Raw genomic sequence first — 230686 nt, 5'->3', positions numbered from 1 at the left:
GCCCTGAGTAATACAAATGTGTTTAATTCACATCTTCATTAAACAACCAGTGGATAAATTTTTTCTAGTTGCTCTTTTTAGTAATTGCCCGATGGTAACTTGAGATCAGGTGAGACTTCTGGATTTGATTACGATTTAGTGATTGTGGGCGGACATGGTGCGACATGCTGTCCATTATGGTCTGAAAACGGCTATTAACGTAGGTTGGGTTGAAGCATGAAACCCAACGCCCCCATGGGTTACCCCTAACCCATCCTACAAATAATCGGGTTTTGGCAAATACTTGACAAGGAGCATTACCCCTAATAGAGATAGTTAACCAGGAGGTACTTGGCGGTAGTTTAGGAGCATATAGCACAGACAGTCTCCAGGTAGGGGTTAATTTAAACAATTATGGTTAATCCCCTGGGGAGCTCCCATAGAGAGTGTTTCGCCAGCTCCCGTAGGGAGTACTTCCCAATCGCTCTTCTCTTTAGTATAAACTCCAGTTTTTAAAAACCTCCCAAGGGTATTCTGGTGCAGGTAATAGTTTATTCGAGTGCAGTAATATCAATACCCTTAGCCCTTAATTGTGATAGCAAGGTTTGATACTTTATTTGTTCCTGCTCTTTGAGAAGTCTTTCACGTTCTGCACGTTGAGTTTCCTGCTCTTTGAGAAGTCTTTCACGTTCTGCACGTTGAGTTTCTTGTTCTTTGAGAAGTCTTTCACGTTCTGCACGTTGAGTTTCTTGTTCTTTGAGAAGTCTTTCACGTTCTGCACGTTGGGTTTCTTGCTCTTTAAGCAATTTTTCACGTTCTGCACGTTGAGTTTCTTGTTCTTTGAGAAATCTTTCTTGTTCTGCATAATTACTCAATTCTACAGGACTAAGAAACTTACTCCCATCTGGATAATAGATGACTAATTCATCTTGGCTCATGTCAAATCTTATTTTCAATCTTGGACTGGTCCAAGTGGTAAAATTCTCAATCTCCTTAAATGAGTTATTTTCCCTAATGGATACTTCTAGACTAATCCTATCTGGATCATATACATAATACTCCTCCACTCCATGTTCTAGATAAAAGAGCTTTTTTCTGTCCATCTCAGTATTATTATTACCAGGAGATAAAATTTCAAACACCACCTGGGGGGGAATATTATTCTCTTCCCACTGTTGATAAGACCCCCGGTGCCCCTTGGGTCTCCCAAACACTACCATGGTGTCAGGGGCTAGTTTAATTTTGTTACTACCCTCCACTGGATACCAAAATAAGTCCCCAGCCACAAACACATCCGCATTATACTTAAATAGTATTTCTAAATTTTCCTTAATTTTGACAATCCATGTAAATTGTCTAGTGTTATCCGCCATAGGTTTATTATCACTTTCTGGGTAGACAATTTTAGGCGTCTCCACACCCTGATTAGTGTTAGATTTTATCACCCCCAGTTGAGTTTTTGGTGCAATTTGCCTCACCATGTCTATACCTCCCACTTTGGTACTGACTTAATCGGTTTAATTTAATATAACATAGTTTGTTTAGGGATGTTGAGTTATTGAACTCAACTTACAATATCACAAAACCAGTCGGTTTAAAACCGACTTTCGCTTTGAGACCCAAAATTGATTCCCGGTCTCCCCCACAGACAGTCTCCAGGTATGGATTAATTTAAACAATAACGGGTAATTGGCGATCTCCCCTAGGGAGTGCTTCGCAATCGCCTGTATGGAGTCAATCGCATTTATATATATCCGGTTGGTTTGTTGGGTTTCGTGCCTCAACCCAACCTACGATTACCCATGACAAAACTAGTCGGTTTTAAACTGACTTTCGCTTTGAGACCGGTCTCTCCCACAGACAGTCTCCAGGTAGGGGTTAATTTAAACAATTATGGTTAATCCCCTGGGGAGCTCCCATAGAGAGTGTTTCGCCAGCTCCCGTAGGGAGTGCTTCCCAATCGCTCTTCTCTTTAGTATAAACTCCAGTTTTTAAAAACCTCCCAAGGGTATTCTGGTGGAGGTAATAGTTTATTCGAGTGCAGTAATATCAATACCCTTAGCTTTTAATTGTGATAGCAAGGTTTGATACTTTATTTGTTCCTGCTCTTTGAGAAGTCTTTCACGTTCTGCACGTTGAGTTTCTTGTTCTGCACGTTGAGTTTCCTGCTCTTTGAGAAGTCTTTCGCGTTCTGCACGTTGAGTTTCTTGTTCTTTAAGCAATTTTTCACGTTCTGCACGTTGGGTTTCCTGCTCTTTGAGAAGTCTTTCGCGTTCTGCACGTTGAGTTTCTTGCTCTTTAAGCAATTTTTCACGTTCTGCACGTTGAGTTTCTTGTTCTTTGAGAAATCTTTCTTGTTCTGCATAATTACTCAATTCTACAGGACTAAGAAACTTACTCCCATCTGGATAATAGATGACTAATTCATCTTGGCTCATGTCAAATCTTATTTTCAATCTTGGACTGGTCCAAGTGGTAAAATTCTCAATCTCCTTAAATGAGTTATTTTCCCTAATGGATACTTCTAGACTAATCCTATCTGGATCATATACATAATACTCCTCCACTCCATGTTCTAGATAAAAGAGCTTTTTTCTGTCCATCTCAGTATTATTATTACCAGGAGATAAAATTTCAAACACCACCTGGGGGGGAATATTATCCTCTTCCCACTGTCGATAAGACCCCCGGTGACCCTTGGGTCTCCCAAACACTACCATGGTGTCAGGGGCTAGTTTAATTTTGTTACTACCCTCCACTGGATACCAAAATAAGTCCCCAGCCACAAACACATCCGCATTGGACTTAAATAGTATTTCTAAATTTTCCTTAATTTTGACAATCCATGTAAATTGTCTAGTGTTATCCGCCATAGGTTTATTATCACTTTCTGGGTAGACAATTTTAGGCGTCTCCACACCATGACTAATGTTAGATTCTATCACCCCCAGTTGAGTTTTTGATGGAATTTGCCTCACCATGTCTATACCTCCCACTTTGGTACTGACTTAATCGGTTTAATTTAATATAACATAGTTTGTTTAGGGATGTTGAGTTATTGAACTCAACTTACAATATCACAAAACCAGTCGGTTTTAAACCGACTTTCGCTTTGAGACCCAAAATTGATTCCCGGTCTCCCCCACAGACAGTCTCCAGGTATGGATTAATTTAAACAATAACGGGTAATTGGCGATCTCCCCTAGGGAGTGCTTCGCAATCGCCTGTATGGAGTCAATCGCATTTATATATATCCGGTTGGTTTGTTGGGTTTCGTGCCTCAACCCAACCTACGATTACCCACGACAAAACTAGTCAGTTTTAAACTGACTTTCGCTTTGAGACCGGTCTCCCCCACAGACAGTCTCCAGGTAGGGGTTAATTTAAACAATTATGGTTAATCCCCTGGGGAGCTCCCATAGAGAGTGTTTCGCCAGCTCCCGTAGGGAGTACTTCCCAATCGCTCTTCTCTTTAGTATAAACTCCAGTTTTTAAAAACCTCCCAAGGGTATTCTGGTGGAGGTAATAGTTTATTCGAGTGCAGTAATATCAATACCCTTAGCTTTTAATTGTGATAGCAAGGTTTGATACTTTATTTGTTCCTGCTCTTTGAGAAGTCTTTCACGTTCTGCACGTTGGGTTTCTTGCTCTTTAAGCAATTTTTCACGTTCTGCACGTTGAGTTTCTTGCTCTTTAAGCAATTTTTCACGTTCTGCACGTTGAGTTTCTTGTTCTTTGAGAAATCTTTCTTGTTCTGCATAATTACTCAATTCTACAGGACTAAGAAACTTACTCCCATCTGGATAATAGATGACTAATTCATCTTGGCTCATGTCAAATCTTATTTTCAATCTTGGACTGGTCCAAGTGGTAAAATTCTCAATCTCCTTAAATGAGTTATTTTCCCTAATGGATACTTCTAGACTAATCCTATCTGGATCATATACATAATACTCCTCCACTCCATGTTCCAGATAAAAGAGCTTTTTTCTGTCCATCTCAGTATTATTATTACCAGGAGATAAAATTTCAAACACCACCTGGGGGGGAATATTATTCTCTTCCCACTGTCGATAAGACCCCCGGTGCCCCTTGGGTCTCCCAAACACTACCATGGTGTCAGGGGCTAGTTTAATTTTGTTACTACCTTCCACTGGATACCAAAATAAGTCCCCAGCCACAAACACATCCGCATTGGACTTAAATAGTATTTCTAAATTTTCCTTAATTTTGACAATCCATGTAAATTGTCTAGTGTTATCCGCCATAGGTTTATTATCACTTTCTGGGTAGACAATTTTAGGCGTCTCCACACCATGACTAATGTTAGATTCTATCACCCCCAGTTGAGTTTTTGATGGAATTTGCCTCACCATGTCTATACCTCCCACTTTGGTACTGACTTAATCGGTTTAATTTAATATAACATAGTTTGTTTAGGGATGTTGAGTTATTGAACTCAACTTACAATATCACAAAACCAGTCGGTTTTAAACCGACTTTCGCTTTGAGACCCAGAATTGATTCCCGGTCTCCCCCACAGACAGTCTCCAGGTATGGATTAATTTAAACAATAACGGGTAATTGGCGATCTCCCCTAGGGAGTGCTTCGCAATCGCTCTTCTCTTTAGTATAAACTCCAGTTTTTAAAAACCTCCCAAGGGTATTCTGGTGGAGGTAATAGTTTATTCGAGTGCAGTAATATCAATACCCTTAGCTTTTAATTGTGATAGCAAGGTTTGATACTTTGTTTGTTCCTGCTCTTTGAGAAGTCTTTCACGTTCTGCACGTTGAGTTTCTTGTTCTTTGAGAAATCTTTCTTGTTCTGCACGTTGAGTTTCCTGCTCTTTGAGAAGTCTTTCACGTTCTGCACGTTGAGTTTCCTGCTCTTTGAGAAGTCTTTCACGTTCTGCACGTTGAGTTTCTTGTTCTTTGATAAGTCTTTCACGTTCTGCACGTTGGGTTTCTTGCTCTTTAAGCAATTTTTCACGTTCTGCACGTTGGGTTTCTTGCTCTTTAAGCAATTTTTCACGTTCTGCACGTTGAGTTTCTTGTTCTTTGAGAAATCTTTCTTGTTCTGCATAATTACTCAATTCTACAGGACTAAGAAACTTACTCCCATCTGGATAATAGATGACTAATTCATCTTGGCTCATGTCAAATCTTATTTTCAATCTTGGGCTGGTCCAAGTGGTAAAATTCTCAATTTCCTTAAATGAGTTATTTTCCCTAATGGATACTTCTAGACTAATCCTATCTGGATCATATACATAATACTCCTCCACTCCATGTTCTAGATAAAAGAGCTTTTTTCTGTCCATCTCAGTATTATTATTACCAGGAGATAAAATTTCAAACACCACCTGGGGTGGAATATTATTCTCTTCCCACTGTCGATAAGACCCCCGGTGCCCCTTGGGTCTCCCAAACACTACCATGGTGTCAGGGGCTAGTTTAATTTTGTTACTACCCTCCACTGGATACCAAAATAAGTCCCCAGCCACAAACACATCCGCATTGGACTTAAATAGTATTTCTAAATTTTCCTTAATTTTGACAATCCATGTAAATTGTCTAGTGTTATCCGCCATAGGTTTATTATCACTTTCTGGGTAGACAATTTTAGGCGTCTCCACACCCTGACTAATGTTAGATTCTATCACCCCCAGTTGAGTTTTTGATGGAATTTGCCTCACCATGTCTATACCTCCCACTTTGGTACTGACTTAATCGGTTTAATTTAATATAACATAGTTTATTTAGGGATGTTGAGTTATTGAACTCAACTTACAATATCACAAAACCAGTCGGTTTAAAACCGACTTTCGCTTTGAGACCCAAAATTGATTCCCGGTCTCCCCCACAGACAGTCTCCAGGTATGGATTAATTTAAACAATAACGGGTAATTGGCGATCTCCCCTAGGGAGTGCTTCGCAATCGCCTGTATGGAGTCAATCGCATTTATATATATCCGGTTGGTTTGTTGGGTTTCGTGCCTCAACCCAACCTACGATTACCCATGACAAAACTAGTCGGTTTTAAACTGACTTTCGCTTTGAGACCGGTCTCTCCCACAGACAGTCTCCAGGTAGGGGTTAATTTAAACAATTATGGTTAATCCCCTGGGGAGCTCCCATAGAGAGTGTTTCGCCAGCTCCCGTAGGGAGTGCTTCGCAATCGCTCTTCTCTTTAGTATAAACTCCAGTTTTTAAAAACCTCCCAAGGGTATTCTGGTGGAGGTAATAGTTTATTCGAGTGCAGTAATATCAATACCCTTAGCTTTTAATTGTGATAGCAAGGTTTGATACTTTATTTGTTCCTGCTCTTTGAGAAGTCTTTCACGTTCTGCACGTTGAGTTTCTTGCTCTTTAAGCAATTTTTCACGTTCTGCACGTTGGGTTTCCTGCTCTTTGAGAAGTCTTTCGCGTTCTGCACGTTGAGTTTCTTGCTCTTTAAGCAATTTTTCACGTTCTGCACGTTGGGTTTCCTGCTCTTTGAGAAGTCTTTCGCGTTCTGCACGTTGAGTTTCTTGCTCTTTAAGCAATTTTTCACGTTCTGCACGTTGAGTTTCTTGTTCTTTGAGAAATCTTTCTTGTTCTGCATAATTACTCAATTCTACAGGACTAAGAAACTTACTCCCATCTGGATAATAGATGACTAATTCATCTTGGCTCATGTCAAATCTTATTTTCAATCTTGGACTGGTCCAAGTGGTAAAATTCTCAATCTCCTTAAATGAGTTATTTTCCCTAATGGATACTTCTAGACTAATCCTATCTGGATCATATACATAATACTCCTCCACTCCATGTTCTAGATAAAAGAGCTTTTTTCTGTCCATCTCAGTATTATTATTACCAGGAGATAAAATTTCAAACACCACCTGGGGTGGAATATTATTCTCTTCCCACTGTCGATAAGACCCCCGGTGCCCCTTGGGTCTCCCAAACACTACCATGGTGTCAGGGGCTAGTTTAATTTTGTTACTACCCTCCACTGGATACCAAAATAAGTCCCCAGCCACAAACACATCCGCATTGGACTTAAATAGTATTTCTAAATTTTCCTTAATTTTGACAATCCATGTAAATTGTCTAGTGTTATCCGCCATAGGTTTATTATCACTTTCTGGGTAGACAATTTTAGGCGTCTCCACACCCTGACTAATGTTAGATTCTATCACCCCCAGTTGAGTTTTTGATGGAATTTGCCTCACCATGTCTATACCTCCCACTTTGGTACTGACTTAATCGGTTTAATTTAATATAACATAGTTTATTTAGGGATGTTGAGTTATTGAACTCAACTTACAATATCACAAAACCAGTCGGTTTAAAACCGACTTTCGCTTTGAGACCCAAAATTGATTCCCGGTCTCCCCCACAGACAGTCTCCAGGTATGGATTAATTTAAACAATAACGGGTAATTGGCGATCTCCCGTAGGGAGTGCTTCGCAATCGCTCTTCTCTTTAGTATAAACTCCAGTTTTTAAAAACCTCCCAAGGGTATTCTGGTGGAGGTAATAGTTTATTCGAGTGCAGTAATATCAATACCCTTAGCTTTTAATTGTGATAGCAAGGTTTGATACTTTATTTGTTCCTGCTCTTTGAGAAGTCTTTCACGTTCTGCACGTTGAGTTTCCTGCTGTTTGAGAAGTCTTTCACGTTCTGCACGTTGAGTTTCCTGCTGTTTGAGAAGTCTTTCACGTTCTGCACGTTGAGTTTCTTGTTCTGCACGTTGAGTTTCCTGCTCTTTGAGAAGTCTTTCGCGTTCTGCACGTTGAGTTTCTTGTTCTTTGATAAGTCTTTCACGTTCTGCACGTTGGGTTTCTTGCTCTTTAAGCAATTTTTCACGTTCTGCACGTTGAGTTTCTTGTTCTGCACGTTGAGTTTCCTGCTCTTTGAGAAGTCTTTCGCGTTCTGCACGTTGAGTTTCTTGTTCTTTGATAAGTCTTTCACGTTCTGCACGTTGGGTTTCTTGCTCTTTAGCAATTTTTCACGTTCTGCACGTTGAGTTTCTTGCTCTTTAAGCAATTTTTCACGTTCTGCACGTTGAGTTTCTTGTTCTTTGAGAAATCTTTCTTGTTCTGCATAATTACTCAATTCTACAGGACTAAGAAACTTACTCCCATCTGGATAATAGATGACTAATTCATCTTGGCTCATGTCAAATCTTATTTTCAATCTTGGACTGGTCCAAGTGGTAAAATTCTCAATCTCCTTAAATGAGTTATTTTCCTAATGGATACTTCTAGACTAATCCTATCTGGATCATATACATAATACTCCTCCACTCCATGTTCTAGATAAAAGAGCTTTTTCTGTCCATCTCAGTATTATTATTACCAGGAGATAAAATTTCAAACACCACCTGGGTGAATATTATTCTCTTCCCACTGTCGATAAGACCCCAGTGCCTTGGGTCTCCCAAACACTACCATGGTGTCAGGGGCTAGTTTAATTTTGTTACTACCCTCCACTGGATACCAAAATAAGTCCCCAGCCACAAACACATCCGCATTAGACTTAAATAGTATTTCTAAATTTTCCTTAATTTTGACAATCCATGTAAATTGTCTAGTGTTATCCGCCATAGGTTTATTATCACTTTCTGGGTAGACAATTTTAGGCGTCTCCACACCCTGATTAGTGTTAGATTTTATCACCCCCAGTTGAGTTTTTGATGGAATTTGCCTCACCATGTCTATACCTCCCACTTTGGTACTGACTTAATCGGTTTAATTTAATATAACATAGTTTGTTTAGGGATGTTGAGTTATTGAACTCAACTTACAATATCACAAAACCAGTCGGTTTAAAACCGACTTTCGCTTTGAGACCCAAAATTGATTCCCGGTCTCCCCCACAGACAGTCTCCAGGTATGGATTAATTTAAACAATAACGGGTAATTGGCGATCTCCCGTAGGGAGTGCTTCGCAATCGCCTGTATGGAGTCAATCGCATTTATATATATCCGGTTGGTTTGTTGGGTTTCGTGCCTCAACCCAACCTACGATTACCACGACAAAACTAGTCGGTTTTAAACTGACTTTCGCTTTGAGACCGGTCTCCCCACAGACAGTCTCCAGGTAGGGGTTAATTTAAACAATTATGGTTAATCCCTGGGAGGCTCCCATAGAGAGTGTTTCGCCAGCTCCCGTAGGGAGTGCTTCCCAATCGCTCTTCTCTTTAGTATAAACTCCAGTTTTTAAAAACCTCCCAAGGGTATTCTGGTGCAGGTAATAGTTTATTCGAGTGCAGTAATATCAATACCCTTAGCTTTTAATTGTGATAGCAAGGTTTGATACTTTATTTGTTCCTGCTCTTTGAGAAGTCTTTCACGTTCTGCACGTTGAGTTTCTTGTTCTTTGAGAAATCTTTCTTGTTCTGCACGTTGAGTTTCCTGCTCTTTGAGAAGTCTTTCACGTTCTGCACGTTGAGTTTCCTGCTCTTTGAGAAGTCTTTCACGTTCTGCACGTTGAGTTTCCTGCTCTTTGAGAAGTCTTTCGCGTTCTGCACGTTGAGTTTCTTGTTCTTTGATAAGTCTTTCACGTTCTGCACGTTGAGTTTCTTGTTCTTTGAGAAGTCTTTCACGTTCTGCACGTTGGGTTTCTTGCTCTTTAAGCAATTTTTCACGTTCTGCACGTTGAGTTTCTTGTTCTTTGAGAAATCTTTCTTGTTCTGCATAATTACTCAATTCTACAGGACTAAGAAACTTACTCCCATCTGGATAATAGATGACTAATTCATCTTGGCTCATGTCAAATCTTATTTTCAATCTTGGACTGGTCCAAGTGGTAAAATTCTCAATCTCCTTAAATGAGTTATTTTCCCTAATGGATACTTCTAGACTAATCCTATCTGGATCATATACATAATACTCCTCCACTCCATGTTCTAGATAAAGAGCTTTTTCTGTCCATCTCAGTATTATTATTACCAGGAGATAAAATTTCAAACACCACCTGGGGTCGAATATTATTCTCTTCCCACTGTCGATAAGACCCCGAGCTCTCTTGGTCTCCCAAACACCACCATGGTGTCAGGGGCTAGTTTAATTTTGTTACTACCCTCCACTGGATACCAAAATAAGTCCCCAGCCACAAACACATCCGCATTAGACTTAAATAGTATTTCTAAATTTTCCTTAATTTTGACAATCCATGTAAATTGTCTAGTGTTATCCGCCATAGGTTTATTATCACTTTCTGGGTAGACAATTTTAGGCGTCTCCACACCCTGATTAGTGTTAGATTTTATCACCCCCAGTTGAGTTTTTGATGGAATTTGCCTCACCATGTCTATACCTCCCACTTTGGTACTGACTTAATCGGTTTAATTTAATATAACATAGTTTGTTTAGGGATGTTGAGTTATTGAACTCAACTTACAATATCACAAAACCAGTCGGTTTAAAACCGACTTTCGCTTTGAGACCCAAAATTGATTCCCGGTCTCCCCCACAGACAGTCTCCAGGTATGGATTAATTTAAACAATAACGGGTAATTGGCGATCTCCCCTAGGGAGTGCTTCGCAATCGCCTGTATGGAGTCAATCGCATTTATATATATCCGGTTGGTTTGTTGGGTTTCGTGCCTCAACCCAACCTACGATTACCCATGACAAAACTAGTCGGTTTTAAACTGACTTTCGCTTTGAGACCGGTCTCTCCCACAGACAGTCTCCAGGTAGGGGTTAATTTAAACAATTATGGTTAATCCCCTGGGGAGCTCCCATAGAGAGTGTTTCGCCAGCTCCCGTAGGGAGTGCTTCCCAATCGCTCTTCTCTTTAGTATAAACCCAGTTTTAAAACCTCCCAAGGGTATTCTGGTGGAGGTAATAGTTTATTCGAGTGCAGTAATATCAATACCCTTAGCTTTTAATTGTGATAGCAAGGTTTGATACTTTATTTGTTCCTGCTCTTTGAGAAGTCTTTCACGTTCTGCACGTTGAGTTTCTTGCTCTTTAAGCAATTTTTCACGTTCTGCACGTTGGGTTTCCTGCTCTTTGAGAAGTCTTTCGCGTTCTGCACGTTGAGTTTCTTGCTCTTTAAGCAATTTTTCACGTTCTGCACGTTGGGTTTCCTGCTCTTTGAGAAGTCTTTCGCGTTCTGCACGTTGAGTTTCTTGCTCTTTAAGCAATTTTTCACGTTCTGCATGTTGAGTTTCTTGTTCTTTGAGAAATCTTTCTTGTTCTGCATAATTACTCAATTCTACAGGACTAAGAAACTTACTCCCATCTGGATAATAGATGACTAATTCATCTTGGCTCATGTCAAATCTTATTTTCAATCTTGGACTGGTCCAAGTGGTAAAATTCTCAATCTCCTTAAATGAGTTATTTTCCTAATGGATACTTCTAGACTAATCCTATCTGGATCATATACATAATACTCCTCCACTCCATGTTCTAGATAAAGAGCTTTTTTCTGTCCATCTCAGTATTATTATTACCAGGAGATAAAATTTCAAACACCACCTGGGTGGAATATTATTCTCTTCCCACTGTCGATAAGACCCCGGTGACCCTTGGGTCTCCCAAACACTACCATGGTGTCAGGGCTAGTTTAATTTTGTTACTACCTCCACTGGATACCAAAATAAGTCCCCACACAAACACATCCGCATTGGACTTAAATAGTATTTCTAAATTTTCCTTAATTTTGACAATCCATGTAAATTGTCTAGTGTTATCCGCCATAGGTTTATTATCACTTTCTGGGTAGACAATTTTAGGCGTCTCCACACCATGACTAATGTTAGATTCTATCACCCCCAGTTGAGTTTTTGATGGAATTTGCCTCACCATGTCTATACCTCCCACTTTGGTACTGACTTAATCGGTTTAATTTAATATAACATAGTTTGTTTAGGGATGTTGAGTTATTGAACTCAACTTACAATATCACAAAACCAGTCGGTTTAAAACCGACTTTCGCTTTGAGACCCAAAATTGATTCCCGGTCTCCCCCACAGACAGTCTCCAGGTATGGATTAATTTAAACAATAACGGGTAATTGGCGATCTCCCCTAGGGAGTGCTTCGCAATCGCCTGTATGGAGTCAATCGCATTTATATATATCCGGTTGGTTTGTTGGGTTTCGTGCCTCAACCCAACCTACGATTACCCATGACAAAACTAGTCGGTTTTAAACTGACTTTCGCTTTGAGACCGGTCTCTCCCACAGACAGTCTCCAGGTAGGGGTTAATTTAAACAATTATGGTTAATCCCCTGGGGAGCTCCCATAGAGAGTGTTTCGCCAGCTCCCGTAGGGAGTGCTTCCCAATCGCTCTTCTCTTTAGTATAAACTCCAGTTTTTAAAAACCTCCCAAGGGTATTCTGGTGCAGGTAATAGTTTATTCGAGTGCAGTAATATCAATACCCTTAGCTTTTAATTGTGATAGCAAGGTTTGATACTTTATTTGTTCCTGCTCTTTGAGAAGTCTTTCGCGTTCTGCACGTTGAGTTTCCTGCTCTTTGAGAAGTCTTTCACGCTCTGCACGTTGAGTTTCTTGTTCTTTGAGAAGTCTTTCACGTTCTGCACGTTGGGTTTCTTGCTCTTTGAGAAGTCTTTCACGTTCTGCACGTTGAGTTTCTTGCTCTTTAAGCAATTTTTCACGTTCTGCACGTTGAGTTTCTTGTTCTGCATAATTACTCAATTCTACAGGACTAAGAAACTTACTCCCATCTGGATAATAGATGACTAATTCATCTTGGGTCATGTCAAATCTTATTTTCAATCTTGGACTGGTCCAAGTGGTAAAATTCTCAATTTCCTTAAATGAGTTATTTTCCCTAATGGATACTTCTAGACTAATCCTATCTGGATCATATACATAATACTCCTCCACTCCATGTTCCAGATAAAAGAGCTTTTTTCTGTCCATCTCAGTATTATTATTACCAGGAGATAAAATTTCAAACACCACCTGGGGTGGAATATTATCCTCCTCCCACTGTAGATAAGACCCCGAGTCTTTGGGTCTCCCAAACACTACCATGGTGTCAGGGGCTAGTTTAATTTTGTTACTACCTCCACTGGATACCAAAATAAGTCCCCAGCCACAAACACATCTGCATTGGACTTAAATAGTATTTCTAAATTTTCCTTAATTTTGACAATCCATGTAAATTGTCTAGTGTTATCCGCCATAGGTTTATTATCACTTTCTGGGTAGACAATTTTAGGCGTCTCCACACCATGACTAATGTTAGATTCTATCACCCCCAGTTGAGTTTTTGATGGAATTTGCCTCACCATGTCTATACCTCCCACTTTGGTACTGACTTAATCGGTTTAATTTAATATAACATAGTTTGTTTAGGGATGTTGAGTTATTGAACTCAACTTACAATATCACAAAACCAGTCGGTTTTAAACCGACTTTCGCTTTGAGACCCAGAATTGATTCCCGGTCTCCCCCACAGACAGTCTCCAGGTATGGATTAATTTAAACAATAACGGGTAATTGGCGATCTCCCGTAGGGAGTGCTTCGCAATCGCTCTTCTCTTTAGTATAAACTCCAGTTTTTAAAAACCTCCCAAGGGTATTCTGGTGGAGGTAATAGTTTATTCGAGTGCAGTAATATCAATACCCTTAGCTTTTAATTGTGATAGCAAGGTTTGATACTTTATTTGTTCCTGCTCTTTGAGAAGTCTTTCACGTTCTGCACGTTGAGTTTCCTGCTCTTTGAGAAGTCTTTCACGTTCTGCACGTTGAGTTTCCTGCTCTTTGAGAAGTCTTTCACGTTCTGCACGTTGAGTTTCTTGTTCTGCACGTTGAGTTTCCTGCTCTTTGAGAAGTCTTTCGCGTTCTGCACGTTGAGTTTCTTGTTCTTTGATAAGTCTTTCACGTTCTGCACGTTGGGTTTCTTGCTCTTTAAGCAATTTTTCACGTTCTGCACGTTGAGTTTCTTGCTCTTTAAGCAATTTTTCACGTTCTGCACGTTGAGTTTCTTGTTCTTTGAGAAATCTTTCTTGTTCTGCATAATTACTCAATTCTACAGGACTAAGAAACTTACTCCCATCTGGATAATAGATGACTAATTCATCTTGGCTCATGTCAAATCTTATTTTCAATCTTGGACTGGTCCAAGTGGTAAAATTCTCAATTTCCTTAAATGAGTTATTTTCCCTAATGGATACTTCTAGACTAATCCTATCTGGATCATATACATAATACTCCTCCACTCCATGTTCTAGATAAAAGAGCTTTTTTCTGTCCATCTCAGTATTATTATTACCAGGAGATAAAATTTCAAACACCACCTGGGGTGGAATATTATTCTCTTCCCACTGTCGATAAGACCCCCGGTGCCCCTTGGGTCTCCCAAACACTACCATGGTGTCAGGGGCTAGTTTAATTTTGTTACTACCCTCCACTGGATACCAAAATAAGTCCCCAGCCACAAACACATCCGCATTGGACTTAAATAGTATTTCTAAATTTTCCTTAATTTTGACAATCCATGTAAATTGTCTAGTGTTATCCGCCATAGGTTTATTATCACTTTCTGGGTAGACAATTTTAGGCGTCTCCACACCCTGATTAGTGTTAGATTTTATCACCCCCAGTTGAGTTTTTGATGGAATTTGCCTCACCATGTCTATACCTCCCACTTTGGTACTGACTTAATCGGTTTAATTTAATATAACATAGTTTGTTTAGGGATGTTGAGTTATTGAACTCAACTTACAATATCACAAAACCAGTCGGTTTTAAACCGACTTTCGCTTTGAGACCCAAAATTGATTCCCGGTCTCCCCAATAGACAGTCTCCAGGTATGGATTAATTTAAACAATAACGGGTAATTGGCGATCTCCCGTAGGGAGTGCTTCGCAATCGCCTGTATGGAGTCAATCGCATTTATATATATCCGGTTGGTTTGTTGGGTTTCGTGCCTCAACCCAACCTACGATTACCCACGACAAAACTAGTCGGTTTTAAACTGACTTTCGCTTTGAGACCGGTCTCCCCCACAAACAGTCTCCAGGTAGGGGTTAATTTAAACAATTATGGTTAATCCCCTGGGGAGCTCCCATAGAGAGTGTTTCGCCAGCTCCCGTAGGGAGTGCTTCCCAATCGCTCTTCTCTTTAGTATAAACTCCAGTTTTTAAAAACCTCCCAAGGGTATTCTGGTGGAGGTAATAGTTTATTCGAGTGCAGTAATATCAATACCCTTAGCTTTTAATTGTGATAGCAAGGTTTGATACTTTATTTGTTCCTGCTCTTTGAGAAGTCTTTCACGTTCTGCACGTTGAGTTTCCTGCTCTTTGAGAAGTCTTTCACGTTCTGCACGTTGAGTTTCTTGTTCTGCACGTTGAGTTTCCTGCTCTTTGAGAAGTCTTTCGCGTTCTGCACGTTGAGTTTCTTGTTCTTTGATAAGTCTTTCACGTTCTGCACGTTGGGTTTCTTGCTCTTTAAGCAATTTTTCACGTTCTGCACGTTGGGTTTCTTGCTCTTTAAGCAATTTTTCACGTTCTGCACGTTGAGTTTCTTGTTCTTTGAGAAATCTTTCTTGTTCTGCATAATTACTCAATTCTACAGGACTAAGAAACTTACTCCCATCTGGATAATAGATGACTAATTCATCTTGGCTCATGTCAAATCTTATTTTCAATCTTGGGCTGGTCCAAGTGGTAAAATTCTCAATTTCCTTAAATGAGTTATTTTCCCTAATGGATACTTCTAGACTAATCCTATCTGGATCATATACATAATACTCCTCCACTCCATGTTCTAGATAAAAGAGCTTTTTTCTGTCCATCTCAGTATTATTATTACCAGGAGATAAAATTTCAAACACCACCTGGGGGGGAATATTATCCTCTTCCCACTGTCGATAAGACCCCCGGTGACCCTTGGGTCTCCCAAACACTACCATGGTGTCAGGGGCTAGTTTAATTTTGTTACTACCCTCCACTGGATACCAAAATAAGTCCCCAGCCACAAACACATCCGCATTGGACTTAAATAGTATTTCTAAATTTTCCTTAATTTTGACAATCCATGTAAATTGTCTAGTGTTATCCGCCATAGGTTTATTATCACTTTCTGGGTAGACAATTTTAGGCGTCTCCACACCCTGATTAGTGTTAGATTTTATCACCCCCAGTTGAGTTTTTGATGGAATTTGCCTCACCATGTCTATACCTCCCACTTTGGTACTGACTTAATCGGTTTAATTTAATATAACATAGTTTATTTAGGGATGTTGAGTTATTGAACTCAACTTACAATATCACAAAACCAGTCGGTTTTAAACCGACTTTCGCTTTGAGACCCAAAATTGATTCCCGGTCTCCCCCACAGACAGTCTCCAGGTATGGATTAATTTAAACAATAACGGGTAATTGGCGATCTCCCCTAGGGAGTGCTTCGCAATCGCCTGTATGGAGTCAATCGCATTTATATATATCCGGTTGGTTTGTTGGGTTTCGTGCCTCAACCCAACCTACGATTACCCATGACAAAACTAGTCGGTTTTAAACTGACTTTCGCTTTGAGACCGGTCTCCCCCACAGACAGTCTCCAGGTAGGGGTTAATTTAAACAATTATGGTTAATCCCCTGGGGAGCTCCCATAGAGAGTGTTTCGCCAGCTCCCGTAGGGAGTGCTTCCCAATCGCTCTTCTCTTTAGTATAAACTCCAGTTTTTAAAAACCTCCCAAGGGTATTCTGGTGCAGGTAATAGTTTATTCGAGTGCAGTAATATCAATACCCTTAGCTTTTAATTGTGATAGCAAGGTTTGATACTTTATTTGTTCCTGCTCTTTGAGAAGTCTTTCACGTTCTGCACGTTGAGTTTCTTGTTCTGCACGTTGAGTTTCCTGCTCTTTGAGAAGTCTTTCACGTTCTGCACGTTGAGTTTCTTGTTCTTTGAGAAGTCTTTCACGTTCTGCACGTTGGGTTTCTTGCTCTTTAAGCAATTTTTCACGTTCTGCACGTTGAGTTTCTTGTTCTTTGAGAAATCTTTCTTGTTCTGCATAATTACTCAATTCTACAGGACTAAGAAACTTACTCCCATCTGGATAATAGATGACTAATTCATCTTGGCTCATGTCAAATCTTATTTTCAATCTTGGACTGGTCCAAGTGGTAAAATTCTCAATCTCCTTAAATGAGTTATTTTCCCTAATGGATACTTCTAGACTAATCCTATCTGGATCATATACATAATACTCCTCCACTCCATGTTCTAGATAAAAGAGCTTTTTTCTGTCCATCTCAGTATTATTATTACCAGGAGATAAAATTTCAAACACCACCTGGGGGAATATTATCCTCTTCCCACTGTCGATAAGACCCCCGGTGACCCTTGGGTCTCCCAAACACTACCATGGTGTCAGGGGCTAGTTTAATTTTGTTACTACCCTCCACTGGATACCAAAATAAGTCCCCAGCCACAAACACATCCGCATTGGACTTAAATAGTATTTCTAAATTTTCCTTAATTTTGACAATCCATGTAAATTGTCTAGTGTTATCCGCCATAGGTTTATTATCACTTTCTGGGTAGACAATTTTAGGCGTCTCCACACCCTGATTAGTGTTAGATTTTATCACCCCCAGTTGAGTTTTTGATGGAATTTGCCTCACCATGTCTATACCTCCCACTTTGGTACTGACTTAATCGGTTTAATTTAATATAACATAGTTTGTTTAGGGATGTTGAGTTATTGAACTCAACTTACAATATCACAAAACCAGTCGGTTTAAAACCGACTTTCGCTTTGAGACCCAAAATTGATTCCCGGTCTCCCCCACAGACAGTCTCCAGGTATGGATTAATTTAAACAATAACGGGTAATTGGCGATCTCCCCTAGGGAGTGCTTCGCAATCGCCTGTATGGAGTCAATCGCATTTATATATATCCGGTTGGTTTGTTGGGTTTCGTGCCTCAACCCAACCTACGATTACCCATGACAAAACTAGTCGGTTTTAAACTGACTTTCGCTTTGAGACCGGTCTCCCCCACAGACAGTCTCCAGGTAGGGGTTAATTTAAACAATTATGGTTAATCCCCTGGGGAGCTCCCATAGAGAGTGTTTCGCCAGCTCCCGTAGGGAGTGCTTCCCAATCGCTCTTCTCTTTAGTATAAACTCCAGTTTTTAAAAACCTCCCAAGGGTATTCTGGTGGAGGTAATAGTTTATTCGAGTGCAGTAATATCAATACCCTTAGCTTTTAATTGTGATAGCAAGGTTTGATACTTTATTTGTTCCTGCTCTTTGAGAAGTCTTTCACGTTCTGCACGTTGAGTTTCTTGTTCTTTGAGAAATCTTTCTTGTTCTGCACGTTGGGTTTCTTGCTCTTTGAGAAGTCTTTCACGTTCTGCACGTTGAGTTTCTTGTTCTGCACGTTGAGTTTCTTGCTCTTTAAGCAATTTTTCACGTTCTGCACGTTGGGTTTCTTGCTCTTTAAGCAATTTTTCACGTTCTGCACGTTGAGTTTCTTGTTCTTTGAGAAATCTTTCTTGTTCTGCATAATTACTCAATTCTACAGGACTAAGAAACTTACTCCCATCTGGATAATAGATGACTAATTCATCTTGGCTCATGTCAAATCTTATTTTCAATCTTGGACTGGTCCAAGTGGTAAAATTCTCAATCTCATTAAATGAGTTATTTTCCCTAATGGATACTTCTAGACTAATCCTATCTGGATCATATACATAATACTCCTCCACTCCATGTTCCAGATAAAAGAGCTTTTTTCTGTCCATCTCAGTATTATTATTACCAGGAGATAAAATTTCAAACACCACCTGGGGTGGAATATTATTCTCTTCCCACTGTCGATAAGACCCCCGGTGCCCCTTGGGTCTCCCAAACACTACCATGGTGTCAGGGGCTAGTTTAATTTTGTTACTACCCTCCACTGGATACCAAAATAAGTCCCCAGCCACAAACACATCCGCATTATACTTAAATAGTATTTCTAAATTTTCCTTAATTTTGACAATCCATGTAAATTGTCTAGTGTTATCCGCCATAGGTTTATTATCACTTTCTGGGTAGACAATTTTAGGCGTCTCCACACCCTGACTAATGTTAGAATCTATCACCCGCAGTTGAGTTTTTGATGGAATTTGCCTCACCATGTCTATACCTCCCACTTTGGTACTGACTTAATCGGTTTAATTTGATATAACATAGTTTGTTTAGGGATGTTGAGTTATTGAACTCAACTTACAATATCACAAAACTAGTCGGTTTTAAACTGACTTTCGCTTTGAGACCCAGAATTGATTCCCGGTCTCCCCCACAGACAGTCTCCAGGTAGGGTTTAATTTAAACAATAACGGGTAATTGGCGATCTCCCCTAGGGAGTGCTGCGCAATCGCCTGTATGGAGTCAATCGCATTTATATATATCCGGTTGGTTTGTTGGGTTTCGTTCCTCAACCCAACCTACGATTACCCACGACAAAACTAGATGAGTTAATTGATATTTTGGCAGGACCACCCCAAGATAGATGTTCTACTCGTGCTTTTATCGCCCTGTTTAAAGCCTCTATTGGTGCAGAACTTAGTCCTAGCGCTAAGACTCTATTACCCAATTTAACCATTCCTATGCTGTTGATTTGGGGAGAAAAGGATAGATTTATCCCACCTAAATTGGCTTCTGAATTTGCTAAATATAATGATAAGTTAGAAGTGTTATATTTACAAGAGGTGGGTCATTGTCCCCATGATGAGTCACCTGAACTGGTTAATCAGGTGATTTTAGGTTGGATTGCACATAATTGCCCTGAGTAATACAAATGTGTTTAATTCACATCTTCATTAAACAACCAGTGGATAAATTTTTTCTAGTTGCTCTTTTTAGTAATTGCCCGATGGTAACTTGAGATCAGGTGAAAAATGAAAAAGCAACTCAGTTTAAAGCAGTGGGGAGACTAACGTGACTTCTGGATTTGATTACGATTTAGTGATTGTTGGCGCAGGTGTGGGCGGACATGGTGCGGCTTTACATGCTGTCCATTATGGTCTGAAAACGGCTATTATTGAAGCAGCTGATATGGGTGGCACTTGTGTTAATAGGGGTTGCATCCCTTCTAAGGCTTTGTTGGCAGCATCGGGAAAAGTGCGCGAATTGCGTGATGCTCACCATCTTCAGTCCCTGGGAATTCAGTTGGGAGGAGTCTCCTTCCAGCGAGATGCGATCGCCCAACATGCCAATAATCTTGTTAGCAAAATACAAGGGGATTTAACTAATAGTCTCAAGCGTTTGGGTGTAGATATTATTAGGGGTTGGGGAAAGTTAGCTGGGCCACAAAAGGTGAGTGTGGTGACAACTGGAAGTGAAAAAATCATCACTGCCCAAAATATTATTCTTTCTCCCGGTTCAGTTCCCTTTGTCCCTCCTGGAATCGAAATAGATGGCAAAACAGTATTTACCAGTGACCAAGGGGTAAAATTAGAGTCTTTACCTGATTGGATTGCCATTATTGGTAGTGGTTACATTGGGTTGGAATTTGCCGATATTTATACGGCTTTAGGTTCTGAGGTAACAATGATTGAAGCCGTGGATATATTAATGCCAGGATTTGATCGGGATATTGCCAAACTAGCAGAAAGGGTATTAATTACCTCTCGTGATATTGAAACTAAGGTAGGTATTTACGCTAAGAAAATTATTCCCGGTTCCCCGGTTGTAATTGAATTGGCAGACTTCCAAACTAAAGAAGATGTGGAAGTGTTAGAGGTAGATGCCTGCTTGGTAGCTACAGGACGTATCCCTGCCACTAAAAATCTGGGTTTAGAAACCGTGGGTGTGGAACTGGATAAACGGAACTTTATTCCTGTCAATGATGGTATGCACATACTTGCTGGTAGTGAAATTGTTCCTAATCTCTATGCGATTGGCGATGCTAATGGTAAAATGATGTTGGCTCACGCTGCTTCCGCTCAGGGAATTATTGCAGTGGAAAATATCCTCGGTAGAAACAAAAAGGTAGATTACCGTAGCATACCCGCTGCTGCATTTACCCATCCAGAAGTTAGTTATGTGGGTCTCACAGAAACAGCAGCTCAAGAATTAGGTTTGGCTCAAGGTTTTGAAATTGGCACTACTAAAAGCTACTTTAAAGGTAACTCTAAAGCTTTAGCAGAAAACGAAGCAGATGGTATAGCCAAGGTGATTTATCGTCAAGACACTGGGGAAGTATTAGGCGTACACATTTTCGGTGTACACGCTTCCGATCTGATTCATGAAGCATCCTCCGCTGTAGCTTATCGTCACTCTGTTAAAGACCTAGCATATCTAGTTCACGCCCATCCCACACTTTCAGAAGTTTTGGATGAGGCCTATAAACGAGCGATCGCCAGCTAGAATATCCAAACATAGGGGAGAGGTCAATCCTCCCCTAGGTGTTAAACCCTCTCCTGTTTTAACTTCATGCAAATACGTCGTCGTTCTCCCAGTCCCGCCATAGACGTTTCTATAGTGCGCTACCAAGTCGTTCTAAAGGACGCATCGCCAAATAACATTTTAGAAGAAATAGTTTGGTCAAAAGAGATAGAAGTAGAACAAAGGAGGGACAAGGTACCTCTAAGGGAACTGCAAAAGCAGGTTTTAGTTGCACCTCCAACCCGTGATTTTCTAGCTGCACTGCGCCAAAGTAAAACCAAGCCTGCTCTAATAGCAGAGGTAAAAAAAGCATCTCCCAGCAAAGGGGTATTAAGAAAAGACTTTAACCCTGTGGAAATTGCCCAATCCTATGTAGCAGGGGGTGCAAGTTGTCTTTCGGTGTTGACAGATGGCAAATTTTTTCAAGGTAGTTTTGAGAATCTATCATTGATTCGTAGTGCAGTAGATCTGCCATTACTGTGCAAGGAATTCATTATTTATCCCTATCAAATGTACCTGGCCAGAGTCAATGGTGCGGACGCAATTTTATTGATAGCAGCGATTTTAAGTGATCAAGATTTGCAGTATTTCATCAAGATTGCCAAAAGTTTGAAAATGACCGCATTAATCGAAGTGCATAGTTTAGAAGAACTAGACAGAGTATTAAAACTAGATGGAGTAAATTTAATTGGTATAAATAATCGTAACCTAGAAGATTTTTCCGTTAACTTGCAGACCACCGGTGAACTACTCAAACAGAGAGGAAGTCAAATCCAAGAAAGAAATATTTTAGTAGTTAGCGAGTCAGGAATACACACACCAGAGGACATCAGTATAGTAGAAAAAGCAGGTGCATCAGCAATACTAGTAGGCGAGTCCCTAGTCAAACAACCAGATCCGGAATTAGCAATTAAGCAACTTTTTGGAAAGTAAAGAATTATTTAGATATAATCAACCAATGATATGATTGAGAGTTCGTGGAAAATCAAAAACCTAGTAGTGTTAGTGTTATAAACAATTAAGGTAGAAATAATGGAAAACAAATTAATGTTGATGATTCCTGGACCAACTCCAGTACCAGAAGCAGCTTTACTAGCATTAGCCAAACATCCCATTGGTCATCGAACCGGGGAGTTTAGCAACATGATGGGTGAGGTCACAGAAAACCTAAAATGGTTACATCAAACCACTAATGATGTATTAATGCTTAATGTTAGTGGTACAGGAGCAGTAGAAGCAGGAATCATTAACTTTCTCTCCCCAGGCGATCGCATATTAGTGGGTAATAACGGCAAATTTGGGGAACGTTGGGTAGAAGTAGGAGAAGCATTTGGTTTAAACGTAGAAGTATTAACTGCTGAGTGGGGAAAACCCCTAGACCCAAGCAAATTTGGGGAAATATTAGCAGCAGACAGCAAAAAGGAAATTAAAGCTGTAGTTATCACCCATAGCGAAACCTCCACAGGGGTGATCAATGATTTAGCAGCGATTAACAGCCATGTAAAAGCACACGGTGAGGCATTAATTATAGTTGATGCAGTTACCAGTTTGGGAGCATATAATGTAGCAGTAGACGAACTAGGACTAGACATAGTCGCTTCCGGTTCTCAGAAAGGGTATATGATACCACCGGGTTTAGGATTTGTTTCCGTCAGTGACAAAGCATGGGAAGCCTATAAAACTGCCAAATTACCGAAATTCTACTTAGACCTAGGTAAATATCGCAAATCCACAGCCAAGAACACCACACCATTTACCCCACCAGTGAATTTAATTGTAGCATTACATACCACCTTGGGGATGATGAAGAGGGAGGGATTAGAATCAATTTTTGCCCGTCACGAGCGGCAAAAAAATGCTACCCGTGCAGCGATGAAAGCATTGAATTTGCCCCTATTTGCACCGGATGAATGGGCCAGTCCCGCGATTACTGCGGTGTCAGTACCCGGGATGGAAGCAGATAAAATTCGCTCTTTGATGAAAAAGCGGTTTGACATCGCTTTAGCGGGTGGACAGGATCATTTGACTAACAAGATTTTTCGTATCGGTCATTTGGGATTCGTGAGCGATCGGGATATTCTTAGTTGTGTTTCGGCCCTGGAGGTGGTTCTTGGGGAACTGGGTTATGAGAACTTTATTCCTGGTGCTGGTGTTGCTGCTGCGGTGAAGGTATTTACCACAATTTAATATATATGTATTCCCACCATAATTACCCCAGTGTGGTGGGAGAGTTATTATGTACTACTATCCTCTTTGATCTGTTACAGCTTAGGCGCGGAATGTGGGCTAAAATATTAATAATGTAGGGGTATATTTGACGAAGCAATGCAACGAAAAATTTCATTAAAAAGAGGTATTGATAATACCTCTAATGATAATAGAAACACAAATGCACGGTTCCCGGTTGAATATTGGTAAGAGACTAGTTTATGTTGATGGTATTGCCACTACCCCCACTAACCGAATTGAAATTCAGCGTCCGCCTCAATTCAAAGGTGTTGGTCAAGCACTTTTAAATTTTGCCAGAATTAGAAGTGTTGAGCTTGGGTATGAAGGTAGAGTGGGGTTACATTCTTTACTAAGGTCTGTAGGATTTTATGAAAAACAAAATATGTTTAACTGCGGACCTGATGAAGAATACGATAATCTAGTTTATTTTGAGTATGGGGCATTAAGACGGAGATAAGGTAACAATTTATGAATCATCAACAGCAAAATAATAATTTTCAGGTGAATGAGCCAGTAACAACCCAAGAAGCCATAGATTTACTTTTGGGTGAAGGATGGCTCGATGAGGCTACTCGTATCGAAGATGAAGCCAATTGCACTATTAGTGCTGGTTTAGATTGGGGAAATGTACTACCACCTTTAATGCTTAACCTTCCTTTATTTAGTCGCTTATCAACGCTGCGTGTATCACTTAACCGTGAAATCAGGCTAATAATTGAAACATGGGATTTAGGTGTAGGTACTTCTTCAGCAATAGAGACTGCAAGGAGACGCATTAAAGAAAGGTTGCTATCTCCTCCACCTGAGCTATTACCTTACTTAGAAGCCACCTTGTTGCAAGATAATTTATACTCGAAAGAGTTTATATATAACCGCGAAGCTCTTAAATCGCTACTTGCAGTACTTCTTACTGATTCTGATAGAGCAGAAATTGCAGAGACAGCTGCTAATTCAATACGCGCACAAGTTATGTCTCAGTTAAGCTTCTCCGGTCTAAAGACACGGAGATTTCTGAAGAGTCCATAAACGAACTTTCTGAGGCTGGCTTAAACAGCCTCTACTGATTCCGCTAAGATCAATTCCTAGCATCACCGCTACTTTTTTCAAAATATTAGCAGCACCATTACAGTCCGCATTAATTTTGAACCCATCAGAAGTTTCATATACTCCCCGACTAACTCGTTTCCCGCTTGCTTCCCACCCTTCGGGTTTTTCACCGAATTTAGGTATATTGTCGCAATCAAAAAACGATGATTGAGAAGTGTATGATTCTTCTGTTTCAATAAAATCTATTCCGTATTGTTTACATAATTGAGCAATACGGTCTTTTAATCTTGCTGTGGGAATTTGGACAAACTTCTGATTGTTTTTAGGCCCCAAATCAATACTATCTTTTTGTCCTTTATTCCATCCAAAAACAATAGCACCAATCTTATTTTCAATACAGTGGTTAACGACTATTCTTGCAGCTTTGTTAACTGCATCACACATTTGTCGGTTTCTTTTTTCGGTAATAGCAGCTAATCTGTTAGACCAAAAACCCTGCGGTTTATCACTTTTAAGTTTAGCTACTGATTTGTTGTACCACTGATTTAAACTTTTTAAATGAAGTCCATCAACAATAAATGATGTTCCCAGATTAGAAACACAAGTTAACCAGTTATTTAACCCGTGGTCAATCCCTAAAACATTATTTCTATCAACATCAGATTTTATTTCATCTACCTGATAGACAAATTCTGCATAAAATTGTCTATTTCTAGGTAAAATGCGTACTTGATTGATTTGAAGTCAAGGTTAGATGGCATTGGTAGACAAAAAGAATCTATCCCAAACCATGCCTTAACTTTTGTTCCCAAAGGAAACCTAATCATCCCATCAATTAACTTTAATGACCTGCCCGTAAAAGTAGCTACAGTCATAACACTTTTACAGTAATTAGGTAATTTTGGTTTTTGGGAAACTTCGCCCTTTTTTGCAGCTTTTACTAGCCCAATGTACGATTTAAAGGATTCAGCTACACTGGTTAGTATTTGTTGAGAAGTATCAGAATACAATGCCTGATAATGAACGTTTTTCTGATAAGTTCCTAGTTGTTTATGCAAATCTGCTCTACTAGGAATATAACCAGTTTTAAAGTACATCTGCCTAGAATAGTAAACGCCACAATTTGTCAGCTTTTTAGCTTCTGTGCAGAGGTACTCCAATATCGCTGTTATTGATTTATCGGACTTGATAAGAACTTGTTGGCATCCGTACATTGTTCGACCTTCAATGTTTGTTGATTTCAAAAGTATAGTTGAGATATGATTTACTTGTCAATAGCAGCCACGAAACAATATGAAGACAACACTGGAATACAGAATAGGAAATCACTCAAAAGGTAATGTAGTAGAAGTGTTGAATGTTAAGAAAGTTGTGATAAAAATTGCCCAAAATATATTAAAATTTGGGCAACCCATATCAAAATATTAATTTGATAATGATCATAAATTCATTCCCCAAGATTGTCAAGGACATCCTCAGACCGTTACCAAAAAATGATTATCCAGTTTTGAACAGCCGTCTTTATGTTGAGTGTTGGTTGGCTTATGCCTTGGATAATAGTTTAACAAGTATGCGGGACTTATTTACAAGATTAAACCATACAGGTATTGATGTAATAATTTCGACATTTTCCAAAGCTAACAAACACAGGAATCAAGAGATATTCCAAAATATTTATCATCAATTGAATAAATTGGTACAAAAAAAGCTTATAAAAAGCTACATGATAAATACGCAATTTGTTCAATCGATTCAACAATAATTACTTTAACAAGTAAGTTGTTATGGGTTTTAGGTTATCATCAAGTAAAATTGTTTAGCTCCCTGAATCTTTCTACGGGAAGTCCAGAAGATAATTTGATAAATTTTGGACATAATCATGATTACAAATTTGGCTCATCAATGATGTCTAATTTACCTCAAGATGCAGTTGGGGTAATGGATAGAGGTTTTGCAGGACTAAATTTTATACGGGAGTTAGTACAAAAAGACAAATACTTTGTGGTACGAATTAAGAATAATTGTAAACTAGAATTTGAAGTAGAAACTGGATTAGTAAAAATCGGTTCGGCGAGTCATGCTTCTGCTTACAGGGTAGTTAACTTTTGTGATTTAGAAACGAAAACAGAATTTGGCTTAGTCACGAATTTACCTGCAGATGGAGAAGCAGCAGTTACAGATGATGAAATCAGAGATATTTATCGTTTACGGTGGGGAGTTGAACTGTTATGGAAGTTTTTAAAAATGCACCTAAAATTGGATAAATTAATTACGAAAAACGTTAATGGCATTGGCATACAAATTTATGCCAGTCTCATCGCTTATCTAATTTTACAACTTGTATCCGTTCCCAATGAATGGGGTGAAAAAATGTTAGATAAGTTCCGCTATCTTCAAGCTTGTATGTGTCAACAAATCAGTTATGTTCATTGAATATCTTAATTTTATTTATTTGTTTACTTGTGTGGGTAATGTGAATTCTTATTGCTGCTCATTGAGAATAGATTTTGATGACATTTTTGCTGATTTACTGTTTCTCGAATCCTTTTTTCACTCTCTATGTTTATTTTTATGCTAACTTTGATTTTTTATCTCCGTAATTTCCCTCCATCATAGTTGAGGGTGCGGAATGTGGGATATATTCTAATTGGCGCTTGAATTCGTACATTCCACAATCCCCAATTGCACCAGCTAGTTTGTAATTCTTCAAAAATGCTTTGATACTCAATTCTTCAATTTTGATAACGCTGTGGTTTTTAGCGAGATCATAAGTGAGTTTATGAATGGCATCTTTGCGAATGTTTTACACTTTAGCGTGAGTTTTAGCCAGTTTAGAAATAGCCTTAGCCCGATTCTTAGAACCTTAGAGGATTCATAGTACCAAGGATTATTAGGTTTTACTTCTGCATACACTACATTTTAGTATGTGGACATTTCGATAGATTTGTTAATATCTGGATAGAAATTTCCTTTCAGCTTTTAGCCCTTTTCCTCTATATCTACTCTTTAGCTGGAACTCTGAAGTCCACATATTTCCACTCACCGCTTTCTAGGTATTCAATTTGAAATTCTCCTTTGCTCAACAAACTTATATCGTTGATGTCTATTATCCCATTTTCCTTATTGACTACAACGCAATCTGAACTGTTAGTACAAGAATCCGGTTTGAAAGCAATTTTTCTGACAGGATGATCCCACCATTTTGAAAACTGAGTAATTGTGTTAGTTGTTCTGGTTGTATGTACTACCTTAACTTCATTCCCATTTATTTCTAGCCGTACCCAGTCCGTTGATCTCTTTTGAAATAACCCAGCAATTCCCCAAAAGATTACACTACCAATTGAAATACCAGTGTCTGATAACCGCAGTTTAATAACTCTAGGTGCTATACCTTGAGATAATTTTAAAGGAGTAGAACCTGTTGTAGGGGATGTTGTCGTAAAACCGGGGTTAGAAGATTGAGCCAACAAATTAGATCGGTTCTGATTATCGGTGCTGACTCCTATTAGGTTAGCAGATTTATTGGAAACTTGCTCAGCTTTAACGGATGCAGTCGAAACCAAACTAGCAAGTATTGCAGGAAACCAGAAGATTGAGTAAATTTTCATATTCTTAGAAGATAGAGTGCAAGTTTTAACTTAGAGTTAGCAGTGACACCATAATTAATTGTAGCATTTTATTTCATCTATCTTTAGATAGATATTCGGTTCAGATATTAAAATAATAATGTCACTAATTTTAACCAGGTCTAATCCCTATTTGATATATAAGTGGGTGAGTGGAATTAAATATAAGATCAACGTAGGTTGGGTTTCATACTTCAACCCAACCCCCGCATGGGTCTCGTTCCTCGACCCATCCTACAAATAATTGTGCCTCCCTACTTATTTATGTACTCCCATCACAATTACCCCAGTATGGTGAGAGGGTTATTTACAGTTAACAGTTAAAAACCTTGGCGATAGCCAATAGCAGCTCCAAAGGAATTAAAAGGACCAATGACATCACTAGCATACTGATTTTGCTGGTAACTGGAAATACTGGAATATTTTAACTCACCAAAGATGTTCGCCTTTCTTGCTATTTCATACTGTAGACCAGTTTTTAACTGGTAAGCAAAAGCAGTTCCATTAAGACTGTAACCACCAAGAAAGTTCTCTATTTTACCCGTAATAACACCTAAACCAAGTCCACCACCAACATAGGGGCGGAATTTGGAACCCGTGGGGATATCAAAATAACTATTCAATAGAATAGTAGTTGCACTCATGTTACCAGAGAGTGTTCCCGTTCTGGGAAATCTTGTATTGAGGTCATAATCTAGATTCTTGGCACTCAAAAACTGGTTACCAACTTCTAATTCAGCCCTAAATAGTTGAAATTGATAACCAAATGCTGCATTAAATGAAAATGCACCATTAAAATCCTTGAATTCCGCCCACTTTTGACCATTATCCGTTATATCCACATTACTTTGAGAACCAAAACCAACGCTAAGACTACCGTAACCATAATTACTCGCGGGTAAATCCGGATTATTATCACTATACCAAGGCGTGGTAGAGCTTGGTGTGGGAGCTAATGGTGTGAAACCGTCAGAAGATTGAGCCAATAAATTAGACGGATCCTGATTATCAGTGTTGACTCCCATCAAGTCAGCAGCTTTAGCGGAAACTTCTTCAGCTTTAACGGATGTTGTAAAAGCCAAACTAGCGAGTGCCGCAGGAAACCAGAAGAATGAGTGAATTTTCATATTTCGATAAGGTGCAAGTTTTAACTTAGAGTTAACAATGAGACCGTAATTGATTATCACATTTTATTTCATCTATCTTTAGATAGATATTTGGTCTCAGACATTAAAATGATGTAACTAAATTTAACCAGGTCTAATCTATAACAAAAATAACTTATTAGGTAAATAAATCTTGCGTAAATATATTGAGTTTAGCACTGACCTAAGTCTTAGTTGATTTGTACTTACAAAATAAAATACTTTATATATAATCAGTATTTAGACTCAAAGCTACAATTGGCATAGTTATATACCAATTTTTTAGTATATTAAGTGGTCGTGCAAAATAAATTTCGCAGTTCAGGGAGGGAACTGATAACTGAAAAGACCTAACAGATAACCCTTACAGAAATTATTTCTTCAATGAATATGTAAAATTAAATTTGCCTGGGTACTTAAAATACAGTAAATATAAATATATTTTTATGACAATTAAAAAGCACAATCTTTACTGAGATGTAAAAAAGCATCTAAATTAATGATGAAATATTCAGGGAGACAGGGAATTTATTCCCTGTCTGAAAGCGCAAGTCGGTTTTCAATCGACTAGTTTTTTCGGTTGGGTTGAGGAACGAAACCCAACAACCCTAATGTCCATACCAATCATTACGCAAAGCGATCGCATTTGCTATCTTTTGAGCTACCATTGCACTTGAAGGGACTTTAATCCGAAATAAGATAATAGTAGCAGGTAATTTTAAACAAAAAGCCAATTCTCCAAAATACTTTAAACCGAAATAGCGTAAACTTTTTCAGGTTTTAGCGAAACATTTGCGTAATTCAGACAAGCTTATATATCCTTTGACGTTGTTTTTAAAAATTGGTTTAGCACAATTATTGGTAGGATGGGTTAGTGGTGGTGTAAGGGATGGGGATGTTGGGTTTCATGCTTCAACCCAACCTACGCTGATTTTCTATTTAGAGGTTCTAGATGGGTTAGTGGTGGTGTAAGGGATGGGGCGGTTGACTTTCTACTCGACTCCCAACAACTCCACATCAAAAATTAGGGTAGCATTGGGTGGAATTACCCCACCTGCACCACGAGATCCATAACCCAGGTCTGGGGGAATAATTAGTTGACGACGACCACCTACTTTCATGGTACTTAGTCCTTCATCCCACCCTTTAATTACTTGTCCAACCCCTAGCTTAAAGCTGAAAGGTTGATTGCGATCGCGTGAACTGTCAAATTTTTGACCATTCTCTAAAGTACCAGTATAATGAACTGCTACTTTTTGTCCCTTTTGGGGTATTAAACCAGTGCCTTCTTGTAATTCAACATATTTAAGACCGGTAGAAGTAGTGACGGTGTTAGTATCAGACATGTTGTTGCTCGCAGTTAAATTTTTATCTTTTTGATTATTTTCTTGGTCTTGGGTTTTGCTTTCTGTAATGATAGCTGTGGGTGTAGTTTCTGTGAGTTTAGCTGTGGTGTCTTGTTTACCACTATTAATTTGTGCTATTACCAAAGCTGCAACACATACTATTATCAATACAGCACTAATAAAAATACCTTTCAAAATAAACCCTCCCTAACGCCAAAATTTATTTTCCAAATCCCGTATTTGACGTTCTAAGCGGTCAATTCTCCCGCGTAATTCGTCAACTTCGGACTGGCGCGGAACTCCAAAATCCTGCATCATGTTCCGCAGTTGTCTTTGAACTTGTCCTTCCCAGTTCCCCTGTTCTGATTTCAATTGGTTAACAATATCATCCATTAATGTCCCCACTTGCTCAGGATTGAGTTTTCCATCCCTGACCAGTTCATCCCCAACCTGTCTAAGTTTATCTGCTACTAGGGAAGTTGTACCTATTCCCACCATCATCAGTTGTTCTAACCAGTTGTTGTTTTCCATATATGTCTTTAGCTTTTAGGGGAAGGAGGCGAACCAGAACGCCCACCTAGCCCTATTATATATCTATATTCATCAAATAATCGGCAATAAGTTAATGGTATATTTGTACTATTACCTATTGCCAATTACTTATGTAGGTGCTTATTAGCCAAGTGCTTCTGCACCACCAACAACTTCCAGGAGTTCTTGGGTAATTGCTGCTTGACGGGCTTTATTGTAAGAAAGAGTGAGGGAGCTAATGAGTTGACCAGCATTATCACTGGCATTGCTCATTGCTGTCATCCTTGCTGCTAGTTCACTAGCCGCCGATTCTTGCAAAGCTCTTAATAACTGATTGCTCAGATATAAAGGTAACAGGGAATCTAAAATTTGTACGGGGTCTTGTTCAAAAATCATATCCCGGGGTAGGGGTGCTACTGTGCTGGTAACTTTTTCCCGCTCTACTTCAAATTTGCCCCCACGAGTAGTTAGTCGGAATATCTCGTCATCGGGGGTTTCCAAACCTTGAGTATCCAAGGGTAACAGGGTTTGGACTACGGGACGGGAACTGACTAAAGAAACAAAACGAGTGTAAACTAATTCGATTCTGTCTACCTTTTCTGATAAAAACAGAGAAAGTAACTCGTCAGCTATATTTGTAGCTTCGGTAGCAGTGGGAATTTGTTCTAGACCGCTGTAGGTGGCATCAATTTTGTAACCCCGTCGTTGGAAGTATTGATTAGCTTTACGACCTACAATAACAAAGGTAACATCCAACCCCTCAGCTTTTAATTCCTTGGCTCGGTTTTCCGCTCGTCGGATGACGTTGGAATTGTAACCACCACATAGCCCTCTATCACCGGAAACTACTAATAAACCAACAGACTTCACTTCCCGTTTTTTCAGTAGAGGTAGATCTACATCCTCAAATTTTAACCGGACCTGTAAACCATACAGCACCTGTGCTAAACGGTCAGCAAAGGGACGGGTGGCAATTACCTGCTCCTGGGCACGACGCACCCGCGCTGCAGCCACTAGCCGCATAGCTTCGGTGATTTTTTTAGTGTTCTTGACCGACTGAATGCGATCGCGTATTGCTTTGAGATTAGCCATAATTTAGTCCTTAGTCATGAGTTCTTGGTTATTGATGATTAGTCTTGGGAATTACCAATCACCAATTACCGATTACACTGTGATTACACCGTAGCTAGAAAAGTCTTTTTGTAATCAGCTAAAGCTTCTTTCAGGGCTACTTCTTCCGCTTCTCCTAGGACTTTGCTGGTTTGCACTCCTTGGTAGTAAGAGTTATTACCACTCTTTAAGTAGTCACGGAAACCTTTAACAAAGCTGGTCACCTGGTTAACAGCTATATCATCTAAATAACCGTTAATACCGGCGTAAAGAATAGCGACCTGTTCAGCAACAGAGAGAGGATCATTTTGGGGCTGTTTCAACAGTTCCCGTAAACGTTGTCCTCGTGCTAACTGATCCTGGGTAGTTTTATCTAGGTCAGAAGCAAATTGGGCGAAGGCTTGTAAGTCATCAAACTGTGCCAATTCCAATTTAATCTTACCTGCTACTTTCTTCATTGCTTTAGTTTGGGCAGCGGAACCCACCCGGGATACGGAGATACCCGGATTCACTGCTGGACGAACACCAGAGTTAAACAGGTCAGAAGAAAGGAAAATCTGTCCATCAGTGATAGAAATCACGTTGGTAGGAATGTAAGCAGAAACGTCACCAGCTTGGGTTTCAATGATAGGTAAAGCAGTCATACTACCCTTACCCAATTCATCACTCAATTTTGCTGCTCTTTCTAATAAGCGAGAGTGAATGTAGAACACGTCTCCTGGATATGCTTCTCTTCCGGGTGGACGACGTAACAGCAAGGACATTTGACGATAAGCCTGAGCTTGCTTAGAAAGGTCATCGTAAATCACTAAGGTAGCTTTACCTTGGTACATAAAGTACTCAGCAATAGTAGCACCTGTGTAGGGAGCCAGGAATTGTAAAGTAGCTGGGTCACTGGCATTAGCTGCTACAACTACCGTATATTCTAAAGCGCCTTTTTCCTGTAGGGTTTGAACCACGTTAGCAACTGTGGAAGCCTTTTGACCCACTGCTACATAAACGCAAACCACATCTTCACCTTTTTGGTTAATAATGGTGTCAATAGCAATAGAGGTCTTACCAGTTTGACGGTCACCAATAATTAACTCCCGTTGACCCCGACCAATGGGAATCATGGAATCAATAGCTGTAATACCCGTTTGCATGGGTTCATGTACAGAACGACGGGCAATAATCCCAGGGGCGGGGGACTCAATTAAGCGAGTGGTAGTAGCCTTAATTTCACCTTTACCGTCAATTGCTCTGCCTAAAGCATCTACTACCCGACCGATGAGGGCTTCACCCACACCTACTTGGGCAATTTTAGCGGTTGCAGTAACGGTACTACCTTCTTGAATATTTCTGCCTTCACCCATTAGTACGGCGCCCACGTTATCTTCTTCTAAGTTTTGGGCGATACCAACAGTGCCATCTTCAAATTCTAAAAGTTCCCCGGACATGACTTGTTCTAAGCCGTAGATCCGGGCAATACCATCACCAACTTGTAGTACAGTACCAACATTAGCAACCTTGACTTCTTGGTCATATTGCTCGATTTGTTGTTGGATAATGCTGCTGATTTCGTCAGGTTTAATGGAAATGCTCATGTGCCTATTTTCGGTTTTCTTGTGAGACGGCAGAAGTTTTTGGTAATTGCTAATTGGTAATGAGTAATTGGTAACAGATGAAATCTATCCAAATTCCCCATTTTCCCTATTTAACCACTGGTTAAGCGTAGAGAAAGACGACGTAGTTGACCACGTAAGCTGGCATCAACTACTTGGGAACCTACTTTAATCACTACACCACCAATTAAATCGGTGTCGATTTTAGTTTCAATTTCTACTTCCCGAGCTTTGGTAATAGAAATTACCTTTTCTCTTACTGTTTGTAGTTGTTCATCGGTTAGGGGAATGGCAGAACTAACTTCTGCTAAAACCGTTTGGGTTAATTCCCGCAACAGAATGATATACTGCTGTAAAATTGGTTCCAAAAAGGAAATCCGTCTTCTATCAACTAACAGCAAGATGAAATTTCTCAGGTAGGAATTAACACTTTCCCCCAACAGTTGTCTGAGTAGATTCTTTTTGTTTTCTGGTCGAATAAAGGGGTTATCCAAAAAGTTTTGTAGTTCCCCAGAACCAGAAATCAAACTAATCAAAGTCCGCGCATCTGTGCCGAACTCTTCTGTCAAATTGTTGGCTTTAGCCACTGATAACAAAGCCTGTGCATAGGGCTGTGCTACTTCTGCTGTCGCTGCATTACTTTTCATGGTTCCTAACCTCCCAATTGAGCGATGCTACGGTCAATAATTCTTATTTGAGCATCCTCAGCAATGCCAGCTTTGAGTTCTGCTTCGGCTTTTTGTAAAGCTTGAGCTACCACTTTCTGCCGTAATTGAGAAATTACCCGCTCCAGTTCCGCATTTAAATCGGCTGCCCCAGCAGCTTGCATCTTCTCAACGTCAGCAGCAGCTTGGACTAAAATTGCTTCCCCAGCTGCTTTGGCATTGGTTTCCGCATCAGCTTTAATTCTGTTAGCTTCCACCTGGGCTTGTGTTAGTTTTTCCTCAGCTACCTTTAACTGCTTCGCAGCATTTGCAGCTCTTTCCTCTGCACTCTTAATCGCTGTTTCGATGTTTTCTCGACGAGTTTTTAGGGTATTACCCAATACTTTACGTCCAAAAACAAACAGCACAGTAATAATAATGGCAAGGTTAATTAGGTTGGTCTCAAAAATATTAGTATTTAGACCAATACCGCTATGTTCTGCTCCCTCTGCCAATTCACCCGTGACAGCGGTTGCTTCCGCTATCAATAGTAAAAAAGTCCCCATGTTTTTTCATCCACAACTGCGCAGCCAAATTCAAATTTTCTTGTCAGTGGTCATTCTTCAAATTGATGATTTATGACACCATGACATTTCTGTAAGTTAGTTTTGACCTAATTTAGCGTTGGCTTATTAGATCAGCACCTAACAGCTTCTCCAATATTTGGCGACTGAGGGCATCCACTTGCGCTTCTAAAGAAGCTAAAGCTTGTTGTTTTTGCTGCTCAATTTCACTAGCTGCTTTTTCTCTTTGTGCCTGGGCTTCTTGCTGTGCTGCCGCTATTTTTTGAGCCGCTACTTTTTGCGCCTCTGCTTGAGCTTGAGCAATCACTGCTTGCGCTTGTCTTCTTGCACCAGCTAGTTCTTGTTCATACTGAGCCGCCAGTTTTTCCGCCTGGGACAAACGCTGTTGGGCATCCAATTGATTATTCCGGATGTAGTCATTACGTCCATCAATGGCTTGACCCAATGGTTTATAGAGGGTTGCATTCAATATCAGGGCTAAAACTAGAAACTGAATTGCCATCAAGGGCAAAGTCGCGTCTAAGTCAAACAAGCCCCCTTCCTTGGCAACCTCTTCTACTGCCAACAAGGTGATCCAATGTGTCATTGTTGCTTGTTCCTATGTATGGTTATAGTCCTGAGTTATAACTAGAGGATGAGTTATGAGTTAGTGAGTGATTAATTCAATCCCTAACTCTTAACTCCTAAATCCCATCTTTTGTCACTCAGTCCAATAGACTGGTTACTACTTATGCGAAGGGGTTAGCAAACAACAATACTAGGGCAACTACTAAGCCGTAGATGGTTAGCGCTTCCATAAACGCCAAACTCAGCAATAATGTACCGCGAATTTTGCCTTCTGCTTCTGGTTGACGAGCAATACCTTCTACAGCTTGTCCTGCTGCATTACCTTGACCAATACCAGGACCAATAGCAGCTAAACCAACAGCTAGAGCAGCAGCTAATACGGAAGCAGCAGAAATTAATGGATCCATGATCTTCTTTCCTTACTTTAGAGATACGGTTGATTTGGGAATATAGTGTTAGTAGTCAGCTATCATCTATCAGTTATTGGCGATCAGATGCTATTAATTGGTGAAGCTCCCTCGGTTGACTTTTGACTACCTGTTGTCACCCTGGCACTTTCACCTCTCACCTGTCACCTCATCACTGACTGTTTTTTTTGAGGGGTCTAATGACTTCCCTCATGCTCTTCGCCATGATGATCTTCCATCGCTTCACCAATATAAGCAGCAGCGAGGGTGGCAAAAATTAGGGCTTGAATGGCACTTGTGAATAGTCCCAAGGCCATCACTGGCAATGGTACAAACAGGGGCACTAGTAACACTAGCACGCCAACTACCAGTTCATCAGCTAAAATGTTACCGAATAAACGGAAACTTAGGGAAAGAGGTTTGGTGAAATCTTCAATAATCTTGAAGGGCAACATAAAGGACACTGGTTGCACGTAGTTGCCAAAGTACCCTAAGCCTTTTTTGCTGAATCCAGCATAAAAATAAGCTAAAGATGTTAACAACGCTAAGGCAACTGTTGTATTGATATCGCTGGTAGGAGCGGCCAGTTCACCTTCTGGCAAATGAATTAGTTTAAATGGAACTAATGCTCCGGACCAGTTGGAGACGAAAATGAACAAGAACAACGTGCCCACAAAAGGCACCCAGGGGCGATATTCTTTTTCGCCAATCTGGTTTTTTGCCAAGTCCCGAATGAATTCTAGGGCAAACTCCATTAGGTTTTGAATGCCTCTAGGAATGCGTTTCACATTGCTGCTTGCCAGAATGGAAGCTAGTGTTAATACGCCGATTACAAACCAGGATGTGAGAAACACCTGTCCATGGAGCTTTAGGTTGCCTATTTGCCAGTACAGATGCTTACCCACCTCCAATTCTGCTAAGGGAAAGGAGTAGAAGTTCAGAAAATTGAGCATTTTCTTTCTAATGGGGTCGCTTCTTTCATCTTACTGGAGAAGCGGAGCTTTTTAAGGTTCCCGCAGCTTTGTAGAGTCACAAGACAAAAGCCATCCTGATTACATAGATGATGAGCGTGGCTTTGTAGGTCAGAAATCCCAAGAATATGGGCATGATTTGCAGTTGATTCCACCGTGATGCTAACAATATCAGCACGACTAATAAGGCTAATCGGGTTTTACTCAGCTGTTGTTTCTCTGTGCCTAAACGCTCTACATCTCTGGCCAACATCCTTAGGTAAAGCACTCCCGCACATGCCCCTAATAAATAGTTTAAGGCCATGTTCAGGGAATAAGCAATCCAAACGGCTGTGAAAATTACTGCTGTTAGGACAAGGGTAATGACCAACAGCTCTTGATAGAGTTGGTAAAACTCTTTCATGGCAGAGTTTTTTTGTTCCTCTGGTTTGAGAATCAGGTTGGTCATCGTTTTTTGTTGTCGGAGTGGATACATTTTGTTCTTGATGACAAGCTCACGGAACTTGAAACCAGTTCAACTAAATAGGGTGACTGCTTATTCAGTCAGCTGAATCATACCACGTTAGTGGTAACAATACTTTAGAAAAAACAATTAACTTAATTTTTTTGGCAATTTTTTGCCGGAAGTTGGCAAAGATTGTTCTTGTTTCGCTTACCTTTATCTCACTCGCCTTTAACAATGCGATCGCAATTCTAACTAGGGGTTGGGACTGAGTATCAATAATTGCTGCTCTATCAATTTCCTGACTCCAGCTAAATCCACTTGACTTTCTACGAGAATTTGTGATATGGTTTGGGAGCCATTACATTTTTCCATGAACTCTAACTCCTGGGGAGATAGATTAATAATCTGGTAGTCGTAATTAAATATACATCGACTGGGAAATCCATCCAGACAAGGGTTTAGTTCTGGTATGGCTGCTAGTAGGGCATGATCATCTTGCCAATGGCTTTTTTCTAAGGGAGGAGAAGTCAGGAAAAACTCGTAGTGGGCAACTTCGGGGTCTAATAGTTCTATGAGGCGATATTGTTCTCTGGGGGATAGTTCTTGGGCTCTTGCCATCAGTTCTGGCGCTCTCCCCAATAATCTCTCCAGGTTCCAAAAGCCTGGATTGGAAAATCCTACAAACTGTAACCCAGAAGCATCTATGAGCTGGAATAAAGAATCAATATTATAATCTATTTCCTGGGGATGGACGTACATGTCAGCAAAACACTCGTCCTTTTGATTTTCCCATGACCATCTGGCTTTCTCTCTATTGACAATTCTATTGTTTTCTGGTAGAGTGTCAAATACTTTTCTACCCACTTGCACCCCATCTCCATAATCGCCACGTTTACTTCCTTGGAGAAGTGCGATCGCCTTTTGCATAAGTTGTATTTCCCATCTACCCAATTCACCATAAACAAAGATGTGCATAATTCCTCCTGGTGCCAGTTTACCAGCGAGGGACTGAATACCAGTGATGGGGTCAGGTAAATGATGGAGTACACCAACGGAATTAATCAAATCAAACTTTCCTGGTATTTGGTCCACATCATAAATACTCAGGTGGTGAAATTCCACCCGGTTAGCACCGGAACTTTGACAGCGTTTTCTAGCAACTTCTAGGGTACCTGGACTAATATCTATTCCTACTACATGTGAGTAGGGATTCAAATGTACTAAATATTCCGTGCTAACTCCCGATCCACAACCAGCATCTAAAATCCGGATATCTTGTTTTGAGGGTTTTCTCCCGGTACAGAAGTTATAAGCAGCTAACCAATTCCAGCGCCAATTATATCCTGGTGGTGGTTGGTCTAGAATTGGTTCAGGGGGGAACGGGTAAGTGTCATAAAGTTTGGCTACAGCAGCAGTGATTTGGGTGTCGGACATTGTTAGAGATTAACGCAGCTGGTCCTAGTTTACCAGAAAGTACCCACTACACCAAAGCTTTAAGTAAGGCTTGTAATTTAAGCTGCACCTCAGCAAATTCTCGTTCAGGGTCAGAACCCGCAACAATACCAGCACCAGCATATAATCTGGCACAATTATTGTTAATAAGAGCGGAACGAATACCCACAATAAACTCGCAATTTCCCCTACTATCTAACCATCCTAGGGGTGCAGCATATAGACCCCGATCAAATTTTTCGTAGTGCCTAATTTCCGCACAGGCAATTTCTCTAGTCGCCCCTGCTACAGCAGGTGTGGGGTGTAATTGGGCAACAATTTTTATGGGGTGAACATTATTGGGAACCACAGCAGTAATTGGTGTCCAGAGGTGTTGAATATTTGCCAGTTGTCGTAGTCGTGGAGTTAGGGGTTGGGGAAATAACCCCAGTTGTGATAGTCTCTGACTGATAAAATCAATTACCAGGTTATGTTCGTGTTTTTCCTTGCTACTGTTGACTAATCTATGGGCATTAACTGCATCTTCCTTAGGTGTTTTACCCCTGGGAGCTGAACCAGCTAGTGCATCGGTGATTAGCTGGTGGTCTTGAATGCTAATTAGTCGTTCTGGACTGGCGCCTAGGAAGTTTTCTCCTCGACCATTACTAATACAAAACACATAACAGTTAGGATGTAAGTTCCTTAAATTATTTAGGGATTTTAATAGATTAAACGAACTATATGAATATACATCTAATGTGTCTGCCAAAACAATTTTGCTTAACTGTTTAGCCTCTATTTTTTTGAGAGCTGATAAAACTGAGTTTTTAAAAACGTCCGGATTGTTTATCTGGCTTCTGTGGGAACTTTTGCAGGTAGTCACAGCCATGGGGAGACCATTGGTTAAAGATTGTAAAGTCCTGATTTTATTTTGGATATCTTGGAGTATGTGGTTAACATCAACATCAGCATCAGCATCAACTAGCTTGTTGATTACTAGAGTACAAGAGGAATTTTTCACAGCTACTTGTAATTTGGGTAGAAAAATTGTCGCTGCTGGAAAGGGATAATTTGAATGCTGGTGCTGTTCAAAAAAACTAAAACTGCAAAAAAAGTGACTACCTGTGAACGGTTCATTAAGATTACCGAAATTAATGATATTTTTTAGACAATCTTTGATAAAATCTTCCGTTTTGTTAAATCTGTTTTGACCATTAATATCTAATTTCTTTATGGCATCAATAGCCACAATGGCTTCCCCTTTACTTTTATTTTCAAAATAAAAGTTCAATGTGTTCCTTTGTCCTAACTTATCTAATACAAATAGGGGATCTATAAAATCAATTGCCAGGGAGATGCTAACAATTTGCTGGTGATGATTTTCATAGCATCTTTGTTGCACTGCTAACAGTAGTTGATGCAAATCTTTATAATCTGTGAGGAATCTTGGAAGACATGGTGAAATTGTCATGGATGTGTCTGTTAATTTTTTTTAAGTTTTATTGATCAAGTGTAACAAATGGATTGTAATATTTTAATTCTATTACTAGTTCTATTGCAGGTTTTATTAGTTCAAATTAGCATCTTCTGGGAACTTGGAGCTATAAGAACTATAAAATTTCAGTATAGGATCCGGTGGTAAATTTATTAGATTGTAGTTGATGAGGAATAATGACCACAAGACAAATACCCAATCGTAAGTTATGGATGGCTGCTATTAAACCACCAATGTACAGTGTTGCTATTATGCCTATATGGGTGGGATCTTGTGTCGCTTTTGCGCAAACTCAAATTTTTCATGGAGTCCTATTTGGGATTTTTGCAACTGCGGCAATTTTGATTCTAGCGTGGGAGAATATCACTAATGATGTTTTTGATGCGGAAACGGGTATTGATAAAAATAAACATCACTCATTAGTAAGTTTAACAGGTAATAAGCAATTAATGTTTTGGTTGGGTAATTTGTGCCTAGTTTTGGGTTTGTCAGGAATAATTGCGATCGCCTGGTTACAGAAAGATCCAACTGTGATTGGACTTATTCTATTGTGTTGTAGTTTAGGTTATGTGTACCAGGGACCTCCCTTTAGATTGGGGTATAAGGGTTGGGGAGAAGTTTTGTGTTTCTTTGCGTTTGGACCTGTGGGGATGACAGCAGCATACTACAGTCAAACCCAAAATTGGTCACCTACTAATTTAGCTGCTTCGGTTATTGTGGGTATTGTAACTAGTTTAGTATTATTCTGTTCTCATTTTCATCAAGTAAAAGATGACATTGCTGCGGGAAAACGGTCACCCATTGTGAGGTTAGGAACACAAAGGAGTGCGGAAGTTTTAGTATGGTTTACCGCTAGCATTTATGTGATATGTTTATTATTGGTATTGTTAGGGATTTTTCCCTTTTGGACTCTATTAAGTTGGTTGAGTTTACCTTTTGGGGTGAAATTATGTGGTCACGTGTGGAAAAACCATCATCTTCCCGAAAAGGTGAGTAATTGCAAGTTCATTGCCATCGGGGTGCATTTTTGGAGTTGTTTGTTATTAGGGATAGGGTTTATTTTGGGTTAGAAAAATGGAGTACCAATTTTCTTTTCGTCACTTTAGTCAGAAATTTACCCATGCTGTGATTACCAATCATGGTGTTTGGGATATGCGAGAGGGCGTAATGATTAGACTAGTTGACCGAACTGGGAAAGTAGGTTGGGGGGAAATTTCTCCTATTGCTTGGTTTGGTTCAGAAACCTTAGAACAAGCTAGGGAGTTTTGTAGTCAACTACCAAAGATAATTACTCTGGAGATGATTTTGGGCATTCCAGCGCACTTACCAGCTTGTCAATTTGCTTTTGAATCTGCCAGAGAAAATTTTTCCAATTCAATGCCTGTTTTTAAAAATCAACATTTAGGAGATGAAAGCCTAATAAGTAAAAAGATGAAATATAGTGCTTTATTACCTAGAGGAGAAGCTGCTGTTCAGGGATGGAAAAATTTATGGCAAAAGGGTTATGAGACCTTCAAACTAAAAATAGCGGTGGATGACATAACTCAGGAATTAGAAATTTTGCACTTACTGGTTGGTCAACTACCAGAATCTGCCAAAATTCGGTTAGACGCTAATGGAGGACTCAATTATCAACAGGCTAAATTATGGTTAGAAGTTTGTGATCAATTTTCTGAAAAGATTGAATTTATCGAGCAACCGTTGGGGATGGATAGGTTGGAAGAAATGCTAGAATTGAGTCAGGTATATTTAACAGAAATCGCTTTAGATGAGTCTGTTGCTACCTGGCAAAAGTTAGAAAGTTGTTATCAAATGGGGTGGCGAGGAGTTTTTGTGGTCAAACCAGCTATTTTAGGTTCACCATCTCGGTTGAGGGAATTCTGCCAAAATCACACCATTGATCTGGTATTTTCTTCTGTATTTGAAACTCCTATTGGTAGAGAAGCTGCGCTCAAGTTAGCTGGGGAACTATCTTATGGGATATCTAACCTATCTGGTAATTGCCGTTCTTTAGGTTTTGGTATTGATCATTATTTTGCACTACAATCTACAAACTGGCCAGAAGTTTTATGGAATCCTATTTATTAAAAAGTTTATCAGATCTAGAAGATAAAAACATCTCTCGGGAAAATTGGTTAATAGTTAAAAATGGTGAACAATTTGAACCCCTTGTTAAGGAATTATATGGTGAAATACGTCACCAATTAGATAGGCAAATTGACCACAACCATGAACCCGTATATAAACCCCTAAAAATCATTTTAGCCCAGCGAGATCCGGTAAAATTTCTGGCGGGATTTATTGCTGGTTGTGCAGCTGAGTGTGCAGTTTTTTTATGTAATCCCGACTGGGAAAAAAATGAATGGGAGCAAGTTTGGAATTTAGTAAAACCAGATATTATTTGGGGTGATGAGATAAAATTTCCTGATTTTACCACCACTAATATTCCGGAAGAACCTATGATTAGTGGCATTATGATTCCCACTGGTGGTTCATCGGGAAAGATTAAATTTGCCATTCATACCTGGGAAACTCTCACCGCGTCAGTATGGGGATTTACAGAATATTTTAATTTAAGTTCGGTGAATTCTTTCTGTGTTTTACCACTATATCATGTGAGTGGTTTGATGCAGTTTATAAGAAGTTTTACCACCGGTGGAAAATTAGTTATTACTTCATTTAAACAGCTCACATCTGAATCTAACCAAACATCAGATATTTACAAGATAAAAAACTCAGACTTTTTTATATCTCTAGTGCCAACTCAATTACAAAAACTATTAGACAATCAAAAATTAACCCAATGGCTATCGGAGTTTGAAACTGTATTATTGGGAGGTGGACCATCATGGAATGATTTATTAACCAAAGCTAGAGCAAATGGCATTAGGTTAGCTCCCACATACGGTATGACCGAAACAGCTTCCCAAATAGCCACCTTAAAACCAGATGAGTTTTTAAAAATAGCACCGGATGAGTTTTTAAAAACTAAAAATAGTGGTCGGACTCTCCCCCATGCAGAAATTGTGATAGAGCATCTTCTGGAAAATGAACATTATGGGGGAAATCATCTGGGAGCTATTAGGATTAAAGCTAAATCTTTGGTTTTGGGCTATTATCCCACAATTTGGCAGGATAGTCAGGGTTTTTTAACCGATGATATGGGATTTTTAGACCAGAATGGTTATTTACATATTATGGGACGTAGGAGTAATAAAATTATTTCCGGTGGTGAGAATATTTATCCTCCAGAAGTGGAAGCAGCAATCCGAGCAACTAATCTGATTATGGATGTGTGTGTAATTGGCATACCAGATCATAATTGGGGGGAAGCAGTAACAGCTATTTATGTCCCCCAATCTCCTCCCACTCCCATCCCAGAAATCAAAAACCAACTCCAGCAAACATTAACCAGGTTTAAAATTCCTAAATATTGGATTCCCGTGGTTAGCTTACCTCGTAATCCACAGGGAAAAATCAACATTTCACAACTTCAACAGATCGTCCTGGAATCTCTCGATCAGGAAATGATCATATAATCTCCTCCCTGGATTTTTTTCTCTCGATATCTTCTACGTCTCTACGATTAGTTTCTAACCAGGAAATTATCTCACCTGACATTTGTCTCTTATTCCGTGTAGCTACATCAATACACACGTGTCTGGTAATTGCTTTGGCTACAATCACGTTATTCACACTAATTTCATAGTTAATGTCAAATTTGTCCTCGGTGATTTTTTTGGGAATCAAGTTAATTATTAATTTGTCTCCACAATAAATTGGTCGTAAATAATCTGCACTTGCATGTACAATGGGATAAGCTATTGATGGATGGGTAAAGAAATTCCTCATGTTGATGTTAACATGTATTAGGGAATCTTCATAGGCTTCGTGACATATATTTAAAATGTTCGCGAAGTAAACAACCCCTGCTGCATCAGTATCCGCAAATCTTATGGTTCTTTGATAAGTGAAAATCATTGTTGATATGTAGATATATAGTTGATAATCAATAAACATCCTGAGAGCTGGGATTGAGGTAAGGGTAATGTAAATCAATTAGCTGAGATGCAAAATGTTGCTGAATAATCTGTATTCGCTCTTCTATGGCATTTTTACCTTTTTGCCAAGCTTCTAACAGAGCATTGGCAATTATTTGACAACGGTTCATACCAAAACTCTCTTCTGGAGAGAATTTTTGGTTCGGTTCTTCAGCTAAACTCAATCCAGGGGCTAAGTATTTGGTAAATAGGGGTATTTGGGGCTGAAAATAAATTTCGGTCTCTAGGTAAGTTGGTTCTAAAATTTTACGGATAGCTGGATAGTCTTGACAGTTAAAATGCAATGTGGCTGTATCATACCTTCTATAAGAAATAGGATTATATAATACTTCAAAACTAAAGGGAATGCTGGCATCGTTTAGTCGTTTTGTTAAAATGTTCATCAGGGCGATCGCTCCGGATGGGGTAATGTTAAAATAGATTTTTACTATTTTTTTAGAATAATAATTTATATTATGGTTATAAGATAGATGTTGCTGATTACAGTTGCCAACTGCTATGTAACAACCATTTTGCAGTCGGTTCTTTGGCATCCAAATCCCTATTAAATCACCAGGATTAGGAGATCGGTTGGACTTGAGATAACATTCTGGTTCTACATACAGTGTGAGATTATTTTTCATCACGGCAATAGTCCCATCTGGTTCTGTTCTTAATACCTCCCATTCAGCATCATAGTTACCTATACCGTGATTATTTTCATGTAGCTGTTGGTAAAAATTTCGGTCAACACCTAATTTATAATTTGGTTCTAATCCGTTGGTTAGTAAATGACCACACTGCTGATTATTGGTAGATAAAATGGGTTGCAGTGCCCCGTTATAATAAATACCATGGAGGAAATTGCGCAGCAATAGGTTTAGATATTTTTGCTGCAAATCCGGTGAATTGTGTCTAAATCTTTGTGCCACCGTACTAGGTATGGCAAAAGGTTGATATTGGGGATGTTGAATAGAGAAATCCGCTGAAATCTCAATATTTCTAGCAATATCAAATAGGGACTCAATAACGGACAGGTGATAATTATCTAGTCGACTTACTGGGGAACTTTGAGAACTACTGATTTGGCTTATTTGACTATTTAGGGGGGAATTGTTTAACTGCAGACCATGCAAATGGCTATTTATGGGGGAATTATTTACTTGGTAACTACTCAACATCTTAATAGACTTGCACCTCCGAAATATAACTCAAATATACTGGCAATTTAGGCTCTAACAGCAAATAGTACATAAAGTTTTAACAAACATCCATAGGATAGGATGAACAATCCTTAACATAATCACTAATGGGATCAACAACCGCGTAAACGAGTTTTAGGGTAGTAGATTGGTGCTATTTGGCGATCGGTTTCCCGGCCATTTTTTTTGCTGTAAGTTTTAACCCCTATCTTAACTCCTATCACAGATGGCAGAATTTCCTGGGGTGAAGTGCCAAAAATATTTAATAGTGAGTTTTCTGGCATGGTTAATAGTTTTTTGCCAACCTCTAACATAGATAAATGAGTTTTGTCAAAATACTTATAGTAGTTGATGCATTTTTGAATATAATGGATAAGTGCCAATCCTGTAAATTGAACTACCCGGATAATAAACTGTGGGAAGTATTCTAAAACCATGGGAAAGATCTGGAGATAGGTTCGCATAATTGCAATTAGGGAGGGTTGAACCGTATCCAGGGAAACAAGGGCTAAATCCAGGGATTCTTCTAGGTCTAAACTGGAATCTACCACCAAACTAGAAAGCCATATTTGTAGATAACTAGCGAGTAGAGTTCCTAAATCAAAAGCGGGATCCCCCCAAGCATATACTCCCCATTGCTTAAATCTGACTAGACAGTCATCTAAGTTTTGCCAGCGGGAATGAACTAGAATATTATCTAGTTGTAAATCATTGTGGGTTAAACAACATGGTTTCCAATGGTATGATAAATCCGCAATGGCAGATTCTAGTTCTTCATACTGTTGATAAAGCGCGTGAAATTCCAGTGCTGCTGTGGGAGTTTTGCCCCACACCTGCTGGGTAAGGGAGCTTATTCCTTGAACCGGATTGTAATAATTGTAGCGTAACTCTCCCTCGGGTGCAGTATCTATAAAATCACGGTATTCCTGCTTCTGGAAAGTGGAACGATGTAAACATGCTAATGCACTACCAATAGAAGTAGCAATTTCTAGGGGGAAAATACTGCGATTTTTGTAAAATTCCTCCAGTTCCATATATTCGCTCAGAAAAGTACAGACCAGGATAGAGTTTTCCGCATCAAAGTGTAATAGTAAAGATGCGATCGCCGGAATATTACCAAGAAGGGGAAATTGCACTAGTAATTGGTGAAAAACCCACTCGTTCGAGAACTGGTAGTTACTGGGATATTCCCCATTAGGGGTTTCTTGTTTAATTAGAATTTGGCGGTTACCAGAGAGTTTTACCAAGAAAATATGGTTATCAATAGTAGTTTTAGGTAAATCAGATTCAGGGGATGGAGAATCTTGTGAACTGAACAGACCTGTGTCATAAAGGTACTGGATCACATTTTCGGAAGACAGTGATATTTTCATGTATAACTTTCCCAGTTACTTAAATTACCGAGCGGATTGATGGGGAAATTGAGGAGTTTTCCGTTGTGAGGATTAAGTAGATAGCGACAATACACCAACCATTAAATATTGCTGTTATCTAGTAATATCTTGTTTATTTAGTGAAAACTTGCCAATATGGCAAATTTACCTTGATTTGCACTTCAATTGCAGTTCAAATTATACGGAAGACTCTATAGTCCTGTAAAATATTGACACCACTGACGATAATACTCCCAGTATACATTGAATTTTTAGTTTTTATCCTATTCATGGTAAAATATACATATACTGATCAGCTCATGTCCACCATTAATACTTCATTCCACACCAAAGTCCAATTTTTACAGCGTCAAGCGGCGTCTGTGTTACTTTATCAGTCAGTATTACAAACGGAAGTAGGAATAGCGTTTCTAGAATTACTCCAGGCCATACGCTATACGGATGGAGATGGACGTAATTGTCTCCAAGCTTATGGCAATTACTTTCATTCTTTAGCAAGCAGTCAGCAAACTTGGGAAGAATATTTAATTAGACAAATTCTCCTATCAGACAATCCCTTTACTAAACTGGCTCAAAAGCGAGAATTTACTGATTTACCATCAGCATTAATCGCTGCTGCGCAACATGATCTACAGATATTACAAAACTTGTACGAGTGTAATTGTGCCCTTTTGAGTGAGTGGGTACAGACTGTATGCCATTTACCGGTTTCCCCAGTTGTATGGTATCAGGAACCCCAACCTCAACCAATCCAAACAGTAATACTTCAAGATTTAATGAGCACTTGGCAACAGTTAGAAAACTGGGGTGATATCATTGGGGACCTGGTGACCTATTATCAACACCAGGGAAGCGGGTTATTTGCTGAATATCGAGCTTTTAGATGGGAGAATGGGGAGTTTTTTGGCATACCCTATCCTGATAGGGTTAAACTGGAAACACTGGTAGGTTATGAGGAACAAAAACAAATCCTGTTAAAGAATACTCGGTTTTTATTATCAGGACAACCAGCGCTCCATGTATTACTTTATGGTAGTCGTGGTTCTGGAAAGTCTTCCTTAGTAAAATCCCTATTAAATCAGGATGGTTACCACAATCTGCGCCTGGTGGAAGTAAGAAAATCAGAGTTGTATAGTTTACCACAAATTGTGGAGTATTTACGGGATTTACCTCAGAAATTTATCATTTTCGTTGATGATCTTTCCTTTGAAGAGGATGATGATGTCTTCAAATCACTAAAAGTTGTTTTGGAAGGTGGTTTAACCCCCCGTCCCAATAATGTGGTTGTTTACGCTACATCTAACCGTCGCCATTTAATCAGGGAGTATTTTACTGACAGACCAAACCCAAAGGATCACCAAGAGGTTCATAGTTGGGATACAATGGAGGAGAAACTTTCTTTTGCAGATCGTTTTGGTTTAACACTAACCTTTGAAGCTGCTGATCAGAGAACCTATTTACAAATAATTCATCACTTAGCAGCAGAAACGGGTATGGATTTAGGCGGGGAAGATCTAGAATTTCAAGCTCTCCAATGGGCAACCCGTCATAATGGGCGTTCCGGTCGTACAGCACGACAGTTTATTGACTTCCTACAAGCCGATTCAAATGACAATAACAACTACTAATTCTCACCAGATAAATACAGTCAAAGTCAGCAAGATACCATCAATTATAGGTAGTAATAGACTGGTTATAGGTGTGCTATCGTTCAGTATAAGTTTTGGTTTAAGTATTGTCCCTCGATGGGATTTTAGTCATGCTTTGATTAGTGCTATCATTACTGTGATTGCCACTTATGCAGCTGCCTTATTCGCTGACAAACGACGGAGAAATCATGAATTAATGGTTTTAAATTCCCTTTACCCTAAGATCAGGCAAATGGAGCAGTTGAAATATCGCATTGTCAGAGAAATCGAACAATTAGAACAACATAAGGTTTTAGCATATACAGAATCAAAACAACTGGAAAATCAAATACTAGATTGTCGTAATAAGAGAGATACTATTCACCGGGAGATAGGTAACTATGCTGCGGAAAAAAGGCAATTAGAGTTGGAAATTGGCACGATGGAAGAAACCATGGGTGAGCTACAAAACAGTAGGCAAGAATTGCATAAGTCTTGTATAGATCTAACAGCTCAGAAGCGTCGTCTGGATACTAATTGTCAGGTTTTACGGTCAGAAATTGGCCAGCTACAATCTCAAATAGCAATTTATAAACAAGAAAAAGAGGAACTAGAAAGCAACCTAGTTCTTTCCCAGAGACTTAAACCTCAACTAGAAGAGAAGCTCCATGAACTGAGAACGGAAAGTCAAGATTTAGAAGATAAGGTCTTGACACAAAAGAACCTATTACAGGAAGCTATAGAAACTGAGCAGGGTTTACAAGCCAAAATGGTTGACCTACAACACCATAAACAAAAACACGAAACAGAAGTGAGTCAATTGCAAAATCGAATTTCCTTACTCAGGGATGAACATGACCTATTACAAAACCAAGTTTGGGAATTATTGCAAAACCTGGAAACCCTAGCTCCACAAACTACTCTTGCAGATGATGAAGATAACAACGAGGAAAATAATGTTGAATTGTTCCCCTTTGATGATTTACTATAGTTGTTTGCTAGCTGTCCACAAATTAACCTCTTCCACTTTTGAACTAGTCAAAACTTAATCAAAATCTAATCAAAACTATGAACGCAACTGATGATAAAACAATAGTACGTGAATATTTTAATTCTACGGGATTTGACCGATGGAAACGTATTTATGGTGATGGGGAAGTAAACAGTGTACAATTAGACATTCGTACAGGACATCAACAAACTGTAGATACAGTTATTACCTGGTTAAAGGATGACCAGAATTTGTCCCAACTCACCATTTGTGATGCTGGATGTGGTGTGGGTAGTTTAAGTATTCCCCTTGCTGTGGAAGGAGCTAAAGTTGACGCCAGTGATATTTCGGCAAAAATGGTTGCAGAAGCTCAGGATAGAGCTGTAATTTCTTTGAAAAATACCGCCAACCCTACCTTTACCGTCCAAGACTTAGAATCTTTAACTGGTAACTATCATACGGTAATATGTTTGGACGTGCTAATTCACTATCCCCAAGAAAAAGCAGATGAGATGATATCCCATTTATGTTCCTTAGCGCGATCGCGGATCATTATTAGTTTTGCTCCCAAAACCTTTTGGCTGACCATTCTCAAGAAAATAGGTAGTTTTTTTCCGGGACCGAGTAAAGCGACTCGTGCCTATTTACACCGAGAAGTGGATGTAATCAACATCTTGGCAAAAAATGGGTTTACAGTTCAACGAAAAGCCATGACCAGAACCCGTTTTTATTTCTCCCAATTGCTGGAAGCAACACGATAAAATAGTAATAAAACCATAAAACGATTGATTATTATGTCCTCAGATGGGAAGATAGCAGTTGAATTTCGGGATGTGAGTTTTGAAATTAATCACCGTATTCTTTTATCTAAGCTCAATCTAGAAATTAATCAAGGGGAAGCACTGATATTGCTGGGACGCAGTGGTAGCGGTAAAACCACTACCCTGAAATTAATTAATCATTTGCTTGTACCTACCCAAGGGGAAGTTTTTGTGCAAGGTCTCTCCACGAATAAATGGGATGTGATTAAACTGAGGAGAAGCATGGGTTATGTGATTCAAGAAACTGGTTTGTTCCCCCATTTTAATGTGGCTGAAAATATTGGACTTATACCATCCCTAGAAAAATGGTCTGGCAAAAAAATTAAAACTAGGGTCTATGAAATGCTAGACCTGGTTGGGTTGGAACCAACTAAGTTTGTCCATCGTTATCCCCACCAACTCTCGGGGGGACAAAGACAAAGAATAGGAGTTGCTAGAGCATTAGCAGCGGATCCACCCATATTATTAATGGATGAACCCTTTGCAGCTCTAGATCCGATTACACGTTGGGAATTACAACAACAATTCCAGCATTTACAACAACAACTGGGCAAAACAGTGGTATTTGTAACTCATGATATTCAAGAAGCATTCTTTTTAGCATCCAGAATTGGATTAATGTGTGAGGGGAACTTAGTTGCTTTGGGTACAACAGAAGAATTCCTCCAATCTTCACATCCGGAAGCTAAGGCATTTTTGGCGTGTTTAAATGCTGGTAAACGTCGAGAATAAGTGCCCCAATCCCCAAAATAAAGTTAAAGCTATGTTTTTATTGCAACACAGTAAAGAAATTCTGATTGGTAGTCTGGAGCATTTAGTGTTAGTGAGTATTGCTATGATGATAGCAATTACTATTGGTATTCCTTTGGGAATTTATATTACTCACAGACCCAAATTTGCGCCAGCGATTTTAGGTTTAGCTAATGCTATTCAGACAGTTCCCAGTTTGGCTATATTTGGTTTTTTAATTTCTGTGCCTTTTTTGGGTGGGATTGGTAGAAATCCTGCTATTGTTGCTTTAACGCTTTATGCTTTACTACCTATTATTCGTAATACTTATATTGGTATTAATGGCATTAGTCCTGCGATTAGAGAAGCAGGAATTGGCATGGGAATGACAGAAAGGGAGTTGCTATTAAAGGTGGAAATTCCTTTGGCTTTACCGGTGATTTTAGCTGGTGTAAGGGTAGCAACTGTCATATCTGTAGGAATTGCCACTATTGCTGCTGCTATTGGTGGTGGTGGTTTAGGAACATTTATTTTCCGGGGAATTTCTACAGTTAATAATGAACTGATTTTGGCGGGCGCAATTCCTTCTGCTCTCATTGCTCTAGGTGCGGATTTTTGCCTGGGTATGTTGGAAAATTATCTGACTCAACAAATAGTTGGTAAGGGTAATAAAGAACCAGTTTCTGGGATCTTTAGTAAAAGTTTGGGGATAATTTCAGTGATAGGTTTGATATTATGTGGATTAGTGATTTTTAATGTATTTAATAATGTACTTAATTTACAGTCTAAAACACCAAAATTGGCAACCATTACTATTGGGTCGAAAAACTTTACCGAGCAGGTGATATTGGGAGAAATTTTAGCACAACAAATAGAAAATCATACCCAGTTACGGGTGGAACGTAAGTTTAATTTGGGGGGTACTTTTGTTTGTCACGAAGCAGTAAAAGCTGGTAAGATCGCAGGTTATATAGAGTATACTGGCACTGCATTTACAGCAATTTTAAAGGAGAAGCCAATTACAGATCCTCAAACTGTTTATGAGAAAACTAAACAAGCATATCGGGAAAAATATAACTTAACTGTGATGCCATCTTTAGGATTTGAAAACAACTATGCCCTAATTATTCGCAGTGAAGATGCTAAAAAATGGCAGGTTAAAAATCTTTCACAAATAGCTAGTTATAGTAATCAATTAAAAGCTGGTTTCGGCTATGAATTTTTGGAACGAGCAGATGGTTATCCAGGTTTGTCTAAAACATATCAATTACAATTTGCTGATATTAAACAAATGGAGTTGGGTTTAATGTATGAGGCTTTGAAGCAAAAACAGGTAGACTTAATAGCTGCAAATTCTACAGATGGATTAATTCCGGTTTTGGATTTGGTAATTCTAGCAGATGATAAGAAATACTTTCCACCCTATCAAGCTGTCCCTGTGTTTAACCAACAAATTCTGGAAAAATACCCAGAATTGGAACCTGCGATTAATCAGTTGGTCGGGAGAATATCTACCACTCAAATGCAAAAGATGAATTATCAAGTAGACAATCAATCTCTTGCTGTAGAAGATGTGGTGAGGGAATGGTTAAAATCAGAAAAGTTATAACTGTTCCTTGATTTTCTTAAATATCCAATCAGGAATATCATGTTCTTCTTCATAAACCCTATTATATTTAGCTTCTATTTCTTCCCAATGAATCTGGGAATTTGATAATATTTCTTCTTTAAATATGTCTGAAACTCTACCTGTTATTCCCCTATCTAAACACTTTCTCATTAACAACCAACTCTCTTGAATTTCTCCAATACATTCAAATGGTGTATGCTGAGCTAAACCCATCATTTCTCGAAAAATAGGAATTAGATCTAAATCATCAAATAGGTTGTTTTTAAAAACTTTCTCGACCATATTTATGGGAGAAAATGCCATTAGTCCCAGCCAAACATATGCACATTTGGGACATTTATAACACCAGGGTTTGTGTACATTGCAAGAATGTATTCTAGGGATCAATTCAGGGTATTGGCTAAAGTTCCGAAAAATGCGAAAGTCGTAAATCGGTTGTAAAATGCTAAAATAGGTGAAGTTTGTCAAAAGATGCTCTTGGATAAACAGGTTTAAAATCTGTTCTGCTAATAAACCTTTACCCCATTGATGATTGACTTCTTTCCCTAGTTCTTCCCAGTATAAATTACCTGTATTAGCACTTTTTTCATGGGCTAAACATAGGTAGTGGTAACCCCGGTCCAATATTAAAATCAGGGACTGAAAAATTGAAACTGGTGTTTCTGGTGCAATAATACCAGAGTTTTCAGGGAAATATATTTTTAAAAAAGGTGACTCGGTGAAATCGTCATAAATAGATATTTGATGCTTTTCGATCGGTTTGATGCATTGCACAACCTGAGAGATTAATTTGTGTTGAAAGTCTGCTTTGCCATAAACACTATGAGAATATTGCAGTGAGGCAAAGGGTATACCTGCTTGTTCTAATATTTTCATAGCTAAAATGCTGTCTTTACCTCCTCCACAACCTGTGAGAATAGTTTGATTGTCTCCCAAGATTTCTCTGGGATCACTTGCTCCCATCTCTTGATAGCTAATAATTTCTGGGTGTTGATAATTGGTGATGTTATTCTCATACCAATGCTGGCCAAATACTCCTTGATATATTTGAACAAATAAATCTAAAGCTTCAGATTCTAGATGTTTAGCAATGCTGGAAATATCATAATATTGGGGAAATAGAGAGCAGAATTTCATCCCCTCAAATAGGGCAATATGGGCAACTATTTTCTCTATATACGATCGAGAATATTTCTCGATCAACTCCCATAAGGAAACATCATGGTAGAAAATCTTAGTTGCAAACTCAAATTCATCTACGCTATAGATAATTTCTAAGTGATGTTCTTGAATTTTACATTTATCAATTTTAAGCACTGATATTTTCATTATTTACCATCCCCAAGTACCCATACCTCCTTTAAATGGCCCCACAATATCCGCAGTAACCCATCCTCCATAAAAATCACCAGCTTGGGGTGTGACTAGCTCGTTATCAACGTAGCAAGCATCCATCAAAGCTGCAATAAACCCATAGTATTCTTGAATAGGGAGAAAGTCAGGCGTAGGAGCAAAATATCGCCAAGCTGCATATTTGATTAGACGCTCACCAATCTGTACATCGTAGTACTGGTATGCTCCCTTCCATTCGCACAGATTTTTCTTAGATGTGGCTATTAAGCATTCCAGTTTGACATCAGTGGGCGGAAAGTAATAGGTAGGGGGGTGACTGGTCTCAAGAACTCTTTTACCCTGGGTAGTTTCAGCTAAAACAACCCCGTTACAAATTACTTTTAGGTGTTTGCCAGTACTCTCTAGAATAGCGGGACGGGGATAGTCCCAAACTGATTCCTGTCCTGGTTGTGGGGGAATGGGATTTGGTCTGATCATTTGTAGGTTACTCTTTCTGGTTCATGCTCCAGGGGTTAAAGCCTTGAAGATTTTTTTGTGCGAAGTTAGCTTTTCTAAATTCTAACCTCTTAGTTCATAATACCATAACATCGTGGAAAAGTTACAAAAATTGACCGTGTAATTAATGAAAAAGACCTTTATTATTACCAACAGTGGTATTATATTACCATTCCTTTTCCACATCAGAAGTGGAATTGGGGATCTGTTGGAAGAGTTTATTGTGGGGTTTAGCCGGATTTAAAAGAAGGTAAAATTTCCATTTAGTATTGAATTCATCCAAGTTTTCAGAAAATGTATTTTTTAAAAACCTCAAGAGTATAAGATTCATGAAGATTGGACTCGTAGAACTACCTCAACTCAAACTTCTCGATCCCGATGGCAATGACTGGACCGAGCAAAATCAACATCCACTAATTAGTAAGCAGATTTTGATGTCGAACCTGGAAGCTGGCGGGTTTGAGGTGGAGTTATTTAACCTTAAAAAAGGCACGGAAGAAGAACTGTTTGGAGAAACCTATTGGAAGGGAATGAATCTTCTGAAAATTGCTTATGGAAAGAGGGTTTCCTCTATTGACCCTCAATCTTGTGACGCCTGGGGTATTACCAATAACTTTACAATATACAGGGAATTGACAGGTTTTCTTTTGGCCCATCTAGCTAAAGGGGGCAAACCCATAGTGGTCGGTGGTTCCGATGTGATTGCCCAACCCAATTATTACTTCCATGCGGGAGCTACAGTGGTTGTTACAGATAAGTCAGGGGCGGCAAACTGGGCAATTTTCGATCATATTTTAGGACAACCCCAACGAGAAGAATTATCAGGGGTGCTTTTTGCTGATGGAACTGAGTATCGTAAACGTCGCCACCCTCTACACCCCCAAGATTGGTTTTTGCCTTCAGTTGCAGTTGCTAATGCTTGTTTAGGAGGCGGCCAAGATTTTATGGATAACCTGGCTGAATCCTCCCTATTACCAGTAGGTTCTGCTATGTTTGATTTGGGATGCGATCGCACCTGCGACTTTTGCCAGACTCCGACCTATGGATCAGGGTATTTAAGAATGACTCCTGAAAAGGCTTTATCATGGGCAACTCGACAAAAAGAAGCAGGGGCAAAAAGTATTGTTTCTGATTCAGATCAGTTTCTCGGTCGAGTACTATTTGGAGATGAAGGACGACAAGAGGTGTTGGATATCACCGAAGGACTGAGAAAAATGAACCTCCCCGTTTCCTGGGACAATGGTATCGAACTAAAAAAAGCAACTAGGGGACGGGGTAAAGAGCGAAATCCAGAGGATTTAGATCCGGATGAAGAACTTGTGCAAGCCATGTGGGGTTGGGATGGTAAAACTGGTTGCTTCATGGCCTATGTCCCTGCTGAACGCCCCTTCATAGGTCGTCAATCGTACAAAAAACTACTCCCTTGGCAACAGCACTGCAAAATGCTCCGAGCCATTGTACATGCGGGGGTTCCAACTATTTCCTATGGTTTCATCATTGGTTTACCTGACGATAATCGAGATAGTTTTCTCTATCTAGAAGAAGCAATTAGTGAGCTAAAACAAGATCTTAGAACTATTAATCCATCCCTCAACTTTTTTATTACCCCCTACTCAATTATTCCAATTCCAGGAACCCCACAAGAACAAAATATAAAAAAACTTAACCTACTGCGTTTTGAAGATCCCACAATTCGTGGCAATTTTTGGACAAGTTGTGCTGATACTCATCATCTCAGCTATGAAGAGGTTTCTGACTGGCAATTATCTCTATTTCGTAGTCTGGGCGATCAATGGACAACTGACTCCATGCCATTGGGTAGGACCTCACCCCGTTAATTAAATCTCTTAAGTACGGAGGCACAATTATTTGCAGGATGGGTTGAGGAACAAAACCCATCCTACGTTCATCTTATATTTTATTTAATTCCACCCACCTACTTAATCCTCAACTTTTGTAATATTAGGAGGAAGTAAAATCCCTAGATCCTGAAAATTGTCTATGTAAAGTTGACGCAAAACACGCTGAATGTGAAGATGTTTTCCCGGTTTAACTTTTGTCAAGGTTCGTAACAATAAGTGGGACTCACTTAAACTTTCTACACCTTCTACAAACGTTGACTCCAGCACATCTAACTGATCAATTTTTAGCTTTTTTCCTATTTCTTCAATCACCTGACATACGCTCGACAAATTGCAGTTGGCAGGTACACTAACATCTACCGTAGCAAATATATATTGTTTAGAATAGTTGGTAATAGATCCAATATCCCCATTACGAATTATGTGCAATTGCCCATTAGTGTTTCTAATACGAGTAGTTCTCAGTTCAATAGCTTCAACAATACCTTCAACAGTTTTGTCTTCTGCTTTTCCCGCTTGAATATAATCACCGACCAAATAATAGTTTTCAAACAGAATGAAAAAACCACAAACTATATCATTAATTAGGGTTTGTGCTCCCAATCCTACAGCAATACCGATAATTCCCGCCCCTGCAAGAATGGGGGTGGGATTAATCTCTAAAGTATAAAGAATGGAAACTGCAACCCCAAAGTAAATTAAATACTGCAACAAACTACGAAACAAGGGAATCATAGTTAATCGTCTACTTCTTTGTGTGTCAGTTAAGTCCTGTTGGGTAAACAGAAACTCTTCTAGCAGTAGGTAAATTATCTCGAAAACAACTCGACTGATAAAGATGATGGCAATAATTTTGATAATTTTTACGCCAAAATTTGCCAAATTAGCTATTAATTGTACTTGCTGAACAACTAATGTGGCGGTAGATACGTAAACTACAAATTCCAAACACCGTTTCAAAAAAGGAACTAAGTGTCGTAGTCGTTCATAAAACCTCAATAAATTATCTGGACTAGAGTATCTAACGCTAAGAACATCCAAAATATCAACAACTGCTGCTACTGCTTTGAGTATAAGTAACCCAATAGCAATGCTTAGATAAATTCTTAGTCCTATATAAAGGTATTCTGTAACTATTGATGGTAGTTTCAGGAATTGGGTACAAACAACCACTATCCATAACCAAACTCCCAGGGTTATTCTGCGGTTAAGAGTGGTAAAAAAAGCATCTACGCTTTCATCGTCAGCTGTATTTTGATCTAAACTTTTAACTTTTTTAACGCCTATCTTCAACCAATAATTAAGTAATTTGATCACAAAAGCTGCTGCAATTATTAACCCTAGACTCTGGGTAATGCCAACTCCCAAACCTAACCAAAATCCTGATGGAATAAGGTGGATCAAGTTTATGGTATATTCTTTTAGGTTTTCGCCCTGATAGATTAAGAAACTGTTGACACCAATAATTCCAAGACTTACTACTAAGCAAGTAAGCAACAGTAAAGCAGTAACATTGCGACGAATTAGTCTAATTTTGGTGGTTTTCCCCTCAAATAAGGGTATTTGAACCAGGAAGTGGCAAAATTTGGTTAGTAACCACCTTGATATCAAGAAAAAAATTGCGATCGCCAGTATCTCAACCAGGATAATTGAGGTGTTAACAATAATTAGTTGGTTCATGCAGTACCTTGGATTTTCGGTAAAAAAATAGTTGCAAGATAGATGCACAACCCAGCATTAGTGCTATATTAGCACGATTATAATTTTATGGGAGTGAAAACTATAAAGAAACTATTACCAAACCATAAATAACTGACTACCAACATTAAAGACGTACTAATCTTCAATTATTGTCAATAGAGAGCTTATATTTTTCCGGCTCAGTTCTTAGATCCACATAGAGGAAATCAATACCCTCTTGCTCTAACATTTCCAAGATTGCTAAATTTAATTCCCTCTCGGCCTGAAAATAGAGGTTATCATCATTAACAAATGCCATTATCTCAATTACACGGGCGTTTTTTTCAATGTTTTTGAACCTGACTGTAGAAATAGGAGATAATCCAGCAATAGACTTTGGCATTTGTTGAATGCTATCACAGATTCTGGCAGTTTGTCGTGCGGAAATGCCATCTATTTTGAGAACCAAATTCAGACCCCACCTTAATTCTTCCCCTGGATTTTGGGACCAATTTTCCACCACTCCACCAATCAACCGAGAATTGGGCATCTTGATAATTGAACCCCATTTAACTACATGCAGTGTTGTAGTTCTAAAACCAATATGTAGAACCTGTACAAAACCATCCAGTCCTGATACTCCTACCCAGTCACCTTCTTTAAACAGAGAATCAGAATAGATAATCACCGTACAAAACCAGTCATAAACGATATCTTTAAGTAATAAACCAAAGGTAATACCAGCACCACCTAACAGACCAACAAGTGCACCTGCAGATTGACCTAAAAATATTTCACTGATCTTGATTGCCAAGACAACCACTGCAGCTGATTGAAAAATCTTGGGCATTAGTGGTCTGAGCAACTCATCTAACTCAGTTTCAGTTTGCAGCACAAAGTTGGCAATTATTTGCCCCAAAATTGAAGAAGAACGATAAACAATATAACCAATAATGAAGATCACTATTAGATTTAAACTCTTGCCAATAGTCTCTGTCAGTTTGACACCCAACTCCTGAGCAAGAATTTCCTTAACTATCCAAAATCCCCCTATCAAAATTAACCAGTTTAAAGCTGGCTTAATAATACTAATGAACTCATCATCCAGTGTGGTTTTTGTTTTCTTTGTCAGATTTTCTATGGTTTTGATCAGTACTCCCACAAAAAACCTTCTCAACACTTGTATTAGTGTTAGTATTATCAAAATTGCAGCTATCTTGACAAAAATAGCATTCGACTGGTTAATTCCCTAGAGTATTTTCATTACTGCTTCCATAGCTTTTCACCTCAAGTAAGTAAATTTCCTAACCGAGCGTTTATCCTACCATACTAAAGTGGAAAAATTTGGAACTTTACAATCTGTCATTAATACTGAAAGTACCTCGGCGATCGCACCCCAGGTGCTAGATATAAACTAATCAATTGATTGATATTGAATGAAAAAGGTGCGTTAAATAACGCACACGGACGAATTACAAAGATTTTTGACAAAGAATTAATCCAAACCACCCATTGTCATCCTTCCAAGTTCTCACTGTTTTTAATCCTTTGCTTTCCAGTTGCTGGGACATTTGGAGTAAATCAAATTTGCGGGAAATTTCTGTTAGTATAGACTCACCTGCTTCAAAGAAAACCTGTAAATCCAAAGATGCTAAATTCAGCCAATGACTTTCTTGACAATGGAGTCGCATTTCAATTTGCCTTTCTTTCAAATTATATGTTGCTTGGTGCTTAAACAAGTTTGTGTCAAAGTTTCCATTAAATCGCCAATTTAAATGGGTAAGCATGTTCAAGTTAAACGCAGCAGTTACACCTTGAGCATCATTATAAGCTGGTTCTAAAATCCCTTTGTCTTTGTGTAAATCAACCCCCAGCAAAAGGAAATCACCGGTTTTTAAAGTTGTGGAAACTTGGGTGAGGAATCTATCACATTCCTGTTGACTAAAATTGCCTAGGGAACTACCCAGGAAAAACAACAAACGAGATTGTAAATAATTGGACTCTAAATGAAATAATGCCTGTTCATAGGTTCCCAGCAACCCATGAATATCAATTTGAGGATATTTATCCTTCAATTGCAGAACGCTAGTTTTGAGAATACCTCCACTCACATCAACTGGTAGGTATCTACAAGTATGGGATATTTTCTGATAAGCATCCAGTAAAAGTTGAGTTTTAGTAGAACTACCACTACCCAATTCTATCAACTCACAACAATTAGTTAGTTCGGCAATTTCCCCAGCATATTGTTGCAAAATTGAAGCTTCTGTACGAGTAGGATAATATTCTGGCAAATCACAAATTTCCTCAAATAATAGGGAACCCCGATCATCATAAAAATACTTAGGGGACAAGGTTTTGGGATTTCCAAGTAATCCCTGAATTACATCCTGACCATCATCATGCAAGTGTTGATATTGTTGTTCTAAAACTGTTACGGGTGCTAAAAGCATTTGTTTTATCCTCTTATTTTTATTTCTCTGATTTTATCAAAATCTCAGGATTTTGAGTCATTAGTAACTGGAAATTTCCCTTACAAACTCATGGCAGTTCTAAAACCCACATGCTGATAGAAATAGGGGCGAAACCAGTTGCGATAACAGGGTAGGGCCATAGTGCCATTTGTAGCCCAAGAACCACCAACCATCATTTGATGCTTACCATCAAAAAATGGTGCTGACTGGTCTTCATATAGATAATGGGTGGTAAATCCAGGTAGGGGAGAAAATGTACTAGATAACCACTCCCACACGTTTCCTCGTAGGTCAGCTAACCCGGATCTTTTTGAAAACATGCCCACGGGACTGGGAGAAATATATTTCAGGTTGAGATTATAATTATTTTCCTCAGTCCTATCTCCCTGGTTATTGGTGGAAAATTCCCAAGCCCGATTCCATTCTGGTTCTGTCATTAAACGAGTACCTTGCCATTGACAGTAAGCCATTGCTTCATAATAATTGACTTCCACTGGCCAATCTACAGGCAATTCTAAAATATCAAAAGTTGCCCGATACTTGTAATTGTGGGAATTTTCCAATAGCCAAAATTTAGGATGTTGCACATTATTTTGTTGTTTCCATTGCCAGGATTCACCATGCCAATATTCTGAATTTTCATAGCCACCAGCTTGTATAAATTGTAAAAATTCTCCATTGGTAATCAGATTACTACTGGCTAAAAACGGTCGAACTACAATTTCTAAACTGCCATATTCGCTATCCCAACCAAAAGTTAAATCATCTTCTTTCTTACCTAATTTAACTAAACCACCAGGAATTTCTTGCATTTGATTAGGGGGTATTTTACCATGACTGGGTGCATAATTCCATCCTGATGGCAACCTTAAATACTCAACTGGTAACTGACGTAGCAGCATAGAAGAGGTCTCAAAATGTATGCGACTGTGTTCAATTCCCATTAATAATGCCCATAGGGGATGTTGGGCGTGAATAGGCAAATTTAAAGGTGTATTTTCAATTATCTCAGTAATTGCTTGTCTGGCATTTTCTCTATATTCCCAAACCTGGTCTACATCGGGCCAGATAATATGTTGGGTTGCCAATTCTAGTTCATCAGGTGTTTCTGGGTCAACACCAACCTCGAACAAAATCTCAAATTGGGGATTGATGGGATTTGGCAATAATCCAACTCGAACTAACTTGTTAATGTAAAAAACTGCTGAGTGTCCCAAATAAAAAATTGATCGGTTTCTCAAAGGATCCGGATTCAGGTAAAAAGCATCCGGGTGAGTGATGCTTCTTAATAGGGTTGTTTCTAACTCCCAAGAGTTGTTAAAGTAATCAAGCAGGTTTTTCCTACTACAACAATCTAGGTTGATGATTTGGGTAGATGCTAGATGAGGAAGTCGGGATAGGGTTGGCATTTTTTGAGGTTAAATTTTATCCGGGTTATCAGCACACTATTTATGTACGTGCTGTTACATAGATACTACACCCGGTGGCGTTTTTTTCATTATTAACCAAAATTTAACCATTATGGTTTAGCTCCCCAGCAATGGTTATTTCGCTGATTGAGTTAGTCTGATTTTTTCAACGACAAAATCTCAGCTTCACTACTTTCTCTAGCAACGCGAATTAATAAAGAGCAAGCCATTAAACTGGCAACCATGGAATTACCCCCATAACTAAACATGGGTAAAGGTAAACCCGTGGTTGGTATGGCACCTGTTGTAACAGCAATATGTAATAGTGATTGTCCAATTATAAGTACAGTCACACCTGTTGCTACTAATTTGTGAATGGGATTTTTAGCCTTCAAGGCAATTATTAATCCCAGGGTTGCAAACATACCCAACACTAATAAAAGCACTATACCACCCACAAAACCAAACTCTTCAGCGAAAACTGCAAAAATAAAATCCGTATCTTGAATGGGTAAATAAAACAATTTCTGCTGGGACATACCAAATCCCACTCCCCAGGTTTGACCTGTACCCACTGCTAGTAAACTTTGTACCAACTGATATCCATCCCCTGTAGGATCAGCCCAAGGATTTAGAAAAGACATGACTCGACGCCGTTGGTACTCCTTAATACTCATACTTAATAATGCCAGGGAAAACCCTCCTAATGCTGTTCCTACCAAGTATCTGTAGGGTATGCCACTGGCTAGAGCAATAAACCAAATTGTCATGCCACAAAGCGCAGTGGTACTAAGATTAGGTTGGGCAAGAATCCCTAACAGGACTAAACAAAACACACCTAACCAAAACAGACGAACTTGTGGGGAGAGTTTTTCCCACTGGGCAAAAAGTCTAGCACTTTGTAGGACTAAAAATGGCTTGATTAATTCTGATGGTTGAATGGGAATAGGACCAATGGCTATCCACCGCGCTGCATCAAAAGCCTTTTTTCCTACCCCGGGAACAAGGATGAGGAAAATTAGTAATAAAAATAGGAATAAAAACCAATGGGATGCTGCTAAAATTTTAGATAAGGGGGTATTTACAATCCAGTTAAATAAAATGAGACCAACAAAGACCCAAATAATTTGACGTTTAAAGTAATACAACCCATCATCCTGGCGTTCAGCAGCTACGGGATAAGATGCAGAAAAAAGCATAATTAACCCCAGGATTAACCATAGCAATGTCAACCAGCGCAACAAACGTGCTTCCGGGGCCCAATTACCAGCAGAATGATCAAAAAATGGAATGAGTTGACGTAGGTTCACGTTGAAACTATATATGTTTACACCGCCCTACAGCGAGTAAGGCGGTTGGAGCGGGGGAGACTTGACTAGTTTTGACCTATGAGAATCATGCCAAACCAGTATTAGTACCTTGCCTACCAGTTGCTAATTCTACCTTAACAATTTTACCACCCATTTTCTGAATTCGTTGCTGCTCGCGGAACCAGTTTTCGTAGGGAACCAACTTGGTAAAATAAGTATTCTGTAATTCCCTTTGGGTGCGGGTGCGGGTTAAGCTGGGAACGCAAGCGGTCACTTTAAATAAACGAGCCATTTTTTCTAAACTCCCTGTGTTTTGGAAAACCTTTTTTATCGGAAAAATCTTGAGACTAAATCCTGTCTCAAATCTTTGAATTTATAGCTCTAGTCAGAACGCTATAGACAGGGTTGATGGGTAGCTATTCTGAAGGCCTTTGCACCTTTGTAGGTGACTACGGCTATATCTATATCTATTCTATTCCGCTCTATAGGATCTACCCAAAGCTACTCAGACCTTTACAAATCTGGACTTTAGAACCTACTTGCTGTTTCATCGTAGTCTCAAGATGATTCTTGAGAGGTTTGTCTACTCCACAAGCTATCTCAGTAGAGCTTACCCTAAAAGTCTGGAAATCTAACATCAATACTAGACCGCTAATACTCACCCGAAGCATATAGAACGACCTAGAACTCATATTTGATTTCCAGACCTTAACCAAGTAGCACTGCTAACATTTATAGAATGCCAAAAAGTGCTAACTCACTCTTAGCTCAAACCAGAGGAAATATAGTCGAAGTAAACTCCCATTTCCTTACCAGCATCAGCACCAACTAAGCTAGCAGTTACTTCCTTCATGGCTTGGATAGCTTGAACTGTAGCACCAGCGGGTACACCCAAGGAGTTGTAGGTTTCTTTCAAACCGTTTAATACACGCTCATCTAAGATGGAAGCATCTCCAGCTAACATGGCGTATGTAGAATAACGCAAGTAGTAATCCAAATCGCGGATACAAGCTGCGTAGCGGCGAGTGGTGTACATGTTACCACCGGGACGGGTAATATCCGAGTACAACAGGGACTTAGCTACAGCTTCTTTTACGATCGCAGCAGCATTAGCACTGATGGTGGTAGCTGCACGGACGCGCAGTTCACCAGTGGCAAAGTAGCCTTTCAGCTTTTCTAGAGCAGCGGTGTCCAGGTATTTACCTTGAACGTCAGAAGAATTAATTACAGAGGTAATAGCGTCTTGCATTGTTGTTATTTCCTTATTTCCAACCTGATTGCAAAAGTTTTCGGTTCTAGCTGTGGAATCGCTCTAACCTATGACATTGCACCAACAACGTAGTCGAAGTAAGCACCTGCTTCAGCTGAGTCTTCAGCGGATAACAGGGTAGCAGCAACGGATTTCATTGCAGCAACGCCACCAGCTACAGCTTCAATGGGAGTACCCAAAGACTTGTACATTTCACGTACACCAACGATACCGATTTCTTCGATGGGGGTAACATCTCCAGAAACGATTCCGTAGGTTACAAGACGCAAGTAATAGTCTAGGTCACGAAGACAGGTAGCTGTCATTTCTTGACCGTAAGCGTTACCACCAGGAGAAACAACATCAGGACGCTTTTGGAACAATTGGTCGCCAGCTTGCTTAACGATGCGCTCGCGGTTGTCAGTCAATACTTGGGCAATACGAAGACGTGCTGCACCACCAGAAACAAAGCTCTTAATCCGATCTAACTCACCAGGGCTGAGGTAGCGAGCTTCTGCATCAGCATTCACGATGGACTTCGTGACGATACTCATTAATGGATTCCTCCAAAACTAATGACACCAGGTTTGAAACTGGTAGGATTTTCATTGGTCGATAGCAGTTTTGTATCTTAATACATTCTGGGTTACATTTGCTCCCCAAATGTGAAGAAGTTACCAAATTTTTCTATCCTTCCGGAAAATATTTTCCAGCATTATGTTGAGCATTCATTACTGCTCTTAATACTTTGTAATATTTTTTTTCACAATCGCTCATTTTCCGGGTTTTGGGTCTGGGGAATTGTAAAACAGGAGTAACTTTACCTGTCACTACCTGTCCTATTCCCCACATCTACCTTATCTGTTAGTACCGCGACCGGTTAAAACGGATGGAGATAGACTAGACCAAGACTGTTTAACTAGATCTGCTTCAGCTTTCACACTACCTAGGTAATTACCAGCAGGTAAGGATGGGAAGCGGTTATAGGGGACAACATCTTCACCAAAGTAACGACTGTATTCCCCAGTGTTGACTATGGTTTCTACAGCTGTTCTAAGACCACTATCTGCCAATATTTTGTTATATTGACGGATTTCACCTTGAGTTGCAGGGGCTCTCCCTAAAATGTGACGGAACAAGAATTCAATCACCTTGGTGTTGGGATAGGGTGTGTAGAACCGCTTGCGATAAATCTCCGAACTGGCTAGTTCAATCACAAATTCACGCACGGTGATTTCCCCATTACGCAGTCTACTGTCTAAATCACTGCGTCTGATATAGTCGGGAATTTGCCCACTAAATACATCCATTACCTGAACGTAAATGGCATTGATTACCTGGTTGATCTCAGGTTTGTTTGTACCTACGGTCATGCGGTAGATACGAGCCGGTTTGCGGCGACTTGTGCCTACACCAACTTCTACTGATTGACCACGACCATCGTTAAAGGAACGACCCAGTTCAATGAACAATGGTTTAGATTTGTCCATTTGTTTAGCTTTAATGGCTAAATCTGCGATCGCATTGCCCAGAAGTGGGGTATTTTCCGACTTAATCCGAGGTTGTAGGGTTTCAAAGCTAGGCACAACCAAATCATCATTTTGTTTAGTGAGCTGGTTGTAGAGTTTTTCGGTATTGGGGAAGTTAGCAGCAGGTAGGGTGGGGAAGCGACGGTAGGGGACAGTATCTTCACCAAAGGATTCAGCATATTCCGCAGTATTTACCATGGCATTGATAAAGGCTTTAATGCCTTGAGTAGCCAATATTTGATTATACTTACGGATTTCTGCCTGATCTAGGGGTGCGCGACCAAGGAAATGCTTAGTACCCAGCTCAATTACCTTAGTATTGGGATAGGGTGTGTAAAATTCCTTAATGTAAAGACCAGAACCACCCAAAGACTGAATAAATTCCCTAACAGTGATTTCCCCATTACCCAACTTACTTTCTAAATCGGTAAACTCATTTTGGATAATGTAGGGTGGAATATCCCGCTCAAATACCTGACGGTAAGCAGCTCCAATCAGGGTTTGAACTGCTAGTTTATCCGTAGCAATTAGTTTGAACACTTTAGTTTGTTCACGCTGTTTGCTTACACCTTGGTTAATGCGGAAATCCACACTAGGTTGGGTCCGTAATTCCTTAACTGCACCCAATTCCACGAAGCGAGGAGTTTCTTCCTTCTCCACCTTGTTGATGTCCTCGCGGATAGTACCAACTCGCAGTTGACGGAGGGAAAGACCAGCGGGAGTCAAATAACGTTCATAGGGGACAGTATCTTCACCAAAGGACTCGCTATACTCTACAGTGTCAAGAATAGCATCCACAACAGCATAAAAGCCCTTCTTAGAGGCAATATCAAAATACTTGTTGTTTTCTTCACGACCATAGGTAGGACGACCAAGTAATCGTCTATGAATGTACTCGATTGCCTTACAAACATATAAGGAAGTCCAGTACATCTTCCGGAATAAATCGGACTTGGCTAAGATTCTGATAAACTCTCTAACAGTAATTTCACCGTTTTCCAGTTTAATTTCTGCTACTTTAAGTCTTTGCCCCTCGTAAACATCGCGACCAAATACTTGTAAGTAACAGGCTTTAATTACAGCTTGGGTAGAACTTTCCGAGAATTTAACACTAGCACCCTTGGCAGATTTTTTACCAATAGTTCCAGGTAACTGATCTAACTTGAACACTTTTGCACCCAAGGAACTGGGGGCCAGACCCCTAGCTTTAGGATTGCTCAATTGGTTATTAATACCTGGTCCTTGGTGAATGAGGATGCGACGAGTGTCCTTACCAAAAGGTGCAGGACTGCTGCTGGGGTTACGAGTTTCTTTGGGGAAGATAGCGCCGAATTGAATTTCTAGAGGGTCATTACCCGAACCATAAGGGTGTTGGTCTGGCAATGGCTGTTCATAAGCGGCAAAAGTGGTAATAAATTGGGGAACTTTTCGGAAAGGTGCACTGTATTTAAACAGATCCTGTTGTGGTCCCCAGTTACGACACTCTTGAGCTTCTTGTCCCAACCCGCGAATATAGGGTACGGTTTCTTCCCCAAAATAATCGCTATACTCTCTGGAATCCACCAAGGTATCTACTAAAGCGGGTAAACCACCATTGGAAATAATTGCAAAGTATTTTTGCACTTCCTCCCGACTACTAGGTCCACGTCCTAAAATGTGACGGAAAGCCAGTTCAATAACTCGGCTATTAATAAAAGGTTGGTAAAACTGTTTTTGGTAAAGGGGAGATTTAGCTAAACGACGCACAAACTCCTTCATGGAGATGGAGCCATTTTTCACCTTCGATTCCAAGTCGGAGATGGATAAACTATAAGCACGGGTAATATCGCGCTCAAAGATCTGACGATAAGCAGCCTTAACCACTTCTGTCTTCTCAGTAGCAGACAAACCAGGTTTCATCACATATTTAGGACGACGCTCGGCAGCGTTAAAATAAATTTGTGGTAATTGTAAACCCTGTTGATCTGCGGATGGACGTTGACGAACCTTTGTGGAAGGGGTTGGTGCTTGGAACTCAGTCAGCAGAACATCCATGTACTGAGTGACAATTTCTGTAGCTACTGGATCTTTACGGAAGAAAGACAAAGAAGCAACCTTGATTTCCTGTAAAGCAACAATAGTAGCTTCACCAGAACAAGCATTTTCAATGATTTCCCTGAGTCCTCTGGTATTAACAGAAATGATGTTTGGGTCTCCTGCAACAATGGCATAAGTAGCATAGCGCAAGAACCAGGACAAGTCCCTTAAGCTCTTGGACATGTTACTAGGACCATAACGGGCAATATTAATCGGTCTAAACCCAGGAGGTGTGGGACCACCTGCAGAAGTATTGAAAATGGAACGCAAGCTCTCGAAGAATCCTCCCCGACTTTCTACATAGGTGATGGTTCCCAGTTTCATACCCTCTTGCACATTCATGGTACTACCACCCACCAGAGCCATTTCTGGTTCTTGGGGTTTTTCTAAGAATGCCATGGGTGAACCACCAACAAAGATGCGGTTAGCTGCACGAGAAACAATGGTCTCTGAGTTTTCAGTCAGAACTTGTGCAATTTCTAGGCGCTTTGCACCGGATGCAAAATAGCTTTCCAGTTCTGTTAGTTCCCCTCTCCCTAAAAAACGGTCTTGCTGTTCCGCTTGGGAAATGGTCGCTACCGGTAAAGTTTGATATAACTGTGGACGTGCTACGGAGCCTCCACCACTTGCCTTAACACTCATCGAATTGTTAAAACTCCTATAAGTTAAGTCTATGTGTTAAGTCTGGGTTGTTTTGCGGCTTGATATACTTGACATATTGGTATTTTTATGCTTAGCTCGCCTACAAAACTGCCAGTAAATTAACCCAGTCAATTTTTAGATTAGAACTTTTTGTGGTAACGCTGTTGATTTATTAAGAAGTGTGACAATTTTGTGATTTATTCTGTGATTTCAATTTCTCCTCACTAATGCTAAACTGGGGGGGAGTTAGGATGGATAAAGGGACAGTTATGAATTCCTCACTGTACCATGACGATTTTGTGCTGTGGACTCAAGAGCAAGCAAAAAGGCTGGAAGATAAGGATTTAGATGGTATTGACTGGATAAATATTAGGGAGGAGATAAGTAGTTTGGGACGCAGTGAGAAACAAGCTCTGCAAAACCGCTTAGAAGTCCTATTGGAACACCTACTAAAAAGATGCTATATAAACAATACTTATGACAACCGAGGTTGGGAGTTAACTATTAAAGAACAACGCAGACAAATTAAGCGTTTGTTAGCAGTGTCACCTAGTCTCAAGAACTATTTTGGGGAAGTTTTCCCAGAAACCTGGGAAGATGCTGTATCAGATGTAAGGGATATATATCCTGGTGTTGAACTCCCCACAACTTGTCCTTTCCCCCAGGATCGGTTACTAACCGATTGTTTTTGGAACCAGTAGTAGTGTAAATCCTTACTTACGTTTCCTGGAAAAATAATCTTCCAGAATTTCCAAAATCATCGGTGCAGCAACACTACCACCACCACCACCAGAATGTTCCGCAAAAGCGACGATAACAATTTCTGGTTTGTCTGCAGGTGCATAAGCACCAAACCAGGCATGATTTTCTTTCACCTTATTCCTCCATGCTTCCGCAGTACCACTTTTACCAGCTACTGGGGGAATGGTAGGTTTATTTAAAACCTTACCTGTACCTTCAGTTATTACCTTTCGTAAACCATCTCGTAAGATCTTAATAGTTATGGGCTTCATATTTAATGAATCACGCCATTTTTTAGCATCTCCATTATCTTTTATCAAATGTGGCTTAACTCTGTAGCCATCATTAGCAGGTACGGCAAACATAACTGCCACTTGTAAAGGTGTAGTCAGAAGCGCACCTTGTCCAATGGTCATATTAATAGTGTCACCTATACTCCAGGGAATTTTCCAAGCCTTCTGTTTCCAATTGTCATCAGGTACTAAACCCCTAGCTTCTTCTGTGACAAAATCAAAACCGGTTTTTTTCCCAAATCCATATTTACGAGTCCATTCAATCAATGTGGGACCACCAATACCTTTGCCAATTTGGTAGAAAAAAGTATCACTACTCCACTGCATTGCACCGACAAAACCAAGGGGGCCAAATCCCGCATGATTCCACTCCCCAAATCTAGTTCCACCAATAGTTAAAGAACCATAGGTTTGTAACACAGTATTAGGAGCAAACTTGCCTGATTCTATGGCCGCTGCAGTGGTCACAATTTTAAAGGTACTAGCGGGGGGAAACGCACTCAAAGCTCTATTAACTAGAGGGTGATCCGCACCCTGCACACTTTCCCAGTCTCGCTGAGAAAGTCTTTGTTTGGAGAAAACATTCGGATCAAAAGTAGGATGGGACACCATGGCCAGCACTTCACCATTATTAGGATTAAGAGCAATTATTGAGCCATTACGCCTACCTAAAGCTTTTTCAGCTGCTTTTTGAATGTCTAAATCTATGGTTAAGTGTAAATCATTACCTGCCTTAGCTTCTTTTTGACCTAACACCCGTAGGGGTCTACCAGCTCCATCCACTTCTACCTGTTGACCACCCCATTCTCCTCGCAGTGTTTTTTCGTGAGCTTTTTCCACCCCCATCTGACCAATCACATCACCCAGACGATAACCTTCGGACCTACGTTTTTTCAGTTGCTCTGCTGTTAATTCTCGTGTATAGCCAAGCACATGAGCTAAAATTTTTCCATGGGGATAGTATCTAACAGCATCGGTATTTATTTCTACGTTTGGTAATTCCGTGGCATATTCCTTTAAAGCTGTAATTTGAGCTTCATTTAAATGACGAGCAATACGAACTAGAGAAGAAGAATAAGCTCCAGCTTCTTCCAGCTTATCTTCCATATCTACCTGGGGGATATTCAGAATTTTCGATAAACGAGGGCCAACAACAGACCAAGATGGTTTAGTATGTGTCATGGGCCACAAATAAACGGATCTTGGGTAGCGGGTGGTAGCTAATAGTTTGCCATTACGGTCAAAAATATTTCCTCTTTCTGGTTGTTTGGGAATTATTCGCACGCGGTTAGATTCTGCGCGCACCCGCATTTTGGGTCCTTGAATGATTTGTAAGTAAACCAAACGAGCAGTGATACCAGAGAGCATTAACAAGGTGAATAGTATTAAGTATATGGATTGTGGACCACGCCCAACAGTGCGGTCACTTTTTTGATTGTTTACTGTCCGTGGTAATGGTGGTAATGTAATCATGATAGGAAAATATGGGATGTGGAATATGTATTATTTAAAAACAAGAGTAGTTTACAAGTTTCCACTCTGCTCTAACATTACTGGTTAATCACCGGATGAGAAAAATAGAGGTAATAGGAAAGCAGCAATAATTCCCAGTATCACTAGCAATTCAATCAAACTTAAAATTGTGTTACTTTGTAGCAACTGATAAAGGTTTGCCAAGCTTTGCCTATAATTATGAGTTAGAGACCAATTACGTAAACGAGTTAACCAGTGCTTGGGACTGTCTTGAGTGCGCACTTTCCATGAAATCATGGAAAGCAGTAGTGGCGCACCACCAACTTTAGCAGACATTAACAGGTGTATAGCTAAAGAACAGATTAGAATTAACCATGCTGTTAAATGGCAATAATACCAAATATGATCCAATTCTCCCAGTGGTAACCATTCTTCTTTCATCATTCTTCCAGATGTCACTGCTAAAACTGCAGCAATTAACATGAAGGTATTTGCCAACCGTTGTAAACTTAGCCACCAAATCGGTTGATTAAATTCATTGAGCTGGGATACTTTCTGTAGCGAGTCCGCTTGCAATAAACGTATTTTTCCGCCATGGAAGCTATAAAGCGAAAACAGGGGTAATAAGAGTAAGAATAGTAAAGCAACAGTACCGTGTATATCTTGAATAGGATTAATCTTGGCGATGGGAAGACTGCCAAATCTTTTGTCGAAGGTATTATATACTAAAAACCCGGTAATAATTGCAGCAAGCACTAAAGTACCACTCAAGGAGTGTAGAATCCTCAAAATTAGCGGTTGATATGGTGTTGAACGACTCATGAGTTAATATTGGGTGTATTGGTGTTAATTTCTGCTATTATAACCCTTCCAATAGTTCCGGAATATAATCATAACCATCAACACCAATCACAGAAATGATTTTGGCTCGGTTTTTTCCCAGTAGCTCTTGAAAGCTATCCTTACCTATTTGTCTGATTATAGTGTTTAATAGCATTGCTGGTTGATGCCATTCTTGAGATGCGATCTGCTCTAATAGGTACACAGCTAAGGAACCTGTATAAACTGCTTTCTCAAAATTCAACAATTGATAATAGGTTTCTGATAAGTAGGCTAGGTTACAACCCTGGGTATATAAGTCTCCAGTAACCTGAGCGGTTCTAAAACCCATTTCTAAATATTTAATTGCTGTTTGATGTTGTCCGATGACTAAGTGAGCAATACCCAGACTGCTAAAACACAAGGACTGGGTGGCAAGATCCTGTAATTTTTCCGCCAGTTTTAGTCCCCGCTCCAGGTAATTAATTGCCGATTCGTAAATTTCGGGTTCCAGGTTTTCCAATTCCCTTCCCTGCATAACTTCGCTGTAGCCCAGGTTTACTAAGGCGTTACTTTCTCCAGTTTTATCTCCCTTTTGTCTGCTTAGTATTAAGGCTCTTTGACTATAATTTATTGCCTCTGCATAGTTCTTACTCTGCACGTAAGTACGGGCTAAATGATTCAAATTAGCAATTTCACAGGATGTGTCTTCGCCATTCCTGGCAATTTCTAAGGCCTGTTCATGAAAATTTAAAGAGCGCGAATAATTACCCATAGCACGCTGAGAATAACCTAACAAAGTTAAAATTCTGGCTTTTTCCTGTGTACCTGCTACGGTGTTTAATGGTGCATCCAAATAATCGAGCGCATCTCGCAAGTAACTACCCCAAAAGGAAGCAAAAATTCCCCCATAGAGGGGAAAATAGGAACGCTGGGCAAAAGCTCGCAATATTTGTAGAACGATTTGCGATGCACCATCCCTATATTTAGCTTTTTGGTTCTCCCAACCGTATGCTAGCTGACTCCAAATGATAGCAAAGGTTAAAAATGTAGCTATGGATAATTTTGGACCAGCTTGAATATCATAAACCTGCTGGTCAAACCAACTAACTAAACCTCGTTGTAGAAATTGTAAGATTATTGCCAGTTCCACCCAATCGCTTAAACTCATACCTTGCTGCTTTCGAGCAAATTCTATGGCGGAATCTTCCATGGCTAGAGTTTGAAACAATGATTGCGGTACTTCACTTTTCACCAGTTTTGCCCAACTGGCCCAAGGACCACTTTCCCCCGGTATCCCACCAAATCCCAGCAAGTTCTTTTGTTCATACATCCAACTTAATAGGTTCTCTTGTATCCGTTGCCAACTGCTAATACCCAGCCCAATTCCCTCACATATTTCCTTTATATCTCTATTAACCGTACTAAACTGATCTAATGATTTAGCTATTTGTTGGAGTTGGGACAGGTTTAGAGCATGTTTTTGATTAGGATCTAAGTATCGTAAAAATTCAGTTAAATTTTCTTCAGGACTAGCACTGATAATTTCTCTTACTGCTGATGTAATTACCTCTGTGGCCTGGTTTTGCTCCTCCCACCGCTGCCATTGGCTTTGAACCGTTTTTATCGCTCTTAAACTACGATTGGCTTTGCCTTTTTTTGTCTCATCTTTCTCATTTTCTACTTGAAGTTGTATATCCCTAGTGCGATCGCTCAGAGCCAATTCAAATACCTCCCCCGTACCCAAACTTATACCATTGAGTAACATTTGGTAGATTTGATCCACGGAGCTAATTTTGCCTTTTAGTGTGTTATTGACTATCTCGTCGATTAAAGCTAGGTAGCGATCGCGTAAAGGAAGAGATTCGGACATAGGGAGATTAGAAACAGGTGAAGATAGAAATCCTATAGATATAATAACATTTTTAGATATTGGATATGGCAACGTTCTTTAAAATATTCATAGGGCCAATGTCCTTAACTAGCTGCATTTGTGCGGAATTTTTAACCAATAAACTACCTGCAAACCCCAGGGAATTGATAGGAATGGAGATAAAATCCTCCTTTAATCTTGGTACAACCAACATCCAATTTCGGGTTGCCAGAAAATTGTAGGCTGCGGATTGTTGAAGATTATCAGTTGCTGTAATGCTAACCATGTCTAACAAAGCATAATACTTGGACAGGATGTCTTGAGGAGTTTCATCGGGGGAAAAAGCAGTGAAAGCATGAAGGAAAGGAAATGCTGGTATGGTAGTAATGCCATTTTCCAATTTAGCTGTAGTCAATAATGGAGCTATGGGAATTTCAGTTTCAGCTAGGGGAATAATTTGTAAATGTTTATGGCGCTGACTAGCACCAGCAACTTTACCGCCATTATAGAATGCCAGTCCATCAAATTCGGCTAAACAGGCCCACATTGCTGCCAAATCTTCCCCAGTCAGCAGACTCTCTTGTTCTACGAAAGCACGGGTAATAATCAATAGGTGATAATTAACCACATTGAACTTATTCAATATACAAACATGAGTTTCTGAGATATCAGCTACAAATAGATCTTCTTGATATGGCAGAAAAGGGTTAAAGTCTGTTCCGGAAACCTTAATAATTTGATCTTGTTTTTTTTGGGCACTTTGTTTGCGATTCAGGTTAGACAAGACTCGTACTAAAAAGATTACTCCATCTTGTTCAACAAATTCGGACTTGGTAGATATGGGTATGAGTGCACCGCACTGTAAAGCATGGTGAGTAGTTTCCTGGAGTTTTTTCCACAACGTCCCAGGAGGGAGTAGGATTTGACTGTATGTCATGGGGAAGAAAACGATTCTGGGAGAGGTTCAATCAGTTCTCATGATAAGTGACAACTAAAGAAACATTAATCATTTAAGATATGAAAGTTATTTTTTTGTACGTTACATGTAAAGACCGGGATGAAGCTATTAGTATAGGTAAGCTATTAGTACAAAAGCGTCTTGTGGCATGTGCTAACATAGTAGAAAATATGGATAGTATTTACTGGTGGAATGGTGAAGTTCAAGTAGAAAAAGAAGCAATTTTAATTATGAAATCTCGACAAGATCTATTTGTACAAATAAAGGATAAGATAAGTTCCCTACATTCTTACGATACACCTTGTATTGTGGCTATGCCAATTGATTATGTAAGTGAGACTTATTTAAGCTGGCTAATTAAAGAAACAAAAACATTATGGAATATGGGAGCAAAAAACATTGAACTACTTTAACAACTGCATAGCATCATTGAAAAATTGACGATATAGATATCTAGTAATCAAAATTGCCGTTAGTAAATTAACCAGGACTACCATAAAAACGATAAGAATTTGGTAGGATAAGGCTTCCAGCGGTGACATACCTGCCAGTAATTGTCCGCTACTAAAAGTAGGTATGGTTACCATCCCCATGAACATCATTTGATTAAGTGTGGGAAAAAGAGCTGTTCTAATTGCGTCTCGGCGATATTGACTAACAGCTTGTTGTGGCGTTGCGCCTAAACTGAGATGGGTTTCGATTTCTTGAGGAAATTGACGAATACTGCCAACTAATCTTTCCCCTGCTACTGCTGCTGCATTCATGGCATTAGCAAGCAATATGGCGGATATAGGAATTAAATAACGTGGTTCGTACCATCTATCAGGTTTAATAATCAAAAAGTTTATATAAATAAGAATTAGTGATGTACTGACAAAAATAGTTGTCCAAACCAGGGGAAGTAAGAAAGAAACTTTGGTACTGATGCGGTTTCTGGCTACAATAGCTGTAATTGTCAACATAACCAGGACAAACCCCCCAATAACCCAAACATTATCAGTGGCAAAAACGAAATCTAAAACGTATGCTAACACGACCAATTGGAAAAAGCTTCGCAACCCTGCTATGACTAGGTTTAATTCCAGTCCCAATTTTTCCCAGACGGATAAACCAATGGTAATAGCCATTAAACCCAGAGCAAAACCCAAATCCGTAATGTCCAACCTAACTAAATCTGACATAGTTCAGTAATACTAGTATATGACCATATTATAAATATAATAAATAGTATGACTAACCAGTACAATTAGAACAGGCGAATAGAATAGCCATTCCTATTAGAACAATACTTTTCCGTCTGATCCCTATCCCGCAATTAAGATAAAAACCATGATCCAAGGTGTAAATTCCGTTCCCGCATTTGATATCAAACAGCAGTATTTGGCCATTGAGTCCAAAATTAGTCGTGCTGTGTTAGAAGTTCTCAGTTCCGGACGTTACATTGGTGGCCCCGGAGTGGAGGGGTTTGAACAGCAATTTGCTGCCTATCATGGTGTTAACGAGTGTGTAGCTTGTAATTCCGGTACTGATGCCTTGTATTTATCGCTACGGGCTTTGGATATTGGGGCGGGGGACGAGGTAATTACCACACCCTTTAGCTTTTTTGCGACTACGGAAGTGATTAGTGCGGTAGGGGCTATACCTGTATTTGTAGATATTGACCCCACTACCTTTAACTTGGATGTGAGCAAAATTTCAGCGGCTATTACCAAAAAAACTAAAGCTATAATGCCTGTACACCTGTTTGGATTACCTGTGGATATGACAGCTTTGATGGAGATTGCTCACTCCCATAATTTAGCTGTTATTGAGGATTGCGCTCAAGCTACAGGTGCGAGTTGGGAGGGACAAAAGGTTGGTAGTATAGGAAATATTGGGTGTTTTAGCTTTTATCCCACTAAAAATTTGGGGGGTTGTGGTGATGGGGGAGCAATCACCACTAACGATAGAGAAATAGCGGACAAAATTAGACTATTAAAGGAACATGGTAGCAAGACAAGATATATTCATGAGGAAGTAGGTGTAAATAGTCGTTTAGATGCTCTCCAAGCTGCAATTCTGGAAATCAAACTACCCTATTTGGATATTTGGAATGAACAACGGCAAAAAATAGCCGCCTATTATTATCAACATCTGGGACAAATTTCTGGGATTACCCCACCGCAAGAATTATTGGGGGGGATAGGAGTTTGGAATCAATATACTATTCGCGTTTCCAGTCAAGAGAGAAATGGCGCTAGTTCTAAATATAGGGACTGGGTGAGAACTGCGCTACAAGAAAGGGGAGTGAGCACCATGGTCTATTACCCTGTACCTTTACACCTGCAACCAGTATATCAATGTTTAGGTTATGAGTGTGGAAAATTGCCAGTGTCTGAAGCAGCTTGTCATCAAGTTATATCCTTACCTATGTTCCCAGAACTGACTCAGGAGCAGCAAGACAGGGTGATTTATAGTTTGAAGGACTGTTTGAGTTAGTTGAATATGGGTTTGGTCCAGGACCAAACACCCTTTAAGAATTCTCTGACAACCGCTTACACAGGTGAACTAATATTACTATTAGACAGGGATTCTACTAGAGAGCGCACAGAGGCAATCATAGCAATTTCACTGTTAAGTTGATTAATCGCAGATCCTACGCCCACACCAGCAGCGCCAGCAGCTACAGCTAGGGGTGCGGTGACATTGGAAATACCAGAAGCGCACAAAACGGGGATGGACACAGCACGAGAAATTTCAAATGTTGCTGCTAGGGTGGGAGCAGCTTTTTCAATTAAACCCAGGGTTCCAGCATGGGTTGCTTTACTACTAGTTCCCCCTTCGGTTTGAATAATGTCAGCACCAGCTTGAACTAGGGCTTCAGCTAGTTGCACCTGTTGGTCTAGGGTGAGAATATGGGGAACAGTCACAGATAGGGTTATTTCAGGCAGTAAGGCACGAGTTTTATGGGTTAGGGATAAAACTTCGTCGGCTTCAAATTTGCGACCTTGTGCGTAAAATGAGTCAAAGTTGCCAATTTCAATTAAATCGGCACCAGCATTTACAGCCAGGACAAACTGCTCTGGTTCCACAGCAGATACACAAACTGGTAAGCTGGTTAAACTTTTGACTAAATGGATTAATCTTTGGTCAGCAGCAATATCAACGAATGTTGCACCGCCTAAATCCGCCGCTTTAACTATAGCAGCTACACTGTCAAGGTTGAAGTTATTTAAACCGCTAATTACTTTTAAAACGTTGCGGCGAAGAAAAGCATTTTGCAGCTGAGGAAGCATGATCATAGTTTTTATTTCTGGTATTTTTGGACTATTTCAAGGTAGAACTATTTTTACACCTTCTGAAGATATTCCACAAGACTAACTGTCGAGATAGTTGCCCTATGTCTGATCAAACCTGGCTGTCAAAATTAAAACAACATAAGGCGATCGCTGTTATTCGTACCCCAAAAATGTACTGGGGTGAACAGATGGCTATGGCCGTAGCATCCGCAGGTATGCAGTTAATAGAAATTACTTGGGATAGCGATCGCGCCCGGGATTTAATTTCTAAGTTAAGAGTTCATTTACCCCATTGTCTAATTGGGACTGGTACCCTATTTAATGTTCAACAATTACAAGAGGCGATCGCTGCTGGGGCCCAGTTTCTTTTTACCCCCCACACAGATGTAGAAATGATTAAAATGGCAGTTTTTAAAAACGTGCCCATTATTCCTGGAGCTTTAACACCTACAGAAATCATTACAGCTTGGCATCAGGGTGCAAGTAGTGTCAAGGTGTTTCCTGTGCAAGCTATGGGGGGAGTTAACTATGTTAGGAGTTTACAAGGTCCTTTGGGTCATATTCCCCTGATTCCCACAGGTGGGGTGACTATAGACAATGCCTCAGCTTTTTTGCAAGGGGGAGCTATTGCAGTAGGTTTGAGTGGGGAATTGTTCCCTAAACAATGGGTACTAACGGAAAACTGGTCAGCTATTAGCAAGCAATCTAAAGATCTCATGGTAAGATTAAATGGGAGTTAACCTACTTGCGCAATAGCTGGGATATGAAATATTGGGTAGCGAGGGTAGGTTGTTCTGCTTCCATAAGCGACCTTACTACAGCTACGCGCTGGGCCCCAGCCTTGATGACATCATGAATGTTACCCATATCCACACCTCCAATGGCAAACCAAGGAATGGGACAGTTTCTAGCTGCATAACTTACATAGTCAAATCCTGCTGCTGCTTTTCCTGGTTTAGTTGGTGTTTCATATACAGGACCGACACCAATATAATCCGCACCCTCTGTAATTGCTGCTTGCATCTCCTGGGGGTTGGTGGTGGAACGTCCTAGGATACGTTGTGAACCTAATAATTCCCTAGCTACAGCAACTGGTAGATCTTGTTGTCCTAAATGTACTCCATCCGCGTCAACAGCTAAGGCTAGGTCTATACGGTCATTAACAATAAACAAAGCACCATAAGTTCGACACAACTCTCTGAGTTTCTTAGCCCTATCCCAACGCACCATGTCATCAGCTGTTTTTTCTCTATACTGCAGTATGGTCAGTCCACCTTGGAGACAAGACTCAACAATAGCTAATAAGTTATCCGCAGGAGACGTGACTAAATACAAGCGAGACTGCCATAATAGGTGATGACGTTGATGACCCATCAAGGTACTTTCTAGGGTATACACTTGATAGCGCATTTGCTTAAAAGTTTTCCCCATTTCTTCGTGATGTAGCTTGCCGTATTCTTCTAAAACCCTAAAGGCTTCCTGAATACGGCAAAAATTAGCCTGTAATAGGGATGTAATAGAACTACGCTGTTCCTCTTGAGGATGGCTCAAAACCGTGCCAGGATCACCTACAGTATCTCGTGCTGCTCTGATTTGTGGTGTGTGCCACCTAGCAACTTCTTGACGTAGGTTTTTACAGGTTTCAGCTAGGGAGGCATCATTTAAGCCAAAACGACACCATTCTTCAATGATTCGCAGCCCCTCCCGGGATCTATTTAAATTTGCATCTAGGATACGATAAACCACAATTGTATGTTGTAATTATATTTTGATTATATTTTGGGTAGGAGTTGATTTTACCTTGGGCTAAAGGATGCGATCGCTATATTATTTTACAGCTTGTGGGGAACTGTGGTTAAATAAAAATTGCTCAGATCAGGTAATTTTTTCTAGAATTTATCAAGAAGATCACGAGGGTAACAAGATTGGACGATAACTACCAAACCTACTTAAATCGGTTAGCGAGAATGACGCTACCAGATTCTTTCAGAACCCAGGTTCAACATATCCAGGAATCCTCTAAATTCCAGTCCGTAGATGGTGTCCTCAGAGCAACCCCCTTTCCCGGTTATACCCTGATTACTCCACCAGCAAGTGAGGATCCGCAAAATGCGGACTTTTACAAGCAAATAGAGACTTTTGGGCAATTGCTGTTAGAGTTACCAATTGCTTCCGATTTGATTGTACCCTTACCGGTGAGCAGTTTTCATGTTACTTTGGCAGATTTGATTTGGGATCATGCGTTTATTCACGCCTGCGAGAAAAAGCCTGATTTTGAAGAAGAGCTAAACTCTTATCTAGGAGACTTGTTTGGTCAGTACCAAAAATTGCGTAGTTCATCGCAAGGTCCCATTTCTTGGCAAGTCTTAGGAGTAATAGTAATGCCTAGAGCTATAGCATTGGGTTTAATACCAAAGGATGAACGCTCATACGAAGAAATTATTCAACTACGACGACTAATTTATCAAAATCGCAAATTAATGGGACTGGGCATTGAACAGCACTATCACTTCACAGCCCATATTACGTTAGGTTATTTTAGTGAAATCCCTGCTAACTTAGACCGGGTTAATCTGAGTAATTTATTATCGGAATTAAATCAATATTGGCTGTTAAATTTCTCAGAAATTGTGGTCAGTCAAGCTGAGGTAAGAAAGTTTGATGATATGACCCATTATTATCGTCAACCAAACTGGTCTAGTTTCAGGTTTTAAGGGGATAGGGGGAAATGGGGACTATAAATGCGATCAAACAAATTCCAATTTTTGATATCCTAGATAGACAGCTTCTAAAAACACATCAGCTGACATATCACCGGGCAAAACTGATAAATTAATTATGGACTGAACCTGCTGAGACAATTCCAGTGATAAAGAAGCTTTAGCTTTAGAAGACATACCACCACGGGTTTTTAAATACTCACGAATCACCGCAAAATCATCGGGCAACAACTGGGACAGGTCACAGTTTTGCTGCAGCTTGACACAAAGCAACTGCGCTTCTGGAGAAATAGTTAAGTTGACAACTTTATTTTCTATTTGAGACTGGATTACTATAGTTCCAGCAACCATATCACCCAGACGCTTTTCATTCTTAGCTAAGATGATTAAAAAAGCACCGATGAAAAAAAACTCATCCACAGGACGGAGTAAAGCTCGCAATACCGACTGTTGTAGTCCCACTAGTCTACCATCATCTCTGATTACCCGAATTTTAGCCATGCGTTTACCAGGGGTCTGTCCTTGCCATAAAGTCTCAAAAAAGACAAAATAGCCCGTATAAATAGTGAAAACAGTCAGGAAGGCGATCGCCCATATCCACAAACCAAAAGCTGAGTCTAAAATTGTTGATATAACTAATTGACTAAAGATAAATACCCAAGCAATGATCACCAAAATTAAAGTGGTAGTCAAGACCAAATAGTCAATTAAAAAAGCCCAAGCACGACTTCCTATACCAGCTAAGGTAAATTCCAGCTCCACACTTTCGGGAGTATTAAATTTGACTTTATTGAATAAGTGCATGGTTTAAATTTCCCGTTCTCGTAACTTTAAACCCAATCCTTCGCGACGACTGCGTAAGTCATAATAAATTACAGCTCTGAGAGATTGCCAAAAAGGTAAAATTAGGGCACTACCGCCTATAAATATAGCAATAAAGAAGAGAAGCAGTAAACTATTAAGGAGGGGATTATTGTCAGATGTGAATTCCAATATTCCCTGAACAATAAAGGAAATAATTTGTAATAAAATTTGCATTGGTAAAGTGATTAAAGATGCTACAAAAAGGATGAGAAATATTCTCCATACATGACCTTTGGTTAACTCCCAGCTGCGACCAATAGTAGAGGTAGCATCCATATTTTCCTCAATTGCTAGAGGGAGAGTTACCAGAGAAAACCGAATTTCTAACCAGATAGATCCTACAATAGCGACAATAGCCAACAGAAGAACTAGGAGAAATATCAGAACCCACCAAGTACCTATATTAGTGGGATTCTGAATGTCTAACCCACCCAAAATTGCCGTAGGAATAAGCACCAACAAAAATCCTAGAATAGAAAAACTAACAAAAATCCCAACGTAGATGAAAAACATTAAAATCAATGTGCCTAAAAACTGCCACAATCGGGAATTAACAAATCGTTCACCCGAGTGAACACTTTCTGGTTGATTAACCAAATCACCAAAACCTAAACGACTAATCAGAGCTGATAAAGCACAAAATTTAGCCCAACCGTAGACTGGTACAAATATCCATAGCCAAGCTTTTAAAGACAGCAAAAAGTAGTCTTTAAAATGGGAACGATATAAGCGAACTGATGCGCTAACTGCATTTCCCACTGTTAAAACCTGTCCGGTGGTGTAAAAACCTCTATTCTCAGCCATAATAAAAAACACTCCAATTAACTACTAAGTCAGATCACAGTAGGCAATTTGCAAAAGGAACGGATATTATTGAGAGTAAGAATATATTAAACTAAATTCACCTCAGTACCGTAAATTTAATGAATATTAAACGTTGGATTAGCACAAGGGAAGAAAATTGGCAACGGTTAGACTCCCTTTTGAGCAAAATAGAGCGAAAAAGACTAAAATCCCTGAAATCGTCAGAAATTAGAGAGCTGGCTAGTCTTTATCGGTCTATAACAGCTGACTTAGCACGAGCGCGCACCTACAACGTGTCCCATACTTTATTTCAAAGTTTACAACTCCTAGCAACCCGTGCTTACACACAAATTTACCAAGGTTCTCGAAAACAAGAATGGGAAGGAGTCATACAGTTTTACCGTTGGAGATTTCCAGCTATAGTACAACAGACCTTTCCCTATATCATTGCTGCTACAGGACTATTCATCTTAGGGATGTTAGTAGGTTGGTGGTATACTTGGCAAGATCCCAGTTTTATGTCCCTACTGATACCTGAGAGTTTGATTTCCCAAGTTCAAGATCGGGGTGAGTTATGGATAGGTTCCATAGTCGGTATAGAACCCTTAGCATCCAGTAATATTATGATTAATAATATTTCCGTTTCCTTTTCTGCTGTTGCTGGGGGAATTACGGGGGGAATATTCACTATTTACATATTAGTATTCAATGGATTATTGATTGGCTCTATTGCTACTTTAGTGGCTGAAAATAATCTAGCCTATCCATTTTGGGCCTTTGTATTTCCCCATGGTGCCCTGGAATTACCTGCCATATTTTTTGCAGGGGGAGCAGGTTTATTATTGGGTAGAGGAATTCTATTTCCTGGTAAATATTTACGTCTAGAAGCAATTAAATATTACAGTTCCCTTGCTGCACAATTGGTTTTTGGAATTGTACCATTACTAATTATTGCTGGAATAATCGAGGGGTTTTTCTCTCCCAACCCCATAATACCAGATCCAGTTAAGTATTTAGTGGGATTGGGAATATTTATTCTATTAGTGATGTACTGTAATCGTAAATAGTAATTGATAGAAAAATGAATAAATTATTATATATTATTTCAAAACAGGAATTGGCTTTCCTATGGTAACCTCTAAACGTCCGACAGCAGTATTAATTGAGCAGACTCTTTTTGATCAGTCTATAGTAGGAATTTTTCCTAAATCTTCCATAGATTTATTTTTCTTATTAGCTTATTGTAACTCTCCTGCTTTTTGGCATTGCTTAAAATCTATTAACCCTTCAGCAAATAATTCTGCTAAATATATTTTAAAAACTCCTGTGATTTTGCCAGATGAATATGTGATGCAAGACATCTCTTGTCGCACTCAGGAGTTAGTATTACAGATGAAACACGGTCATAAAACAAGATTGTGTGAAATTCTTGAGGAAGAAATCATTGCTTCTATTATGAAATATATCAATCGACAGATATCTTCTAAGCTGGTGAATACATCTGTTATGAATATATTTTCTAGTTTTTAAGAATTCCTCAAACGGTAGAGGTGAAACCAAAAATAAGTGAGTTTAGACAATCTAAACTCCAGAAATAACTCATATAATTAAATAACCACGCCAAACTAATGGTTGGTTTTCCCCACTTTTCTCAGGTATGAGTAGTCGCCAGCTTTTACCTTCCTTCTGAATTTGTAAATAGATATTAAAATGATTGTGCGTTTGGGTGATTTGTCTACTTGGTAATTTAACCTTCAAATCATAAACCCCTTCCACATGATAACCCGGCAAATTTTCAATTGTGAGAGCTTGTTGCTGATTAATTACCAGATGTTCAATAGTGAACCCTTCAAAATCCAAATCTAGTTTTTGCTCTAGCTCCTGCTGAGCTTGTTCTAGCTGCATACTGACCGCCTTGAAAACTAACTCATAAGTTGGAATTAATACAAGACTACTACATGCAGTTATAGACAAGACTAATAAAGTTAAAATCCCTCCAAAAAGCAATCTTGCCATAATCACCCAAATTAAGTTAAAATACCAATGCTAAGATATCTTAGAATCAGTTAACTTGTTAATTAACTTGAGTAGTGAGAGCATATAGCAGCCAACCCTTGGTAAAAAATCCTGAGCAACTAGAAAGTCGCTTATCAGAAATTCCCCTAGCACCAGGGGTTTATTTGATGCGAGATGAGAAGGATACCATTATATATATTGGTAAATCACGAAAATTACGCTCTCGAGTACGTTCTTATTTTAGGGATTACACAAGTAAAACCCAACGTATCAATACAATGGTGCAACAGATTACAGATATTGAATTCATCATTACGGATACAGAAGCGGAAGCCTTAGCATTAGAAGCAAATCTAATCAAACAGCATCAACCATATTTTAATGTTCTACTTAAAGATGATAAAAAATATCCCTACCTATGTATCACCTGGTCAGAAGAATATCCGCGACTGTTTATCACCCGTAAACGTCAACGGGGAACACAAAAACTTCAAGGAGATAGACCACACAAGGATAAATATTATGGACCCTATACAGATTCAACCCTATTGCGGGGAGTTTTACATATATGCCAACAGATATTTCCCATGCGACAAAGACCTCAACCTTTATTTAAAGACCGTCCTTGTTTAAATTATGATATTGGTCGCTGTCCGGGAGTATGTCAAAAGTTAGTTTCTGTAGAAGACTATCATAAAGTTGTAGAAAAAGTGGCTATGGTATTTCAGGGAAGAACGGAGGAACTAATTGATATTTTAACATTACAAATGGAAACCGCCGTCAGTGAATTAAAGTTTGAAGCTGCTGCTGGAATTAGAGATCAAATTATTGGTTTAAAATCCCTAACTGCTCGTCAGAAAGTATCCCTACCCGATGATACAGTTTCTCGAGATGCTGTTGCTTTAGCCACAGACAATCAACAAGCCCATATTCAGTTATTTCAAATTCGTGCTGGCAAATTAGTAGGAAGATTAGCTTTTGTAGCCAATGGTCATGCTGACCCAGGGGAGATTTTACAGAGGGTTTTAGAAGAACACTATCAAACTGCAGATAGTGTGGAAATTCCCACGGAAATATTGGTACAATATGAATTACCCCATGGAGATATTTTAGCTGATTTTCTTAGGCAACGTAAAGGCAAAAAGGTAAATATTATTACTCCTTTGCGACAAACCAAGGCAGAATTAATTGAGATGGTAGAAAAAAATGCCCAGTATGAATTAAAAAGAATGCAAAAAATGGGTGAGGTTAATCAAAAATGTCTGGAAGATTTAGCAGAAATTCTGGGTTTATTAGATTTACCTCATCGGATTGAAGGTTATGATATTTCCCATATTCAAGGTAGTAATGCGGTAGGTTCCCAAGTAGTGTTTATTGATGGTCTACCAGCTAAACAATATTACCGTCACTATAAAATTAAAAACTCTAATGTCACCATTGGTCATTCTGATGATTTTGCCAGTTTAGCGGAGGTTATTTATCGTAGATTCAGACAGTATATTGAAAATCCCCAATTGCCAAGACAGGGAAATGATGACTGGCCAGATTTAATTATGATTGATGGGGGTAAGGGTCAACTATCTACGGTTGTGAATATTTTACAAGAAGTTGACTTGTTAAAGGATTTACAAGTGATTAGTTTGGCAAAAAAAAGAGAAGAAATCTTTTTACCCCAGGAGTCTCAACCTTTGATAACTCAAACAGAGCAACCGGGTGTACAACTGTTAAGAAGACTTAGGGATGAAGCTCATCGATTTGCTATAGGTTTTCATCGTCAACAGAGAAGTAATCAATGGCAAAGGTCTTGTTTGGATGAAATCCCTGGTTTGGGTGTCCATCGACAGAAGCTATTATTGGCTCATTTTCGCACTATTGATTATATTCGTCAAGCAACAGTTCAGCAATTAGCAGAAGCTCCTGGAATTGGATTGAAGTTGGCACAGCAAGTTTTTGCCTATTTCCATCCTTAAAGCAATGATACGCTACAAATAAAGAGCGATATTTTGCAATCGCATTTATATCTCATAGGGGGTGTTGGGTTTGATTGTTCTTCCCATTTAGGTTTAATTTGATGCAGAAAATCTTGATTAAAATCTGTCTTCTTGGTTCCTGAGACTGATTACCTTTTTGTTCATTTAACTGTTGTGTCAATAGTTGTATGCGGTTTTCGTATTCTTGTTGCTGATTTAAATTTTGCTGTGATTGCAATTGAGCTTCCCTAAGTTTATTTTGTAGTTCAAATAATTCATTTTGGCACTGAGATTGTAATTGAGCTATTGATTGATTCAAAACACCAATTTTATTATGCAACTGCTCAACTTCTTGCTCAAATTGACTGATTTGACTATCTATTTGGGTTTGTTGTAATTCACGTTCCTGAATTTTTTCCGCTAAGTCTATTTGCAGCTTCCTATTATTTTCTTGTAGTTTTTTTTCTCTTTCTCGAGCTAAAGTATGTTCTAAGATCATCAAAATAACCATTACAATAGTGACAATTATAGCAACAGCATAAGAGTGAATCCAACCACTAGTAGAAAAAGGATTAGCAGTTCGTTCGGTTGCACGAGGATTAGCATATACCGATTGAGGAAAAATAGCAGGGGGATCAAGCAGCAGGTCATAAGGATGATTTTTTAATTCTTCAGGGTTAAGAGCTGCTCTCCAAGATATGGGTGTTGAAGAATTTTTACCAGAATAGGAGATAATATTTTTTCCATTTGGATCTGTAAGTATTAAACCAAATAATTGGGTGGGTGGAATTAAATATAAGATGAACGTAGGTTGGGTTGAAGTATGAAACCCAACGCCCCCATGGGTAACCCAATGAATATTAGAAGCAATTATACTACCTATACCTGTAAATATAGATGTTATTATACCCAGTCTAACTAATGCTTCTTTTCCCCGAATTCTACTTATTGATGTACTCATTTTATATTCCTTAACTTGGTAAGTAAACTAAGGCTTAAATACTGTATATCATAGTATTAATGTAAATTTACCATTGTCTTGATTATTGGTGCTTCGCAATCCCGTTTATATCCCATGGGGGTGTTGGGTTATTAAACTCAACCCAACCTAGATTATTCGCATTTCACTTCGGATCCTGCTTGATCAAAGATTGAGGATAAAGGTTTTTGGTAAGGATATAAATCAATTATTTCAAGGGTTTTGGGGTAGGGGGTAGAGTGTTTTTAAAAACATGAGATCCCAAAACACTCCACACGCGAGATTGCTACTTTAAAGGATGTTTTAAGTTCTGGGGCGATCGCATTTCTCTAGTTGTTCATGCGATCGCTAATTTAATAGCACTTCCCAAAGGGAAGTGCGCTTTAGTGCATACCAAGGACTTACGCAAAAAGGAAAGTATGGGTAATTCATTAAGTCCTATTAGATGTGGTTAGGGGAAAAATTTGTAAACAATTAGAAGGATCTTTTGTTAATTGCTGAACAAAATCTCGCCGTAATCCAGTGGTTGCACCAAACACAGTTTCAATCCATTCTCTACTTGTAGTCTGAACGGTTTTTAACTCATTATAGTCAAATGCTATCAGACTAAAAGTACGTAAACCTCTATAAAAGTCTTTGAGTCGGGTTCGGAATAATTCTTGAAATTCTAATAGAGTATCAGGTAAATTCCAAAATTCGCCAGTTGTATCTGGGGGAATTAAAGTGGAACCGCGCCAATATGGATTGCTACTTCTCTTATAACAGGGTCGTCTTGCGCCTTGTCCAACCCCTCCTAAACGAAACATTAACCAAGTTAAATTATAGAGTAAAAGGCTTAAAGCTTGTTGTCTATTTTCTGGTAAATTTTGTGATTGAGAATTGTGGTGCAAGGTTAATTTACCTGAGAGAAAATTTGGTAAATCTTGCGAGTAATTTTCTTTAACTTCTATTTCTTCAATTTCTACCCGAAAAAGTCCTGGTGAATCTGATTCTGGCATAATCATAAATCGCTAAAGCTTTTACTTTATCACGAAAATAAAGATACTTAATTAAAATAATTGATGATTTTGTTTTGTAAATCCCTGGGTCAGAGCATTTTAAAAAGGATATAAATCCCCAGCTTTAACCTGTGTTTACTTTTATTAGTTCCGCTTCCACTGAAGGAAGCGGTCTTTTTTGTAATACCAGACATTTCACGGGCTGATACTTTATTGAGTTTCCATTAATTCTGCTTCTTAGATAGAAGCGGTCTATCCCTTATTCTAATCCCTTACTCTTACCGTTGTCTAGACCCACTTGGCTAATTTGGCAAAATTTCTCTGTTTTTCACTATGGTTTTTCCTCCAATTCCATCACTACAACTGCTTTTAATAATGGTAAAGAAAGCTGAACCGTAGCCCAGACAACCGCCACATCAACCTGCCAATATTCATGTACAAGCATATCCTTCATACCTGCTATAGATTTCCAAGGTATATCTGGATACTGTTCACGGCGTTCATTAGGAATTTTTTTAACAGCTTCCCCAATAACTTCTAATAACTTCACCACCGCCAAAGTTTTCTCTCTGTTGGACTCAAAAGCCTCATAACTAACACCATTTACAAACAAACCAATTTCTGTAATAGCGTCTAAAATATCCTGTAAAAATTCCGTATAACTACGCTTCATATATAAATAGCCTCAGCCAAAACACGCTCACGAATCCGGGGTTTAAGCCCGTTCTTAGTAACAACATCCACCTTCAAGCCAAACAACTGACTTAAATAATCCCTAAGTTCCACTAACATAATAAAAGTAGGCGCTGTTTCATAATCAACCAAAATATCAACATCACTTGCTTCCGTCTCCTCACCCCTAGCATAAGAACCAAAGATCCCAATTTCTGTAATTTGATAAATTTCACAGAGAGATTGCTTTTGTAGTGATAAAAGTTGTCGGAGTTCATCAAAGGTTTTCATCACATTTCATCCTAATAAAACTTAAAATACAGTCAAATTAATCTTAACAAACACAATTATTTCAGCATCCCCTCTAATTTCTCCATCCCCTGCTGAATTTCCACCTCTAACTTCGCTAAATTAGCCAGAATTTCTTGAGGTGCAAGATGATCAACCTGCTCATGCACAACTTCCTTACTTCCGGGTGATGTTCCCGTAAATATTCATTAGCAGCCACCAGAAAGCCACAAGTCCCACTCGCTGGACCACAAATCGCCCAAAAAATACTGTGTTAGAATAGGGACTGGAGGATAAAAATATAGAAATGCGATCGCAAGAGAGAGACTAAATTTGATAAAACTAGAAGAGCTAAAACAAGGGTCAATAATAAATGGCATTCTACCTGGTCAAGGTGTTACAGTCATTGATGCCAAGTGGTTCGGAACAGACACAGTTGAATTAACCTACAAAGATATCCACGGTAGTCCTTACACAGAACTACTTTTCCGAGATAGAGAAGAAAGCCTACAAATTGTAAACGAGGGAAAACCCTGGAGCTTTGATGGTGATGGGGAAACATTGTGCCTAGTTTCTGAAGCTCATCGCATTAACCTAGCTTATCTATTTGACCCACTTCTAGCCGTTCACACATCACTAGTAGAACCTTTACCCCATCAAATCACTGCTGTTTACAGTGAAATGCTCAATCGCCAACCTCTCCGCTTCCTTCTTGCTGATGACCCAGGCGCAGGAAAAACCATTATGGCAGGGCTATTAATCAGAGAACTACTAATTCGTGGGGATCTAGCCCGTTGTTTAATCGTCTGTCCAGGAAGTTTAGCAGTCCAAAAGAGCCCATCTGATGGTTAACTACGACCTCCCCTGGAATCCCAACCGCCTAGAACAAAGATTTGGTCGCATTCATCGTATTGGACAAACAGAAGTATGTCATCTCTGGAACCTGGTCGCCCATGAAACCCGAGAAGGAGACGTTTATCGCACCCTCCTAGAAAAACTAGAAGCCGAACAAAAAGCCCTAGGAGGACAGGTTTTTGACGTCTTGGGCAAAGCGATCGCCGGCAAAGAGTTGCGAGAACTGCTCATTGAAGCCATTAGATATGGCGATCGCCCAGAGGTAAAAGCCAGACTAAACGAAGTTGTAAAAGAGAAACTAGATCAACAGCAACTACTCAAAAGAGGAGCCATACTAATTGATGAAAATGATTATACAGAAGAGATTCGCGCCCTAGTATATTTAGAACATGCCATTCAAGATGCCCGATTAAATAGGGATGGAAAAAGAAGAGTAGTCTCAAAGCGCATGCAGTATGTAGAAATTCCCCTGAGAGTGAACAAGCAAAATGAAGACAGCAAAGAAAACCAAGTAAAAAATGCAGGCTATGCACCCTATTTGAACTATAGACCCTTAAAAGAGAATGAAAAATCCCTAGTAGATCCCATACTAGATTCACTACAAATAGAAAATAATATAGAAAAGAAAGCCATAGAATATGCCATTACCAATCTAGTTGTAGCACACCTGCAAGAGATAAAACAGAGAAAAGAAGAATTAATAGAAAAGACCATGAAAGCAGTAAAAGACCGATTAACCAAAGAAATCAACTATTGGGATTATCGAGCCAGCCAACTGCGTTTACAAGAAGAAGCAGGCAAACCTAATGCCAGATTAAATTCTAACAAAGCCCAAGCCAGAGCGGACGAACTAGAAAGCCGTCTTAACCAACGCCTGAAAGACCTGCAACAAGAAAAACAATTACTGGAGCAGTTGGTTTTAGAAGAGACTGGTATGGTTTAGAAATAGGAGTCGCCTCATTTGGCAATATGCCTACAATAGAGAAATTTGATATTCCCCACAACTATTACACAAGTATTGGAGAAAGAGAGACTTCAAAACTAGGAATAGACCTGTTGGGCTTTTTACCGATAAGTCAGGATTTATTTTTATATGGGGGACCTGGTTTCTACTTTGCTGAAAGAGCCAATATCATACGGTCTAACGCTACTGGATGGCTTTATAAAAAAGATAGTTTTACCAGTACCGATTTTACCGGTCAAGCTGGTATTAATTATACTGGTTCAGGTTTTACAGTGGGTGTTAGCTATCATGGTTTAAGAGGAGCTAATATACATATTGGATGGACAATTAACAATAATAAGTCAAGGACACGTTAAATATACCATCTTTTGTTTGGTCGGCGATTGCGCAGCACTCCCTCTGGGCGATCGCTCTTAGAGATTATCCCCCTAGTTCCTTCTCAAGGGAAAATTTTGAAGGTGTTGAAGGGCGATTGCGAAGCACTCCCTAGAATTAAGTAGGGAAAAATCTGAATGTGTTGAGGGGAGATTGCATTACACCCCCTATGGGCGATTGCGAAGCACTCGCTACGCGAGATCGCATTACACTCCCTACGGGCGATCGTAGGGGAGTAAGCTTTTAGCTGGGATGAAACCAAATGAAAGAAAGAGGAAATAAACATCACCAGGACAAGCTCTTTTGGGATGAGTTAAGTAGGGAGGCACAATTCCCTTTGAACCGAAAACTTACCTTCAAACCGTTCATCCAAGTAGGAGCAATCACTTTATCGTGCTGAAGCCTTCCTATCACAATACCGGGATGAATTCCAATCCGCTTGGCAAAGTCAATTACAGCCTCCTTCGACTTCAAATTAGGTAGTTCTAACTCGTGATGTAGCGGAATTAAAAACTCCCGTGACCAGCAGTTTGCTTCTTCCTCTTGCTTTGACTGCACTACTGCTCCTCCATCCCACTCATCTAGGAAGATATCCTTTTTGTCGTGAAGAAGAATGTGAGCTGCTTCGTGGAAGAAGGTAAACCAGAAGCGGTCGTTCTGCTTGCCATAGAGCGATAGCTGAATCAGTGCCTTGTGCGGATTTAACCACCGGGCCATCCCGCTTACGTGCGCCCTTGGAATTGACGGGACAATCACAAATACCACTCCGGCTTCCCAGCAGAGCTTCCGCATCTCTGGATCAAACTCTTCGGGTTCTAACATGGTGAGCGTGCGAATCTCTCGCACCGCCTTCTCGAATTTTGGCTTACTGTACTTCGGGCAGTTGAGCCGCTCCGCAAGAATTTCCCCTTGCCGAATCCAGGCGGCGATCGCTCCCACATCACTTTGAGCCTCTCGCGTCCGACGAAAGGCACACTCCATCCCAACGTAAAAGGTTTGCCAGTCATCTGGTGATGCCACACCAAAGAAGTGTAGTAGTTCCCTGACAATGCCAGGTTTACTCTTAGCATCAATTCGACGCTTTGGGATTACTCCTTGCTGCATCAGCTCCTTTACGGGTAATTCATCTAACCAGGGAGTCCAGGTTTGCAAACGCTCTTGTTCCTCAATCTTGGCAAGTTGAGCGCGGTACTGAGCCTCCCGGTTAAGCCAGAATCCAGCGGTACTTCCTAGTACCCGTTCTAACTTAAGCGCAGTCTCCTCATTAATCGGTGCTTTGCCGTTAATCAGTTGGCTTATGTGCTTTGTTGTATACCCCAGACGCTCTGACAGTTGGCCCTGCGTCCAATCGCGTTCCTCTAGCAGATCCAGAATAGTATCACCAGGAGGAGAGACCCAATCAGGGGTGAAGGGGCGTGTAATTTCAGTCATGGTAGTCCCCTATAAAAACGATACAGACGCGAGTGACCTTCGACCAATCAATACTTCGATCCTCATTTATAGGGATAGGAGTACTAGCTGGCTTGAAGACGAGTCGTCTCCCACCTTCTAGATCTACAGCAAACTCCCCAGCGCGATCGCCTCTTAAGGGATGCGGCCGCCCTGACACCAGCTCCCTTACCGACCCCGCAGCACGAAGGTCAGCGAGGCGAGAGCGAAGTTTACGAGCGCAGGTTCGACCCAGTTTCTGTTGGGCGACCGATTGCTGCTCGCATAGCTTCTGAAGTTTGCTGTCAGCGAAGGTAATATCCATCGATGGAACTATATTTTAGTTTACCATTTTGGTAAATATTTTGCTGCCATTATACCCACATTCCGCACCCTCAACTATCAGGGAGGGAAATTACTGAGATAAAAAATCAAAGTTAGCATAAAAATAAACATAGAGAGTGAAAAAAGCATTCGAGAAACAGTAAATCAGCAAAAATGTCATCAAAATCTATTCTCAATAAACACTACTTGCTCCTTGTATCTACCCTAAGATAGATATTTAATCCATCTTAGGGTAGATATTAAAACAGTCACCTGTAGATAAAATAACTTTAGTATGAGATTATTTTTCTATTTAATACAGCAACTTGATAAAAAACTTACTCAGTGTAACAGTACAAATCCAGAACTATACAACATATAGCAGGCTAAATATAGATGGATCCACATAAGAAAGTGATCTCCCATAGGGAGTGCTTCCCAATCGCCTGTTCGCCCAAAAAATACTGTGTTAGAATAGGGACTGGAGGATAAAAATATAGAAATGCGATCGCAAGAGAGAGACTAAATTTGATAAAACTAGAAGAGCTAAAACAAGGGTCAATAATAAATGGCATTCTACCTGGTCAAGGTGTTACAGTCATTGATGCCAAGTGGTTCGGAACAGACACAGTTGAATTAACCTACAAAGATATCCACGGTAGTCCTTACACAGAACTACTTTTCCGAGATAGAGAAGAAAGCCTACAAATTGTAAACGAGGGAAAACCCTGGAGCTTCGATGGTGACGGGGAAACATTGTGCCTAGTTTCTGAAGCTCATCGCATTAACCTAGCTTATCTATTTGACCCACTTCTAGCCGTTCACACATCACTAGTAGAACCTTTACCCCATCAAATCACTGCTGTTTACAGTGAAATGCTCAATCGCCAACCTCTCCGCTTCCTTCTTGCTGATGACCCAGGCGCCGGAAAAACTATTATGGCAGGGCTATTAATCAGAGAACTACTAATTCGTGGGGATCTAGCCCGTTGTTTAATTGTCTGTCCAGGAAGTTTAGCGGTCCAATGGCAAGATGAACTACATCACAAATTTCACCTCCATTTCCAAATCCTCACTAATGAACGTATAGAAGCAGCTATAACTGGTAATGCTCTTGATGAAATGAACTTGGTTATTGCCAGACTAGATAAACTCAGTCGCAATGATGACTTACAAAAAAAACTCCAGCACACAGATTGGGATCTGGTCATTTGCGATGAAGCTCACAAAATGTCCGCCTCGTTTTTTGGTGGAGAAATTCGAGAAACCAAACGCTACAAATTGGGCAAACTCCTCTCCACCCTCACCCGCCATTTTCTCCTTATGACCGCCACACCCCATAATGGCAAAGAAGAAGATTTTCAATTATTCCTTGCCCTCCTGGATGGAGATCGCTTTGAGGGGCGATTCCGGGATGGTGTTCATGTATCAGACACATCCGACCTGATGCGTCGTATGGTTAAGGAAGAATTACTCAAGTTTGATGGCAAACCACTGTTTCCAGAAAGAATTGCCCATACAGTTAGTTATCCACTCTCCGACCAAGAAGCTCTTCTTTACAGCAAAGTAACAGATTACGTCCGAGAAGAATTTAACCGAGCAGAAATGCTCTCTAATAATGGCAGAAAAGGAACAGTCGGCTTTGCCCTCACCATCCTACAACGCCGTTTAGCCTCATCCCCAGAAGCCATCTATCAGTCCTTGAAACGACGACGAGAAAGACTAGCAAAACGAGTCAGAGAAGAACAACTACTCAAACGAGGAAAAAACCTAGAAGTAGAAAATGGTAGTATTATTGACCAAGAAGACATAGATGATGACTTAGAAAATAGCGATAGCACAGAGCGGGAATCCACCATAGAAGAAGTAGTAGATCAAGCCACAGCAGCACGTACAATTGCTGAACTAGAATTTGAAATCAGCCAACTAAAAAACCTAGAAGACCTAGCCAACAGCGTGCGTCTAAGCGGGAAAGACCGCAAATGGGAAGAATTCTCCCATCTACTCCAAGATAAAGCAGAAATGTTTGATCAAGGAGGATATCGACGTAAAATAGTCGTCTTCACTGAACATAGAGACACCCTTAACTACCTCAAAGATAAAATTGCCAACCTCCTAGGTAACTCAGAAACCGTAGTCACCATACATGGAGCTATGGGAAGAGAAGACCGCAAAAAAGCAGAAGAAAACTTCAAACAAGATAAAGAAGTACAAGTCCTCCTTGCCACAGACGCAGCAGGTGAAGGTATAAACCTACAAAGAGCCCATCTGATGGTTAACTACGACCTCCCCTGGAATCCCAACCGCCTAGAACAAAGATTTGGTCGCATTCATCGTATTGGACAAACAGAAGTATGTCATCTCTGGAACCTGGTCGCCCATGAAACCCGAGAAGGAGACGTTTATCGCACCCTCCTAGAAAAACTAGAAGCCGAACAAAAAGCCCTAGGAGGACAGGTTTTTGACGTCTTGGGCAAAGCGATCGCCGGCAAAGAGTTGCGAGAACTGCTCATTGAAGCCATTAGCTTTGCCGACAGAAGCCCCACGCTCCTAAGAGTGAGCGTGGGATGAATGGCGCGTGAGTTGACGACAGTTCCCTGACTAATAGGGAACATGGAGAAAACGAACACTGTCTTATTCTGCTAGGATGATATGTAATCGCTGTAACATATCTCCAGTAAAGGCTTTGCGCCTATATTTTGTCGTTAAAACTAGATGTACTTTTAAGTCACTGACTGACCTTCCCTTTGAAACAAAATCATTTTTCATAAGCTTCTTGCCATATTTCTCATAATTAGTGTATACTAGAATAGTAACACCAACATCAGAAAAAGGCGATAATCAGGTGCGGATATCCTATCAATACAAAATTAAACCGACAAAACAGCAAGCAGAAAAGATTGATAAAACGCTAGAAATGCTGCGCTATCAATACAATTATTTGCTGGCTCAACGGTTTGATTGGTATGAACAAAATCGTTCCCCTATTAATAGATGTTCCATATTCGTTTGTCATTTACCAGAACTCAAAGAGCAACCTAATTATTACAACCAAAAAGCATCATTAACTCAACTTAAAAAAGACCGTCCTTGGTACAAAGAGATTCATTCTCAGGTGCTACAGGAAGTCGCAAAGAAAGTTGAGTTAGCTTTTGACCGATGGTTAAAAGGTGATAGCAACAGCAAAAAGTCTGGTAGACCTAGATTTAAAAGTACGGGACAATATAAAACATTTACTTTTCCTCAATTCAAACAACATCACTTTGTCAATAACAAGATTACGCTATCAAAAATAGGCGATGTTAAAGTAATTGTTCATCGTCAAGTTCCCGACGGGTTTCAAATTAAAACTGTATCTGTCACTAAAAAAGCAGACGGGTATTATGTAACTCTAAGTCTTGACGACAAAACAGTTCCCACAATTAAGCCTGATTTTAATGCTAATAATATTGTTGGTATTGATGTCGGATTGATTGATTTTATTGTCACCTCAGACGGTGAAAGAATTGCCGCACCTAAGTTTCTACGCCAAGCTGAACGCAAGTTAAAATCTGCGCAACGTCGTGTCTCTCGTCGGAAGAGAGGTTCTAATCGCCGTAAAAAAGCGATTAAAAAACTGGGTATTCTACACAAGAAAGTTGTTGATACTAGAAAAGATTTCCAATTCAAAACAGCTAATAATCTACTCAAAAAGTATGACGTAGTAGCTGTTGAAAAATTAAATATAAAAGGACTTGCTAAAACAAGATTGGCTAAAAGTATTAACGATGCTGGTTGGGGACAGTTCATCACCATACTTTCAAACAAAGCCGAGAATGCTGGCTTGAAAGTGATAGCTGTAAATCCAAACGGTACGAACCAAGAATGTTCTAACTGTGGACACAAAGTCAAAAAGCCGCTATCAGAAAGAAGGCACAATTGCCCTAATTGCAAGGTCAGCTTGTGCCGGGATCTAAATGCGGCTATAAATATAAAGGCGCGTGGGACACACGCCCTCAAAGCTCAATCAATGTCTTCATAGAAGAGTCGTTGAGAAGCCCACACTCACCTGTAAGGGAGTGTGTGGAGTATGTCACGAAGAATTGAAATTAAAGAAGATAAAAAAGGAAATATAAAAGAGACTGTAAAAGGATTAGTATCCTGGGATGACATTAATAATCCTAAATCAACAGTATTAATAGATGCTCAAAAAGAAATCACCCGCTGCCTAGCTTGGGAACGTGGAGACCAACCCCCGACTAAACCTGATGCCATAAGAGACTACATCGCTAAAAATGCCCCCCCCGCATACGACCCTTTTTGCGGAGGAGGATCCATACCCCTAGAAGCCCAGCGATTAGGACTTCAGTCCCATGGTAGTGACCTCAACCCAGTAGCAGTATTAATTACCAAAGCACTCATTGAGATTCCACCCAAATTTAGAGACCAACGCCCAGTTAATCCATCAGCCACCCCCACAGGAAAATGGTATGGTGCCCAGGGATTAGCAGAAGATATCAGATATTATGGACAGTGGATGCGGGATGAAGCCTTTAAACGAATTGGGCATTTGTATCCCAAGGTCAAGCTAGCAAAAGAGCAGGGAGGCGGAGAAGCCACAGTTATTGCCTGGGTGTGGGCTAGAACCGTCAAATGTCCTAACCCAGCATGTGGTTGTCAAATGCCATTGGTTAATAAGTTTCATCTTTCAACCAAGAAAGGGAAAGAGGCTTGGGTTGAACCTTTGATTGAGCAGCAGCAAGGGGCCCTAACTCCCAAAATAAGATTTGAGGTAAACACAGGAAAGGGGGAAGCACCAGAGGGGACTGTAAGTAGAAAAGGAGCAGTTTGTATAGCCTGTAAAACACCCGTGACATTGGATCATATCCGTAGCGAAGGGAAAGCAGGAAGGATGAATGCTCAATTAATGGCCATTGTAGCTGAAGGAAAAAGTGGAAGAATTTATGTCTCTCCTAGTGATGAACATGAACAAATAGCTCTTTTAGTCGAACCAAGTTGGAAACCAGAGACAGAACTTTCAACCCATTCCCAATACATGGCAACACCTCGTTATGGCATGACAAAACATAGCGATCTCTTCACCTCGCGCCAACTTGTAGCCCTGACCACCTTCAGCGACCTAGTACAGGAAGCAAGAGAGAAGATAAAAGACCACGCCATAGCAGCAGGAAAAACTGATGATCATCTCTCTCTCAATGATGGGGGTATGGGAGCTACCGCTTATGCAGATGCAGTAGCTACCTATTTGGCAATCGCTATTGACAAAAGCTCAGATTATTGGAGTAGTATTTGCACTTGGCACATAAGTGGGGAAAAAATGAGTCATGTCTTTACAAGACAAGCTATTCCCATGACTTGGGATTTTGCTGAAGCTAATCCTATGAGTGATTCCAGCGGCAATTTTAATGGTGCTATTGATTGGATTTGGAAGGTTATTGAAAAGTCTTCTTGTTTTCCCCAGGGAAAAGCTATTCAGCTGGATGCCACCACATCACAATCTAGCAACAATACACCCAAATTCATCTCCACAGATCCACCTTACTATGACGCTATTCCCTATGCAGATCTATCTGATTTCTTTTATGTTTGGCTGCGCCAATCTATAGGTTCTATCTATCCAGACATCTTTAATACTGTATTAGTTCCGAAAGCTCAAGAAATGGTGGCAGATCACTTTCGACACGAAACTAAAGATAAGGCAAAACAATTTTTTGAAGATAGTCTTATTCAAGTTTTTCAACGTATCAATCAAATTAATGACAAAGATTATCCTATAACAATATATTATGCGTTAAAACAAACCGAAACAGACAATGAACAAAACATCTATTCTACAGGATGGGAAACTATTTTACAAGGATTAATCCAATCTAGTTTTAGTATTAATGGAACATGGCCACTACGAACAGAATTAGGTAATCGTATCAGAGGACAAAATTCTAACGCCCTTGCCTCCTCCATAGTTCTCGTATGTCGCCCCCGACCCCAAGACGCACCCAAAACCACCCGCCGCCAATTCCTCAAAGAACTCAAAACAGACCTTCCCCCAGCCCTCAAACTCCTACAACAAGGCAACATCGCCCCCGTTGACCTAGCCCAAGCCAGCATAGGCCCCGGTATGGCTATCTTCTCCAAATATGCTGCTGTATTAGAACCTGATGGCAAGTCCCTACGCGTACGCAGCGCACTCCAATCTATTAACCAAATTCTGGACGAATTCCTCACCGAACAAGAAGGCGAATTCGATAGCGATACCCGCTGGGCCCTCACCTGGTTTGAGCAACACCAATTCTCTGATGGTCCCTATGGTGATGCAGAAACCCTTTCTAAAGCTAAAAACACCAGCGTTCAAGGTCTAGTAGAATCAGGCATTTTAGAAGCTAAAGCGGGTAAGGTCAGACTCCTCAAACGAGAAGACCTCCCTACAGACTGGAAACCACAAAAAGATACCCGCATGCCAATCTGGGAAATCACTCAACATCTTATCCACTCACTCCTATTTCAAGGAGAAGTCGGTGCAGCCAAACTCCTAGCCCAACTAGAAACCAGTCCCTACCTCGCCCGAGACCTGGCCTATAGATTGTATAACCTGTGCGATCGCAAGGGATGGAATCAAGAGGCTATAGCCTATAATAGTCTAGTCATATCCTGGACGGAGATTACCCGATTAGCCAACCAATATAGAACCCCTAGTGATCACCAAATTAGTCTTTCTTTATGAGCGCCATTGTTTTTAATGACCAAAATCGTGCATTATAGTTAATAACTGCATTAATAACATATATAAAAAACTCATGGCAATAAGTAATCGGGAACGTGTAGGAAGGGCACTTGATTCCCTTAAAGAAGGACTCTACCCCTTTGTGGACAGAGAAATGAAACAAACCTATGGTAAACAATGGACTACTATGGCCATAAATTGCCTCCCGGAAAGCTACACAACCCGAAAAACAGCAGATACTATCTTTCAAGAAGACGTATCAGCCCTACTTATTGTTATGTGGGAATATTGGAACGACGTTTTTAAAAAAACCCTGGGGAGAAGCGATCGCTCATTAGTGAGTGAACTAAGAGAGACCCGCAACAGCTGGGCCCATAACAGTTCATTTTCCCTAGACGACACCTACCGCGCTTTTGACAGTATTACCAGACTGCTAAATGCAGTTTCTGGGGATACCGAAGAAGTAGAAAAGCAAAAACAAGAAATCCTCAGAACCCGGTATGAAGAACAAGCCAAAAGAGAAACAAGACGCAAAGCAGAAGCACCCACAGAAGGACAACCATCATCATGGTTAAAACCATGGAGAGAAATTGCCACACCCCACCCCGACGTAGCATCAGGTCGCTACCAACAAGCAGAATTTGCCGCCGACCTGTGGCAAGTATATCAAGATGAAGGTTCTGATGAATACCGCCTCCCTACAGAATTTTTCCGACGCACCTACTTGACGGAAGGACTCAAAAAACTCCTTACTAATGCCCTCATTCGCTTGACAGGCAAAGGAGGAGACCCAGTAATCGAACTACAGACCAACTTTGGAGGAGGCAAAACCCATGCTATACTTGCCCTCTATCACATGTTTTTTGGACTACAACCCCACGAACTACCCGGACTAGATCCAGTATTTGAAGAAACATCCATCAAGGAACTACCCCAAAACGTCAACACAGTAGTCATAGTGGGTAACAAAATCTCACCTGGTACCATTTATAAAAAATCAGATGGCACCCAAATACGTACCCTGTGGGGAGAAATAGCCTGGCAACTGGGAGGGAAAGAGGGTTATGAAATGGTGAGAGACAGCGACCAAACAGCTACTAATCCTGGTGATACTCTCAAACACCTATTTAACCGCTATGCTCCCTGCATGATATTAATAGATGAGTGGGTTGCTTACGCTCGCCAACTTCATGAACAACCAGATCTCCCAGGAGGGAGTTTTGATACCCACTTTACCTTTGCCCAGACCCTGAGCGAATCAGCAAAAAATGCCGACCGCACCCTGTTAGTAGTGAGCATCCCCTCCTCCTCTGATAACGAAATAGGTGGAGATAGGGGCAAACAAGCCCTGGACAGATTAAAAAATGCTATGGGTAGGGTAGAATCTCCCTGGAGACCATCCAGTGCGGAAGAGAGCTTGGAAATAGTCCGTCGTCGCCTATTTGAGACTACTACAAACCCAGACCTGTTTGTGGAAAGAGATAGGGTGATTCGGGCATTCTATGATATGTATCGCCAGCAAAAGCAAGAGTTTCCTAGTGAATGCGCAGAAGCCAAATATCAAAACCGCCTAAAAGAGTCTTACCCCATACACCCAGAAATATTTGATCGCCTTTATTCAGAATGGTCAACTCTGGATAAATTTCAGCGAACTAGGGGAGTATTGCGTCTAATGGCCAAAGTAATCCATTCTCTGTGGGAAAGAGAAGATAAAGGTTTACTGATCATGCCAGGTCAAATTCCCATGGATGATGCTCAAGTTCAGTCAGAACTAACAAGATACCTGGATGACAACTGGGTTCCCATCATCGAAAAAGATGTAGATGGAATAAACTCCCTTCCTCTGGAGATAGACAGGCAAAACACCCCCATTGGTCGTTACTCTGCTTGTCGGAGAGTTGCACGCACCATATACCTAGGCTCAGCGCCCATTCAACAGGCCGCCAACATAGGATTAGAAGAACAGCGGATAAAACTTGGCTGTGTCCAACCAGGGGAAGTAGTAGCCACCTTTGTAGATGCTCTTAGAAGATTAACAGATAGAGCTACCTACTTGTATATTGATGGTAACCGCTACTGGATCTCTAATCAACCCAACGTTACCCGTACAGCACAGGATAGAACCAACCAATTTTTAGAGGAACTATACAAAGTCACAGAAGAAATAATTAGAAGATTAAAAAGCGACAAAGAGCGGGGTGAATTTACAGCCATTCATACTGCTCCAGACTCCAGCAGCGACATACCCGACGATCCTAACCTAGGAGTGAGACTTGTAGTTCTTAGTCCCGAACTCCAGCACAATAAAGCTAAAAAAAATAGCAGTGCTATAGAATGGATAGAAGACGTTCTGAATCATAGAGGAACCAGCCGCCGCTATTATAAAAACACCCTAGTATTTGTTGCTGCGGAGGAAGACAACATAGAAAATTTAAACAAGAATGTTGCCCAGTATCTAGCATGGGATTCCATATTGAATGACAAAGACACATTAAACCTAAATGTTTCACAGACCAAACAAGCCACAGCTCAGAAAGAACAATCAGAAAAATATGTAAAAACAATTTTGAACCAGACCTATCAATGGTTAATTTCACCTGAGCAACCAAATCCCCACGAACCGATAGAGATTAACTGCGAACGAATACCAGGAGAGAGTTCTCCCATACTAAGAGCTAGTCGCCAACTAGTAAACGATGGACAACTGATTACAGAATATTCCAGCAACACCCTAAGAATGGAAGCACTAGACAAATACCTATGGAGAGACACCAACCACATAGATCTCAAACAGCTGTGGGAATACTTAGCCCAATACGTATATCTACCCCGATTAAAGAACCCAGAAGTGCTATTAGAAGCAGTAAAAAACGGAGTACAAAAAATAGACATACAGAATCACTTTGGTTATGCACAGGGGTGGGAAGAGAGCAAACAGAAATATAAAAACCTAGTAGTATTGCATAACATAAACCCCAGCATCAGCAGTGAAAACCTGATTGTAAAACCCGAAATAGCGACAAAACAGCTAGAAGAGGAGCAAGTCAAAGAACTTACCTCACCCAGTAGAAGTGAAAGCACCAGTAAAAAACGGCGTTGCATATTTGCGGGATGAATCAACTAAACGCGGGTATTACTTCATACTTTAAATAGTGAAGTAATAATTTAATTGAATACCTAAGCATATCTACAGATTTTGAATAGCATAGCGTTTTTCTATGTAGTCGCGCTAAGTAGTGACGTAAACGTGTATTTTCACCCTCTACCCTAGTCATATATGTTTTGCTCACAATATGATCCTCTGGCTGAATAAAACTCGGATAAACCCTCCACCCATCAGTAACATAAAAAAAGCATTGCCAGAGTTTAACGATGTCCCACAAAGGTTGAAATGCTTGTGAGCTGTGGTCTCCCACAACCCAAGCCAGGATATTTTTACGGAAGTGATTTACTGCTGTCCACAACCATATTTTGTTTTTTTTTGATCCCACAAAGGTCTCCAACTCATCAAGCTCACCTACCAAGGGTGTTTCCTGGTGGAGCATCTGGAAGTATGGAACCAATTTGTTTTAGCCAGTAAATAATAGTTGTATGATGAACGCCTTTATCGCGTTCAATTGCTCTAAATCCCATACCGTTAACATAAGAGCGCAGGCAACTTTGTTTAACTTCTTCTGAATAGCCTTTAGGTGGACTATAGACATCGATAAATTGACGACCACAATCAACACAAATGTGATTTTGTTTACCTCGACGTTTGCCATTCTTTCTGATTTTGGAAGACCCGCAGTTTGGACAATGCACAGTAGATTACCTCAATTCATACCTCTATTATGCAACGCCTAAAAAACCGATCCAACCCACCCAAGAACCCACCCCAACCGAGAGAACCAGAGAAACAAAACCCCAGCTCAAGAGATTTCATGGCACAGTAGAGATTGACCCCTTACGAATTAATCGCGATGCTCCTGCGATCGCCAATGAAATCATTCAGCACCTAACCAGCTTAAAAGATGCGAAAGTTAGGATAGTATTAGAAATTGAAGCAGACATTCCCGATGGTGTACCTGATGATGTGGTGCGCACTGTCACAGAAAATTGCCGCACCCTCAAATTTAACAGTCAGGCCTTTGAGCAGGAGTAAAGTAAAGTGATAAAAAGGTAGGGGAGTATGTCAATTTTAGTTCAGATGATTCCTATGATTGCAGTCAAAGAACAAGACCAGTTTTTTACACCTGAAGAGTATTTTTGCTGGGAAGAACAGCAGTTAGAAAAGCACGAGCTAATCGATGGTCGCGTATATGCAATGAGTGGTGGCACACAAAATCACAGTGCGATCGCAATTAATTTTTTATTATTAATTCGGTCTCATCTGCGAGGAAGTACATGTCAAGTTTTTAACTCAGACCTAAAGGTTAATATCCTTGGAACTTCTAACTATACTTATCCAGATTTGAGTGTAACTTGCGACAATCGAGATCGGGAGCATTCCCTCTATATTACCTATCCCTGTTTAATCGTTGAAGTTCTATCGAGCGGTACTGAGGCATATAGTCGTGGTAATAAGTTTGAAAAGTACAGACGTAATCCCAACTTGATTGATTACGTATTAGCCAGCTCTGACGAAATCGCAATTGATATTTATCACAAAAATGAGACAGGTGACTGGTTAATTCTGAGCGATCGCCCAGGTGATCGGGTGGAGCTAAAAAGCATTAGCTTGAGTTTGCCGATCCAGGAGTTTTATGAGGAAATTGTTTTCCCGGATCTGATCCAATAATTAGGACTTGCGGTGTAGTTACCAAAGATGGCAAAATTTTAATGTAGTTTGGGCACCGCACCACCAAGAAATTTTTTTGCCAAACTACTAGGACAGTGCACCAAGCATTTGATAACTTATTAATTGATTGGCAACAAAACTATAAATTACTAAATTACGGAAGGATCACCTTGAGTTACCATCGAGATGCGATCGCCCCCCACGGCGGAGAGTTAATAAACCGAGTTGCTTCACCAGAACAAAAAGAATTTTTTTGTGCTAAAGCTGATTTCCTACCGAGAGTGATCCTGGATGAGCGGGCTGTTTCAGACTTAGAAATGATAGCCATTGGTGGTTTTAGTCCCTTAACTGGTTTTATGAACCAGGTGGACTACAACCGTGTAGTAGAGGAAATGCGTCTGGCTAATGGTGTAGTTTGGTCAATTCCCATCACTTTGTCTGTGACAGAAGAAGTGGCAAGTCCTTTGCAGGTGGGTGGGTTAGTACGTCTAGATAACTCCCAAGGTGAATATATTGGCGTGTTGGAACTCAGTGAAAAATATACCTACAATAAAAAGCGCGAGGCTGCGAATGTCTATCGCACAGACGAAGCCCAACATCCAGGAGTTCAAGTAGTATATGCCCAGGGTTCTGTGAATCTGGCTGGGGATATCTGGTTACTGCAACGTGATGCTCACCCCCACTTTCCCACCTACCAAATAGACCCTGCAGCTTCTCGACAAATGTTCCGGGAAAAAGGCTGGAAAACTATTGTGGGCTTTCAAACTCGTAACCCCATTCATCGGGCCCATGAATACATTCAAAAGTGTGCGTTAGAAACTGTTGATGGTCTATTTCTACATCCCCTGGTGGGCGCTACCAAGGAAGATGATATTCCAGCGGATGTTCGCATGCGCTGCTATGAAATTTTAATCGAGCATTATTATCCCTTGGATCGGGTAATTCTAGCAATTAACCCTGCTGCTATGCGCTATGCTGGACCTAGGGAAGCTATCTTCCATGCAATAGTTCGTAAGAACTATGGTTGTACCCATTTTATAGTAGGTAGAGACCATGCGGGTGTGGGCGACTATTATGGTACTTATGATGCTCAATATATCTTCGATGAGTTTCAACCTTCAGAACTGGGCATTGTACCAATGAAATTTGAACATGCTTTCTATTGTACCCGTACGAAACAAATGGCTACCACTAAAACTAGTCCTAGTACCCCAGGAGAGCGAGTTCACCTCTCAGGGACAAAGGTTAGAGAAATGTTGCGTCGTGGTGAATTACCGCCACCTGAGTTTTCTCGTCCCGAGGTAGCAGCAGAATTGGCACGAGCCATGCGTATTGGACAAACAGCTTTGGTATAGTATACTACCTAGAGTACCCGTTGACATTTGGCAAATTGCAGATAACCTAGGAGAGTGTAATTTCAAACTTTACTTTTTAGCTCTTTGCCATTTAAGCTATTAGCTGATGGACTCGGGGGTACTAGTTAACTTATGAAACGGCGTGGATTTTTACAACGAATTGGTTCCATACTGGGAACTGCAGGATGGACTAATCTTGCATGGTCAGGTTTAGGAGGTCAGTATTATCAAGCCTTAGCAACACCCCCTAGTCACAAGTTGGCTTTACTAATAGGTATTAATAACTACCCAGAAAGTCCTCCATTGAGTGGTTGCTTAACCGATGTTGAGTTACAAAAAGAACTGTTAATTCACCGTTTTGGGTTTTTGAGTTCTGATATCCTGACTTTAACCGAGGAACAAGCCAGTCGAGAATTTATTGAAGCGGCCATTTCTGAGCATTTGATTAAGCAGGTTAAGACTGATGATGCGGTGGTTTTCCATTTTAGTGGTTATGGCACCCGTGTTCAATTAGAAGACTTACCAGGGGGGGCTCATGCTTTAATCCCCGTGGATGAAAGTGCGTCGGATGGATCTAACAACCCAGAAGATAATAATTTTGCTAACTACCTGTTAGAAGAAACCCTGTTGTTATTATTGGGTTTAGTTCCCACGGATAAGGTAACAGCAGTGTTAGATACTGGTTATTATCCCAAAACCATATCCCAACCTTCTGGGTTAAGATTTCGCTCCCTGGTGACCCCCCCAACCAAGAGATTAAATCCCCAAGAGCTGAATTTCTTGAACCATCTCCTAACAGGGGGTTTGCCCATAAATAATGGCATTGCCAAGGGAGTTAGTTCAAGCAAGAATGGGTCCGTAATTTTAAGGGCCAGTTCACAACCCGACCAATCGCCAGGGGAGTCCCTGTTTTATGGTTTTAGTGCAGGTTTATTTACCTATGCCCTGACCCAGTATCTTTGGGAAGTTATACCGCCCAAAACTATTCATATTTTTCTATCCGACATTAATAATTATATATATAAACTAGGTAATCGTCAACAACCAGATTTGTTAACCTTAAATACAAAGGAAAATTCCCCATCCGTTTTAATTACCGATTTAATTACCGAGAATTTTCCCATGGAAAGCGCTCAGGGGGTAATTACCAGTATTGACCAGGAGGGGAAAACAGCCCAGTTATGGTTGGGAGGATTACCACCCCAAGTATGGTTACATTATGGTGTTAATTCCAGATTTACCGCAGTTGGGGGAGAAAAATTAATCTTGAAGTCTCGTAGCGGTTTGACAGCAAAAGCACAAGTCCAAGATACACCAGTTAATTCCTTAAAGGTTGGTCAATTAGTGCAAGAGACAGTGCGTGTCCTATCTCGTAATATTAACCTCATGGTAACCCTAGATTCAGGACTGGACAGAATTGAGCGTGTAGATGCTACTAGTGCTTTTTCTGCTTTAACTCGCATGGTAAATATCACTTTACCAGAGGGGAGCGCTGACTATCTTTTTGGTAAATTATCAGGTCTCCCCACCCGTTATGGTTTATTTTCCCTTGGTGGTGAACTCCTCGAGAATACAGCTGGGGAAGCGGGAGAATTAGTAAAAGTGGCAGTGCAAAGACTAACTAGGAAATTTTCTCAATTACTGGCAATCAAATTATGGCGATTGACAGAAAATCAGGGTTCTTCTCAATTGTCTGTGAAAGTCAGCTTGGAAGTTGTTACCAAAAATCTCTTTTCCCAGTCTGGTACAATTTCACGTCACCTAGTGTGGGAAAGGGAAACCTATCCTGTTTCCTTACAGGATAGGACAAGCCAAAAAAGAGTTGTAGACCAATCAGCAGCTGTTCCTACTGTTCCGGTTAATAGCATCATGGTCTACCAGGTGGTCAATTTTGGCGATCGCCCAATTTATTGTATGCTAGTAGGGTTAAATAATCATAAAACTCCTGTGGCTTTTTATCCATGGGCAATTTCTTCCCCAGAGAAGGTTGGTGACAATAAACCTGTGTTAGAACAGATTGTGATTGCTCCGGGGGGATCACTTCAATTTCCCCAGAATGGTCAAAGTTTTAGTTGGTTATTGCCGAAAAAGTCATTATTTTGCGAACACCAATTGATTTTCAGCACTTCTCCTTTTACCAAAACCTTATTAGCTTTAGCAAGCTCCTATAGCAAATTTACAGATCAACAGTCTATTAGTGAATTATTTAATCCTCTGGATGTGACTCAAGCCATATTAGAGGATTTGCATGTTGCTATTAGTGTTACTCCCAAGTCGGAAAGTAGTGTGAGCGGTACTGATTCTTATGCACTAGATGTGAACAACTGGGCAAGCCTAAACTTTGTTTTTCAATCAGAATCAGTTTAAAACTACCTGTCCCTTACTTTTTTTTGTGGAACCACGTCCAGACTTGTGATACTTTGTCTGCAATTTCCGTCTCAAAAATCACTTACCGGGTGACAAGGGGGTTGAAGATGAGATGTGGCAATAATTTGAGAAAATAAGGGGGTAAAAAAATAGGGGCAAGGGAGCCCCAAAACAACAAAATGTTACCACAATCATATCACAAAATTTTCCGAAAGCATTTGAGTGAACAGCAGTATTTGACACTGGAGATATTGTTATTATTGATACAAGCTTATCGCCAAGTAAAACTGTCAAAATTGGCGAGTTTGTTTCCCCAACCAATTAAATATGAAAGCAGGAAACGTAATTTACAAAGATTTTTAGGAATAAATAAACTCTGCGTAAAATTATTATGGTTTCCCTTGATAAAATATTGGATTAGACAATCGTTAACACCACAACAATTGAATTGAGAACAGCGCCGCTATTTTCATAAAAAACAATATCAAAAGTATGGTTACTGGATGGTAGCACTGGATAGAACACAGTGGAAAGGACGGAATATATTTATGGTGACATTGGTATGGGGTACTCATGCCTTACCACTATATTGGGAAACATTAAATCATGTAGGAAATAGTAACTTATCAACCCAAAAAAGATTGATAAAGACAGCAATAAAGTTGTTGAAAAAATGTCGAATTGTGGTGTTGGCAGATAGAGAATTTCATAGTGCAAAACTGGCTAAGTGGCTTGATGAGCAAGGAGTTTACTTTGCTTTACGTCAGAAAAAAGACCTTCATTTTCAAGAAGAAATAGGACTTGAATATCAAGTTCTTAAAAACCAAGGATTTAAGCCGGGGATGTCAAAGTTTTATCAGGGAGTTAAATGTGGTAAAGGAGATGAATTAGGGTTATTTAATATCGCTGTTTATTGGAAGAGAAAATATCGTCATAAAGGACCAAAAGAACCTTGGTATATCTTAACGAATCTACCAAATCTCAAACAAACTTTATGCCTCTATAGATGTCGATGGGGAATTGAACAATTTTTCAAAGATTGTAAAACAGGTGGTTATAATCTAGAGGATACTAAAGTAAATGAAACTCGTTTTTTAGCCTTAGTTTTATTAATTGTGATTGCTTATAGTTTAGCCGTACGGTCAACGGATGAAAAAATTAGGGATAGAGACTTATGCCGGACGGATTCAACAACATCAGGACAATTACCCACGTCAGAGTGATTTTAGCTTTGCTGTTTACGGACAATTATGGATTTATAGCATGGAACTATGGGCTGATTTAGCTCTAAGCTTAATTAGTCTTAAACCTCATAAACGCCGCTTTTTCAAGCGTGGCTTTCAGGCTCTATCCCTTATGAAACAAGGGAGGGTCAACATAGGTTTCATCCATACTGGGGGCCGGTGGCTTTCTTCCCTGTAGTCGTGCAAAATCTGTCAAATTACTGTTCATAAATCTTAACAGATGGTTATAGCCTCAGATGGAGGCAAGCCAGAACGCCTATCCATAATATTACATTTCCTTGCGCCCACTTGGGTCTACCTCGTAAACTTTTAAACCTCCAAGTACTTTTCTAGTAGCAGACCCAACTTCTGTTTTGTTGCTGGGGGGACATCTGCCAAATTTGTGAGAATGGCGTATTTCAGTGCAGAATGGGCCTCACTTGGGGGTAGGCTTTCATTTAATCTTTTCACAGTTTCTATGATTACTTCTTGAGCATTTATGCCATTATGTTGTAAATTGGAGATTACCATATCTACCGTCACATGATCATGATCCGGATGCCAACAATCATAGTCAGTAACTAAAGCTAGGGTTGCATAGGCAATTTCCGCTTCTCTAGCTAACTTGGCTTCCGTTAAATTGGTCATGCCAATTACCGTTGCTCCCCAACTGCGATACATATTAGATTCCGCTTTGGTAGAAAAAGCGGGGCCCTCCATACATAAATAAGTACCTTCACGATGAAGAGTTACATCAGGTAAATTCAAAGATGCGATCGCATCTGCTAGAACTGCTGCCAAATTTTGGCAAATGGGATTGCCAAAAGCAATATGAGCCACAATTCCCTCTCCAAAAAAGGTAGAAACACGATTTTTAGTCCGGTCAATAAACTGGTCAGGAATCACCATATCCAGTGGTTTTACCTCTGCTCTCAAGGAACCAACAGCACTAGCTGAAAGTAGGTATTTGACCCCTAGCTGCTTCATAGCATAAATATTGGCACGGAATGGTAATTCACTAGGTAAGAGACCATGATTGCGACCATGTCTAGCTAAAAATGCCACTCTTGCTCCCGCTAAAGTACCGATAATAATCGTATCAGATGGGGAACCAAAGGGCGTTTTAATATCTAGTTCTTCCACATCTTGTAATGCTGACATTTTGTATAAACCACTGCCACCAATAATTCCAATATCTACGGGATTCATTTTGATATACCTGTTAAACCTGTTCAGAGCCATTTTACTGGAGTTTATACTAAAATGAGGAGCGATTGCCAGTTAAATTCATCAAAAGGATTTCAGGAATTATACCGTAAAATTCCTCAAAGCTAGACTGCATCAGGATTTCTGCCGTTTTAATTAGTATTTCCCAACAGGTCTAATCGGTGAGCTATCAGTTATGTTCATTGGATGGAAGATATAAAGTTTTGTAACGACATTCAACATTTCTGGATTCCGACAAATAAAATGTTATCAACTCACCGAAAATTAAACAGTCAACTAGTCAACTAATAACTATTAATAAGAGGAAATTGAAAATGAAAGTTAGAGGCATAAAACGGGGACAGAATATAGAAATATTAGAACAACTTAACAATATTCCAGATGGAACAGAAATCATAGTAGACTTAGAATTTATTGAAAACCAAATCAGAAAACCAAAACAACCATTAACAGAACAGGAGAGACTAGCTAAACTAAATAAATTATTCGGTACTTGGAAAAATCAACCTGAATTAACCCAAATATTTGCAGAAATTGACCAAGAACGCCATACTTATCAAGGTAGAATTATAGACTCAATTGATAATCAGGATAACGACTAATGTATCTACTAGATACCAACATTTGCATAGCACTACTCAACGAAAACCCTCAAGCTGTTGCTAAATTCAATCGCTACTTTAGCCAGTGTTATCTATCCATCATCGTAGTTTCAGAACTCTATAAAGGAGTTTATTGTTCTCAACAGGTAGCCAAAAATCTAGAAACATTAATTAGACATCTCCGGAAATAGCCAAAGCCCTACGAATAATGCTTTTTAAGGTGAGATACCCCAATGTAAAGGTAGCTGACTGGTACGCTAAAATAAGCGTTCGCTTTACTCGAAAAATCAATAAGATGACACCAGCTCACGGTTTTGGGTTGAGGATGACAAATTCACTATTTTGGATTTTCACCAAGATAGTTTTTTGCTGGCGTTGCATATTTTTTAGGACTGACTCTCTGTTAGGATTAGAACCTAAAGAATTAATTAGAACTTGAGTGGCATTATTTGTTACCCTATTGTTAAACTGACGTATTGATAAAACCATTACTTCTACTGGTTTTCCTATCAAGATATTAGTTCCATAAAGGGTATCTCCACCCAATAATTTTAACTTTCGGACTTTTTCACTTGATGATTCATACTTTACATTGGCAATATCAACTGCTTTCTGACTATTTTCTCGATCTGGAAACAAGACAGCAACTGGAGATTTCAGTTGATTAACTTTTTCTTCGGTGTCAAACTCCTTATCTCGTAGATCAATCACCTCATCTACCTTACCACCCAGTTTTTGAAAACTACTTTCAAATTCTTTCGCCATAGCTTTGGTATAGTTAGTACCTGTATTAGCAAAAATTGTTGCACTTTTTAATTTTAAGTTTTTGTAAACATATTCAGCTAGCTTGTTAGCGCTATCAGGTCCAATATTTGTAGTTAGGATGGATCCCTGTGGTTTCATATCCTGGGTAGACAGAAAAATAAAGGGTACTCCTCCCTTCTCGTAGACTGATATGAGATCATTAGTATCAGCAGAATAGGGAGAATAATAATGTATTACTCCCAGTATTGATGGGTTATTTACCAATTCCTTTGCTTTCTTAGGTGCATCCGATTGTTGACTATACTCAACCAATATTTTGACTAATCTACTATTTTTTTGCTTCTGTTTTTTATTAAATTCGTCCTGTGCTTTGGCTACTCCATTCAATACATTTCCCGTAACATTGTTATTGCTTATGTTTTCAGAGGATGGCAAAACCACTGCTAATGCTAAAGGATTTCCCTGTTTTTCAGCTGAGTCATTATTTTGTTCAATTGAAACTTTCGGATCATTTCCATTAGAATTAATTATTGATTTAGTTTCTGAGCCTTCTAAACATAAAATACCAAGTGCTTTCTTTTCATTTGGTGTGCATGGATTAGATAAACGATAAATACCAAGTACTGCAATACTCAAAAAAATTAAGGAGCAAGTACCAATCATTGTCACCATGAACAGAATAGAACGGTAGAGTAGTTGGTCAAATGGATAGCATCGAAGAAATGAAGACTCTATAGTTTCTCGAGGTAGGGGAGCTATTTCCCGTACCGCCCTATTCACATTCCCAATAATGGCCATATTGGCAATGTCAGATTGATCATCAGCAGGGCTTTTTTTTTGCTCAAACTCCCGAAATGGGGTGACCCATGGGGGCGTTGGGTTTCATACTTCAACCCAACCTACGTTCATCTTAATATTTAATTCCACTTGCCCACCTAAGTATAACCGATTTATTCAGTGATTACCGTTAAATTTTATTAAAGTGCTGACTCCACCACAGCTTATTGATAAATTCGATCATCGCTCCAGTGACAGCTACTTCTTAGATAACCAGACATTTTACAACCCATTGTCACAGGTTCAAACCTACCATCTTTAACAGTGACCAAAACCGCTTATCCCAACCGCTCCTTGTCTTCTGAGAACTGGAGTGGATATCCCGATGTTTCATTCTGTAGTTGATATCTCCCTGCGTATATCTAACAAGGGATTGGTTAAATCAATCAGCGGGTAACGAACCACAGACCCACCTAGTTTTTCAAAGTTCCTAGTAAATGCTTCTCTGAGACTGTTGCTGTAATGACTGTTGGGATTAGCAAAAATCACTGCCGTTTTCAATTTTGGTAGAAAAAGCAGGGCCTTCCATACATAAGTAAGTACCTTCACGGTGAAGAGTAACATCAGGTAAATTCAAAGATGCGATCGCATCTGCTAGAACTGCTGCCAAATTTTGGCAAATGGGATTGCCAAAAGCAATATGAGCCACAATTCCCTCTCCAAAAAAGGTAGAAACACGATTTTTAGTCCGGTCAATAAACTGATCAGGAATCACCATATCCAGTGGTTTTACCTCCGCTCTTAAGGAACCAACAGCACTAGCTGAAAGTAAGTATTTGACTCCCAAATGCTGACATTTTGTATAAACCACTGCCACCAATAATTCCAATCTCTACTGACTTGATTTTGCTACACCTGTTAAACCTGTTCAGAGCCATTTTACTGAAGTTTATACTAAAATGAGGAGCGATTGCCAGTTGGATTCATCAAGGGAATCCTTTTATGAAGTAAGTGGGTGGGTGGAATTAAATATAAGATGAACGTAGGTTGGGTTGAAGTATGAAACCCAACACCCCCTACGCCATGGCCCCTACAAATAATTGTGCCTCCCTACTTATTCTTCCCGATTGTATCAGGGGCGATCGTATCTGCTAGAACCAGACAGTTGTTCCAGTCCTAGTCTTCCAGTAAACTTCTTAACATCCAGGCAGTTTTCTCATGGATTTGCATCCTTTGGGTCAACAAATCCGCAGTAGGTTCATCATTGACCTCATCTACCAAGGGAAAAATGGAGCGTGCAGTTCTCACCACTGCTTCTTGACCTTCCACTAGTAATTGGATCATTTCCTTAGCTTTGGGAACTCCTGAAGTTTCTGGAATGGACGTAAGTCGAGCATATTCGCTATAAGTTCCGGGGGCGGGGTAACCCAGTGCACGAATTCTCTCAGCAATTAAATCCACTGCCAAGGCTAATTCAGTGTATTGGGTCTCAAACATTAAATGTAGAGTTTGGAACATTGAACCGGTGACGTTCCAATGAAAATTATGAGTTTTCAGGTAAAGTGAATAGGTGTCGGCCAATAGACAGGATAAACCCTCAGCAATTTTACCTCTCATTTGTTCACTGATCCCAATATTGACGTTTGTAAGTTTTTGTGCGGATGCCATAATTCTCCTTCCTGAGTTCAACTAGGGTTTTAAAAAAGTTATGAACAGGATTTTTTGTCCGTTTAACTTCATTTTACCCAAAAAATCAATAAGATGACACCAGCTACAGTATTCAAAAAAGTTGTGAGAAGTTAAAACAAATTTTGTCCAAAACAATTGATTATTAGGAATAATTATCAAAAAAAGAGGGACTAGCCACTAAGACTACTCCCACTTGCCTATCCTTTAAAGAGAGGAGAACACTATATAAAACTCTAACTTGATTGAGAATTTTTGTCAACTAGTTTGAGAAAAACTAGCAATTACAGCTGTAGATAGGAGAGATGAGCAACCTAACCTCTCAATGATTTACAATTTGTAAATATCCCTCGGTAGATAAAAGGTGGCATTAATGGCTGATATTGTTGATATTGCAGTTGGGAATGATTCATTCAAAACCTTAGTAGCGGCCGTACAAGCAGCTAATTTGGTGGAAACTCTCAAAAGTCCAGGTCCTTTTACAGTTTTTGCACCTACTGATGATGCTTTTGCTAAACTACCCCCTGGTACCATTACCACCCTATTGCAAAATATCCCACAGTTAGCAAGAATTTTAACCTATCATGTAGTTCCCGGAAAATTGACCAAATCTGACTTAGCACAATTGGGCACGGTTAATTCCGTAGAAGGTTCACCAATCAAAATTGATTGTAATGATGGTTTTGAAGTTAAAAATGCTACAGTTATTGCAGCAGATATTGAGGCCGACAATGGTGTCATTCATGTTATTGACACTGTTATTTTAATGGGCTGATGGTGGGTGGTATGGGGATTTAATAGCATTAAAGCTATATTTCCTCTTACCTGTACTTAACCTTCAAACCCAGAATAATTAGGTTAAAAAACAAACTAGCACCATTGGCCAGAATAATCGGTGTCGCGCCTAGCATAATACCATAAATAAACCATAAGAACAACCCAGTCATGAATGTAATCAACATCGCAAAAGAAACATCTTTTGCTGACTTGGTTTTCCAGGTTTGTAACATCTGAGGTAAAAAAGCAATTGTTGTTAGGGTTCCCGCAGCTAATCCCACTATGTTCACAAAGTCCATTTTTTTTTCCCAATACATTTATTTATGTCGGTCTATTTATTTATGTCGGTCTATTCGCTAAAAACACTGGCAAAAAAATCTAATGTTTCTCTCAAAGTGTTAACAAATACATCTATCTCTTCACGGGTATTATAAAAAGATAAACTTACTCGTGCGGTTCCTGCTAAGTCTAAATAACGGTGTAATGGTTGTGTACAATGGTGACCGGAACGTATAGCTATACCCTCTTGGTCTAGTAATGTGGCTAAATCATTAGCGTGAACACCTTTGGCAGTAAAAGACGCTAAAGCGGCTCTGCCTTCACCATGAATATCTGGCTTTGGTCCATAGATTGTTAGTTGGGGTATTTGTGCTAGTTGCTCCAATAAATAGCTAGTTAATTCTGCTTCATAAGCATGGATTTTATCCATCCCTATATTAGTTAAATAGTCTATTGCTGCACCCAGAGCTATGGCCTCCCCAATAGCAGGTGTACCAGCTTCAAACTTGTGGGGGAGTTCTGCATAGGTAGAATGGTCTAAATATACTTCTGCAATCATTTCTCCACCACCGAAAAATGGTGGCATGGATTCTAGTAATTCTAATTTACCGTATACGAAGCCAATACCGGTGGGAGCTAACATTTTGTGTCCAGATGCAACTAACCAATCACAGTCAATGTCTTGGACGTTGATGGGGGTGTGAGGAACACTTTGGCATCCATCTAGTAGGAATTTTGCTCCGTATCTATGAGCAATTTTAGCTATTTCTTGGACTGGATTAATGCAACCTAATGTATTAGAAATATGCACAATAGATACCAGTTTAGTTTTTTCACAAATTAGGTTATTAAACTGGTCTAAATCTAGGGTTTGTGCAGGTGTCAATTCTACAAATTTCAGGACTGCTCCGGTTTTTTGAGCCACAAATTGCCAGGGGACAATATTACTATGGTGTTCCATTACAGAGAGGATAATCTCATCTCCTGGTTGTAAATTGTTCATTCCCCAACTGTAAGCCACTAGATTAATGGCTTCACTAGCATTGCGGGTAAAAACTATCTCCTGACGGGATTTTGCTTGGATAAAATTAACCACTTTATCTCTTACTGCTTCATAAGCATCCGTAGCTTTTCCACTTAAAAAATGCGCACCCCTATGCACGTTGGAGTTATACTCTTCGTAGTAATTCCGCCAAGTGTTCAATACTAAGGTTGGTTTTTGAGAAGTAGCTGCATTATCTAGATAAACTAGGGGTTTATCATGAACTTTTTGTTGAAGAATGGGAAAGTCTGAACGAACTTGATCTGCTAGGGTTTTAGTTGATGTAAATGTCATATTTCGCTAGTTTTGATTATCTGATTTCTTAGTTATTGACTAGAGAGCTAACTGTTTTTAACAGCTTCTCTCTCAAGGAAGCAAGTGGAATTAGGTTAATAACTTCTGTTGCAAAAGCATTAACTAATAACTTACGCGCTTCCGTTTCTCCTATTCCCCGACTTTGCAGGTAGAAGATTTCATCGTCTTCTAGTTGACTAACGGTTGCACCATGGGCACACTTAACATTGTCAGCGGTAATTTCTAATTGGGGTTTGGTGTCTACTCTCGCTTTTGATGATAAAAGCAAATTCCGGTTTAACTGCGACGCATCCGTTAATTGTGCAGATTTGGGAACAAATATCTTACCATTGAATACCCCATGGGCGCGATCGCCTATAATAAGTTTGTGTAATTGTCTACTAGTAGCATAAGGATAGTTCAGTGCGATCGCGCTATGAGTGTCACCCAATTGCTTTTGGGCAATAACGGTTAATCCGTGGAGATTAGTTTCAGTTTGTTCACCAGTTTGTACAAGCTCTAAGTTGTGACGAGAAATTTTACCACCAATGGTTATGGCATTACAGCTATAACGACTGTATCTTGCTTGGGTTACAGCAGTTTTACCAATATCAAAACTATGATCACCACCCAAGACAATTCTAGAATGATTGATCTGGGCATTTTCATGCACCCAGATTTCTGTCACACTGTTGTTAAAACCACTGTTCAAACCAGGACTAGGATTATTTTGTGGTGAAGGTGTAGTTAGGGTAATATGTTCCTCAATTAGACTTATCTGGGAATTACCTTCAGCAATTACCAAACAGCGGGGTTGACAAAAAGTTGGGAACTCTCCCACCAGGGAAATAAATAACAGCTGTATGGGATCTTCAACTACCACATTTTTGCGCGCCCATACCACTGCAACATCACTCAAACCAGCAGTATTTAGGTCGCTAAAAACATCTCTTGTTCCGTCAAACTGCGCCAAATATTTCTGAGCAACAGAATCTTCTAAAGAATTTAGGTTACCAACATGTAAACCGGAGGGTAGATCTGAAGTCTGGGATAAAGTTGGTGTGAGAACACCATTAATAAAAACCAACCGGTGGGTAGCTTCAGGTAAACCTAAACCCTCCATAAAAGATTCCATGGCAATTTGGGAACTACCTAAATTAGAACCTAATGCGAAACTGATCTCCCGTAAAGGAGATAGGTCTGTAAAACGCCACTCTTCATCTCGGGTAGTAGGAATCACCGAGTGACGCACCCACTTGGTCGCATTAGTCCTAACTTGTTCTAACCAGCTTGGTTCTTTTGATAGACAAATCTCATTTAGCTGATTTAGCAACCTAGTTAAAAAAGCATCTTTATCCAAATCTAATAAAGAATCGCTAACAGCAGGGGGGAAAACTTCCATAGTCATAATTACACACCCACTCCTAAAGCTTCTTCCAATACCCAGTCATAACCTTGAGATTCTAGCTCTAAAGCTAACTCCTTACCACCACTTTTAATAATACGTCCTTGAGCCATCACATGGACAAAATCAGGAACAATATAATCCAGAAGTCGTTGATAGTGAGTAATCATGATGGTGGCATTTTCTGCATTTGTCAACTGATTCACCCCGTTAGAAACAATCTTGAGTGCGTCAATATCTAAACCAGAATCGGTTTCATCCAGGATGGCTAATTTAGGCTCTAAAATAGCCATTTGCAAAATTTCATTGCGCTTTTTTTCACCACCGGAAAAGCCTTCGTTAACACTGCGTTCTAAAAAGCTGGAATTCATTTTCACAACTTCCAACTTTTCCATTACTAAATCATCAAAATCAAAAGTATCCACTTCCGGTAAACCTTTGGCTTTACGATGAGAATTATAGGCAACCCTCAGAAAATCTAAATTGCTAACACCAGGAACTTCTAGAGGATATTGAAAGGCCAAGAATACACCACTTCTAGCTCTTTCTTCTGCTTCCATTTCCAAAAGATTAGCACCCTGAAAAACTACCTCACCACTGGTGACACTGTAAGTAGGGTGTCCAGCTAAAACTTTAGACAAGGTACTTTTGCCAGAGCCATTTGGTCCCATAATGGCATGGATTTCACCTGCTCTCACCTCTAAATTAACTCCTTTCAAAATTGGAGTTCCATCCACTTGGGCTTGCAAATCTTTAACGGACAAAATCAAATCACTGTTCTCAATAATCATGGCTCCTATCCTCTTTTTGATCTACTAACCCACACTACCTTCTAATTTCAAGCTCAATAACTTATCAGCTTCTACCGCAAATTCCATCGGTAACTGGTTAAAAACATCCTTACAGAAACCGCTAATCATCATTGAAACCGCATCTTCAGCAGAAATACCACGTTGGGCAAAAAAGAATAGTTGGTCTTCACCAATTTTAGAGGTGGAAGCTTCATGTTCTACTTTACCTGTATTATTCTGAACCTGAATGTAGGGAAATGTGTTGGCCTGGGCATTGTCTCCAATCAACATGGAATCACATTGAGAATAATTTCTAGCACCCTTGGCACTAGGATTAATTTTGACTAAACCCCGATAGCTATTACTTGATTTGCCTGCGGAAATACCTTTAGAAATAATTGTACTACGAGTATTTTTACCAATATGAATCATTTTAGTTCCCGTATCAGCTTGCTGGCGATTATTGGTTAGAGCTACAGAGTAGAATTCACCTATTGAATTATCACCAACTAACACACAACTGGGATATTTCCACGTAATAGCAGATCCTGTTTCTACTTGAGTCCAGGAAATTTTGGAATTGACTCCTTGACACAAACCTCTTTTGGTAACGAAATTGTAAATCCCTCCCTTACCATTTTCATCACCAGCATACCAGTTTTGCACTGTGGAATATTTTATTTCAGCATTATCTAAAGCAACTAATTCCACAACAGCAGCATGCAATTGATTACTATCATACATTGGTGCTGTGCATCCTTCCAAATAGGAAACATAGCTGCTTTCTTCCGCAACAATTAAAGTCCTTTCAAACTGTCCCGTATCACCGGAGTTAATGCGAAAATAGGTAGATAATTCCATGGGACATTTGACCCCTTTAGGAATATATACAAATGAACCATCGCTAAAAACAGCGGAGTTTAAAGCAGCAAAATAATTATCACCAATGGGCACCACACTACCAAGATATTTCTTGACTAATTCTGGATGCTCCCGCAATGCTTCCGAAATGGAGCAGAAAATCACCCCATCCTCCGCCAGTTTTTCTTTAAATGTTGTGGCCACGGAAACACTATCAAAGATTGCATCCACAGCTACATTGGCCAGTCGCTTTTGCTCGGATAGGGAAATACCTAATTTCTCAAAGGTTTCCAGTAAGGTTGGGTCAACTTCTTCTAAACTATTCAGTTTTGCTTTCTTTTGTTTTGGTGCAGAATAATAAACAATATCTTGGTAATTAATAGGTGGATAGTTAACATGCGCCCAAATTGGTTCCGTCATCTTTAACCACTGACGGTAGGCACGCAAACGAAATTCCAGCATGAATTCTGGCTCTTGTTTTTTAGCGGAAATTAAGCGGATAACTTCCTCATTTAGCCCACGGGGTATGGTGTCGGTTTCAATGTCAGTGACAAAGCCATACTTATAAGGTTGGTTAACTAGGGTCTTGACGGATGCGCTCATCGTTTCTATTGTGTTCTCTTTAAAGGATAAGCAATGGGTTTAGCGGTTAAGGTGTAACTAACTCAGTCACTAAACTGCTAGAATGAAATCGGCGAGTAAAACAACTAGGCTGTTGTTTAACCCAAATCTATTGTACGATAGATTAACAACAACAGTGTTGTTTAAGTCAAATTTTAGAAAAATTTTTTGGGACTAACATGGCGACTACCCAGCAGTCCTCAACTAAGCAGGATATCCTACAGTATCTTTTGAAACACTCTCAAGCCACAGCGGGCCAACTATCAGAAATCCTAGAAGTTAGTCCACAGGCTATTCGTAGGCATTTGAAAGATTTAGAGACGGATGAGATGGTTGTGTATTCCATACCAGAAAATTCCGGTATGGGTAGACCCCAACACATTTATCATTTGAGTCCAGGAGGTAAGGAGTATTTACAAAGAAGCGCCACTAAGGTTAGTGGTGGTTATGGGGAGTTTGCAGTTTCGCTATTGGATACCCTAGCGGAAACTGTGGGAAGGGAGCAGGTAAAAACTATTTTACAAAAGCAGTGGGAACGGAAAGCCCAGGAATATCAGGAAAAGGTTGGCCAGGGTTGTTTAGAAGAAAGGGTAGCTACCTTAGTAGAATTAAGAAAGGCCGAAGGTTTTATGGCTGAGTTCCGCCCAGTGGAAGAAAATGATGATGGTCATGAGGGTGCTCATGGCTTCTTATTTATGGAACACACCTGCGCTATTTCTAATGTTGCTGAGTCTTTTCCTAGTGTGTGTGGACATGAGCTGGAAATGTTTGCAGCAATATTACCCGATTGTAGTGTGCAAAGAACTCACTGGTTAATAGATGGGCAGCATAGATGTGTCTACTTGATTAAGAGAAACTAGTGGCAAGTTGTAATGACGAACAAGTGTAGTGTAAAGACTCTATGTTTTGACCTAGGGTAGTTTTTGCATACCGTAATTTTTTATGGTTTAATGAACTGGTAGTAATTGTAAACTCATACCCAGAAATTTTATGGAAGCTCTACCTAATCAATCATCAACTGAATTTTTAACCCCCGATGAATCCGCTCAGGTTGATGCAGCTCTGTTATCATCTTCTGAGAAGTTTTTAACCAGACTGACCATTTCTTCCTTGAGGATTTTACAACATATTGCTCAGGAGCATGAGCTACCAATTGAGCAATTGACAGCTAAGCAAATTATTAATTGGTTTGAATCAGATGGAAAGATTAGAAGAGAAAAGGGCCTTGAGGAGGCATTTTTGAAGTGGTAGACTATACTACCAATTATATATGACTAAAAGACGAGTTTTTATTCATGAAAGTTTTGCTATCTTTAAGATTGTAGAAACCTAGGTAAAAGTCAGGTTTGGATAGACGGGTTCCTTTCGCCTAAAGGTGTCTACAGTTATAACTTCTAAGGTACAAAAACCCATGAAACTAACTAGCAGTTCTTTTGTTGACCATGGTTTAATTCCCATGAAGTATACCTGTGATGGTGAAAATATTTCTCCTCCCTTAGTCTGGGATGAGGTTCCTCCAGAAACGGTGAGTTTATGCTTAATTATGGATGACCCAGATGCACCGGGAAAAACCTTTGTTCATTGGGTTGTTTTTGATATTCCCCCAACAATTAACCAATTGTCAGAAAAGATAATCAACAGTCAGCATATCCCCGGTGGTGGTATACAAGGTAAAAATGATTTTGATATCTTGGGTTATGGTGGTCCTTGTCCACCAACTGGAATCCACCATTATTTTTTTCATCTTTACGCATTAGATAAACAGCTAAATTTCCCACCTGGTGTAACTAAAAATGACATTATGGTAGCTATGAAAAATCATGTTTTGGCTAAGGCACAACTCATGGGCAAATATCAGCGCCAAAGGTAAGTTTTATCATTTTCTATTAACTACTTTTATCCCAAAATATACATATTTAACACTTTTTGTCACTTATTGACTTTACTAGACTTAGAAAGCTTATACAGCTCAATCGGGTGACATATTGGGTTTAAGTTCTTAGTACAATCGCAATATTTTCTAGCTGTTAATCCTGATCAAAGGATATTTTTCAGAATCTGTAGGTAGGGACTGGGGTTTAGTCTTTTTGTTGACTAGTGTGCAGGAAAGTTACCGATAGCAAGTGGAGTATAAAGGAGGGGTTTTAACTGCTGATCTTATCCTCAAAATATAGCTTTAGTGGGAACGCTATAGAAAGGGTTGATGGCTAAAAATGATAGTTGGGTAGGCGTTCTGACTCATTCCCTTCCAGTACAACAAATACACCAAATCTTGATGAATAAAATACCAAAAAGTTATGCAATACAAACAAACATCTTTCTTCTTAGCAACGCTAATATTAAGCGTGATTTCAAATGTTAGTCCTGTGATGACAACTCAGTCTCAAGCAGGAGAGGTATTACTAGTACAAGCTGATAATCGTAAGCTACGAGAATTGTTAGAGCAGGGACGAAAATTGGTAGATTCAGGAGATTACAGCGGTGCTATTGCTGTTTATCAAGATGCAGCCAAGTTAGCGCCTAAAAATGCCAAAATTTATTCTGGTATTGGTTATTTGTATGCTCAACAAGGCAATTTTTCACAGTCATTATCTGCTTACCGCCAAGCTATTTCTATCAATCCTAACAACAGTGACTTTTACTACGCTGTTGGTTATATTAAAGGGAACCTAGGAGACGCAGTAGGTGCTAAGGAGGCTTACCGTCGTGCCATCCAGATTAATCGCAATAATTTCAATGCCTATTTAGGATTGGGTGCAAGTCAAACCCGTTTGGGAGATTATGATGCTGCACAATGGGCTTTTGAACAGGCAACTAAAATAGATAGAAATAACCCACGGGTGTATGAGTTAATAGGTGCTATGTTTAAACAGCGTAGACAAATGCAAGAGGCTGGTAATGCTTTAAGACAAGCCCTAAGACTATATCGTACTGGTAGGGATGCGGACGGGATGGTTAGGGTAGAAGAGATGTTAAAAGAAATGGGTAGTTGACGCGGCTAAAAGTGAGGGACTCCCTCTCCCTGTAAGGTAGATTGATTTCACGGTTTCTATCCTTCATCGTAAGGTTCCAAATCTAATAGGTAAACGTATTGTTCCACCAACTCTGGACGCTGAAAGGCGATCGCCCGTAGTAGATGCCAATCATTTAAACCATCAAAAGCATTGCTATAATTATCTAGTTCCAGACGAGCAGCCAAATCTTTGACATCTTTTGGTGTCATGGCGGCGATTTCTTTCTTAGAAATGCTTGTAGTTGTCATAATGCTTGCCCCTCTCTTTTACAGCACTAGCGTTTGACCAGGAGTGGAGTTGTGTGATATCTGTGACAATCTCTGCACCTTCAGGTGCGGAGACTATTAAGACATCGCTGTAAATTCCACCCAATACAATATATCTTACTCCAGTTCCAAGCAAGATGTTTGTAAATTAAATTCTAACTTAGAAAAACTGATAGTTTTTATGTTATAGTGGGAGAAGTATTATTTTTATTGCTTGTGTTTTTCTCACGGGATGTGGCGCAGCTTGGTAGCGCACTTCGTTCGGGACGAAGGGGCCGCTGGTTCGAATCCAGTCATCCCGATTGTGGGCTGTTACTATACTAGTCGAAGCGCCGCTAAAACAAGGGCTAAAAGCGGTTCTCCTATTGCAATATTATTAATGGATTATTAAGAAAAAAATTCTGTGACTTGTAATACAGTTTTTTCATATTTGTAGCTGTTGAATTAAATAAGCTGATACTTTTGTAGTGCAGGCTAAGATACAGTGTCTCAAAGATTAAGGTCTGGGGATCAGTAATTAACCTGTTCGATAGAACAGCTAATATAAATTGATATATCTCAGGAATGAGGATTAATAAGATTAGCTCAGAGATGATGAGCAAAATCGGAAAAAGATTTTTTTGGTTTGGGTGAAAAAATTAACAAAAAGTTATCCAGGGAGTTTAAAATGCCAGTCTTACATAGTAAAGTTCACTGTCCCAATTGTGGCAAAATGGCGGAGCGCTATTTTATATCTGAGAGTCAAGTTACTAGAACCCAATGTCCAGCTTGTGACTATTTAATGATCAACTGTACTCGTACAGGTAGAGTGATTGAAGCCTATGCACCAGGCATTTATGCTGGAAAGACATTAGTTTAACCTAAAATTAGCATGTAAACTTCTGTTTAATCACATTTTGCCGCTTCCTGAGTTGACCGCAAGCTGCGTCTACTTCCAAACCGCGAGAATATCTGATGCTGACGGCTATTTTTTGCTGTTGCAAAATATTTACAAATGCATGGATCCTATCCCGGTTTGGTCTTTGATAGTCTGCTTCTTGAATGGGATTGTAAGGGATTAAATTGACGTGACTTTGAAAACCCCGCAACCGTTGGGATAACTCCAAAGCTTGTTCTGGTAAATCATTAACACCAGCTAAAAGAATGTACTCAAAAGTGACCCTTCTTCCTGTAATTTCCACATATTCTCGACATTCCGCTAATAATTGTTCTATGGGGTAAGTTTTAGCACTAGGAATTATTTGTTCTCTTAAGTTCTGGTTAGGTGCGTGTAGACTAACAGCAAGAGTAACTTGTAAATGGTGTTCAGCCAGTTGACGAATACGGTCACGAATACCTACAGTAGAAACTGTCAAAGAGCGTTGTCCAATTCCTAAATCTTGATTTAAACACTTGAGAGCCAGAATCACATTCTCAGTGTTTAACAATGGTTCACCCATTCCCATAAACACAACATGACTGACTCGTTGTTGGAAATTTTCTTGTACTGTGAGTACCTGGTCAACAATTTCCCCACGATTGAGATTGCGTTTGAACCCACCTTTACCAGTAGCACAAAAATCACAAGCCATTGGGCAACCAACCTGAGTAGAAACACAGACAGTTAACCTCTTATCGCTTGGGATGCCAACGGTTTCGATAATTTCACCATCCGCCAGTTGGAGCAAATATTTTTCTGTACCATCCGTGGCAAAAGACTGATGGTCAATCGATGAGCGACCTATGGAAACATCAGCAACCTGTTCGCGCCAAGTTTTAGGAAATACAGATATATCACTAATTTTGTGTACACCGTGGTGATAAATCCAATTATGTAGTTGCTTACCCCTATATCCTGGTTGTCCCTGCTGTTGTACCCAGGTGGTTAATTCATCCACTGAAGCACCAAGCAGGGGGGGGAGCAGAGGAGTTTTAAGGGGGTTAGAAACTGTTTGCTGACTTGTGGACATTTTTAGACATTGCTCTTGGTTTGGGTAGTTTTTCATCACAAGCAAGAGGAAACTTGCCAGCAATGACAAATACTAAAAAATATGATATCATAAGGAGTTCTACATTGTGGTGGGTGAAAAATAAATATAGATAACCCAGCACGTCCGCACAATCCGCATTCGGAATTGAATTTATGGCACTGCCAATTGTAGCAATTATCGGCCGCCCCAATGTGGGCAAATCTACTTTTGTGAACCGTTTAGCAGGGGATCAAACAGCAATAGTTCACGATGAACCTGGTGTTACACGAGATCGTACCTATCGTCCAGCATTTTGGCAAAATCGGGAGTTTTTGGTGGTTGATACTGGAGGTCTAGTGTTTAATGATGATACGGAATTTCTCCCTCTCATACGTCAACAAGCAATAACCGCACTCTCAGAAGCTTGTGCTGCCATATTTGTTGTAGATGGACAAACTGGTCTAACTCCTGCAGATGAGGAAATTGCTGAATGGTTACGTCAACAACCTGTTCCCACTCTCCTAGCTGTGAACAAATGCGAATCACCAGATCAAGGTATTATTCAAGCTAGTGAGTTTTGGGAGTTGGGACTGGGAGAACCTTACCCCATATCCGCTATTCATGGAAGTGGTACGGGTGATTTGCTTGATGACTTAATTCAATATATTCCTCAAGTTGAAGAGTTACAGGAAAATACGGAAGTTAAAGTAGCTATTGTTGGACGTCCTAATGTGGGTAAATCCAGTCTCTTAAATGCTTTTGTCGGCGAGGAAAGGGCAATAGTCAGTCCAATTTCTGGAACTACCAGGGATACTATTGACACGTTAATTGAACGAGAAGGACAAGCCTACCGGTTAATTGACACTGCGGGAATTAGGAAAAAGAAACATGTGGAATACGGGACGGAATTTTTCAGTATTAATCGTGCTTTTAAAGCAATCCGCCGTGCTGATGTGGTGCTATTAGTGCTGGATGCTTTAGATGGTGTTACAGAACAGGATCAAAAATTAGCTGGACGGATTGTTGAAGATGGACGTGCTTGTATAATTGTGGTGAATAAATGGGATGCTGTAGAAAAAGACTCTTATACTATATATGACCATGAAAAAAGCTTAGAGGCAAGATTACACTTTACTGAATGGGCAGATACCATATTTGTTAGTGCTATAACTGGACAAAGAGTAGAAAAGATTTTAGACCTGGTTAATAAAGCTGCTGAATCCCATAAACGCCGTGTCAGTACATCCGTGGTTAATGAAGTTCTCACAGATGCAGTCAGTTGGCACTCACCACCAGCTTCACGCAGTGGTAAACAGGGTAAAATCTATTATGGTACCCAGGTCAGTAGCCAACCACCTACCTTTGCATTGTTTGTTAATGATGCTAAACGGTTCAATGAAAATTACAGACGTTACATAGAAAGACAGTTTCGCAAGCAATTGGGTTTTGAGGGAACACCAATCCGCATCTTATGGCGTAGCAAAAAAGTTAGAGAAATGGAAGTTGGCACTCTTAATCGAGCAACTCGTGTCTGAAACACCTTTTCATCAGTAACATGAGAAAGTTAGTTGGGAATTTAGGAATTGACACATGGACTTATTGCGATCGCTTCCTTTGGGGTTATATTTAGATGCTCCTCAAACTTGGCTACATAAATTAGATTCACGGGTGAAATTAATTTGGTTGTTAAGTTTTCTGACCAGCTATGTATTTGCCAACAACTACTGGCGTGTGTTACTGGTATTACTGCTGATTATTTTTACCTTGATTGCCAAAATTCCTCTTAGGGTATGGCGTCAACAAATGGGGTGGTTGCTAGTATTGTCAATTATGGTGTTCGCCATCATTTCTATTAGTCCAGATGGTATGAGCATAGACTATCAACCACGCCTACCAGCAAGTGAACAAATATTAAGTCCAGCACCATCCACAAATTCTGAAAATAAAACTAAATTGCCCTTACCTACAAATGAAAAGTACAAGTATATAATCTTTCATCAAGGTCCGGTTAAGATCAGTCGGCGGTCATTAAGTTTAGCAACTAGTTTAAGTACTATTGTATTTACATTAATATATAGCAGTAATTTGTACTTATTAACAACCGCACCAGAGGAGATAACATCAGGTATAGAGAGCTTAATGCAGCCTTTAAAAAAGTTGCACATTCCTGTTACTGAAATTACCCTTACACTAACCCTATCATTGCGATTTATTCCCCTAGTTTTAGAAGAGATTCAAAATCTGATCCGTTCCGTAATGACCAGGGCGATCAACTGGAAGAAACTGGGATTAAAAGGGGGTATAAGGGTCTGGTTAATTGTCATGGAGAGACTATTAGAAAATCTGCTATTGAGAGCAGAACAAATAGCAAATGCGATGATAGTGAGGGGTTTTACCAGTCCCAATGAACATCAGGTCAAATGGCACGAACTACAATTAAAACCACCCGATTGGTTAGCTGTGGCAGTTTTAATTGTATTTTGGGGATTAAGAATAGCTTTTGGTGCCCTTAACTAGTTCTTGCTTGTAGTATTGATACTATGAAGGGGCGCAATTAGACGAAATGGAAAAAGAGGTGTAGAGGCGAATTGGGCATATTCGGGAGTGAGAAAAACATTATACTTATTAGCATCTGGTGTTAGTTGTGCGGCCATGGCTAAAGTAATCGCCTTCACGTAACTGCGCACATCCGCTGATTTTTCTCCCACTACTTCTCGACTGGTAATGGGAGTGTTATTTGTGTTTAGAGAAGCATTGACTACTAGGGGATCCACTACACTGTAATGGCTAGCACCCACCGCAGCAGCTAACCACTTAGGAGATGCAATACGATTAAAACCGTTAATTTGTTCAGTCAAACTTGGGGTGACATGGTCAGCAGATGCGGTAAATACTAGGGTAGGAACTTTTACCTTTGTCAAACCGGTTTCACCAAATAGGAGGGAAGAAGCTGGTTTTAGAGCTATTATTTGTTTGACTCTTTGATCTTGTAGTTGATAGTTATTTTGTGGCAATTGTCTGGCCAGGCACATAAAACTTTGAACATCACTCAATTTACCAGCATTTTTTTCACAACTGCTTTTTAGACTGGCAATTTGTAGTTCACCACCAGCTAATGCTAATGCTGTAGTTCCACCCAGGGAATAACCAACAAACATGACTTTATTAGTGGTTAGTTTTCCCTGTAGGGAATTATTAGGATTTTGGTTAACCTTCGCCAATTCATCCAGAACAAAACTTACATCCTGGGGAAGAGCTAAAAATTCTTGAGGGTTCAAACCTACTTTGCCTTTATTAGTAAAAAAATTACTACCAGGATTTTGTAAAGCTGCAACCACATAACCATAAGAAGCAAGATGTTGAGCTAAATATTGCAGGTCTGTACCTGCTGAACTAGAGCTATGGGAAAAGACAATTAAGGGTTTTTCAATATTGTTTTCACCATTGGTAGGAGTTGACCAATAAATATCCACGATAATATTACGTTTACGTTTATCATCACTTAAGTTTAACTTAGATATTTCTACTTTCTGTGTTCCCGGTTGGGTGGGATCAAATGGAATATTTATGGATGGTTTTTGCCTATCACTTTGGGGACTGTGCATCAGTAGGAATTGCTGAGTCTGCAAAAAATCTATATTTAAAAACCTTGCTACCGTCAAAACCTGTGGTAAATTCAGTCTCAGGGTTTGACTGGGGTATGCTGCAATAAAACTGAGCATAGATAGACCTTCTGGTGAACTAGCAGCCAATATTAAACCGGATCTAACTGCTTGCACCCCTGATTGATCCTGACGACGATCAAAAACTGTTGCTATGTCATTGATTACTGTTTGACCTAATTGAGTATTCAGTAACCAATCTAAAGTCACCACATTTATGGGTATTCTAGTTTTTAATCCTTGCACCAACCAGTTACGTTGTTCTTGGCTTAGTGCACTAGTATAAATCTGTAGACTACCTGGCAATTGCCCAGTTTCCGTGGCCTTTTTCAGCTCTGCAACAGAAGTCGACTCTTCCAGGAATCCATAACGTATGGTTACCCTATCTGCTGCATGGACGATGGCACACATTGTCAAATATTGTGTCCAGGCGATCGCACTTAATAATCCTGTAAATATGATAGCTTTTTTGTGGTTTTTTCTGGTTAGGGCATTCTTTATCATGGTTTTTAGTTATGGTTAGATTAATCTCTTTACTTAAAGTGATTGTAACCTCCTTTGGTGAGAACGACCAGATTAAATGGGTTTACAAAAACTTCATGTTTGTTACTTGTTCATAAAACAATTGCATCAATATGCGCCGTTTGATTATCTATGGTCTAATTTTTACACTTTCTTGCTTAGTAATTATCTGGTGGCCAGTCAATGATTCTAATTGCAGTCCCATAACCCTGGCAAAATTAAAAAAGGCTAATTTTCAGGTCACAGCTACTAAAGTTAGTGTTCAACCTTGGTTGGGTCAACATCATATATATGGAATATTTCAAGTCCCTGCTTCATACAAAGAAAGTCAGTTTTTTATGTTATCTATTCCCGGAGGTCGTCAGTACTGCGCCCGTCCTTTTGGATACAGTGAAAATTATGATGATGTATTCGCCGAACCGGGAAATATTTTAATCAGATACTATGTACCTACTCGTATGGGCATAAAAATGATTTTTCAAGGGCTATTTTTTGAGCTAAACAATCCTCAAAACTGGAGCTTGACCTTTCCCACAACAATCTCTAAGGAATAGTCGACCATACCAAGTTTTACAGCTTGTCTTTTGACAAAATCACCAACCTGATTCCAACATACCGGTTATTACCCAACAACTCTTTTAATTATGTTGGACTTAGTGCTAATTACTATGCTGGGTTTTTTGGGAAGCTTTGGTCACTGCATTGGCATGTGTGGACCTTTAGCAGTGGCTTTTTCTTTTTCTTACCCGGAGAAAACTCAATCCTGGCAACGACAACTACAATTTCATATTCTCTTAAATTTAGGTAGAGTATTTAGCTATGCTCTAGTTGGTACTGCTATAGGCACACTTGGTTCCGCATTGGTACAAGGTGGACAATTAGGAGGAGTTGGTAGTGATTTACGCAGATGGATAGCAATAATTACTGGAATGATGTTAATCTGGTTAGGATTAGCACAGGTTAAACCACATTTAATACCTAAAATTCCCATATTCCACCCTTTGCTACAAAATAGTTTACATAATCGGTTAAGTGCTGTAATGGTAAATTTATCATTACATACAAAATGGTGGACACCAGCACTTTTAGGTATGACCTGGGGCCTAATGCCCTGTGGTTTTTTATATGCTGCTCAAATTAAAGCAGCAGCTACAGGAAATGGATGGCATGGGGCAATAACTATGTTGGCATTTGGTTTGGGTACTCTACCAACTATGTTAGGAGTAAGTATTTCCACTTCCCTAATGAGTAAAGATCAACGTAGTCAACTATTTCGCATGGGGGGGTGGGTAAGTATGATTATTGGTATAATTACCATATCCCGCACAGGGGAGACTATGGTTGATTATAGTGGTTATGCTGCCCTAATTTGCTTAATTTTGGCTTTAATCGCCCGTCCCACACGTGTTCTATTGCCAGCTCTTATACGTTATCGTCGAGGATTGGGTGTGGGAGCATTTCTGCTATCATTAGTACATACAATTCATAAATTAGAACACTTGTTAGCATGGAATTTATCAGCTGTTTGGTTTTTACCAGTGGAATTTCAGTGGGGAATGGGTGCAGGTGTTTTGGCTTTAATTTTTATGACTCCTGCTGCTTTTACAAGTTTTGACTTTATGCAAAAGTCTCTAGGTCCAAACTGGCGTCGAATCCATCTTTTGACGATTCCAGCTTTGATATTGACTGCTATTCATGCAGTTTTGATTGGTTCTACCTATTTAGGAGCTTTAAAGTTAACTATCTTTAATCAGATAGCAACCTTATTATTAATATTCATTATACTCGCGGTTTTAATGATGCGATCGCCCTTAATTTGGTCAATTTTTAAGTTAAAAGAATTTTATACTCCTTTAAAGCAGAAAAAATAATGGACATTTACTGATATGTTAATTAAACCAAATAAATACAGGCATAAAGTAATATTCTACTTGTTGTTTATACTAATAACAGCAACATTCACCAATATAGTTAATGCTCACACAGTGAAAATATCAAATGATATAGGAGCTACTCTTCACATTGAACCTAAGGATCGGGCCCGTGCAGGTGAAATTACACCAGTATGGTTTGCTTTAACTCAAAAAGGTGGTAAAACCGTGCCTTTAAAAGACTGTAATTGTCACTTAGCTATTTATGCCCAACCACATACACCCGGGGAACCCGCCCTGGTTGAACCACCCTTAAAACCTATGAATGCGGAAAGATATGAGGGTATACCAGGAGCGGAAATTACATTTCCTAAACCAGGAGTTTATGAACTGCAACTCACGGGAAAACCAAGGACAGGAGAGAATTGGCAACCCTTTGAGTTAAAATTCGAGGTGATAGTAGCCACGGGGAATCCAACAGTAGCACAGGGACTAGAAAATACAGCCCATAAAAGCGGTCAGTCATCAAAAGGTTTAGATCTAGTTAAACCGGTGCTTATAGGGGCAATTATACTTTCATCAATAGGGATTATAGTTTTTTTGGTAAACCTATAATGTAGATGTTGAGTTTAATGTCTCAATACCTGGGAGTGATGCGATACCATATGGCAAGACGCCACCACACGGACCACCCACACACTCACCCTTAACTCCGCACACTGACCCGATAGCAGCTGGGAGTTGACCAATTGGTGCGGACAGTGAAAAGTTTAAGTCTTTGTAAGAGAGCCATGATCCCAATCTTCTCCATCCTACCCTATCTGCGAAGGATTCCCATACCTTTTCATCAAATTGTTTTGTGCCGCCCAGGTTTTTATATATTTTTTGTTGGACAGATATACCAAATTTACCCTGACTATATTTTAGCCACAGATTATCAATGGCGCGCAATTCTTTACAAGGAAATTTTTCTGCATCTTCTTCTCTTAAATAACCTTCCCTTTCTCTGTTAGCTACTTCTACTATTACTCTATTTGTTTCTAAATCTGCTTCTTTAAAGTCTTGAGCTTTTAATAGGTTTTCTAATTTTGTGTATCTGTTCATTTTTGCCACTCCATTTTGTTCGAGAGTATAAGATGTAAATTGAGAAATGGGTAGGCGATCTCGCTACGCGAGATCGCCTGAACGCCAGATGAGAGGTAAAAGCTTTGCAAGATACGGGGAATGAATTCCCTGTCCCCTGGAAAAATTGGCTATTGCCATGGGGAGATTGAATAGGACTATTAACGAGTATTTAACTTGCTGAAGTTAACTTAGTTAACACCTCGTTAGAACGTTCAACAAAGGACTTCATCCCCTCTGCATCAAATCCCTTTTGAGACATCAACGCTAAATCATAAACGTGCTGACAAATCATTTTCACCAATTTTCCTGTTGGTGATTCACCACTACCTTGAATAATGCTACCTTGATTCAAGCTAACCAGGTTTTGAATCAAAGGATGGGCCGTATTCACCAACAAAATGTGATCTTCAGGAAAATCGGCATTTTGTTGTTGCATCATGGCATTCATTTCCCGCAGACGACGAAGAATTTCTGGTAATAACACTACTGCTGGTGGTGTCCCTTGAGGATCATCGGATTTCAATGCTTCAGTCCGAATATTTACCTTGGGTTTGTTAAGGGATTTCTCAAATAACTCCTTGATGGTTTCACTCTTGGTTTTCTGTGTTGTCGGGTCTACAATTTCCCCCGATTTATCATCTAATAATGTGTTATCTAGGTCAGAATCTACCCTGGTAAATTTAACATCCTGATATTCCCTTTCTAGAAAATTAATAAAGTGAGTATCAATGAATGAGTCCATAAATAGAACTTCTAAACCTTGATTTTTGTGTAGTTCTATATATGTAGCTTGGCTAGCTTCATCAGTGCTATAAAATACCTTATTTTCCTGACGCTCTTTGTTCCGCTCCAGATACTCCTTCAGGGTGGTGTAGGGCAAAGTATTGGTGTTGCTCTTGTTGACATCTTGCCAAATATCACTCTCCGCTGACTGCACCTCAACTGTTGGTTCATGTGCAGGACTTTCCGTGAGTTTAGCAGTAGTTCGGAAAACAAGTATATCTTCCACTTGTTTTTTAAATTTCTCGTCATTGAGAACTCCAAACTTAACAAAAGTCCCTAAATCCTTCCAAGCTTTGATATATTGTTCCCGATCGCTCCTATAGAGTTCCTTTAGCCTATCACCTACCTTTTTAGCGATATAATCTCCTATTTTCCTCACCGTGCGATCGCCTTGCAATGCACTACGAGAAACGTTCAAAGGAATATCTGTACTATCAATAACACCCCGCATAGGAATCAAAAATTGGGGGATGATTTCATCACAATTATCACTGACGAAAACTTGATTACAGAACAACTTAGTTTGTCCCTTGGTTACATCCACATCAGGACGCATTTTAGGGAAATACAAAATTCCATTAATAATAAATGGATAATCTGTATTCAAATGAACCCACAATAAAGGTTCTTCCTGAAAGGGATAAAGGTAGCGATAAAACTCCAAATAATCTTCCTGGGTCAAAGTGCTGGGAGATTCTCGCCAAGGTGCTTTTTGTTTATTTAACACCTCCCCATCCAGTTTTATGGGAACTGGCATAAAATCACAGTAGGTTTTAACCAAGTTTTTAATTCTAGCCGTCTCTAAATAATCTTCTTCATCGGGCATTAACGTTAAAGTAATCGTTGTACCACGAATATTGCGAGAAGATTCATCTAAGGTAAATTCCGGTGAACCATCACAACTCCAATGTACTGCTTGTGAACCCTCTTTGTAAGAAAGGGTATCTATCTCAACCTTTTTGGCAACCATAAAGGAGGAATAGAAGCCTAAACCAAAGTGACCAATAATTGGTTGATCCGCTTTTCCTTCATACTTATGAATAAACTCTTCTGCGCTAGAAAAAGCTACTTGGTTAATATATTTTTTTACTTCCTCCCCAGTCATCCCAATACCATTATCGGAGATAGAAAGGGTTTTCTTCTCCTTGTCAATGGCAATGGTAATTTCCGGTTCCCCTATATCTCCACCATATTCCCCAGCACGGGAGACCATTTTGATTTTTTGGATCGCATCCACTGCGTTAGATATGAGTTCGCGCAGGAATATCTGATGATCGGAATAGAGAGATTTCTTGATAATGGGGAAAATATTCTCAGTGTGTATACTGATAGTACCTTGTTCTAGCATGGTTATCTGTTTGACTGTTTAAAGGTAATTATGATAATTCATTTTGGACTAGAGAAGTCTTTTCCTGGGTAGGGAACTCCTCTAAATTATAATTCGGATTACACTACCATCTGGAAGTGAGGTTATTTTAAATCTAGTAAACCCTCCTCTTTCAACTTGGGGTTAAAGCGAATTTGAGTTTTTAACCCTCTTGCTGTCAACAGTTCTAATATTTCTGACTCTACTCGACGTGATACATTCTTTAACACTTTAGTCTTAGCTAAATCATCAATTAATGGATTGTGATAATTCTCTTTTTCTGTATCAGTCATTAGCTCTTGGACATTAATGGCATTAGTCCATATTTGTTTATGCTCACCATTACCCGGTGGTAAACTACCATTTTGGGCAATCCAACTATTTTCAATCTCCGATAGAATTTTTCGGTCAGGACGTTCAATAGTGTGGACTTTTAACCAATAACATTTATGGGGTTGACGAACTAAATGTTGCTTACAACTGAGATAAACATCACGAGAATAACCAATGAATTGCAAAATTTTTTCCTGATTAAAAATTGCGTAAACCCCTATCTTACCTTCAAGTTGTATAGGTAATTCACCACCATGGTCAATATAATCAATAAACTCTAAATTTTCTAGGTTGGAATTCATATTACTCTAGGGATGGAAAAACAAAAGGGGAAATGATTCCCCCAAATGGTTAAACATCAATGATTACAGATCTACATCTATATCAAAATCATCTTCATCCTCGTCTTCATAATCATCCTCGTCTTCATCTTCATCTACACCCGTAATTACTTCATCAGTAATTAGATCCTCATCTTCATCCTCTAAAGCCGTACTATGGTTACTACCATAGGTATTATCATGATCGTAGCTATCATCATAAGTCCCATCCAGTCCAGAGTTATCTAAACTATACAGCTTAGCGGTTCGGTCATCTAAAACCATATCTAATGGATCATCCACCTCATCTAATACACTCGTAGCCACATCTGTACCATAGTCCTCAATTGCTCCTACCTCTTCATAAGTATTATAACCAGTACCAGCGGGAATCAATCTTCCTATGATAACGTTCTCTTTTAGTCCTCTTAACCAGTCAGATTTACCCTCAATTGCTGCTTCTGTCAACACCCTTGTAGTTTCTTGGAAGGAGGCTGCAGAAATAAAACTATCTGTATTCAATGATGCTTTAGTTATACCCAATAATACCGGTGTGTACTGGGATCTAGCGCCCCCGGTAATTGACATGGCCTCATTTACCTGCTCTACCTGTTTTAATTCAACTAGTTCTCCAGGTAACATAATGGTGTCACCACCATCATCAATGCGCACTTTGTTAGTCATTTGTCGGACTATGACTTCAATGTGTTTGTCTGCGATGTCAATTCCCTGAGACTGGTATACCATTTGTACTTCATTCACTAAAAAGCTTTGCACTTTTTGTAGAGCATGACTAGCACAAGCGTAAAGTCCATCCTCAGATCCTAAACTGAAGAAGATTTCTAAAATTTCATGGGGGTTAGAAGGTCCATCAGTTAATGGTTGACCAGCTTCCACCATCGCACCATCGGGAACGATTAAATTCTGTCCTGGTCCTAAAGGATAATCTATGACCACACCATCAGATTCTACAACTTTGACTGAATATGCTTCCCGACTGACTAGGTTTTCATCCCCTTCCCCATAAACTACTTTTACTTCCCCAGAACGACGGGATAAAATACATGCTTCTTTGGGTTTACGAGCTTCCAATAATTCTTCAATTCTTGGCAACCCTTGGATAATATCTCCTGTTTTTGCGCGTTCAAACACCAATAGAACTAAATTATCTCCCCTTTGTACCAATCCGCCGTCTTCTATTTGTAAGACTGCTCCTGGACTAACCCGATAGGGACGACCCATGCGAATTTTCAAGGAGTATGCTGCTTCTACAAGTTGTTCTTGTTGATTGTTGTTGGGGGGTAATTGATGACTAATATCCACCAGCTGTCCAGAAACAGGAGCTGTTACTCCTGGAGCAATTTCTGTGCCTTGTACCAATAGATCTCCCTTTTTCACAGTGGGTGGAAGATTAGTCTTAACGATAATCATATCGGTATCTCTGAGGATAAGACAGCGTCGAACCGTTTCTGCGCCCGGTCGTACCCCTCGTATGATTCCTCCCTCCTTAGACAGGATCTGAGTTCTTGCTACTACGGATCCAGGTGGAATGGTAATACCATCTTCCACCTCTAAGGTAGTATGAGTGCTACCTTGGGTGGCATCAGCTGCCATATCTCGCCTGAGTGCCAGAGACTCTAAAATCACTAACTGCAGGCGTTGAATTTCAGAGTTTTCACTATCAGGGACTAATTCAATATCTGCTGCTAAAGGAGAAGCATGGTCTTGCTCTCCCTCCTGTTCAATCTCTAATACTAGTTGGGTTCTGAGTAATTCAACTCCATCTATAGCTTTTACTCGCTCCCCATCTTTGTATGGCAACCTCTGTACTGCTCTTAATTGTATAGATCTTCCAGTTTGTTGACTAACGGAAGTAGTGGAAGGCAAATCGGGGTGGGATGAGACCTCAAACTCCACCACGGGACGACTCAAAAGAGCTGGTCCTTCGGGAGACTCCACATATTGAATGTAACGCATTTCCGTTACAGTAGTTCCTAGTAACTCCTCTCCGGGGTGAACAAAGGTATTATCTCTCCCCAGCACTGCTTCTGGATCATCTACCATCAAAAGTTCGCCGGGTTTAATGACTATTTCCCGCAGAATGTCGTTTTTCTGTGTAATTTCCACCACTCCACTGGTTTGACAGAATATATCTTTAACTACTTCTGTGCTTGCTTCCACAAATTGTCCATCTTCTACTAACAGTAGAGAAATATCCTTATTAACCTCGTGGGTTTCTTCAGGTATCCACAACAAGGTTCCTCCACTTACTACCTCATAACCGAGTTTAGCTTTGCCTTTTTTCTGGACTTCAATTCCGGCAAATTTCAACATTCCTCCCGTGGTAGTGCGATACCTATCGTCAATCAATTCAGCTACAACTTGACCATTTTGTACTTTGGTTCCGGGTGTGGCCCTGAGATTAAATGTTTGGGATTGGAAAGATCCCTCACTCTCTTTGGAGATTTCCTCCTGGTGTCTTGGGCCAGTATGAATCAAATAATTATTTTTACCTTGGGAACTATGAACTGTGACTGTTGCTTGGTCTAAAATTACGGAAGCTGTAATGATTTCAATTTCTCTGGTGGGACGACCAGGAATGGGTTCAGGTAGGCGGACCACTCCTCCGTGTACGGTATTGAGTCTAGTCTCCCCCAACACCCCATTGGCAGTAATTTTATCTCCATTTTTGACCACCAATTCTGCACCGGGGAGTAAATTATAAACTTCTCCCGACAAAATCCAAATCAAACCACCTCTTGTTGCTGTTGTGGTGGTGTTTCCCTGACGGTCAGTTTTTTGTTCCGCTAAAACATCAGAAAACACTACTTCACCCGCTAAGTCAGAAGCTACATCTTTTACTGCTTTTTCTGTATTAGCTTTAGTTGTTTTACCCCCTAGAGCTACTTCGGCCAGCAATTCGGACACCTCTACCTTTTGACCCGGGACAATATACAGTGTGGAACCCTGGGTCACAGAAATTTCTTGATGCTCCTGGGTGGTACTTTCTAGGATCAAATTGCCGTTGGTTTCAGCATATAAAGCATCTTCTCCATGACGAGTCCGATAGGGGCGGGTCTTTAAGCTGCGGGAAAATTTGATTGTTCCTGGGATTTTGGCTCTCACCTGTTGGGCAACTTCTCCTGTAAATACCCCACCAGTGTGGAAGGTCCGCATGGTTAATTGAGTTCCGGGTTCCCCAATACTTTGAGCTGCAATAATTCCCACTGCTTCGCCCAAATCCACCATTTTCGCGTAGGCTAGGCTCCACCCGTAACAATGTTGACATACGGAACGGGCAGCTTCACAGGTTAATGGTGATCTTACTAATACTTCTTTTACTCCCGCTTTGTGAATTTCCGCTGCTAGTTCATCAGAAATTGGTGTATTTCGGGCTGCCAGAATCTCCCCAGTTGTAGGATTAATAACATCTTTAGCTACAACCCTCCCTACTAGTCTTGTCCCTAAGGGAATTAATACTTTTGCCCCTTCTGTCATGTCCCGTACGGGTACACCTCTTAGGGTTCCACAGTCTACCTCCCTAATAATCACGTCTTGGGAAACATCCACTAACCGTCGGGTTAAATAACCTGAGTCAGCGGTTCGTAGTGCTGTGTCTACTAATCCCTTTCTCGCACCATAACTGGAGATAATGTACTCGGTAACTGTTAGTCCTTCCCGAAAATTGGTCTTAATTGGCAAGTCAATAATTTCTCCCTGGGGATCTGCCATTAGTCCGCGCATTCCCACTAGTTGTCGCACTTGGGATATGTTTCCTCTGGCTCCGGAAAAGGCCATCATATAAACTGAATTAAGAGGATTTGTAGTTTTAAAGTGATTAACTACTTCGTCTTTGAGATTTTCAGAGGTACTATTCCATGTATCAATTACTTTTTGGAAACGCTCTACCTCCGTAATTTCACCACGCTTAAATTTCGCCTCTGTACTCAAGATTTCCGCCTCAGCTGCCTGTAAAAGGGACTTCTTAGAGGGAGGAACCATTAAATCGTCTACACTAATGGACACACCGGCTTTGGTCGCAAACCGGAATCCTAGGTCTTTTAGTTTATCGGCCATCACAGCTGTCCGGGCGGTACCATAGTGAGTAAATGCCCAGGAAATTAAGTTTCTTAATTGACCTTTGTTGACAACAAGGTTACGGAAAATCATTTTTTCTGTCATGGTGGGTTAAGAAATGGAGAATAGGACAAACTGGATGGATAATTAGCTGGCTAAAGCATCTTGAATTGCTTTGTTATAAATCACTCTGCCAGGAGTTGTATAAACATATTGGGAAATTAAATTCCCTTGGGCATCTTCTCGTACTCGACGAAATTTATACAAGAGAGTACGGCTACCATCTTCGTTTTCTGTAACTTCCAAGGGTTCGTTATCCGGTTGTCCTGTTTGCACATCGCCATCGAATCGAACATAAATATAGGCATGTAGTTCCACTTGATCTTGTTGATATGCCATGATTACATCATCTAGGGAGGCAAAGTATTTGCCTGCTCCCTTGGTAGCATTGGGGTTTTCAGCAGTGAGGTAATAGGCTCCCAAAACCATGTCTTGGCTGGGTGTGACGATGGGTCTACCCGTAGCAGGTGAAAGAATGTTGTTGGATGCTAACATTAACAGTCTTGCTTCCGCTTGGCTTTCTAAGGATAAGGGAACGTGAACAGCCATCTGATCTCCATCAAAGTCAGCATTGAATGCCGGACAAACAAGAGGATGTAACTGTATTGCTCTTCCTTCTACTAATATGGGTTCAAAGGCCTGAATTCCCAGTCTATGCAGCGTAGGGGCACGGTTTAGCATAACCGGATGTCCTTCTATGACTTCTTCCAAAACATCCCAAACAGTAGGGTCGTTACGAGAAATGAGTTTTTTGGCTGCTTTAATATTGTTAACTATTCCCGATCGAATTAAACGATTAATCACAAATGGCTGAAACAATTCTATGGCCATTTCCCTGGGGAGTCCACACTGGTGAATTTGCAATTTGGGACCAACTACAATAACCGAACGTCCTGAGTAGTCTACTCTTTTACCCAGGAGGTTTTGCCGAAATCGCCCCTGTTTACCTTCTATGATATCTGATAGGGATTTTAATGGACGGTTATTGGCTCCTACTACGGTGCGTCCTCTCCGACCATTGTCAATTAAAGCATCTACCGCTTCCTGTAACATGCGTTTTTCATTGCGGACAATGATTTCCGGGGCCAGGATTTCCTGTAGTCTAGCTAAACGATTATTGCGATTGATCACCCGACGGTAGAGGTCGTTTAAATCGCTGGTAGCAAATCTACCACCGTCTAGTTGTACCATGGGACGGAGATCGGGTGGAATGACTGGAATGGCTGACATCACCATCCATTCCGGTTGGGAACCAGTGGCAATGAAATTGTCAATTACCCGCAGACGTTTAATCAATTTAGCCCGTTTTTGTCCCTTTGCTGCTTCAATTTCCCCCCGCAGTTTTTCTGCTTCTTCTTCTAAATTAATACCTGATAATAAACGTAGTAAAGCTTCTGCACCAATTCCTACTTCTACCCCTACTAATTGAGAATCTTCACTATAAATCCTATCCTCAATTTCTAACCATTGGTCTTCTGTTAACAGTTGTTTATAAACGAGTGTGTCAGCATTACCAGGATCTAAAACTACATAGGAGTTAAAGTAGACGATTTGCTCAACATCTCGTAGGGGCATGTCTAGTAGTATGGCAATATAACTAGGAATGCCTTTGAGATACCAAACATGGGCTACAGGTGCTGCTAACTTAATGAAGCCCATTCTATGGCGGCGAACTCGTGATTCTGTTACCTCCACTCCACAGCGCTCACAGACAATACCTCTATGACGAACCCGTTTATATTTACCACAGTGACATTCCCAATCCTTAGCAGGGCCAAAGATCCGCTCACAAAATAAACCATCCATTTCTGGCTTGAGGGTGCGGTAGTTAATGGTTTCAGGTTTTGTCACCTCGCCAACCACCTGACCATTAGGTAAGGTACGTTCCCCCCAAGCGCGGATACGTTCTGGTGAAGCAATGCCAATTTTAACGTAATCAAATTGATTAGATTGAACGGAGCGCATAGTTAAGTAAATTTAGTTCTAGATTGTTCTAACGTTTGTGATTTATGAGATTTATATTTGCCAGGTCAAGTTAGTCCCCTTTCCCCATCTGTTAACTAGTGTAATTACTGATTAATTACTCGTCCTCATCCAGGGAATCACGGGAAAAGGATTCGTATGTTGGACGGGGAGGAGTGCGACGAGATACTTGATCGGCCATCAAGTCCACTTCTACATCTAGGGAACTACCATCAGTTTGGGTTTCTACTTTATGTACCGCAATATCCAATCCTAAAGATTGTAATTCTCTCATTAACACTTTGAAGGACTCAGGAGTGCCAGGACGAGGAATAGCTTTTCCTTTAACAATGGCATTCAATGCTTCATTACGTCCCTGCATATCATCTGATTTCACAGTTAGCAGTTCCTGTAATGTGTAAGCAGCACCAAATGCCTCTAGTGCCCACACTTCCATCTCTCCAAATCTTTGACCTCCTTGTTGTGCTTTACCACCCAAGGGTTGCTGGGTGACTAAGGAATAAGGACCTGTGGAGCGAGCGTGAATTTTATCATCAACTAAATGGACAAGTTTGAGCATATAGGCTATCCCCACTGTGACTGCACGATCAAAGGGTTCGCCCGTGCGTCCATCATAAACCATGATTTTGCCGGGGTTTTCGGGATTATATACCCAATCCTTACTGGTTTCTTCCCTAGCTTCCCATAATTTGCCGTGAACTATACGTCGGGAAGATTCTTCCCCGTACATTTCATCAAAGGGGGTAATTTTAAAGCGTACTCCCAGGTTGTGACCCGCCCAACCCAATAAGCATTCAAACACCTGTCCTACGTTCATTCGACTAGGTACACCTAGGGGGTTAAGGACTATATCTACTGGGGTGCCATCAGGAAGGTATGGCATGTCTTCTAGGGGCAAAATTCGGGAAATGATGCCTTTATTTCCATGTCTCCCAGCCATTTTGTCACCAACCTGGATTTTACGTTTCTGGGCTACATACACCCGCACTACCATATTGGCTCCCGGTGGAAGTTCATCTCCCTGCTCTCTAGTGAATAGTCGCACATCCACTATTCTTCCTTTTTCCCCATTGGGAACCCGCAGGGAGTTATCCCTCACGTCGCGAGCTTTCTCTCCGAAAATCGCCCTGAGTAGTTTTTCTTCTGGTGGTTGGTCTGATTCTCCTTTAGGGGTCACTTTCCCCACTAGAATGTCTCCTGATTCTACCCACGCCCCTACTCTGATTATCCCCTGTTCGTCTAATTGTCTAAGGGCGTCTTCCCCAACGTTGGGTATTTCTCTGGTAATCTCTTCAGGACCTAGTTTGGTTTGTCTTGCTTCTATTTCAAATTTTTCAATGTGTATTGAGGTGTAAACGTCTTCTTGAACCAGTCTTTCAGAAATTAAAATTGCGTCTTCGTAGTTATACCCTTCCCAAGGCATATAGGCAACAATAACATTTTGCCCTAATGCTAATTCTCCCCCTTCTGTGGATGAACCATCTGCTAATACCTGACCTGCTATGACTTTTTCCCCAATCCGCACTAGGGGTTTTTGATTGAGACAGGTGTCCTGGTTAGAACGTTGATATTTGGAGAGAACGTATTTAATTTCTTGGGGTTTATGGGGAATACTTTCGCTTTCACGGTTGGTAAGAGCGGCCTTTTCTTTGACCCGAACACGAATCTCGGTCGCATCTACATATACCACATCTCCATCAGTACGAGAAACAATTACCATACCTGAGTCTCTGGCACCTTGGGCCTCCAGTCCAGTTCCCACTAGGGGACGCTCGGGTTTCAATAAGGGTACTGCTTGCCTTTGCATGTTAGAACCCATTAAGGCTCGGTTGGCATCATCATGCTCCAAAAAGGGAATCATGCTGGTGGCTACTGAGACGATTTGTACTGGTGACACAGCTACGTAGTCTACCTGTTCGGGAGTAGTGGTGGAAAATTCCTGGCGATAACGAACGGGTACTTGGATTCCTAGTATTTGTCCGTTGTCATCCACCGGAATGTCACCAGGTGCAACTCGCAGGTCGTCTTCCTCATCTGCTGTCATGTAAACAGCAGGTTTTTCGTAGCAAACTCTTCCGTTTTCTACGGGTCTGAAAGGTGTTTCTAAAAATCCATACTGGTTAACACGAGCATGGGTAGCTAGGGAACCAATTAACCCCGCATTTGGACCTTCTGGCGTTTCAATAGGACAAATGCGTCCGTAGTGGCTGGGATGAATGTCTCGCACGGCAAAACCAGCTCTCTCTCTGGTTAGTCCACCAGGACCTAAAGCACTCAAGCGTCGTTTATGGGTTAGTTCCGCTAAGGGGTTGGTTTGATCCATGAATTGACTTAGCTGGCTAGAACCAAAAAACTCTTTTATGGCTGCTACTAGGGGTTTGGGGTTGACTAGTGATGCTGGTGTTAAAACTTCGGCATCGGAGACGGTCATTCTTTCTCTAATGATCCTCTCTAAACGATTCAAACCAACTCTTACTTGGTTCTGAAGCAGCTCACCAACGCTTCTAACTCGGCGATTTCCTAAATGGTCAATGTCATCAATGCTACCAATGTCATATTCTAGGTTGATGAGATAGTCCACAGCAGATAGGATATCCCCTGGGGTGAGAACCCTAGTGGTGTCAGGAACGGAAAGGCGCAGTTTCTTGTTGAGTTTATATCTACCTACCCTACCTAGGTCGTAACGTTTGGGATCGAAAAAGCGTGATTCTAATAGCTGTTGTCCCCCCATTACCGTGGGTGGTTCCCCAGGTCTCAGCTTCCTGTATAGCTCCAGAAGGGCCTCCTCTTCGGAGAATTGTCCCTCTTTTTCAATGGTTTTTTGAAAGTATTCTGGATGCCTTAAAGCATCCAAAATTTCGTTATCTAATAGTCCTAATGCTTTAAGTAGTACCTGAATTGACAATTTGCGGGTTTTATCTATTCTTACCCACACTAAATCATTACGGTCTGTCTCAAATTTTAGCCATGCCCCCCGGTTGGGAATTAGACTGGCAGAATATGTTCTTCTCCCGTTTTTATCAATCTCTGATTTGTAATATACTCCGGGCGATCGCACAATTTGATTGACTATTACTCGCTCGGCTCCGTTAATAATAAAGGTTCCTCTATCCGTCATTAACGGTAGATCACCTATAAATACTTCCTGTTCTTTAATATCACCTGTTTCTTTATTAAGCAATCTCGTGGGCACATACATTTGTACACCGTATGTGCTATCTCTTCTTTTTGACTCTTCTACGCTATATTTTGGTTCTTTTAGCTTATAGTTATGTCCTAAAAAATGGAGTTCTAATTTCCCCGTATAGTCCGTAATAGGACTAAATGAGTTCAGCTCTTCTATTAAACCCTCTTCTAAAAACCAGCGAAAGCTAGAACGCTGAATTTCAATTAGATCTGGTAATAGAAAGGATGGTTCCATATAGTTTTCGTTGTTCATGCCTCTACCTTTATCAACCTGGTTAAACTTGTTCTGAGAACGCCGCTTTTAGCCCAATAAAAAAATAAAATTAGATAAACTTGGAAACCTTGCTCCTGCTAACTGTTGACGAGTGGTGGGTAATCTACTCATTACGTACATTTTGCTCATTAATTCTCTGTTCATACTATTTATCCAGACCTCATCTACACTCGTTCTTAAGACACCAAAAATCAAGGATCCGCCAGGTTATTCTCGGTATCAGGATGGATTTGGCTGAATTTTTGTTTCCTCCAGTCTAATCCCAAACAGTCTACAAGCATTGGCAGTTGTTTGGTCAGCTATGGATTCTACGGTTTCTCCTCGGATTTCTGCTAACTGCGCTGCTACATAGCCTACATAGGCTGGCTCGTTACGCTTCTCTCCTCTCTTGGGCGTGGGTGACAAAAATGGACAGTCAGTTTCAATCAAAATTCTATCTTTACCTACCATCGCTGCTGAGGATTGTATAGCTTTCGCATTCTTAAAGGTAACTGTACCACTAAAGCTAATGTAAAAACCCAGATCTAAAAACCATTGGGTTTCCTCCGGTGTTCCTCCCCAACAATGCATCACACCCCGCACCCTGTCTCCTTCCCTTTCTCGCCATTTTTCTAGCACCTCTCTCGCTTCTACAGCAGCTTCCCGACAATGGACTATTACCGGTAAATCTAATTCCGTGGCGATCGCCAGTTGGGCTTCAAATACCTTATGTTGTTGCTCACGGTTGCTGGCTTTATAAAAATCTAGTCCCATTTCCCCAATTGCTATAACAGGAGCATTTGACTGGTTAGATAGGTGGACTAAATTTCTTATTTCAGCTCCTGTGTGTTCTTCCCATCTATCAGCATCCAAAGGATGTAACCCAATGGCAAAGCTCACCTCCGGGAACTGTTTAGCTATAGACCAAATGCTGGCAAATTCCCCTGGATGAACACAGGAATGCACTAGGTGCGCTACCCCTGCTTCTTGCCAACGGTGTCTCACTGCCTCTAAATCTGGCTTAAAAGTTTCAAAGTTCAGATGTACGTGGCTATCTATTAATTGCATTTTTCAGTTACCAGTGACAACAACTCCTGATTTGCCATAATTTGCTAATCCATAATCCATAACCAGGTTCAAGTAGTCACTAAACCAAAATCAACCGGTTTTTTTGATTTAACGACTTATCTTAGCTTTATTCCCATTACGAATTACGAATTACAAATTAGTGACTATTCTGACTCCTAAACTGGTTGGGTCAATGGTTTGAGCTTCCGTGCTAATCTAGATTTTTTTCTAGCCCCACTGTTTGGATGCAACACTCCCCTTTTAACAGCTTTGTCAATTTTGCTGTAGGCTTGTGACATCCTCTCATCCACCAACTGTTTAGACTCGCTCGTAGGGTTGGAAGCATAGGCCTCCACTGCAGCAAAGTACTTCTTCATCAGCGTCTTTACTGCTGATTTGTATGCTTTGTTGTGCAGTTGGTTACGCTCCGCGATTTGGGCGCGTTTAAGTGCTGATTTTGTGTTTGCCACGGTCAGTTCCCAAAAAAACTATCAATTAATATGTACACACACTACTAGAAATACTAGGATAGCACGAAATTTGCAAGTGCTGCAATTCCACAGAAAAATTTTAGGAAAAATTTTACAATTTTTAACAAAATTTTTGTAAAGTCCGGTCAAGAGTTGGTAAAGATGGAGAAAGTTCGGCAAAAAAAATAGGTTATAATAGGGTCTAGAAATAAAAAACTCATGATTAATACCGCTAATACTGCCAAGCTACTCCCCAAACTACTCCAGTATATCACGGACTGGTTAGGGAGTATAAGATCACCAAACTGTTTTTAAAGCTTTTACAGCGATAAATGATAGGTCAAAATACTGGTGGGATTAAAAAAAAGCAGGTTAAGCTAGAGAAGAAAATTAGTGGTAGCTGTTTATCCGAAAGAATAAAAAGCCAAACTAATGATCACAAGGGAAAAAACTCTAATTTTGGCACTGTCCTTACTACTCCATGCTGCGAATTATCACTCAGCAGGCACACGTTGTATCCGAACTACAACGCATCTGCGAACGTACCCAGGACGAACAGGTGTTTAACAAAGAAGCAACAGTACGAGAAGTTTTGTTGTCTGTAAAAAACCAAGGCGACAAAGCCGTACTCCACTACACAGCCGAGTTTGATCACCAAACCTTGGAACCGGGGGAATTGAGGGTAAAAGGTTCTGAGATGGACGTGGCTTACCAACAAATATCGAAGGATTTGTTGGCATCAATTAGGCTGGCCTGTGAACGAATAGAAGCTTTTCATCGTCAGAGAGTACCAAAAACCTGGGTGCACTTTGGGGAAGATGAAGTGGTTCTAGGTAAACGCTATACACCCGTAGATAGGGCGGGTCTATATATTCCCGGTGGTCGGGCCTGCTATCCTAGTACAGTATTAATGAATGCCATACCGGCTAAAGTAGCAGGTGTACCTCGGATAGTCATGGTCACGCCACCAGGTCCTGATAAAGTAATTAATCCGGCGGTATTGGTAGCTGCTCAAGAAGCTGGAATAGGCGAGATTTATCGCATTGGGGGATCCCAGGCGATCGCAGCTCTAGCATACGGTACAGAAACCATTCCCAAGGTAGATGTAATTACAGGTCCTGGTAATATTTATGTCACCTTAGCCAAAAAACTAGTATATGGGACTGTGGGTATTGACTCCTTAGCTGGGCCGAGTGAGGTGTTAATTATTGCCGATGAAACTGCTAATCCCAAACATCTGGCGGCAGATATGTTAGCTCAAGCGGAACATGATCCTATGGCAGCGGCAATTTTATTGACTACGGACACTGGTTTAGCCAAAAAGGTTCAGTTAGAGGTAGATAGACAATTAGTAGATCATCCCAGAAGGATAGACACAGAAAAGGCGATCGCCCATTATGGACTGGTCGTAATTGTGGAATCTTTGGAAGCAGCGGCGGAATTTTCTAATATATTTGCCCCGGAACATTTGGAATTGGAGGTAAAAGACCCTTGGTCACTAATTCAGCATATCCGTCATGCGGGGGCGATTTTTTTGGGCGATTCTACACCAGAGGCGGTAGGTGACTATTTAGCCGGTCCCAATCATACCCTACCTACATCCGGTGCTGCTCGTTATGCCTCCGCTTTAGGTGTAGAAACCTTCCTCAAACACTCAAGTATTATACAATACTCCCGAGGTGCACTTGACAAAGTAGCCAGTGCCATTACCACCTTGGCTAGGGCGGAGGGTTTACCTTCTCATGCGGATTCAGTACGTATAAGATTTGATGCTGATAGCTAGAAGCATAAATAGACTTTCTCATTCCTGACCATATTCCCCCAGATTACAACTGCGGGGGAATTCCTTCATCAGGATTAATTAGAAATGAGGTGGAACAGAGTAAACTAAAAAAACTAGGGTGATTTTGAGTTAAGGAAGTAAAAGCGGTGTTAAATACTATTTTAGTGGCTTTAGATGATTCCGAAATTGCGGAAAGAGTGATAGAGACATTAGGGAGTCTTATGCTTTCCCAGAATGCGCAGGTGATTCTTTGTCACGTATTTCCATCATCGGATGCCACGGAATTGCCAGCTGATCGTCCTCATCCAGACTCACCCAAATTGTCTTATTTTCAGGTAGAAAAGCAATTGCAAACCTACCAAGAAAAATTGGCGGTAAAAAGCCAACTAGAACTAGTATCAGGGGATCCTGCGGATGAAATAATCAGACTAGCAAATATTTATAAAGCCGATCTAGTGGTGATTGGGAACCGTGGATTGACAGGCATGAAAAAAATCGTTTTGCGCTCCGTCAGTACACAAGTAATGGAAGAAGCGCATTGTTCCGTATTGGTAGTTAAGTTACACAGGTAACTAGGGAAGGGTCAAAAAATGACGTAGTCTCAACAAACTGAGAGTTTGACCCAAATTCAAGGGTAAGAGTGACACACCCTCTAGTCGGGACTGTAGCCAACCTTCTCCCCAATACCACTCATGAAAACCATCAATAGCGCCACTAAGAAGTAGGCGCAAACAATTAACCTTCAAAACATCCACATGATGATATGTAGTTACGTATCCTATAGAAGTAGTGAAATCAAAACCGGGGGTCAATTTTTCTGGCATGGATGGGGGAAGGCCTGCAAATGGTAGCCATTCACGTAATTGTGAAGGAAACACAAGACTATCATGAATAGCTTGGGAGGATGCTTCTATTTCTATGCGCAATTGGCTTTGTTGAAAAGTTCCTAACATAATAGTTGTTATTTTATAGTTTTAGTAAAAACGGTATGGACCTAAAAATGAGCATTTGGGAATCTTGTGGGTGGCTAGGATTATACCAGAATCGACAGCTTGTAGCCCAATTTTTAGAGGAGAGTCAGCACTAACTATATAATGATTATAGGAGAGAATTTTCTCCGGTGTTTAAAGCCAAGTGGTCACACTGAGCAGTTTTTTGTGAATAGTAAAGGTGTTTATGGCGGACAAACTAATGCGGGCCACAGCAGCAAATGGTGGCATTCGAGCGGTGGGTGTAATCACCACAAAGTTAGCCGAAGAGGCAAGAGTGCGCCATAAACTTTCCTATGTAGCCACAGCAGCTCTGGGAAGAACTATGTCAGCAGGTTTGTTAATGGCTTCAGGGATGAAACGCTCTGGTGCGAGAATTAACCTGCGGGTGAAGGGAGATGGACCATTAGGGGGTATATTAGTAGATGCTGGACTAGATGGTACAGTCAGGGGTTATGTGGGCAACCCATCCATAGAACTACCACCCAACAGCAAGGGTAAACTGGACGTGGGAGGTGCTGTAGGAAAAGGGTATTTGTATGTAGTTAAAGATATTGGTTATGGCTATCCCTATTCTAGTACGGTAGAACTGGTGTCCGGAGAAATTGGGGATGATGTCACCCATTACCTAGTTAACTCTGAGCAAACCCCTTCCGCTTTAGTATTAGGTGTGTTTGTTGGTTCGGGTGGTGTAACTGCAGCTGGAGGAATTTTAATTCAAGTTCTGCCAAAAGTTGCCAGAGACGAAGCTCTCGTGGAAACACTGGAATCGAGAGTGTCCACATTATCTGGATTTACACCATTATTACAAGCAGGTAAAAGCTTAACCGACATTTTTGAGGATTTATTGGGGGATATGGAACTGACAATTTTTCCTGAAACTCAACTTCTACACTTTCATTGTGGTTGTTCCTTTGAGCGCGTGCTAGGAGCGTTAAAAATGTTGGGAGAGTCCGAATTACAAGATATGATTCTCAAGGACAACGGAGCTGAAGCTACCTGCGATTTTTGTGGTAGTGTTTATCAAGCAAGCAGTGATAATCTGGCCCAACTAATTGTGGATTTACAAAATGTTAAAGGTTAAATTATTCTAATATGGTAAAATAATACTAAAATTAAGCATATTCCCTGAGGTATATATTTTTGGATAGGTTTTACAGATCGGAGTGGGTGTCAGTCTATAGAGTGGACCGCACCTGCACTACCTTCTGGAGTTGATAGGATAAATTTGTCAGAATGGACTGTTAATCAATTTAGTGTGGTGTGAGAGATGACAGATCAGGATATTTCAGGAGGTTTTTCTCCGGTTGAGACCACAAAACCAGAGCAAAATCCAAGATTGTCCCCAGATTCAGAAGTCCAGGTCAATCAATCATCCGGTGGGAACGCTATTCAGGATAGCGATCGCAGTTTTGGCTCATTAATGCAGCAACAAAATAACAATGGCTTACACGAAAAAGGTAAAGAAAACAATTGGTATAGACCTGTTGACTTTGTTTTATCCGGTAAGATATGGGAATTAGCAATGTGGAAGAAAAGCTGGATATGGTGGTTTTTCGTCCTAGCGTTTATTCCCAGCAGCATGGGTATTATATCAGTATCAATCTTACTTAAACTACCCTCCGCTCCCAACTGTCCTAGAATATTCTGGCCTTTAGCCAGTGCTTCTATGCGTGTCCACTGTGCTACCCTGGCTGCTTCCAAGCAGACGGTTAGTGACTTATTACAAGCTATAGCCCTAGTGAAGGATTTACCACAAGATCATCCTTTGCGAGGACAAATTAATGATCTATTGCAGGAGTGGTCGCGGGACATTATAAATTTGGCGGAGAAGAGCTTCCAAGTAGGAAATTTGGAGGAAGCAATAGCTACTGCTAAACAAATTCCAGAAAATTTGGAAGATCGTCAGTTTGTGGAGGAGAAAATTCTCAAATGGCAATCTACCTGGTCAACCGCTGAGGAAATCTACCAATCCTCCATTGGAGAACTAGAAAACAGGCGTTGGCAATCAGCTTTTATGCTATCATCCAAATTACTGCGCATTAATAATAGATTCTGGTCGACCACGAAATACGACCAGTTAAATCAAATTATTGTAACTGCGCGGGAAGATGGTGACAAACTAGATAAAGCTGATTCATTAGCTGATCGTAATTCTGTTAATGATATTTTAGCAGCTATTAAGTTAGTAAAATCGGTTAAACCAGAAAGCTTCTTGTACAAGAAGGCTCAGGAATTAGTTCCTCAATTTGGGCGAAAAATTCTGAAACTAGCACAAGCTCAAATGGAGAGAAGAGATGCAGATCGGGGTTTGGAAATTGCCGGAAAAATCCCTCCTATTCCCTCCTTACAGTCGGAAATTGATGATTTTATAGATTTGGGAGAGGCCCAACGAAATGCCTGGTTAGGAACCATTTTAGGCTTGGAGAATGCCATTTCTCAAGCCCAACAACTAGATCCTTCCCGGGGGATATATGGTCGAGCTCAAGAACTTATTTCTCTTTGGCAATTAGAAATTGAGGATATAACTAAGTTAGAACAAGCTCGGGATCTAGCTAGTGGGGGTACCATTGAGGATTTAAGATCTGCCATATCTCAAGCCCAACAAGTTCCATCTCAAAACCCTCGCGCCCAAGAAGCTCAAACCCAAATTAATCGTTGGAATGACCAAATAGAAACCATTCAAGACAAACCTTATTTAGACCGAGCAGAACAAATTGCTAATGCCGGAGATATTAACTCTTTACAAAATGCGATCGCCGAAGCCAGTCAGATTTCTTCAGGTCGAGCCCTATACTCAAAAGCACGAAGGAGAATCCGCTCCTGGAATGCCAGCATTCAGCGTATTGAAGACCAACCCTATTTAGATAGGGCTATAGTGTTAGCCGAAAGTGGGGACTTGAATAGTGCTGTACAGGAGGCGAGAAAAATTGCCATATCCGGGAGAGCATTAGCAGGAGAAGCACAGGCAGTAATTGATACATGGCAAGAGCAAATACGTGCCAGAGAAAATTGGAGAAAAGCGCGAGAACTGGCTAGTATAGGCACAGCGGACGCCCTGTCCCAGGCCATACGGTTAGCCAATCGGGTTTCTCGGCGTAATGTTTTACGCATGGATATCAACGTTGCCATTGATCGGTGGGGTGAGCAAATATTAGAGATTGCTCGTTCCCAAAGTCAAGTTGACCTGGTCAGGAGTATTGAAACTGCCAGATTAGTCCCTCGTAGTAGTTCTGCTTATGCGGATGCCCAACTACAAATTAGAACTTGGAAAGAACAACTGGTTCCAGAAGTAGTGCCCACAACCCCACTGCTATCACCGGGACAACCTTCTTTGTAGGTCATCAATTTGTCTAACTACTGTGAGAGCTGAGTAACTCACCCCAGCAGTACCTTCCCCTGGATGGGTAGAATCACCAACTAACCACAAGTTCCTAACGGGTGTACGATTGGCAAAACCAAAAGGGCCAAAAGTAGAAATTCTTTGACCAATACCACCCACGATTCCTTTGTGTCTAGCTGTGTAGTCAGCAAAGGTTTTAGGTGTAGCAGCTTCGACGAGAATAATTGTTTCTGGGTTCAAATCAAAATATTCAGCGAGTCGAGAAATAGCCTCTTGAGTAAATTTTGCCTTTAATTGTGGATAATTGTCACTATTCCACCAGGGAGCGAAATCCACAAAGGATGAAGCTATAATTGTTGCTTTTCCCGCAGGTGCCCGACCATCCCCCTCATGACTGACAGAAACAAATAAGGAGTTGTTTTCTCCTACTGGTCCATTAATATCATACATAAATTGTAAGTGGGGTGGACAATTTTGGGGGATAGCACTTTGTTCCACCCCCAAATATACCACAAATGCACCGGAAGCAGGGGGGAGTTTTTCAATTCTTGTCTTGTATCCAGAGGGGACTTTTTCTCCCAGTAGTTCCATGAGATTCTGCACTGTGACATTAGCAATCACGTGATCTGCTGTCTCTGTAAATACTTGTCCAGTCCTTTGATTGCGGATTGTTACACCTTGAGCTTTGCCATCCTCCACATTAATCCCTTCTACCGTATGACGCATTAGTAATTGACCGCCATTTTTTTCTAAAGATTTCACCAGGCGATCGCTCAGCACTTGCATACTACCTTGTAAATGATATAGTCCTTGAGGAAGTTGGGATATACTTAAAGCGGTAGCAGCGTAAAGGAGAGCTGTTTCTTGGGCGCTAACCTGGGAATATAATTTAAGTTGTAAGTCTAAGAACGTTCTCAGTCTTATATCATGGTCTAAACCATATAATCTGAGAGCATCACCCACATTCATAAAAGTAAACGGAGCAGTAATAAAGGTGCTGGGAGTCACAGCTTTAATCAACTGTAAGAGATCCCACAAATTACCCGGTGGTAAAATAGGGTCTCTTCCCTGAAATTCCCAGCTAGCACGGAATAAAGTAGCTAATAATTGCCAAAAGGGTTCACTTCCAGGGAATTGCTGTTGACGTTCCTGTTGCCATTTTTGCGGATCGCGCCACACATTGATTGGAGTTGTTTCTCCTGGAAGAAAAACCGCACAAGCGGGATCGCAGGGTGTAGCTGGGGGTAGATCTATATCTAGTTCCTGAAAAATCCGGTAATGAATTCCTCCGGGTTCCAGACCTGCAACCTGAGTTGCACCCACATCAAAAATAAATCCCTGACGTTTAAAAGTTGAAGCACAACCACCAGGAACCAAAGCTTGATCCACAATTAAAACCTGATAACCTCTACGTGCTAATAGAGCTGCTGCGGTAAGGCCACCTATTCCCCCACCAACAACAATAACACGAGACTGCTTGATGTTTAGAGATGAACTGGACATTTAATTTACAATTCTTAATACTATCACTCATAATTGTATAGCCTTACCCACTTCCAGGGCACCGTTTATCCCGGGAGCAATAGCCATCAACAAATAGGCTATAAAATTAAATTGGAAGACATAGAAATTTATAGAAATGAGAAAGTAATTGTATGTAAAATAACTATTTGAGATCCAGTATTGCTGGATTAATAACAATAGGCAATAACAACGATGAGTGCAAATTTACAACTTCAGGAATTGGCAATCTCTATTAATGCCAAGGACTTGAATCCCGCAGTAGTTAATCCTGACTTTTTAAAATACACTGGTATCATTCCTAGCGAATGGGAGTTAGCCAAACAACCGGTTTACAACAATGGAGTGTTACAAATTTTGTTTAATACAGGATTGGGCATTTTTGTCCATCCCAATGGTGTGACTATGGTTGAAAACCTATCGCAAAAACCTCAAGAGGAAATTGAAGTATCAAATATTACTCATAAACTAGTAGAAAAACTCTCTCAAGTAGAGTATAAACAGGTTGGTATCAATCCGAGGGGATTTGTTCTTTTCAATTCTGAAGCAGATGCCTATAAATACATCCATAGCAGGCTATTGGCACCAGGTCCATGGCAAGAATTTGGAGGGAAGAGAGTGGGAGCAAGTCTACAGTTAAGTTATCCTTTAGAAAGGGGAGTTTTGAACTTGAGTATTAACCAAGCAACAGTTCAATTTCCTGATAAAGTGGTAGGGGCAATCTTATTTTCTGGTAACTTTAACTATCCCCTCTTGGGAAATAGTCCCTCACAGAAAATACAGGACTTGCAACAAATAGTAGCAAATTGGCACGACTCATTCAATATATTTGAGCAACTACTAATTGAAAAGTTCCTAAACTTTACTGATGCGACGGCTAATGTTTCCGTTTTTCCATCAGCGCTTCCGGTGTGAGCCTAATTGAGTGATAGTTTGGTAATCTTGAAGGATTACCAAACTATCTGCTATAGTAGAAGTGGGCTTTTAACCTGGGGGAAAGTCAATTCAATAAACCTAGGATATGAGTAGTTAGGATATGAGTAGTAATGCAGACCTTGCCACCACAAATGATATTAACCTTGCCAAAAACTCCACCTCTTCAAAAACCCAGGGTACATTCCCTGTGCAATGGGTTAACCATCATTGCGGAACAAATGCCAATTGAAGCAGTTAGTTTAAATGTGTGGATAAATGTTGGTTCTGCTGTAGAGTCCGATTCCATTAATGGAATGGCCCATTTTTTAGAACATATTATATTTAAGGGGACAGAAAATTTAGCTAGTGGTGAGTTTGAGCGTCGTGTTGAAGAGCGAGGCGCTATTACTAATGCAGCCACAAGTCAGGACTATACCCAATTTTATATAACCAGTGCACCTAAAGACTTTAAGGATTTAGTACCACTGCAAATAGATCTAGTTTGTAACCCGTCCATTCCCCCAGATGGTTTTGAAACAGAAAGACTAGTGGTTTTGGAAGAGATTAGGCGTTCACAGGATAGTATAGGAAGGCGAATTTCGCGCCGTCTAATGGAAACGGCCTTTGATTTTTTGCCCTATCGCCGTCCCATACTGGGTTTAGAAAGCATAATTTCTCAGTTGACACCCCAACAAATGGGAGAATTTCATCAGACCTGGTATCAAGCTTCTTCTATAACCGCTGTAGCTGTTGGTAACTTACCAGTGGACCAGCTGATAGAAATTGTAGCTGAGGGGTTTGAAGAAAAGATGGCAAGGTCTTCAGATCACCCAGCTTATCCAGAGTTTGCAGATAATCAGGAACCAGCATTTAAGGGAATTACCCGTTACGAATTTACCGATGAAGGTTTGCAAGAGGCTAGACTAATTGTTTTATGGCGAGTACCAGGATTGAGCGAACTAAAAGATACTTATGCCCTGGATGTATTAGCGGGGATATTAGGACAAGGACGTAGCTCCAGATTAGTACAGGATTTACGGGAAGAAAGGGGATTGGTTTCTACAATTTCTGTCAGTAATAGTAATTATAAACTACAGGGACTGTTCACCATTTCCGCTAAATGTAATGTGGAAGATTTAGCAGCAGTAGAAACAGGTATAGTTGAACATTTGGAGAAACTGCAAACGGAATTAGTTAAAGAGTCAGAGATTCTCCGTATACAAACAAGAGTCGCAAATAGATTTATTTTCAATAATGAAACACCAGGCGATCGCTCTGGATTGTATGGTTATTATCAATGTTTGGTGGGTGATTTAGATCCAGCATTTAATTATCCTCAACACATCCAAATGCAGAATCAGCATGACTTAATGAAAGCTGCACAAAAATATCTTTCGCCACAGGACTATAGAGCAGTTATTATTAAACCAAGATAATAAATAAGGTTAATTACTAAGGAAACAGTTGAAAAACGCGAGGTTCAAAACGGGGTGATGTGGCAAGAAATAGATCGGCAAATAAGTGAGGTAACTGGGCAAAAGTTCCAAACTACCCAAAGATCATCAGTGAGTGGTGGATGTATTAACCAGGGTTATGCCATTGGCAATGGTAAAATCACCTACTTCGTCAAAATCAATCAAGCATCCCAGGGAGAAATGTTTGCAGCAGAAATGCTGGGTTTACGACAAATGTATGAAACCAAAACTATCCGGGTTCCTCAACCATTATGTTGGGGGACTATAGATAATTGGGCGTTGCATATTTGCGGGATGAATCAACTAAACGCGGGTATTACTTCATACTTTAAATAGTGAAGTAATAATTTAATTGAATACCTAAGCATATCTACAGATTTTGAATAGCATAGCGTTTTTCTATGTAGTCGCGCTAAGTAGTGACGTAAACGTGTATTTTCACCCTCTACCCTAGTCATATATGTTTTGCTCACAATATGATCCTCTGGCTGAATAAAACTCGGATAAACCCTCCACCCATCAGTAACATAAAAAAAGCATTGCCAGAGTTTAACGATGTCCCACAAAGGTTGAAATGCTTGTGAGCTGTGGTCTCCCACAACCCAAGCCAGGATATTTTTACGGAAGTGATTTACTGCTGTCCACAACCATATTTTGTTTTTTTTTGATCCCACAAAGGTCTCCAACTCATCAAGCTCACCTACCAAGGGTGTTTCCTCAACTGGTGGAGCATCTGGAAGTATGGAACCAATTTGTTTTAGCCAGTAAATAATAGTTGTATGATGAACGCCTTTATCGCGTTCAATTGCTCTAAATCCCATACCGTTAACATAAGAGCGCAGGCAACTTTGTTTAACTTCTTCTGAATAGCCTTTAGGTGGACTATAGACATCGATAAATTGACGACCACAATCAACACAAATGTGATTTTGTTTACCTCGACGTTTGCCATTCTTTCTGATTTTGGAAGACCCGCAGTTTGGACAATGCACAGTAGATTACCTCAATTCATACCTCTATTATGCAACGCCGATAATTGTAGTTACATAGTATTAGAATGGTTGCACATGTCAGCTGGCAATAATAAAAGCTGGCAACAAATGGGGAGAAATTTAGCAGCAATGCACAAAACTACCAGTGAACAAGGTTTTGGTTGGCATATAAACAATACTATTGGTTCCACACCACAAATTAATAGTTGGATGTTAAATTGGGATGAATTTTTTTTTAAAAACCGACTGGGTTACCAATTTCAGTTAGCAAGAAGACGCGGTGGCAATTTTCCTGGAGAACAAAAATTATTAGGTGTCATTCCTAGCTTATTAGCTGACCACGAAGCAGAACCATCCCTAGTTCATGGCGATTTATGGGGAGGAAATGTGGGATTTACAATTAATGGTGAGCCAGTGATTTTTGATCCAGCCACTTATTTTGGCGATCGGGAAGTTGATATTGCCATGACGGAACTTTTTGGTGGCTTCCCTCCCAGTTTTTACCGAGGATATGAGGAAGAATTTCCCCTAACACCAGGCTATGAAAAACGAAAAATACTTTATAATTTGTATCATATTTTAAATCACTTTAATTTATTCGGGGGTGGTTATGGCAGTCAAGCTAATGGTATGATAGGGAGGATTTTAGAAAGTATTGGGTAATAGTTTTTAAAAATAAACCTAAAAATAAATTTAGATAGGAATCTGTGAAATACTACCAAATACAAAGCAATATTTTTCCAAGTAGTTACCTGAAAGACCTAGGGGGAGAAATCCAAGCCAGTCCATACTTTACTACCAATAACCTCAATAGAGACTTTATTCAGACAAAAGGATTTTCTGTGGTTTTCCAAAGACAGGGAATAAAAATTGTCCAGGAGAAGTTTCCCTTTTTTAAACCCTATTTAGAATTGGCACTACAATCAAGTTGTAATGCATTTTATCTTAATCCTTTACTACTTCAAGAAGGTTCTCGGGTTGATCCACATATAGATCGTTCATTGCGCTCCTATTGTAAAACCATTGAACCACCAAATCTGGTGACGGTTCTTTATGTGCGAGTACCGGAAAACATGGAAGGGGGGGAATTAGTATTGAAATCAAATAATCGCCACATTCAGAAGATTAAACCCCAAACCAACACCTTAGTTTGCTTTCAGGGAAATTTGACCCATTCTGTTAATCCGATGAAAACATCGGGGAATCGTTTAAGTCTGGTTTGTGAGCAGTACGATTTGACAGATAGAGAAATTGTGCATATCCCCGTTTATACCCTAGAATCAAGAGCAATTTATTAATTTAACGGATGTGGGGAGATTTTCCCCACCCCTAATCAAAGAAGGATCTACACCTAACTCTAATGCACTAACTCAATAGCGCGCTTTGTCAACGCTTCCGCAGCTAAGCCATTAAAGGACATTAACTCACCTGCACTAGCTGTGGTCTCTCCTCGCTTCCAAGCAAAAGTATCCCGTTTAATAGAACTGCGTAACATAACTGGCTCTAACATAGCACTCGCACCACCAGTCACAGCAATTAACCCATCCCCACTAAATAACTCCTCAAACTCTTCATCAGCTAAAAACTCCCCATCCGGTTGGGAACAAGTATCCCAAGCAGTGTCATCAGGACGATATAAACGACGAGGATTAATCACAGAAATTATTTTTACCCCTATACCCTCAGTTTCTAAAAATGCTGCTGCTTCAAACACTGGTACTAAGGTCATATCCCCAATCACAGCAAATACAACTTGTTTTCCCCCTGGAACCTCGTGTAATAAAATTGCTCCCTTTTCCAGTCCCTGTTTAGTTTGTTCCAGAGTGGTTCTAATGGGTAAAGGTGATTTACTAGCAGTAATTACAATACCTTTATTTTTGGTGGTCAAAGCCCAATCATAACATACCTGAATACTATTAGCATCAGGAGGGAAAACGGGGAAGACATTACCATTCCTCATCATAGCGGCAAAGTATGCTTCCACTTCTGGTCTTTGATGGGTCCAACCGTTGCGTCCTTGCTCCAATGCACCTGCTGTAAATAAGGTGATTGTAGATGGGGTTTTTCTTCTTAATTCAGCCATAGCTTGGGTTACGGTTTGCCAAATTGGCAGTCCATTTATAGCAAATGATTCATAAGAACACCATAGGGTTCTTCCACCCATCAGGGATAATCCCACTGCTAATCCTGCACAAGCATCTTCGCTCAGGGGTTCGTAAACTTGACCTCCGGGAATTTGATTATATAGTTCATCTGCTGTGGGGTGGTTGATTTTCAGAGCTTGGTTAATGTTGCCAATCCCTGATGCTTCGTTACCATCCGCATTGGTCACCAGAAAGTTTTGATCCTTACTCCCTACTATTCCTACCAATCTACCCATAGCTGTGGTGGAAACCTTTGGCTCACCACCAACTGCATATTCTTCCAATGGTAATTCCCCAATGGGTGCTAGGGGTAATTCAAATTCTGTCACTACTGTTTTTGCTGCTGGACCACCTCCAGCACGTTCAGCATTGGTACGAACTGTTTGCCATGCTTCTATGGATAAGGCTCTTTTCTGTAGAGCTTTGGCAATATGGGGTGCGTCTAAAGTATCTTTAGGATAAAGATTATGCGATTTTGCTCCTAACGCGTGTACACCTGCACCTTTAAGTTGTTTGATAATAAATACTGTTAGTGTACCATTAAGGGCTAAATTAGTCGCTTGATTAATGCCTATTAATACTTCTCTGGTAAATTCTAGTCTTCTTTCCCAGGAAAATATGGTACTATCTACGTAATCTCCGGGTTGATTCTGGTCGTCAAACTTTTTGGCATCTACGATGATTACTTCCTTAAAACCATTGCCCTTCCAATAAGCAGTCATTTCCTCGTTGGTTTTTAAGGACACCATACTATGATGCTCTTGACTATAACCGTTCCACACTAGAATGGGTAGGAAATTGGTGACTTGAGGATAGGCGGTGTGAAAATGAGCCATGGAACTCATGATGTAAGGTTCACCTAATCCCCCATCTCCCACAGTGAAGGGAAATAGTTTGTCTCGGTGTAATAAAGCTGCAGCCATGGCAAAATGTTGTCCCTGTCCCAACGGTCCCGCAGGTGCCAAAATTCCAGGAATATAACCCGATAGGTGACCTATTAGTCCGTGTTTTTCCCGAAAGCGATCGCGCAGTTGTTGTACAGTAAATATGCTCATGTCTTCTAAGGACCGATCTAAAAACATGGCACTATAAAAACCGGGAGCATGATGTCCCACTTCCGTAATAATATTTTTATGTCCCAGCATGACCAAGGCTGCATAAGCTTCGGCTTGACTGGCAAAACCACCTGGATGTCCAGAAGCTTTACTACCAGTTATTTGTAAGGTGAGATAGCGCAGGGCATCTGCTGCTAGTAAGGTTTGATAAGCTGCTGCTGTATGGTTAATGTCAGCTATGGACACGCTACCAGATTCTATGACTGGCTTTGCACCATAGGTTTGAAAGTTTGGCAATGGTTCCCCAAAGTATTGAATTCCCTCACAAAAACTGGGAACGGTGGAAGATGTCTTGGTTGTGTTTACTGTCATGCTGAGTACCTTAATAAATGCTAAGATTTTACATCTTCCTGGTTCTCAGATTTGATAGGTGTTTTCGATTGTCCAACATCAATCTACACTATGAAGTATGAACTGACTTTAACTAGCTATCTTACGCTAAAGCCGAGGCTTGTGGTTTAGCAAAGATCATTCTGCCAGCGGAGGTTTGTAGAGCACTGGTTACCACTACTCTCACTTCACCACCCACATAACCACTACCTTCTTCTACCACAACCATTGTGCCATCATCTAAATAACCAATGCCTTGACTGGGCTCTTTCCCCTCTTTGAGGATTTTGATGTCAATGTTATCCCCCGGTAAGTAGGAAGGACGAACTGCATTCACCAAATCATTCACATTCAATACTGGTACTTTTTGGACACTGGCTACTTTGGATAAATTGTAGTCGTTGGTTAATAGAGTACCATTAATTTCCTGGGCGAACTTTACTAGTTTTGTGTCTACCGTGCTTAAATCATCGTACTCTACCGAGTTGATTACTATCCTTTCTGGATAGTTTTCCCTAATACGATTGAGAATTTCTAAACCTCTTCTTCCTCGTACTCGTTTTACATCCTTGGTTGCATCTGCTACTTGCTGTAGCTCCTGCAAAATAAACTGGGGTACGATAATTAGTCCTTCTAAAAATCCCGTTTCCAGCAGTAATTCAATCCGACCATCTATAATACAGCTGGTGTCTAAAACCTTGGTATTAGCTGGTTTGAGAGTTCCTTCTACTACCAGGGTCTCCACCGTATTAGGATTAATTAATCGTAACAAACCTCTACCATGGGTATCAGCTAAATTCATTCCCGTTACGGATAGGATTACACTGCCAACCACTGCTACTAAAGGTTTAATAAAGCTAAAATCTACAGGAATGGGGAGTAGAAATAGGGGAGCTAACATTAAATTGGCCAGTAATAGCCCAATAACTAAACCGATAGCACGAGTTAAAATGACTTCTATGGGCATTTCCCGCACTTGTGTTTCTAATCGCCTATAGCTGGTCTGAAAACTCAGTCCAACCGCGCCACCAATGAGAGCAGCAAAGACAGCTACTACTAAACGCAAAGCATCTAAATTGGTTACTCCTTTGAGACTTCCTGGTGGTAGTAAGTCGGTACTGAAATAACCTATTCCCGCAGAGGCTATAATAAATGAGATAATGATGGTGAAATCAAGCATGATTTATTTTTCCTGAATGAATAATGTTTGTCTGTGCGAGGTTAAGGCATTTTTTTGGTCAAATGTGGATTGGTTAATATGAAGGACGGAATAATTATCAAACTGCATCTGGCCTACCAAGGCTGAGAATTCTGAAAATATATGTGGCCATTATACCTTGATGGTTTAGGTTTACCTGTAAACCTCCACGGGTTTTTGGATATACTAGGGTTTTCAGGATTGCTGCTAGTTTTAACTACAAAATGTAATTTTTGTCAACAGTTCTATCAATGAATTTTTTCCATGAGTTTTCCAATCCCCACCGCAGCTTATGTACATATTCCCTTCTGTCGGCGCAGGTGCTTTTACTGTGATTTTCCCGTGTATGTGACGGGCGATCGCGTGTCCGGGGAAGCATCCCATACAATTAGTCAGTATGTAGATAGCATTTGCCATGAGATCAGCATCACACCGACTTTTAGTGAACCCCTGAGAACAGTTTTTTTTGGTGGTGGTACACCTTCTCTATTGTCGGCCAAACAACTAGAGCAAATATTGAGCAGTTTGGAACAGAGATTTGCCATGGAATCAAAGATAGAAATTTCTATGGAAATAGATCCAGGTACATTTGATTTAGCTCGTATTCAAGGTTATAAAAATGCAGGAGTAAACAGAGTTAGTTTAGGGGTGCAGACCTTTACCCCAGAATTGTTAAAAACTGCTGGGCGATCGCACTCGGTTGAAGATATTTTTGCAGCTATTGATATAGTTAACCAAGTGGAGATACCCGAATTTAGCATAGACCTGATTTCGGGTTTGCCACATCAGTCTATAGAGCAATGGCAAAATTCTCTGACCAAGGGGGTAGAAATTGCTCCTACCCATATTTCCATTTATGATTTAACCATAGAACCGGGTACAGTGTTTGGTCGTTATTATCAAGCTGGGGATCACCCTCTACCAGCGGATGAGATGACGGTAAAGATGTATGAACTAGGACAAGAGATGCTTACGGGTGCGGGTTATGAGCATTATGAAATTTCCAATTATGCTAAGCCAGGGCATCAATGTAAACACAATCGTGTTTACTGGCAAAATCTTGCTTACTATGGTTTTGGCATGGGTGCTACCAGCTATGTAGAAGGTAAACGATTTTCTCGTCCTAGAAGGATCCAGGAATATTATCAGTGGTTAAATAATGGTGCAATAATTGATGCTAAAGTTATATATGTAGATGAGGAACTGTTAGAGACTATAATGTTGGGGATGCGTTTAGCGGAAGGTTTAAGTCTAGGAGTATTAGCAGAAAAGTTTGGTCATCAAAGAGTTGAGAAAATACAAAAGTGCTTACAAACCTATGTAATTCCAGGTTGGGTGAAATTGACCACAGATAGATTATGTTTAACTGATCCCCAGGGTTTTTTGTTTTCTAATGTAGTTTTAGGAGATTTATTTGCCAAACTGAGTTGAGAAAAGCTCAAAGATCATTTAGGTTTCTTCAAACCGTAGTATGTTAAAATCATAGGAGAGCCAAAATCCTGCACACCAGAGTATGAATGATCCGGAAAACAAGAGCATTGAGGAAACTTCCACATCTTTAAACAATTTAAATAAACAGGGGGGTTGGAAAGAAAATCTAACTTTAATAGGGGTGGCGTTGATTTTAGCCCTATTGATCAGAGTATTTATTGCAGAACCTCGTTTAATTCCTTCCGCATCAATGTATCCCACCCTGCAAATAGGGGATAGATTAGTAGTAGAGAAAATATCCTACCGACTTCATCCTCCTCAAGCTGGCGACATCGTGGTTTTTCAGACACCTCCCGAATTACAAGAGCGTGGTTATGATGACAATCAAGCCTTTATTAAACGGATTATAGGTCTTCCAGGAGATATAGTTGGTATAGTGAATGGTCAAGTTTATGTGAATGGCAAACAGTTGGAAGAAACCTACATTGCTGAACCAGCAAATCAACCATTCCCCCTGATTAAAATTCCAGAGAACAAGTTCTTTGTGATGGGAGACAATCGCAATGACAGTAATGACTCTCGGTACTGGGGTTTTTTACCGCGAAGAAACCTAATTGGTCATGCAGCATTTCGCTTTTGGCCCTTAAATCGATTGGGTTTGATAGGTTAGCGGTAATACTATTGAAAGTGCAAATAGTACATTAGTTTGGAGATCAGGTCACCAGATAATCCCAACCTGTTTTGAAAATCCACCAGATTACGATAAGCACCGCCAGCGAGGCGGTTTTTTACCACCGCCTCCGCTAGGACCATATCTATCGTTGGGATTTCCAATAGAGTTTCTATAGATGCCGTATTAATATTAATTGATGGGTGGTGTACTAGAGAGTGTTCATCATAATAGGTAAAACTTAATAAAGGCTTGAGCGGTTCTAGTCGATGAATGGGTAAACTCAAAGCCGCAGCAATATCTTCAATACAGTAAAACTTCACCCCAGAGCGCGACAATGCCACTAAAGAGCGACCTTGATGAATAGATAAACCGGGTAATCGTAACCAGTCATCCACATTGGCTTGATTAACATCAATCCGCATACCCAATTGTGCAGCAAGATGTATTTCCTCACCCGACTGTAAGCGATAGTAGGGATCATGAAGAAGTTTGTCTCGTAATTTTTGTAACTTGAGATTCCAAGGAAACCAGCTAATCATCGGAAATTATAGTCCCCACTAAGAAATACGGTCTATCAATTGACGACGTTTTTGCTCGAATTCATATTCAGAAATCAACCCTTCCTCACGCAAAGCATCTAACTCACGTAAAGCATTGGCCACCGATTCTACATTGGTGCTCACCTCCGGGGAACTGTGAACTGATAAGTTACCAGAATTAAACTTCCTGTTAAAAGTCTCCTCATCCTGTGTGATATACCACACCCCCTCTATAGCACTAGCTATTTTAGGAATTGGTGTCCACGATAATAACACATACAGAATTCCCCATAGTGGTTGTCCCAAATAAAACTTGTGTAATCCGGAAATAGCGATCGCACCGGAAAAGGCCAGCACAGCTGCAATGGCGCGGTTTTTCCGTTTAAGGAGCATACCCAATTGCACAAAACCCACCTAAAGTTTGCTTAAAAAACACTTTAATTCCTAGGGTAGCACAAACTAATTAGGGAGGGGGGAATTCTCCGAAAAAACTACTGCCAAAGCGGCCAGCTTGACCTCCAGACCTTAGCTAGGATGAATTTTTGGAATTGACCCCCAAACAAATCAGGAGTGTTGATTATGATGATGATGATGACTGAATCCTTGACCACAGAAATGCAAAACTGCGTCAATGCTACCACAGAATGTCATAAAATCTGTTTAGAAACCATGACCTACTGTATGAGTCAAGGTGGTAAATATATGAGTGCCAATCTCATCAGCGCCATGCGTGACTGCTCAGAATTTTGTATGATATGTACCAACATGCTAATTAGCGGTTCCCTATTTGCTGGAAAGACTTGTGCACTTTGTGCAGAAATATGCGATCGCTGTGCATTAGCTTGTGAAACCATCTCTACTGATAAAAAGATGACAGCTTGTGCCAGTGCTTGTCGCAATTGTGCAGAAGCTTGTCGAGGAGTAAAAGTAGGGGTGTAATTTCATAGGGGGGGACAGGGAATATAGTTGAAGATCGGATTAGAGAATATTTAAGATTCTCCTAAGCAAAAGCTGATCTTCCGATTTAGGTTTGAGACGGCCATTTTCCACATCACGGATCCAACTCTGACTTTTACCAGCCAACTTTGCTAATTCCCGTTGAGAGATACTAATAGCTTTGCGAGCTTGTAATACCTGTTCCCCCAATAAATCATCATGAGGTTTCACAGACCTTTTACCCTTGACGGAACGATGTTGTTTACGATGGGGTTGGGGAGTGACGTTTTCCCAATCTGAAGGTAATTCAAAAGACAAAATTCGAGCATTCATCAACATATTCCACTTACCACGGGGACTGCTATCAGTCAGACGATGCTCACCACTACCATCATTAATCCAAAATTCCAAGGCCTCATCTGGATCTTCAGGAATATCAACTAGTTTTGCCCAGAGGGGCTGAATTTCTACTGGGTAAGTAACGGGGTCAAAAATCACTTTAATACCATAGTGATTAAGTACCTCCAAATCATTTTCAAAAGTGCGTAGCAAACGCTTACGCTCATCCCGGGATCTAGAAGCAAGATGAATTTTTTCCTCGCCATAACCAACGCGCAATAAAGTAGGAACAGTAATTCTTTGTTCCCTGCCCATTTTAGTTTTAAAAAGTAACCATAACATCAACCTAACAGCACCTTCATGTTGTTGCCAAAGACTCATCACCGTAGTCAATAATGTTTTTGGTAAGCTACCATATTGATAGAATGCCAAACTTTCTTTACAGCCCTGTTTATTTAAAAAGTGCCTAGACCACAGACCAGCTTTCACTTTAAAAGTCAAACCAATGAGATATTTACAGCCTCGTTCATCTTCCTGAAAATGATGTTCAATATCTGTCAAATCCCATAGATAACTCTTCTGCACAGAGAAAGCGGGGACTTTACCTCTAGCTTGCCAATCAATAGAAACAACCAAAGAACAGACCTGTTGAACAATACTCTTAATCAAACATAACCTTGTAGTTTTGTTCAGATCTTTGCGTTTTTCCAGTCCCAAATATGCTTCAATTTGCCGTTCATCAATGGTAAATTCCTGTTCCCAAGGTCGCTCCAAAGTTGTAGCGTATGCTGCAAAAATTAGGTGAATACAGGCAGCACGAATATCGAGATTTTCGATAGTTGATAAATCTCTGACGAAACCAGATTTAGATGAGTCTTGAATAGCAAAAGAAATATTACCTCGACCTTGATTAACTTGACGACTATAGTATAAATTACCTCCCCCATCCTGTGCCCAATGTAATGATTTACGTTGGGCCAATATATTGCACGCCTCCCAAATGACTATAGCGGAAGCAAATGGGTGGTTTTTACCATTAGAAAATAAATCCAGACTGGTAGATTCTCTTACTTCAACTTTGCACCTGCCTTTTTTAGCTTGCCAGGGTATAGGAGATTGGGTAGGACAAGCAATTACGCATTGTGGTTCGGGATAATAACCCTCACAATTGTTACAAAGACAAGGATCTATCCAATATTCATTATTTTCAATTTTGATGGCACCCGTAGGACATTGGGGGCGGCATTTATCACATCTATTGCAATTTTTATTAGGAATTATATAAGGCATAAGGCTACTTCCTAGTTAAATTGCCTAGATGGTTGACTTAAATTAACCCTCGATGTCTCATTTTGATTCATAGTTAACCGTTCCCTGTTAACTGTAGATTGTGATTTGTCTCCCTATTCATACCCGGAAATTTAAACTTTATTAGTTCTTCATTAACTATAAATTTCATAAAGATTTTGATCAGATTGTTTATCATGAACTAGCAACTATTTATTAATGGAGGTAAATAAAAATAATTGTCAATAAAACATAAATATTTCGGTAAATAATAGTAAATCACCAGGCGCAGAGAATTTAACAAAAAAGTTAACGTTTAACATTAAAAAGTAAAAATATGAGACTATTATCAAGAAAGAAGGAACGAAAAAATTGTAAGTAAAATTGCTCAGGTTAGAGTCATGGCAACATTAACAGGATTGACATTTGGTGGTGGAACTTGGACACCTAAATTTGCCCAAGGTATTGATAAGGACAAATGTATTGGTTGTGGTAGGTGTATGAAGGTTTGTGGTTACAGTGTTTTAGGTTTGATGGCCTTGAATGAAGAGGGTGAATTTGTAGAAGATGAAGATGATGAAGAAATTGAACGTAAGGTGATGGTTGTTACTCAACCGGAAAATTGTATTGGTTGCCAAGCATGTTCTCGTATTTGTCCTAAGAACTGTTATTCCCATACAGTCTTGGAAAAGTAGTTTTTAGTGTTAGTAATTAATCAGCTACTACTGGTGTAGCTATCAAGATTGTCTTTTATGAGGGGAATTTTAAATCCTATGTAGTTTTATTTAGACTTATTTTTTGACGAAATTCAATCTATTTCAGGTAAGACGTATAGCAACACACATTTACATTAGAGCTATTGTGAGGTATTTTGAGGGAATTGGGTAAATTCCACCTGCGGAGTTCGGTTATACCACTCCCACGAATAGACAAAAGACTATAAGCTAGAAATCATGTAGTGCGGTGTATACTTTAATTATACTTTAACTATAGTTCAAATAATCGTCTTATAGTCAATCAAAGGGTGAAAACCTGTGTACCAATGGATTTTACCAAGTTTGGCAGAAATTCTGGCCCAAAGCCAATCCCACACAGTTCCATGTTCATCTGAAAAAGCAGAACAACAATGGCGTGTCGGTCTTGCTGCTGCAGAACATCTCCTCCTAACCACTCTAACACCTACAACACTCCATTATACTACTCCAGGTTTAGTTTTGACTGCACCAACTCCTCTGTTCGGTCAACCTAATCTGACCCAAAACCTACAGACAGTCACCTTTGCGACTAAACCTTTTAACCCTTTGGCATTAATGCCATTTGATGTACCACCAAAAGTGTTAGCAGACCAAGGTAATTTGCTCTTTGATCAAGATACTACTATTAGAAACAATACTTACTATTCTCATCTGTATAATAACAATAATAGCATTCTCCCTGGGGATTCTATTTTACCTTTATTAGCCCCCGATCCCCTGGGAAATGAACAGTTTTGCCTAGTATTTACAGAAAAGTTTACACTGGCTTTAGTATTATCAGCTCCCACTGGTAGTAAAAAAGAGTTTTTATTTTCCTTTGAGCCGAATGTGGTTAAACAAGCTTGGCAAGCATTAGGAACAAGACTAGTTTTGACTAATCCAGAATTGTTTTCCCAATTAGATGCTAGGGTTGAGAATTACCCCCTAACTGCACCAAACTATCAAACCATTATTCAATTTAGTCAATTTCTGCTTGCTGAATTACCAGAATCAACTGACAGGTCCACCCATTCTTTTCCCATCTTTTCCTTTCCCCAGGATCCCGTTTTGTCATCTGCAAAACCTCCTTCCCGTTCTGATGTGGAACTACTGCAGGCATTTTCCCATGAGGTGCGCACACCTTTGGCAACTATTCGTACTATGACACGACTGTTATTAAAGCGACAGGATCTACCCGGAGCTGTTGTTAAACGGTTGGAAGTTATTGATCACGAATGTACCGAGCAGATTGACCGTATGGAGTTGTTATTTAAGGCCGCAGAGTTAGAAACTTCTGAAACTTCAAGTTCCCAAACCACCCAAATTGGTTCCCAGCTCACACCAATGTCCTTAAATCAGATCCTAGAACAAATTATTCCCCGTTGGCAACAAGCAGCAACTCGACGTAATTTGACTTTAGATGTAGCTTTACCTCAACAATTACCAACTGTAGTTAGCAATCCCGCTATGCTAGATCGTGTACTAACCGGTTTAATGGAGAGTTTTACCCGCAGTTTACCCCCTGGTAGTTCTATTCAAGTTCAAGTTATTCCTGCAGGTCACCAACTTAAATTACAGTTATTACCTCGGTTGGGTTGTCATAATTCTACTAAAGATGTTCACATACCCATTCGTAAAGCGCTTGGTCAATTGTTAATCTTTCAACCGGAGACTGGTACTATTAGTTTAAATGTTGCTGCGACCAAACACCTATTTCAGTCTATAGGTGGCAAGTTGATTGTGCGGCAAAATTCCCAATATGGTGAGGTAATGACAATATTTTTACCTTTGGAAATTGATCATAAACACCTCTACTAATTAACAACTTTTAATTGGTTAATTGGTGGTCAATTGGCAGACCCATTGCTAAAAGTGCAGTTCCGTAAGCTGCTTCCGTGTGGGTGGATGGTGTGACATTTGTTTTTAAAAACCTCTTTCTCATAGTAGTCCACGTGGAATTAACTGCTCCACCACCAGCAGTATAAACATGAATTAGTTTATCTGCACCCAGCTGTTCTAATAGATTGTATCCCTTCTGTTCTATTCTTGCCATACCTTGTAACAACCCATGTAAAAATTCCCTTGGACCTTCAGGTCTGGGATCCAGTCGCGGTGCGAGCATTGGATCGTTCACAGGAAAGCGATCGCCCGGTTGTAGCAAAGGATAATAATCTAACTGACTAGATGCACAGCCATCTATTTCCTGACTTAGACTAACCAATTCTTGATCAGTGAAAAACTTTTTTAATACTGCTCCTCCAGTATTAGAAGCTCCCCCTGCTAACCACAAATTTCCCAACCGGTGACTATAAATTCCATATCGTGCATCTTCTATTCGGGTGCGACTTAAAAGTTTCAAAACCAAGGTCGATCCCAGGGAAGTAACTGCTTCCCCTGGTAATTTAGCTCCACTAGCTAGGAATGCTGCAATACTATCCGTTGTTCCTGCACATACCCAACAATCACGTCTGAGTCCAAATTGGTCTGCTACCCCAGGAATTAGTTTGCCAATTCTTTCTCCCGGGGTGAGAACCTTTGGTAATTTAATGGGAATTTTCAGATCCTCTAACCATTTCGGATATTGTAATTCCTTGACGTCATAACCTAACTTTAGTGCATTGTGATAATCACTAAAACCCAGTTTACCATGTAAAAGAAAACCCAACCAGTCTGCTTGATGTAGAAGATATCTAGCTTGAGAAAAATTAGGTAACTGCTGCATCCATAATAATTTAGCCAAGGTAGAGGTGGCACTGATAACAGTATGGTTGGGGGGAGCTACCTCAGCTAAACGCTTAATAAAGACTGACCCCCTTCCGTCCTTGTATAATAGGGGTGGGCACACGGGTTCACCAATAGCATTTGTCAGCAAAACAGTAGAAGAAGTGCCATTAATGGCAATTCCCCTGATTTGTCGACGGAGGTCCTGGGAAATTGCCCCTAAAAGCTCCCATAAAGTCGCTCGCCATACCACCGCATCACCCCGATCAGGATGGCAAAGAAGACGAATTTCTCCCCTAATAGTGGAATCTTCATCGATTACTATGCCCCGGGCGCCGGAAGTACCAAAATCAATACCTAAATACAACGTCATTTTGGTTCATGTTGCGTCTTGTAAAAATATGTGTCTCAATTGTGGTAAAACCGTAAAATAGCTGGGAGATGTCAATTCATCCTGTTTTTTGGAGGGTTACCACCATGTCTATCTCAGATACTCAAGTTTACATTGCCTTGGCCGTAGCTTTAATTCCAGGTATTTTGGCTTGGCGTTTAGCTACCGAACTTTACAAGTAATACCAGTGCACCGGTTTATAACCGTTCAAACAATTTGTATAAAATTGTGAGTCTGTAGCGGGTCAACCGCTACAAGGCTAAATGGCAACCCCTTTATTCCTTTTGGTTATGTTTCGATTTTAACGCAATTGCAGCCATTAAACCAAACCAATGTGTCCTCAATTGGAAAATCTGGAAAATTTCAAGTTTGACTTAATAACTACTAATCAAACAGGAGAGATAATTAGTAGAACCGACGGTAGTGCTAGGTACTTCTTAGAAGAAATAGGCCCTATAAGACTGAAAATGGTGGAAATCCCAGGGGGAGTATTTACCATGGGTTCTCCAGAAAATGAGGAGGGGAGGTATAATTACGAGAGTCCCCAACATCAAGTAACAGTACCCCCATTTTTCATGGGTAAATATCAAATAACACAAGAGCAGTATCAGGTTCTAATGGGAGAAAATCCCTCTCGATTCCCAGGTAGAAAACGCCCGGTGGAAAGAGTAACCTGGATTGAAGCTGGGAAGTTCTGTGAGCAATTAAGTAAAAAAACAGGAAAAAACTATACCTTGCCCAGTGAAGCTCAATGGGAATACGCCTGTAGAGCTGGTACTATCACTCCATTTCATTTTGGTGGAAGTATTAATACGGATTTAGCCAACTACAATGGCAACTACACCCAGGGTTCAGTGACCAAGGGAGAATGGCGACAACAAACCACAGAAGTGGGAATATTTCCGCCCAATGCCTTTGGTTTGTATGATATGCACGGTAATGTGTGTGAGTGGTGTTTAGATACATGGCATCGAAACTATCAGGGCGCGCCAAATGATGGTAGTCCCTGGATTGATGAGAGTAGCCAATATAAAGTGATACGTGGTGGTTCCTGGATTAATTTAAATAGGATCTGTCGTTGTGCTTCTCGTGACTTCAACTTCGACTACTATAACGACCACTATGGTTTTCGGGTAGTCTGTAACGTGTAATTATGGTAACTAAAACGATATCCTTTACCATAGACGGTGTGAATTAATGTAGACTCTCCACCTAACTCAATCTTACGTCGCAACAGACGAATTAACGCAGCAATGACGTTACTCTCTGGTGGTTTTTCCCCTTTCCATAAGTGTTGCATAATTTGACCATGAGTTAGTAATTGTTCTGGATTTTCCATAAAATATTTTAGGAGTTGACTTTCTTTTTCTGATAGCTCTATTATTCTTCCCTGACGATGGGCGACCTGATTTTCCATATCTAGTTCTAAGTCCCCCACTGCTAACTTTCCCGTTATGGTATAACTATCAACACTAGAACGACGCAACAGGGCACGAACCCTGGCCAGTAACTCCCTTAGCTCAAATGGTTTGACTAGATAATCATCTCCACCCGCATCTAAACCCTGAACTCGGTCATCTAAGGTGTCCTTAGCGGTGAGGAATAAAACGGGGATATTTTTGCCCTGACGACGCAATTCCTGGCAAATTTCCAACCCGGTTTTTTCCGGTAACATCCAATCTAAAATCAATAAATCATAGGTTCTTGTTTGTGCTAGTTCACTACCGCTTTTGCCATTATATGTTATGTCCACTATATATCCTTCGCGGGTCAAGATCCGCCCTAGAGGATCCGTCAGTTCCACTTCATCATCAACTAATAAAATTTTCATGCTCCTAGTGAGATAATAAACCCCAAAGACAAACATATCAAAAAAAATAATGCTGACTGTTGCACTACCAAAAGGGGAATTACTTAAAAATAGCATTCAACTAATGCAATCTGCTGGTTTGGATTTTAGTGCCTTCCTAGATGCTGGAAACCGTCAATTGCAAATTTATGATGCTAGTGGAAAAGCTAAGGGACTGTTAGTCAGAGCGCAAGATGTACCTGTATATGTTGAATATGGTCAAGCGCAACTGGGTATTGTCGGTTATGATGTGCTAAAAGAAAAAAAACCACAAGTAGGACAATTAGTTGACCTAAAGTTTGGGTATTGTCGAATGTCCGTGGCGGTAAAGTCTACCAGTTCTTATAAATCACCCCTAGACCTACCTGCTCACGGTCGTGTAGCTTCTAAATATGTTAACTGCGCTCGGGAGTATTTTGAAAGTTTGGACTTACCAGTGGAAATAGTACCTTTATATGGTTCAGTGGAACTAGGACCAATTACGGGGATGTCGGAAGCGATTGTGGATATTGTTTCCACCGGAAAGACTCTCCGGGAAAACGGACTGGTAGAAATTGCCACCTTGTATGAAAGTACTGCTCGATTAATTGTTCATCCCTTGAGCTATCGTTTAGATTTGGGAGGGATATATAATTTGGCGCAAAGTGTCAAATCGTCAGTTAATTCCTGATGTGTCTTTTCTATTCTCGACAATTATCACATGTTCCATGAACCGTAACCTGGTAAGTCTTTCCCCGCAGACCAGGACGGAGATTTTTTAGTTCTATACATTCAAAGGTGTCCCAAGGTATATCTTCAATTCCTCCACAACGCTGACAGCAAAAATGATGATGGGGTTGTATATTCGCATCATAGCGAGATACCCCCTCCTGTAGGAGCACCTCCCTAACTAGTCCCACTTCCCTTAGAGCTTGTAAAGAGCTATATATGGTCGCTTGGGATGAAACTGGAAAGTCTTTATTCAGATCCGTCAAGATTTGATCTACTGTGGGATGATCGGTACGAGATAACAAATTTGCATACACTGCAAAGCGCTGGGGAGTCACCCTCAATCCCTTAGATTTTAAGGTTTTAATAATTGCGTTTGCTTGCTCCTGCATGATCCTAATCTTATTGATGAAAATTTTTACATTAGGCCTAGTTTAGCATATCCCAAAACTAATGCCATTTACTATTTAATAAAAAAAATAAGTATTTATTACTATTGACTTTTTATTAAATCAGAATTATTCTGAGATAAGAATAGACATAAACACAAATTTATCAATTAAACGAAGAGGTTAACATGGCTGTAATTCAAACCGTTCCTGACGTTGTTTTCAAAACCCGGGTTCGTGACGAGCTGATAGGTGGTCCCAATCCTTTCCGTTGGCAAGATCGGACTACGCAGCAGTTGTTTGCTGGTAAGCGTGTAGTTGTGTTTTCATTACCAGGAGCTTTTACTCCCACTTGTTCTACTTCCCATTTACCACGCTATGAAGAGCTGTATGACGAGTTCAAGAGTTTGGGTGTAGATGAAGTAATTTGTGTGTCTGTGAATGATGCTTTTGTTATGTACCAGTGGGGTAAACAGCAGGGAGCGCAGAAAGTGTTTTTGTTACCAGATGGTAATGGAGAATTTACCCGTAAAATGGGTATGTTAGTGGACAAGTCCAACCTAGGTTTTGGGATGAGATCTTGGCGTTATTCCATGGTAGTGAATAACTGTCACATAGAAAAGATGTTTGTTGAACCTGGTTACGAAGATAATTGTCCTACTGATCCCTTTGAAGTTTCCGATGCAGACACCATGCTAAAATACCTGCAAAGCGTAAGATAGTGAAATAAAATGTGGGAAGGAATGATTCCTTCTCACCCACTGGTATGGTTCACTAATTAAACTAATTAAACCGATAGTAATTAAGAAATTATAAAGATGAATTACGATTTTGACTTATTTGTAATTGGTGCAGGTTCTGGTGGTATTGCTACAGCTAGAAGAGCAGCAGAATATGGAGCAAAGGTAGGAATTGCTGAGTTTGATAGATTAGGTGGAACCTGTGTAAATCGTGGTTGTGTGCCCAAGAAACTGATGGTTTATGCTTCCCATTTTCCGGGATTGTTTTCCGATGCTGTAGGTTATGGGTGGGGTAGTGTGACCAGTTCCCTAGATTGGGAAAAGATGATTAACGCAGTCAATAACGAGGTAAACCGTTTGAATGGGATTTATCAGAGAATGTTAGATAATTCCCAAGTGGAGGTTATACAGGGGTATGGCAAACTTGTTGACACCCATACCATTACAGTTGGTGAACGCCAAATCACAGCAGACAAAATACTAATTGCAGTAGGCGGCTATCCAACTAAACCGAATATCCCCGGAATTGAACATGCCATTGTATCTGACGACATGTTCCACCTGAAAACCCAACCGCAAAAAATGGTGATTTTGGGTGGTGGTTATATTGGGAGCGAGTTTGCCTGTATTATGAATGGATTGGGCACAGAAGTCACCCAAATTATTCGTGGTGATATGATTTTACGTGGTTTTGACCATAATTTACGAAGTGAAATTCAACAGGGTATGAGTGATCACGGTATTAATATTATTAATCATGCTCAGGTAAGTGCTATAGAAAAAGAAGGCGAAATATTCCAAGTTAAATTCCGTCAGGATGGACAAGAAGAAGACACAGTAATTGTTGATGCGGTAAGTTTAGCAGCTTTAGGTCGCAAACCAAAAACTGAAAATTTGGGATTGGAAAACACCAAAATCCAATTAGACCAGGGGGCGATCGTGGTAGATGAGTATAGTCGCACAGAAGAGGAGAATATTTATGCTGTAGGTGACTGTACCAACAAAATTAACTTAACCCCGGTAGCGATAAATGAAGGTAGGGCATTTGCTGATACTGTCTTCGGAGGTAAGTCTCGCACCATGAGTTATGAAAATGTGCCTACAGCTATTTTTACCACACCAGAAGCAGCTACAGTGGGACTAACAGAAGAACAAGCACGGGAGAAATATGGTGACGCGGTGAAAGTTTATCGCAGTCGTTTTCGTCCCATGTACTATACCCTAGCAGGGAAAGAAGAAAAAACCATGATGAAATTAGTGGTGGAGCAAACCAGTGATTTAGTCCTGGGGGCTCACATGGTGGGAAATAATGCAGCGGAAATTATTCAAGGAGTTGCAATTGCTATTAAAATGGGAGCAACTAAAGCCAACTTTGATGCTACCGTAGGGATTCATCCAAGTTCAGCTGAAGAATTTGTCACCATGCGATAATCAACGCGACAATCACTAAGATGATCATCTACCCATTTCAGAAAAAATCCGATAAAAAGCCCCGCAAACCCCCCCAGAAGTCACCTAAACCAGACCACCGCCAAAATCAAAATGACTGGCGGTTATTTTTGCGTTTAGTTCCCTATGGTCGTAACAGTAAATATCTACTTGTATTATCGCTGCTTTTGCTTGTACCCATTGCGATCGCCAATTCCATACAACCATTGCTAATTGGACAAGCAATATCATTAATTCGTCAAGAACCGGGGACTTACAAATTTCTGACCAGTCGCAGTTTATGGGAAGGACTAGGAATCATACAAGCACTACTACTAGCAATAATGGTAGTGAGACTATCCTTGGTAGGAGTCCAGAGTTATTTAGTCCAAAAGGTAGGGCAGAGAATTACTGCTGCAATTCGTCAAGACTTATTTAGTCATGTAACATCCCTATCCTTGAGATTTTTTGAATCTACCCCGGTAGGAAAATTGGTTACTAGATTGGTTAGTGACGTAGAAAGTTTAGGAGATGTATTTGCCACAGGTGCTATTGGTATTATTTCTGATATATTTTCGATGTTAGTGATTACCATTTTAATGTTCACAATTCAGTGGCAACTTGCCTGTTTACTAATATTGATTTTATTGCCAATTTCCTGGTTAATTGTCTACTTTCAGAAAGAATATCGTCAAGCAAATTATAAATCGAGAGAGGAGCTATCAAAGATAAATTCTCAACTGCAAGAAAATATTGCTGGTATTAACGTAGTGCAGTTGTTCCGAAGACAGAAATTAAATGCGGAATTATTTCGTGCCACCAATACAAAATATATTCAACAGCTTGACACTACTATCTGGTATGATTCAGCGGTTTCTGCCACATTAGAATGGGTTAGCTTAATTGCTATTGCTGGTGTTTTATGGGTTGGAGGTTATTTACTATTGGGTCGAAGCATAACCTTTGGTATTCTATCAGCATTTATACTATATGCTCAACAGCTATTTGACCCCTTGCGAAACTTTGCTGAGAAATTCACAATTATTCAGGGTGGATTTACTGCCATTGAAAGAGTCAGCAACATTTTAGATGAACCCATAGAAATTAAAGACCGGGTCAGTCCTAAATTTTCACTATTAGACAATCAGGGGAGCTATATAGACGACACCATCAAGAACTTAGAAGAACAAAACTTTATCACTCCTTCAGCATTAGGAGAAATTCGCTTTGAGAACGTGTGGTTTGCCTACAAAGATGATGATTATGTACTCAAAAATTTAGATTTTGTCATTCACCCTGGAGAGAAAATAGCCTTAGTCGGTCCTACTGGAGCGGGTAAAAGTTCAATCATTCGTCTTTTGTGTAGACTTTATGAACCCACAAAAGGACGTATTCTAATTGATGGTATAGATATTCAGGAGATACCACAAATTGAGCTAAGACGTTACATGGCAGTAATTTTGCAGGAAGTCTTTTTGTTTGCTGGTGACGTAAAAAGTAATATTAGTTTAGGAGATAACTACACATCAGAAGAGATTGAGAGCGCTGCAGAAAAAACCAATGTTGCCAGTTTCATTCAAGAGTTACCTCAAGGTTATAATACGGAATTAAGAGAGAGAGGCACAAATATTTCAGGGGGACAAAAACAACTATTAGCATTTGCGAGAGCAGCCATTCGTAATCCACAAATTTTGATTTTAGATGAAGCAACTGCCAACTTAGATGTGGGAACTGAAGCACTAATTCAACAAGCGTTAAATCAGTTGTTAACTGCAAGGACAGCTATAATAATTGCCCACCGGTTGTCAACTATTAGAAATGTGGATAGAATTTTTGTTTTAAAAAGAGGTGAATTAATTGAACAGGGAAGTCATCAGGAACTAATCAATCAAGGGGGACTTTATGCAACTTTACATAATTTACAAATGTTAGGCAGTTAAGTGGGTGGGTGGAATTAAATATAAGATGAACCTAGGTTGGGTTGAAGTATGAAACCCAACGCCCCCATGGGTTAACCCATCCTACAAATAATTGTGCCTCCTTACTTAGAGTTAGAGCAAGAGGATAGGGGGATAATTAATATATATTATGTATTATATGAGGTGTATTCACGTACCTATTGCTAAACTACAGTACAATCTGAAAGGTTAATCCATTAGTTTTTAAAAAATCATGGGTGAAATGATCAACAAGATTCGTATCACTAAGTTCTAAATTATAAAAATCAACAAAATCATGATAGAAATAGGGACCTGCGTGCCAAGTTCCTACTTCTAGTTTGATAAAACAGTTACCGGGAATGTGAAAGACCACTAACTTATCTAAAATGGGTTCCCTATTATTATTCTCTGGTGGACAAACTGCCATAAACCAATCCTTCCCTTCCAGAGAACCTAGACACTGAGTACATTCAACATGACGAGTTATCTTATGAAATCGTGTTCCTTGTTTTTTTAAGCGCATAATATAGAAGCGTGTAATACCATTCTCTAAACTTAGTTGAGCATCTGTATAGTCAAAAATTTTATCGTCTTTACAAGGAAAGATCACCTGTCCATAAGGTTGGAAACTTTCTGGAGTGATAAATTGTGCCATTAACTCCCGCAATTTTACAGCTGTGTTCACGAAATACTCCCTAGATACAAATTTAGTCAAAAATATTATAGCCCTAGTCACCTGCTTCAAGGGTGGATCATTTGTGGGGTCATACACCTCCCCCCATATTTATGAGCTTGAGTTAATAATGAATTAATGATCAATTAATGCCCAGTTAATACAAGGTTAATACAAAACCAATATATAGCCCTCCCCCCTTGCAGATAAAACTAATACTAGGTTAATACTCAAATATTGAGTCGATTGCTATTACAACAAGGCGTTGCATAATAGAGGTATGAATTGAGGTAATCTACTGTGCATTGTCCAAACTGCGGGTCTTCCAAAATCAGAAAGAATGGCAAACGTCGAGGTAAACAAAATCACATTTGTGTTGATTGTGGTCGTCAATTTATCGATGTCTATAGTCCACCTAAAGGCTATTCAGAAGAAGTTAAACAAAGTTGCCTGCGCTCTTATGTTAACGGTATGGGATTTAGAGCAATTGAACGCGATAAAGGCGTTCATCATACAACTATTATTTACTGGCTAAAACAAATTGGTTCCATACTTCCAGATGCTCCACCAGTTGAGGAAACACCCTTGGTAGGTGAGCTTGATGAGTTGGAGACCTTTGTGGGATCAAAAAAAAACAAAATATGGTTGTGGACAGCAGTAAATCACTTCCGTAAAAATATCCTGGCTTGGGTTGTGGGAGACCACAGCTCACAAGCATTTCAACCTTTGTGGGACATCGTTAAACTCTGGCAATGCTTTTTTTATGTTACTGATGGGTGGAGGGTTTATCCGAGTTTTATTCAGCCAGAGGATCATATTGTGAGCAAAACATATATGACTAGGGTAGAGGGTGAAAATACACGTTTACGTCACTACTTAGCGCGACTACATAGAAAAACGCTATGCTATTCAAAATCTGTAGATATGCTTAGGTATTCAATTAAATTATTACTTCACTATTTAAAGTATGAAGTAATACCCGCGTTTAGTTGATTCATCCCGCAAATATGCAACGCCTACAACAAAAATTGTCAAAAGTTTGTATCATAACCTAATAAAATGATGGAATCAGAATTTTAAGTTAAAAACTCGGGATACAATTCCTGTTAATTATGCGTTTAGAGCAGTTGCAAGCCTTTTTAGCGATCGCCCAAACAGGTAGTTTCCAACAAGCTGCCAAAAAATGTGGGGTCACCCAATCTACGATCAGTAGGCAAATTCAGGGTTTAGAGGCAGATTTAGGTGTAGAGTTGTTTCATAGAAACACTCATGCTAAGTTAACATTAGGTGGTGAAAGGTTACTACCGCGTGTGAGAAAAATTTGCCAAGAGTGGGAATTTGCAACCCAGGAACTAACAGATTTAATCAGCGGAAAACAGCCAGAATTATGTGTTGCAGCAATCCACTCTATTTGTAGTTCCTATTTACCGGAGGTGTTACAAATGTTTTGTCACAACTATCCTCAAGTACAATTAAGAGTCACCTCATTAGGTAGCGATCGCTCTTTAAAAGTATTGAAAGATGGTCTAGTAGATTTGGCAATTGTGATGTACAACAAGTTTCTAATTACTGGTAAGGAAATGGTGGTAAAAAACCTATATGAAGAGCCAATAGAAGTATTAGTAGGAATCAATCATCCTTTAGCGGAATTTAGATCCATACCGTGGAGTGAACTAGTTAAATATCCCCAGGTGGTATTTAAGGATGGTTATGGAATGCAGCGACTAATTCAAGAGAAGTTTGATCAGCTAGGAGCAGTATTAAAAGCAGCATTAGAAGTGAATACTTTAGATGCTTTTCGGGGTGTGGTGAGACGGGGGAAACTGATAGCTTTATTACCTCATTCAGCGCTAATTGAAGCCAAGTTTGATCCTAGTCTAGTAGTACGTTCTCTCAACAATAATGAGGATAAAGATCATGAATTAGGAGGGGATTCTAGTTTCACTCGTCGGGTGGTGATGGTAACTACCCAGGATCGGTTAACAATACCCCCCATAGAACACTTTTGGCAATTAGTAGCTGACCATATCCCTCCAAAGCAGTCTTTGTCTTGATTCCCCATTAATCATTCACAGTTTCTTATGTCCCATATATTTAGAGAATTTATCCGCAAAATTGGTAGCGGAAACCACACCTCAGAAAATCTCAGTCGTCAAGAAGCTTATACAGCTATGAAGATGATGTTATTATCTGAACCCACACCTGTACAAATAGGCGCATTTTTAATTGCCCATCGGATTAAACGCCCTACGGGTGAAGAATTGGCAGGTATGTTAGATGCTTATGATGAACTGGGTCCCAAATTGGCACTAACTAACTATGATGAAAATCCCATAGTTTTTGGCATACCCTATGATGGTAGAATCCGCACAGCTCCAGTTAATATCATTACCACTTTATTGTTGACAGCAGCGGGTAAACCTGTAATCATGCACGGAGGCGATCGCTATCCCACAAAATATGGTTTACCCCTGGTCGAAATTTGGCAAAACTTAGGAATCAATTGGGCTAAGGTATGCTTAGAAAAAACTCAAAAAATATTTAACATAACCGGTATTGGTTTTATACATACACCGAGTCATTTTAGCTTAACTAAAAGCCTTTGGGAATATAGGGAACAACTGGGAAAACGTCCACCACTAGCAACAATGGAATTAATTTGGTGTCCTTATGTAGGTAATGCCCATATTATTGCTGGCTTTGTTCATCCTCCCACAGAGGGGATGTTGCAAACAGCTTTAGAGATGAGAGGAGTGAAACAATATACCTTTATCAAAGGTTTGGAAGGTAGTACGGATTTACCAAAGGATCGGACTGCGATTATTGGCACATCCTGCTTTGCTCCCCAGGAATTACAAAGACTGAATTTGGCATCCCGCGACTATGAATTCAGCAATAAGAATGTACCCTTACATAGTCCAGAGCAGCTAATGACAGACATCAAATCTATTATTAGAGGAGAAAGCAATGACTTGATGGAGACAGCTATTTGGAACGGAGGTTTTTATTTATGGCACAGTGGTATTAGTCCACATATGTCAGCAGGAATAGATAAAGCTAGAGAACTACTCCATAGCGGTCTAGTAGCTGCTAAACTACACCAATTACTCCAGATCCCCTAATATACTGATCATCATAATCTCTCACCTCTAGGATTTGATTCTTCTCGTTGACAATTACCACCCTAGGACAATACTCCTTTAATTCTTCCTCAGTAAATTGCCCATAGGTCATGATAATCAGGCGATCGCCCGTTACGCCCAATCTAGCTGCTGCTCCGTTCAACTCAATGATCCCCGAGTTAGCTGGTGCTGCGATCGTATAAGTAATGAGGCGCTTTCCATTGTTCTTATTCACCACTTGTACCTGCTCGTATGGTAGAATACCAGCCTCATGTAAAAGAACTAGGTCAACACTGATACTACCCACATAATTAACATTTGCACCGGTTAGGGTACAGTTGTGAAGTTTGGCTAAAAGTAGAGTACGCTGCATTTCTTTAAAAGTTGTTTGCCAACATATACAACATATCAAAATATATAGGGGGAGGTGGGCAAAAAACGAAAAAAGTGCCAGATTGGGACTGAAGTAGTGCACACAAGCATTCTTTTGTTTTTCACATCCACCGAAGAACCTGTTGTTGCGTCCCTACTTAGCAGCAGCGACACACTTTTGCACTAAAGGTGCAACCTTATCCGCATCATGCCAACCGAGAATTTGTGTTACCTTCTTCTCCAAATTTTTATAACTACGGAAAAACTCAGCAATTTCTTCCAACCTATGGGGAGGGATATCCTTCAGCGAGTTTACATGGGCATAGCGAGGATCCTTAACAGGAACACAAAGGATTTTTTCATCCCGTTCACCACCATCAATCATTTCTAGAAACCCAATAGGTCTAGATGGAATAACGCAACCGGGGAAAGTTGGTTCATCCATGATCACCATGCCATCTAAGGGATCTCCATCCTCAGCTAGGGTGTTAGGAATAAAACCATAGTCATAAGGGTATTTGACGGAAGAATAAAGCACTCGGTCTAAGGCAAAAGCATTTAATTCCTTATCAAATTCGTATTTATTCTGACTCCCACCAGCAATTTCAATCAGCACATTAATCACACCTGGTTTAGGTTGAGCAGGAATAAGAGATAAATCCACAACAAAACTCCCGTACTAACAGTTAATTTATTTGGAACCAGAGGTTCTCTTGCTAGATTTTAGGATAATTGTGCTATGTTCACATCCTTATTTAAGAAATCTGATCTTATATCTGGTTAGTTCATGGCTATGGTTTATCTCTTGTCAAATTGTAGATTACCGGTTGTGGTGGATTCTGAACTTCCGCTGAAGAATAATGGGAAATGATTAGTACAGGCATAATTAGGGTTAAAAGAGCAATTACCGTTCCCACAATATCTGCTACACGTTGGGAGTATGTGTTAGACAGGTTAGTAGACGGGCCATTTGAATCCATAAAAAGTTTGATTTGGGTTTTCCCTAATGGTTCCACTCTTCTTGTTTAAAAGAGAGTTTCCCTTCTATTCTAGCTACTTTTCTTGGTTTCGGTCAGTGGTTTTAAAAAACTTAATCCCACTCACCCACTTAGAAAGAAGTAAAGCTTATTGAGGAACACATTTGGAATTAAATCCGTAGACTTCTGGCCACTTTTCCACTGTGCCCTTGCCAATCCTAACAATTCTAGCGTCACCATTTTCAAATTTTAAGCGAATTCGTATTTCTCTTGGTTGCGCACTTCTGAGGAAGTTAGCAGTGCCCTGATCTACTGCAAAAAGAGTAGTAGCCATGTACCAATTGCTAGATATTTGCTTGTTGGAGTTCTCTGCTGGTTGATTGTTTGCACCAAATAAAAGGTTACCTATAAGGCTATTTACACTAGTTCCCTGTGCCCGGGTATAGTTATAAGGAACCTTAAATCCTCTCACTTGGGTGCTAGGGTTGCGTTCCAGTTCTATAATTTGGTTATTAACTCCTATCTCTAGGGTTTTGGGAACTAATTGCTGTAATTCCGCTTGACCATCATTGGGTGATTTTTGCACCACCACTTGTAAAAAACATCCATCTACATTGCTTCCCCAAAGGGAAACAATCACAAACCTACCTGGAAAAGGCTGGGAAAATGGTCCAGATAAACCGCTGTCAGGTTCTCCGTGTCGGTCTATAACCACCTTCCCTGAAATAATATCAACCAGAGAGTCCTTAATGTTGGCTACTTGACTAAAGGGGAAACCTCCAGCACCCCAGGGTATTCCCTTGGTTATATTTAAACTATCCTGCTCTATGACAGCTTGGGCGATCGCCTGTTGCTGATTGGTATAGAAACAACCTAAAACGAGCATTACTGATGAAATAGTACTTAAATAACTCTTCCACATAGTATTCTCCTCCTGTGTAATCTTAAATTTTGCAAATCTAACAAACAGTACCCGGGCAAACTGCTGGTCCACTAGGCGCTTTGTATCTAGTGGGTCTTCTGGGAGAATCACCGGGAGCTACTGGTGGAGGAGGGGGAAGTACCGGTTGTACAGCACTGGTGGGAGGTTGTTGTCCCGTCAACGAGAAAAAGGTATTAATGGGAATACCCGCATTAAACCCTGTCTTTCCTCCAGAAGATGCTCCTGTTTCCCTTTGTCCGATTATTTCCCTAATTCTTGGGCGTTTACGACCCCGGGTTTCTGATTCACCACTATCCTGATCAGTATGTGCTAATCCGTGAATACCAATAACTCTACCAGAACCATCAAACACTGGTCCGCCACTATTACCAATATAAGTATCAGCGCTGTATACCAAACTATAACCCATTTGTCCCTTGGGGATCAAAGTAACTAATTTACCGGGCGTAATAGTGAAAGTCCTATTTTTACCTTTGTTGCCAAAAATGGCAGGAAATCCAGCCACAGTCACATCAGTACCTAGTTTCACCTGACCGGAGTTTCCCAGAACAGCTACGGCATAATTTTCCCCTGATTCAAAAGTAACTGTTGCTAAATCTGGATCACTTGGTGCTTTTTGTAGTACCTGACGATCTTTAATTGGATATTCTTTGCCCGTGTTAGTCTGGATAGTATACTTAAAACCCGTTTCGCATGCTACCTTTTTTCTTGCCAGTGCGATTTCATCAAGGTCACAGACAACATGATTCGCTGTTAATACGGTGTAAATTCTACCTGATTTGTTAATAATTACACCTGAACCTCCATCCGCTTCCCGCCCCTCTTGATTATCAAATATATTGATTTTAACGGTAGTTTTTTCCGCTATTTCGTATACCCCTTCTGCTGCCAAGGACACCTGTACCCCAGTAGCTATAACAACTAAAAGAGTAAACCCTGACACCATGTGATTTTTCACTAGAATTGGATTAAGTAAACCCCTGTTCATGGCTAGTTAGAACCTTAACTCTACCTCAACCACATTATATAAATTACATACAAGATTTGTCACCTACTTTATCTTTTTTTATCTTTGTTTTCCCCGTAGTTCACATTCCCATAAGTCCCCACTCCCACCCCTTTGGCTTTTAACCTCGACTGTAAGCACCCATTGGTTCCTTGATAAACCGGATATAAAGATGTTTGAAAGTTGACTTAATTACCCGGGGCATAGCAAAATCAATGGGCATTAAATTATCAGGTAATCGCCAGTCTTCTATTTGTAACAAATCTGGAGATAAATGGGGAAATTCTATATCTGTCAATTCAGGAGAAACACCCAAATTTTGGGCAGCTACCATGGTAGGTACTTGCATGGGATCAACTTTGAGTATTTCTAATACTGCTCGGTCTAGGGCAAACACATTCTCTGATGCACCTAAAACACCTAGATCACGAGGTTCACCACCACTCGGTCCATTACCTTCATGACCAATAATCCCATCTAAAATAGTCAAACTAGGATTAATTGCTCTGGCAGTTTCTACCAACATTTCTCCGAATTTTTTGGCATCTTTACCTGCTTCCATGTGCCACCAAGCTTTCATCTTTCCTGGGACACAACCAAACAAATTCTTTACTCCCATAGTGACTGTTAATTGCATGTGGGATTTCACTTTTGGTAAATTAATAATCACATCTGCTTCCATAGCTTCCTTCGACAAGAGCAGATGATTAAATTCATAGCTTTTTCCGGAACCCTCAGGACAGGTATAACGTTGACCACGAAATTCCACAATGGGAATGTTCAACTCCTCTAAAAGTGGCAGCAATCCATTGGCCGTGGCCACGCCCTTAGCAGTACCAAACGCCGGACTATCTCCTAGAAAAGGTTTTCCACCAGCTTCTATCACCTGCTGTGCAACAGCGCGAATCAGTTCTGGACGGGTAGTACATTCCTTGGTGGGTCGAGCACCTGTTAATAAATTGGGTTTCAACAGTACCCGGTTCCCAGGTTTCACGAAAGCTCCTATTCCCCCTAAGGGATCTAATAGGGTAGTTAGGGATTCTTTTAAAGCATCCTGTTGGTAGGATGTGGCTCTAATTAAACTAACTTGTGGTTTTGTTGTCAGCATAAGTTAAGGAGTGGTTAATTGATTTTACTTAATTCATTTTAAATTGATTGTAAAGGCGAGTTTCAAGTTTCCCCATTCCCCCAAAAAATTAGCACAGTGGAACAATAGTACTCATTTGTTCCAAATCTAAAACCAAGGCCAGTTGTTCTTCAGTCATTAGACCCCTTTCCAAAACAATTTGTCTTAGAGATTTCCCCGTTTCTAAGGACTCCTTGGCTACAGCAGCAGCATTTAAATAACCAATATGAGTATTTAATGCTGTAACTAAAGCTAAACTTCCCTCAGCATAACCTAAACATCTTTCTCTGTTGGCAATAATACCCTGAATACAATTATCTGTCAAAGCTCTAATTGTATTACCTAATATCTCAATACTATGAATCAAGTTATAGGCTATAAGCGGCATCATCACATTTAATTCTAATTGTCCCGCTTGGGCAGCAAGAGCGATCGCCTGGTCATATCCCATAACCTGAAAACAAACCATAGATGTCATTTCTGCCATAACTGGATTATACTTACCTGGCATAATAGAAGACCCTGGTTGTACGGGTGGTAATTGAATCTCTTTAAATCCGGTTTTGGGTCCAGAATCCATCAAGCGTAAATCATGGGAGATTTTGACCATATCTTGTGCCAGATTGCGCACTGCACCAGAAGTATTAACAAATGCTCCCATACTTTGCATAACAGCCATTAAATGGGGCGCTGGTTCCAGGGGAATTTCTAATAATTGGGAAAGCACTTCCACTACCCTTTTGCGGTATTCGGGGTGAGTGTTCATTCCCGTACCAGCTGCACTTCCCCCTAAACCCAAGACCATCAAATCCCCAGAAGCAGTGTATATGCGATTTTGATGTTCACTAAGAATATGGGACCAAGCTCGAAAATTCTCCCCTAACCGCACTGGAACCGCGTCCTGAAGGTGGGTTCTTCCCGATTTAACAATGTGTTGAAATTCCACCGCTTTTGCTTCTAGGGTGGCAATTGCCTTTTCTAATACGGGATGTAGGGTTTGGGTTAGGGCCAATAAACCACCTAGTCTAATAGCTGTAGGAATGACATCATTGGTAGACTGACCATAGTTAACATGATCGTTAGGACTAACCCGCTGGTAATTTCCTTTCTCATCCCCCAAAATTTCTAGGGCTCGATTGGCTAGAACTTCGTTGATGTTCATGTGGTGGGATGTACCTGCTCCTGCTTGGTAAACATCTACCACAAACTGATCCCGTAATTTCCCCCCTAGTATTTCGTCTGTCGCTTGAACTATGGCTTTACTTATATCTAAGGGTATACAACTCAACTCACCATTAACTATTGCAGTTGCTTTCTTAATGTACAAACAGGCATCTACATAGCTGGCTAGTGGCTTGATTCCACTTATGGGGAAGTTCTCCAGGGCGCGTTGGGTTTGGATCCCATAATATACGTTATTGGGAATTTGGCGATCGCCCATGGAATCCCGTTCAATGCGAAAATCTATATTACTCATAATTACTCACATAGTTAATGATAGTTTATTGGAGATTAGGTGGGTGGGTGGAATTAAATATAAGATGAACGTAGGTTGGGTTGAAATATGAAACCCAACACCCCCATGGGTCTCGTTACTCGACCCATCCTACAAATAATTGTGCCTCCCTACTTACGCCAAAATATAAATTATCCCATAAGTGATACTATAGTAGTGTTAGGATCCTCCTTTTCCATTTGTTCACTGTGAAACATACCTGAATACCCGCTAATAAATTGTCTAACACACTACTAATCGCTGGAACTGATACAGGTGCTGGCAAGACCATATTAACCTGTTCTATAGCGGCTTACTGGCTAAAGTACCTTCCCCAAAGTCGCTTGGGAATCATGAAACCTTTACAGTCTGGTGTAGGTGATAAAGAAACCTACCAGTCTCTTTTTAGTTTGGATCAGTCCGAGGAAGAAATCACCCCTTTGTATTTTCAAGCACCGTTGGCACCCCCAATTGCTGCGGCCAAGGAAAATCGGACTATTGATTTGGGTCTGGTTTGGCGAACTTTTCTCAAATTACAAAGGGAAAGGGATTTTTTACTGGTGGAGTCCCTCGGGGGTTTAGGTTCACCCGTAACGGATGAATTGACCGTAGCTGATTTGGCGGGAGAATGGCGTTTACCAACGGTTTTGGTTGTTCCTGTTAGATTAGGTGCGATCGCTCAATCCGTAGCTAATGCGGCTTTGGCTAGACAAGCCAAAATAAACTTATTGGGGATTGTTTTGAATTGTAACCAACCTCGTTCGGAAGAAGAAATAGGGGATTTAACTCCGACCCATTTAATTGAGTCTTTAACTAACTTTCCAGTTTTGGGTTGTTTACCATACCTAGAAAATGTTAATGACTTAGAAACCCTGGCTGAAGTTGCATCCAAATTGACAATTCCTGTGTTGTCTGAATTACAGGTTGGCTGAGTTCGGTTTACATAGAAAATGCTTTAATAATATTTTCCGCCATATCAAAATTAGCTGTTACACTTTGCACATCATCCAACCCTTCCAGGGTGTCAATCAGTTTTAGCAGGGACTTAGCTTGGTCTATATGGGTAACTTCCACTTCAGTTTGCGGAATCCAACGTATTTCCACCTCTGTGAGTTTAAAGTCTTTAGCTTTGAGTGTTTGACTCAATTTCTCTAGGTTGGACACCTGGGTGAAAACCTCAGCTACTTGTTGGTCAATCATTTCATAGCTCTCAGCATCACCGACAAGGGATGCTTCTAATAGGTTTTCTTCATCCTCCACCCCTGTAACTATACAAACTCCCCTTTGGGTAAACATCCAACTGACACAACCAGTTTCTCCCATTTTTACTGAAAGCAACCCGTAAATCCGCTGCGGTTCGATTGCGGTTGTCTGTTAATGCTTCCACTAATATGGCTACCCCACCTGGTCCATAACCTTCGTAGCGAATCTCTTCCAAACTATTACTATCACTACCTAAAGTACCCGCACCTTTAGCGATCGCCCTTTCAATATTATCATTGGGGATACCTGCTGCTTTAGCTTTATCAATAGCTGTTCGCAGTTGGAAATTTCCTGTGGGATCTGGTATGCCATTTTTAGCAGCAATAATAATTGCCCGGGAAAGTTGAGTGAAAACACTGCCTTTTTTGGCATCTACTACCGCTTTTTGACGTTTAATATTTGCCCATTTACTATGTCCTGCCATAACCAGCACCAACAACACTAATTAAGACTAAACTATGACAATCCAGGTTATTTCTCCGTTAGTTTGACTAAACCAACACCACCAAAATACAAAGCCAGGACTGCTCCTGCTAATAGACTTTGGGTGAGGGGATCGGTGGAGGGTGTTAACACTGCTCCTAAAATCATAGATAACATAATCACCAGTCTCCAACCATTGAGCATTTGCTGTGATGAAACAATTCCTAACTTGCTTAGCAATAATTGGATAACTGGGATTTGAAAGGCTAAACCAGTACTAAATAATAGCAACAGAATAAATTCAAAATATTTTTCAATTGACCATAGCTGTTCTACTACGTCAGCTCCATACTTAACAAAAAATTGTAAAGCGGCAGGAATAAGTAATAAATATGCAAATACTAATCCACCTAAAAACAATATACTAGAGCCAAAAACTATGGGAGCTAATAGTCGGCGTTCACGACGAGTTAAACCGGGTAAGACAAACTGAATAATTTGGTAAAGAATCACGGGACTGGATAGAACTAAACCGCTATAACCAGCAACCTTCAGGGAGACGAAAAAATATTCTCCCGGTGCCAATTGTAAAAATTTAATCCCTTGGGCTGGTATTTCTAGTAGTCGCACCAGGGGTTTGACTACTAGAAAACAACCCACAATACCTACTACCACCGCAATTAAAGAATAGAAAATCCGCCGTCGCAGTTCTTCCAGATGGTCAAAAAACGGCATTTCCACTTCGTCTGGGAGTTCATCTAGGGGGTCCACAGGTAAATTACTGGTGTCCTCAGCAAAATCTATGGTTTCTGTCTCTGTTTCTGGTAAAGGTGTCATGAGTTGGGTTGAGTTGGCAACATTCCTTAACTATTTTATATTTTATCTTTTTTACCGTTGGTTAGTTTCCAGATTTGGCGTATTTACTAACTAAGGTTGAAATCTCCGGGTTATACAACCGTAGGTAATTCCAATAATTCCCCAACACCTGACGCACGTAATTTCTGGTTTCCCCAAAGGGTATTTCCTCCACAAATTCGTCGGGATCCTGTTTGGGTATGGTTCGTAACCACTTGGCAACATTGCCAGGTCCTGCATTATAACTGGCGATCGCCAACATGGAATTATTATTATATTCCTGGTGGGTATGATCCAAATACCAAGTTCCCAACATGATATTATCATTGGGGTTTTCCAGGTTAATAGTTTTCATATCCACACCAATTTGTGGTGCTATCCATTTAGCTGTATTTGGCATCACTTGCATTAAACCCACAGCACCAGCTACTGATTTAATTTTAGGTTGGAACATTGATTCCTGTCTCATTAAACCTATCACCAGCAGGGGATTTACCTGACGAGCTGAAGCCCACTTTTGTATTGGTTCTAAGTATAATAGGGGATATCGTGCTTGCCAATAGGTAATTTGTCGACTTAAAACAGCATATTCAGCTCTCTCCTCCGGGGTTTCCCTATCTTCCAACTGAGATATTTTAGCAATACCAATGAGGTTATCACCCTTTACTAACCGCATCAACCCTTCCGTGAACTGTTCTTTTACCGTGGGCTGATTGTTATTTTTAAATCCCGTCTCCCATTCATACCAGGCATCCCGATCTTGTGCCATTAAATACAGTTCTTTGAAAGTATCCGTACCAGCAGGGGGTAAAGGACGTTGGGGTGAGGTAATTTGGGGATTGAGTAGGCGTAAATTATTAAAATCACCCACATCCCATCCCAGGATTCTAGCGGAACGCCAAGCATAATAGGACTGGGGAAAGTTAGCGAGTACGTACTCATAGGACTTACGAGCTTCCTCGTTTTTACCCAGTAGACTTGCCCATTTACCTACCCAAAAACTGGCTCTTGGTGCCAAAATGCTGCCAGGATTCTGGGTAGGAATTGGTTGTGCCCACTCCCATGCACCAATATAATCCCGGTTTTTAGCTTTATTCAGGGCAGTTTGCCAACGGTATTCTGTGGCAGCATCAGAGCTGCTATATTTACTTAGAAGTAATTTCCAGGTTTGATTAGCTGACTGATTATCCTTGAGACTGGTCAGCAATTTAGCCTTTTGTGCTAGTGCTTGTGGTGCTTGAGAAGGGAATTGAGCAATTATTTGGTCAAGATAGGATATGGCATCCTTCCCCGAAGACATTTCTGCCAGTCTTAATAGGGCTGTTCCTGTTTCTTTCTTTTTAGGAAACAGCTTGACTTGTTGTTTATAAATTACAATTGCTGATTCCCGTTTTTTGTCTATTTGTAAGCCCCTGGCAATACGATATAGATTTTTAGCCGTTTGAGGAGCATTTTTGTAAGCACTGCTGGCTTTAACAAACTCATTATTATCCCAATATGCTGCACCAATCACTTCCCAATCTGCTGGGGTAAGTGAAGATTGGGGAACCAAGCTATCTAAAAAACCTACGGTTCCTGGTTCATCACCAGCATACTTGGCCAGAATTAACTGTAATTTGGGTTGATTGGGGTTTTCTCGCAGACGATTGCGGATAATTTCCCAGGTTAGCGGATGGGAAGGAAATTCGGCGATCGCTCGTTCCTGTAGTTTTGGTTGTCCAATGAGATACATGGCTTTCACCGCTGCGGGACTTTTTGGATAATCCCTTAATACCCTTTGACGCAGGTCAGAAGCTAACCCTTTTTCCCCCAACATATCTTGAGCTTGGGCTTGTTTCAATAAAATATAAGATGCCAAAACTGGATAATCTTTTTCCAAACCCACCAATAATTCCAACGCTGGTTTACCTTGATTCGTTTGAATATAATCACTAGCCAAGACATAGCGGGCCCTTTCTCGATCTGGAGAGTCTCCTTTTTCAGCAATTTCCCTGAGCTTACTAGATCTTTCTGGTAAAGATTGAGCTACAGTCATGCCAACAGTTGAAGGAGATTGGTCCATTTGAATTGACTGATTTGCTTCTACCTGACTGGGGTCAAACCATTTGCTCAAGGTTTTTTGCGCCTGGGGAAATGAGAACCCCACACCTAAGAGAAAGGCGCCGAGCCCCGCTCCTGTAATCAAATAGACTTGCTTGTTTTGTAGTTTTTTTAACATGGATACTTACTTCTAGCCTAGCCAACGGTTTTGTGCCAATCTAGCACTAGCTCAAAAACTTTGGGAATCAATCTGCCATTTCAAAGGATATTCGACACCAAGGCGCATTTTGGGAACATAACCTTATGGTAACAACTTAAAAGAATCACAAAAACCCTGCATACTTCTAGTCAAAAACCTTTGTCTTTTTTGAGTGGTTTCCGCAGTAATCTGATAAAATCTGTTGTCAATTAAAAATACTCTCTGCTTGACAACTTTCCCGGCAGGAGTAGTATAATTTACTTCTATACCCACGTTATCACCCAAGGTCTTTTTTTCCTCACTGACAATAGTTCCCCGAACTCTCTCTAATGCTGTACTTTTGCCCTGCTCTATAGCTTGTTCCACCAGATTTCTACTTCGTAACAATTGAATGTATTGTGCTGGATAATCAATGTAGGCAACCGTATATTTTGCCTCCTCCTGGGGACGATTTACGGTAAATAGATTTACCTGTAGTTCCCCATTATCACTGGTCATCTTTTGCTGGCTAAGCCTTGGTGTACCCGGAAACAACACGCTAAATTTTCCTTCCTGGGAGGAAAACCGCTGCCATATGGATTTTACTTGTGCTAATTGGCTAATAGTTGGAGTTTGACCAGTTGTGTAGTGATTATGTATAAACAAACTAACTAAGGGAAGTGAAATAACCGATACAAGCGATATCAATTTAGTAGTTTTTGTAATCATAGTAAGTAGGGAGGCACAATTATTTGTAGGATGGGTCGAGTAACGAGACCCGTGGTGTTGGGTTTCATACTTCAACCCAACCTACGTTGGTCTTATATTTAATTCCACTCACCCACTTAATCATAACTGGTTATTTAGTCCATGGAAGTTGGTATTTAGCGATAATTGAGCTAATTGGGGGGTTCTACCCTGGAAACCAATCATTAATTTTAGGGCAAAAACCTTTAATATGGGTATCCTCTGCATTAACCATAAACCTAGACGACGAATAATGACCATAGGTAAGATGTTATTGGAGAATATACGGTCTAATAGGTCTGTAAACCCTAAAATCGCCAAATTTTCATTTTTGCGCCAGCGTTCATACTGCTGCAGAATCTGGATGTTACCAATATCTTTTCCTTGCTGGTGAGCTGTTTGAATAACTTCAGCTAAAGCAGCAGCATCCCGGATACCTAAATTTAAACCCTGTCCACCCACGGGATGACAGTTATGAGCTGCATCACCCACCAAAGCCAACCGGGGGAGAACATAGCGATCGCTTTGCATTAACTGTACCTGAAAAACAAACCGCTCTCCCAGCAATTCTAATTTACCCATCTGGTGACCATAGCGACGAGTCAATTCTGCCAAAAATTCCTCATCACTTAAAGTGCACAGGGTCTTAGCTTCTTCATGGGGAGCAGTCCACACAATACGACACCTATTACCAGTTAGGGGTAAAATGGCAAAGGGCCCACTTTGCCAAAACTTTTCATAAGCGGTGTAGTTGTGGGACTTCTCAGGTCTGACAAAAGCGACTATACAAGACTGCCAATATTTCCAACCCTTCGTTTTAATTCCTGCAGCTTGACGAAGAGGGGACTTAGAACCATCAGCAGCTACCATTAATTTAGTGCGAAACACTTGATCTGCACCATTTATTTGAATATTTACAGTTACTATATCCCCACTAGTTTTAGTGCTAACCACAGTAGCAGGACACAAATAAGTCACATTGGCACAAGTTCTGACAAATTCCTGGAGGGGTTCCAACAGGGCAAAATGCTCTGCCACATAACCCAGTTCCGGTGTTTCTCCCCCCAAATCGGATGTTTGAAATTTGACTACATTTGGATATTCAGCATCCGATAGAAACACTTGTCTATACTTGGCAATGTGAGGGAGAATTTTTCCCCAAATACCAATACCCTGAAAAATACGTGCTGATAACATGTGTATAGCATAGGCTTGTCCCTTAGCTACCGCTGTGGATGTCACCTGAGCTTCCACCAAAAGAACAGTTAAGCCTGAATCCTTCAAAGCAGCAGCTAAAGTTAAACCAACAATACCACCACCCACAATCATCAAATCATAATCATGGCTTTCTGTGGTAGCTAGTCGGGAGTTAGGGGTTTGAGCAACTTCAGATGATGAAAACGACATTTTTAACCTCAGAAAACCTCTTACCTTCCATTTTTACCCAACTCTTCTTAGAGGGCAACCCAAATCACCTTGCACAGCGCTTGTATTCCAATATACTTAAAAAATTCTCAATCAAATCTTAACCAAACCTTAATCTTTTATTTAGCTTCTATTAAAAAAATCTTAATCAGTGGGCATAAAGCTAGATTTGGGACGTAACTTCGTCAAGCAAACAATGGCTAGTATAATATCCCTTAAACACGAGGTAACATGACATTAACCACTATTTTCCGTCCGGTAGTTTCTACAGCAGCACTAACAACAGTCCTAGGTTTTAGTCCATTATTAACAGCAATTGCTCAAGCTGAGACATTAAATGGTGCAGGTGCGACCTTTCCTGCTCCTTTGTATGAGCGTTATGCAAGGGAAGTGAGAAAGAAACATCCAGAATTGAAAGTTAATTACCAAGCGATTGGTAGTGGTGGTGGTATTCGTCAAACTATTGCGGGCACAGTAGATTTTGGTGCCAGCGATGCAGCTATGAAAGATGACGAAATAGCTAAAGTTAAAAACGGTGTAATTTTAGTACCAACAGCTGGTGGTGCGGTTTCCGTGGTTTATAACCTACCAGGAGTCAATAGACTAAGACTGTCTCGTAAAACCTTACCTGACATCTTTTCTGGTAAAATTACTAATTGGGATGATCAGCAAATTAAAGCAGATAACCCTGGTGTTAACCTACCAAATCAACCAATCAGATTTGCAGTTCGTGCGGATGGTAGCGGTACAACCTTTATCTTCACCAATCATCTCAGTTCTATAAATCCTTATTTCAAGGGTAGAATAGGAGCTAATACCGCACCAAAATGGACTCTACCCAACGTTTTAAAAGGAAAAGGAAATCCCGGTGTAGCTGCTTTAGTAGCTCGTACTCCTGGGTCTATTGGTTATGTAGAATATGACTATGCTACCAAAAACAACCTCAGATCTGCAGAAATACAGAACAGGAAAGGAGAATTTGTCGCTCCTTCTTTAGCAGCTTCTAATGCAGCTCTATCAACCGTGACCTTTCCTGCAAACTATCGCGTATTTGTTGGTGATCCAGCCCAGGGTTATCCCATTGTTGGTTTAACCTGGATGATGATTTATCAAAAGTACTCTAATCCTTCTAAAGCTGATGCTATCAAAAAGTGGATTAACTGGGTACTTAAAGATGGTCAGCAGTTTAATGACGACCTAAATTACACAAAAATACCTCAGGACGTGGTTAATCGGGTTTTACAAACTGTGAATAGCACTGTTAAGTAAGGCTTTTTTAAAAAATGGGGGAAAGGTGGTTTGGCTTTTAACGAGCCCCATCCCCCTTTAGTCACTCTATATCAACTCGAGCAGTCACTCAAATTTTTGTTCTTTTTTTAATATGATTTCCCACCATGAATGAATCATTTCCACCAAGTGAAGACCACTCCCGCGCCTATGTGAGTGGTGATCAAAATTTAGACCTACAGGTAAGTGGTGGATTAAATTTCCGCCTTGATCAGGGATTCACATTTTTAGTTTATTTCTTTGCTGCGGTCACTGTGACAATATTAATTGTCATGACTTTAGTCATCTTCAAAGAAGCTCAACCCGCTGTTCTCCAATTTGGTTTAGGATTTCTCTGGGACCAAGATTGGGATACAGGTAATCAGTTATTTGGAGCGTTAACTTATATTTATGGAACTTTGGTCAGCAGTGCGATCGCTATTTTGTTAACTGTACCTGTGGGTATATCTGTGGCCTTGGTTACGAGTGAGGACTTTTTGCCCTTACCAGTTAGAAACACCATTGCTTTTGTGGTAGAACTAATTGCAGCTATTCCCAGTGTAATTATTGGTTTATGGGGAATATTTGTATTTATCCCTGTAATAGAGCCTTTACAAAAGGGGATTAGTAACTTTCTCCAATTTATACCTTTATTTAACACTCAGGATCCAGCAGGTAATAATATGTTGACCGCTGGAATTATCTTGTCTATTATGATTTTACCCACGATGGCTGCCATTTCTCGTGATGTGTTAATGGTAGTTCCTCGGGAATTAAGAACCGCATCCATGGCTTTAGGTGGAACACGCTGGGAAACCATATTTCGAGTGTTATTACCTGCGGGATTTTCAGGTATGGTAAGTGCGGCCATGTTGGCTTTAGGACGTGCTTTGGGTGAGACCATGGCAGTAACTATGGTAATTGGTAACTCAGCCCAAATTAGTCTTTCTTTGCTTGATCCAGCCTATACAATTCCCGCTGTTATAGCTAATGAATTTGCCGAAGCGGAGCCGGGATTACATATTGGTGCATTAAGTTATTTAGGACTAATTTTGTTTGTATTAACTCTAGCTGTGAATATTGCTGCTGTACTATTAGTTCAGTGGGTTGGCAAAAAGAACTCTTAGTGGTATGCCAATAGAAATTCTGATTTAGTTTGCGCCGAAAATTGCCCACATAAAATTACCCATCACAAATCACTCAGTTTACCTACCATTTACCCATATGAATTCCGGAACAGACGAATCTTTTGCTAGGGAATTATTAGATCCCCTACCACCCAATAGACTGTTATTTAGTTATTTGATGAATGGTTTATCCTTCATACTAAGTCTGCTGGCATTTTTACCATTAGGATCAATTATATGGGAAATTATATCCCGGGGGAGTTCTAGTTTAAAACTAGAAATGTTTTATCTCCCCCTAATTGATAATGGCTTTGCCAATGCTATTCTGGGTACTCTACTTATGGTTAGTATTGCTACTCTACTCAGCGTACCTGTGGGAGTCATAACCGGCATATTTTTGGCAGAATTTGCCAAGAACAGCCAAATCAATAAATTGGTGCGATTCCTCACTTCTATACTCACCGGTGTACCCTCCATTGTAGTGGGCATGTTTGCCTATGGTGTAGTTGTACTAACCACTAAAGAGTTTAGTGCTTTAGCGGGGGGATTTGCTCTTTCCGTAATCATGTTACCCGTCATTACCCTGACCACAGAGGAAGCACTCAAGCTAGTTCCAGTGCATCAGAGACTAGCTTCTGCAGCTTTAGGAGGAACAAAACTGCAAACCACATTTAGAATAGTAGTAAAATCAGCTATACCTGGGATTACCACTGGTGTATCCCTGGCGATCGCTCGTGCAGCTGGTGAAACTGCGCCATTGATTTTTACAGCGCTATTTAGTCAAAACTGGTCAGATGGTCTAATCAGTCCCACAGCGTCCTTACCAGTATTAATTTTTAATTTGTACAATAGTCCCGATCCTAAAGTTAATCAATTGGTTTGGACTACCTCTATAATACTACTGAGTTTAGTTTTATTTTTTAGTTTGCTCTCTCGTTTTTTAGGTCGCAAGAGTAAATTGCGTTAGTGAAGTTTGTGAGTGATTTGGAAAGGTCTGTGAGATATCTAATGATTGTAAGGCGTGTCATGGTTCGCGAAAACAAAGAATTCAGTATGGGAGATAATCTAAAATGACTAATCTGACTCCAGCTATCAAGATTAAAAACCTCAGTTTTTACTACGGTAACTACAAAGCTATCGAGAACATATCCTTAGATATTTACAAGAATCGAGTTACCGCACTAATAGGTCCTAGTGGTTGTGGCAAATCCACGTTTATCAAAGCCCTAAATCGCATTAGTGAATTAGAAGGTAAAGTCAAGGTGGATGGGAGCGTAGAATTTTTTGGGCAGAGTATTTACGATTCCCGGATTAACATTAATCGGTTAAGAAGGGAAATTGGCATGGTATTTCAGAAGCCAAACCCTTTTCCCATGAGCATTTACGAGAATGTTGCTTACGGGGTAAGAATTTCTGGTGGGGCTCCAAAATTTCAATTAGATGACATTGTGGAATCTGCTCTTAAAGGAGCTGCTTTGTGGAATGAGGTAAAAGATAAACTGAACTCATCTGCTTTAGGACTTTCTGGTGGACAGCAGCAAAGACTCTGTATTGCTCGTGCTTTAGCAGTAAAACCCAAAGTCTTATTAATGGATGAACCCTGTTCAGCATTAGATCCCATTGCTACCCTAAAAGTAGAGGAACTAATCCACAGTTTGCGATCAGAACTAACCATAGCTATTGTTACCCACAATATGCAACAGGCGACACGGGTTGCTGACTTTACAGCTTTCTTCAGTACAGATGAAAGTCGTATTGGACAAATGGTAGAATTTGGTGCTACAACCCAAATATTTGGTAGTCCCCTAGACGAGCGTACCCGCGATTATGTTGCGGGGCGATTTGGTTGATGCTTTGACCTGTTGGATGTATTGAACTACTCACAGGGAAACCAACTGTCGGTAGTTCAATTAACTGCGGAATCTAACATAACAATTGTGCCATCGGTAGCATCCATTTCCACCTCGATACCAATGGGCAAAGTGACAATATTTTCCAGATGTCCAATTTGCAATCCCATACAAGCGGGGACTGCCAAAGATTGAATGTGGTCGCGGACAACTTCTTCTAGGGTTAGGGAACCATATCCTCCATCTGGTGCACAATTAGTACACTGACCAAAAATAAACCCCCGTAAATTTTGTAAAATTCCTGCCAATTTCAGATGTGTTAACATTCTGTCTATACGGTAAATACTCTCTCCCACATCCTCCACAAATAAAATCGCCCCCGCAAAATTCGGCAAATAAGCGGATCCTACCATGGCTGAAATCACTGAAAGATTGCCTCCTATTAATCGCCCCCGTGCTTTTCCATGGGTAATGGTTTGAATGCGGTTTTTTACCCTCATCAACCTTCCCCTATCGTCTGGGTCTGCTTCATTGGCAAAATTAAGCTTTTCCCCGGCGAATAGAACCCGTCGAAACCAATTTACCTGTTCAGCACGCCAGGATGTTAAACCATTGGGACCATGGAAGGTGATTAAGCCAGTTTTAGCATAAATTGCTAAATTTAATGCCGTTAAGTCGCTAAAGCCCACTAACACTTTGGGATTTCTTCTAATTACTTGGTAGTCCAAATAGGGCAAAATCCTGGCACAACCCCAACCTCCACGGATTGGTAATAACATGGAGATTTTACCATCAGCAAAAAACTGATTGATATCAGCTGCTCTGTGTAGATCTGTTCCCCCCAAATAGCCATAGCGTGCTAAAAGATTAGGAGCAAGATAGGGAGTCATTCCCAATGCTTTAACAGCATCCTGGACTATTTCCACCTCCTCTGGTAAAAAGGTTGCACCAGCAGGACTAATTAGACCAACGCCATTACCAGTTTTTAGTCTTCGTGGTTTGATGGTACTATTAGTAGTGGTTCCCAGGGTAGGGAAGCTGTAACCCAGTGGCGAAAAGGATGCTAGACTGGCCAGCGAAACGGTGAGGAATTGACGACGGTTCAATTTCATTGTTGACACCTATATTAACTAAATGATCGCCCCAAAATGCCGAATATAAGGTATTAAGTTAACAACCTGACATAATCCAAAGTTTAATATTTGTCCTTGATCCCCAATGGCTTTCAGCTAAAACAAGTATGTGGTTACTTCACCAATCATATAGAAATATAACAAGAATATAAAAATATAATAAAAATTATTTTTCAGTAAAAATAGCTAAAACCCCCAACACATAATAACTCCTCGGCTTTTTGGTCTATTTCTCTTGGGATCACAATATTAAATACCACTGGAAATAGTTATCAACCACCGTCAAGAGTAACGATTATGAAACCAATCAACCCGTTAGCATCAGCTTGTAGGTACTGTCGCCATTATCAACCGGAAGGACGTAGAGGTGGTGTTTGTAGTCAGTTAAGCGCACCCGTACAAGGTTGTTGGAAGGCCTGCTCTTTAGCTGTTCCCGCTTTCGCACCTACATGGGAGTCTTTGGAGGAAAGTTGGAATTTACCACTGACTAAACCAATGTTACCAATTTTATCCGTTCCCGGTCATCTAGATACTAGGACTGAGAATCTCCCAGTTCCAGAAGTTCAAGAAATTACAAGCATTGAGGAAACTGCTTTTTCCACTCTCCCCGGTTCCCGCTAGGGTAACCAAGGGAAATCCCGAAAATTTGGGGGGCGTTTTTGCAAAAATGCCTGTTTACCCTCTGCTGCTTCTGTGGTCATATAATAAAGTAAAGTGGCGTTACCAGCAAGCTCTTGTATTCCAGCTTGTCCATCGCAGTCTGCGTTAAATGCCGCTTTTAGACAACGTATGGCAATAGGACTTTTGTCTAGAATTTCTTTAGCCCAGTTTATTCCCTCCATTTCTAGATCCTGAACCGGAACAATGGTATTAATTAAACCCATTTCTAAGGCTTGTTGTGCATTGTATTGACGACAGAGGAACCAAATTTCCCGAGCTTTTTTCTGTCCAACTATTCGCGCTAGGTAACTAGCACCAAAACCACCATCAAAGCTACCTACTTTCGGTCCTGTTTGCCCAAAAATCGCATTATCTGCTGCTATGGTTAGATCGCACACTAGATGCAGAACATGACCTCCACCAATAGCATATCCCGCTACTAAAGCAATCACTACTTTAGGTAGAGAACGAATCAGACGTTGTAGATCTAACACGTTTAGGCGCGGAATTCCAGTGTGGTCAACATAACCGCCTTCTCCCCTCACGCTTTGGTCTCCCCCGGAACAAAAAGCATATTTACCATCGGTATGAGGTCCTGCACCTGTTAGTAGCACTACGCCAATATTTATATCCTCACGAGCATCACAAAAAGCTTCATATATTTCAAATATTGTTTCTGGACGAAATGCATTGCGCTTATGGGGGCGATTGATGGTTATCTTAGCAATACCATCTATTTTTTCATAGAGTATGTCGTCGTAATGTTTAACGGTTTTCCAGTCGGGTTTCATATAACTCATCATATTAGGGTGAAAACATTAGTTGACTTTTATTCTGTAACAAAACAGACGGATTTGTATCCGTCTGCAAACAAAAATTAAAAAACATTTAAATCAGTTGATGTTGAACGCCTTTAGGGTAAAAATTTTCTCGATAATGTCTTCTACGACCTTATCAGGTGTGGAAGCACCAGAAGTCACGCCAACAATTGTTTCCCCTATAGGTAGCCAGTTTTTTGTGGTTGCTATTTCTCCGTTTAATTGCCGATGTTCAATTGCATTACTAGGTTTAATTCTCTCCACACTGTCAATGTGATAGGAAGGAATATTTCTGTTAATAGCTATTTGTTGTAATTGGGTAGTATTTGATGAATTAAACCCGCCAATTACTATTATCAGGTCTAATTCATGTTCAACTAGTTCTAACATGGCATCTTGTCTTTCTTGGGTAGCATCACAGATGGTGTTAAAACTTTGAAAATGATCGTTCAGTGCTAAGGTGCCATATTTTTGCATCATGGTCTTTTCAAATATTTTGCCAATTTGCTCTGTTTCTCCTTTGAGCATGGTTGTTTGGTTGGCAATCCCTACTTTCTCTAAGTCTTTATCTGGGTCAAAACCCGCTGAATAGGCTTTGGCAAACCTGGTTAAAAATTCCTCCCGGTTACCACCATGGAGGATATAGTTGCTTACATACTCGGCTTCTTGTAAATTTAATACAATTAGGTATTTGCCAGCGAAGGAACTAGTCGCTACTGTTTCCTCGTGCTTGTACTTGCCATGAATGATTGAGGTAAATTCACCTTTTTTGTGCTTTTCCACTGTGTTCCACACTTTAGAAACCCATGGACAAGTTGTATCCACAATTTGACAACCTTTGTCATGTAAGATTTGCATTTCTTGTACACTAGCACCGAAGGCGGGTAAAATAACTACATCCCCTTGTTCAACTACTGAAAAATCTTTTTTATTAGTAGTTACGGGGATAAATCCCACTCCCATTTCTTGCATACGTTGATTAACCGAGGGATTGTGAATTATTTCATTGGTGATCCAAATCCTTTCTGTGGGAAAGTGTTGACGAGTTTCGTATGCCATCGCTACTGCGCGCTCCACACCCCAACAAAATCCAAAGGCTTGAGCTAGTCGGATAGTAGTATTGCCTTTTTTAATCGTGTAGTTACTATTGCGTATTTCTTGAATTAGACTACTTTCATACTCAGATTGTAACTGTGTAGACACTTCTTCTTTGTGCCCAAACCCTTTGCGATTGTAGTTTTCTGAGTGTTGTAGTGTACGTTTAAAAGTTTTGGTATCCATTTTTTACTGTCTACTAAAATTAATACTTCTTATTTTCTTATAATTTCCGCTGATTTTTGAGTCCTGAATAGTTATATTATTTGATTATTTGGCAATTGTAAATATATAGCTTTAGCCAAAACTTTTAAAAAAGAGTTACATGGATGAAAGGGTTAGGTGGGTGGGATTCCCTTTTCCCTCCTACCCTGTGGTTAAATGTTAATGCGATCGCCGAACTCAGAGTTATAACCTTCTTCTCCGTGTTCGTGAACATCCAGTCCCTGGTTTTCTGCTTCCTCTTGCACCCGAAGTCCTACAGTAGCTGAAATGAATTTTAAAATCAGCCATGTTCCTACAGCTGCTATAACATAAGCTATATTAACGCACCTGCAGCAGCAGATGTATTAGTTGCAACAAATGCAACTGTAGCAATAGTGCCGGCGGATAGGGCACTACCAGCATTAAAACCAAACCAGCCTGCACCCAACAAAATAAAGGGGACATTATGAGGTGGTGCGAGACGATCGGGATGGTTTTTTCGGGGGCCAAGTACAATCGCTGCTACGAGAGCAGATACCCCAGAACTAATATGTACTACAGTACCACCAGCAAAATCTAATGCACCTAAACCACCATATAAACCTAAAAATCCACCTTTGTCCCATACCGCATGAGCTAGAGGTGTGTAAATAAAGGTCGACCACAGCAGCACAAATAGCACAAATAGACAGTAGGCCCGAAAACTCATCCTTTCGGCGATCGCCCCAGAAATTAAGGCTGGAGTAATAATTGCAAACATGGCCTGATAGATCATGTATGCTTGATGGGGTATTGTTGATGCGTAGCAAACTACTTCCTGTGGTGCTGAACCTGCTAGATATCCTGTTGTTTCCAAACCTACACCATTTAGACCAAACCACTGTAAACCCCCAATAAAAGGTAACCCAGGAGCAAAGGATAAACTATAGCCCCACAGTACCCAGGTTACCCCCACAATTGCCATCAACACAAAACTCATCATTAAGGTGTTGAGGATATTACGCGATCGCACGAATCCACCATAAAAGAAAGCCAACCCCGGTGTCATCAATCTCATGCGGTTTTCGGAATATTTTCTTTCACAAATCTACCAGTTTATAGGTTATGATTGCTAGGGAATTTGGATGATTCTTGTTGTAACCAAATGAATTAAAACAAGTTGCGACTTAAATCCTCAATCACCGATGTGGTGGAAAAATAGCGATCGCCAAAATTATAACAGACCATTTTGTCTAAAATATCTGCCAGGTGGTCACTAACATTAACCAAGTCCCGCCAAACCACATTGCCAGTTTGGGGATCTAATGGCAATTCTTGGGGAAAATTTCCAGTAATAGCTTGAATCCCAATCATACCCAAAGCATAAATATCACTAGATAAACGGGGATGACCAGCCAATTGCTCAGGTGGTGAATACCCCCTTGTACCTATGGAAACCGTAGCTGACTCAGTGCCAGGATTAATTTGAGGTTGAATTAATTTCACTGCGCCAAAATCTATTAAACACAGACGATTATCTTGATGGCGTCGCATAATATTGCTAGGTTTAATATCCCGGTGAATTACATGGTGTTGATGTATAAAAGATAAAATCTCTAAGATTTCTAGTAACATAGCAATAACAAAACTCTGGCTTTTAGCACCCGTTACTGGAGGTAACTCTTGACTTAAAGTATGACCTACTATATACTCTTGAACTAGATAAAACTCCTGTCTATCCTCAAAATAACCCAACAGTTGGGGAATTTGCGGGTGTTGACCTACAATGGCTAAAATTTCCGCTTCAGTGTTAAATAGTCTACGAGCAACCTGCAAAAACTTGTCATCTCTCCGGGCTGGCATTAATTGCTTAATCACACAGGTATGATGCTGATCCTTGTTTTGGTTTTGAGTATCTTCTACTAAATAAGTCCTGCCAAAACCTCCTGAAGCCAGATTTCTCATGATCTGATAGCGTCCAGCTAAAAGTAAATCCGTATCTCCAGATGTAACCGCATCAACAAAATCAAACTGGTCAACGTGGGTGGGAAGTTGGGTTTTTTGCTCCCATAGCAAACTCATTTCCTCAATTGCTTGCTGTTGTTTTTGCACCTGGTCCAGAATTATCTGGTTCTGTTTTTGTACTTGATAATTAGTATAACTAATTACAACAATACTACTAATGATCAAACATAGGACTGGTCGAATAAAGGGTATCCATATAGCTTGCCAAGACAAAATAGTTACAATAGCTAAACTGAACCCAATGACCATAATTAGTGCTATTGTTATGGGGATAGGATGATGCCATTTTCTGGTCAAAATTGCACCAATAACTGCATAACTCCAAATCCATAACCATTCTAACCAGTCTGACCAATAATTAATTACAGCTCTACCATCCAGTGCTGTACTAATGATTTGACTGGCCACCTGGGCATGGATCATCATACGGGACAGTCTGGGGCTTTGATCAGATAAACTGCTATAGGGTGTATAGTATCCCGGATGTACGCTACTAGCAGTAGCACCTATAATTACTAGGCGATCTTTTATCCAACTTGGTTTAATTTTACCTTTCAGTACTTGTGTGAGTGTAACCTGTTGGGCTAGATCCTGGGGATGACGATAGTTTAATAAAATTTGATAGCCATTTGTATCTACATGTTGATAACCTCCCGCATTTTTATCTAAGCGGTGAAATACGGCTTTACCTATTTGCAATTCTTGATTTTGACCGAAGGTGTATCCTATACCCTGCCGATCTAAATATGTAATAGCTAATAAGGTGCCAAAGGAAAATTCCGTTTGGCATTTTTCGTCTTTCTCCGTGGGTTCAGCAAATAATAAACCCCGACGAATCACCTGATCCACTTGATTATCACTAACCACATCATCAAACCCGATATTATCTATGGGAATGTTACCAGGAGGAGGAACTTCTGACCTCCCAATATTACTTAATAGACAAGTTGCAATTACCTGACCTGATCCTGCTACATTGTTACCTAAATCTTTATATTTTTGTTGAGGACGATAAATATTTAACCCTACTACTCTTGGTTGATAAGATGCCAATTTTTTCATTAGTTGATTTACAGTTTGATCTGATAGAGGCCATTTTTCCCTTTTTATATCTTCCTCTGTAATTGTCACTAATAAAAGTCTTCGATCTATGGGTTCTCGATGGCGGAGTCGCAACATTCGGTCATAAATACCTAACTCCATACTTTGCAACCATTTCATCTCGCTCACCCCCCATATCACACCTGTTACTCCCATACTGGTGGCGAGAATAACCGACCAAAAATTATGCAAGTCCCTTTTTGACCTAGCAATTAAGTTTTTCTTAATATGTCTATTCGTGTTCTTACTAGTACAGACTTTATTGGCAACAGAGGCAATACGCATTTTCCTGATCAGTTGGTCAATCATATTCAACAGGTGGTCTAAACTGTTTGCTCACCAAAGAAGTTTTTGCAATTAGTGCTGATTAGTTATTGTTAATATTTTCTTGATCTAAAAGATTGTAGTTAATTGCAGCTGGAGATACGGTTATCTCCGGTGTAGTATTGTCTATTCTCGATGTTCTTGACCAAAATTCCCCATTATAGTTATAAGGAGCTAGTATCCTATCATAGTTAGAAGCGACGGCTAAAATTGACCCTGCCAAAATGTGTATAGGTAAGGGTAGAGATAACTCTCCCAACCAGTCAAAAGCCCAGCTGAATACCTCCGCTATGGCAAATAATAATAAGAAGCATATCAACCAAACTGTCATTTTTTCTTCACTCTACTATACTGATTCAGTGTGGATGGTATTTTATCACGCCAACTGTTGAGTTGTCAACGCTATACCTACTCACAAAAAGCAAACTAACAAGCCCTAAGTTTACCTAACCAGACTTATTGCCAGTCCGCTTGTATAAGGTTCCGTTGGCTGCGACTAAATATCAAACCAATCTCATGGACAGATTTTCCCGGTTCCCCACGGTATTTTTCAGCATAGTTTCGCTGGAGGATTTGGTCAAGTGCTGGATTTCCCTGGACTTGATTCCCCTCTACCACCTTGATTTCCATCACATAGATATGGGCTCCAAGCATGGTGGTTATATCCGCTTGACCATAGTTGCTAATGTCCTCCGGGATAACTCTAGCATCTAAGGAACTCAAGAAGGCGTAAATCACAGAGGCATAATATCCTTCAAAATCCGCTAGGTCATTATTAGTGAAATTCCGCCAGGGAATACCCGCAAACAATCTCTTAATTGCCATAATCATTGATTCCACATCCCCTCTATTCATAAACTCGTATAGAGAGTCTTGAATCCCACTCTTTTCGTTCACATTTTCCGTATAGGCGTTAATAAACTGGTCATTCAATGCCAGACGAACTTCCAAGTTGGGAATTTTCAGTGCAAACATGTAGCGTTGGCGACGGGTAAAGGTTCGTTCAATAGTCAAATACCCTGATTGAAACAACAAGGTAACTGGATTAATCTTTTCTACTTCAAAGGATTCCAATATCTCCTCTGTAACCTCCAAATGTTCCAGGTTGGGAAGGAAATAGCGATTGGTTTGAAACAACTTGACTAGGAATGTGGGACTACCCGTCTCAAACCAGTAGTTGCGAAATCTCATACCTTCACTAATGAAGAGGAGGATATCGTAGGGGTTATAAACAGTCTCTGAACCTGTCCAATTATAACCATTGTACCAATGGCGCAGTGCATCCCAATCTACTCCCTCAAGGTGGTCACCGAAGGACTCTCGCAGGTCGGTTTCAGTATAACCACAGATGGATGAGTAAGCTTCGCTAATAGTGATGTCCTTGAGTTGATTAATCCCACTAAATAGGCTGACCTTAGAAAACTTAGTGACTCCAGTCATAAACACGAACTGGAGGTTGGCATCTTGACTCTTCAACACTGAGTAAAGGTTTTTCAGTCCCTCTCGCATTTCAGCGGCGATATTTGGATTGTCTATATTATCGAGAATCGGTTTGTCGTATTCATCTACCAGCACCACTATCCTTTCACCAAACTGCTCCCTTGCACCAGCGATGATTTCTCCAAAAATCCCGCTGATACTCTTCTTTTTCGAGCCAACCCCCAGGCGATCGCCATTATTCCAAAGGAGATCCCGAATCTTTTCATCCAACTCTTCCCGGTTTCTGATCACACCACCAGCAAAATCAATCTTAATTACGGGAAACTTACGACTCCATTCCCATTTGTCATGAATATAGAGCCCCTCAAACAATTTTTCATTCCCCTCGAATATCTCTTTCAGGGTATCCACAAATAGACTTTTACCAAAGCGTCTTGGTCGCGACAAAAAGAATCTTCCTGCAATCCTGATAAGATGGTAAGCCAACTTTGTTTTATCTACATAGACACAATTGTTTTCACGCAACACGCTCAGGGTATTGATCCCCAAGGGCAAATTTTGTAAATTCATAACACCCCATTATTGCAATTATTGCAAAGTCAAGATTCAGTGCCAGTCCGCTTGTATAAGGTTCCGTTGGCTGCGACTAAATATCAAACCAATTTCATGGACAGATTTTCTCGGTTCCCCACGGTACTTTTCAGCATAGTTTCGCTGGAGGATTTGGTCAAGTGCTGCATTATCCCGGACTTGATTCCCCTCTACCACCTTGATTTCCATCACATAAATGTGTCCCCCCACCATAACAGTTAAGTCCGACTGACCATGATTAGTGATATCTTCTGGGATAACTCGAGCATCCAAGGAACTGAGGAAGGCGTAAATCACAGAAGCATAATATCCTTCAAAATCCGCTAGGTCGTTATTAGTGAAATTCCGCCAAGGAATGGAGGCAAATAATCGCTTGATGGTGCTGACTAAGCCTTCTACATCTCCAGAACTCAGTTGGGTATGTATCAGTCTTTGTACACCTAACTTTTCGTTTACTAATTTGGTATAGGCGTTGATAAACTGGTTGTTGAGAGCAATCTTCACCTCCATATTGGGTATACCCAAACAAAACACTATTTGGTTGATATCTGTAAATATGTCCTTAATGGTCAGATAACCAGACTGAAACAGGAGGGTCACTGGGTTAATCTGCTCCACATCAAAGGAATCAAGTATTTCCTCCGTTACCTGGATTCCCTCCAAATTAGGTAGGAAATACCGCTCCTTCTGGAACAGTTTGAGTAGAAAGCTGGGACTACCCGTTTCAAACCAGTAGTTACGAAATCTCATGCCTTCGTTAATGAAGAGGAGGATATCGTAGGGGTTATAAACAGTCTCTGAGCCTGTCCAATTATAACCATTGTACCAATGGCGCAGTGCATCCCAATCTACTCCCTCAAGGTGGTCACCGAAGGACTCTCGCAGGTCGGTTTCAGTATAACCACAGATGGATGAGTAAGCTTCGCTAATAGTGATGTCCGTTAGTTGATTAATCCCACTAAATAGGCTGACCTTAGAAAACTTAGTGACTCCAGTCATAAACACGAACTGGAGGTTGGCATCTTGACTCTTCAACACTGAGTAAAGGTTTTTCAGTCCCTCTCGCATTTCAGCGGCGATATTTGGATTGTCTATATTATCGAGAATCGGTTTGTCGTATTCATCTACCAGCACCACTATCCTTTCACCAAACTGCTCCCTTGCACCAGCGATGATTTCTCCAAAAATCCCGCTGATACTCTTCTTTTTCGAGCCAACCCCCAGGCGATCGCCATTATTCCAAAGGAGATCCCGAATCTTTTCATCCAACTCTTCCCGGTTTCTGATCACACCACCAGCAAAATCAATCTTAATTACGGGAAACTTACGACTCCATTCCCATTTGTCATGAATATAGAGCCCCTCAAACAATTTTTCATTCCCCTCGAATATCTCTTTCAGGGTATCCACAAATAGACTTTTACCAAAGCGTCTTGGTCGCGACAAAAAGAATCTTCCTGCAATCCTGATAAGATGGTAAGCCAACTTTGTTTTATCTACATAGACACAATTGTTTTCACGCAACACGCTCAGGGTATTGATCCCCAAGGGCAAATTTTGTAAATTCATAACACCCCATTATTGCAATTATTGCAAAGTCAAGATTCAGTGCCAGTCCGCTTGTATAAGGTTCCGTTGGCTGCGACTAAATATCAAACCAATTTCATGGACAGATTTTCTCGGTTCCCCACGGTACTTTTCAGCATAGTTTCGCTGGAGGATTTGGTCAAGTGCTGCATTATCCCGGACTTGATTCCCCTCTACCACCTTGATTTCCATCACATAAATGTGTCCCCCCACCATAACAGTTAAGTCCGACTGACCATGATTAGTGATATCTTCTGGGATAACTCGAGCATCCAAGGAACTGAGGAAGGCGTAAATCACAGAAGCATAATATCCTTCAAAATCCGCTAGGTCGTTATTAGTGAAATTCCGCCAAGGAATGGAGGCAAATAATCGCTTGATGGTGCTGACTAAGCCTTCTACATCTCCAGAACTCAGTTGGGTATGTATCAGTCTTTGTACACCTAACTTTTCGTTTACTAATTTGGTATAGGCGTTGATAAACTGGTTGTTGAGAGCAATCTTCACCTCCATATTGGGTATACCCAAACAAAACACTATTTGGTTGATATCTGTAAATATGTCCTTAATGGTCAGATAACCAGACTGAAACAGGAGGGTCACTGGGTTAATCTGCTCCACATCAAAGGAATCAAGTATTTCCTCCGTTACCTGGATTCCCTCCAAATTAGGTAGGAAATACCGCTCCTTCTGGAACAGTTTGAGTAGAAAGCTGGGACTACCCGTTTCAAACCAGTAGTTACGAAATCTCATGCCTTCGTTAATGAAGAGGAGGATATCGTAGGGGTTATAAACAGTCTCTGAGCCTGTCCAATTATAACCATTGTACCAATGGCGCAGTGCATCCCAATCTACTCCCTCAAGGTGGTCACCGAAGGACTCTCGCAGGTCGGTTTCAGTATAACCACAGATGGATGAGTAAGCTTCGCTAATAGTGATGTCCGTTAGTTGATTAATCCCACTAAATAGGCTGACCTTAGAAAACTTAGTGACTCCAGTCATAAACACGAACTGGAGGTTGGCATCTTGACTCTTCAACACTGAGTAAAAGTTTTTCAGTCCCTCTCGCATTTCAGCGGCGATATTTGGGTTATCTATATTATCGAGAATCGGTTTGTCGTATTCATCTACCAGCACCACTACCCTTTCACCAAACTGCTCCCTTGCACCAGCGATGATTTCTCCAAAACGTCCTTGAATATCGTCCAGTTCGCAGTTAATCCTCAAGGACTTTGTGGTTTTCAACAGCATACCATTAATTTTTTTGTCCAGCTCCTCCCGGTTTCTGAGAACACCACCAGCAAAATCAATCTTAATGACTGGGAATTTACAACTCCAGTCCCATTTGTCATGAATATAGAGTCCCTCAAACAATTTTTCATTCCCCTCGAATATCTCCTTCAGGGTATCCACAAATAGACTTTTGCCAAAGCGTCTTGGTCGTGACAAAAAGAATCTTCCTGCAATCCTGATAAGATGGTAAGCCAACTTTGTTTTATCTACATAGACACAATTGTTTTCACGCAACACACTCAGGGTATTGATCCCCAAGGGCAAATTTTGTAAATTCATAACACCCCATTATTGCAAAGTCAAGATTTAGTGCCAGTCCGCTTGTATAAGATTTTGTTGGCTGCGACTAAATATCAAACCAATCTCATGGACAGATTTTCCCGGTTCCCCACGGTATTTTTCAGCATAGTTTCGCTGGAGGATTTGGTCAAGTGCTGGATTTCCCTGGACTTGATTCCCCTCTACCACCTTGATTTCCATCACATAAATGTGTCCCCCCACCATAACAGTTAAGTCCGACTGACCATGATTAGTGATATCTTCTGGGATAACTCGAGCATCCAAGGAACTGAGGAAGGCGTAAATCACAGAAGCATAATATCCTTCAAAATCCGCTAGGTCGTTATTAGTGAAATTCCGCCAAGGAATGGAGGCAAATAATCGCTTGATGGTGCTGACTAAGCCTTCTACATCTCCAGAACTCAGTTGGGTATGTATCAGTCTTTGTACACCTAACTTTTCGTTTACTAATTTGGTATAGGCGTTGATAAACTGGTTGTTGAGAGCAATCTTCACCTCCATATTGGGTATACCCAAACAAAACACTATTTGGTTGATATCTGTAAATATGTCCTTAATGGTCAGATAACCAGACTGAAACAGGAGGGTCACTGGGTTAATCTGCTCCACATCAAAGGAATCAAGTATTTCCTCCGTTACCTGGATTCCCTCCAAATTAGGTAGGAAATACCGCTCCTTCTGGAACAGTTTGAGTAGAAAGCTGGGACTACCCGTTTCAAACCAGTAGTTACGAAATCTCATGCCTTCGTTAATGAAGAGGAGGATATCGTAGGGGTTATAAACAGTCTCTGAGCCTGTCCAATTATAACCATTGTACCAATGGCGCAGTGCATCCCAATCTACTCCCTCAAGGTGGTCACCGAAGGACTCTCGCAGGTCGGTTTCAGTATAACCACAGATGGATGAGTAAGCTTCGCTAATAGTGATGTCCGTTAGTTGATTAATCCCACTAAATAGGCTGACCTTAGAAAACTTAGTGACTCCAGTCATAAACACGAACTGGAGGTTGGCATCTTGACTCTTCAACACTGAGTAAAAGTTTTTCAGTCCCTCTCGCATTTCAGCGGCGATATTTGGGTTATCTATATTATCGAGAATCGGTTTGTCGTATTCATCTACCAGCACCACTACCCTTTCACCAAACTGCTCCCTTGCACCAGCGATGATTTCTCCAAAAATCCCGCTGATACTCTTCTTTTTCGAGCCAACCCCCAGGCGATCGCCGTTATTCCAAAGGAGATCCCGAATCTTTTCATCCAACTCTTCCCGGTTTCTGAGCACACCACCAGCAAAATCAATCTTAATTACTGGGAATTTACGACTCCATTCCCATTTGTCATGAATATAGAGCCCCTCAAACAATTTTTCATTCCCCTCGAATATCTCCTTCAGGGTATCCACAAATAGACTTTTGCCAAAGCGTCTTGGTCGTGACAGAAAGAACGCTCCAGGTTGTTTAATTAATCTTAATGCGAAACTCGTTTTGTCCACATAGACACAGTTACTACCACGCATTTTGTCTAGCGTATTTATCCCTAACGGCAAGTTTTTTACGTCTACTTCTTGGCTCATCATGTAGTGATTAATCCAATATATTAGGCTCTTATTAGAGCAGGTCAATTCTTAACCAGACTTATTGCCAGTCCGCTTGTATAAGATTTTGTTGGCTGCGACTAAATATCAAACCAATCTCATGGACAGATTTTCCCGGTTCCCCACGGTATTTTTCAGCATAGTTTCGCTGGAGGATTTGGTCAAGTGCTGGATTTCCCTGGACTTGATTCCCCTCTACCACCTTGATTTCCATCACATAGATATGGGCTCCAAGCATGGTGGTTATATCCGCTTGACCATAGTTGCTAATGTCCTCCGGGATAACTCTAGCATCTAAGGAACTCAAGAAGGCGTAAATCACAGAGGCATAATATCCTTCAAAATCCGCTAGGTCATTATTAGTGAAATTCCGCCAGGGAATACCCGCAAACAATCTCTTAATTGCCATAATCATTGATTCCACATCCCCTCTATTCATAAACTCGTATAGAGAGTCTTGAATCCCACTCTTTTCGTTCACATTTTCCGTATAGGCGTTAATAAACTGGTCATTCAATGCCAGACGAACTTCCAAGTTGGGAATTTTCAGTGCAAACATGTAGCGTTGGCGACGGGTAAAGGTTCGTTCAATAGTCAAATACCCTGATTGAAACAACAAGGTAACTGGATTAATCTTTTCTACTTCAAAGGATTCCAATATCTCCTCTGTAACCTCCAAATGTTCCAGGTTGGGAAGGAAATAGCGATTGGTTTGAAACAACTTGACTAGGAATGTGGGACTACCCGTCTCAAACCAGTAGTTGCGAAATCTCATACCTTCACTAATGAAGAGGAGGATATCGTAGGGGTTATAAACAGTCTCTGAACCTGTCCAATTATAACCATTGTACCAATTGCGCACTTGGTCAAAATCTACTCCCTCAAGGTGGTCACCGAAGGACTCTCGCAGGTCGGTTTCAGTATAACCACAGATGGATGAGTAAGCTTCGCTAATAGTGATGTCCTTGAGTTGATTAATCCCACTAAATAGGCTGACCTTGGAAAACTTAGTGACTCCAGTCATAAACACGAACTGGAGGTTGGCATCTTGACTCTTCAACACTGAGTAAAAGTTTTTCAGTCCCTCTCGCATTTCAGCGGCGATATTTGGTTTATCTATATTATCGAGAATTGGTTTGTCGTATTCATCTACCAGCACCACCACCCTTTCACCAAACTGCTCCCTTGCACCAGCGATGATTTCTCCAAAACGTCCTTGAATATCGTCCAGTTCGCAGTTAATCCTCAAGGACTTTGTGGTTTTCAACAGCATACCATTAATTTTTTTGTCCAGCTCCTCCCGGTTTCTGAGCACACCACCAGCAAAATCAATCTTAATTACTGGGAATTTACGACTCCAGTCCCATTTGTCATGAATATAGAGCCCCTCAAACAATTTTTCATTCCCCTCGAATATCTCCTTCAGGGTATCCACAAATAGACTTTTGCCAAAGCGTCTTGGTCGTGACAGAAAGAACGCTCCAGGTTGTTTAATTAATCTTAATGCGAAACTCGTTTTGTCCACATAGACACAGTTACTACCACGCATTTTGTCTAGCGTATTTATCCCTAACGGCAAGTTTTTTACGTCTACTTCTTGGCTCATCATGTAGTGATTAATCCAATATATTAGGCTCTTATTAGAGCAGGTCAATTCTTAACCAGACTTATTGCCAGTCCGCTTGTATAAGATTTTGTTGGCTGCGACTAAATATCAAACCAATCTCATGGACAGATTTTCCCGGTTCCCCACGGTATTTTTCAGCATAGTTTCGCTGGAGGATTTGGTCAAGTGCTGGATTTCCCTGGACTTGATTCCCCTCTACCACCTTGATTTCCATCACATAGATATGGGCTCCAAGCATGGTGGTTATATCCGCTTGACCATAGTTGCTAATGTCCTCCGGGATAACTCTAGCATCTAAGGAACTCAAGAAGGCGTAAATCACAGAGGCATAATATCCTTCAAAATCCGCTAGGTCATTATTAGTGAAATTCCGCCAGGGAATACCCGCAAACAATCTCTTAATTGCCATAATCATTGATTCCACATCCCCTCTATTCATAAACTCGTATAGAGAGTCTTGAATCCCACTCTTTTCGTTCACATTTTCCGTATAGGCGTTAATAAACTGGTCATTCAATGCCAGACGAACTTCCAAGTTGGGAATTTTCAGTGCAAACATGTAGCGTTGGCGACGGGTAAAGGTTCGTTCAATAGTCAAATACCCTGATTGAAACAACAAGGTAACTGGATTAATCTTTTCTACTTCAAAGGATTCCAATATCTCCTCTGTAACCTCCAAATGTTCCAGGTTGGGAAGGAAATAGCGATTGGTTTGAAACAACTTGACTAGGAATGTGGGACTACCCGTCTCAAACCAGTAGTTGCGAAATCTCATACCTTCACTAATGAAGAGGAGGATATCGTAGGGGTTATAAACAGTCTCTGAACCTGTCCAATTATAACCATTGTACCAATTGCGCACTTGGTCAAAATCTACTCCCTCAAGGTGGTCACCGAAGGACTCTCGCAGGTCGGTTTCAGTATAACCACAGATGGATGAGTAAGCTTCGCTAATAGTGATGTCCTTGAGTTGATTAATCCCACTAAATAGGCTGACCTTGGAAAACTTAGTGACTCCAGTCATAAACACGAACTGGAGGTTGGCATCTTGACTCTTCAACACTGAGTAAAAGTTTTTCAGTCCCTCTCGCATTTCAGCGGCGATATTTGGTTTATCTATATTATCGAGAATTGGTTTGTCGTATTCATCTACCAGCACCACCACCCTTTCACCAAACTGCTCCCTTGCACCAGCGATGATTTCTCCAAAACGTCCTTGAATATCGTCCAGTTCGCAGTTAATCCTCAAGGACTTTGTGGTTTTCAACAGCATACCATTAATTTTTTTGTCCAGCTCCTCCCGGTTTCTGAGCACACCACCAGCAAAATCAATCTTAATTACTGGGAATTTACGACTCCAGTCCCATTTGTCATGAATATAGAGCCCCTCAAACAATTTTTCATTCCCCTCGAATATCTCTTTCAGGGTATCCACAAATAGACTTTTGCCAAAGCGTCTTGGTCGCGACAAAAAGAATCTTCCTGCAATCCGGATAAGATGGTAAGCCAACTTTGTTTTATCTACATAGACACAATTGTTTTCACGCAACACGCTCAGGGTATTGATCCCCAAGGGCAAATTTTGTAAATTCATAACACCCCATTATTGCAATTATTGCAAAGTCAAAATTCAGTGCCAGTCCGCTTGTATAAGATTCCGTTGGCTGCGACTAAATATCAAACCAATTTCATGGACAGATTTTCCCGGTTCCCCACGGTATTTTTCAGCATAGTTTCGCTGGAGGATTTGGTCAAGTGCTGCATTATCCCGGACTTGATTCCCCTCTACCACCTTGATTTCCATCACATAGATGTGTCCCCCCACCATAACAGTTAAGTCCGACTGACCATGATTAGTGATATCTTCTGGAATCACTCGAGCATCCAAGGAACTGAGGAAGGCGTAAATCACAGAAGCATAATATCCTTCAAAATCCGCTAGGTCGTTATTAGTGAAATTCCGCCAAGGAATGGAGGCAAATAATCGCTTGATGGTGCTGACTAAGCCTTCTACATCTCCAGAACTCAGTTGGGTATGTATCAGTCTTTGTACACCTAACTTTTCGTTTACTAATTTGGTATAGGCGTTGATAAACTGGTTGTTGAGGGCAATCTTCACCTCCATATTGGGTATACCCAAGCAAAACACTATTTGGTTGATATCTGTAAATGTGTCCTTAATGGTCAGATAACCAGACTGAAACAGGAGGGTCACTGGGTTAATCTGCTCCACATCAAAGGAATCAAGTATTTCCTCCGTTACCTCGATTCCCTCCAAATTGGGTAGGAAATAACGCTCCTTCTGGAACAGTTTGAGTAGAAAGCTGGGACTACCCGTTTCAAACCAGTAGTTACGGAAAACTTGGCCTTTTCCAATAAACAGCAAGATGTCATAGGGATTATAAACAGTCTCCGATCCTGTCCAATTATAACCATTGTACCAATTGCGCACTTGGTCAAAATCTACTCCCTCAAGGTGGTCACCGAAGGACTCCCGCAGGTCGGTTTCAGTATAACCACAGATGGATGAGTATTGGTTATTAATGGTGATGTCCGTTAGTTGATTAATCCCACTAAATAGGCTGACGTTGGAGAACTTAGTGACTCCAGTCATAAACACGAACTGGAGGTTGGCATCTTGACCCTTTAGCACTGAGTAAAGGTTTTTCAGTCCCTCTCGCATTTCAGCGGCGATATTTGGATTGTCTATATTATCGAGGATTGGTTTGTCGTATTCATCTACCAGTACTACTGCTCTAGTACCATATTTAGCCACTGCTTCCCCAATCAGGGTTCCAAATTTCCCTGGTATATCATTTGACTCGTAGGATACTCCCAGGCGCTCCGCATTCTTGCGCAAAAGGTCTAATACACGTTTATCCAACTCTTCCCGGTTTTTTAATACCCCATCCGCAAAATCAATCTTAATTACTGGGAATTTACGACTCCAGTCCCATTTGTCATGAATATAGAGCCCCTCAAACAATTTTTCATTCCCCTCGAATATCTCCTTCAGGGTATCCACAAATAGACTTTTGCCAAAGCGTCTTGGTCGTGACAGAAAAAATCTTCCCGCAATCCGGATAAGATGGTAAGCCAACTTTGTTTTATCTACATAGACACAATTGTTTTCACGCAACACACTCAGGGTATTGATCCCCAAGGGCAAATTTTGTAAATTCATAACACCCCATTATTGCAATTATTGCAAAGTCAAAATTCAGTGCCAGTCCGCTTGTATAAGATTCCGTTGGCTGCGACTAAATATCAAACCAATTTCATGGACAGATTTTCCCGGTTCCCCACGGTATTTTTCAGCATAGTTTCGCTGGAGGATTTGGTCAAGTGCTGCATTATCCCGGACTTGATTCCCCTCTACCACCTTGATTTCCATCACATAGATGTGTCCCCCCACCATAACAGTTAAGTCCGACTGACCATGATTAGTGATATCTTCTGGAATCACTCGAGCATCCAAGGAACTCAAGAAGGCGTAAATCACAGAGGCATAATATCCTTCAAAATCCGCTAGGTCATTATTAGTGAAATTCCGCCAAGGAATGGAGGCAAATAATCGCTTGATGGTGCTGACTAAGCCTTCTACATCTCCAGAACTCAGTTGGGTATGTATCAGTCTTTGTACACCTAACTTTTCGTTTACTAATTTGGTATAGGCGTTGATAAACTGGTTGTTGAGGGCAATCTTCACCTCCATATTGGGTATACCCAAGCAAAACACTATTTGGTTGATATCTGTAAATGTGTCCTTAATGGTCAGATAACCAGACTGAAACAGGAGGGTCACTGGGTTAATCTGCTCCACATCAAAGGAATCAAGTATTTCCTCCGTTACCTCGATTCCCTCCAAATTGGGTAGGAAATAACGCTCCTTCTGGAACAGTTTGAGTAGAAAGCTGGGACTACCCGTTTCAAACCAGTAGTTACGGAAAACTTGGCCTTTTCCAATAAACAGCAAGATGTCATAGGGATTATAAACAGTCTCCGATCCTGTCCAATTATAACCATTGTACCAATTGCGCACTTGGTCAAAATCTACTCCCTCAAGGTGGTCACCGAAGGACTCCCGCAGGTCGGTTTCAGTATAACCACAGATGGATGAGTATTGTTTATCAATGGTGATGTCCGTTAGTTGATTAATTCCACTAAATAGGCTGACCTTAGAAAACTTAGTGACTCCAGTCATAAACACGAACTGGAGGTTGGCATCTTGACCCTTCAACACTGAGTAAAGGTTTTTCAGTCCCTCTCGCATTTCAGCGGCGATATTTGGGTTATCTATATTATCGAGGATTGGTTTGTCGTATTCATCTACCAATACTACTGCTCTAGTACCATATTTAGCCACTGCTTCCCCAATCAGGGTTCCAAATTTCCCTGGTATATCATTTGACTCGTAGGATACTCCCAGGCGCTCCGCATTCTTGCGCAAAAGGTCTAATACACGTTTATCCAACTCTTCCCGGTTTTTTAATACTCCATCCGCAAAATCAATCTTAATTACTGGGAATTTACGACTCCAGTCCCATTTGTCATGAATATAGAGTCCCTCAAACAATTTTTCATTCCCCTCGAATATCTCCTTCAGAGTATCCACAAATAGACTTTTGCCAAAGCGTCTTGGTCGTGACAGAAAGAACGCTCCAGGTTGTTTAATTAATCTTAATGCGAAACTCGTTTTGTCCACATAGACACAGTTACTACCACGCATTTTGTCTAGCGTATTTATCCCTAACGGCAAGTTTTTTACGTCTACTTCTTGGCTCATCATGTAGTGATTAATCCAATATATTAGGCTCTTATTAGAGCAGGTCAATTCTTAACCAGACTTATTGCCAGTTCGCTTGTATAAGATCCCTTTGGCTGCGACTAAATATCAAACCAATTTCATGGACAGATTTTCCCGGTTCCCCACGGTATTTTTCAGCATAGTTTCGCTGGAGGATTTGGTCAAGTGCTGCATTATCCCGGACTTGATTCCCCTCTACCACCTTGATTTCCATCACATAAATGTGTCCCTCCACCATAACAGTTAAGTCCGACTGACCATGATTAGTGATATCTTCTGGAATCACTCGAGCATCCAAGGAACTGAGGAAGGCGTAAATCACAGAAGTATAATATCCTTCAAAATCCGCTAGGTCGTTATTAGTGAAATTCCGCCAAGGAATGGAGGCAAATAATCGCTTGATGGTGCTGACTAAGCCTTCTACATCTCCAGAACTCAGTTGGGTATGTATCAGTCTTTGTACACCTAATTTTTCGTTTACTAATTTGGTATAGGCGTTGATAAACTGGTTGTTGAGGGCAATCTTCACCTCCATATTGGGTATACCCAAGCAAAACACTATTTGGTTGATATCTGTAAATGTGTCCTTAATGGTCAGATAACCAGACTGAAACAGGAGGGTCACTGGGTTAATCTGCTCCACATCAAAGGAATCAAGTATTTCCTCCGTTACCTCCATTCCCTCCAAATTAGGTAGGAAATACCGCTCCTTCTGGAACAGTTTGAGTAAAAAGCTGGGACTACCCGTTTCAAACCAGTAATTACGAAATCTCATGCCTTCGCTAATGAAGAGGAGGATATCGTAGGGGTTATAAACAGTCTCTGAACCTGTCCAATTATAACCATTGTACCAATGGCGCAGTGCATCCCAATCTACTCCCTCAAGGTGGTCACCGAAGGACTCTCGCAGATCGGTTTCAGTATAACCACAGATGGATGAGTAAGCTTCGCTAATAGTGATGTCCTTGAATAGACTTTTGCCAAAGCGTCTTGGTCGTGACAAAAAAAACGCACCAGGTTGTTTAATCAGTTTTAATGCCAAATGCGTTTTGTCCACATAGACACAGTCACTACCACGCAGTTTGTCCAGCGTGTTTATCCCCAAAGGCAAGTTTTTTAGGTTTACTTCTTGGCTCATCTGTAATGATTAGTCCAATTTCTTAGAATTGTAATAGAGCATGTTCACCTTGTACCCACCGCACCAGAATAGACTAATCCCCGCTGCATATCTAAGGTCAAAATTGTCCCATCTTTTATTACTTGGGTCGCTTGCTTGACACCCACTATTACTGGTACTCCTAATCTCAATCCAATTACAGCAGCATGACTATTCAAACTCTCCTCCTCCGTAATAATACCACTAGCCTTACGGATTGCTTCCACACAACCTGCTCCGGTGCTGGATGCTACTAAAATATCTCCTTGGCTGAAATTGGTCGCGTCTATACCATTGCGCACCACTCTTGCACGACCACTAACAGAACCCTGTCCTAAACCAATTCCTTGACCTAATATAGCTGTGACTACTTCCACTTTAATTAGGTCTGTAGACCCAGAAACTCCCTGCAATGTACCAGCAGTCATTACAACTAAATCCCCCTCACTCAAGAGCCTTTTTTCTTGAGCTACGTTAATGGCAGCTTGGAATGTTTGACCGGTGGAAGGTAAGTCCAATACGAGTAAAGGTCTAACACCCCAAACCATTTGTAATTGTCTGGCTACGTTTACATGAGGTGTGATAGCTAAAATGGGCGTTTTAGGACGGTATTTAGAAACATTACGCGCAGTTGCTCCCGTTTGGGTCAAGGTCATGATTGCTGCTGCACCTAAGTTCTCAGCAATCTGTCCCACAGCTTGACTAATAGCATTAGGAATAGAACGTTTATCATCTGTTCCTAGACGGGAACTGGTATTTATCTGTTCCTGTTCAATACGCTCTGCTATTCTAGCCATAGTAGCTACTGCTTCTACCGGATAGTTACCTACCGCCGTCTCATTGGAAAGCATTACCGCATCTGTACCATCTAAAATCGCGTTGGCAACGTCGGACACTTCAGCACGAGTTGGACGAGGATTACTGACCATGCTATCTAACATTTGAGTAGCAGTGATAATAGGAATGCCTAAACGGTTAGCCGTGGCAATTAATCGCTTTTGTAGTACGGGAACATCTTCTGCAGGTAGTTCTACCCCTAAATCACCCCTAGCAACCATTACTCCATCACACAAGGAAAGAACTTCTTCCATTTGTTCTATGGCTTCGTGTTTCTCTATCTTGGCAACTACGGGCACATTCTTACCAGTGCTGGAAATTAACTCTTTGATTTCTATAATGTCTTGGGGGTTACGCACAAAGGACAAAGCCACCCAATCCACTCCCTGGTCTAAACCAAACATCAGATCCTCTCGATCCTTATCGGTCATGGCTTTAATAGACAAATACACTCCGGGAAAGTTGACCCCCTTGTTGTTAGAAAGTTTACCCGCAACTGTGACTCGACAATGTAAATCTCCTTTGTCACGGTTAATTTCTTCCACCACCATTTCTACTCGACCATCATCAAGGAGAATTTTTGACCCAATTGGCACTTCCTCTGCTAGATAATCATAGGTGACACAGCTAATTTCTTCATTCCCCACTACTGGACGATTTGTTAGAGTAAAGCGATCGCCTTTAGATAGCATGATAAAACCATTATCAAATTTACCTAGACGAATTTTAGGTCCTTGTAAATCTTGCAAGATTGCTACTGGTCTGTTTAACTCAAAAGCAGTTTGTCTAATCAAACGGATGCTACGCTGATGATCAGCGTGAGTCCCATGGGAAAAATTTAATCTTAGAGTGGTTGCTCCAGCTTCAATAATCGCTTTTAGCATTTCTGGACTGCTGGTAGCAGGTCCGATGGTAGCAACGATTTTGGTGCGACGCAGAGAATCTCTTAATTGCGACATGTGGATTTCAGGATTGTTGGGATCTATCTGGGAAATAATGGTAAGTTAAGCAGCTAACTCTTTTAGTGATTACTATATCAATGTCAATGAATCAATCTATTCCTCATCTAATCAGCATCACTGCGATTAAATCTTACTACAATTAATTCAGAATCGGAAATCTATACAAAACCTATAGGAAACTTAAACATAGTTAAATCCTGATCAACAATAGTAACAAAGCCATGACCAATCAACTAACATTCAAAACCTGGAATAGAATCAAACAAAAACTGACCCCCTACTTCTTTTTAATACCTGCTTTGTTTTTGCTAAGCTTAACCGTTTTTGTACCTGCACTGCAAGCTTTTTACCTGAGTTTTACCACCTATCAAGATATTGGGGAGTCCCCCAAATTTATAGGTATTGACAACTTTGTTCGGTTATGGTATGATCCTGTGTTCTGGCTAACCCTAGTTAATACTATTGTTTACCTGGTGGGAGTTGTACCAATTCTAGTTATTCTACCCTTAATTTTAGCAATTTTAGTGAATCAAAAATTACGGGGAATGAGTTGGTTTAGAACTGCTTATTACACACCCGTAGTAATTTCCATGGTAGTTGCTGGTATTGCTTGGAAATGGTTATATGCAGAAAATGGTTTATTAAATCAATTAATCAAAACCTTGGGTATCTTTCCCGATGGGATTCCCTGGTTAACCAGTCCAGATAAAATCTTAGGAATTGTGCCCATTTCCCTGGCCAGCGTTATGGTTGTGACTATTTGGAAGGGTTTGGGATATTACATGGTTATTTATCTAGCTGGTTTACAATCTATTCCCGAAGACATTTATGAAGCTGCTGCTATTGACGGTTCTGAAGGTATTCGTCAACATATAGACATTACTATTCCCCTAATGCGTCCCTATTTAGCTCTAGTAGCAGTTATTTCCGCTATTTCCGCTACTAAAGTTTTTGAAGAAGTTTACATTATGACTGGTGGTGGACCTATCAATAGCTCCAAAACAATTGTTTATTACTTATATGAGCAAGCATTTAGTAATCTACAGTTGACGTACGCTTGTACTATTGGTTTAGTCCTATTCCTGATCATTCTAGGGTTATCCTATTTACAGATAGGAATTACCCGAGAGCGTTAAAATCTTCTTTCAAACTCAACTACTCCACGAGTATCATCTGTGAAATTACTAGACCCACGAAGGCGTAAATTATCGTCTAGTCTATAGTTAAAACCCCATTGTAAAGGATCCTGAGTAGTAATAATTTTAATAGTTGAGAAAGAAAACTTGTCAAAGATATCCATACCAGCTTCCAAAGCCAATTCCACCGTTGAATTAGTTAAAGTTGAATTAATGAAACTGGAATTAGTTCTATTAGATTGTGGTTTCTGAGATAGAACCGTAGGAAAAACCCGTAACTCGCTTAATCCAATAGCATCCCGAATAAAATTAAACCCCATTTGTAAATAATTTGCCACAGCAGATCCAGCAATATTAATCAAACCAAATGTGGTGTCACCACGCGATTGGTTATCAGCAAATTCACTTCCTAATCCCCCGAGCAAAGTAATAATTTCCGTTTGGGAGCGGGAGGGAATACTTTTCATTTCCAGATTATCATTCAACTGATCTGCATAACCCTTAACCCGTGCTTCTATCCGAATAGTTTCTAACTTGGATAATCCTGTAGAAATCTCTCTGGTTAGATCTGTAGTCTTGATCCCATCCAATACCTTGGCAAAAAGTTTCACATCTAATTCAGGAATGCGGGGTTTGAACTCCCTAAAAGTGGCGGTGTGCTCATAGTTACGTATCAAATTAAATTGAGTGGTAAATAAATTTACTCCTCCTCTAAATAATCTAATACTTCCTGTGGGGATGAGATTATTTAATTCACCATTGATATTTAACTTTCCTCTGGAAAGGAAATTGAATACAGGTGGACTGGCTATTTGCATCCCCTGATCTAAGGTAATTTGCAGGTTTTGAAATCTGACAGGTCCACTATTGTTTTGATTGATAGGTTTTACCTGTTTAGTAGGAATAGGTAATAGGTTATTTTGATAGAGTGGAGTATCAATTGCATCCTCAGTTTGGGATGAATTAGCAGTTTGAGATTCTGTGAGTAAAACTTGCCCATTTGATAATGCTATATCACCACCTATCAGTGGTTGTAATGCAGATCCAGTAATTACTAAATTACCATTAGCAGTACCTTTGTATAACCCCTTGATATTTAATAATAATTGTTCCAGCTTGACACTCAAAGGGTTATTGATTTGGATATTTTTACTAGTAAAAATGGGAATTTCTCCTGCAACTTCTATTTTACCCTTACTAAATAGTCCTTGGACATTATTCACCGATACTCTATCAAAGTCGAAGTCCGCTTGTCCGGAAACATCCGTAAGTTTGCCCACTAAGTTTGGCACTAGAAATGTGGCGTTTTTTAGAGCAGCAATACCTTTAACTATTGGTTTTCTTTGAGTTCCCCGAATGGCTAAATTTACTTCACCTTCACCATTTTCAAAAGATACTTGATCCGTAAACAAATTCAACAGTCCTAAACCCTCATTTTTCACCTTCATGTTTAGGATAATGTTGCTATTTGGTACTACGGATGCAAATGGTAGTTTATAGGGAATATCCCCATTAATCTCAACTGGTTCCCTACCAGATGCCAAAATTTTACTGTCGAACCTTAAACGGCCATCAGTATAACTAAAACTTGCATTTGCCGACTCTATAGGCTTTTGGTTAAGTTGTGCTTCTGTAATTGTTAATTCTCCTCTAGTTTGAGGATTAGCTAAACTACCAGCGATCGCAGCATCGACATTAATATTACCATCAATTCCCACTGGCAATTTAACAAATCTGTTTAATATTTTTGTGGAAAGATTGTTAACCGTTAATTTTCCCGACTGTGTTGCACCACCTATATTTCCAGTAAAGGATAGGAGCTGGTTTTTCTCTTGAATCCGCAGGGGTTGTAAACTTAAAATCCCTCGCTCCAAATTGCCCTGTGCCAGAATTTTTTCCACTTTATAAAAGCGATCGGGTTCGGTTGGTCTACCCCAAGTAAAGTTTTCTCCTGCTAGTTTAAATTTTAGTGCTATTCCAGTTCTTGCACTTAGGTTCACATCAATATCACCACCAAAAGTTCCTTTGATATCTTTCAAATCTGGAATAGGTTGAGAATCGGAGCGATTTTTATTTTCTGCTGCAATAATTTCATCAACCTTGTCGAGTTTTTGTATTCTTTCTCCTAAAGATAGATTTACTTTACTGGGCGAGTTGGTTTTTAAATCAGCTGCTACGCCATATTTTGGCAATCTAAAACCTCTTCCCAAATCTTGAAGTTCAAAGATTTGTGCCAGGGTGAGTAAATTTTGGATTTTGCTTTGACTGATCCTGATTTTACTTTGTAATTCCGGTCCTTGACGAGTTTGTTGGAAACTACCATCAAATAAATAGCGACTTTCACCACTGACAAATTCCCCATTTGTAATAGTAGTTCTCTGATTATTATTGTTATAATCGAATTCTGTCTTAAACAGGTCTCCTTTAATTCTAGCTAGTTGGGGTTTAATGATCTCAATATTTCCCCTACTTGCTAAATTCCTGTAATTTATCTGTAGGTTTCCAGTCAATAAGCCAGCTATACTTCCCTTACCTATAAGTGGATTATCTGGTAAATTAAAGTTTAACTTTTCCAGGGGTAAGTTGTTAGCTTCAATAGCTAATTTCTCCCCCTCCAATTTTCCCTCAACTGACATTTGTTGCAACTTGAATAAAAACCTACCCGATGGATTATTCCTATTGTCATTAGTCTTTAAGTTGGCAGCTAATCTATCTGTTTTACCAGATAAATCCAAAGTTAAATCTTGACCTTGAACTAAGTTAATGTTGCCATCTAATAATGGTTCAAAGGAAAATTTCTCTACCTCTAAATTTTTTAAACCTAGCCTACCTACCACATTGGGAGTGGTAATTTTACCGGTAATTTCACCTTGAAAATCTGCCTTTCCTCTTAGTTTTAAGGGAACGGGAAATGGCAATTGTTGAAAATCATAATCTTGGGCTTGCAAACTAATTTTCACCTCGCCAAGTTCTGGCATTCCCGATTGTTGGGCATTGGCTAAAATATAACCTTTAGCATGGAAGTTATTACCCTTGAGTTGGGCAATATTTAATTGCTGACCACTCCAATATATGCCAGCTACTATGGGTGAGTTAATCCCTCCCCTAATTTGATTAAATTCTATTTCACCTGCTGCACGCACATCCGCCAATTTAGCTGACCCTAGAATACCAGCTAGTTGGAATTTTCCACCAATTTCACCGGACAGTTGTTTATTGATCCGATTTAATTTTACACCATAACCGCTGACTATGGCTTGGTAAGCACCTTTACTAATTTTAATTCCAGAAGCGGTAATTTTTCCCCCGGCAATATTTATTCCTGCTACTCCATTTATTTGAATATTTTCTGGTTGCAAATTTTCTAGAGATCCAGCAATATTTAACTGACCACCTAATCCTCCCTTTAATTCGGGTGGCATGGATGCTAATTTTTGTATAGGCACGTTAGCAATTGCTATTTTAGCTTGATAATTGCCATTACTAACTCTGATTTCCTGGAGGTTAATTCTACCATTGTCGATTTGTACTTTCGCTTGTCCACTAGCATTTAAGGTTTTGAGATTTATATTTTCTGTGTCACCAACAATAGTTAATTTACCCCCTAAAGGATAATTAAGAATGGGTGGGGATTGCCTAAGTATTTTGGCAACCTGCAGATTCTCGCTGACCAGGTGGGCAGTAAATTTATTGTTATTTAGTTCTACACGAGAAAGCCCTATTCTACCACCCGCAATATTGATATTTAACTGCTCTGGTTGAATATTAGTAATTTTTAAGTCGTCAGAAGTTCCCGACACAATTAACTTACCATTAAGCTCTGCGTCGGTTAAATTAATATTGTCTAGGTTATTTTCTAGTTTGGTTTTCAATAGGCTTTCAAGATTTGCTAATCTAATATTGTTTGCTTGGGCGATCGCCTGCCACTTTTGACGATTATAATTTCCATAAGCTCGGACTATATTGCCATTGATATTGACGGTGATATTAGGAAAATCAATGCTGTTATCGGGGTTAATAACTGTTTCTCCAGTTAGGGGGTATGTAGCTTGTGGAGCTTGCCATTTTACCCAGGTCTGAAGATTGCTAGTTTTTCCTGATATATTGGCGGTGGCTGATAGTTTACCGATTTGAAAATCAGCATTATTCCTCTGACTATAAACTCGAGATAAGGCGTCACCGTCTAGATTTTTGGCACTTAAATTCATGCTTACTTCCGGTATTTGACCCAGATTAATTTTTCCCGATCCAGTCAGTTCACCACCTAAACTAGATACCACTTGAATCTCTTTGAAAGCTATCTGAGGTGTGCGGGTAGTTAGTTCAAATTTGCCGCTGACTTTCTCAAAATCCAGGCGATCAATTTGGGCATTTTTAATATTGCTTACTTGACCCAAAAGCACGGGTTGAGAAATATCACCTAAAAATTGTAAATCTGCTTTTAATACACCACCCACGGGAACAGGTAACTTAATTTTTAATGTTTCTAGAGCTTGGGAAGCGCTCACAGCATTGACAACTCCACTTAAATTAAACCCCCGTTTTTGGTCAATTGAACCTTTAGCCACCACAGGAATTTTGCCATAATTGCCCACCAAATTATCTATCTCAATTGCCGATCCCTGAAACTTGATATTCCCCTGGGTATTATTAAAAGGTTGTGGTATTTTTCCTAATTGCCAATTTACCCCTTCTAAATTTGCATTGCCATATAACAAAACTGGATCTTCTGGTGTCAATTGGATTTTTATGTCACTATTAATCTTGCCCGATCTTACTTTTATATCTGCTGGAATTAAACGACTAATATCGGCTATATATAAATCTTTAGTTTTTACATTTACATTACCCATAAGTGTTGGTTTAGTTTCCATATCTCCCGCTATAGAAATATCACCACCACTTTGATTATTTCCAGTTAGGTCAAATTTAAATTTTTGATTGTTATCTAACAGCTGAACCCTACCATACAGTTTGGCAAGAGTAATGGGAACTGATGAACTAGTGTCGCTCCCCGGTGTCTCCAATCTTTGATTTGGTACCAATACTAATCTGCCGTTGCGAATACTTATCTTGCTTAAATCAGTTTTAATAATTCCTGGTTCTTCAGGAGGAGCAATAGTGGTGGTAATCCAGCGTTGTTGATTATCCTGCTCAATATAAATATCTGGGTCAATTAAAGTAACATCTAATTTTAGGTGACGGTTAACTACCAAATCCCACGGATTAAAACTTACATCTACTGCTTGGATAGCTATTCTATCGGAATCTGTGGGAGTTGGGGGAATACCAGAAGCAGCAAACCGCACTCCAGTTAGAGAAAATTCTTTCACTGCTCCTAGTTGCACAGGACGGTTTAAAGTTGAGGTTAGTCCCTTTTGTGCTAAGGGTACTAGGTCCTTGTGGATAAAACCCCGCACCCACCACATTCCACCAATTAATAAAATTAGCACAGACCCACCCAAGGCTATGCTACCACGAGTCAAAAACAGCCACCATAGGGTTTGACTTGGGCTTTGTGGGAAAGATGGAGGAGAAGATTTGGACATGATAGAATATGACTCTATAAATATTGAGCAGGAAATTCCTAATCTATAGTTAGCACAATCTTTAG

General features: G+C 40.3%; 197 protein-coding genes, 1 tRNA gene and 11 pseudogenes (1 of these 209 cut by a window edge). 81 read left to right on the top strand and 128 right to left on the bottom strand.

The features are described from left to right. Positions 1 to 11, top strand: partial view of an alpha/beta fold hydrolase gene (locus tag C6N34_RS15050; protein WP_102939256.1) — the final stretch only. It extends 901 nt beyond the left edge of the window; only the last 11 of its 912 coding nucleotides appear in the window; its start codon lies off the left edge, out of view; it ends in the stop codon at positions 9 to 11. A 519-nt stretch (positions 12 to 530) separates the two neighbouring features. On the opposite strand, the gene C6N34_RS15045 is transcribed toward C6N34_RS15050, so the two are convergent. From C6N34_RS15045 to C6N34_RS14960, 19 genes and pseudogenes are all read right to left on the bottom strand, one after another. Further along, positions 531 to 1460: a Uma2 family endonuclease gene (locus C6N34_RS15045; protein ID WP_236107200.1), complete on the bottom strand. Its 930-nt coding sequence runs from the start codon at positions 1458 to 1460 to the stop codon at positions 531 to 533. A 549-nt stretch (positions 1461 to 2009) separates the two neighbouring features. Then, positions 2010 to 2960 carry a Uma2 family endonuclease gene (locus tag C6N34_RS15040; protein WP_329606416.1) on the bottom strand — a complete coding sequence of 317 codons (951 nt, stop codon included), beginning with the start codon at positions 2958 to 2960 and terminating at the stop codon, positions 2010 to 2012. A gap of 549 nt (positions 2961 to 3509) precedes the next feature. Then, entirely contained in the window at positions 3510 to 4355 is an 846-nt protein-coding gene (locus tag C6N34_RS15035; protein WP_236107198.1) for a Uma2 family endonuclease, read from the bottom strand. Between the two features lie 309 nt (positions 4356 to 4664). Continuing rightward, a complete protein-coding gene (locus tag C6N34_RS15030; protein WP_329606415.1) occupies positions 4665 to 5678 on the bottom strand; it encodes a Uma2 family endonuclease in 1014 nt (337 codons plus the stop codon). A gap of 549 nt (positions 5679 to 6227) precedes the next feature. Next, positions 6228 to 7199 carry a Uma2 family endonuclease gene (locus tag C6N34_RS15025; protein WP_236107196.1) on the bottom strand — a complete coding sequence of 324 codons (972 nt, stop codon included), beginning with the start codon at positions 7197 to 7199 and terminating at the stop codon, positions 6228 to 6230. Positions 7200 to 7508: 309 nt separating this feature from the next. Next, positions 7509 to 7826, bottom strand: a complete 318-nt coding sequence (locus C6N34_RS15020) for a hypothetical protein (protein ID WP_236107194.1) — start codon at positions 7824 to 7826, stop codon at positions 7509 to 7511. 69 nt (positions 7827 to 7895) lie between these two features. Beyond that, positions 7896 to 7973 (bottom strand): annotated as a pseudogene (locus tag C6N34_RS17295) (Uma2 family endonuclease); the annotation flags it as partial. A gap of 367 nt (positions 7974 to 8340) precedes the next feature. Next, positions 8341 to 8682 carry a Uma2 family endonuclease gene (locus C6N34_RS17155; RefSeq protein WP_329606414.1) on the bottom strand — a complete coding sequence of 114 codons (342 nt, stop codon included), beginning with the start codon at positions 8680 to 8682 and terminating at the stop codon, positions 8341 to 8343. 546 nt (positions 8683 to 9228) lie between these two features. Next, a complete protein-coding gene (locus tag C6N34_RS15010; RefSeq protein ID WP_236107192.1) occupies positions 9229 to 9939 on the bottom strand; it encodes a hypothetical protein in 711 nt (236 codons plus the stop codon). 20 nt (positions 9940 to 9959) lie between these two features. Beyond that, positions 9960 to 10280 (bottom strand): hypothetical protein, encoded by a 321-nt coding sequence (locus C6N34_RS15005; RefSeq protein ID WP_236107190.1) that lies wholly within the window; start codon positions 10278 to 10280, stop codon positions 9960 to 9962. A gap of 546 nt (positions 10281 to 10826) precedes the next feature. Continuing rightward, on the bottom strand, positions 10827 to 11255 hold the full coding sequence (locus tag C6N34_RS15000) for a hypothetical protein (protein ID WP_236107189.1): 429 nt from the start codon (positions 11253 to 11255) through the stop codon (positions 10827 to 10829). Between the two features lie 271 nt (positions 11256 to 11526). Further along, complete coding sequence (locus C6N34_RS14990; RefSeq protein ID WP_236107185.1) at positions 11527 to 11790, bottom strand: hypothetical protein; 264 nt, start codon at positions 11788 to 11790, stop codon at positions 11527 to 11529. 549 nt (positions 11791 to 12339) lie between these two features. Beyond that, the gene (locus tag C6N34_RS14985; RefSeq protein WP_329606413.1) at positions 12340 to 13032 is read right to left on the bottom strand and encodes a Uma2 family endonuclease; all 693 of its coding nucleotides are present in this window, start codon (positions 13030 to 13032) and stop codon (positions 12340 to 12342) included. Further along, positions 12996 to 13244 (bottom strand): hypothetical protein, encoded by a 249-nt coding sequence (locus C6N34_RS17150; RefSeq protein WP_329606412.1) that lies wholly within the window; start codon positions 13242 to 13244, stop codon positions 12996 to 12998. Before C6N34_RS17150 ends, C6N34_RS14985 begins: the two co-directional genes overlap by 37 nt. Before the next feature lie 309 nt (positions 13245 to 13553). Further along, positions 13554 to 14588: a Uma2 family endonuclease gene (locus tag C6N34_RS14980; protein WP_236107183.1), complete on the bottom strand. Its 1035-nt coding sequence runs from the start codon at positions 14586 to 14588 to the stop codon at positions 13554 to 13556. A 549-nt stretch (positions 14589 to 15137) separates the two neighbouring features. Beyond that, positions 15138 to 16130 (bottom strand): Uma2 family endonuclease, encoded by a 993-nt coding sequence (locus tag C6N34_RS14975; protein ID WP_236107181.1) that lies wholly within the window; start codon positions 16128 to 16130, stop codon positions 15138 to 15140. 549 nt (positions 16131 to 16679) lie between these two features. Beyond that, a complete protein-coding gene (locus C6N34_RS14970; RefSeq protein WP_236107179.1) occupies positions 16680 to 17252 on the bottom strand; it encodes a Uma2 family endonuclease in 573 nt (190 codons plus the stop codon). Continuing rightward, positions 17242 to 17586, bottom strand: a complete 345-nt coding sequence (locus tag C6N34_RS14965) for a Uma2 family endonuclease (RefSeq protein ID WP_236107178.1) — start codon at positions 17584 to 17586, stop codon at positions 17242 to 17244. The genes C6N34_RS14970 and C6N34_RS14965 overlap by 11 nt, the downstream gene beginning before the upstream one ends. Positions 17587 to 18135: 549 nt before the next feature. Further along, positions 18136 to 19086, bottom strand: a complete 951-nt coding sequence (locus C6N34_RS14960) for a Uma2 family endonuclease (protein ID WP_236107176.1) — start codon at positions 19084 to 19086, stop codon at positions 18136 to 18138. A 318-nt stretch (positions 19087 to 19404) separates the two neighbouring features. Between C6N34_RS14960 and C6N34_RS14955 the strand changes: the two are divergent. The 6 genes and pseudogenes from C6N34_RS14955 to C6N34_RS14930 form a co-directional block, all read left to right on the top strand. Continuing rightward, positions 19405 to 19743: pseudogene (locus tag C6N34_RS14955) on the top strand (alpha/beta fold hydrolase); the annotation flags it as partial. Positions 19744 to 19888: 145 nt separating this feature from the next. Beyond that, the gene (gene lpdA / locus C6N34_RS14950) at positions 19889 to 21319 is read left to right on the top strand and encodes a dihydrolipoyl dehydrogenase (protein ID WP_057177107.1); all 1431 of its coding nucleotides are present in this window, start codon (positions 19889 to 19891) and stop codon (positions 21317 to 21319) included. Between the two features lie 66 nt (positions 21320 to 21385). Continuing rightward, entirely contained in the window at positions 21386 to 22270 is an 885-nt protein-coding gene (gene trpC, locus C6N34_RS14945; protein ID WP_057177108.1) for an indole-3-glycerol phosphate synthase TrpC, read from the top strand. A gap of 99 nt (positions 22271 to 22369) precedes the next feature. Beyond that, entirely contained in the window at positions 22370 to 23524 is a 1155-nt protein-coding gene (locus tag C6N34_RS14940; protein WP_115538634.1) for a pyridoxal-phosphate-dependent aminotransferase family protein, read from the top strand. A gap of 181 nt (positions 23525 to 23705) precedes the next feature. Beyond that, positions 23706 to 24023: pseudogene (locus tag C6N34_RS14935) on the top strand (GNAT family N-acetyltransferase); the annotation flags it as partial. An 11-nt stretch (positions 24024 to 24034) separates the two neighbouring features. Continuing rightward, positions 24035 to 24592, top strand: a complete 558-nt coding sequence (locus C6N34_RS14930; RefSeq protein ID WP_115538633.1) for a hypothetical protein — start codon at positions 24035 to 24037, stop codon at positions 24590 to 24592. Here the strand turns inward: C6N34_RS14930 and C6N34_RS17145 are convergent. Together C6N34_RS17145 and C6N34_RS17140 are read right to left on the bottom strand one after the other, a co-directional pair. Next, on the bottom strand, positions 24560 to 25336 hold the full coding sequence (locus C6N34_RS17145) for an RNA-guided endonuclease InsQ/TnpB family protein (protein ID WP_329606448.1): 777 nt from the start codon (positions 25334 to 25336) through the stop codon (positions 24560 to 24562). The genes C6N34_RS14930 and C6N34_RS17145 overlap by 33 nt on opposite strands. Beyond that, positions 25288 to 25710, bottom strand: coding sequence for a hypothetical protein (locus C6N34_RS17140; protein ID WP_329606411.1), 423 nt, complete (start codon positions 25708 to 25710; stop codon positions 25288 to 25290). The genes C6N34_RS17145 and C6N34_RS17140 overlap by 49 nt, the downstream gene beginning before the upstream one ends. Before the next feature lie 338 nt (positions 25711 to 26048). Here C6N34_RS17140 and C6N34_RS14920 point away from each other — a divergent pair. After that, a pseudogene (locus tag C6N34_RS14920) lies at positions 26049 to 27046 on the top strand (IS4 family transposase). A gap of 566 nt (positions 27047 to 27612) precedes the next feature. Here the strand turns inward: C6N34_RS14920 and C6N34_RS14910 are convergent. From C6N34_RS14910 to C6N34_RS14845, 15 genes are all read right to left on the bottom strand, one after another. Then, complete coding sequence (locus C6N34_RS14910; RefSeq protein WP_236107174.1) at positions 27613 to 28221, bottom strand: hypothetical protein; 609 nt, start codon at positions 28219 to 28221, stop codon at positions 27613 to 27615. A 338-nt stretch (positions 28222 to 28559) separates the two neighbouring features. Then, positions 28560 to 29366 (bottom strand): outer membrane beta-barrel protein, encoded by an 807-nt coding sequence (locus C6N34_RS14905; protein WP_115538253.1) that lies wholly within the window; start codon positions 29364 to 29366, stop codon positions 28560 to 28562. A gap of 626 nt (positions 29367 to 29992) precedes the next feature. Then, positions 29993 to 30118, bottom strand: coding sequence for a hypothetical protein (locus C6N34_RS17040; RefSeq protein WP_255356415.1), 126 nt, complete (start codon positions 30116 to 30118; stop codon positions 29993 to 29995). Positions 30119 to 30376: 258 nt separating this feature from the next. After that, on the bottom strand, positions 30377 to 30925 hold the full coding sequence (locus tag C6N34_RS14900; RefSeq protein WP_057177113.1) for an FKBP-type peptidyl-prolyl cis-trans isomerase: 549 nt from the start codon (positions 30923 to 30925) through the stop codon (positions 30377 to 30379). Positions 30926 to 30937: 12 nt separating this feature from the next. Beyond that, a complete protein-coding gene (locus tag C6N34_RS14895) occupies positions 30938 to 31261 on the bottom strand; it encodes a phasin family protein (protein WP_006278184.1) in 324 nt (107 codons plus the stop codon). A 144-nt stretch (positions 31262 to 31405) separates the two neighbouring features. Next, on the bottom strand, positions 31406 to 32353 hold the full coding sequence (locus C6N34_RS14890) for a F0F1 ATP synthase subunit gamma (protein ID WP_096547564.1): 948 nt from the start codon (positions 32351 to 32353) through the stop codon (positions 31406 to 31408). An 83-nt stretch (positions 32354 to 32436) separates the two neighbouring features. Continuing rightward, entirely contained in the window at positions 32437 to 33957 is a 1521-nt protein-coding gene (gene atpA / locus C6N34_RS14885; RefSeq protein WP_115538254.1) for a F0F1 ATP synthase subunit alpha, read from the bottom strand. Between the two features lie 110 nt (positions 33958 to 34067). Further along, a complete protein-coding gene (atpH, locus tag C6N34_RS14880) occupies positions 34068 to 34622 on the bottom strand; it encodes an ATP synthase F1 subunit delta (RefSeq protein WP_006278181.1) in 555 nt (184 codons plus the stop codon). Between the two features lie 5 nt (positions 34623 to 34627). Continuing rightward, entirely contained in the window at positions 34628 to 35185 is a 558-nt protein-coding gene (locus C6N34_RS14875) for a F0F1 ATP synthase subunit B (protein WP_006278180.1), read from the bottom strand. Between the two features lie 112 nt (positions 35186 to 35297). Then, positions 35298 to 35789 carry a F0F1 ATP synthase subunit B' gene (locus tag C6N34_RS14870; RefSeq protein ID WP_006278179.1) on the bottom strand — a complete coding sequence of 164 codons (492 nt, stop codon included), beginning with the start codon at positions 35787 to 35789 and terminating at the stop codon, positions 35298 to 35300. Positions 35790 to 35931: 142 nt separating this feature from the next. Then, positions 35932 to 36177, bottom strand: a complete 246-nt coding sequence (atpE, locus tag C6N34_RS14865) for an ATP synthase F0 subunit C (protein ID WP_006278178.1) — start codon at positions 36175 to 36177, stop codon at positions 35932 to 35934. A 197-nt stretch (positions 36178 to 36374) separates the two neighbouring features. After that, complete coding sequence (gene atpB, locus C6N34_RS14860; RefSeq protein WP_006278177.1) at positions 36375 to 37130, bottom strand: F0F1 ATP synthase subunit A; 756 nt, start codon at positions 37128 to 37130, stop codon at positions 36375 to 36377. A gap of 76 nt (positions 37131 to 37206) precedes the next feature. Then, the gene (locus tag C6N34_RS14855) at positions 37207 to 37596 is read right to left on the bottom strand and encodes an ATP synthase subunit I (protein ID WP_167317752.1); all 390 of its coding nucleotides are present in this window, start codon (positions 37594 to 37596) and stop codon (positions 37207 to 37209) included. 249 nt (positions 37597 to 37845) lie between these two features. Next, a complete protein-coding gene (locus C6N34_RS14850; protein WP_115538255.1) occupies positions 37846 to 39027 on the bottom strand; it encodes a class I SAM-dependent methyltransferase in 1182 nt (393 codons plus the stop codon). Between the two features lie 46 nt (positions 39028 to 39073). Further along, complete coding sequence (locus C6N34_RS14845) at positions 39074 to 40495, bottom strand: isochorismate synthase (RefSeq protein ID WP_115538256.1); 1422 nt, start codon at positions 40493 to 40495, stop codon at positions 39074 to 39076. A gap of 200 nt (positions 40496 to 40695) precedes the next feature. Between C6N34_RS14845 and menA the strand changes: the two genes are divergently transcribed. Genes menA through C6N34_RS14830 form a run of 3 tightly spaced genes read left to right on the top strand, consistent with a single transcriptional unit; the run spans position 40696 to position 44058 of the window. Further along, the gene (gene menA / locus C6N34_RS14840; RefSeq protein ID WP_115538257.1) at positions 40696 to 41589 is read left to right on the top strand and encodes a 2-carboxy-1,4-naphthoquinone phytyltransferase; all 894 of its coding nucleotides are present in this window, start codon (positions 40696 to 40698) and stop codon (positions 41587 to 41589) included. Between the two features lie 4 nt (positions 41590 to 41593). Next, positions 41594 to 42607 carry an o-succinylbenzoate synthase gene (locus C6N34_RS14835; RefSeq protein WP_057177117.1) on the top strand — a complete coding sequence of 338 codons (1014 nt, stop codon included), beginning with the start codon at positions 41594 to 41596 and terminating at the stop codon, positions 42605 to 42607. Continuing rightward, entirely contained in the window at positions 42589 to 44058 is a 1470-nt protein-coding gene (locus C6N34_RS14830) for a 2-succinylbenzoate--CoA ligase (RefSeq protein WP_115538258.1), read from the top strand. Before C6N34_RS14835 ends, C6N34_RS14830 begins: the two co-directional genes overlap by 19 nt. On the opposite strand, the gene C6N34_RS14825 is transcribed toward C6N34_RS14830, so the two are convergent. The 3 genes from C6N34_RS14825 to C6N34_RS14815 all read right to left on the bottom strand — a co-directional run bounded on the left by C6N34_RS14825 (position 44051) and on the right by C6N34_RS14815 (position 47134). Beyond that, positions 44051 to 44500, bottom strand: coding sequence for an acyl-CoA thioesterase (locus tag C6N34_RS14825; RefSeq protein ID WP_057177236.1), 450 nt, complete (start codon positions 44498 to 44500; stop codon positions 44051 to 44053). The genes C6N34_RS14830 and C6N34_RS14825 overlap by 8 nt on opposite strands. A 28-nt stretch (positions 44501 to 44528) precedes the next feature. Beyond that, the gene (locus C6N34_RS14820; RefSeq protein ID WP_082604641.1) at positions 44529 to 45740 is read right to left on the bottom strand and encodes a T3SS effector HopA1 family protein; all 1212 of its coding nucleotides are present in this window, start codon (positions 45738 to 45740) and stop codon (positions 44529 to 44531) included. Positions 45741 to 45874: 134 nt separating this feature from the next. Then, positions 45875 to 47134 carry a phosphotransferase family protein gene (locus C6N34_RS14815; RefSeq protein ID WP_115538259.1) on the bottom strand — a complete coding sequence of 420 codons (1260 nt, stop codon included), beginning with the start codon at positions 47132 to 47134 and terminating at the stop codon, positions 45875 to 45877. 290 nt (positions 47135 to 47424) lie between these two features. On the opposite strand from C6N34_RS14815, the gene C6N34_RS14810 reads away from it, so the two are divergent. The 5 genes from C6N34_RS14810 to C6N34_RS14790 all read left to right on the top strand — a co-directional run bounded on the left by C6N34_RS14810 (position 47425) and on the right by C6N34_RS14790 (position 52933). After that, positions 47425 to 48783 (top strand): ATP-binding protein, encoded by a 1359-nt coding sequence (locus tag C6N34_RS14810; protein ID WP_057177120.1) that lies wholly within the window; start codon positions 47425 to 47427, stop codon positions 48781 to 48783. After that, positions 48764 to 49774 (top strand): hypothetical protein, encoded by a 1011-nt coding sequence (locus C6N34_RS14805; RefSeq protein WP_115538260.1) that lies wholly within the window; start codon positions 48764 to 48766, stop codon positions 49772 to 49774. Before C6N34_RS14810 ends, C6N34_RS14805 begins: the two co-directional genes overlap by 20 nt. Before the next feature lie 77 nt (positions 49775 to 49851). After that, a complete protein-coding gene (gene bchM, locus C6N34_RS14800) occupies positions 49852 to 50535 on the top strand; it encodes a magnesium protoporphyrin IX methyltransferase (RefSeq protein WP_115538261.1) in 684 nt (227 codons plus the stop codon). A 33-nt stretch (positions 50536 to 50568) separates the two neighbouring features. Beyond that, positions 50569 to 51327, top strand: coding sequence for an ATP-binding cassette domain-containing protein (locus C6N34_RS14795; RefSeq protein WP_006278164.1), 759 nt, complete (start codon positions 50569 to 50571; stop codon positions 51325 to 51327). Positions 51328 to 51358: 31 nt separating this feature from the next. After that, a complete protein-coding gene (locus C6N34_RS14790) occupies positions 51359 to 52933 on the top strand; it encodes a glycine betaine ABC transporter substrate-binding protein (RefSeq protein WP_115538282.1) in 1575 nt (524 codons plus the stop codon). On the opposite strand, the gene C6N34_RS14785 is transcribed toward C6N34_RS14790, so the two are convergent. Together C6N34_RS14785 and C6N34_RS14780 are read right to left on the bottom strand one after the other, a co-directional pair. Beyond that, the gene (locus C6N34_RS14785) at positions 52928 to 54283 is read right to left on the bottom strand and encodes a hypothetical protein (protein WP_115538262.1); all 1356 of its coding nucleotides are present in this window, start codon (positions 54281 to 54283) and stop codon (positions 52928 to 52930) included. The genes C6N34_RS14790 and C6N34_RS14785 overlap by 6 nt on opposite strands. 3 nt (positions 54284 to 54286) lie before the next feature. Next, entirely contained in the window at positions 54287 to 54784 is a 498-nt protein-coding gene (locus tag C6N34_RS14780; protein ID WP_006278161.1) for a DUF427 domain-containing protein, read from the bottom strand. A 347-nt stretch (positions 54785 to 55131) separates the two neighbouring features. On the opposite strand from C6N34_RS14780, the gene C6N34_RS14775 reads away from it, so the two are divergent. After that, a complete protein-coding gene (locus C6N34_RS14775) occupies positions 55132 to 56640 on the top strand; it encodes a radical SAM protein (RefSeq protein WP_006278159.1) in 1509 nt (502 codons plus the stop codon). A 102-nt stretch (positions 56641 to 56742) separates the two neighbouring features. On the opposite strand, the gene C6N34_RS14770 is transcribed toward C6N34_RS14775, so the two are convergent. The 9 genes from C6N34_RS14770 to C6N34_RS14730 form a co-directional block, all read right to left on the bottom strand. Continuing rightward, positions 56743 to 58344: a mechanosensitive ion channel family protein gene (locus C6N34_RS14770; protein WP_115538263.1), complete on the bottom strand. Its 1602-nt coding sequence runs from the start codon at positions 58342 to 58344 to the stop codon at positions 56743 to 56745. 163 nt (positions 58345 to 58507) lie between these two features. Next, positions 58508 to 59506 (bottom strand): mechanosensitive ion channel family protein, encoded by a 999-nt coding sequence (locus C6N34_RS14765; protein WP_236107172.1) that lies wholly within the window; start codon positions 59504 to 59506, stop codon positions 58508 to 58510. 310 nt (positions 59507 to 59816) lie between these two features. Next, entirely contained in the window at positions 59817 to 60797 is a 981-nt protein-coding gene (gene egtD, locus C6N34_RS14760) for an L-histidine N(alpha)-methyltransferase (RefSeq protein WP_115538264.1), read from the bottom strand. 80 nt (positions 60798 to 60877) lie between these two features. Further along, complete coding sequence (gene ovoA, locus C6N34_RS14755) at positions 60878 to 62227, bottom strand: 5-histidylcysteine sulfoxide synthase (RefSeq protein ID WP_115538265.1); 1350 nt, start codon at positions 62225 to 62227, stop codon at positions 60878 to 60880. A 152-nt stretch (positions 62228 to 62379) separates the two neighbouring features. Next, positions 62380 to 63537: an FtsW/RodA/SpoVE family cell cycle protein gene (locus C6N34_RS14750; protein ID WP_057177130.1), complete on the bottom strand. Its 1158-nt coding sequence runs from the start codon at positions 63535 to 63537 to the stop codon at positions 62380 to 62382. 85 nt (positions 63538 to 63622) lie between these two features. Then, complete coding sequence (locus C6N34_RS14745; RefSeq protein WP_006278152.1) at positions 63623 to 63829, bottom strand: phycobilisome linker polypeptide; 207 nt, start codon at positions 63827 to 63829, stop codon at positions 63623 to 63625. Between the two features lie 471 nt (positions 63830 to 64300). Beyond that, a complete protein-coding gene (gene apcB / locus C6N34_RS14740) occupies positions 64301 to 64786 on the bottom strand; it encodes an allophycocyanin subunit beta (RefSeq protein WP_006278150.1) in 486 nt (161 codons plus the stop codon). Positions 64787 to 64854: 68 nt separating this feature from the next. After that, positions 64855 to 65340: an allophycocyanin subunit alpha gene (gene apcA, locus C6N34_RS14735; RefSeq protein WP_040009603.1), complete on the bottom strand. Its 486-nt coding sequence runs from the start codon at positions 65338 to 65340 to the stop codon at positions 64855 to 64857. A gap of 303 nt (positions 65341 to 65643) precedes the next feature. Further along, positions 65644 to 69033 (bottom strand): phycobilisome rod-core linker polypeptide, encoded by a 3390-nt coding sequence (locus tag C6N34_RS14730; protein ID WP_115538267.1) that lies wholly within the window; start codon positions 69031 to 69033, stop codon positions 65644 to 65646. Positions 69034 to 69302: 269 nt separating this feature from the next. Between C6N34_RS14730 and C6N34_RS14725 the strand changes: the two genes are divergently transcribed. Beyond that, positions 69303 to 69734 (top strand): DUF29 domain-containing protein, encoded by a 432-nt coding sequence (locus tag C6N34_RS14725; RefSeq protein WP_040009658.1) that lies wholly within the window; start codon positions 69303 to 69305, stop codon positions 69732 to 69734. 12 nt (positions 69735 to 69746) lie between these two features. Here the strand turns inward: C6N34_RS14725 and mrdA are convergent, their stop codons facing one another. The 4 genes from mrdA to C6N34_RS14705 form a co-directional block, all read right to left on the bottom strand. After that, positions 69747 to 71540 carry a penicillin-binding protein 2 gene (gene mrdA / locus C6N34_RS14720; RefSeq protein WP_115538268.1) on the bottom strand — a complete coding sequence of 598 codons (1794 nt, stop codon included), beginning with the start codon at positions 71538 to 71540 and terminating at the stop codon, positions 69747 to 69749. 84 nt (positions 71541 to 71624) lie between these two features. Next, positions 71625 to 72362, bottom strand: a complete 738-nt coding sequence (locus C6N34_RS14715) for a cytochrome b/b6 domain-containing protein (protein WP_071241759.1) — start codon at positions 72360 to 72362, stop codon at positions 71625 to 71627. Between the two features lie 37 nt (positions 72363 to 72399). After that, a complete protein-coding gene (locus C6N34_RS14710; RefSeq protein WP_115538269.1) occupies positions 72400 to 74232 on the bottom strand; it encodes a tetratricopeptide repeat protein in 1833 nt (610 codons plus the stop codon). A 52-nt stretch (positions 74233 to 74284) separates the two neighbouring features. Next, on the bottom strand, positions 74285 to 75169 hold the full coding sequence (locus tag C6N34_RS14705; RefSeq protein ID WP_115538270.1) for an ATP adenylyltransferase family protein: 885 nt from the start codon (positions 75167 to 75169) through the stop codon (positions 74285 to 74287). 95 nt (positions 75170 to 75264) lie between these two features. Here C6N34_RS14705 and cutA point away from each other — a divergent pair, with 95 nt between their 5' ends. Further along, positions 75265 to 75603, top strand: coding sequence for a divalent-cation tolerance protein CutA (cutA, locus tag C6N34_RS14700; protein ID WP_236107171.1), 339 nt, complete (start codon positions 75265 to 75267; stop codon positions 75601 to 75603). Here cutA and C6N34_RS14695 read toward each other — a convergent pair. Then, positions 75595 to 76371: an ABC transporter permease gene (locus tag C6N34_RS14695; protein WP_115538272.1), complete on the bottom strand. Its 777-nt coding sequence runs from the start codon at positions 76369 to 76371 to the stop codon at positions 75595 to 75597. The genes cutA and C6N34_RS14695 overlap by 9 nt on opposite strands. Before the next feature lie 148 nt (positions 76372 to 76519). Here C6N34_RS14695 and C6N34_RS14690 point away from each other — a divergent pair, with 148 nt between their 5' ends. Next, the gene (locus C6N34_RS14690) at positions 76520 to 77668 is read left to right on the top strand and encodes a DegT/DnrJ/EryC1/StrS family aminotransferase (RefSeq protein WP_065179849.1); all 1149 of its coding nucleotides are present in this window, start codon (positions 76520 to 76522) and stop codon (positions 77666 to 77668) included. A gap of 56 nt (positions 77669 to 77724) precedes the next feature. Here C6N34_RS14690 and C6N34_RS14685 read toward each other — a convergent pair whose 3' ends face one another. Next, complete coding sequence (locus C6N34_RS14685; RefSeq protein WP_057177140.1) at positions 77725 to 78471, bottom strand: DUF561 domain-containing protein; 747 nt, start codon at positions 78469 to 78471, stop codon at positions 77725 to 77727. A gap of 98 nt (positions 78472 to 78569) precedes the next feature. On the opposite strand from C6N34_RS14685, the gene C6N34_RS14680 reads away from it, so the two are divergent. Further along, positions 78570 to 79208 (top strand): bifunctional 4-hydroxy-2-oxoglutarate aldolase/2-dehydro-3-deoxy-phosphogluconate aldolase, encoded by a 639-nt coding sequence (locus C6N34_RS14680; protein WP_115538273.1) that lies wholly within the window; start codon positions 78570 to 78572, stop codon positions 79206 to 79208. Between the two features lies 1 nt (position 79209). Here the strand turns inward: C6N34_RS14680 and C6N34_RS14675 are convergent, their stop codons facing one another. Further along, positions 79210 to 80214: a thiamine phosphate synthase gene (locus C6N34_RS14675; protein WP_102939288.1), complete on the bottom strand. Its 1005-nt coding sequence runs from the start codon at positions 80212 to 80214 to the stop codon at positions 79210 to 79212. 179 nt (positions 80215 to 80393) lie between these two features. Here C6N34_RS14675 and C6N34_RS14670 point away from each other — a divergent pair, with 179 nt between their 5' ends. After that, positions 80394 to 81182, top strand: coding sequence for a hypothetical protein (locus C6N34_RS14670; protein ID WP_057177143.1), 789 nt, complete (start codon positions 80394 to 80396; stop codon positions 81180 to 81182). A gap of 33 nt (positions 81183 to 81215) precedes the next feature. Here C6N34_RS14670 and C6N34_RS14665 read toward each other — a convergent pair whose 3' ends face one another. Further along, positions 81216 to 81992 carry an RDD family protein gene (locus C6N34_RS14665; protein WP_057177144.1) on the bottom strand — a complete coding sequence of 259 codons (777 nt, stop codon included), beginning with the start codon at positions 81990 to 81992 and terminating at the stop codon, positions 81216 to 81218. 3 nt (positions 81993 to 81995) lie between these two features. Continuing rightward, on the bottom strand, positions 81996 to 82856 hold the full coding sequence (locus tag C6N34_RS14660; RefSeq protein ID WP_115538274.1) for a glycerophosphoryl diester phosphodiesterase membrane domain-containing protein: 861 nt from the start codon (positions 82854 to 82856) through the stop codon (positions 81996 to 81998). A 119-nt stretch (positions 82857 to 82975) separates the two neighbouring features. On the opposite strand from C6N34_RS14660, the gene C6N34_RS14655 reads away from it, so the two are divergent. Both C6N34_RS14655 and C6N34_RS14650 read left to right on the top strand, forming a co-directional pair. Further along, positions 82976 to 83923: a stage II sporulation protein M gene (locus C6N34_RS14655; RefSeq protein WP_115538275.1), complete on the top strand. Its 948-nt coding sequence runs from the start codon at positions 82976 to 82978 to the stop codon at positions 83921 to 83923. Positions 83924 to 83984: 61 nt separating this feature from the next. Then, a complete protein-coding gene (locus C6N34_RS14650; protein WP_115538276.1) occupies positions 83985 to 84386 on the top strand; it encodes a hypothetical protein in 402 nt (133 codons plus the stop codon). 69 nt (positions 84387 to 84455) lie between these two features. On the opposite strand, the gene C6N34_RS14645 is transcribed toward C6N34_RS14650, so the two are convergent. Further along, the gene (locus tag C6N34_RS14645) at positions 84456 to 84872 is read right to left on the bottom strand and encodes a hypothetical protein (protein ID WP_096544634.1); all 417 of its coding nucleotides are present in this window, start codon (positions 84870 to 84872) and stop codon (positions 84456 to 84458) included. A 74-nt stretch (positions 84873 to 84946) separates the two neighbouring features. Between C6N34_RS14645 and uvrC the strand changes: the two genes are divergently transcribed. Beyond that, the gene (gene uvrC / locus C6N34_RS14640) at positions 84947 to 86842 is read left to right on the top strand and encodes an excinuclease ABC subunit UvrC (RefSeq protein WP_115538277.1); all 1896 of its coding nucleotides are present in this window, start codon (positions 84947 to 84949) and stop codon (positions 86840 to 86842) included. Between the two features lie 52 nt (positions 86843 to 86894). Here the strand turns inward: uvrC and C6N34_RS14635 are convergent, their stop codons facing one another. From C6N34_RS14635 to C6N34_RS14620, 4 genes are all read right to left on the bottom strand, one after another. Next, positions 86895 to 87803, bottom strand: a complete 909-nt coding sequence (locus C6N34_RS14635; RefSeq protein ID WP_096544638.1) for a hypothetical protein — start codon at positions 87801 to 87803, stop codon at positions 86895 to 86897. 449 nt (positions 87804 to 88252) lie between these two features. Next, entirely contained in the window at positions 88253 to 88819 is a 567-nt protein-coding gene (locus C6N34_RS14630; protein ID WP_115538278.1) for a hypothetical protein, read from the bottom strand. Between the two features lie 331 nt (positions 88820 to 89150). Beyond that, positions 89151 to 89492, bottom strand: a complete 342-nt coding sequence (locus C6N34_RS14625) for a HepT-like ribonuclease domain-containing protein (protein ID WP_096544642.1) — start codon at positions 89490 to 89492, stop codon at positions 89151 to 89153. Then, positions 89489 to 89782 carry a nucleotidyltransferase family protein gene (locus C6N34_RS14620; RefSeq protein WP_057177158.1) on the bottom strand — a complete coding sequence of 98 codons (294 nt, stop codon included), beginning with the start codon at positions 89780 to 89782 and terminating at the stop codon, positions 89489 to 89491. The genes C6N34_RS14625 and C6N34_RS14620 overlap by 4 nt, the downstream gene beginning before the upstream one ends. Positions 89783 to 90112: 330 nt before the next feature. On the opposite strand from C6N34_RS14620, the gene C6N34_RS14615 reads away from it, so the two are divergent. From C6N34_RS14615 to C6N34_RS14605, 3 genes are read left to right on the top strand one after another with little or no spacing between them, the layout of a single operon-like run. Further along, positions 90113 to 90631, top strand: a complete 519-nt coding sequence (locus tag C6N34_RS14615) for a DEAD/DEAH box helicase family protein (protein ID WP_236107170.1) — start codon at positions 90113 to 90115, stop codon at positions 90629 to 90631. After that, a complete protein-coding gene (locus tag C6N34_RS14610; RefSeq protein WP_236107168.1) occupies positions 90624 to 91577 on the top strand; it encodes a C-terminal helicase domain-containing protein in 954 nt (317 codons plus the stop codon). Before C6N34_RS14615 ends, C6N34_RS14610 begins: the two co-directional genes overlap by 8 nt. A gap of 26 nt (positions 91578 to 91603) precedes the next feature. Beyond that, positions 91604 to 91954: a hypothetical protein gene (locus tag C6N34_RS14605; RefSeq protein ID WP_115538279.1), complete on the top strand. Its 351-nt coding sequence runs from the start codon at positions 91604 to 91606 to the stop codon at positions 91952 to 91954. Positions 91955 to 92258: 304 nt separating this feature from the next. On the opposite strand, the gene C6N34_RS14600 is transcribed toward C6N34_RS14605, so the two are convergent. Beyond that, positions 92259 to 93404 (bottom strand): helix-turn-helix domain-containing protein, encoded by a 1146-nt coding sequence (locus C6N34_RS14600; protein WP_057177162.1) that lies wholly within the window; start codon positions 93402 to 93404, stop codon positions 92259 to 92261. A gap of 849 nt (positions 93405 to 94253) precedes the next feature. Here C6N34_RS14600 and C6N34_RS14595 point away from each other — a divergent pair. Further along, positions 94254 to 96296 (top strand): DEAD/DEAH box helicase, encoded by a 2043-nt coding sequence (locus tag C6N34_RS14595; protein WP_236107166.1) that lies wholly within the window; start codon positions 94254 to 94256, stop codon positions 96294 to 96296. Between the two features lie 72 nt (positions 96297 to 96368). Here C6N34_RS14595 and C6N34_RS14590 read toward each other — a convergent pair. Further along, positions 96369 to 96494, bottom strand: a pseudogene (locus C6N34_RS14590) (transposase); the annotation flags it as partial. 76 nt (positions 96495 to 96570) lie between these two features. On the opposite strand from C6N34_RS14590, the gene C6N34_RS14585 reads away from it, so the two are divergent. From C6N34_RS14585 to C6N34_RS14575, 3 genes are all read left to right on the top strand, one after another. Then, complete coding sequence (locus C6N34_RS14585; RefSeq protein ID WP_236107536.1) at positions 96571 to 97746, top strand: RNA-guided endonuclease InsQ/TnpB family protein; 1176 nt, start codon at positions 96571 to 96573, stop codon at positions 97744 to 97746. 48 nt (positions 97747 to 97794) lie between these two features. Continuing rightward, the gene (locus tag C6N34_RS14580; RefSeq protein WP_236107165.1) at positions 97795 to 100446 is read left to right on the top strand and encodes a DUF1156 domain-containing protein; all 2652 of its coding nucleotides are present in this window, start codon (positions 97795 to 97797) and stop codon (positions 100444 to 100446) included. A 73-nt stretch (positions 100447 to 100519) separates the two neighbouring features. Next, entirely contained in the window at positions 100520 to 103561 is a 3042-nt protein-coding gene (locus C6N34_RS14575) for a Swt1 family HEPN domain-containing protein (protein WP_115538087.1), read from the top strand. Between the two features lies 1 nt (position 103562). Here the strand turns inward: C6N34_RS14575 and C6N34_RS14570 are convergent. Continuing rightward, a protein-coding gene (locus tag C6N34_RS14570; protein ID WP_236107022.1) for an IS1 family transposase occupies positions 103563 to 104250 on the bottom strand; the annotation gives its coding sequence in 2 pieces (ribosomal slippage) (positions 103563 to 103985 and positions 103987 to 104250; 687 coding nt in all). On the opposite strand from C6N34_RS14570, the gene C6N34_RS14565 reads away from it, so the two are divergent. The 5 genes and pseudogenes from C6N34_RS14565 to C6N34_RS14545 all read left to right on the top strand — a co-directional run bounded on the left by C6N34_RS14565 (position 104222) and on the right by C6N34_RS14545 (position 110370). After that, a complete protein-coding gene (locus tag C6N34_RS14565; protein ID WP_236107163.1) occupies positions 104222 to 104590 on the top strand; it encodes a hypothetical protein in 369 nt (122 codons plus the stop codon). The genes C6N34_RS14570 and C6N34_RS14565 overlap by 29 nt on opposite strands. Positions 104591 to 104617: 27 nt before the next feature. Then, on the top strand, positions 104618 to 105226 hold the full coding sequence (locus C6N34_RS14560; RefSeq protein ID WP_236107161.1) for a Uma2 family endonuclease: 609 nt from the start codon (positions 104618 to 104620) through the stop codon (positions 105224 to 105226). A gap of 170 nt (positions 105227 to 105396) precedes the next feature. Then, a complete protein-coding gene (gene sat / locus C6N34_RS14555; RefSeq protein ID WP_040008206.1) occupies positions 105397 to 106581 on the top strand; it encodes a sulfate adenylyltransferase in 1185 nt (394 codons plus the stop codon). 132 nt (positions 106582 to 106713) lie between these two features. Further along, positions 106714 to 108948 (top strand): caspase family protein, encoded by a 2235-nt coding sequence (locus C6N34_RS14550; protein WP_115539017.1) that lies wholly within the window; start codon positions 106714 to 106716, stop codon positions 108946 to 108948. 179 nt (positions 108949 to 109127) lie between these two features. After that, positions 109128 to 110370: pseudogene (locus tag C6N34_RS14545) on the top strand (IS4 family transposase). Positions 110371 to 110501: 131 nt separating this feature from the next. On the opposite strand, the gene C6N34_RS14540 reads toward C6N34_RS14545, so the two are convergent. Continuing rightward, complete coding sequence (locus C6N34_RS14540) at positions 110502 to 111380, bottom strand: S-methyl-5'-thioadenosine phosphorylase (protein ID WP_115539018.1); 879 nt, start codon at positions 111378 to 111380, stop codon at positions 110502 to 110504. 332 nt (positions 111381 to 111712) lie between these two features. Here C6N34_RS14540 and C6N34_RS14535 point away from each other — a divergent pair, with 332 nt between their 5' ends. Then, positions 111713 to 112000 (top strand): hypothetical protein, encoded by a 288-nt coding sequence (locus tag C6N34_RS14535; RefSeq protein WP_006277489.1) that lies wholly within the window; start codon positions 111713 to 111715, stop codon positions 111998 to 112000. Continuing rightward, a pseudogene (locus C6N34_RS14530) lies at positions 112000 to 112170 on the top strand (type II toxin-antitoxin system VapC family toxin); the annotation flags it as partial. The gene C6N34_RS14535 and the pseudogene C6N34_RS14530, both read left to right, overlap by 1 nt. Before the next feature lie 136 nt (positions 112171 to 112306). Here C6N34_RS14530 and C6N34_RS14525 read toward each other — a convergent pair. The 3 genes and pseudogenes from C6N34_RS14525 to C6N34_RS14515 all read right to left on the bottom strand — a co-directional run bounded on the left by C6N34_RS14525 (position 112307) and on the right by C6N34_RS14515 (position 115210). Further along, the gene (locus C6N34_RS14525) at positions 112307 to 113563 is read right to left on the bottom strand and encodes an ABC transporter substrate-binding protein (protein ID WP_115539019.1); all 1257 of its coding nucleotides are present in this window, start codon (positions 113561 to 113563) and stop codon (positions 112307 to 112309) included. Positions 113564 to 114095: 532 nt separating this feature from the next. Then, positions 114096 to 114395: pseudogene (locus tag C6N34_RS14520) on the bottom strand (phosphorylase family protein); the annotation flags it as partial. 323 nt (positions 114396 to 114718) lie between these two features. After that, positions 114719 to 115210: a Dps family protein gene (locus C6N34_RS14515; protein ID WP_057177178.1), complete on the bottom strand. Its 492-nt coding sequence runs from the start codon at positions 115208 to 115210 to the stop codon at positions 114719 to 114721. Positions 115211 to 115601: 391 nt separating this feature from the next. Between C6N34_RS14515 and C6N34_RS14510 the strand changes: the two genes are divergently transcribed. Continuing rightward, positions 115602 to 116003: a fasciclin domain-containing protein gene (locus C6N34_RS14510; RefSeq protein ID WP_115539020.1), complete on the top strand. Its 402-nt coding sequence runs from the start codon at positions 115602 to 115604 to the stop codon at positions 116001 to 116003. Positions 116004 to 116049: 46 nt separating this feature from the next. On the opposite strand, the gene C6N34_RS14505 is transcribed toward C6N34_RS14510, so the two are convergent. From C6N34_RS14505 to sufB, 5 genes are read right to left on the bottom strand one after another with little or no spacing between them, the layout of a single operon-like run. After that, on the bottom strand, positions 116050 to 116304 hold the full coding sequence (locus C6N34_RS14505) for a SemiSWEET transporter (protein WP_115539032.1): 255 nt from the start codon (positions 116302 to 116304) through the stop codon (positions 116050 to 116052). Between the two features lie 50 nt (positions 116305 to 116354). Next, positions 116355 to 117620, bottom strand: coding sequence for a SufS family cysteine desulfurase (locus C6N34_RS14500; protein WP_115539021.1), 1266 nt, complete (start codon positions 117618 to 117620; stop codon positions 116355 to 116357). Between the two features lie 28 nt (positions 117621 to 117648). Continuing rightward, a complete protein-coding gene (gene sufD, locus C6N34_RS14495) occupies positions 117649 to 119028 on the bottom strand; it encodes a Fe-S cluster assembly protein SufD (RefSeq protein ID WP_115539022.1) in 1380 nt (459 codons plus the stop codon). Positions 119029 to 119030: 2 nt separating this feature from the next. Beyond that, positions 119031 to 119816: a Fe-S cluster assembly ATPase SufC gene (sufC, locus tag C6N34_RS14490; protein WP_057177182.1), complete on the bottom strand. Its 786-nt coding sequence runs from the start codon at positions 119814 to 119816 to the stop codon at positions 119031 to 119033. Positions 119817 to 119840: 24 nt separating this feature from the next. Then, a complete protein-coding gene (gene sufB, locus C6N34_RS14485) occupies positions 119841 to 121280 on the bottom strand; it encodes a Fe-S cluster assembly protein SufB (RefSeq protein WP_057177183.1) in 1440 nt (479 codons plus the stop codon). A gap of 197 nt (positions 121281 to 121477) precedes the next feature. On the opposite strand from sufB, the gene sufR reads away from it, so the two are divergent. The 4 genes from sufR to C6N34_RS14465 all read left to right on the top strand — a co-directional run bounded on the left by sufR (position 121478) and on the right by C6N34_RS14465 (position 124291). After that, a complete protein-coding gene (gene sufR / locus C6N34_RS14480) occupies positions 121478 to 122158 on the top strand; it encodes an iron-sulfur cluster biosynthesis transcriptional regulator SufR (protein ID WP_115539023.1) in 681 nt (226 codons plus the stop codon). A gap of 130 nt (positions 122159 to 122288) precedes the next feature. Beyond that, positions 122289 to 122549: a hypothetical protein gene (locus C6N34_RS14475; protein WP_006277479.1), complete on the top strand. Its 261-nt coding sequence runs from the start codon at positions 122289 to 122291 to the stop codon at positions 122547 to 122549. Positions 122550 to 122709: 160 nt separating this feature from the next. Further along, entirely contained in the window at positions 122710 to 123168 is a 459-nt protein-coding gene (locus C6N34_RS14470) for a YbhB/YbcL family Raf kinase inhibitor-like protein (RefSeq protein ID WP_057177185.1), read from the top strand. A gap of 427 nt (positions 123169 to 123595) precedes the next feature. Continuing rightward, the gene (locus tag C6N34_RS14465) at positions 123596 to 124291 is read left to right on the top strand and encodes a tetratricopeptide repeat protein (protein ID WP_115539024.1); all 696 of its coding nucleotides are present in this window, start codon (positions 123596 to 123598) and stop codon (positions 124289 to 124291) included. A gap of 56 nt (positions 124292 to 124347) precedes the next feature. Here the strand turns inward: C6N34_RS14465 and isiD are convergent, their stop codons facing one another. Next, positions 124348 to 124560, bottom strand: a complete 213-nt coding sequence (gene isiD, locus C6N34_RS14460; RefSeq protein ID WP_057177187.1) for a protein IsiD — start codon at positions 124558 to 124560, stop codon at positions 124348 to 124350. Between the two features lie 246 nt (positions 124561 to 124806). Between isiD and C6N34_RS14455 the strand changes: the two genes are divergently transcribed. Beyond that, positions 124807 to 124880, top strand: a tRNA-Pro gene (locus C6N34_RS14455). A 365-nt stretch (positions 124881 to 125245) separates the two neighbouring features. Further along, positions 125246 to 125437, top strand: a complete 192-nt coding sequence (locus C6N34_RS14450; protein ID WP_040009118.1) for a hypothetical protein — start codon at positions 125246 to 125248, stop codon at positions 125435 to 125437. 7 nt (positions 125438 to 125444) lie between these two features. Here the strand turns inward: C6N34_RS14450 and rlmN are convergent, their stop codons facing one another. Next, the gene (gene rlmN / locus C6N34_RS14445) at positions 125445 to 126527 is read right to left on the bottom strand and encodes a 23S rRNA (adenine(2503)-C(2))-methyltransferase RlmN (protein ID WP_057177242.1); all 1083 of its coding nucleotides are present in this window, start codon (positions 126525 to 126527) and stop codon (positions 125445 to 125447) included. Positions 126528 to 126700: 173 nt separating this feature from the next. Between rlmN and der the strand changes: the two genes are divergently transcribed. Further along, positions 126701 to 128062 (top strand): ribosome biogenesis GTPase Der, encoded by a 1362-nt coding sequence (gene der / locus C6N34_RS14440; protein ID WP_057177188.1) that lies wholly within the window; start codon positions 126701 to 126703, stop codon positions 128060 to 128062. Between the two features lie 55 nt (positions 128063 to 128117). Then, positions 128118 to 129044 (top strand): CbiQ family ECF transporter T component, encoded by a 927-nt coding sequence (locus tag C6N34_RS14435; RefSeq protein WP_057177189.1) that lies wholly within the window; start codon positions 128118 to 128120, stop codon positions 129042 to 129044. Here C6N34_RS14435 and C6N34_RS14430 read toward each other — a convergent pair. Further along, positions 129041 to 130693 carry an alpha/beta hydrolase gene (locus tag C6N34_RS14430; RefSeq protein ID WP_115539025.1) on the bottom strand — a complete coding sequence of 551 codons (1653 nt, stop codon included), beginning with the start codon at positions 130691 to 130693 and terminating at the stop codon, positions 129041 to 129043. The two genes, C6N34_RS14435 and C6N34_RS14430, sit on opposite strands and share 4 nt — an antisense overlap. 131 nt (positions 130694 to 130824) lie before the next feature. Between C6N34_RS14430 and C6N34_RS14425 the strand changes: the two genes are divergently transcribed. The 3 genes from C6N34_RS14425 to C6N34_RS14415 all read left to right on the top strand — a co-directional run bounded on the left by C6N34_RS14425 (position 130825) and on the right by C6N34_RS14415 (position 133197). After that, positions 130825 to 131265, top strand: coding sequence for a hypothetical protein (locus C6N34_RS14425; RefSeq protein ID WP_006277470.1), 441 nt, complete (start codon positions 130825 to 130827; stop codon positions 131263 to 131265). 90 nt (positions 131266 to 131355) lie between these two features. Further along, positions 131356 to 132582, top strand: a complete 1227-nt coding sequence (locus tag C6N34_RS14420) for an urease accessory protein UreH domain-containing protein (RefSeq protein WP_115539026.1) — start codon at positions 131356 to 131358, stop codon at positions 132580 to 132582. Positions 132583 to 132696: 114 nt separating this feature from the next. Next, a complete protein-coding gene (locus C6N34_RS14415; protein ID WP_330935934.1) occupies positions 132697 to 133197 on the top strand; it encodes a hypothetical protein in 501 nt (166 codons plus the stop codon). Here the strand turns inward: C6N34_RS14415 and C6N34_RS14410 are convergent. The 8 genes from C6N34_RS14410 to rpsT form a co-directional block, all read right to left on the bottom strand. Further along, entirely contained in the window at positions 133192 to 133686 is a 495-nt protein-coding gene (locus C6N34_RS14410; RefSeq protein ID WP_236107159.1) for a GUN4 domain-containing protein, read from the bottom strand. The genes C6N34_RS14415 and C6N34_RS14410 overlap by 6 nt on opposite strands. Positions 133687 to 133876: 190 nt before the next feature. Then, positions 133877 to 135838, bottom strand: coding sequence for a molecular chaperone HtpG (gene htpG, locus C6N34_RS14405; protein WP_115539027.1), 1962 nt, complete (start codon positions 135836 to 135838; stop codon positions 133877 to 133879). A 122-nt stretch (positions 135839 to 135960) separates the two neighbouring features. Further along, positions 135961 to 136491 (bottom strand): GIY-YIG nuclease family protein, encoded by a 531-nt coding sequence (locus C6N34_RS14400; protein WP_006277465.1) that lies wholly within the window; start codon positions 136489 to 136491, stop codon positions 135961 to 135963. 63 nt (positions 136492 to 136554) lie between these two features. Further along, the gene (locus C6N34_RS14395; protein ID WP_057177195.1) at positions 136555 to 140691 is read right to left on the bottom strand and encodes a DNA-directed RNA polymerase subunit beta'; all 4137 of its coding nucleotides are present in this window, start codon (positions 140689 to 140691) and stop codon (positions 136555 to 136557) included. A gap of 42 nt (positions 140692 to 140733) precedes the next feature. Then, positions 140734 to 142611, bottom strand: a complete 1878-nt coding sequence (locus C6N34_RS14390; RefSeq protein ID WP_057177196.1) for a DNA-directed RNA polymerase subunit gamma — start codon at positions 142609 to 142611, stop codon at positions 140734 to 140736. 115 nt (positions 142612 to 142726) lie between these two features. Further along, the gene (rpoB, locus tag C6N34_RS14385; protein WP_006277461.1) at positions 142727 to 146068 is read right to left on the bottom strand and encodes a DNA-directed RNA polymerase subunit beta; all 3342 of its coding nucleotides are present in this window, start codon (positions 146066 to 146068) and stop codon (positions 142727 to 142729) included. A 240-nt stretch (positions 146069 to 146308) separates the two neighbouring features. Beyond that, a complete protein-coding gene (locus tag C6N34_RS14380; RefSeq protein ID WP_006277459.1) occupies positions 146309 to 147136 on the bottom strand; it encodes a TatD family hydrolase in 828 nt (275 codons plus the stop codon). A 176-nt stretch (positions 147137 to 147312) separates the two neighbouring features. Beyond that, positions 147313 to 147606 carry a 30S ribosomal protein S20 gene (gene rpsT / locus C6N34_RS14375; protein ID WP_006277458.1) on the bottom strand — a complete coding sequence of 98 codons (294 nt, stop codon included), beginning with the start codon at positions 147604 to 147606 and terminating at the stop codon, positions 147313 to 147315. Between the two features lie 481 nt (positions 147607 to 148087). Here rpsT and hisD point away from each other — a divergent pair, with 481 nt between their 5' ends. Next, entirely contained in the window at positions 148088 to 149389 is a 1302-nt protein-coding gene (gene hisD, locus C6N34_RS14370) for a histidinol dehydrogenase (protein ID WP_057177197.1), read from the top strand. A 146-nt stretch (positions 149390 to 149535) separates the two neighbouring features. After that, on the top strand, positions 149536 to 149961 hold the full coding sequence (locus C6N34_RS14365) for a universal stress protein (RefSeq protein WP_006277456.1): 426 nt from the start codon (positions 149536 to 149538) through the stop codon (positions 149959 to 149961). Here the strand turns inward: C6N34_RS14365 and C6N34_RS14360 are convergent, their stop codons facing one another. Continuing rightward, positions 149962 to 150342, bottom strand: a complete 381-nt coding sequence (locus C6N34_RS14360; RefSeq protein ID WP_057177198.1) for a hypothetical protein — start codon at positions 150340 to 150342, stop codon at positions 149962 to 149964. 223 nt (positions 150343 to 150565) lie between these two features. Here C6N34_RS14360 and hslO point away from each other — a divergent pair, with 223 nt between their 5' ends. Continuing rightward, positions 150566 to 151462, top strand: coding sequence for an Hsp33 family molecular chaperone HslO (gene hslO, locus C6N34_RS14355; RefSeq protein WP_006277454.1), 897 nt, complete (start codon positions 150566 to 150568; stop codon positions 151460 to 151462). A 186-nt stretch (positions 151463 to 151648) separates the two neighbouring features. Next, positions 151649 to 153718, top strand: coding sequence for an AAA family ATPase (locus C6N34_RS14350; protein WP_115539028.1), 2070 nt, complete (start codon positions 151649 to 151651; stop codon positions 153716 to 153718). Here C6N34_RS14350 and crtD read toward each other — a convergent pair. Further along, positions 153695 to 155224 (bottom strand): C-3',4' desaturase CrtD, encoded by a 1530-nt coding sequence (crtD, locus tag C6N34_RS14345; protein WP_115539029.1) that lies wholly within the window; start codon positions 155222 to 155224, stop codon positions 153695 to 153697. The two genes, C6N34_RS14350 and crtD, sit on opposite strands and share 24 nt — an antisense overlap. 213 nt (positions 155225 to 155437) lie before the next feature. Between crtD and C6N34_RS14340 the strand changes: the two genes are divergently transcribed. The 3 genes and pseudogenes from C6N34_RS14340 to C6N34_RS14330 all read left to right on the top strand — a co-directional run. After that, positions 155438 to 156157, top strand: a complete 720-nt coding sequence (locus tag C6N34_RS14340) for a hypothetical protein (protein WP_115539030.1) — start codon at positions 155438 to 155440, stop codon at positions 156155 to 156157. A 152-nt stretch (positions 156158 to 156309) separates the two neighbouring features. Beyond that, complete coding sequence (locus tag C6N34_RS14335) at positions 156310 to 157593, top strand: M16 family metallopeptidase (protein WP_115539033.1); 1284 nt, start codon at positions 156310 to 156312, stop codon at positions 157591 to 157593. A 57-nt stretch (positions 157594 to 157650) separates the two neighbouring features. Further along, positions 157651 to 157911 (top strand): annotated as a pseudogene (locus C6N34_RS14330) (fructosamine kinase family protein); the annotation flags it as partial. Between the two features lie 20 nt (positions 157912 to 157931). Here the strand turns inward: C6N34_RS14330 and C6N34_RS14325 are convergent. Next, positions 157932 to 158624 carry an IS1 family transposase gene (locus tag C6N34_RS14325; RefSeq protein WP_141302948.1) on the bottom strand — a complete coding sequence of 231 codons (693 nt, stop codon included), beginning with the start codon at positions 158622 to 158624 and terminating at the stop codon, positions 157932 to 157934. Here C6N34_RS14325 and C6N34_RS14320 point away from each other — a divergent pair. Both C6N34_RS14320 and C6N34_RS14315 read left to right on the top strand, forming a co-directional pair. Beyond that, entirely contained in the window at positions 158619 to 159287 is a 669-nt protein-coding gene (locus tag C6N34_RS14320; RefSeq protein WP_407928740.1) for a fructosamine kinase family protein, read from the top strand. The genes C6N34_RS14325 and C6N34_RS14320 overlap by 6 nt on opposite strands. Positions 159288 to 159331: 44 nt before the next feature. Beyond that, positions 159332 to 159922: a 2OG-Fe(II) oxygenase gene (locus C6N34_RS14315; protein WP_115538349.1), complete on the top strand. Its 591-nt coding sequence runs from the start codon at positions 159332 to 159334 to the stop codon at positions 159920 to 159922. A gap of 59 nt (positions 159923 to 159981) precedes the next feature. Here the strand turns inward: C6N34_RS14315 and C6N34_RS14310 are convergent, their stop codons facing one another. Further along, positions 159982 to 162195 carry a phosphoketolase family protein gene (locus tag C6N34_RS14310; protein ID WP_115538350.1) on the bottom strand — a complete coding sequence of 738 codons (2214 nt, stop codon included), beginning with the start codon at positions 162193 to 162195 and terminating at the stop codon, positions 159982 to 159984. A gap of 121 nt (positions 162196 to 162316) precedes the next feature. Further along, complete coding sequence (locus C6N34_RS14305; RefSeq protein WP_057177205.1) at positions 162317 to 163393, bottom strand: PIN/TRAM domain-containing protein; 1077 nt, start codon at positions 163391 to 163393, stop codon at positions 162317 to 162319. 282 nt (positions 163394 to 163675) lie between these two features. Between C6N34_RS14305 and hemW the strand changes: the two genes are divergently transcribed. Together hemW and lepB are read left to right on the top strand one after the other, a co-directional pair. Next, positions 163676 to 164842 carry a radical SAM family heme chaperone HemW gene (gene hemW, locus C6N34_RS14300; protein ID WP_006277444.1) on the top strand — a complete coding sequence of 389 codons (1167 nt, stop codon included), beginning with the start codon at positions 163676 to 163678 and terminating at the stop codon, positions 164840 to 164842. Positions 164843 to 164924: 82 nt separating this feature from the next. Continuing rightward, positions 164925 to 165512, top strand: a complete 588-nt coding sequence (gene lepB, locus C6N34_RS14295) for a signal peptidase I (RefSeq protein WP_006277443.1) — start codon at positions 164925 to 164927, stop codon at positions 165510 to 165512. An 8-nt stretch (positions 165513 to 165520) separates the two neighbouring features. Here the strand turns inward: lepB and C6N34_RS14290 are convergent, their stop codons facing one another. Continuing rightward, positions 165521 to 166054: a helix-hairpin-helix domain-containing protein gene (locus C6N34_RS14290; protein WP_006277442.1), complete on the bottom strand. Its 534-nt coding sequence runs from the start codon at positions 166052 to 166054 to the stop codon at positions 165521 to 165523. Positions 166055 to 166072: 18 nt separating this feature from the next. Next, positions 166073 to 166447, bottom strand: a complete 375-nt coding sequence (locus tag C6N34_RS14285; protein ID WP_057177245.1) for an NINE protein — start codon at positions 166445 to 166447, stop codon at positions 166073 to 166075. 186 nt (positions 166448 to 166633) lie between these two features. On the opposite strand from C6N34_RS14285, the gene C6N34_RS14280 reads away from it, so the two are divergent. Further along, the gene (locus C6N34_RS14280) at positions 166634 to 166993 is read left to right on the top strand and encodes a four-helix bundle copper-binding protein (protein ID WP_057177207.1); all 360 of its coding nucleotides are present in this window, start codon (positions 166634 to 166636) and stop codon (positions 166991 to 166993) included. Positions 166994 to 167032: 39 nt separating this feature from the next. Here the strand turns inward: C6N34_RS14280 and C6N34_RS14275 are convergent, their stop codons facing one another. Further along, a complete protein-coding gene (locus tag C6N34_RS14275; RefSeq protein WP_057177208.1) occupies positions 167033 to 168619 on the bottom strand; it encodes a helix-turn-helix domain-containing protein in 1587 nt (528 codons plus the stop codon). Between the two features lie 398 nt (positions 168620 to 169017). Between C6N34_RS14275 and fdxB the strand changes: the two genes are divergently transcribed. Both fdxB and C6N34_RS14265 read left to right on the top strand, forming a co-directional pair. Then, complete coding sequence (gene fdxB, locus C6N34_RS14270) at positions 169018 to 169311, top strand: ferredoxin III, nif-specific (protein ID WP_006277437.1); 294 nt, start codon at positions 169018 to 169020, stop codon at positions 169309 to 169311. A gap of 339 nt (positions 169312 to 169650) precedes the next feature. Further along, positions 169651 to 171168, top strand: a complete 1518-nt coding sequence (locus C6N34_RS14265; RefSeq protein WP_115538351.1) for a sensor histidine kinase — start codon at positions 169651 to 169653, stop codon at positions 171166 to 171168. Positions 171169 to 171178: 10 nt separating this feature from the next. Here C6N34_RS14265 and C6N34_RS14260 read toward each other — a convergent pair whose 3' ends face one another. Next, positions 171179 to 172444: an FGGY-family carbohydrate kinase gene (locus C6N34_RS14260; protein WP_115538352.1), complete on the bottom strand. Its 1266-nt coding sequence runs from the start codon at positions 172442 to 172444 to the stop codon at positions 171179 to 171181. Positions 172445 to 172548: 104 nt separating this feature from the next. On the opposite strand from C6N34_RS14260, the gene psaM reads away from it, so the two are divergent. Together psaM and C6N34_RS14250 are read left to right on the top strand one after the other, a co-directional pair. Then, the gene (psaM, locus tag C6N34_RS14255) at positions 172549 to 172644 is read left to right on the top strand and encodes a photosystem I reaction center subunit XII (protein WP_015141228.1); all 96 of its coding nucleotides are present in this window, start codon (positions 172549 to 172551) and stop codon (positions 172642 to 172644) included. 150 nt (positions 172645 to 172794) lie between these two features. Next, positions 172795 to 173613 carry a formylglycine-generating enzyme family protein gene (locus tag C6N34_RS14250; RefSeq protein WP_057177211.1) on the top strand — a complete coding sequence of 273 codons (819 nt, stop codon included), beginning with the start codon at positions 172795 to 172797 and terminating at the stop codon, positions 173611 to 173613. Here the strand turns inward: C6N34_RS14250 and rppA are convergent. Then, positions 173583 to 174293 carry a two-component system response regulator RppA gene (rppA, locus tag C6N34_RS14245; RefSeq protein WP_057177246.1) on the bottom strand — a complete coding sequence of 237 codons (711 nt, stop codon included), beginning with the start codon at positions 174291 to 174293 and terminating at the stop codon, positions 173583 to 173585. The genes C6N34_RS14250 and rppA overlap by 31 nt on opposite strands. A gap of 49 nt (positions 174294 to 174342) precedes the next feature. On the opposite strand from rppA, the gene hisG reads away from it, so the two are divergent. After that, positions 174343 to 174981: an ATP phosphoribosyltransferase gene (gene hisG / locus C6N34_RS14240; RefSeq protein WP_040009096.1), complete on the top strand. Its 639-nt coding sequence runs from the start codon at positions 174343 to 174345 to the stop codon at positions 174979 to 174981. Positions 174982 to 174991: 10 nt separating this feature from the next. On the opposite strand, the gene C6N34_RS14235 is transcribed toward hisG, so the two are convergent. Further along, positions 174992 to 175411 (bottom strand): Fur family transcriptional regulator, encoded by a 420-nt coding sequence (locus C6N34_RS14235; RefSeq protein WP_057177212.1) that lies wholly within the window; start codon positions 175409 to 175411, stop codon positions 174992 to 174994. Positions 175412 to 175596: 185 nt separating this feature from the next. Here C6N34_RS14235 and C6N34_RS14230 point away from each other — a divergent pair, with 185 nt between their 5' ends. The 3 genes from C6N34_RS14230 (at position 175597) to C6N34_RS14220 (ending at position 179516) form a co-directional block, all read left to right on the top strand. Beyond that, a complete protein-coding gene (locus C6N34_RS14230; RefSeq protein WP_096543548.1) occupies positions 175597 to 176130 on the top strand; it encodes a peroxiredoxin in 534 nt (177 codons plus the stop codon). Positions 176131 to 176226: 96 nt separating this feature from the next. Continuing rightward, positions 176227 to 177579, top strand: a complete 1353-nt coding sequence (gene gorA, locus C6N34_RS14225) for a glutathione-disulfide reductase (protein ID WP_096543546.1) — start codon at positions 176227 to 176229, stop codon at positions 177577 to 177579. Positions 177580 to 177599: 20 nt separating this feature from the next. Further along, a complete protein-coding gene (locus tag C6N34_RS14220) occupies positions 177600 to 179516 on the top strand; it encodes an ABC transporter ATP-binding protein (RefSeq protein WP_115538353.1) in 1917 nt (638 codons plus the stop codon). Positions 179517 to 179703: 187 nt separating this feature from the next. On the opposite strand, the gene C6N34_RS14215 is transcribed toward C6N34_RS14220, so the two are convergent. After that, on the bottom strand, positions 179704 to 180201 hold the full coding sequence (locus C6N34_RS14215; protein WP_006277423.1) for an ureidoglycolate lyase: 498 nt from the start codon (positions 180199 to 180201) through the stop codon (positions 179704 to 179706). Between the two features lie 288 nt (positions 180202 to 180489). Here C6N34_RS14215 and C6N34_RS14210 point away from each other — a divergent pair, with 288 nt between their 5' ends. From C6N34_RS14210 to C6N34_RS14200, 3 genes are all read left to right on the top strand, one after another. Then, on the top strand, positions 180490 to 181182 hold the full coding sequence (locus C6N34_RS14210) for an IS1 family transposase (RefSeq protein ID WP_141302948.1): 693 nt from the start codon (positions 180490 to 180492) through the stop codon (positions 181180 to 181182). Positions 181183 to 181301: 119 nt separating this feature from the next. Next, complete coding sequence (locus C6N34_RS14205) at positions 181302 to 182243, top strand: LysR family transcriptional regulator (protein ID WP_115538582.1); 942 nt, start codon at positions 181302 to 181304, stop codon at positions 182241 to 182243. 27 nt (positions 182244 to 182270) lie between these two features. Continuing rightward, positions 182271 to 183311 (top strand): anthranilate phosphoribosyltransferase family protein, encoded by a 1041-nt coding sequence (locus tag C6N34_RS14200; RefSeq protein WP_115538581.1) that lies wholly within the window; start codon positions 182271 to 182273, stop codon positions 183309 to 183311. Here C6N34_RS14200 and panD read toward each other — a convergent pair. From panD to C6N34_RS14165, 7 genes are all read right to left on the bottom strand, one after another. Further along, the gene (gene panD, locus C6N34_RS14195; RefSeq protein ID WP_115538580.1) at positions 183280 to 183684 is read right to left on the bottom strand and encodes an aspartate 1-decarboxylase; all 405 of its coding nucleotides are present in this window, start codon (positions 183682 to 183684) and stop codon (positions 183280 to 183282) included. The two genes, C6N34_RS14200 and panD, sit on opposite strands and share 32 nt — an antisense overlap. A gap of 153 nt (positions 183685 to 183837) precedes the next feature. Next, on the bottom strand, positions 183838 to 184347 hold the full coding sequence (locus C6N34_RS14190; RefSeq protein WP_006277419.1) for an inorganic diphosphatase: 510 nt from the start codon (positions 184345 to 184347) through the stop codon (positions 183838 to 183840). A 127-nt stretch (positions 184348 to 184474) separates the two neighbouring features. Beyond that, a complete protein-coding gene (locus tag C6N34_RS14185; protein ID WP_040009108.1) occupies positions 184475 to 184663 on the bottom strand; it encodes a hypothetical protein in 189 nt (62 codons plus the stop codon). Positions 184664 to 184808: 145 nt separating this feature from the next. Further along, positions 184809 to 185582 (bottom strand): hypothetical protein, encoded by a 774-nt coding sequence (locus C6N34_RS14180; protein ID WP_115538579.1) that lies wholly within the window; start codon positions 185580 to 185582, stop codon positions 184809 to 184811. A gap of 37 nt (positions 185583 to 185619) precedes the next feature. After that, positions 185620 to 186591 carry a S1 family peptidase gene (locus C6N34_RS14175; RefSeq protein ID WP_115538578.1) on the bottom strand — a complete coding sequence of 324 codons (972 nt, stop codon included), beginning with the start codon at positions 186589 to 186591 and terminating at the stop codon, positions 185620 to 185622. 139 nt (positions 186592 to 186730) lie between these two features. Further along, on the bottom strand, positions 186731 to 187717 hold the full coding sequence (locus C6N34_RS14170) for a DUF362 domain-containing protein (RefSeq protein ID WP_115538577.1): 987 nt from the start codon (positions 187715 to 187717) through the stop codon (positions 186731 to 186733). A gap of 88 nt (positions 187718 to 187805) precedes the next feature. Further along, the gene (locus tag C6N34_RS14165; protein WP_096543529.1) at positions 187806 to 189215 is read right to left on the bottom strand and encodes an aspartate ammonia-lyase; all 1410 of its coding nucleotides are present in this window, start codon (positions 189213 to 189215) and stop codon (positions 187806 to 187808) included. Positions 189216 to 189469: 254 nt separating this feature from the next. Here C6N34_RS14165 and bioD point away from each other — a divergent pair, with 254 nt between their 5' ends. Next, a complete protein-coding gene (bioD, locus tag C6N34_RS14160) occupies positions 189470 to 190162 on the top strand; it encodes a dethiobiotin synthase (RefSeq protein ID WP_115538576.1) in 693 nt (230 codons plus the stop codon). 7 nt (positions 190163 to 190169) lie between these two features. On the opposite strand, the pseudogene C6N34_RS14155 reads toward bioD, so the two are convergent. From C6N34_RS14155 to C6N34_RS14135, 5 genes and pseudogenes are all read right to left on the bottom strand, one after another. Further along, positions 190170 to 190917: pseudogene (locus tag C6N34_RS14155) on the bottom strand (YebC/PmpR family DNA-binding transcriptional regulator). Between the two features lie 47 nt (positions 190918 to 190964). Further along, the gene (gene tatC, locus C6N34_RS14150) at positions 190965 to 191753 is read right to left on the bottom strand and encodes a twin-arginine translocase subunit TatC (protein WP_096543523.1); all 789 of its coding nucleotides are present in this window, start codon (positions 191751 to 191753) and stop codon (positions 190965 to 190967) included. A gap of 61 nt (positions 191754 to 191814) precedes the next feature. After that, complete coding sequence (locus tag C6N34_RS14145) at positions 191815 to 193989, bottom strand: lytic transglycosylase domain-containing protein (RefSeq protein ID WP_115538575.1); 2175 nt, start codon at positions 193987 to 193989, stop codon at positions 191815 to 191817. 123 nt (positions 193990 to 194112) lie between these two features. Beyond that, the gene (locus C6N34_RS14140) at positions 194113 to 194508 is read right to left on the bottom strand and encodes a hypothetical protein (protein WP_236107157.1); all 396 of its coding nucleotides are present in this window, start codon (positions 194506 to 194508) and stop codon (positions 194113 to 194115) included. Between the two features lie 330 nt (positions 194509 to 194838). Then, the gene (locus C6N34_RS14135; protein WP_057177225.1) at positions 194839 to 196143 is read right to left on the bottom strand and encodes an FAD-dependent hydroxylase; all 1305 of its coding nucleotides are present in this window, start codon (positions 196141 to 196143) and stop codon (positions 194839 to 194841) included. 249 nt (positions 196144 to 196392) lie between these two features. Between C6N34_RS14135 and pstS the strand changes: the two genes are divergently transcribed. The 4 genes from pstS (at position 196393) to pstB (ending at position 200404) form a co-directional block, all read left to right on the top strand. Next, on the top strand, positions 196393 to 197430 hold the full coding sequence (pstS, locus tag C6N34_RS14130) for a phosphate ABC transporter substrate-binding protein PstS (RefSeq protein ID WP_057177226.1): 1038 nt from the start codon (positions 196393 to 196395) through the stop codon (positions 197428 to 197430). 125 nt (positions 197431 to 197555) lie between these two features. Further along, entirely contained in the window at positions 197556 to 198554 is a 999-nt protein-coding gene (gene pstC / locus C6N34_RS14125; protein ID WP_115538574.1) for a phosphate ABC transporter permease subunit PstC, read from the top strand. Positions 198555 to 198651: 97 nt separating this feature from the next. Beyond that, positions 198652 to 199521: a phosphate ABC transporter permease PstA gene (gene pstA / locus C6N34_RS14120; RefSeq protein WP_057177228.1), complete on the top strand. Its 870-nt coding sequence runs from the start codon at positions 198652 to 198654 to the stop codon at positions 199519 to 199521. Positions 199522 to 199624: 103 nt separating this feature from the next. Beyond that, complete coding sequence (gene pstB / locus C6N34_RS14115) at positions 199625 to 200404, top strand: phosphate ABC transporter ATP-binding protein PstB (protein WP_057177229.1); 780 nt, start codon at positions 199625 to 199627, stop codon at positions 200402 to 200404. A 56-nt stretch (positions 200405 to 200460) separates the two neighbouring features. Here the strand turns inward: pstB and C6N34_RS14110 are convergent, their stop codons facing one another. Further along, positions 200461 to 201516, bottom strand: a complete 1056-nt coding sequence (locus tag C6N34_RS14110) for a S66 peptidase family protein (RefSeq protein WP_115538573.1) — start codon at positions 201514 to 201516, stop codon at positions 200461 to 200463. Between the two features lie 318 nt (positions 201517 to 201834). Here C6N34_RS14110 and C6N34_RS14105 point away from each other — a divergent pair, with 318 nt between their 5' ends. Continuing rightward, the gene (locus tag C6N34_RS14105) at positions 201835 to 202158 is read left to right on the top strand and encodes a hypothetical protein (protein ID WP_057177231.1); all 324 of its coding nucleotides are present in this window, start codon (positions 201835 to 201837) and stop codon (positions 202156 to 202158) included. Here C6N34_RS14105 and menB read toward each other — a convergent pair. From menB to pyk, 15 genes and pseudogenes are all read right to left on the bottom strand, one after another. Continuing rightward, positions 202155 to 202988 (bottom strand): 1,4-dihydroxy-2-naphthoyl-CoA synthase, encoded by an 834-nt coding sequence (gene menB, locus C6N34_RS14100; RefSeq protein ID WP_006277396.1) that lies wholly within the window; start codon positions 202986 to 202988, stop codon positions 202155 to 202157. The genes C6N34_RS14105 and menB overlap by 4 nt on opposite strands. Positions 202989 to 203090: 102 nt before the next feature. Continuing rightward, entirely contained in the window at positions 203091 to 204296 is a 1206-nt protein-coding gene (locus tag C6N34_RS14095; RefSeq protein WP_115538572.1) for a 4-hydroxy-3-methylbut-2-enyl diphosphate reductase, read from the bottom strand. Positions 204297 to 204487: 191 nt separating this feature from the next. Then, positions 204488 to 205365 (bottom strand): annotated as a pseudogene (locus C6N34_RS14090) (ammonium transporter); the annotation flags it as partial. A gap of 98 nt (positions 205366 to 205463) precedes the next feature. Next, positions 205464 to 207728 carry a CHASE2 domain-containing serine/threonine-protein kinase gene (locus tag C6N34_RS14085; protein WP_115538571.1) on the bottom strand — a complete coding sequence of 755 codons (2265 nt, stop codon included), beginning with the start codon at positions 207726 to 207728 and terminating at the stop codon, positions 205464 to 205466. Between the two features lie 58 nt (positions 207729 to 207786). Next, positions 207787 to 208074 (bottom strand): hypothetical protein, encoded by a 288-nt coding sequence (locus C6N34_RS14080; RefSeq protein ID WP_006277392.1) that lies wholly within the window; start codon positions 208072 to 208074, stop codon positions 207787 to 207789. A gap of 125 nt (positions 208075 to 208199) precedes the next feature. Then, complete coding sequence (locus C6N34_RS14075; protein WP_236107155.1) at positions 208200 to 209753, bottom strand: ATP-binding protein; 1554 nt, start codon at positions 209751 to 209753, stop codon at positions 208200 to 208202. 36 nt (positions 209754 to 209789) lie between these two features. After that, entirely contained in the window at positions 209790 to 211343 is a 1554-nt protein-coding gene (locus C6N34_RS14070; RefSeq protein ID WP_236107153.1) for an ATP-binding protein, read from the bottom strand. 36 nt (positions 211344 to 211379) lie between these two features. After that, positions 211380 to 212933, bottom strand: coding sequence for an ATP-binding protein (locus C6N34_RS14065; protein WP_141303672.1), 1554 nt, complete (start codon positions 212931 to 212933; stop codon positions 211380 to 211382). Between the two features lie 27 nt (positions 212934 to 212960). Beyond that, positions 212961 to 214529, bottom strand: a complete 1569-nt coding sequence (locus tag C6N34_RS14060) for an ATP-binding protein (RefSeq protein WP_236107151.1) — start codon at positions 214527 to 214529, stop codon at positions 212961 to 212963. 58 nt (positions 214530 to 214587) lie between these two features. Next, positions 214588 to 216156: an ATP-binding protein gene (locus tag C6N34_RS14055; RefSeq protein WP_236107149.1), complete on the bottom strand. Its 1569-nt coding sequence runs from the start codon at positions 216154 to 216156 to the stop codon at positions 214588 to 214590. 58 nt (positions 216157 to 216214) lie between these two features. Next, positions 216215 to 217768, bottom strand: coding sequence for an ATP-binding protein (locus C6N34_RS14050; RefSeq protein ID WP_236107147.1), 1554 nt, complete (start codon positions 217766 to 217768; stop codon positions 216215 to 216217). Between the two features lie 36 nt (positions 217769 to 217804). Next, positions 217805 to 219358: an ATP-binding protein gene (locus tag C6N34_RS14045; protein ID WP_236107145.1), complete on the bottom strand. Its 1554-nt coding sequence runs from the start codon at positions 219356 to 219358 to the stop codon at positions 217805 to 217807. A gap of 36 nt (positions 219359 to 219394) precedes the next feature. After that, a complete protein-coding gene (locus C6N34_RS14040) occupies positions 219395 to 220963 on the bottom strand; it encodes an ATP-binding protein (RefSeq protein ID WP_236107143.1) in 1569 nt (522 codons plus the stop codon). A gap of 58 nt (positions 220964 to 221021) precedes the next feature. Continuing rightward, the gene (locus C6N34_RS14035; protein WP_236107141.1) at positions 221022 to 222119 is read right to left on the bottom strand and encodes a PD-(D/E)XK nuclease domain-containing protein; all 1098 of its coding nucleotides are present in this window, start codon (positions 222117 to 222119) and stop codon (positions 221022 to 221024) included. A 44-nt stretch (positions 222120 to 222163) separates the two neighbouring features. Beyond that, complete coding sequence (pyk, locus tag C6N34_RS14030) at positions 222164 to 223933, bottom strand: pyruvate kinase (RefSeq protein WP_057178618.1); 1770 nt, start codon at positions 223931 to 223933, stop codon at positions 222164 to 222166. Positions 223934 to 224157: 224 nt separating this feature from the next. Here pyk and C6N34_RS14025 point away from each other — a divergent pair, with 224 nt between their 5' ends. Continuing rightward, entirely contained in the window at positions 224158 to 225072 is a 915-nt protein-coding gene (locus C6N34_RS14025) for a carbohydrate ABC transporter permease (protein WP_057178619.1), read from the top strand. On the opposite strand, the gene C6N34_RS14020 is transcribed toward C6N34_RS14025, so the two are convergent. Beyond that, complete coding sequence (locus C6N34_RS14020) at positions 225069 to 230621, bottom strand: translocation/assembly module TamB domain-containing protein (RefSeq protein ID WP_236107139.1); 5553 nt, start codon at positions 230619 to 230621, stop codon at positions 225069 to 225071. The two genes, C6N34_RS14025 and C6N34_RS14020, sit on opposite strands and share 4 nt — an antisense overlap. Positions 230622 to 230686: the final 65 nt, after the last annotated feature.

The sequence above is a fragment of the Cylindrospermopsis raciborskii Cr2010 genome, assembly GCF_003367075.2.
GTDB lineage: Bacteria > Cyanobacteriota > Cyanobacteriia > Cyanobacteriales > Nostocaceae > Raphidiopsis > Raphidiopsis raciborskii.
This window is presented reverse-complemented; position numbering and strand designations above follow the sequence as displayed.

Excerpts from the sequence above, each read along its gene's own strand:
- C6N34_RS14220 (WP_115538353.1), top strand. The coding sequence starts at position 177,600 with ATGATCATCTACCCATTTCAGAAAAAATCCGATAAAAAGCCCCGCAAA.
- C6N34_RS14940 (WP_115538634.1), top strand. The coding sequence starts at position 22,370 with ATGGAAAACAAATTAATGTTGATGATTCCTGGACCAACTCCAGTACCA.
- C6N34_RS14910 (WP_236107174.1), bottom strand. The coding sequence starts at position 28,221 with ATGAAAATTTACTCAATCTTCTGGTTTCCTGCAATACTTGCTAGTTTG.
- C6N34_RS14980 (WP_236107183.1), bottom strand. The coding sequence starts at position 14,588 with ATGGTGAGGCAAATTCCATCAAAAACTCAACTGGGGGTGATAAAATCT.
- ovoA (WP_115538265.1), bottom strand. The coding sequence starts at position 62,227 with ATGCCAACCCTATCCCGACTTCCTCATCTAGCATCTACCCAAATCATC.
- C6N34_RS14045 (WP_236107145.1), bottom strand. The coding sequence starts at position 219,358 with ATGAATTTACAAAATTTGCCCTTGGGGATCAATACCCTGAGTGTGTTG.
- C6N34_RS14810 (WP_057177120.1), top strand. The coding sequence starts at position 47,425 with ATGGTAAAATATACATATACTGATCAGCTCATGTCCACCATTAATACT.
- C6N34_RS14655 (WP_115538275.1), top strand. The coding sequence starts at position 82,976 with ATGAATATTAAACGTTGGATTAGCACAAGGGAAGAAAATTGGCAACGG.
- C6N34_RS14715 (WP_071241759.1), bottom strand. The coding sequence starts at position 72,362 with ATGAGTCGTTCAACACCATATCAACCGCTAATTTTGAGGATTCTACAC.
- hisG (WP_040009096.1), top strand. The coding sequence starts at position 174,343 with ATGCTGACTGTTGCACTACCAAAAGGGGAATTACTTAAAAATAGCATT.
- hslO (WP_006277454.1), top strand. The coding sequence starts at position 150,566 with ATGGCGGACAAACTAATGCGGGCCACAGCAGCAAATGGTGGCATTCGA.
- C6N34_RS14395 (WP_057177195.1), bottom strand. The coding sequence starts at position 140,691 with ATGACAGAAAAAATGATTTTCCGTAACCTTGTTGTCAACAAAGGTCAA.
- C6N34_RS14205 (WP_115538582.1), top strand. The coding sequence starts at position 181,302 with ATGCGTTTAGAGCAGTTGCAAGCCTTTTTAGCGATCGCCCAAACAGGT.
- C6N34_RS14795 (WP_006278164.1), top strand. The coding sequence starts at position 50,569 with ATGTCCTCAGATGGGAAGATAGCAGTTGAATTTCGGGATGTGAGTTTT.
- C6N34_RS14525 (WP_115539019.1), bottom strand. The coding sequence starts at position 113,563 with ATGGCCATTATTGGGAATGTGAATAGGGCGGTACGGGAAATAGCTCCC.
- gorA (WP_096543546.1), top strand. The coding sequence starts at position 176,227 with ATGAATTACGATTTTGACTTATTTGTAATTGGTGCAGGTTCTGGTGGT.
- C6N34_RS14400 (WP_006277465.1), bottom strand. The coding sequence starts at position 136,491 with ATGAATTCCAACCTAGAAAATTTAGAGTTTATTGATTATATTGACCAT.
- apcB (WP_006278150.1), bottom strand. The coding sequence starts at position 64,786 with ATGCAAGACGCTATTACCTCTGTAATTAATTCTTCTGACGTTCAAGGT.
- pstA (WP_057177228.1), top strand. The coding sequence starts at position 198,652 with ATGAATTCCGGAACAGACGAATCTTTTGCTAGGGAATTATTAGATCCC.
- der (WP_057177188.1), top strand. The coding sequence starts at position 126,701 with ATGGCACTGCCAATTGTAGCAATTATCGGCCGCCCCAATGTGGGCAAA.
- sufD (WP_115539022.1), bottom strand. The coding sequence starts at position 119,028 with ATGACTATGGAAGTTTTCCCCCCTGCTGTTAGCGATTCTTTATTAGAT.
- C6N34_RS14180 (WP_115538579.1), bottom strand. The coding sequence starts at position 185,582 with ATGTGGAAGAGTTATTTAAGTACTATTTCATCAGTAATGCTCGTTTTA.
- sufR (WP_115539023.1), top strand. The coding sequence starts at position 121,478 with ATGGCGACTACCCAGCAGTCCTCAACTAAGCAGGATATCCTACAGTAT.
- C6N34_RS14780 (WP_006278161.1), bottom strand. The coding sequence starts at position 54,784 with ATGATCAGACCAAATCCCATTCCCCCACAACCAGGACAGGAATCAGTT.
- C6N34_RS14410 (WP_236107159.1), bottom strand. The coding sequence starts at position 133,686 with ATGAACAGATACACAAAATTAGAAAACCTATTAAAAGCTCAAGACTTT.
- C6N34_RS14360 (WP_057177198.1), bottom strand. The coding sequence starts at position 150,342 with ATGTTAGGAACTTTTCAACAAAGCCAATTGCGCATAGAAATAGAAGCA.
- C6N34_RS14685 (WP_057177140.1), bottom strand. The coding sequence starts at position 78,471 with ATGATCATGCTTCCTCAGCTGCAAAATGCTTTTCTTCGCCGCAACGTT.
- C6N34_RS14335 (WP_115539033.1), top strand. The coding sequence starts at position 156,310 with ATGATATTAACCTTGCCAAAAACTCCACCTCTTCAAAAACCCAGGGTA.
- C6N34_RS14170 (WP_115538577.1), bottom strand. The coding sequence starts at position 187,717 with ATGCTGACAACAAAACCACAAGTTAGTTTAATTAGAGCCACATCCTAC.
- C6N34_RS14515 (WP_057177178.1), bottom strand. The coding sequence starts at position 115,210 with ATGGCATCCGCACAAAAACTTACAAACGTCAATATTGGGATCAGTGAA.
- C6N34_RS14425 (WP_006277470.1), top strand. The coding sequence starts at position 130,825 with ATGCGCCGTTTGATTATCTATGGTCTAATTTTTACACTTTCTTGCTTA.
- C6N34_RS14660 (WP_115538274.1), bottom strand. The coding sequence starts at position 82,856 with ATGGCTGAGAATAGAGGTTTTTACACCACCGGACAGGTTTTAACAGTG.
- C6N34_RS14390 (WP_057177196.1), bottom strand. The coding sequence starts at position 142,611 with ATGCGCTCCGTTCAATCTAATCAATTTGATTACGTTAAAATTGGCATT.
- C6N34_RS14055 (WP_236107149.1), bottom strand. The coding sequence starts at position 216,156 with ATGATGAGCCAAGAAGTAGACGTAAAAAACTTGCCGTTAGGGATAAAT.
- C6N34_RS14580 (WP_236107165.1), top strand. The coding sequence starts at position 97,795 with ATGTCACGAAGAATTGAAATTAAAGAAGATAAAAAAGGAAATATAAAA.
- atpE (WP_006278178.1), bottom strand. The coding sequence starts at position 36,177 with ATGGATCCATTAATTTCTGCTGCTTCCGTATTAGCTGCTGCTCTAGCT.
- C6N34_RS14830 (WP_115538258.1), top strand. The coding sequence starts at position 42,589 with ATGGAATCCTATTTATTAAAAAGTTTATCAGATCTAGAAGATAAAAAC.
- C6N34_RS14535 (WP_006277489.1), top strand. The coding sequence starts at position 111,713 with ATGAAAGTTAGAGGCATAAAACGGGGACAGAATATAGAAATATTAGAA.
- C6N34_RS14070 (WP_236107153.1), bottom strand. The coding sequence starts at position 211,343 with ATGAATTTACAAAATTTGCCCTTGGGGATCAATACCCTGAGCGTGTTG.
- sufB (WP_057177183.1), bottom strand. The coding sequence starts at position 121,280 with ATGAGCGCATCCGTCAAGACCCTAGTTAACCAACCTTATAAGTATGGC.
- htpG (WP_115539027.1), bottom strand. The coding sequence starts at position 135,838 with ATGCTAGAACAAGGTACTATCAGTATACACACTGAGAATATTTTCCCC.
- C6N34_RS14080 (WP_006277392.1), bottom strand. The coding sequence starts at position 208,074 with ATGACAGTTTGGTTGATATGCTTCTTATTATTATTTGCCATAGCGGAG.
- C6N34_RS14770 (WP_115538263.1), bottom strand. The coding sequence starts at position 58,344 with ATGAACCAACTAATTATTGTTAACACCTCAATTATCCTGGTTGAGATA.
- C6N34_RS14500 (WP_115539021.1), bottom strand. The coding sequence starts at position 117,620 with ATGACATTTACATCAACTAAAACCCTAGCAGATCAAGTTCGTTCAGAC.
- C6N34_RS14040 (WP_236107143.1), bottom strand. The coding sequence starts at position 220,963 with ATGATGAGCCAAGAAGTAGACGTAAAAAACTTGCCGTTAGGGATAAAT.
- C6N34_RS15005 (WP_236107190.1), bottom strand. The coding sequence starts at position 10,280 with ATGGTGAGGCAAATTCCATCAAAAACTCAACTGGGGGTGATAAAATCT.
- pyk (WP_057178618.1), bottom strand. The coding sequence starts at position 223,933 with ATGTCGCAATTAAGAGATTCTCTGCGTCGCACCAAAATCGTTGCTACC.
- C6N34_RS14645 (WP_096544634.1), bottom strand. The coding sequence starts at position 84,872 with ATGGCAAGATTGCTTTTTGGAGGGATTTTAACTTTATTAGTCTTGTCT.
- C6N34_RS14020 (WP_236107139.1), bottom strand. The coding sequence starts at position 230,621 with ATGTCCAAATCTTCTCCTCCATCTTTCCCACAAAGCCCAAGTCAAACC.
- C6N34_RS14110 (WP_115538573.1), bottom strand. The coding sequence starts at position 201,516 with ATGAAATTGAACCGTCGTCAATTCCTCACCGTTTCGCTGGCCAGTCTA.
- C6N34_RS14705 (WP_115538270.1), bottom strand. The coding sequence starts at position 75,169 with ATGACATACAGTCAAATCCTACTCCCTCCTGGGACGTTGTGGAAAAAA.
- C6N34_RS14340 (WP_115539030.1), top strand. The coding sequence starts at position 155,438 with ATGAGTGCAAATTTACAACTTCAGGAATTGGCAATCTCTATTAATGCC.
- C6N34_RS14695 (WP_115538272.1), bottom strand. The coding sequence starts at position 76,371 with ATGTCAGATTTAGTTAGGTTGGACATTACGGATTTGGGTTTTGCTCTG.
- C6N34_RS14175 (WP_115538578.1), bottom strand. The coding sequence starts at position 186,591 with ATGAACAGGGGTTTACTTAATCCAATTCTAGTGAAAAATCACATGGTG.
- C6N34_RS14420 (WP_115539026.1), top strand. The coding sequence starts at position 131,356 with ATGTTGGACTTAGTGCTAATTACTATGCTGGGTTTTTTGGGAAGCTTT.
- C6N34_RS14790 (WP_115538282.1), top strand. The coding sequence starts at position 51,359 with ATGTTTTTATTGCAACACAGTAAAGAAATTCTGATTGGTAGTCTGGAG.
- bchM (WP_115538261.1), top strand. The coding sequence starts at position 49,852 with ATGAACGCAACTGATGATAAAACAATAGTACGTGAATATTTTAATTCT.
- C6N34_RS15035 (WP_236107198.1), bottom strand. The coding sequence starts at position 4,355 with ATGGTGAGGCAAATTCCATCAAAAACTCAACTGGGGGTGATAGAATCT.
- C6N34_RS14025 (WP_057178619.1), top strand. The coding sequence starts at position 224,158 with ATGACCAATCAACTAACATTCAAAACCTGGAATAGAATCAAACAAAAA.
- C6N34_RS14875 (WP_006278180.1), bottom strand. The coding sequence starts at position 35,185 with ATGGGGACTTTTTTACTATTGATAGCGGAAGCAACCGCTGTCACGGGT.
- C6N34_RS14665 (WP_057177144.1), bottom strand. The coding sequence starts at position 81,992 with ATGCACTTATTCAATAAAGTCAAATTTAATACTCCCGAAAGTGTGGAG.
- menA (WP_115538257.1), top strand. The coding sequence starts at position 40,696 with ATGACCACAAGACAAATACCCAATCGTAAGTTATGGATGGCTGCTATT.
- C6N34_RS14435 (WP_057177189.1), top strand. The coding sequence starts at position 128,118 with ATGGACTTATTGCGATCGCTTCCTTTGGGGTTATATTTAGATGCTCCT.
- C6N34_RS15045 (WP_236107200.1), bottom strand. The coding sequence starts at position 1,460 with ATGGTGAGGCAAATTGCACCAAAAACTCAACTGGGGGTGATAAAATCT.
- C6N34_RS14805 (WP_115538260.1), top strand. The coding sequence starts at position 48,764 with ATGACAATAACAACTACTAATTCTCACCAGATAAATACAGTCAAAGTC.
- fdxB (WP_006277437.1), top strand. The coding sequence starts at position 169,018 with ATGGCAACATTAACAGGATTGACATTTGGTGGTGGAACTTGGACACCT.
- C6N34_RS14905 (WP_115538253.1), bottom strand. The coding sequence starts at position 29,366 with ATGAAAATTCACTCATTCTTCTGGTTTCCTGCGGCACTCGCTAGTTTG.
- C6N34_RS14960 (WP_236107176.1), bottom strand. The coding sequence starts at position 19,086 with ATGGTGAGGCAAATTCCATCAAAAACTCAACTGCGGGTGATAGATTCT.
- C6N34_RS14305 (WP_057177205.1), bottom strand. The coding sequence starts at position 163,393 with ATGCTTGATTTCACCATCATTATCTCATTTATTATAGCCTCTGCGGGA.
- tatC (WP_096543523.1), bottom strand. The coding sequence starts at position 191,753 with ATGACACCTTTACCAGAAACAGAGACAGAAACCATAGATTTTGCTGAG.
- C6N34_RS14725 (WP_040009658.1), top strand. The coding sequence starts at position 69,303 with ATGAATTCCTCACTGTACCATGACGATTTTGTGCTGTGGACTCAAGAG.
- C6N34_RS14510 (WP_115539020.1), top strand. The coding sequence starts at position 115,602 with ATGGCTGATATTGTTGATATTGCAGTTGGGAATGATTCATTCAAAACC.
- pstS (WP_057177226.1), top strand. The coding sequence starts at position 196,393 with ATGACATTAACCACTATTTTCCGTCCGGTAGTTTCTACAGCAGCACTA.
- C6N34_RS14775 (WP_006278159.1), top strand. The coding sequence starts at position 55,132 with ATGAAGATTGGACTCGTAGAACTACCTCAACTCAAACTTCTCGATCCC.
- C6N34_RS14035 (WP_236107141.1), bottom strand. The coding sequence starts at position 222,119 with ATGAGCCAAGAAGTAAACCTAAAAAACTTGCCTTTGGGGATAAACACG.
- C6N34_RS14635 (WP_096544638.1), bottom strand. The coding sequence starts at position 87,803 with ATGAGTACATCAATAAGTAGAATTCGGGGAAAAGAAGCATTAGTTAGA.
- C6N34_RS14085 (WP_115538571.1), bottom strand. The coding sequence starts at position 207,728 with ATGATTGACCAACTGATCAGGAAAATGCGTATTGCCTCTGTTGCCAAT.
- sufC (WP_057177182.1), bottom strand. The coding sequence starts at position 119,816 with ATGATTATTGAGAACAGTGATTTGATTTTGTCCGTTAAAGATTTGCAA.
- C6N34_RS14610 (WP_236107168.1), top strand. The coding sequence starts at position 90,624 with ATGGTTAACTACGACCTCCCCTGGAATCCCAACCGCCTAGAACAAAGA.
- C6N34_RS14870 (WP_006278179.1), bottom strand. The coding sequence starts at position 35,789 with ATGACACATTGGATCACCTTGTTGGCAGTAGAAGAGGTTGCCAAGGAA.
- C6N34_RS14430 (WP_115539025.1), bottom strand. The coding sequence starts at position 130,693 with ATGATAAAGAATGCCCTAACCAGAAAAAACCACAAAAAAGCTATCATA.
- C6N34_RS14820 (WP_082604641.1), bottom strand. The coding sequence starts at position 45,740 with ATGTTGAGTAGTTACCAAGTAAATAATTCCCCCATAAATAGCCATTTG.
- atpA (WP_115538254.1), bottom strand. The coding sequence starts at position 33,957 with ATGAGCATTTCCATTAAACCTGACGAAATCAGCAGCATTATCCAACAA.
- C6N34_RS14850 (WP_115538255.1), bottom strand. The coding sequence starts at position 39,027 with ATGTCCGACACCCAAATCACTGCTGCTGTAGCCAAACTTTATGACACT.
- C6N34_RS14650 (WP_115538276.1), top strand. The coding sequence starts at position 83,985 with ATGGTAACCTCTAAACGTCCGACAGCAGTATTAATTGAGCAGACTCTT.
- atpH (WP_006278181.1), bottom strand. The coding sequence starts at position 34,622 with ATGAAAAGTAATGCAGCGACAGCAGAAGTAGCACAGCCCTATGCACAG.
- C6N34_RS14075 (WP_236107155.1), bottom strand. The coding sequence starts at position 209,753 with ATGAATTTACAAAATTTGCCCTTGGGGATCAATACCCTGAGCGTGTTG.
- C6N34_RS14280 (WP_057177207.1), top strand. The coding sequence starts at position 166,634 with ATGATGATGATGATGACTGAATCCTTGACCACAGAAATGCAAAACTGC.
- rpoB (WP_006277461.1), bottom strand. The coding sequence starts at position 146,068 with ATGAACAACGAAAACTATATGGAACCATCCTTTCTATTACCAGATCTA.
- C6N34_RS15025 (WP_236107196.1), bottom strand. The coding sequence starts at position 7,199 with ATGGTGAGGCAAATTCCATCAAAAACTCAACTGGGGGTGATAGAATCT.
- C6N34_RS14575 (WP_115538087.1), top strand. The coding sequence starts at position 100,520 with ATGGCAATAAGTAATCGGGAACGTGTAGGAAGGGCACTTGATTCCCTT.
- C6N34_RS14815 (WP_115538259.1), bottom strand. The coding sequence starts at position 47,134 with ATGAAAATATCACTGTCTTCCGAAAATGTGATCCAGTACCTTTATGAC.
- C6N34_RS14855 (WP_167317752.1), bottom strand. The coding sequence starts at position 37,596 with ATGACCAACCTGATTCTCAAACCAGAGGAACAAAAAAACTCTGCCATG.
- C6N34_RS14050 (WP_236107147.1), bottom strand. The coding sequence starts at position 217,768 with ATGAATTTACAAAATTTGCCCTTGGGGATCAATACCCTGAGCGTGTTG.
- C6N34_RS14465 (WP_115539024.1), top strand. The coding sequence starts at position 123,596 with ATGCAATACAAACAAACATCTTTCTTCTTAGCAACGCTAATATTAAGC.
- C6N34_RS14540 (WP_115539018.1), bottom strand. The coding sequence starts at position 111,380 with ATGAATCCCGTAGATATTGGAATTATTGGTGGCAGTGGTTTATACAAA.
- C6N34_RS14505 (WP_115539032.1), bottom strand. The coding sequence starts at position 116,304 with ATGGACTTTGTGAACATAGTGGGATTAGCTGCGGGAACCCTAACAACA.
- pstC (WP_115538574.1), top strand. The coding sequence starts at position 197,556 with ATGAATGAATCATTTCCACCAAGTGAAGACCACTCCCGCGCCTATGTG.
- hemW (WP_006277444.1), top strand. The coding sequence starts at position 163,676 with ATGAGTTTTCCAATCCCCACCGCAGCTTATGTACATATTCCCTTCTGT.
- C6N34_RS14320 (WP_407928740.1), top strand. The coding sequence starts at position 158,619 with ATGCACAGTAGATTACCTCAATTCATACCTCTATTATGCAACGCCGAT.
- C6N34_RS14895 (WP_006278184.1), bottom strand. The coding sequence starts at position 31,261 with ATGGAAAACAACAACTGGTTAGAACAACTGATGATGGTGGGAATAGGT.
- C6N34_RS14625 (WP_096544642.1), bottom strand. The coding sequence starts at position 89,492 with ATGAAGCGTAGTTATACGGAATTTTTACAGGATATTTTAGACGCTATT.
- C6N34_RS14825 (WP_057177236.1), bottom strand. The coding sequence starts at position 44,500 with ATGATTTTCACTTATCAAAGAACCATAAGATTTGCGGATACTGATGCA.
- C6N34_RS14450 (WP_040009118.1), top strand. The coding sequence starts at position 125,246 with ATGCCAGTCTTACATAGTAAAGTTCACTGTCCCAATTGTGGCAAAATG.
- C6N34_RS14350 (WP_115539028.1), top strand. The coding sequence starts at position 151,649 with ATGACAGATCAGGATATTTCAGGAGGTTTTTCTCCGGTTGAGACCACA.
- mrdA (WP_115538268.1), bottom strand. The coding sequence starts at position 71,540 with ATGATTACATTACCACCATTACCACGGACAGTAAACAATCAAAAAAGT.
- C6N34_RS14890 (WP_096547564.1), bottom strand. The coding sequence starts at position 32,353 with ATGGCTAATCTCAAAGCAATACGCGATCGCATTCAGTCGGTCAAGAAC.
- apcA (WP_040009603.1), bottom strand. The coding sequence starts at position 65,340 with ATGAGTATCGTCACGAAGTCCATCGTGAATGCTGATGCAGAAGCTCGC.
- C6N34_RS14710 (WP_115538269.1), bottom strand. The coding sequence starts at position 74,232 with ATGTCCGAATCTCTTCCTTTACGCGATCGCTACCTAGCTTTAATCGAC.
- C6N34_RS17140 (WP_329606411.1), bottom strand. The coding sequence starts at position 25,710 with ATGTACTTTAAAACTGGTTATATTCCTAGTAGAGCAGATTTGCATAAA.
- C6N34_RS14235 (WP_057177212.1), bottom strand. The coding sequence starts at position 175,411 with ATGCAGGAGCAAGCAAACGCAATTATTAAAACCTTAAAATCTAAGGGA.
- C6N34_RS14630 (WP_115538278.1), bottom strand. The coding sequence starts at position 88,819 with ATGCCAGAATCAGATTCACCAGGACTTTTTCGGGTAGAAATTGAAGAA.
- atpB (WP_006278177.1), bottom strand. The coding sequence starts at position 37,130 with ATGCTCAATTTTCTGAACTTCTACTCCTTTCCCTTAGCAGAATTGGAG.
- C6N34_RS14730 (WP_115538267.1), bottom strand. The coding sequence starts at position 69,033 with ATGAGTGTTAAGGCAAGTGGTGGAGGCTCCGTAGCACGTCCACAGTTA.
- C6N34_RS14745 (WP_006278152.1), bottom strand. The coding sequence starts at position 63,829 with ATGGCTCGTTTATTTAAAGTGACCGCTTGCGTTCCCAGCTTAACCCGC.
- menB (WP_006277396.1), bottom strand. The coding sequence starts at position 202,988 with ATGAAACCCGACTGGAAAACCGTTAAACATTACGACGACATACTCTAT.
- C6N34_RS15000 (WP_236107189.1), bottom strand. The coding sequence starts at position 11,255 with ATGAGCCAAGATGAATTAGTCATCTATTATCCAGATGGGAGTAAGTTT.
- C6N34_RS14290 (WP_006277442.1), bottom strand. The coding sequence starts at position 166,054 with ATGATTAGCTGGTTTCCTTGGAATCTCAAGTTACAAAAATTACGAGAC.
- C6N34_RS14200 (WP_115538581.1), top strand. The coding sequence starts at position 182,271 with ATGTCCCATATATTTAGAGAATTTATCCGCAAAATTGGTAGCGGAAAC.
- hisD (WP_057177197.1), top strand. The coding sequence starts at position 148,088 with ATGCTGCGAATTATCACTCAGCAGGCACACGTTGTATCCGAACTACAA.
- isiD (WP_057177187.1), bottom strand. The coding sequence starts at position 124,560 with ATGACAACTACAAGCATTTCTAAGAAAGAAATCGCCGCCATGACACCA.
- pstB (WP_057177229.1), top strand. The coding sequence starts at position 199,625 with ATGACTAATCTGACTCCAGCTATCAAGATTAAAAACCTCAGTTTTTAC.
- C6N34_RS14930 (WP_115538633.1), top strand. The coding sequence starts at position 24,035 with ATGAATCATCAACAGCAAAATAATAATTTTCAGGTGAATGAGCCAGTA.
- C6N34_RS14250 (WP_057177211.1), top strand. The coding sequence starts at position 172,795 with ATGTGTCCTCAATTGGAAAATCTGGAAAATTTCAAGTTTGACTTAATA.
- crtD (WP_115539029.1), bottom strand. The coding sequence starts at position 155,224 with ATGTCCAGTTCATCTCTAAACATCAAGCAGTCTCGTGTTATTGTTGTT.
- C6N34_RS14845 (WP_115538256.1), bottom strand. The coding sequence starts at position 40,495 with ATGACAATTTCACCATGTCTTCCAAGATTCCTCACAGATTATAAAGAT.
- C6N34_RS15030 (WP_329606415.1), bottom strand. The coding sequence starts at position 5,678 with ATGGTGAGGCAAATTCCATCAAAAACTCAACTGGGGGTGATAGAATCT.
- C6N34_RS14620 (WP_057177158.1), bottom strand. The coding sequence starts at position 89,782 with ATGAAAACCTTTGATGAACTCCGACAACTTTTATCACTACAAAAGCAA.
- C6N34_RS14600 (WP_057177162.1), bottom strand. The coding sequence starts at position 93,404 with ATGACTGAAATTACACGCCCCTTCACCCCTGATTGGGTCTCTCCTCCT.
- C6N34_RS14680 (WP_115538273.1), top strand. The coding sequence starts at position 78,570 with ATGTCTGATCAAACCTGGCTGTCAAAATTAAAACAACATAAGGCGATC.
- C6N34_RS14785 (WP_115538262.1), bottom strand. The coding sequence starts at position 54,283 with ATGAAAATATCAGTGCTTAAAATTGATAAATGTAAAATTCAAGAACAT.
- lepB (WP_006277443.1), top strand. The coding sequence starts at position 164,925 with ATGAATGATCCGGAAAACAAGAGCATTGAGGAAACTTCCACATCTTTA.
- C6N34_RS14095 (WP_115538572.1), bottom strand. The coding sequence starts at position 204,296 with ATGGATACCAAAACTTTTAAACGTACACTACAACACTCAGAAAACTAC.
- psaM (WP_015141228.1), top strand. The coding sequence starts at position 172,549 with ATGTCTATCTCAGATACTCAAGTTTACATTGCCTTGGCCGTAGCTTTA.
- C6N34_RS14550 (WP_115539017.1), top strand. The coding sequence starts at position 106,714 with ATGAAACGGCGTGGATTTTTACAACGAATTGGTTCCATACTGGGAACT.
- C6N34_RS14135 (WP_057177225.1), bottom strand. The coding sequence starts at position 196,143 with ATGTCGTTTTCATCATCTGAAGTTGCTCAAACCCCTAACTCCCGACTA.
- C6N34_RS14285 (WP_057177245.1), bottom strand. The coding sequence starts at position 166,447 with ATGCTCCTTAAACGGAAAAACCGCGCCATTGCAGCTGTGCTGGCCTTT.
- C6N34_RS14260 (WP_115538352.1), bottom strand. The coding sequence starts at position 172,444 with ATGACGTTGTATTTAGGTATTGATTTTGGTACTTCCGGCGCCCGGGGC.
- C6N34_RS17150 (WP_329606412.1), bottom strand. The coding sequence starts at position 13,244 with ATGGTGAGGCAAATTCCATCAAAAACTCAACTGGGGGTGATAGAATCT.
- trpC (WP_057177108.1), top strand. The coding sequence starts at position 21,386 with ATGCAAATACGTCGTCGTTCTCCCAGTCCCGCCATAGACGTTTCTATA.
- rlmN (WP_057177242.1), bottom strand. The coding sequence starts at position 126,527 with ATGTCCACAAGTCAGCAAACAGTTTCTAACCCCCTTAAAACTCCTCTG.
- C6N34_RS17155 (WP_329606414.1), bottom strand. The coding sequence starts at position 8,682 with ATGGTGAGGCAAATTCCATCAAAAACTCAACTGGGGGTGATAAAATCT.
- C6N34_RS14835 (WP_057177117.1), top strand. The coding sequence starts at position 41,594 with ATGGAGTACCAATTTTCTTTTCGTCACTTTAGTCAGAAATTTACCCAT.
- C6N34_RS14275 (WP_057177208.1), bottom strand. The coding sequence starts at position 168,619 with ATGCCTTATATAATTCCTAATAAAAATTGCAATAGATGTGATAAATGC.
- C6N34_RS14690 (WP_065179849.1), top strand. The coding sequence starts at position 76,520 with ATGATCCAAGGTGTAAATTCCGTTCCCGCATTTGATATCAAACAGCAG.
- C6N34_RS14975 (WP_236107181.1), bottom strand. The coding sequence starts at position 16,130 with ATGGTGAGGCAAATTCCATCAAAAACTCAACTGGGGGTGATAAAATCT.
- C6N34_RS14560 (WP_236107161.1), top strand. The coding sequence starts at position 104,618 with ATGTCAATTTTAGTTCAGATGATTCCTATGATTGCAGTCAAAGAACAA.
- C6N34_RS14145 (WP_115538575.1), bottom strand. The coding sequence starts at position 193,989 with ATGTTAAAAAAACTACAAAACAAGCAAGTCTATTTGATTACAGGAGCG.
- C6N34_RS14475 (WP_006277479.1), top strand. The coding sequence starts at position 122,289 with ATGGAAGCTCTACCTAATCAATCATCAACTGAATTTTTAACCCCCGAT.
- C6N34_RS14065 (WP_141303672.1), bottom strand. The coding sequence starts at position 212,933 with ATGAATTTACAAAATTTGCCCTTGGGGATCAATACCCTGAGTGTGTTG.
- rppA (WP_057177246.1), bottom strand. The coding sequence starts at position 174,293 with ATGAAAATTTTATTAGTTGATGATGAAGTGGAACTGACGGATCCTCTA.
- C6N34_RS14965 (WP_236107178.1), bottom strand. The coding sequence starts at position 17,586 with ATGGTGAGGCAAATTCCATCAAAAACTCAACTGGGGGTGATAAAATCT.
- C6N34_RS14470 (WP_057177185.1), top strand. The coding sequence starts at position 122,710 with ATGAAACTAACTAGCAGTTCTTTTGTTGACCATGGTTTAATTCCCATG.
- C6N34_RS14990 (WP_236107185.1), bottom strand. The coding sequence starts at position 11,790 with ATGGTGAGGCAAATTCCATCAAAAACTCAACTGGGGGTGATAGAATCT.
- egtD (WP_115538264.1), bottom strand. The coding sequence starts at position 60,797 with ATGCTTTTAGCACCCGTAACAGTTTTAGAACAACAATATCAACACTTG.
- C6N34_RS15040 (WP_329606416.1), bottom strand. The coding sequence starts at position 2,960 with ATGGTGAGGCAAATTCCATCAAAAACTCAACTGGGGGTGATAGAATCT.
- C6N34_RS14060 (WP_236107151.1), bottom strand. The coding sequence starts at position 214,529 with ATGATGAGCCAAGAAGTAGACGTAAAAAACTTGCCGTTAGGGATAAAT.
- C6N34_RS14380 (WP_006277459.1), bottom strand. The coding sequence starts at position 147,136 with ATGCAATTAATAGATAGCCACGTACATCTGAACTTTGAAACTTTTAAG.
- panD (WP_115538580.1), bottom strand. The coding sequence starts at position 183,684 with ATGCAGCGTACTCTACTTTTAGCCAAACTTCACAACTGTACCCTAACC.
- C6N34_RS14605 (WP_115538279.1), top strand. The coding sequence starts at position 91,604 with ATGCCTACAATAGAGAAATTTGATATTCCCCACAACTATTACACAAGT.
- C6N34_RS14105 (WP_057177231.1), top strand. The coding sequence starts at position 201,835 with ATGAAACCAATCAACCCGTTAGCATCAGCTTGTAGGTACTGTCGCCAT.
- C6N34_RS14310 (WP_115538350.1), bottom strand. The coding sequence starts at position 162,195 with ATGACAGTAAACACAACCAAGACATCTTCCACCGTTCCCAGTTTTTGT.
- C6N34_RS14185 (WP_040009108.1), bottom strand. The coding sequence starts at position 184,663 with ATGGATTCAAATGGCCCGTCTACTAACCTGTCTAACACATACTCCCAA.
- C6N34_RS14230 (WP_096543548.1), top strand. The coding sequence starts at position 175,597 with ATGGCTGTAATTCAAACCGTTCCTGACGTTGTTTTCAAAACCCGGGTT.
- C6N34_RS14140 (WP_236107157.1), bottom strand. The coding sequence starts at position 194,508 with ATGACCAGTGATAATGGGGAACTACAGGTAAATCTATTTACCGTAAAT.